The sequence below is a fragment of the Bacillus sp. AFS031507 genome, from assembly GCF_002584635.1.
Classification (GTDB): Bacteria; Bacillota; Bacilli; order Bacillales; family Cytobacillaceae; genus Neobacillus.
The window spans coordinates 173,015-403,700 of the sequence record NZ_NUOW01000001.1 but is presented as its reverse complement, the minus strand read 5'-3'; the positions used below and the strand labels follow the sequence as shown (position 1 = coordinate 403,700).

Annotated in this window: 209 protein-coding genes and 5 pseudogenes (2 of these 214 cut by a window edge); 145 read left to right on the top strand and 69 right to left on the bottom strand. The window is 39.3% G+C overall.

What is annotated here, in order from left to right:
- The 4 genes from COE25_RS01880 to COE25_RS01865 form a co-directional block, all read left to right on the top strand.
- A protein-coding gene (locus tag COE25_RS01880; RefSeq protein ID WP_098930507.1) for a DUF2306 domain-containing protein crosses the window boundary here: on the top strand, positions 1-547 show its 3' portion. Its footprint begins 89 nt before the window's first position; the window shows 547 of its 636 coding nt (coding positions 90-636); its start codon lies off the left edge, out of view; it ends in the stop codon at positions 545-547.
- Between the two features lie 193 nt (positions 548-740).
- A complete protein-coding gene (locus COE25_RS01875) occupies positions 741-962 on the top strand; it encodes a heavy-metal-associated domain-containing protein (RefSeq protein ID WP_098930505.1) in 222 nt (73 codons plus the stop codon).
- Positions 963-1,651: 689 nt separating this feature from the next.
- Positions 1,652-1,852, top strand: a complete 201-nt coding sequence (gene fbpA, locus COE25_RS01870; RefSeq protein ID WP_142292131.1) for a Fur-regulated basic protein FbpA — start codon at positions 1,652-1,654, stop codon at positions 1,850-1,852.
- A gap of 332 nt (positions 1,853-2,184) precedes the next feature.
- On the top strand, positions 2,185-2,469 hold the full coding sequence (locus COE25_RS01865) for a hypothetical protein (RefSeq protein ID WP_088085548.1): 285 nt from the start codon (positions 2,185-2,187) through the stop codon (positions 2,467-2,469).
- A 79-nt stretch (positions 2,470-2,548) separates the two neighbouring features.
- On the opposite strand, the gene COE25_RS01860 is transcribed toward COE25_RS01865, so the two are convergent.
- Positions 2,549-4,081: a multicopper oxidase family protein gene (locus COE25_RS01860; RefSeq protein ID WP_098930503.1), complete on the bottom strand. Its 1,533-nt coding sequence runs from the start codon at positions 4,079-4,081 to the stop codon at positions 2,549-2,551.
- Positions 4,082-4,299: 218 nt separating this feature from the next.
- Here COE25_RS01860 and COE25_RS01855 point away from each other — a divergent pair, with 218 nt between their 5' ends.
- Positions 4,300-4,602 (top strand): hypothetical protein, encoded by a 303-nt coding sequence (locus tag COE25_RS01855; protein WP_142354450.1) that lies wholly within the window; start codon positions 4,300-4,302, stop codon positions 4,600-4,602.
- A 205-nt stretch (positions 4,603-4,807) separates the two neighbouring features.
- Here COE25_RS01855 and COE25_RS01850 read toward each other — a convergent pair whose 3' ends face one another.
- Together COE25_RS01850 and COE25_RS01845 are read right to left on the bottom strand one after the other, a co-directional pair.
- Positions 4,808-5,719, bottom strand: coding sequence for an EamA family transporter (locus COE25_RS01850; protein ID WP_098930499.1), 912 nt, complete (start codon positions 5,717-5,719; stop codon positions 4,808-4,810).
- Positions 5,720-5,983: 264 nt separating this feature from the next.
- Positions 5,984-6,886, bottom strand: coding sequence for a DMT family transporter (locus tag COE25_RS01845; RefSeq protein ID WP_098930497.1), 903 nt, complete (start codon positions 6,884-6,886; stop codon positions 5,984-5,986).
- Positions 6,887-7,255: 369 nt separating this feature from the next.
- Here COE25_RS01845 and COE25_RS01840 point away from each other — a divergent pair, with 369 nt between their 5' ends.
- The 7 genes from COE25_RS01840 to COE25_RS01810 all read left to right on the top strand — a co-directional run bounded on the left by COE25_RS01840 (position 7,256) and on the right by COE25_RS01810 (position 15,564).
- On the top strand, positions 7,256-8,158 hold the full coding sequence (locus COE25_RS01840; protein ID WP_098930495.1) for a VanW family protein: 903 nt from the start codon (positions 7,256-7,258) through the stop codon (positions 8,156-8,158).
- A gap of 50 nt (positions 8,159-8,208) precedes the next feature.
- The gene (locus COE25_RS01835; protein WP_098930492.1) at positions 8,209-8,730 is read left to right on the top strand and encodes an MFS transporter; all 522 of its coding nucleotides are present in this window, start codon (positions 8,209-8,211) and stop codon (positions 8,728-8,730) included.
- Positions 8,731-9,131: 401 nt separating this feature from the next.
- On the top strand, positions 9,132-10,430 hold the full coding sequence (locus tag COE25_RS01830) for a hypothetical protein (RefSeq protein ID WP_088085566.1): 1,299 nt from the start codon (positions 9,132-9,134) through the stop codon (positions 10,428-10,430).
- A gap of 237 nt (positions 10,431-10,667) precedes the next feature.
- Positions 10,668-11,846 carry a M20 family metallopeptidase gene (locus COE25_RS01825; protein WP_098930490.1) on the top strand — a complete coding sequence of 393 codons (1,179 nt, stop codon included), beginning with the start codon at positions 10,668-10,670 and terminating at the stop codon, positions 11,844-11,846.
- Positions 11,847-11,864: 18 nt separating this feature from the next.
- Positions 11,865-12,062 carry a DUF3311 domain-containing protein gene (locus tag COE25_RS01820; RefSeq protein WP_088085568.1) on the top strand — a complete coding sequence of 66 codons (198 nt, stop codon included), beginning with the start codon at positions 11,865-11,867 and terminating at the stop codon, positions 12,060-12,062.
- On the top strand, positions 12,062-13,540 hold the full coding sequence (locus COE25_RS01815; RefSeq protein WP_098930488.1) for a sodium:solute symporter family protein: 1,479 nt from the start codon (positions 12,062-12,064) through the stop codon (positions 13,538-13,540). The genes COE25_RS01820 and COE25_RS01815 overlap by 1 nt, the downstream gene beginning before the upstream one ends.
- 215 nt (positions 13,541-13,755) lie before the next feature.
- The gene (locus COE25_RS01810; protein WP_218964312.1) at positions 13,756-15,564 is read left to right on the top strand and encodes a peptidoglycan-binding protein; all 1,809 of its coding nucleotides are present in this window, start codon (positions 13,756-13,758) and stop codon (positions 15,562-15,564) included.
- Between the two features lie 81 nt (positions 15,565-15,645).
- Here COE25_RS01810 and COE25_RS01805 read toward each other — a convergent pair whose 3' ends face one another.
- On the bottom strand, positions 15,646-16,032 hold the full coding sequence (locus tag COE25_RS01805; protein ID WP_098930486.1) for a MerR family transcriptional regulator: 387 nt from the start codon (positions 16,030-16,032) through the stop codon (positions 15,646-15,648).
- 139 nt (positions 16,033-16,171) lie between these two features.
- Here COE25_RS01805 and COE25_RS01800 point away from each other — a divergent pair, with 139 nt between their 5' ends.
- Positions 16,172-16,933, top strand: coding sequence for an SDR family NAD(P)-dependent oxidoreductase (locus COE25_RS01800; protein WP_098930484.1), 762 nt, complete (start codon positions 16,172-16,174; stop codon positions 16,931-16,933).
- Between the two features lie 46 nt (positions 16,934-16,979).
- Here COE25_RS01800 and COE25_RS01795 read toward each other — a convergent pair whose 3' ends face one another.
- Positions 16,980-17,483 (bottom strand): nucleoside transporter C-terminal domain-containing protein, encoded by a 504-nt coding sequence (locus COE25_RS01795; RefSeq protein WP_098930482.1) that lies wholly within the window; start codon positions 17,481-17,483, stop codon positions 16,980-16,982.
- A gap of 87 nt (positions 17,484-17,570) precedes the next feature.
- Here COE25_RS01795 and COE25_RS01785 point away from each other — a divergent pair.
- From COE25_RS01785 to COE25_RS01765, 5 genes and pseudogenes are all read left to right on the top strand, one after another.
- Positions 17,571-17,962 (top strand): annotated as a pseudogene (locus COE25_RS01785) (cytosine permease).
- 202 nt (positions 17,963-18,164) lie between these two features.
- Entirely contained in the window at positions 18,165-18,683 is a 519-nt protein-coding gene (locus tag COE25_RS01780; RefSeq protein WP_257208676.1) for a protease inhibitor I9 family protein, read from the top strand.
- A gap of 80 nt (positions 18,684-18,763) precedes the next feature.
- Positions 18,764-20,308: a spore germination protein gene (locus COE25_RS01775; RefSeq protein WP_098930476.1), complete on the top strand. Its 1,545-nt coding sequence runs from the start codon at positions 18,764-18,766 to the stop codon at positions 20,306-20,308.
- 7 nt (positions 20,309-20,315) lie between these two features.
- A complete protein-coding gene (locus tag COE25_RS01770; protein WP_098930474.1) occupies positions 20,316-21,425 on the top strand; it encodes a GerAB/ArcD/ProY family transporter in 1,110 nt (369 codons plus the stop codon).
- Positions 21,400-22,638: a Ger(x)C family spore germination protein gene (locus tag COE25_RS01765; RefSeq protein WP_098930472.1), complete on the top strand. Its 1,239-nt coding sequence runs from the start codon at positions 21,400-21,402 to the stop codon at positions 22,636-22,638. The genes COE25_RS01770 and COE25_RS01765 overlap by 26 nt, the downstream gene beginning before the upstream one ends.
- Positions 22,639-22,868: 230 nt before the next feature.
- On the opposite strand, the gene COE25_RS01760 is transcribed toward COE25_RS01765, so the two are convergent.
- The 3 genes from COE25_RS01760 to xylA all read right to left on the bottom strand — a co-directional run bounded on the left by COE25_RS01760 (position 22,869) and on the right by xylA (position 27,152).
- Positions 22,869-23,900, bottom strand: a complete 1,032-nt coding sequence (locus COE25_RS01760) for an aldose epimerase family protein (protein ID WP_098930470.1) — start codon at positions 23,898-23,900, stop codon at positions 22,869-22,871.
- A 13-nt stretch (positions 23,901-23,913) separates the two neighbouring features.
- Positions 23,914-25,416, bottom strand: coding sequence for a xylulokinase (gene xylB, locus COE25_RS01755; RefSeq protein ID WP_098930468.1), 1,503 nt, complete (start codon positions 25,414-25,416; stop codon positions 23,914-23,916).
- 404 nt (positions 25,417-25,820) lie between these two features.
- On the bottom strand, positions 25,821-27,152 hold the full coding sequence (gene xylA, locus COE25_RS01750; protein WP_098930466.1) for a xylose isomerase: 1,332 nt from the start codon (positions 27,150-27,152) through the stop codon (positions 25,821-25,823).
- Between the two features lie 250 nt (positions 27,153-27,402).
- On the opposite strand from xylA, the gene xylR reads away from it, so the two are divergent.
- From xylR to COE25_RS01715, 6 genes are all read left to right on the top strand, one after another.
- Entirely contained in the window at positions 27,403-28,560 is a 1,158-nt protein-coding gene (gene xylR, locus COE25_RS01745; protein WP_098930464.1) for a transcriptional repressor XylR, read from the top strand.
- Between the two features lie 42 nt (positions 28,561-28,602).
- On the top strand, positions 28,603-29,574 hold the full coding sequence (locus COE25_RS01740; protein WP_098930462.1) for a 2-hydroxyacid dehydrogenase: 972 nt from the start codon (positions 28,603-28,605) through the stop codon (positions 29,572-29,574).
- A 311-nt stretch (positions 29,575-29,885) separates the two neighbouring features.
- Positions 29,886-30,602 carry a CAP domain-containing protein gene (locus tag COE25_RS01735; protein ID WP_098930581.1) on the top strand — a complete coding sequence of 239 codons (717 nt, stop codon included), beginning with the start codon at positions 29,886-29,888 and terminating at the stop codon, positions 30,600-30,602.
- A 1,001-nt stretch (positions 30,603-31,603) separates the two neighbouring features.
- Entirely contained in the window at positions 31,604-32,146 is a 543-nt protein-coding gene (locus COE25_RS01725; RefSeq protein ID WP_098930458.1) for a hypothetical protein, read from the top strand.
- A complete protein-coding gene (locus COE25_RS01720) occupies positions 32,146-33,849 on the top strand; it encodes a GMC family oxidoreductase N-terminal domain-containing protein (RefSeq protein WP_098930456.1) in 1,704 nt (567 codons plus the stop codon). Before COE25_RS01725 ends, COE25_RS01720 begins: the two co-directional genes overlap by 1 nt.
- A gap of 55 nt (positions 33,850-33,904) precedes the next feature.
- Entirely contained in the window at positions 33,905-34,432 is a 528-nt protein-coding gene (locus COE25_RS01715; protein WP_098930454.1) for a DUF3231 family protein, read from the top strand.
- A gap of 103 nt (positions 34,433-34,535) precedes the next feature.
- Here COE25_RS01715 and COE25_RS01710 read toward each other — a convergent pair whose 3' ends face one another.
- Positions 34,536-35,015 (bottom strand): GyrI-like domain-containing protein, encoded by a 480-nt coding sequence (locus COE25_RS01710; protein WP_098930452.1) that lies wholly within the window; start codon positions 35,013-35,015, stop codon positions 34,536-34,538.
- A 159-nt stretch (positions 35,016-35,174) separates the two neighbouring features.
- Here COE25_RS01710 and COE25_RS01705 point away from each other — a divergent pair, with 159 nt between their 5' ends.
- The 5 genes from COE25_RS01705 (at position 35,175) to COE25_RS01690 (ending at position 37,518) form a co-directional block, all read left to right on the top strand.
- Positions 35,175-35,588 carry a hypothetical protein gene (locus tag COE25_RS01705; protein WP_088085584.1) on the top strand — a complete coding sequence of 138 codons (414 nt, stop codon included), beginning with the start codon at positions 35,175-35,177 and terminating at the stop codon, positions 35,586-35,588.
- Positions 35,589-35,684: 96 nt separating this feature from the next.
- Positions 35,685-36,155, top strand: coding sequence for a hypothetical protein (locus COE25_RS01700; protein WP_088085585.1), 471 nt, complete (start codon positions 35,685-35,687; stop codon positions 36,153-36,155).
- Positions 36,155-36,667 (top strand): hypothetical protein, encoded by a 513-nt coding sequence (locus COE25_RS01695; RefSeq protein ID WP_098930450.1) that lies wholly within the window; start codon positions 36,155-36,157, stop codon positions 36,665-36,667. Before COE25_RS01700 ends, COE25_RS01695 begins: the two co-directional genes overlap by 1 nt.
- 262 nt (positions 36,668-36,929) lie before the next feature.
- Positions 36,930-37,181, top strand: coding sequence for a hypothetical protein (locus COE25_RS30475; RefSeq protein WP_142292133.1), 252 nt, complete (start codon positions 36,930-36,932; stop codon positions 37,179-37,181).
- On the top strand, positions 37,066-37,518 hold the full coding sequence (locus tag COE25_RS01690) for a DUF2085 domain-containing protein (protein ID WP_306572491.1): 453 nt from the start codon (positions 37,066-37,068) through the stop codon (positions 37,516-37,518). Before COE25_RS30475 ends, COE25_RS01690 begins: the two co-directional genes overlap by 116 nt.
- A gap of 84 nt (positions 37,519-37,602) precedes the next feature.
- Here COE25_RS01690 and COE25_RS01685 read toward each other — a convergent pair whose 3' ends face one another.
- Positions 37,603-38,076, bottom strand: coding sequence for a divergent PAP2 family protein (locus COE25_RS01685; RefSeq protein ID WP_088085587.1), 474 nt, complete (start codon positions 38,074-38,076; stop codon positions 37,603-37,605).
- Between the two features lie 97 nt (positions 38,077-38,173).
- Positions 38,174-39,126 (bottom strand): annotated as a pseudogene (locus tag COE25_RS01680) (S66 family peptidase).
- A 208-nt stretch (positions 39,127-39,334) separates the two neighbouring features.
- Between COE25_RS01680 and COE25_RS01675 the strand changes: the two are divergent.
- Positions 39,335-40,171 (top strand): aldo/keto reductase, encoded by an 837-nt coding sequence (locus tag COE25_RS01675; protein WP_098930448.1) that lies wholly within the window; start codon positions 39,335-39,337, stop codon positions 40,169-40,171.
- 166 nt (positions 40,172-40,337) lie between these two features.
- Positions 40,338-43,529 carry a DEAD/DEAH box helicase gene (locus COE25_RS01670; RefSeq protein WP_098930446.1) on the top strand — a complete coding sequence of 1,064 codons (3,192 nt, stop codon included), beginning with the start codon at positions 40,338-40,340 and terminating at the stop codon, positions 43,527-43,529.
- A 39-nt stretch (positions 43,530-43,568) separates the two neighbouring features.
- Here COE25_RS01670 and COE25_RS01665 read toward each other — a convergent pair whose 3' ends face one another.
- Both COE25_RS01665 and COE25_RS01660 read right to left on the bottom strand, forming a co-directional pair.
- Entirely contained in the window at positions 43,569-43,850 is a 282-nt protein-coding gene (locus COE25_RS01665; protein ID WP_098930444.1) for a YggT family protein, read from the bottom strand.
- 110 nt (positions 43,851-43,960) lie between these two features.
- A complete protein-coding gene (locus COE25_RS01660) occupies positions 43,961-44,566 on the bottom strand; it encodes an HAD hydrolase-like protein (RefSeq protein ID WP_256942261.1) in 606 nt (201 codons plus the stop codon).
- A 132-nt stretch (positions 44,567-44,698) separates the two neighbouring features.
- On the opposite strand from COE25_RS01660, the gene COE25_RS01655 reads away from it, so the two are divergent.
- Both COE25_RS01655 and COE25_RS01650 read left to right on the top strand, forming a co-directional pair.
- The gene (locus tag COE25_RS01655; protein WP_088085597.1) at positions 44,699-44,887 is read left to right on the top strand and encodes a hypothetical protein; all 189 of its coding nucleotides are present in this window, start codon (positions 44,699-44,701) and stop codon (positions 44,885-44,887) included.
- Positions 44,888-45,066: 179 nt separating this feature from the next.
- Positions 45,067-45,507, top strand: a complete 441-nt coding sequence (locus COE25_RS01650; RefSeq protein WP_098930442.1) for a DUF1801 domain-containing protein — start codon at positions 45,067-45,069, stop codon at positions 45,505-45,507.
- Between the two features lie 462 nt (positions 45,508-45,969).
- On the opposite strand, the gene COE25_RS01645 is transcribed toward COE25_RS01650, so the two are convergent.
- Positions 45,970-46,779: an alpha/beta fold hydrolase gene (locus COE25_RS01645; RefSeq protein ID WP_098930440.1), complete on the bottom strand. Its 810-nt coding sequence runs from the start codon at positions 46,777-46,779 to the stop codon at positions 45,970-45,972.
- 270 nt (positions 46,780-47,049) lie between these two features.
- On the opposite strand from COE25_RS01645, the gene hemY reads away from it, so the two are divergent.
- The 8 genes from hemY (at position 47,050) to COE25_RS01605 (ending at position 55,889) form a co-directional block, all read left to right on the top strand.
- Complete coding sequence (hemY, locus tag COE25_RS01640) at positions 47,050-48,456, top strand: protoporphyrinogen oxidase (RefSeq protein ID WP_098930438.1); 1,407 nt, start codon at positions 47,050-47,052, stop codon at positions 48,454-48,456.
- A gap of 485 nt (positions 48,457-48,941) precedes the next feature.
- Entirely contained in the window at positions 48,942-50,189 is a 1,248-nt protein-coding gene (locus tag COE25_RS01635; protein WP_088085601.1) for a cation:dicarboxylate symporter family transporter, read from the top strand.
- A gap of 185 nt (positions 50,190-50,374) precedes the next feature.
- A complete protein-coding gene (locus tag COE25_RS01630; protein WP_098930436.1) occupies positions 50,375-50,878 on the top strand; it encodes a GNAT family N-acetyltransferase in 504 nt (167 codons plus the stop codon).
- 354 nt (positions 50,879-51,232) lie between these two features.
- Entirely contained in the window at positions 51,233-51,391 is a 159-nt protein-coding gene (locus COE25_RS01625) for a YezD family protein (protein ID WP_098930434.1), read from the top strand.
- A 216-nt stretch (positions 51,392-51,607) separates the two neighbouring features.
- Positions 51,608-52,678, top strand: a complete 1,071-nt coding sequence (locus COE25_RS01620; protein WP_088085604.1) for a sulfate ABC transporter substrate-binding protein — start codon at positions 51,608-51,610, stop codon at positions 52,676-52,678.
- 83 nt (positions 52,679-52,761) lie between these two features.
- Positions 52,762-53,595, top strand: coding sequence for a sulfate ABC transporter permease subunit CysT (gene cysT, locus COE25_RS01615; protein ID WP_098930432.1), 834 nt, complete (start codon positions 52,762-52,764; stop codon positions 53,593-53,595).
- Between the two features lie 334 nt (positions 53,596-53,929).
- Complete coding sequence (gene cysW / locus COE25_RS01610) at positions 53,930-54,817, top strand: sulfate ABC transporter permease subunit CysW (protein ID WP_088085606.1); 888 nt, start codon at positions 53,930-53,932, stop codon at positions 54,815-54,817.
- Position 54,818: 1 nt separating this feature from the next.
- Positions 54,819-55,889, top strand: coding sequence for a sulfate/molybdate ABC transporter ATP-binding protein (locus COE25_RS01605; protein ID WP_088085607.1), 1,071 nt, complete (start codon positions 54,819-54,821; stop codon positions 55,887-55,889).
- A gap of 70 nt (positions 55,890-55,959) precedes the next feature.
- Here COE25_RS01605 and gnd read toward each other — a convergent pair whose 3' ends face one another.
- From gnd to COE25_RS01585, 4 genes are all read right to left on the bottom strand, one after another.
- Positions 55,960-57,363: a decarboxylating NADP(+)-dependent phosphogluconate dehydrogenase gene (gnd, locus tag COE25_RS01600; RefSeq protein WP_098930430.1), complete on the bottom strand. Its 1,404-nt coding sequence runs from the start codon at positions 57,361-57,363 to the stop codon at positions 55,960-55,962.
- Positions 57,364-57,611: 248 nt separating this feature from the next.
- Positions 57,612-58,958 carry a GntP family permease gene (locus tag COE25_RS01595; RefSeq protein ID WP_088090309.1) on the bottom strand — a complete coding sequence of 449 codons (1,347 nt, stop codon included), beginning with the start codon at positions 58,956-58,958 and terminating at the stop codon, positions 57,612-57,614.
- 88 nt (positions 58,959-59,046) lie between these two features.
- Positions 59,047-60,588 (bottom strand): gluconokinase, encoded by a 1,542-nt coding sequence (gene gntK / locus COE25_RS01590; RefSeq protein WP_088085609.1) that lies wholly within the window; start codon positions 60,586-60,588, stop codon positions 59,047-59,049.
- Positions 60,588-61,313 (bottom strand): GntR family transcriptional regulator, encoded by a 726-nt coding sequence (locus tag COE25_RS01585; protein ID WP_098930428.1) that lies wholly within the window; start codon positions 61,311-61,313, stop codon positions 60,588-60,590. Before COE25_RS01585 ends, gntK begins: the two co-directional genes overlap by 1 nt.
- 253 nt (positions 61,314-61,566) lie before the next feature.
- Between COE25_RS01585 and COE25_RS01580 the strand changes: the two genes are divergently transcribed.
- Entirely contained in the window at positions 61,567-62,274 is a 708-nt protein-coding gene (locus COE25_RS01580; protein WP_098930426.1) for an MOSC domain-containing protein, read from the top strand.
- 54 nt (positions 62,275-62,328) lie between these two features.
- On the opposite strand, the gene COE25_RS01575 is transcribed toward COE25_RS01580, so the two are convergent.
- Entirely contained in the window at positions 62,329-63,183 is an 855-nt protein-coding gene (locus tag COE25_RS01575) for a hypothetical protein (RefSeq protein ID WP_098930424.1), read from the bottom strand.
- 206 nt (positions 63,184-63,389) lie between these two features.
- Entirely contained in the window at positions 63,390-63,731 is a 342-nt protein-coding gene (locus tag COE25_RS01570) for a DUF3889 domain-containing protein (RefSeq protein WP_098930422.1), read from the bottom strand.
- A gap of 181 nt (positions 63,732-63,912) precedes the next feature.
- On the opposite strand from COE25_RS01570, the pseudogene COE25_RS30470 reads away from it, so the two are divergent.
- The 4 genes and pseudogenes from COE25_RS30470 to COE25_RS01555 form a co-directional block, all read left to right on the top strand.
- Positions 63,913-64,389: pseudogene (locus COE25_RS30470) on the top strand (GNAT family N-acetyltransferase); the annotation flags it as partial.
- A 9-nt stretch (positions 64,390-64,398) separates the two neighbouring features.
- Positions 64,399-64,971: a GNAT family N-acetyltransferase gene (locus COE25_RS01565; protein ID WP_098930579.1), complete on the top strand. Its 573-nt coding sequence runs from the start codon at positions 64,399-64,401 to the stop codon at positions 64,969-64,971.
- A gap of 31 nt (positions 64,972-65,002) precedes the next feature.
- Positions 65,003-65,542, top strand: coding sequence for an HD domain-containing protein (locus COE25_RS01560; protein ID WP_098930420.1), 540 nt, complete (start codon positions 65,003-65,005; stop codon positions 65,540-65,542).
- Between the two features lie 128 nt (positions 65,543-65,670).
- Positions 65,671-67,089, top strand: a complete 1,419-nt coding sequence (locus COE25_RS01555) for a tetratricopeptide repeat protein (protein ID WP_098930418.1) — start codon at positions 65,671-65,673, stop codon at positions 67,087-67,089.
- Between the two features lie 95 nt (positions 67,090-67,184).
- Here COE25_RS01555 and COE25_RS01550 read toward each other — a convergent pair whose 3' ends face one another.
- A complete protein-coding gene (locus COE25_RS01550) occupies positions 67,185-67,412 on the bottom strand; it encodes a hypothetical protein (protein ID WP_088085616.1) in 228 nt (75 codons plus the stop codon).
- A gap of 129 nt (positions 67,413-67,541) precedes the next feature.
- Between COE25_RS01550 and COE25_RS01545 the strand changes: the two genes are divergently transcribed.
- Positions 67,542-68,024 carry a DUF2269 domain-containing protein gene (locus tag COE25_RS01545; RefSeq protein ID WP_256942262.1) on the top strand — a complete coding sequence of 161 codons (483 nt, stop codon included), beginning with the start codon at positions 67,542-67,544 and terminating at the stop codon, positions 68,022-68,024.
- Between the two features lie 75 nt (positions 68,025-68,099).
- Here the strand turns inward: COE25_RS01545 and COE25_RS01540 are convergent, their stop codons facing one another.
- Positions 68,100-69,449, bottom strand: a complete 1,350-nt coding sequence (locus COE25_RS01540; RefSeq protein ID WP_098930416.1) for an FAD-dependent oxidoreductase — start codon at positions 69,447-69,449, stop codon at positions 68,100-68,102.
- A gap of 155 nt (positions 69,450-69,604) precedes the next feature.
- Between COE25_RS01540 and COE25_RS01535 the strand changes: the two genes are divergently transcribed.
- Together COE25_RS01535 and COE25_RS01530 are read left to right on the top strand one after the other, a co-directional pair.
- A complete protein-coding gene (locus COE25_RS01535) occupies positions 69,605-70,282 on the top strand; it encodes an AlkZ-related protein (protein WP_098930393.1) in 678 nt (225 codons plus the stop codon).
- Positions 70,283-70,561: 279 nt separating this feature from the next.
- The gene (locus COE25_RS01530; protein ID WP_098930390.1) at positions 70,562-71,806 is read left to right on the top strand and encodes an MFS transporter; all 1,245 of its coding nucleotides are present in this window, start codon (positions 70,562-70,564) and stop codon (positions 71,804-71,806) included.
- Positions 71,807-71,852: 46 nt separating this feature from the next.
- Here COE25_RS01530 and COE25_RS01525 read toward each other — a convergent pair whose 3' ends face one another.
- Positions 71,853-73,367: an ATP-binding protein gene (locus COE25_RS01525; RefSeq protein WP_142354447.1), complete on the bottom strand. Its 1,515-nt coding sequence runs from the start codon at positions 73,365-73,367 to the stop codon at positions 71,853-71,855.
- A 354-nt stretch (positions 73,368-73,721) separates the two neighbouring features.
- On the opposite strand from COE25_RS01525, the pseudogene COE25_RS31330 reads away from it, so the two are divergent.
- From COE25_RS31330 to COE25_RS01500, 6 genes and pseudogenes are all read left to right on the top strand, one after another.
- Positions 73,722-74,143: pseudogene (locus COE25_RS31330) on the top strand (DUF3231 family protein); the annotation flags it as partial.
- 3 nt (positions 74,144-74,146) lie between these two features.
- Positions 74,147-74,725 carry a DUF3231 family protein gene (locus COE25_RS31320; protein WP_257208682.1) on the top strand — a complete coding sequence of 193 codons (579 nt, stop codon included), beginning with the start codon at positions 74,147-74,149 and terminating at the stop codon, positions 74,723-74,725.
- Between the two features lie 369 nt (positions 74,726-75,094).
- Positions 75,095-76,726: a M4 family metallopeptidase gene (locus tag COE25_RS01515; RefSeq protein WP_098930387.1), complete on the top strand. Its 1,632-nt coding sequence runs from the start codon at positions 75,095-75,097 to the stop codon at positions 76,724-76,726.
- 298 nt (positions 76,727-77,024) lie between these two features.
- A complete protein-coding gene (locus tag COE25_RS01510; RefSeq protein ID WP_098930385.1) occupies positions 77,025-78,026 on the top strand; it encodes a DUF3231 family protein in 1,002 nt (333 codons plus the stop codon).
- Positions 78,027-78,426: 400 nt separating this feature from the next.
- Positions 78,427-79,623 (top strand): class I SAM-dependent rRNA methyltransferase, encoded by a 1,197-nt coding sequence (locus COE25_RS01505; RefSeq protein ID WP_098930383.1) that lies wholly within the window; start codon positions 78,427-78,429, stop codon positions 79,621-79,623.
- Between the two features lie 179 nt (positions 79,624-79,802).
- Positions 79,803-80,024, top strand: a complete 222-nt coding sequence (locus COE25_RS01500) for a hypothetical protein (RefSeq protein WP_098930381.1) — start codon at positions 79,803-79,805, stop codon at positions 80,022-80,024.
- Between the two features lie 60 nt (positions 80,025-80,084).
- On the opposite strand, the gene COE25_RS01495 is transcribed toward COE25_RS01500, so the two are convergent.
- The 5 genes from COE25_RS01495 to COE25_RS01475 all read right to left on the bottom strand — a co-directional run bounded on the left by COE25_RS01495 (position 80,085) and on the right by COE25_RS01475 (position 82,769).
- Entirely contained in the window at positions 80,085-80,594 is a 510-nt protein-coding gene (locus COE25_RS01495) for a DoxX family membrane protein (protein ID WP_098930379.1), read from the bottom strand.
- Between the two features lie 234 nt (positions 80,595-80,828).
- Positions 80,829-81,338 (bottom strand): DoxX family membrane protein, encoded by a 510-nt coding sequence (locus COE25_RS01490; RefSeq protein WP_098930377.1) that lies wholly within the window; start codon positions 81,336-81,338, stop codon positions 80,829-80,831.
- 225 nt (positions 81,339-81,563) lie between these two features.
- Entirely contained in the window at positions 81,564-81,953 is a 390-nt protein-coding gene (locus COE25_RS01485) for an SRPBCC family protein (protein ID WP_098930375.1), read from the bottom strand.
- Positions 81,954-82,006: 53 nt separating this feature from the next.
- On the bottom strand, positions 82,007-82,462 hold the full coding sequence (locus COE25_RS01480; RefSeq protein ID WP_098930373.1) for an SRPBCC family protein: 456 nt from the start codon (positions 82,460-82,462) through the stop codon (positions 82,007-82,009).
- A complete protein-coding gene (locus tag COE25_RS01475; protein WP_210427106.1) occupies positions 82,446-82,769 on the bottom strand; it encodes an ArsR/SmtB family transcription factor in 324 nt (107 codons plus the stop codon). Before COE25_RS01475 ends, COE25_RS01480 begins: the two co-directional genes overlap by 17 nt.
- A gap of 190 nt (positions 82,770-82,959) precedes the next feature.
- Between COE25_RS01475 and COE25_RS01470 the strand changes: the two genes are divergently transcribed.
- The 3 genes from COE25_RS01470 to COE25_RS01460 all read left to right on the top strand — a co-directional run bounded on the left by COE25_RS01470 (position 82,960) and on the right by COE25_RS01460 (position 85,080).
- On the top strand, positions 82,960-83,667 hold the full coding sequence (locus COE25_RS01470) for an MBL fold metallo-hydrolase (RefSeq protein ID WP_098930371.1): 708 nt from the start codon (positions 82,960-82,962) through the stop codon (positions 83,665-83,667).
- A 12-nt stretch (positions 83,668-83,679) separates the two neighbouring features.
- On the top strand, positions 83,680-84,252 hold the full coding sequence (locus COE25_RS01465) for a TetR/AcrR family transcriptional regulator (protein ID WP_098930369.1): 573 nt from the start codon (positions 83,680-83,682) through the stop codon (positions 84,250-84,252).
- A gap of 222 nt (positions 84,253-84,474) precedes the next feature.
- Positions 84,475-85,080: an exonuclease domain-containing protein gene (locus COE25_RS01460; RefSeq protein WP_098930367.1), complete on the top strand. Its 606-nt coding sequence runs from the start codon at positions 84,475-84,477 to the stop codon at positions 85,078-85,080.
- Positions 85,081-85,163: 83 nt separating this feature from the next.
- On the opposite strand, the gene COE25_RS01455 is transcribed toward COE25_RS01460, so the two are convergent.
- The gene (locus COE25_RS01455; protein WP_098930365.1) at positions 85,164-85,589 is read right to left on the bottom strand and encodes a VOC family protein; all 426 of its coding nucleotides are present in this window, start codon (positions 85,587-85,589) and stop codon (positions 85,164-85,166) included.
- Positions 85,590-85,825: 236 nt separating this feature from the next.
- Positions 85,826-86,350 carry a DinB family protein gene (locus tag COE25_RS01450; protein ID WP_098930363.1) on the bottom strand — a complete coding sequence of 175 codons (525 nt, stop codon included), beginning with the start codon at positions 86,348-86,350 and terminating at the stop codon, positions 85,826-85,828.
- A 267-nt stretch (positions 86,351-86,617) separates the two neighbouring features.
- Here COE25_RS01450 and COE25_RS01445 point away from each other — a divergent pair, with 267 nt between their 5' ends.
- The 3 genes from COE25_RS01445 (at position 86,618) to COE25_RS01435 (ending at position 89,351) form a co-directional block, all read left to right on the top strand.
- On the top strand, positions 86,618-86,845 hold the full coding sequence (locus COE25_RS01445; RefSeq protein ID WP_098930361.1) for a hypothetical protein: 228 nt from the start codon (positions 86,618-86,620) through the stop codon (positions 86,843-86,845).
- Between the two features lie 694 nt (positions 86,846-87,539).
- Positions 87,540-88,940, top strand: a complete 1,401-nt coding sequence (locus COE25_RS01440) for a hypothetical protein (RefSeq protein ID WP_098930359.1) — start codon at positions 87,540-87,542, stop codon at positions 88,938-88,940.
- 21 nt (positions 88,941-88,961) lie between these two features.
- A complete protein-coding gene (locus COE25_RS01435; protein ID WP_098930357.1) occupies positions 88,962-89,351 on the top strand; it encodes a VOC family protein in 390 nt (129 codons plus the stop codon).
- A 174-nt stretch (positions 89,352-89,525) separates the two neighbouring features.
- Here the strand turns inward: COE25_RS01435 and COE25_RS01430 are convergent, their stop codons facing one another.
- Positions 89,526-89,840: a DMT family transporter gene (locus tag COE25_RS01430; protein WP_088085642.1), complete on the bottom strand. Its 315-nt coding sequence runs from the start codon at positions 89,838-89,840 to the stop codon at positions 89,526-89,528.
- A gap of 1 nt (position 89,841) precedes the next feature.
- Positions 89,842-90,189 carry a DMT family transporter gene (locus tag COE25_RS01425; RefSeq protein ID WP_088085643.1) on the bottom strand — a complete coding sequence of 116 codons (348 nt, stop codon included), beginning with the start codon at positions 90,187-90,189 and terminating at the stop codon, positions 89,842-89,844.
- 232 nt (positions 90,190-90,421) lie between these two features.
- Here COE25_RS01425 and COE25_RS01420 point away from each other — a divergent pair, with 232 nt between their 5' ends.
- Complete coding sequence (locus COE25_RS01420; RefSeq protein WP_180247395.1) at positions 90,422-90,826, top strand: globin domain-containing protein; 405 nt, start codon at positions 90,422-90,424, stop codon at positions 90,824-90,826.
- Positions 90,827-90,884: 58 nt separating this feature from the next.
- On the opposite strand, the gene COE25_RS01415 is transcribed toward COE25_RS01420, so the two are convergent.
- The 3 genes from COE25_RS01415 to COE25_RS01405 form a co-directional block, all read right to left on the bottom strand.
- Positions 90,885-92,183, bottom strand: a complete 1,299-nt coding sequence (locus COE25_RS01415; protein ID WP_088085645.1) for an ABC transporter substrate-binding protein — start codon at positions 92,181-92,183, stop codon at positions 90,885-90,887.
- Between the two features lie 89 nt (positions 92,184-92,272).
- Complete coding sequence (locus COE25_RS01410; RefSeq protein ID WP_098930353.1) at positions 92,273-93,100, bottom strand: carbohydrate ABC transporter permease; 828 nt, start codon at positions 93,098-93,100, stop codon at positions 92,273-92,275.
- Positions 93,100-94,068 (bottom strand): carbohydrate ABC transporter permease, encoded by a 969-nt coding sequence (locus COE25_RS01405; RefSeq protein ID WP_098930351.1) that lies wholly within the window; start codon positions 94,066-94,068, stop codon positions 93,100-93,102. The genes COE25_RS01410 and COE25_RS01405 overlap by 1 nt, the downstream gene beginning before the upstream one ends.
- Positions 94,069-94,279: 211 nt before the next feature.
- Here COE25_RS01405 and COE25_RS01400 point away from each other — a divergent pair, with 211 nt between their 5' ends.
- The 6 genes from COE25_RS01400 (at position 94,280) to COE25_RS01375 (ending at position 102,958) form a co-directional block, all read left to right on the top strand.
- Entirely contained in the window at positions 94,280-96,103 is a 1,824-nt protein-coding gene (locus tag COE25_RS01400; RefSeq protein WP_098930349.1) for a sensor histidine kinase, read from the top strand.
- The gene (locus COE25_RS01395; RefSeq protein WP_098930347.1) at positions 96,100-97,689 is read left to right on the top strand and encodes a response regulator transcription factor; all 1,590 of its coding nucleotides are present in this window, start codon (positions 96,100-96,102) and stop codon (positions 97,687-97,689) included. Before COE25_RS01400 ends, COE25_RS01395 begins: the two co-directional genes overlap by 4 nt.
- Positions 97,690-97,845: 156 nt before the next feature.
- Positions 97,846-99,642 (top strand): sensor histidine kinase, encoded by a 1,797-nt coding sequence (locus tag COE25_RS01390; RefSeq protein WP_098930345.1) that lies wholly within the window; start codon positions 97,846-97,848, stop codon positions 99,640-99,642.
- Positions 99,617-101,200: a response regulator transcription factor gene (locus tag COE25_RS01385; RefSeq protein WP_257208675.1), complete on the top strand. Its 1,584-nt coding sequence runs from the start codon at positions 99,617-99,619 to the stop codon at positions 101,198-101,200. Before COE25_RS01390 ends, COE25_RS01385 begins: the two co-directional genes overlap by 26 nt.
- A gap of 26 nt (positions 101,201-101,226) precedes the next feature.
- Complete coding sequence (locus COE25_RS01380) at positions 101,227-102,552, top strand: ABC transporter substrate-binding protein (RefSeq protein WP_098930340.1); 1,326 nt, start codon at positions 101,227-101,229, stop codon at positions 102,550-102,552.
- 19 nt (positions 102,553-102,571) lie between these two features.
- Positions 102,572-102,958: a glyoxalase superfamily protein gene (locus COE25_RS01375; RefSeq protein WP_098930575.1), complete on the top strand. Its 387-nt coding sequence runs from the start codon at positions 102,572-102,574 to the stop codon at positions 102,956-102,958.
- Between the two features lie 361 nt (positions 102,959-103,319).
- On the opposite strand, the gene COE25_RS01370 is transcribed toward COE25_RS01375, so the two are convergent.
- Positions 103,320-104,231, bottom strand: a complete 912-nt coding sequence (locus COE25_RS01370; protein WP_098930338.1) for a nuclease-related domain-containing protein — start codon at positions 104,229-104,231, stop codon at positions 103,320-103,322.
- Positions 104,232-104,507: 276 nt separating this feature from the next.
- Here COE25_RS01370 and COE25_RS01365 point away from each other — a divergent pair, with 276 nt between their 5' ends.
- From COE25_RS01365 to COE25_RS01250, 24 genes and pseudogenes are all read left to right on the top strand, one after another.
- Positions 104,508-105,443, top strand: a complete 936-nt coding sequence (locus COE25_RS01365) for an ABC transporter permease (protein ID WP_257208681.1) — start codon at positions 104,508-104,510, stop codon at positions 105,441-105,443.
- An 18-nt stretch (positions 105,444-105,461) separates the two neighbouring features.
- Positions 105,462-106,343 carry a carbohydrate ABC transporter permease gene (locus COE25_RS01360; protein WP_088085655.1) on the top strand — a complete coding sequence of 294 codons (882 nt, stop codon included), beginning with the start codon at positions 105,462-105,464 and terminating at the stop codon, positions 106,341-106,343.
- 61 nt (positions 106,344-106,404) lie between these two features.
- Positions 106,405-108,021 carry an ABC transporter substrate-binding protein gene (locus COE25_RS01355; protein WP_098930334.1) on the top strand — a complete coding sequence of 539 codons (1,617 nt, stop codon included), beginning with the start codon at positions 106,405-106,407 and terminating at the stop codon, positions 108,019-108,021.
- A 339-nt stretch (positions 108,022-108,360) separates the two neighbouring features.
- Positions 108,361-109,839, top strand: coding sequence for a glycoside hydrolase family 32 protein (locus COE25_RS01350; RefSeq protein WP_098930332.1), 1,479 nt, complete (start codon positions 108,361-108,363; stop codon positions 109,837-109,839).
- Positions 109,840-109,910: 71 nt separating this feature from the next.
- Positions 109,911-113,717 (top strand): GH32 C-terminal domain-containing protein, encoded by a 3,807-nt coding sequence (locus COE25_RS01345; protein ID WP_180247394.1) that lies wholly within the window; start codon positions 109,911-109,913, stop codon positions 113,715-113,717.
- 145 nt (positions 113,718-113,862) lie between these two features.
- Positions 113,863-114,849 (top strand): carbohydrate kinase family protein, encoded by a 987-nt coding sequence (locus tag COE25_RS01340; protein ID WP_098930330.1) that lies wholly within the window; start codon positions 113,863-113,865, stop codon positions 114,847-114,849.
- 53 nt (positions 114,850-114,902) lie between these two features.
- A complete protein-coding gene (locus tag COE25_RS01335; protein ID WP_098930328.1) occupies positions 114,903-116,042 on the top strand; it encodes a Gfo/Idh/MocA family protein in 1,140 nt (379 codons plus the stop codon).
- A gap of 96 nt (positions 116,043-116,138) precedes the next feature.
- A pseudogene (locus COE25_RS32060) lies at positions 116,139-118,513 on the top strand (ABC transporter ATP-binding protein/permease).
- A gap of 169 nt (positions 118,514-118,682) precedes the next feature.
- Entirely contained in the window at positions 118,683-119,495 is an 813-nt protein-coding gene (locus COE25_RS01325) for a Cof-type HAD-IIB family hydrolase (protein WP_098930325.1), read from the top strand.
- 149 nt (positions 119,496-119,644) lie between these two features.
- Complete coding sequence (locus tag COE25_RS01320; RefSeq protein WP_098930323.1) at positions 119,645-120,619, top strand: LacI family DNA-binding transcriptional regulator; 975 nt, start codon at positions 119,645-119,647, stop codon at positions 120,617-120,619.
- 159 nt (positions 120,620-120,778) lie between these two features.
- Positions 120,779-121,735: an ABC transporter permease gene (locus tag COE25_RS01315; RefSeq protein ID WP_098930321.1), complete on the top strand. Its 957-nt coding sequence runs from the start codon at positions 120,779-120,781 to the stop codon at positions 121,733-121,735.
- A gap of 17 nt (positions 121,736-121,752) precedes the next feature.
- On the top strand, positions 121,753-122,667 hold the full coding sequence (locus tag COE25_RS01310) for a carbohydrate ABC transporter permease (protein ID WP_257208674.1): 915 nt from the start codon (positions 121,753-121,755) through the stop codon (positions 122,665-122,667).
- Between the two features lie 133 nt (positions 122,668-122,800).
- Entirely contained in the window at positions 122,801-124,393 is a 1,593-nt protein-coding gene (locus tag COE25_RS01305; RefSeq protein ID WP_098930569.1) for an ABC transporter substrate-binding protein, read from the top strand.
- A 72-nt stretch (positions 124,394-124,465) separates the two neighbouring features.
- On the top strand, positions 124,466-125,437 hold the full coding sequence (locus COE25_RS01300) for a PfkB family carbohydrate kinase (protein ID WP_098930318.1): 972 nt from the start codon (positions 124,466-124,468) through the stop codon (positions 125,435-125,437).
- 105 nt (positions 125,438-125,542) lie between these two features.
- Positions 125,543-125,755: an aspartyl-phosphate phosphatase Spo0E family protein gene (locus COE25_RS01295; RefSeq protein ID WP_098930316.1), complete on the top strand. Its 213-nt coding sequence runs from the start codon at positions 125,543-125,545 to the stop codon at positions 125,753-125,755.
- A 103-nt stretch (positions 125,756-125,858) separates the two neighbouring features.
- Entirely contained in the window at positions 125,859-127,355 is a 1,497-nt protein-coding gene (locus tag COE25_RS01290) for a glycoside hydrolase family 32 protein (RefSeq protein WP_098930314.1), read from the top strand.
- A 33-nt stretch (positions 127,356-127,388) separates the two neighbouring features.
- Positions 127,389-127,997, top strand: a complete 609-nt coding sequence (locus COE25_RS01285) for a YesL family protein (protein WP_180247389.1) — start codon at positions 127,389-127,391, stop codon at positions 127,995-127,997.
- Positions 127,998-128,098: 101 nt separating this feature from the next.
- On the top strand, positions 128,099-133,465 hold the full coding sequence (locus tag COE25_RS31310) for a GH32 C-terminal domain-containing protein (protein ID WP_257208672.1): 5,367 nt from the start codon (positions 128,099-128,101) through the stop codon (positions 133,463-133,465).
- 199 nt (positions 133,466-133,664) lie between these two features.
- Complete coding sequence (locus COE25_RS01275) at positions 133,665-136,061, top strand: GH32 C-terminal domain-containing protein (RefSeq protein WP_098930310.1); 2,397 nt, start codon at positions 133,665-133,667, stop codon at positions 136,059-136,061.
- A 340-nt stretch (positions 136,062-136,401) separates the two neighbouring features.
- Positions 136,402-137,727, top strand: a complete 1,326-nt coding sequence (locus COE25_RS01270; protein ID WP_098930566.1) for a glycoside hydrolase family 68 protein — start codon at positions 136,402-136,404, stop codon at positions 137,725-137,727.
- 26 nt (positions 137,728-137,753) lie between these two features.
- Positions 137,754-139,094, top strand: a complete 1,341-nt coding sequence (locus tag COE25_RS01265; protein WP_098930308.1) for a glycoside hydrolase family 68 protein — start codon at positions 137,754-137,756, stop codon at positions 139,092-139,094.
- Positions 139,095-139,308: 214 nt separating this feature from the next.
- Positions 139,309-140,655, top strand: a complete 1,347-nt coding sequence (locus tag COE25_RS01260; protein ID WP_098930306.1) for a glycoside hydrolase family 68 protein — start codon at positions 139,309-139,311, stop codon at positions 140,653-140,655.
- Between the two features lie 128 nt (positions 140,656-140,783).
- Complete coding sequence (locus COE25_RS01255) at positions 140,784-142,184, top strand: sucrose-specific PTS transporter subunit IIBC (protein ID WP_098930304.1); 1,401 nt, start codon at positions 140,784-140,786, stop codon at positions 142,182-142,184.
- A 56-nt stretch (positions 142,185-142,240) separates the two neighbouring features.
- A complete protein-coding gene (locus tag COE25_RS01250; RefSeq protein WP_098930302.1) occupies positions 142,241-143,101 on the top strand; it encodes a PRD domain-containing protein in 861 nt (286 codons plus the stop codon).
- Between the two features lie 78 nt (positions 143,102-143,179).
- Here COE25_RS01250 and COE25_RS01245 read toward each other — a convergent pair whose 3' ends face one another.
- Positions 143,180-147,604: a pullulanase X25 domain-containing protein gene (locus COE25_RS01245; RefSeq protein ID WP_098930300.1), complete on the bottom strand. Its 4,425-nt coding sequence runs from the start codon at positions 147,602-147,604 to the stop codon at positions 143,180-143,182.
- 390 nt (positions 147,605-147,994) lie between these two features.
- Between COE25_RS01245 and COE25_RS01240 the strand changes: the two genes are divergently transcribed.
- Together COE25_RS01240 and COE25_RS01235 are read left to right on the top strand one after the other, a co-directional pair.
- On the top strand, positions 147,995-149,044 hold the full coding sequence (locus COE25_RS01240) for a LacI family DNA-binding transcriptional regulator (protein ID WP_098930298.1): 1,050 nt from the start codon (positions 147,995-147,997) through the stop codon (positions 149,042-149,044).
- Between the two features lie 242 nt (positions 149,045-149,286).
- Positions 149,287-150,372: a Gfo/Idh/MocA family protein gene (locus COE25_RS01235; protein WP_098930296.1), complete on the top strand. Its 1,086-nt coding sequence runs from the start codon at positions 149,287-149,289 to the stop codon at positions 150,370-150,372.
- A gap of 125 nt (positions 150,373-150,497) precedes the next feature.
- Here the strand turns inward: COE25_RS01235 and COE25_RS01230 are convergent, their stop codons facing one another.
- Positions 150,498-151,274, bottom strand: coding sequence for an AraC family transcriptional regulator (locus COE25_RS01230; protein ID WP_088085663.1), 777 nt, complete (start codon positions 151,272-151,274; stop codon positions 150,498-150,500).
- Between the two features lie 456 nt (positions 151,275-151,730).
- Between COE25_RS01230 and COE25_RS01225 the strand changes: the two genes are divergently transcribed.
- The 12 genes from COE25_RS01225 (at position 151,731) to COE25_RS01170 (ending at position 164,724) form a co-directional block, all read left to right on the top strand.
- Positions 151,731-152,459 (top strand): ThuA domain-containing protein, encoded by a 729-nt coding sequence (locus COE25_RS01225; RefSeq protein ID WP_098930294.1) that lies wholly within the window; start codon positions 151,731-151,733, stop codon positions 152,457-152,459.
- Positions 152,459-153,496 (top strand): Gfo/Idh/MocA family protein, encoded by a 1,038-nt coding sequence (locus tag COE25_RS01220; protein WP_098930292.1) that lies wholly within the window; start codon positions 152,459-152,461, stop codon positions 153,494-153,496. Before COE25_RS01225 ends, COE25_RS01220 begins: the two co-directional genes overlap by 1 nt.
- Before the next feature lie 116 nt (positions 153,497-153,612).
- Positions 153,613-154,581, top strand: coding sequence for a sugar phosphate isomerase/epimerase family protein (locus tag COE25_RS01215; protein WP_098930289.1), 969 nt, complete (start codon positions 153,613-153,615; stop codon positions 154,579-154,581).
- A gap of 2 nt (positions 154,582-154,583) precedes the next feature.
- Positions 154,584-155,354, top strand: coding sequence for a sugar phosphate isomerase/epimerase family protein (locus COE25_RS01210; protein ID WP_098930287.1), 771 nt, complete (start codon positions 154,584-154,586; stop codon positions 155,352-155,354).
- 42 nt (positions 155,355-155,396) lie between these two features.
- The gene (locus tag COE25_RS01205) at positions 155,397-157,067 is read left to right on the top strand and encodes a glycoside hydrolase family 13 protein (protein ID WP_098930255.1); all 1,671 of its coding nucleotides are present in this window, start codon (positions 155,397-155,399) and stop codon (positions 157,065-157,067) included.
- Positions 157,068-157,388: 321 nt separating this feature from the next.
- Positions 157,389-158,414 (top strand): LacI family DNA-binding transcriptional regulator, encoded by a 1,026-nt coding sequence (locus tag COE25_RS01200; protein ID WP_098930253.1) that lies wholly within the window; start codon positions 157,389-157,391, stop codon positions 158,412-158,414.
- A 118-nt stretch (positions 158,415-158,532) separates the two neighbouring features.
- Positions 158,533-159,756, top strand: coding sequence for an ABC transporter substrate-binding protein (locus COE25_RS01195; protein ID WP_098930250.1), 1,224 nt, complete (start codon positions 158,533-158,535; stop codon positions 159,754-159,756).
- Between the two features lie 136 nt (positions 159,757-159,892).
- Entirely contained in the window at positions 159,893-160,759 is an 867-nt protein-coding gene (locus COE25_RS01190) for a carbohydrate ABC transporter permease (protein ID WP_098930564.1), read from the top strand.
- Positions 160,759-161,580, top strand: a complete 822-nt coding sequence (locus COE25_RS01185) for a carbohydrate ABC transporter permease (RefSeq protein ID WP_180247388.1) — start codon at positions 160,759-160,761, stop codon at positions 161,578-161,580. Before COE25_RS01190 ends, COE25_RS01185 begins: the two co-directional genes overlap by 1 nt.
- A 23-nt stretch (positions 161,581-161,603) precedes the next feature.
- Positions 161,604-163,799, top strand: a complete 2,196-nt coding sequence (locus COE25_RS01180) for an alpha-galactosidase (RefSeq protein ID WP_098930248.1) — start codon at positions 161,604-161,606, stop codon at positions 163,797-163,799.
- Positions 163,800-163,953: 154 nt separating this feature from the next.
- A complete protein-coding gene (locus tag COE25_RS01175) occupies positions 163,954-164,442 on the top strand; it encodes a GH32 C-terminal domain-containing protein (protein ID WP_098930246.1) in 489 nt (162 codons plus the stop codon).
- Between the two features lie 12 nt (positions 164,443-164,454).
- Complete coding sequence (locus tag COE25_RS01170; protein WP_088085673.1) at positions 164,455-164,724, top strand: SemiSWEET transporter; 270 nt, start codon at positions 164,455-164,457, stop codon at positions 164,722-164,724.
- A 199-nt stretch (positions 164,725-164,923) separates the two neighbouring features.
- On the opposite strand, the gene COE25_RS01165 is transcribed toward COE25_RS01170, so the two are convergent.
- Entirely contained in the window at positions 164,924-165,319 is a 396-nt protein-coding gene (locus COE25_RS01165) for a YuzC family spore coat inner layer protein (RefSeq protein WP_098930243.1), read from the bottom strand.
- 161 nt (positions 165,320-165,480) lie between these two features.
- Positions 165,481-165,978: a DMT family transporter gene (locus tag COE25_RS01160; RefSeq protein WP_257208679.1), complete on the bottom strand. Its 498-nt coding sequence runs from the start codon at positions 165,976-165,978 to the stop codon at positions 165,481-165,483.
- A gap of 155 nt (positions 165,979-166,133) precedes the next feature.
- On the opposite strand from COE25_RS01160, the gene COE25_RS01155 reads away from it, so the two are divergent.
- Complete coding sequence (locus COE25_RS01155; protein WP_098930239.1) at positions 166,134-166,472, top strand: rhodanese-like domain-containing protein; 339 nt, start codon at positions 166,134-166,136, stop codon at positions 166,470-166,472.
- 13 nt (positions 166,473-166,485) lie between these two features.
- A complete protein-coding gene (locus tag COE25_RS01150) occupies positions 166,486-167,454 on the top strand; it encodes a bile acid:sodium symporter family protein (RefSeq protein ID WP_098930237.1) in 969 nt (322 codons plus the stop codon).
- Positions 167,455-167,535: 81 nt separating this feature from the next.
- On the opposite strand, the gene COE25_RS01145 is transcribed toward COE25_RS01150, so the two are convergent.
- From COE25_RS01145 to COE25_RS01135, 4 genes are all read right to left on the bottom strand, one after another.
- Positions 167,536-167,748 carry a hypothetical protein gene (locus COE25_RS01145; RefSeq protein ID WP_088085678.1) on the bottom strand — a complete coding sequence of 71 codons (213 nt, stop codon included), beginning with the start codon at positions 167,746-167,748 and terminating at the stop codon, positions 167,536-167,538.
- 119 nt (positions 167,749-167,867) lie between these two features.
- Positions 167,868-168,035: a hypothetical protein gene (locus COE25_RS30430; protein WP_179195723.1), complete on the bottom strand. Its 168-nt coding sequence runs from the start codon at positions 168,033-168,035 to the stop codon at positions 167,868-167,870.
- 67 nt (positions 168,036-168,102) lie between these two features.
- A complete protein-coding gene (ade, locus tag COE25_RS01140) occupies positions 168,103-169,839 on the bottom strand; it encodes an adenine deaminase (protein WP_098930235.1) in 1,737 nt (578 codons plus the stop codon).
- Between the two features lie 24 nt (positions 169,840-169,863).
- The gene (locus COE25_RS01135; RefSeq protein ID WP_088085680.1) at positions 169,864-170,334 is read right to left on the bottom strand and encodes a nucleoside deaminase; all 471 of its coding nucleotides are present in this window, start codon (positions 170,332-170,334) and stop codon (positions 169,864-169,866) included.
- Between the two features lie 375 nt (positions 170,335-170,709).
- On the opposite strand from COE25_RS01135, the gene COE25_RS01130 reads away from it, so the two are divergent.
- From COE25_RS01130 to COE25_RS01045, 18 genes are all read left to right on the top strand, one after another.
- Entirely contained in the window at positions 170,710-171,351 is a 642-nt protein-coding gene (locus COE25_RS01130; protein ID WP_088085681.1) for an NTP transferase domain-containing protein, read from the top strand.
- A gap of 67 nt (positions 171,352-171,418) precedes the next feature.
- A complete protein-coding gene (gene uraD, locus COE25_RS01125) occupies positions 171,419-171,934 on the top strand; it encodes a 2-oxo-4-hydroxy-4-carboxy-5-ureidoimidazoline decarboxylase (RefSeq protein ID WP_098930233.1) in 516 nt (171 codons plus the stop codon).
- A gap of 14 nt (positions 171,935-171,948) precedes the next feature.
- Positions 171,949-172,902, top strand: a complete 954-nt coding sequence (pucL, locus tag COE25_RS01120; protein WP_098930231.1) for a factor-independent urate hydroxylase — start codon at positions 171,949-171,951, stop codon at positions 172,900-172,902.
- Positions 172,899-173,258 (top strand): hydroxyisourate hydrolase, encoded by a 360-nt coding sequence (uraH, locus tag COE25_RS01115; RefSeq protein WP_088085684.1) that lies wholly within the window; start codon positions 172,899-172,901, stop codon positions 173,256-173,258. Before pucL ends, uraH begins: the two co-directional genes overlap by 4 nt.
- Positions 173,259-173,269: 11 nt before the next feature.
- A complete protein-coding gene (gene allB / locus COE25_RS01110) occupies positions 173,270-174,628 on the top strand; it encodes an allantoinase AllB (protein ID WP_098930229.1) in 1,359 nt (452 codons plus the stop codon).
- A gap of 29 nt (positions 174,629-174,657) precedes the next feature.
- Positions 174,658-175,917, top strand: coding sequence for an ArgE/DapE family deacylase (locus COE25_RS01105; RefSeq protein WP_098930227.1), 1,260 nt, complete (start codon positions 174,658-174,660; stop codon positions 175,915-175,917).
- The gene (locus tag COE25_RS01100) at positions 175,914-176,216 is read left to right on the top strand and encodes an urease subunit gamma (RefSeq protein ID WP_098930224.1); all 303 of its coding nucleotides are present in this window, start codon (positions 175,914-175,916) and stop codon (positions 176,214-176,216) included. Before COE25_RS01105 ends, COE25_RS01100 begins: the two co-directional genes overlap by 4 nt.
- Before the next feature lie 32 nt (positions 176,217-176,248).
- A complete protein-coding gene (locus COE25_RS01095; protein ID WP_088085687.1) occupies positions 176,249-176,578 on the top strand; it encodes an urease subunit beta in 330 nt (109 codons plus the stop codon).
- Entirely contained in the window at positions 176,575-178,287 is a 1,713-nt protein-coding gene (gene ureC / locus COE25_RS01090) for an urease subunit alpha (protein ID WP_098930222.1), read from the top strand. Before COE25_RS01095 ends, ureC begins: the two co-directional genes overlap by 4 nt.
- Before the next feature lie 10 nt (positions 178,288-178,297).
- Positions 178,298-178,744 (top strand): urease accessory protein UreE, encoded by a 447-nt coding sequence (gene ureE, locus COE25_RS01085; protein ID WP_088085689.1) that lies wholly within the window; start codon positions 178,298-178,300, stop codon positions 178,742-178,744.
- A 7-nt stretch (positions 178,745-178,751) separates the two neighbouring features.
- A complete protein-coding gene (locus COE25_RS01080; protein ID WP_306572486.1) occupies positions 178,752-179,423 on the top strand; it encodes an urease accessory protein UreF in 672 nt (223 codons plus the stop codon).
- Positions 179,424-179,447: 24 nt separating this feature from the next.
- Positions 179,448-180,059: an urease accessory protein UreG gene (ureG, locus tag COE25_RS01075; RefSeq protein ID WP_088085691.1), complete on the top strand. Its 612-nt coding sequence runs from the start codon at positions 179,448-179,450 to the stop codon at positions 180,057-180,059.
- Complete coding sequence (locus tag COE25_RS01070; RefSeq protein ID WP_098930218.1) at positions 180,060-180,878, top strand: urease accessory protein UreD; 819 nt, start codon at positions 180,060-180,062, stop codon at positions 180,876-180,878. It begins immediately after the preceding gene.
- A 119-nt stretch (positions 180,879-180,997) separates the two neighbouring features.
- Positions 180,998-181,453 (top strand): SRPBCC family protein, encoded by a 456-nt coding sequence (locus COE25_RS01065; RefSeq protein WP_098930216.1) that lies wholly within the window; start codon positions 180,998-181,000, stop codon positions 181,451-181,453.
- Positions 181,454-181,552: 99 nt separating this feature from the next.
- Positions 181,553-182,488 (top strand): dipeptidase, encoded by a 936-nt coding sequence (locus COE25_RS01060; RefSeq protein WP_098930213.1) that lies wholly within the window; start codon positions 181,553-181,555, stop codon positions 182,486-182,488.
- Positions 182,485-183,513, top strand: coding sequence for a DmpA family aminopeptidase (locus COE25_RS01055; protein ID WP_088085695.1), 1,029 nt, complete (start codon positions 182,485-182,487; stop codon positions 183,511-183,513). Before COE25_RS01060 ends, COE25_RS01055 begins: the two co-directional genes overlap by 4 nt.
- A 5-nt stretch (positions 183,514-183,518) precedes the next feature.
- Positions 183,519-183,749 (top strand): excisionase family DNA-binding protein, encoded by a 231-nt coding sequence (locus COE25_RS01050; RefSeq protein WP_088085696.1) that lies wholly within the window; start codon positions 183,519-183,521, stop codon positions 183,747-183,749.
- A 117-nt stretch (positions 183,750-183,866) separates the two neighbouring features.
- On the top strand, positions 183,867-184,241 hold the full coding sequence (locus tag COE25_RS01045) for a DUF488 domain-containing protein (protein WP_088085697.1): 375 nt from the start codon (positions 183,867-183,869) through the stop codon (positions 184,239-184,241).
- 268 nt (positions 184,242-184,509) lie between these two features.
- On the opposite strand, the gene COE25_RS30425 is transcribed toward COE25_RS01045, so the two are convergent.
- The 3 genes from COE25_RS30425 to trhA all read right to left on the bottom strand — a co-directional run bounded on the left by COE25_RS30425 (position 184,510) and on the right by trhA (position 186,272).
- Positions 184,510-184,659: a hypothetical protein gene (locus COE25_RS30425; protein ID WP_180247387.1), complete on the bottom strand. Its 150-nt coding sequence runs from the start codon at positions 184,657-184,659 to the stop codon at positions 184,510-184,512.
- Positions 184,660-184,674: 15 nt separating this feature from the next.
- A complete protein-coding gene (locus COE25_RS01040; protein WP_256942266.1) occupies positions 184,675-185,499 on the bottom strand; it encodes a YitT family protein in 825 nt (274 codons plus the stop codon).
- A 125-nt stretch (positions 185,500-185,624) separates the two neighbouring features.
- Positions 185,625-186,272, bottom strand: coding sequence for a PAQR family membrane homeostasis protein TrhA (gene trhA, locus COE25_RS01035; protein WP_088085698.1), 648 nt, complete (start codon positions 186,270-186,272; stop codon positions 185,625-185,627).
- Positions 186,273-186,402: 130 nt separating this feature from the next.
- On the opposite strand from trhA, the gene COE25_RS01030 reads away from it, so the two are divergent.
- Positions 186,403-186,993: a DUF1836 domain-containing protein gene (locus tag COE25_RS01030; protein ID WP_098930210.1), complete on the top strand. Its 591-nt coding sequence runs from the start codon at positions 186,403-186,405 to the stop codon at positions 186,991-186,993.
- Here the strand turns inward: COE25_RS01030 and COE25_RS01025 are convergent.
- A complete protein-coding gene (locus COE25_RS01025; RefSeq protein WP_098930207.1) occupies positions 186,984-188,552 on the bottom strand; it encodes a glycosyl hydrolase family 28-related protein in 1,569 nt (522 codons plus the stop codon). The two genes, COE25_RS01030 and COE25_RS01025, sit on opposite strands and share 10 nt — an antisense overlap.
- 235 nt (positions 188,553-188,787) lie before the next feature.
- Between COE25_RS01025 and COE25_RS01020 the strand changes: the two genes are divergently transcribed.
- The 3 genes from COE25_RS01020 (at position 188,788) to COE25_RS01010 (ending at position 190,397) form a co-directional block, all read left to right on the top strand.
- Entirely contained in the window at positions 188,788-189,327 is a 540-nt protein-coding gene (locus tag COE25_RS01020; protein ID WP_257208671.1) for a glycosyltransferase, read from the top strand.
- Positions 189,328-189,495: 168 nt separating this feature from the next.
- A complete protein-coding gene (locus tag COE25_RS01015) occupies positions 189,496-189,810 on the top strand; it encodes a DUF3892 domain-containing protein (RefSeq protein ID WP_098930203.1) in 315 nt (104 codons plus the stop codon).
- 11 nt (positions 189,811-189,821) lie between these two features.
- A complete protein-coding gene (locus COE25_RS01010; protein WP_098930197.1) occupies positions 189,822-190,397 on the top strand; it encodes a GNAT family N-acetyltransferase in 576 nt (191 codons plus the stop codon).
- Positions 190,398-190,460: 63 nt separating this feature from the next.
- Here the strand turns inward: COE25_RS01010 and leuD are convergent, their stop codons facing one another.
- From leuD to COE25_RS00930, 17 genes are all read right to left on the bottom strand, one after another.
- The gene (leuD, locus tag COE25_RS01005) at positions 190,461-191,042 is read right to left on the bottom strand and encodes a 3-isopropylmalate dehydratase small subunit (protein ID WP_088085704.1); all 582 of its coding nucleotides are present in this window, start codon (positions 191,040-191,042) and stop codon (positions 190,461-190,463) included.
- Positions 191,043-191,045: 3 nt separating this feature from the next.
- Positions 191,046-192,467, bottom strand: coding sequence for a 3-isopropylmalate dehydratase large subunit (gene leuC / locus COE25_RS01000; RefSeq protein WP_098930194.1), 1,422 nt, complete (start codon positions 192,465-192,467; stop codon positions 191,046-191,048).
- A 109-nt stretch (positions 192,468-192,576) separates the two neighbouring features.
- Complete coding sequence (gene leuB / locus COE25_RS00995) at positions 192,577-193,683, bottom strand: 3-isopropylmalate dehydrogenase (protein WP_098930192.1); 1,107 nt, start codon at positions 193,681-193,683, stop codon at positions 192,577-192,579.
- A 32-nt stretch (positions 193,684-193,715) separates the two neighbouring features.
- On the bottom strand, positions 193,716-195,260 hold the full coding sequence (locus tag COE25_RS00990) for a 2-isopropylmalate synthase (RefSeq protein WP_088085707.1): 1,545 nt from the start codon (positions 195,258-195,260) through the stop codon (positions 193,716-193,718).
- Positions 195,247-196,281 carry a ketol-acid reductoisomerase gene (gene ilvC / locus COE25_RS00985; RefSeq protein ID WP_088085708.1) on the bottom strand — a complete coding sequence of 345 codons (1,035 nt, stop codon included), beginning with the start codon at positions 196,279-196,281 and terminating at the stop codon, positions 195,247-195,249. The genes COE25_RS00990 and ilvC overlap by 14 nt, the downstream gene beginning before the upstream one ends.
- A 27-nt stretch (positions 196,282-196,308) precedes the next feature.
- Positions 196,309-196,830 carry an acetolactate synthase small subunit gene (gene ilvN / locus COE25_RS00980; RefSeq protein WP_088085709.1) on the bottom strand — a complete coding sequence of 174 codons (522 nt, stop codon included), beginning with the start codon at positions 196,828-196,830 and terminating at the stop codon, positions 196,309-196,311.
- Positions 196,827-198,554 (bottom strand): biosynthetic-type acetolactate synthase large subunit, encoded by a 1,728-nt coding sequence (ilvB, locus tag COE25_RS00975; RefSeq protein ID WP_098930190.1) that lies wholly within the window; start codon positions 198,552-198,554, stop codon positions 196,827-196,829. The genes ilvN and ilvB overlap by 4 nt, the downstream gene beginning before the upstream one ends.
- Before the next feature lie 575 nt (positions 198,555-199,129).
- Entirely contained in the window at positions 199,130-200,800 is a 1,671-nt protein-coding gene (ilvD, locus tag COE25_RS00970) for a dihydroxy-acid dehydratase (protein WP_098930188.1), read from the bottom strand.
- A 13-nt stretch (positions 200,801-200,813) separates the two neighbouring features.
- Positions 200,814-201,722 carry a branched-chain-amino-acid transaminase gene (gene ilvE / locus COE25_RS00965; RefSeq protein ID WP_088085713.1) on the bottom strand — a complete coding sequence of 303 codons (909 nt, stop codon included), beginning with the start codon at positions 201,720-201,722 and terminating at the stop codon, positions 200,814-200,816.
- A 408-nt stretch (positions 201,723-202,130) separates the two neighbouring features.
- Positions 202,131-202,862 carry an exonuclease domain-containing protein gene (locus COE25_RS00960; RefSeq protein ID WP_088085714.1) on the bottom strand — a complete coding sequence of 244 codons (732 nt, stop codon included), beginning with the start codon at positions 202,860-202,862 and terminating at the stop codon, positions 202,131-202,133.
- Position 202,863: 1 nt separating this feature from the next.
- Positions 202,864-203,820, bottom strand: coding sequence for a DUF294 nucleotidyltransferase-like domain-containing protein (locus tag COE25_RS00955; protein WP_098930186.1), 957 nt, complete (start codon positions 203,818-203,820; stop codon positions 202,864-202,866).
- Positions 203,821-203,894: 74 nt separating this feature from the next.
- Positions 203,895-205,154 carry an ammonium transporter gene (locus COE25_RS00950; RefSeq protein ID WP_088085716.1) on the bottom strand — a complete coding sequence of 420 codons (1,260 nt, stop codon included), beginning with the start codon at positions 205,152-205,154 and terminating at the stop codon, positions 203,895-203,897.
- A 214-nt stretch (positions 205,155-205,368) separates the two neighbouring features.
- Positions 205,369-205,695, bottom strand: coding sequence for a MerR family transcriptional regulator (locus COE25_RS00945; protein ID WP_098930184.1), 327 nt, complete (start codon positions 205,693-205,695; stop codon positions 205,369-205,371).
- A gap of 145 nt (positions 205,696-205,840) precedes the next feature.
- Positions 205,841-205,993, bottom strand: coding sequence for a Fur-regulated basic protein FbpA (locus COE25_RS32175; RefSeq protein WP_369446129.1), 153 nt, complete (start codon positions 205,991-205,993; stop codon positions 205,841-205,843).
- Between the two features lie 37 nt (positions 205,994-206,030).
- Complete coding sequence (locus COE25_RS30420; RefSeq protein WP_179195724.1) at positions 206,031-206,168, bottom strand: hypothetical protein; 138 nt, start codon at positions 206,166-206,168, stop codon at positions 206,031-206,033.
- Between the two features lie 185 nt (positions 206,169-206,353).
- Positions 206,354-206,737, bottom strand: coding sequence for a hypothetical protein (locus COE25_RS00935; protein ID WP_179195725.1), 384 nt, complete (start codon positions 206,735-206,737; stop codon positions 206,354-206,356).
- Between the two features lie 155 nt (positions 206,738-206,892).
- Entirely contained in the window at positions 206,893-207,885 is a 993-nt protein-coding gene (locus COE25_RS00930; protein WP_098930182.1) for an NADPH:quinone oxidoreductase family protein, read from the bottom strand.
- 299 nt (positions 207,886-208,184) lie between these two features.
- On the opposite strand from COE25_RS00930, the gene COE25_RS00925 reads away from it, so the two are divergent.
- From COE25_RS00925 to COE25_RS00915, 3 genes are all read left to right on the top strand, one after another.
- Positions 208,185-209,006 (top strand): basic amino acid ABC transporter substrate-binding protein, encoded by an 822-nt coding sequence (locus tag COE25_RS00925; protein ID WP_098930180.1) that lies wholly within the window; start codon positions 208,185-208,187, stop codon positions 209,004-209,006.
- Between the two features lie 99 nt (positions 209,007-209,105).
- Positions 209,106-209,762 carry an amino acid ABC transporter permease gene (locus COE25_RS00920; protein ID WP_088085721.1) on the top strand — a complete coding sequence of 219 codons (657 nt, stop codon included), beginning with the start codon at positions 209,106-209,108 and terminating at the stop codon, positions 209,760-209,762.
- On the top strand, positions 209,759-210,481 hold the full coding sequence (locus COE25_RS00915; protein ID WP_088085722.1) for an amino acid ABC transporter ATP-binding protein: 723 nt from the start codon (positions 209,759-209,761) through the stop codon (positions 210,479-210,481). Before COE25_RS00920 ends, COE25_RS00915 begins: the two co-directional genes overlap by 4 nt.
- 30 nt (positions 210,482-210,511) lie before the next feature.
- Here the strand turns inward: COE25_RS00915 and COE25_RS00910 are convergent, their stop codons facing one another.
- Entirely contained in the window at positions 210,512-210,778 is a 267-nt protein-coding gene (locus tag COE25_RS00910) for a zinc ribbon domain-containing protein (protein ID WP_098930177.1), read from the bottom strand.
- Between the two features lie 17 nt (positions 210,779-210,795).
- Positions 210,796-211,302, bottom strand: a complete 507-nt coding sequence (locus COE25_RS00905) for a hypothetical protein (RefSeq protein ID WP_098930174.1) — start codon at positions 211,300-211,302, stop codon at positions 210,796-210,798.
- 158 nt (positions 211,303-211,460) lie between these two features.
- Between COE25_RS00905 and COE25_RS00900 the strand changes: the two genes are divergently transcribed.
- From COE25_RS00900 to COE25_RS00890, 3 genes are all read left to right on the top strand, one after another.
- On the top strand, positions 211,461-213,140 hold the full coding sequence (locus COE25_RS00900; RefSeq protein ID WP_098930172.1) for an acyl-CoA dehydrogenase family protein: 1,680 nt from the start codon (positions 211,461-211,463) through the stop codon (positions 213,138-213,140).
- Between the two features lie 360 nt (positions 213,141-213,500).
- Complete coding sequence (locus COE25_RS00895) at positions 213,501-216,254, top strand: dynamin family protein (RefSeq protein ID WP_098930170.1); 2,754 nt, start codon at positions 213,501-213,503, stop codon at positions 216,252-216,254.
- A 316-nt stretch (positions 216,255-216,570) separates the two neighbouring features.
- Entirely contained in the window at positions 216,571-217,797 is a 1,227-nt protein-coding gene (locus COE25_RS00890) for an RtcB family protein (protein ID WP_098930168.1), read from the top strand.
- 72 nt (positions 217,798-217,869) lie between these two features.
- Here the strand turns inward: COE25_RS00890 and COE25_RS00885 are convergent, their stop codons facing one another.
- Positions 217,870-218,826, bottom strand: coding sequence for a D-2-hydroxyacid dehydrogenase (locus COE25_RS00885; RefSeq protein WP_098930166.1), 957 nt, complete (start codon positions 218,824-218,826; stop codon positions 217,870-217,872).
- A gap of 250 nt (positions 218,827-219,076) precedes the next feature.
- Here COE25_RS00885 and COE25_RS00880 point away from each other — a divergent pair, with 250 nt between their 5' ends.
- The 9 genes from COE25_RS00880 to COE25_RS00840 all read left to right on the top strand — a co-directional run bounded on the left by COE25_RS00880 (position 219,077) and on the right by COE25_RS00840 (position 230,384).
- Positions 219,077-220,288, top strand: a complete 1,212-nt coding sequence (locus COE25_RS00880) for an MFS transporter (protein WP_257208670.1) — start codon at positions 219,077-219,079, stop codon at positions 220,286-220,288.
- A gap of 223 nt (positions 220,289-220,511) precedes the next feature.
- Positions 220,512-221,279 (top strand): 3-hydroxyacyl-CoA dehydrogenase, encoded by a 768-nt coding sequence (locus COE25_RS00875; protein ID WP_098930164.1) that lies wholly within the window; start codon positions 220,512-220,514, stop codon positions 221,277-221,279.
- A 129-nt stretch (positions 221,280-221,408) separates the two neighbouring features.
- The gene (locus COE25_RS00870) at positions 221,409-223,154 is read left to right on the top strand and encodes a sigma-54-dependent Fis family transcriptional regulator (protein WP_098930156.1); all 1,746 of its coding nucleotides are present in this window, start codon (positions 221,409-221,411) and stop codon (positions 223,152-223,154) included.
- A 176-nt stretch (positions 223,155-223,330) separates the two neighbouring features.
- A complete protein-coding gene (locus COE25_RS00865) occupies positions 223,331-224,866 on the top strand; it encodes a long-chain-fatty-acid--CoA ligase (RefSeq protein WP_098930154.1) in 1,536 nt (511 codons plus the stop codon).
- A 168-nt stretch (positions 224,867-225,034) separates the two neighbouring features.
- Positions 225,035-226,180, top strand: a complete 1,146-nt coding sequence (locus COE25_RS00860; protein WP_098930152.1) for an acyl-CoA dehydrogenase family protein — start codon at positions 225,035-225,037, stop codon at positions 226,178-226,180.
- 14 nt (positions 226,181-226,194) lie between these two features.
- The gene (locus COE25_RS00855) at positions 226,195-227,352 is read left to right on the top strand and encodes a thiolase family protein (RefSeq protein WP_098930150.1); all 1,158 of its coding nucleotides are present in this window, start codon (positions 226,195-226,197) and stop codon (positions 227,350-227,352) included.
- A 17-nt stretch (positions 227,353-227,369) separates the two neighbouring features.
- On the top strand, positions 227,370-228,944 hold the full coding sequence (locus COE25_RS00850) for a fatty acid--CoA ligase (protein WP_088085734.1): 1,575 nt from the start codon (positions 227,370-227,372) through the stop codon (positions 228,942-228,944).
- Between the two features lie 15 nt (positions 228,945-228,959).
- Positions 228,960-230,054: a CaiB/BaiF CoA transferase family protein gene (locus COE25_RS00845; protein ID WP_098930148.1), complete on the top strand. Its 1,095-nt coding sequence runs from the start codon at positions 228,960-228,962 to the stop codon at positions 230,052-230,054.
- Between the two features lie 132 nt (positions 230,055-230,186).
- Positions 230,187-230,384: a DUF4083 family protein gene (locus COE25_RS00840; RefSeq protein ID WP_257208669.1), complete on the top strand. Its 198-nt coding sequence runs from the start codon at positions 230,187-230,189 to the stop codon at positions 230,382-230,384.
- An 88-nt stretch (positions 230,385-230,472) separates the two neighbouring features.
- Here COE25_RS00840 and COE25_RS00835 read toward each other — a convergent pair whose 3' ends face one another.
- On the bottom strand, positions 230,473-230,686 hold the final stretch of the coding sequence (locus COE25_RS00835) for an HAD family hydrolase (RefSeq protein WP_098930146.1). It continues 431 nt past the right edge of the window; 214 of the gene's 645 nt are visible here — the last part of the coding sequence; its start codon lies off the right edge, out of view; its stop codon occupies positions 230,473-230,475.

The following is a 230,686-nucleotide window of genomic DNA, read 5'->3' as shown; positions in this document are numbered from 1 at the left end:
CGCCAATAGCCGAATATCTATCACATCGGCTGGCATGCAATTTCCATTATTAATTGCACATATTGTAACGGCATGTTTGGCACTACTATCCGGTTTTTTCCAATTCGTAGAACATTTTCGAATCAAAACACCAAAAGTCCATCGCCTTCTTGGCAGAGTGTATGTAGGCAGTGTCTTAATAAGCGGTGGGCTTGGTCTAGTATATGTTTCGTATATTGAAAATTTTTCGAAAGCCACTTCTTTTCTTGTATTGTCACTTATCTGGCTTTTTACCTGTTGGAAAGGATATCGTACTGCAGTAAGAAAACAATTTGCAGATCATCGCAAATGGATGATTCGAAGCTTTGGTGTCACGTTAGTGGCAGTAAGCGGCCGAATAGTGGTGCCATTTTTGCTATTAACAAATTACACCTTAAATAACTTCTCCCTTCCCGGAGGAAGAGAGAAAATGATTGAAGAAGTTCTGGATGTAAATATATGGGTCGGATTGATCATCAATTTCATTGTCGTTGAGTGGTCAATCCTTCGTAAAGGCGTAGAGTTGTAAAGGTGTCAGGCACCATGTGAAAAATTCACATGGTGCCTGACACCTTTCTTTAATCACCTATCTTGAAGAGAAAAATCGAAAAAAAAATCATAAATCTCAATAAAATACACAGCAAAATCTTGTTTCTTATCAATTTTTTATGAAAGAACTTGAATTAAGATGAAGTCATACGAAATCAAGGAGGAATAAGAAAATGTCTAAAGCAGTTTTTCAATTAGTACCGTTAACTTGCCCATCATGTATTAAAAAGATAGAAACAACGCTCAACAAAACGAATGGAGTGGAATTTACTAAAGTGCTATTTAATACAAGTAAGGTAAAAGTAGAATTTGATGAGGTGCACGTGAAAGCAGATCAAATCGAAGAAACCATGAAAAAATTAGGATACCCGGTTCTATCATCAAAAGTATCTTAAAAATAGTTTACTAGCCCCTCTCCCCCAAGGATATAAAAGAGACTTATCCCTGTTTGTTAGGATCATTCCTGACTTGGGATAAGTCTTTTTTAGTTAGAAAAGAGTGTACTTGATTCCGGTCAATTACTTTTGTCCAAGTTCTCTAAAAGTTAAGGATTATAAAGGTAGCAGGGAGGGGAAATTATTTGATTTATAGCGGATTCCTTGAGATAAAAGGGATACCAAGATCGATGCGGCATTAGAGTGTAAAATTACGAGAAAAATAGACCTGAAAAAAATTGTAAATTTTCAAATTATTGATTGACAGGGTAAATCCAAGGATGTTAATATCGTATTAAGTAATCAGATGAGTATTATCGGAATTAAAAATGGTGGATCGAAATGCATTTGCACTTGTTAATAAAATAAACATAGTTAGCCAGTCAACTGGAGACACAAATTCAAGTGTCTTCTTTTTGTTTATAAAAATTCATACACTAGTCGACTATTCGGATAGAGACTTCTCGCACCCCTGAGAAGTCTCTTTTTTTATCTAAATTAAAGGAGCTGATTCTATGGAGACAATTAGTGAGTCAGATGAAAGCTGGAACTTACGAAAGTGGAAAAATCATTTGGTAAAAAAGATTTTAATTTGAATGATTGGATTGCTAAGTAAACTTTTCTCTAAAGCAAATAAAGGAGAGGATTTCATGGAAAATATACTTCGGAATGCTGTGGAACAAAGAAGGAAAACATTAATTAACATTCTGCTTACCTTTAAAATCTTTGATAGTGAGGAACAGCTTTTGAAGTTACCTTTAACCGATTTAGAAAATGAATACAAAAGATTAAAGTCGAATTGTCATCCTCATAGTGATACAGGCTCGATTCAATGGAAAAATAAAATATAAACTTAGGGCGAACAGTGACATTCACTGTTCGCCTATTTACTTACTTTTAATAAAATTTGTTGTTTGTATGTGAAACAAAGCCAGTTATTTGCTAAGCATTCCACAGCCTAGGAAATGGCTGTTTTTTTTCAATAATCTCTGCATATTTGCAGGCACCAAAGGAAACTTAAACGTATACCTTCTAAGGATACGGTTGTATCACACGCAGATACTGAATCCAAACATACGAAATGTGCTAACGATAGGTAGTAACTAGACATTGAAATGAAAGTGCGTGATTTGTTAGAATAATTTAGAACTTTATAAACCTATTTTTAAAAGGAGATACATCGATGACAAACGAAGATTATGAATTAAATTTAGTAAATAAAGCGATTGAGAATGCTCCTACTTGGTTAAATGATGACCTTGAAAGTATAGCAAAAAAGGAGAAAACCAAACTCAGAATAAGCTTTGTGATTTCTGAACTTTATTCGAGATATACATTTAGCTATCGGCATATTACCGCATCTATGAATCATAGTTCAGAATGGTCCACTACTGCCCGAGAAAGATTGAACTTCATTGATAACAATATTGACTTGATTCAGTATATGATCAAGAGAATGGAAGAATAAATAATAAGCTGGTATCCTTTATAACTAGGAAAAACCAGCTTTTTTGATATAAAATGTATTTTTGACAGAACACCGTCTATCATCGGATCACAATAAACGGTCTCATCATCTCATAATCCTCGTGCTCCAAGATATGACAGTGCCAAACATACAACCCTGTAAAAGGGCCAAACTTCATGATAATTCGAGTGACTTGGTTAGGATTAGCTTGAACGGTATCCTTCCAGCCTCGTTCTTGTGGTTCGGGAGGGATCGCCGGACCCATATAATCGATGATTTTCTCCTTTTTATACTTTTCTACATCAAAATCTCTACGGTCTAAGATTTGAAAATCAACTAAGTGTAGATGAATTGGGTGGGAATCCTTCGTTAAGCTAATAATATACCATATTTCAGTGGAGCCCAATTTTGGATTTTCAGTGATTGGGGCATCCCACTGTTTATTATCCAACAGCATCCATTCCCGACCAAACGGGTCCATATTGTCATTTAAAGTTAAGTATCGTGAATTGGAAGCTGACTGTTCATTCATTTTGGGAATATGCATCATATACGCCGGTATAACACTCGTATCGACACTGGCCAAGGGAAGAGTCACTCGAAACTGCATCACTGTGCCTGTATTATCATCTGGTGGATTTCCGGTTGGAAAAGGAGCAGGAGCATCGTTTTTCATGATAATATTTTTACCCTCAAGATTGGTAAAATCAATGATGACATCTGCTCGTTCTGCAGGTGCTAACATGATTTCTTTTACACCTATCGGGTGCTGCATAAGTCCTCCATCAGTCGCAATTTGATACATCAGCTGTCCTGAATCAAGCTTAATCCTAAAGAAACGAGAGTTGGCTGCGTTTAGCAGCCTCAATCTGTATTTACGCGGTTCCACTTTTAAATAGGGATATACTTTGCCATTCACCAAGACGGTATCCCCAAAAAATTCTGGAACGATCGATGTTTCTAATTCGGGGACGGGTTTTTCTGGCTGTTTCGGGTAATAAAGTGAACCATCTTTATGAAAAGTCTTGTCTTGTATAATAAGAGGAATATCATATTTCCCACTCGGTAAATTCAATAACCGTTCGCGTTGATCTCTAATGAGAAAAAATCCGGCCAATCCAGCATAGACATTAAGCCTCGTGATACCAAGGGCATGGTCATGATACCAGAGGGTGCATGCTTGTTCGCAATTATCATATCGATAGACTTGTTTACTAAAATAGGGACCGACCTGTTTGAATCCGTTTGTAAACCAAGCCTCCGGGTAGCCATCACTTTCCCATTCCACACAAGCACCGTGAACGTGTACCACCGTTCGTACTTCCGGTACATCCAAATGGGCCCCGTGCACCGTATGGTCAACAGGTAAGAGATGCTTATCTGGAAGATTGTTGATCCATTTGATATACGCTTTTTCTCCGCTTTCAACTTCAATCGTAGGTCCTGGATAGCTGCCTTCGTACCCCCAAACAGTTGTATCATTTAACTGGCGATGGAGTGATTGCTTAAATTCGGTCATATTCACTTCATAATAAGTATATAATTGATCTTTCCATCGAGGTTTTAAAATAGGGGGAATAGGGAGTTCATCTACAAATTTAGAGAGAATCATAGTTCCGCTCCTTTATATCCAGCTAAAAATTATTACCTTCTTTTTAAAAGGTTATAAATAGTACAAGCCTTTTATGACAAATCCAAAGGGTGGGGCTCTCGACTATAACCTTCAAAGTTGTTTTGATATATACGGTTATTTCAGCTGTTACTGTAATAACCCACGACAAGATTATCGATTATTCATTTCTAGCTCCACAAGGCAGGGAATATAGCCTTGTGGAGATTGTTAAGATTAATACAGGAGTGTACGGTAAGAGGCGTCCTTCTCTGTTTAAACACTCAAAGGGTGATTTCTTTTACATAATTGAACTAAATGACGGTACAAAGATTGATTTGACTCAAGTGGGTGGAGTAAAAAATGATGAAGATGAGCGTTTTGTCATTGAAAAACTAGATATTCAATTAGTAAACATGGGTATCCCGAAACAATCAAGTATGAAAAACTTCAAATACAGTAAGAAAGGCTTAGCTAAGGTCTATACTGATAAATTACGAAACATATTGGAAAATATGAAATAAAATAAAGGTCAAGGATTCGCTCATTGAAACACCATATTCGCCCATTAAGGTTCAAAATTCGCCCATAAAAACCCGGAATTCACCCATAAATCTCAAAAATTCGCCCATATAAAGAATAGTAGGCAATAATTATGGCGAACCGTGCTTGGCACTGTTCGCCAGTTTTATTTTGAATTCTTCGGGCGGAGAATCCCACCCGACAATTCTATGACAAAGATTCACTTTCTAAAGAGACTGATTCCACTTTAGTTGTGGGCATTTTAACATTGCCCGCAACAATTCCGCCTAAAATAAGGATAACTCCTAGCCATTGTGACAAGCTTACGTTTTCAGCTAAGACGAGCGATGACAAGATAACCGCAACCGGAAGTTCTGAGGCTGTTAATATCGTTCCAAGTCCTGGGCCGATATGCTTCATTCCAATAGAAAATAAGAGCGGTGGCAAGGCTACGCCAAATAGCCCAAGGAACAATCCATACGGTGCTACTCCCATTAAAACTGGTAAATGGAATAAATCCGTTGGCGTGAAAAATAAAAAAACAGTGATCAATCCGCCAGTGGAAAGTAGAGCACTTTTCTGCACAGGTGGTGTATCTTTTTCCACGGAGCCGCTAAGAAAGATGAGAGCAGTATACGTTAATGCGGAAAGCAGACCCCAAACTGTCCCTTGCCATGATATTTCAACGCCGCCTTCTGCAATAATACCAGCAGCTAGAATGGAGCCAATGATTAAAATACCAATCGAAACCATTTTCCCGTTGCTTGGTGTTTTCTTATAAACAATCCACTCAATAAAAGTGCCAATCCATACAAATTGAAATAAAAAGATGATCGCAAGTGAAGCATCCAGGGTTTGCAATGACTGATAATAAAATACACCTGTTAAACCAACTGGAATTCCTGATAAAAGTAATTTACCTATTTTAGGTAGAGTAAGTTTTTTCTTTTTCGAAAAAAGAGCGACCCCCCAGATTAGCAAGGTCCCAAGTAAGTATTGACTTCCTGTTACCTGTGTCACGGTGAAACCAGCCGAGTAAGCAAGCTTTACAAAGGTCGATAATACTCCGTAACAGCAGCCCCCTAAAAAAACAATTAGTGCATATTGCCAAGTTTTCATTTTTCCTACTCCTTTCATTCCATAAAAAAAGCCACACAGCTCTCATATGAAAGCTGTGTGGCGAAAATAGAGATATCTCTAGAAAAGTCCACAAACAAATGAATTTTGTTATTTAATTTGACTTTGTTACTTTAAAACAATTGAAAAAGAATGTCAATGAAATTTTTCCTCGAAATAGAGCGGTCCTTATTGAACCGCTCTATTTTGTTATTTCTTACTGAAGTGGAAATAACTCCAAAAAAACCAGATGGGATCAGACTTCCATTACGGTGTAGTTGTGGGAGTTTGCCCTTTTTTGGCAACGTTTAATTCGAGTTTTTCACTTAAGAAAGTGGAGCCCAGAACCAGGCCGCCGCCAATCATTTGAATCCATGTCATGCTCTCGCTTAAGAAAATTGAGGCAATGATCACAGCTGAAATCGGATCAATGTAGCTAAGAACAGCAATCGTTTGCCCCTTGAGTTCTTGAAGAGAAGTAAAGTATAAAAAATAAGCAAAACCCGTATGCACAATACCAAGGATCAAGATAAAAATAATCGAAGTTGAGTTTAAACGACCCAAGTCTAGATTACCCTGCCACAGTACATAGGGAAACAGAACCAGGGCGCCTGCCATTAATTGCACTAACGTGATTTCGAAACCAGATAAATTTTTGATGAATTTGTTCATTAAGACTACACTTGCATAAAATGCGGCCGCTAAAAGGCCATAGAAAATACCGAGGGTGTTGTTCTGTGAATCGCTTGTACCACCAGCTCCAGGATTAACGATTAAAAATAGACCAATCATTGCCATTACGATGCAAATAACCTTCACACTTGTTAGTTTTTCTTTCAGTAACCATGGTGCTAGGATCATCACAAATATCGGTGCAAAGTAATAGCTAATGGTGGCATTAGATATCGTCGTATACCGATAAGACTCAAATAAAAAAATCCAATTAAGGCCAATCGCAGTCCCTGATAATAGAAGAAGAAGCGCATTTTCTTTTAACACTAGATAAGATGGCTTATGTTTGACAAGAAAACTAGCAATAAGAAGGAATAGACTTCCGATGACCCCTCTCAAAAACGCTATTTCACTTGAAGACAGCTCAATCTTTTTTACAAAAATCCCGATGCTTCCAAAAATGAGCATCGTTAGGATGAGTCTCATTTTCCCTTTCATGTTGATCCCCCCTAGTTCTTTATCTAAATACCAAATGACTGATCGTTCAACTGCTGTTGCAGCAGGGGCACCTTAAAACCATACCTTACTTTGTTATAAACTTGAATAACGTAAAAATCAACCATTAAATGCCATTAATATTTTCTGTTTTATCCCAACAATGGGGTTTAGTGGTTTAAAGATGAAGGATTAAAAAAATATCTTAATCAGTGATTCAAAAGTTAAAGATAAAGAAAGGAGAAATCCAGCCTTTGTGCTGGATTTTTTTCATCCAAATATTATTCCAGAAAAGACCGTTTTAAAGTACAAGTAGAATTGTATGAAATGGATGATTTCAATTCATATTAAATGAAAGGAGGCATCCTGGAAATGAATTTTACATGGTTATTTGGGTTATTATTTTTATCTCAACAAGTGAGTATGCCAGACAGTTTATTAATCACTAACAACGGGCACCCTTTATCGGTTGTTAATTGTACTGATTTATCGATGAACTTACCTGGAGTTCCTATTATTAACACAGAAAAGTTAAAAAAATGTATGGATCAAATTGACAAACATGTTTCTAAAATGCCTAAAAATGCAATGAAAGATGAGTCCGGAAAAATTATACCCGAACATGTTGGTTATCGCTTATATCGTCAGAGGTTCACAGAAAAAGTTTATTCTTATTATTTTAACAATGGTTCATCTAAAATAGAGGTCCCCTTACTTGAAATTTATCCTAAAGTTGACAGTGAATTACTTGGAAATATCCAAAATGAAAAAATTGGAAGATATGTAACATCCTTCAATATATCTAACAAAGGACGAACCAATAATATTTATCTTGCAACCGAGGCTATTAATAATTTTGTTCTTTTCCCAGGTGAAATATTTTCCTTTAATAAAGTTGTTGGAAAAAGAACAGCAGGAAAAGGATACTTGCCTGCACCAGTGATCCTAAGAGGAGAATTAGCAAAAGATATTGGCGGTGGAATCTGTCAGGTATCATCTACCCTATTTAATGCAGTAGATAATGCCGGTTTAGAAGTTACTCAGCGTTCCTCACACAGCAGAAAGGTAACATACATTCCACCTGGGCGAGATGCCACTGTTAGTTGGAATGGACCAGATTTTGTTTTTAAAAATAAATACAATCAACCAATTCTAATACAATCAAAAACGGTAGGAAACAAGTTAACCATCGAGATATATTCTTCAGATGTCATTAACTATACTCCTAAAAAAGTGCCACACCTTCCTTATGATCAAAATCATCCACCCAAGTAAGGTTATGTGGGGCGATCTTCATATTGGAGTGACAGAAATGAGGAATTGAAATGAAGGATTTGAACGATTGGAATCCAGAGGATCCAAAATTTTGGGTGACTAAAGGGAAAAGAGTGGCCAGTCGCAATTTGTGGATTTCCATCCCCAATTTATTAATTGCCTTCTGTGTCTGGCAAATTTGGTCGATTCTATCACTAAAGTTAATTGATGTAGGATTTAATTATACGACAGACCAAGTGTTTACTCTTACTGCTATTCCAGCCTTAACAGGAGCGGTCGTTCGAATTCTTTATTCGATAGGAGTTACTTATACTGGAGGGAAGACATGGACGATCTTATCGACCCTTATTCTTCTTGTTCCAGTAATCGGTTTGGGGATTGCCTTGCAAAATCCTAATACGCCCTACATGACGATGGCAACCCTCGCTGCTCTTTGTGGTCTTGGTGGTGGGAATTTCGCATCCTCAATGGCGGCGATGGGCCATTTTTTAAGAAGGCGGGCTATATTTAAACGGAATAGTGCGATTCTTTTTGAGGGCTGTGGAAAAGATTCACTACACCCTGTATTTTGAATGGAATTAGAGAATGAAGTACATGTAAGTCTATATACAGATTTTACAAAAAAGTGAAGACTTCTCATTTTGAGAAGTCTACTTTTCGTTCAACTACTGAATGGATATACGATGTCCTCATTTGCTCCCACTTTCCCATCTAGAAACTCCCTCATCTTTTGAATCGCTATTTCAAGTGGACTTAGAGTACAGTTTCGGGACATTGAAAACATATAGACACTTGACAGTTAACCTCCATGTCCATCTATACTTAGTAAAGTAGTATAAGTCGTTTTTTGTTGATGTCAACTTGACAAGGATTTGTTAAAGGTTGGAGGAAATAATATCATGGTTTAAGGAAAACCTTCTACCATCTGCTCACGTTTACCGAGATTTTATTGATAAAGGAAGTCAAATACATAATGTATAAAATCGGATTAGTCGGTCTAAAAACTTCTCTGGAACAGATTTTAGACTCGGCAGAAGAATATAAATATGAGTTGGAATTCATCTCTCTCCCCTATGTAAAAACCGAAGAGGTAGAGAGTATTGTAAAAGAACATAACTCTCACGTTCATGCATGGCTTTTTTCTGGTCCACTTCCCTATGAAATTGCGAAAAAAACGCTGGGTACAGATAAAATTATGGTCCATGTTCCTGCGACGGAATCAGGTTTTTATAAATCTTTTTTAGAGATGATCTATGAAAAAGGAAAAATTATTGAGCAGCTAAGTATTGATACGATGTCCTTAAACAATATTAGTGAAGAGGCTTTGTCACAGTTAAATATAAAAATTCCAAAGATTTATACGAAAGTGTTTGAGTTAGATGTTGATACAAATGAATTGTTGCAGTTTCATTTAGATTTATGGAATAAGGGAAAGACAGAAGGCGCAATAACTTGTTTTCCATCCGTGTGTCATGCTTTAAGGGAAAATGGAATTCCAGCCTACCGGATGTCGATGAGTAAGATGGAAATACGACAAACGCTTCGGATTCTTTCTGAAAAAGTAAAGGCTTCCTACTTTAAAGACACACAAATCGGAGTTGAAATCATAGAAGTTGAATTTTTTAGCAGAGTGGCAGAGGAAATGAAAACTCCTTATCATTTACAGTATTTGGAGCTCAGGCTAAAAGAAATGTTGATTCAACTGGGTGAAAAAATAAATGGTTCTTTTTCAGAAAAAGGAAACGGAAGATACATGATTTTTAGTTCCCGCGGCGCCATTGAACGAGAAATTATCACGCTCGAAGATACCGTTCAAAAATTAGCTTTTGAAGCAGATACTACCGTTGCTGTTGGAATTGGCTTTGGCGAGACCGCGTATTCGGCGGAAATCAATGCTTTTCGTGCTATTCAACATTCTAAGGAGATGAAAAATCGCGAAATTGTGATTGTCCAAGATGATGGCAAGATTGTCGAATCACCAGGCACAAAAAAGGAGCTGCAATATGCCCGTCGTACCCACGATAAATTCCTTATCGAAAAGTTAAACAAAGGGAATATCAGTGTAAAAGCGTATAAGAAGATCTCAGCTCTTGTTCATAGATTGGGATGGCGCGAATTTACAACTAAGGACTTAGCGACACAGCTTGAGATGACAGAGCGCAATGTACGGCGTATTGTCACGGATATGTGCATAGTAGATTTGGCTCAATGCGTTGGCGAAGAGGCTCAAGCTACACGGGGAAGGCCAAGTAAAATTTATCGATTATTATAAGCACCCATGATTTTGGGTGCTTATTTATTTTGTCCCTTGATTTAGCATGTTAAAAGATTTAAAGGAATATTTTTCAGCTTTATTTTTAGTGTATTGTTTAATTTCTATTTAGAAATTTCTAAAAATTATTGAAATTTAAGTATAAAAACACTATACTTCATTTAAGGAATTTTTTCCTTAAATTATCCTAAAGTAGGTAATGTTTCGTAAGTAGAATAAAAAAAGGAGTTGGAATGGGTGTCTCAAACAATAATCATTCAGGATTTAATCGAGGATGTTAAAGACGAAGTGATTGGATGGCGAAGATATTTACATATGTATCCTGACCTGTCTTTTCAAGAAGAAAAAACAGCACAATTTGTCTATGAAACGCTGCAAACGTTTGGTGATTTGGAAATTTCACGTCCGACAAAAACAAGTGTTATGGCCCGTTTGATTGGTCAACAACCCGGGAAGGTTATAGCACTGCGGGCAGATATGGATGCGCTTCCAATTGAAGAGGAGAATGATTTTGACTTTGTGTCACAAAATCCAGGTGCGATGCATGCTTGCGGACATGACGGGCATACGGCGATGCTGCTTGGTGCAGCAAAGATTCTTACACAGTTAAAGGATCATATTAAAGGGGAAGTGCGCTTTTTATTTCAACATGCTGAGGAACTGCCGCCCGGTGGCGCACAAGAGATGGTGAAAGCTGGTGTGCTGGATGGAGTAGATATGATTATTGGCACCCATCTAATGTCGACTCTCCCTTTAGGGAAAATAGGTTTGAGCTACGGTCCGATGATGGCAGGAGCTGATACTTTTAACATTACCGTGGTTGGTAAGGGGGGGCACGCTTCACAGCCTGAACTAACTATTGATCCCATTGCAATTGGAACACAGGTTGTCACAAATCTCCAGCACATTGTTTCGAGGTATCGAGATGCTCAGGAAACTCTTGTAATTTCAGTGACAAAGTTCCAAGCGGGAAGTGCGATTAATGTTATTCCAAGTAGCGTAAGCATTGGAGGATCCGTTCGAAGCTTCAATCCGGAGCTGAGGGGAAAGATTCCAACTTTTATCGAACGCATAGTAAAAGGAATTACAGAAGCGCACGGAGCCACTTATGAATTCAATTATCAGTTCGGTTATGCTCCGACCATTAATGATGAAGAAATAACACGATTGATGGACGAAGCGGTTTGTGAAGTATTTGGTGAAGAAAGGCGAGAGATTATGAAGCCGATTATGGGAAGTGAAGACTTCTCTGCCTATCAAAAAGTAGTACCGGGATCTTATATTTTCATAGGAGCTCGTAATGAAGAAAGAGGGATTATGTATCCTCACCATCACCCAAAATTTGATTTTGATGAGCAGGCATTACAAGACGGTGTAAAGTTATTCGTTCATGGAACATTTAAAATAGTGAATTAGACTACGAGGGGGAAGAGTATGAAAAAGGTCTATTGGCTTGGAATTATTCCGGTTCTTGGTTTTGTAATAGGAGCGTTATTTTCAAATAGAGTGACTCCTTATGTTCTTGGAATGCCGTTTTTTCACTTTTGGGTTGTTCTCTGGTCTTTTCTTACAACGGGAATCTTGGGGATTATTTATAAACTTGATCCTGCGAATCAAAAGGAGGATTTTTAATGAATATTTCCTTGTTTTTTATCTTGTTTTTTTTCGTTGTTTCTATCGCTATTGGTTTATATTCCCAAAAAGGGAAAGAGATGAACTTAGAGCAGTGGTCCGTTGGAGGACGTGGAATGGGAACGCTATTTGTCTTTCTCTTAGCTGCAGGTGAAATGTATACTACATTTACTTTTTTAGGTGCAAGTGGCTCGGCATATAGTGATGGAGGTGCCATTTTTAGTATTGTTTCATACGGTTGTCTAGCTACTGTCATCTCTTACTGGTCATTTCCTGCTATTTGGAAATATGCAAAGGAACATAAATTAATTTCCCAATCAGATTTCTTTGTGAAAAAATATCAAAGTCCTTATCTTGGAGTACTTGTTGCTGTTGTAGGTATTGTAGCTTGTACCTGTTATTTGGTATTACAATTTAAAGGATTGGGGTATATCGTCGAGGCAACTTCCTATGGGGTCATCTCTTCCAAACTAGCAATTTGGATCGGAGCTATTGGTGTAACTGTTTTTGTTATGTTGTCAGGTATTCACGGTGCTGCTTGGACTTCTGTTTTGAAAGATATTCTTATTCTTGGGATTGTCGTATTTTTAGGTATCTATTTTCCGATTCACTTTTATGGCGGGATTCAGCCAATGTATGAGGCTATTGAACATGCAAAATCAAACTTTTCTATACTACCTAATCAAGGCATGAACACAACATGGTATATATCTACCGTAATTTTAAGTGGTATTGGATTTTATATGTGGCCGCATACGTTTCCTAATGTCTTTGCAGCCAAAAATGAGAAAGCCTTACGTAAAAATGCGATTCTTATGCCATTGTATCAATTAATTTTATTGTTTGCCTTTTTTGTCGGATTTGCAGCTATCTTACAGATTCCAGGATTAAAAGGGAGTGACAGTGACCTTATTTTGCTTCGTCTTTCAAAAGAGACATTTGATCCTTGGTTTGTCGGATTAATTGGAGGAACAGGTGTATTAGCCGCATTAGTACCAAGTGCTATGCTATTAATGGTTATATCAACTTTACTAGTTAAAAATATCTTTCAAGTATTCGTCCCTTCGACAACAGAAGGTCAGATTGCAAAATTAGTAAAATACTTAGTTCCGGTTCTTTCTCTTGTAGGACTTTATTTTACATTTAAAGGTGGAAATACACTTTTTGGAATCGCTTTAATCGCATATAACTTCATTACACAACTTGCTCCTGCATTTTTCTTTAGTTTACTGAAGAGGAATTTTGTTACAAAATATGGCGCTTTTGCCGGAATCATTTCCGGAGGATTGTTAGTTTCTACCATGTCATTAGGAAATATTACGATTGGACAGCTATTTCCTTTCATTCCTCAAGTTATTAAAGATCTGAATGTAGGAATCATTGCACTATTTGTTAATACACTAGTCGTGGTAGTTGTGAGTTTGATGACAAAAAATATCACTTTAACACAACCAAAAACCAAAGCATTGGTTGAGTAACATTGATAATGTAGTGAACCCTGTCAAGTAAACATTAATAGAGTAATATAAAGCAGTAGCCTGAGTTCGATATTCATAAGAACTCAGGTTTTTTATTTGGCAAATTCCACAATAAGTAAGTTTTATAGAATATCAAATAATATAATCTGATTCGTAAAATATAATGAATAATGAGGGCGAAAATTAAATAGAAACTAATATCTGGGAGGCTAATAATGGGAGTAGGATATTTAAAAATAGAAGCGCGTTCCGGTGGTGGCGCTTTACCAGTAAGTGGTGCAAATATTATTATTAGAGACTCCAGTGGGAAAATTCTTAACCAACTGAAATCCGATGAGAGCGGAAATACTGAAGCGGTACTATTGAACGCTCCAGATAAAGCTAGTACGTTAAGATCTAACAATCCAGATCCATATTATTCAATATATGATGTGGAGGTTAGTCACGCAAGATTTATCACCAATGTTATTCGTGGAGTGCAGGTATTTGACACTGTTACATCCACTTTACCTGTGAGTATGGCACCTGTACCGAGAACATTTGAAAAAAACAATTTGATAAGGGAAGTAAATATCCCCACACACGGACTTCTAACTCAAGTAGGTCGGAAACAACGGGGGCATAAAGTACAACCTAAAGTACTGCACGATGTAGCTATTCCGGAATACATTACGGTACATCTAGCTCACCCAGATACTTGGGCAAGAAATGTTCGAGTAAAATTTATTGATTATATCAAAAACGTAGCATCAAGCGAGATCTATCCAACTTGGCCACAGGCTTCTCTTGAAGCCAACATCTATGCTCAAATCACTTTTGCCTTAAACAGAGTGTACACAGAATGGTATAGGTCGAGAGGTTACGATTTTGATATATCAAATTCCACAAGTGTTGACCAAGCTTTTGTAGATGGTGGAGAAATATTTGAAAACATAAGTGTGATTGTTGACAAAATATTTAACCAGTACGTTCGAAGACAGGGGCATAAAGAACCGTTCTTTACCATGTTCTGCAATGGAACAACATCAACATGCCCAGGGGGACTTTCACAGTGGGGTACAGTTGACCTTGCAGAACAAGGGATGAATCCTTTTCAAATACTTGACCATTACTACCATGATGACATTGAGATAGTAGAAACGAACAATACGATTAGCGTAGTTGAGTCCTATCCAGGTGTAGCTTTAAGGGAGGGAAGTCAGAGTCCTAGTGTTGAGATCATGCAAAGGTATTTGAACAGAATACGAGTCAACTATCCACTTATTCCACAAATCGCAAATCCGAATGGAATGTTCGGAAGCGATACGACTGAAGCAGTAAAAACATTTCAAAGTATTTTTGGACTAACGCCCGATGGGGTAATCGGTAAAGAAACATGGTATAAAATATCTTATTTGTATGTAGCGGTTAAGAAACTTGGAGAACTTGAAAGTGAAGGCGAATGGATCGATATAGGCGAGGTTCCGCCAACTGTCGTTTTAATAGAAGGCTCAAAAGGTGGGCCTGTCGCTCAACTGCAATTTATTCTAAATACGATTTCATGGTTTTACCCTACTGTACCTTCTGTCATACGAGATGCAATGTTTCGAGCTACAACAAAAAAAGCAGTTATCGAGTTTCAAAAAACATTTAATTTGCCAGCTGATGGAGTTGTTGGTCGTGCCAATTGGGATATGCTTTATAAGGGTTATAAGGGGATTGAAAATAATGTGGTAATTCCTAAGCCCCTTCCCGGGACTGTTCCACCAACTGAACCACCACCTGAAACGGGTCCACCTTATCCTGGAATGCTTCTCCGTGTAGGCTCTAGGGGTGAGAGTGTTTTGTTAATGCAACAATATCTAAATGTCGTTTCAAAGGTTTATCCAGCAATTCCAAAGCTTGCAGCTGATGGTATTTTTGGTAAAAGAACCAATAGTGCTGTGATAGCCTTTCAAAAACAATTTGGTTTGTCCGCTGATGGGATTATTGGTCCAGCAACTTGGAAACGTATTGTAAAAGAGCACCATAAAATTACAACTTAATCATACCCATAGGTGCCCCTAAATAAATGGGACACCTTCTTTATTGAATATACAAAAAACTAAGATGGCACTCTTAATAAATCAATAAGGACTGTTGGTCGGGATTGCTTTGTGAGTTTTAATGTAATCTTTATAACCAATAATTTTATTTTCAAGCATCTTTTCTGTGGATAATAAGTTATTTATCTGATTTTTAATGGAACTTCTATGTTCTTCAAGTAGTTTAAGCCTTGCTTGAGTGGTAGTTTCTCCTTGTCTTACTAATTCAGTATATTCTCTTATTTGTGCAATCGGCATTTGTGTCTGCTTTAATTTCATAACAAATTTCATCCATAGTAGATCCGCCTCATCATACACTCTTTCTCCGTTCTCATTTCGATTAGGAAAAATAATCTTTTCTTTTTCATAATATCGTAACGTATGAGGAGTGATCCCCAACAACTTTGCAATCTCGCTAATTTGGTACATAAAAATCTCCTTTCATTAATTTGATGAATAAGCCTTAAGAGATAAAAAAGTGCTTGCCTTAGAGTAAACTCTAACGAATATAATGAACAAATCAAGCAAAGATTACAAATTTCTAAAAAAATTTTCAGGAGGAATTTATATGAAATATACTGTGATAACTGGTGCAAGCTCAGGTATTGGTTATGAAGCTGCATTAGCTTTTGCATCTCGGGGAAAAAACTTAATCGTTGTAGCACGTAGGAAAGATAATTTGGAAAAATTAAAGTCAGAGATCATGGATATCAATCCAAACCTAGATGTTGTTATTCGAGCAACTGATTTATCAGTCACTGAGAATGCGTATAAGCTATACGAAAGTCTTCGTGATTTCAAAATTGAAACGTGGATTAACAATGCAGGATTTGGCAACTTTGCTTCAGTTGCTGAACAAAATCTAAACAAGATTGAGGCTATGCTACACTTGAATATAGAGTCATTAACCATACTTACATCTCTTTATGTTCGTGATTATGCAAATGTCGAAGGGACTCAGCTTATTAATGTTTCATCAGGCGGCGGTTATACAATTATTGCAAATTCTATTACCTACTGTGCTACTAAATTTTACGTAAGTGCATTTACAGAAGGTCTTGCACACGAACTTAAGTTAAAAGGTGAGAAGATGCAGGTGAAAGTTTTGGCTCCTGCTGCAACTGAAACAGAGTTCGCAAAACGATCTTTTGATATAGATGAATTTCAATATGAAGGTGCTGTACCAAAGTTTCACACCTCAAAGCAAATGGCAGGATTTCTTCTTGATCTATATGATAGTAATAAAGTAGTAGGAAAAGTTGATGGAATAACCTATGAATTTGAGTTAGTAGATCCTATATTTAACTTTGCGGTAAGAACAAGTAAATAATCAAAATGTTTTCAAAAACCAAAGAGCGCCCTAGGGCGCTCCTGATCTAGACGAACAAGCCAACAATCGTTCCAGTCAAAACAGAGCCTAAAGTAGCTACTAACAATATTTTTAAACCGACTTTAGCTAACATACTTGCCTTCTCACCATTAATAGCTTGGACAGTACCAAGGATGATACTGATGGATGAGAAGTTAGCAAACGATACTAAGAAACAAGATACGATTGCTACAGTCTTTACTGACAAATGAGGGTTCATTTTTTTAAAGTCAAGCATAGCGACAAACTCATTAGCGGGTACTTTGGAACCCATTACTGATCCTGCTCTAACAATTTCATCTGTTGGAATACCCATTATGAAAGCGATCGGTGCGAGCACATACCCTAATATTTCTTGGAAGTTCATCCCGAAAATTCCATCAAAGATGTAGTTAATCATTGATAGCAACCCAATATAGGTAATCAGCATAGCTCCAACAATTAGAGCAACCTTCCCGCCATCTAAAGCCCTATTACCAATAGCTTCAAAAAGAGATTTCTCTTGTATCATTTCTTTTACATCAATTTCTTCATCCTCTTCACAGCTGGTTCTTATAAGGTGAAACGTGAATATAAGACCGTATTCAACGGAGTAGCGATGAAAGTACCTGCCAACAAATTAAGTAATTTTGAGAGTTTTATTTTATTACTTTCCTATTTTATGGTTCCATGGACTGCTATTAACTTAATTGACTATTATCTTCTGCGTCGAGGGGAATACAATTTTGGGATGTTTTTGATGTAAATGGGCAGTATGGAAAATTTAATTGGGTTGCCATTATGGCTTACCTGGTTTCGTTTATTCTTGAAATTCCATTTGTGAATACAACCATGTATGTGGGCCCTGTTTCTAAAGCGTTGGATGGGACAGATATTGCTTGGATTATGGGCTTAGTCGCTCCTTTCGTCCTTTACTATTATCCAATGAGAAAAAAAATCAAACTCTCTGTAAATCACCAGATGGATGATAGTCGGCAGAAAACTACGTAAGTTCTCAACAGTTACGTATCTATACTGATTTTCCAGGAGGCTGACCTTAGGGATTCAGTAAACATAAATATTATTAAACGACTGCTACCTGTTTCTTATTTTTTAGAGACAGGCAGTTATCTTTTTCGACCTTAAAGGTGAATACTAAAGCATATAATACTGATAAAATGTAAAAAACTTCCCTTCAGTAAAAGGAGAGGCAATGATGATGAAGAAGTGTTATAGTGGAGCCATTTTGACAGCAGGCATCATCCTTACTATTATGAGCGGATGTCAGGAAAGTAGTTTTGAGAACAATCATACTATAGATAAAGGAAAGGTAGTGGAAGAAACGATGACCCCTTCAGTTCATGTAGATCCTGCCATTGACCTCTCAAGCAAACAAACCACCTCGATTATCATCGAATTTAAAACAAAACCAGCGAAAGTAGCTGTTATTGAAGCGGAAGCAAAGGGGATTCCATTAACAATAGAGGAAGCGAAGGAGCAGGTAGAAGAAAGTCATCAAACATTTCAAAAGGAACTTCACGAGTTATTAGATAAGAACCAAGTCCCCTATACCGTAAGACACAAATATAATACTGCCTTTAACGGTGTTTCTATGGAATTACCCGCAAATGAAATTAATAGGTTGGCAGAATTCTCTTCTGTCATTTCAAAAATATCTCTAAATCGAAAAATCAAACTAGACCCTCCTATTTTACCTTCTAAACAACTGTGAAAATAAAGTAAGGTTGTTCTTATCTTTCGTACATAAAGACCCCTAGAACTGGAAAACTATATAAAAATTGGGGGTGGTTCATGTTGAAGAAAAGGATCTTAAAGCCGCTTTTTAAGAAACTCAATACAGAACCACAATTTCATGAACAGTCCAATGCACGGGATATTGAATTAAAAAAACAAGATATTAGTAGCAATTATGATCAAAATTTAGAGACATTTCAGTCCATTTTCAGTGTTCCTAAAAATACGGATATCAAAGTTCGCGAGTTTACCATCCGTGCCCTAAATTGCCGTGCCTTTATTATTTTCATAAGTACAATGGTTGACATACAAAGAATTCAGGAAGGCATTATGGAACCACTGCTTGAAAATGAGCAGACTTCAGGAAAAATTGCAGATATCGTTTCATACCCAGTCGAAAAAACAGCCACCACTATTGGGGAGATTACGGAATTTATTACGGGCGGGATGACAGCACTCTTTATTGATGGAGATATCCAATGCCATTTATTTGAAACAACCAATATTCCCGGCCGTTCCATAGAGAAGTCAGATAATGAAGTGATTGTAAAAGGGGCAAAAGAAGCTTTTAACGAAAGAGTAATTGATAATATTGCCTTACTCCGTAAAAAAATAAAAAATGAAAATCTTATCGTGGAGTCTCAGGTTATTTCAAAACGGTCAAGAAACGATGTATTTCTTGTCTATCAACAGGACCTGGCAAATGATGAACTACTTCAAACCATAAAGGATAAGTTAACTTCGCTTGATACCGATAGAATTCTTGATTTAAGTATCCTGGAGCAATATTTAGAAGAAAGACCAAGGTCCATATTCCCAACGATACTATATACAGAACGTCCTGACCGGGCAGCCTCGTTCATTGAAGAGGGGCACATTATTATACTAATGTCCAATTCGCCAAGCTGCCTGATCCTGCCGGCAACCTTTTGGGCCTTAATGCATTCACCGGAAGATCATTACTTGCGTGCACCGTATGGTAATTTCATTCGGTTTTTGCGACTACTTGCTTTTCTTGTCGCTGTTTTTGCCTCTGCTTTTTATATTGCGATTACAAACTATCATGTAGGAATGATTCCACCGGATTTATTAATGGCGTTCGCAGGATCAAGGGAACGAGTTCCTTTTCCATCCATCATTGAAATCTTTATGATGGAAATAGCTTTTGAACTTATACGGGAAGCTGGATTACGTGTGCCATCCCCTATTGGGCCAACCATTGGGATTGTAGGTGCATTAATTCTAGGTCAAGCTGCCGTTCAAGCTAATATCATTAGCCCAATTGTCATAATTGTTATTGCCTTAAGCGGTTTAAGTTCATTTATTATTAGTGACTTAAGCATGAATTTTGCCATTCGCATCACACGTCTTTTGTTTATTTTTTCGGCAGGTTTTCTGGGCGTTTATGGATTGACTGCCTTCTTTATGGTCATTCTCTTTTATTTAGTTTCATTAAAATCATTTGGCACACCTTACTTTGCTCCGATGACGCCGCATTTCTTCTCGTCAAAGGACCTTCTTGTTCGTCATCTTCCAATTAAAGAAAGGTTTCGCCCTGGTTATTTAAAACCAAAGGATATGGTTAAACAAAGAAAGGAATAAAAAATATATGAAGCAGCAGCTTGGAAAACTTGGCGTTCGTGAATATGTATCCATTGCTATTTTAATGGTGGGTGCAAAGGCAATGGAAGATACACCAACCCATCTTTATAGTAAAGTACAGAACGCATCATGGATGATTCCTATCCTATCAGCAGGGTTATTTTTTATTCCGCTCTTTTTATTACTAAAGACTTTGACGCTGTTCCAAGACAAAGATTTATTTTCCGTTATTCAAAAATTACTTGGAAAATACCTAGGTTTTATAGTGTGCCTTCTTATATTTTTGATTAGTTCCTATGCCATTTCGTTTGATACCAGGACCTATACAAATATTATACGAACGTTCTATTTTACAACCACACCTAATCTCATTATTTATGCCCTCTTAATGGTCATTTGTACATATGGTGCTAAAAAAGGGATTCAGCATATCGGCTCGGTTGCTTACCTTGTCGTTTACCTTGCCGTGGTCTCTTTGTGGTTTGCTTTAATGTTAAGTACTCAAGAAAGTACGATACGAGCTATATTTCCAATCTGGGGTCCTGGTAAATTAGAAATTTTGAAGCAAAGTTCTCAAAAGCTGACCCTTTTTGCTGACTTTTTTCTGTTTACTATGTTAATCCCGTTTCTAACATCCATTAAAGAATTTAAAAAAGGTACATGGTTTGCCTTTGTATATGTCAGTATCCAAATTAGTGTAGCGATTTTAATTTTAATATGCATGTTTGATGCATCCATGGGAGGGATAGGTTACCCATTCCATACGGCCATTCGTTTCATTTCAATTGGATCCTTTCTTCCAAATGTTGAAATCATCTTTTTCGTCACATGGTTATTGTCTGCTTTTATTCGCTTTACTGCATTTTTATATATAAATACCCTTATGTTCGGTCATCTTTTTAAAATTAAAGACTTTGAATACTTAATTCCATCACTAGCGACAATTTATTTATTGATTGGAAGCATACCTGAATCACCACTTTATGTGAGCATAGAATTTAAAGCTGTTACCTTAAATATAGCTGGTCCTACGTTTGCTGCCATTTCACTAATTTTATGGTTAGCGGCACTGTTAAAAGGAGAATTTAAACATGAAAAAAACAGGAACAGTATGTAATGTATTGATGTTTCTATTTATTGTTTGCATATTAACAGGCTGTTGGGATAAAGAAGAACTTGAAGATAAAGCCTATGTGATTGGGCTGGGAATTGATCATTCGAATCATAAAGGGAAAATAAAAGTGACGATGTTACTTGCTAATCCTGAAGTAGGGAGTATGCAAGGTGGCGGTGGTTCTATAGAAAAGCCGAGAGAAATCATCACCTTTGATGCCAATGATTTCATTGCAGCGAAAGGGACGGCCAATGCGATTATCTCACGCTCTATTAGTTATGAATTATTAAAAATCTTTATTGTTTCGGAGGAATATGCAAAAGACAAAAATTTTATGACGATTTTTTCCGCCGTCGTAAAGGACAAAGAAATTCGTATGGATAGTTATTTAGCGATATCTAAAGAAAATGCAAGCGAGTATTTTCTAAAAAATCGTCCAAAAATGGAAACAAGACCACATAAGTACTTTCAATATATGGTCAATCATGGGATTGAAAATGGTTTAATTCCAGATTCTACTCTATTCCGCTTTTATACCACATTGGAAAGAGGGACTGACCTCTTTTTGGCGATGTACACATCAGCCGAAAAGGATAAGAATCCTAAAGTTCATAGTGAAGATGAATACATGGCGGGTCAAGTGAATGCCACAGGCGAGCTTGACGATACACAATTTATTGGCTCAGCGGTTTTCAGGAATGGCGTGATGATAGGAAAACTAAACGGTCAAGAAACACGCACGGTTAATATTCTTGATGATACCACGAACATCAAAGATATATTGATCGATTTACCAGATCCTTTTTCGAATAAACAGAAACAGTTAGCGGCAAGAGTCTTAAAAACAAATAGTAATAAAGTAAAAATGAACATGAAGGGTGCTAGGCTAAAGATTGATATCACGATACCAGTAAAGATTGAAATTATGTCAAACCCATCAATGGTCAACTATGCGAAGAAAAGGAACCAACAAATAGTAAAAAGACAAATTGCTAATCATATCAAAAAAGTAAATGAAAGGTTATTTAAAAAAACCCAAACTAAATTAAAAGGTGCACCATTTCCCTTATCTATGTATGCTAGAAGGTATTTTGGGACCATTCAAGAATTTAAAAAGTTCAATTGGAGAAAGTCGTATCTGGATGCAGACATTCGTGTGCACCCCAGTATTGAAATTATTGATTATGGGAAACAAGCTAAAACACTGAAAAGGTAGGGTAAGAGGATGGGCCTTTTTATTTACGTTAGTCTATTTAGTATTACTGTATATACTTTTGGGTTTGCTGTCTCCTTATGGAAGGGAAAACAAAAGATGGGTGCAGTGGCTGTTTTTTTCCTCACCATTGGTATTATCATCCTGCCTTACTTCTCGATATTATAATATGCGAACAGTGTCAGGCACTGTTCGCATATTAATTGGCGGTTGGGGCTGGCACCGCCGTGTTCCTAATGAAAAATGTATTTTGTCATGGATGTGTAAACTTGATCTTTTTCTACTATTAAGGAAGGGAAATTATGGTCACCAGGTGGTTTCTGTGTTTCAAGACATAAGCCTAAATGCTTTTCCGTTTGTTTTCCTCTGATCGAAAAATCATTCCCTAACATATTGCCAGTATAAAAGACAACAGTGGGCTCTTCTGTCTCCATTTCTAGTTTCCAACCGCTTTCCCGATCATATAAACTGATTTGCTTATGATTCTGAGCACTAAGGAGGAAGGGATGGTCAAACCCGCCACCAACTATTTCCGTTTGCGGATGGTCAGATTCAATTCCTCGAGCTATCTTTTGACCTTCTCTAAAATCAAATACTGTCCCATCCACAGGGATAACCTTGCCAGTTGGAAGAAGAGATGCATCTAGTTCTAAGAATGCATCGCTTTTTAACTTTAACTCATGATCAAGAATAGTTCTTTTTAAATTACCGCTTAAATTAAAATAAGAATGATTAGTTAAATTGACGATTGTTTTCTTATCAGAAACAGCCTTGTAGGTAATCAGTAACTCATTAACCTCGTTGAACGTATAGATGACGGTAACATGAAGATTGCCTGGAAAGCCTTCTTCCATATCAGGGCTTGTATAGGAAAAGATGATATTCACTTCATTTTCTTTGTTCTCAACAGTAGAATCCCAAATAACGTTATGAAAACCAGTCGGTCCGCCATGAAGATTGTTTTCTCCATCATTTTTGGACAAGTTATAGCACTCTCCATCTATTTCGAAGGACGCATTTTTCATCCGGCCGGCATTCCTGCCAATCACACAACCGAAATAAGGGGAGTGATCGATATACTCTTGCAAAGTGTCAAAACCTAACACAACATTCTCTAAATTTCCTTGACTATCTGGAACATTAATTTCCGAAATAATACATCCATAGTCAATACAGGTTAATTCCATCCCATTCGCATTTGTAATGGTATAAGATTTTACCTTTCTTCCATGCAATGTACCAAAAACAGTTTCAGTTAGCTTCATTAATAATCCCTCTTTAATTCCCTTTTCGAAGATCAAATAATTGATGGTTAATCGCAACAGTATGCGGATATATATCTTTGTACACTTGATAGAATTCCTTATAGCGCTGAACGTTTTCTGGTTTTGGTTCATATACCTTATCGGCTTTAATGAAGACTTCTGCACATTCTTGAAGAGAGGAGAACCAATTCAATCCAGCTGCAGCAATCATCGCGGCCCCCATACCTGGGCCTTGTTCATTTTGTTGCTTCACGACTCTTGCGTTAAAGATATCAGCTTGTATTTGCAGCCATAATTCACTCTTCGCACCGCCGCCTATAGAAATAACGGTATCAATGGTCTTGCCATAATTGCGGAAGATTTCGACACTCTCATTAATCGAGAAAGCAATCCCTTCGATGACCGCTCGAGTAAAGTCACCTTTGTTGTGGGAGCCGTCAATTCCAGTAAATGTTCCTCTTATTTTTGCATCCGCATAGGGTGTGCGTTCACCTACTAGGAATGGAGTAAAGACAAGACCGTTTGCACCGATGGTCGAACCGGCAGCTTCATCTAATAGACTGTCAAAGGATTGATCCTTGGCAAAGGTTTCCTTAAACCAGGTTAAGCTATAGCCAGCTGCAAGCGTGACACCCATGGTATAGTAGGAATCTTTTTGTCCATGATTGAAAAGATGAACTTTACCGCCGTAATTTTTGTTTTTATCGTTCTCATATGAAAGGAACACACCGGATGTTCCGATACTGCAAAGGGCCGTTCCTTCGGATAAAATCCCTGCTCCAATCGCACCACAAGCATTGTCTGCTCCACCTGCGAACACTTTAGTCGATGAAGATAAACCAGTGAGCTCCGCAATCTCTGGCAAGATCGTTCCGACGAAGTCTTCAGTTTCCACTAATGGAGGACATATGGCAGCAGAGATTTCAAATGTGCGAAGAATATCGGCACTCCAAGATTTGTTGACAACGTCTAACATCAGCGTACCTGCAGCATCTGAGTAATCCATATGTATTTTTCCTGTTAAACGATAGCGGAGGTAATCTTTTGGAAGTAAAAATACGTTTGTTTTTTCTAGGCTTTCGGGTTCATTCTCTTTTACCCAAAGAATCTTTGGAAAGGTAAAGCCCTCTAAAGCGGGGTTTTTTGTTATTTCAAGCAGTTTACCGCCTAGCTGCTGATCAATTTTCTTGCATTGCGGGGTGGTTCGAGTGTCGTTCCATAAAATGGCGTTTCTGATTACTTGATGCTTTTCGTCCAGCAAGACTAACCCATGCATTTGTCCGGAAAAACTAAGACCCTCAATATCGTCGGGGTGAATGTTTGATTCAGTAACTAACTGCTGTAATGCTGCAATTGTTTGTTCTACCCAATCTTCGGGATTTTGTTCACTATATCCTGGCTGCTGCTGGATTAACGGATAGTCTTTTGAAACCGAATAATTGACGGTGCCTTCTTGGTCAACGAGAAGCACTTTCACAGAGCTAGTCCCTAAATCTACACCAATTACATATTTCATATGGATCTCCTCACTTTTCATAGAGTTGTATAGAACTTTTGTTATGTTATGTAACTTACTTTTCTGATTGGAAAAATCCTCTTGAGGACAAAAATGCCTGAAAATTCACCAAAAGTGTCTTTAATAGCCTCCATTGGAGACAAAAGGACCTGAAAATTCACCAAAAGTATCTCCAATAACCCTGATGATGGACAAAGCTTCATTACTTGACATCAAAGCTGTCTTCAACCACAAGTCAGATTCTAAACTAACTTTTTTCATTCGGTTATAAATAAACGCTATCCTTCATGTTTGTTTCAAAGGATAGCGTTTTAATCATTTAAGCTGTTTTCGTCCGAAGTTATTCCATTTCATCCAATGAATTGGCCTCTTCAGTTAGAAGGTCCATTAGGTAGAAAAATTGTTTAAACTTCTAATAAGTATTGGTTTAACAATGCTTTCAAGCGTTCGGTTTTCCCAGATACATTTTTAATTGTGTCATTGTTGAGTGCATAGGTCTCAAGTGTGTGGAAGTTGGCTCTTCCTTGAACAATATCAAGTCCAATTCCTTCCGTAAAGCTGCTGTAACGCTCGGCAATCACATTTTCAAAAGCGCGGTCTTCGATTAATTTATGTGCTACTTTCAAGCCTCTTGCAAAGGCATCCATTCCAGCTACATGCGCATGTACTAGATCCTCTGCTTCAAAGGAAGTTCTTCTTACCTTGGCATCAAAGTTTAAGCCGCCGCGGCCAAGACCACCGTTTTGTAGAATTTCATACATTGCCAGGGTTGTAGAATATAAATCGGTTGGGAATTCATCCGTATCCCAGCCAAGTAAAGGATTTCCTTGGTTTGCATCAACGGAACCAAGAAGGCCGCTTGTTCTTGCGACACGCAATTCATGCTCGAATGTATGTCCAGCAAGTGTAGCGTGGTTTGCTTCCAGGTTTAATTTAAAGTAATCTTCTAACCCGTATTGTCTTAAGAAGGAAATTGTAGTCGCTGCATCAGTATCATATTGGTGGGTGGTAGGCTCTTTTGGTTTTGGCTCAATTAGGAATTGACCTGTATAGCCGATTTCCTTCGCATAATCAACGGCCATATGCATAAATCTTGCTAAGTTATCCAGTTCAAGTTTTAAGTCGGTATTTAATAATGTTTCATAACCTTCACGGCCGCCCCAGAATACATAGTTTTCTGCGTCAAGCAGTTTGGCGGTTTCTAAACCTTTTTTCACTTGTGCTGCTGCATAGGCAAATACGTCAGCATTGCAAGAAGTAGCTGCACCATGGACGAAGCGAGGATTTGTAAACATATTAGCTGTGTTCCATAATAGTTTCGTGTTACTTGTTTTCATGTAATCTTTAATCATTTCGATAATGATATCTAAATTTTTATTTGTTTCTTTTAATGTTCTGCCTTCAGGCGCAACATCACGATCATGGAAAGCAAAGAATGGTACACCAAGCTTTTCAAAAAGTTCAAATGAAGCTTCTACTCTAGCTTTAGCCAAATCCATTCCAGTGAATTGGTTCCAAGGTCTTTCCATTGTAGCGGCGCCAAATGGATCGGATCCATCTGCAGTAAAGGTATGCCAGTAGGCCACTGAAAAACGTAAAATGTCTTTCATTGTTTTCCCGCTAATAACTTCCTCAGGATTGTAATATTTAAACGCTAATGGATTTTTAGAATCCTTACCTTCATAAGCCACCTTGTTTACGCTTCCAAAATAGGTATTCATATTTGTTTGAACCATGTTTTTTCCCTCCTGAAATAAATTGTTATTTAAAACTATGTAGCTCTAGTGGATGTATAGTCTTGTTAGTTTGTTGTTTGGATAAACTAACTTTAATCTGATTACATCTTATAAAATTAAAGCGCATTAATCAATAGTTTTTTTTGAATATTTTATGTATATTTCCGATAAATGTTGATTTATAATAGGATTATATAACTATAAAACAACTTGACTTAATTTACGCATTATACAAACGGGGTGCGAATTTGTGATTATTGCCGATCAAATGTTAGTGAAAAAAATGAATCAAAAGGTACTGTTAAATGAAATTGTTTCCAATTCCCCTGTTTCAAGGGCAAGGTTATCTGAAATAACCGGATTAAATAAATCCACTGTTTCTTCTCAAGTCAATACGTTAATTGAAAAGAACCTTATTTTTGAAATAGGACAAGGGCAGTCCAGCGGCGGGAGAAAGCCTGTCATGTTAGTTTTTAATAAAAATGCCGGATATTCTATCGGAATTGATATAGGTGTTGATTCTATAAATGGGATATTAACGGATTTAAAAGGAAATATTGTTCTAAATCAATATCATCATCTAGAGGAACCTTCGCTTGATAAGAACAAGGATGTTTTATTTTCGATGATTAAAGACCTTACTAATCAAATCCCAGATTCTCCTTACGGGTTAATCGGCATTGGTTTATGTGTACCAGGCCTTGTCAATACCGAGCAAAAGGTTATTTTCACTCCAAATATCGTCTGGAATTATGAACTTGACTTAAAATCGCTCATTGAACAGGAATTTCAGGTACCAGTTTTTATTGAAAATGAAGCAAATGCAGGCGCATATGGAGAAAAAGTATTTGGGGCAGCTAAAAATTATGAAAACATAATCTACGTTAGCGTGGGTACTGGAATCGGGATCGGAATTGTTATTAATAATGATTTATATCGAGGGGTTAATGGGTTTGCCGGAGAAATGGGTCATCTGACTATCGATTTTAATGGGCTCAAATGCAGTTGTGGAAACCGAGGGTGCTGGGAATTATACGCCTCTGAAAAAGCATTACTACATACTTTTCAGAATAACGATACCATCACTTCCTATCAGGAATTGATTAATCTAGCTAACCAAAATGATCCTGATATATTAATGGCATTACAAAATTTCGGTTTCTACCTTGGGATTGGATTAACAAGTATCTTAAATACATTTAATCCGCAAGCGGTCATTATCCGAAACGACATTGTTGAAGCTCTCCCTATGGTTTTGAATTCGATTCGAAATTCTATTTTATCAAGAAGTAATGACAAACTTAATAACAGTCATGAGTTATTACTGTCTTCCTTAGGGAAAAATGCTCCCGCATTAGGGACGTCCTCGATTGCTATTGAACATTTCTTAGAAAAGTTTACATCGTAAAATTGTATGGCTATTTCGCCAGGTGGAAAGGTGGAGGACGATTTGAAAAGAACAGTATATATTACAAGAAAGATCACCGATGATATGATCGATAAACTTTCAAATCATTTTCAGGTGAGAATGTGGCACGAGGAACATGTCCCTGTTCCAAGGGATGTTTTACTAAAAGAAATAGAAAATGTGGATGGGCTTATTTGTCTTCTAACAGAAAAGATAGATGAAGAGGTCCTAAGTAAAGCCAAACAGTTAAAGGTCATTAGTAACATAGCGGTAGGCTATAATAATATCGATATTGACTTTGCTGCTAAGAAGGGAATCGTCGTAACCAACACTCCTGGCGTGTTAACTGAAACGACAGCTGATTTAACCTTTGCGCTATTAATGGCGGCTGCACGTAGAGTCGTGGAGTCATCTGATTTCCTGCGCAGTGGTGAATGGGGAGCATGGTCCCTAATGCAGATGACTGGACAAGATATTTATGGTGCTACCTTAGGGATTATTGGATTAGGAAGAATTGGAGAAGCACTCGTCAAGCGGGCAAAGGGCTTTGATATGAATGTTCTCTATTATAACCGGACACGGAAGTCGGAAACAGAAGAAAAGCTGGGGATTCACTACAGGGAAATGAAGGATTTGTTGCAGCAATCTGATTTTGTCTGCCTTCTGTTACCTTATAGCGCCGAGGTACACCACCTAATTGGAAAAGAAGAATTGTCCTTAATGAAAAGAAATGCCATCTTGATCAATACGGCTAGAGGTGGTCTTGTCGATGAGGATGCTTTATTTCAATCATTGAAGAATGAGGAGATTTGGGCTGCTGGGCTGGACGTGTTCGAACAGGAGCCAGTTCCAATTGACCATCCATTATTATCCCTGCCGAATGTGGTTACACTGCCTCACATTGGAAGTGCCAGTTTGAAAACAAGAATGAGGATGGCTCATTTAGCTGCCGATAATATGGTGAGTGTATTAACTGGTAATGAAGCAATTACCCCAGTGATTAGCCATAAATAATAAATGTAAAGTACGATACTTGTCTGAAATATTTGTTAAAAAAGGTGGTTGTTTAAAGAGTTGTCAACTCTGTTTCGTCATATAATTATTGGTAATTTTTCCGATATTTAGTTAATAATGAGAAGAAAATTCAATTTTTATAATGGACTCGAGAGACTCGGAGTATCAGTAGATTAATAAATTTGAAGCTATCGAAAGAACTAATTGTATTTTATTTCTGTAAAATTCTTCCTCAAATATGACAAAAATCATATGTTACGATGAATTTGCGAAAGATCGGCAAATTGTCAAAACAGGAGGAAGAAACGATGATGAAGAAAAAAGCAATTCTAACTGTAGCAGCTGCGGCAGCGTTAATGATGTCAAATCCGGTATTAAATAAAGCCCATGCTGCCACTACTAGCCCTTCCGTGCAAGAAAAAGTATATGTATACCAAGGGACAAATATGGATGAGATTAATAGTGTAGTCGAAAAATATCTTGCTAGTTTAGGATTTACATTTTCACAAAATACCGTAAAGCAGCCTGTTCAGACTCAACCAAATTCAACCGTACCAACACAGGAGCCTGCTCAAACGGCGACACCACAGCCTGTGCAGCAACAACCGGTAACTGCGACACCACCAAGTTCAACACCAATTACAAGTTCGTTAAGTGCTTATGAGCAAAAAGTAGTTGATCTGACCAATCAAGAACGGGCAAAAAATGGTTTACCCGCACTTAAAGTGGATGTAACACTTAGCAAAATGGCCCATGAAAAATCCCGTGATATGTCTGCAAATGGCTACTTCAGCCATACAAGCCCGACATACGGTTCACCGTTTGATATGATGAAAAAATACGGCATCACCTATCGATATGCAGGTGAAAACATTGCGATGGGACAGCGAACTCCTGAAGAAGTAGTCAAGGCTTGGATGAATAGTGAAGGTCACCGTAAGAATATCCTTAGCCCGAACTACAACTATATCGGTGTTGGTTATGTATCACAAGGTAATTACTGGACACAGGAATTTATCGGTAAATAATGAAAGCTCGGGGACAATATGTCCCCGAGCTTTTTGTGTCATTCACAACTATCTGCAGCTATCATAGCAATACTCCAGATGATAAATATAAATGAAGTGGTGAGCCTTAGTAGCTGTTTTCTCTTCATTTTTAATTTTTTTAAGGATCGATACAAGGTTTAAACCAAATATAACGCACAAAACGGGCATTATAAACCAGCCTATGATCAGAAATGCAATGATGCAAGATTGTTGATTCTTAAATTCGCCCATAGAAACATTAGATTCGCCCATAAAAGCCCAAAATTCGCTCATTAAACCCCAAGATTCGCTTATAAAACTCAGAAATTCGCCCATTGACGCGAAAAGTCGTTAAATAATCAAAAATATACAAAAACGTAAGTGTAATTTTATACAAAATATCATTTTTAATGAGTTATAACAATGTTAGTTACGGAAACATGCAATAAAAAACAGTACACCTCCTTCTTAAAGAGGTGCACTCCAGTTGGATTTTCATATGTATCAAACAAGTGAGTAAAAGATTTACATATTTAAGGGAGCTACTGTTTAACTAGTGCTCTTCCTAAGTACCGGCTCCACCTACGCCAAATACCATGATAGCCACGCGTGCTATCCCCTCTAATATGAACTATAACGCTAAATTATTAATAAAATATGAACTAGATGTTAATCGTTCATTAACTTTAATAGAGGCATGAACATCAGCCCACATTTTTGCTATCTCGGTTAAGTTCTCCCCATTTTCACATTAAAGTATTGATTTGGATGGGTTGTTCATACCTATAGTTAAACTTCCTGACATAGAAGAACGAACACACTAATATTATTAGGAAGTGTAAGTCATTATTCTTCAATCTTTTAAGAGGGGGTGGAAAATAACGGAACCGAGTGAAAGTGAGCGAATCATAAATCGTTATATTAGGTCCACATTTCAGTCACTAGTTCAGTCTATCATTCCACCCCATTTTAGATATAAAGATTCATTAGGAACGTTTCAAGTGGCTGGAGCACTGGAATTACATGTGTATGAATATGTCATTTGGATATTGGAGCATTCGATTGCCCTCCCGGTAAAAGCGCAATTAAATATAGTAGATAGTAGGACCATGTCGAAAGCTACTGCTGAATTGCTGGACATGGGTGCTACTCAATTAATCCAGACGGGGCAGAAACTTTATCCCCATCATGTAAATACATTTCCTGAGGGCGGTCCCTTCTCATCGCTTTCGCCGATCGACAGGTTAAGGGCTATTACCTTAATAGAACGGCTTGAAATTAATCTTGAAAACTTGCCTATTCCCTACAAAAATAATCCGGGACTTGTTCGAATTATGATGGATGCCCTAAATGAACTCCCTATGTTTGGACATTATTCTGAATGGACAGCTTATGGAACAACACGACTATTTTCTCCTGAGTACAAAAGAGTGGAATATTTTCCACATGGATGGTTCCAGACTCTATACCCTGGTCCATCTTTTGGATATCGTGATTTTCGTGGATTCTTAGCAACCATTCAACACAAGAAGGTGAATGACTAATGGACAATCAGGACGTGATTGTAATTGGTGCAGGCGGCGGGGGAGCCGTAATAGCAAAAGAGCTCGGAGAAATGGGATTAAAGGTTTTGGTTTTAGAAGCAGGCCCCTGGTACGGGAACAAAAAGTGGCCCCATCCAAATGCACAGCCCGGAGCCGAATCCAGTTCGACACCAGCTGATTTGGATATCTTTTTATATAAACAATTGTTGAACAAGTATGAAATGAATATGAATGATTTAGTTTCAGGAAGATATCGGTGGGGCCCGGCGGATCGCAGCCGCCCCCAATGGTTTCGGAATGCTAACCAGAAGGGCATAATTTGGCAATGCTCCGGTGTTGGAGGGACCACCCAGACTTATACGGCTAATTGCCCCCGAGCATATCCAGCCGCAATAGATAATGTCTGGCCCCTATCTTATCGGGAACTTATTCCCTATTATGAAAAGGTTGAAGCGACATTACCGGTCAACTTTGCGGCTACTACGGCAAAGGAAGAATTATTTTATTATGGTGCAAAAAAGGCTGGGTGGAACTTGATTCCTACACTAGATGTGACCGTTCCAGGATATAGGCCGCAGCCTAATGCCATTTTACCTCCCAATGATAACATCACAAATCCAAACTTCTCCGTAGAGGAACTATCCTGGATGGAAGGCTGCACTCTTTCGGGACATTGTATCAACGGTTGTCCTCATGGCCCATCTGTAGATAAAATTGCAAAACGATCCACAAATGTCAGTTATGTTCCGCTTGCTTTACAGACAGGAAATGTCTGTATAAGACCAAACGCCTTTGCTATAAAAATATTAACAGAAAATAACGTTGCTAAAGGGCTTCATGCGGTTGGAGTAAAAATAAGGGACACCTGGACAGGTGAGCAGGAAGAGCTGAGGGCAGAAATCGTAGTGATGGCGTCCGGATGCATTGAAACCCCAAGACTTTGGTTAAATTCAGGACTGCCTGACAATCCATGGGTAGGAAGAGGATTGGTTAATCATTATATGGACTGGATATCCGGGATATTCGATGAAAAGGATTTGATGCCAATATTGGGAACTTCAGAAATTAATCCTTTTGTGGGAAATACATGCGGAGCAAGGATGGACTACCCCGGACTTGGGGCGGTACAGTCGGTTGGTATGAGTCCGGGATTAACTGCTTCCTTTTATGGGGTGAGTGAGTCTGGATACTCTTTCTTAAACCCGCCTAGTATGGACGATCCTTGGGATATTAAGGGGCGACTTTTCGGTAATGATTTAAAAGAAACAATGGACTCCTACCGTCGAACCTTAAATATTTTAGTAACTACTGATGATGAAGTAGATCAGCAAAACGGAATTACTCTCGACCCGGTAGTTAGTGATGAAAATGGACCTGTCCCAGTAGTAACGTATCAGCCTGCCAAACAATCCAGGAGGAAGCGAAGCGAACTGGTGAAAATAGCCGCAGATCTGTTACGAAAAGCGGGGGCAAAAAAAATTATATGGTCAAATTGGCCGGCAGGAATGATGATTCACTTGGAAAGTACGATGCGAATCGGCTTCGTCGTGGATCAACATTGCGAGTCATTACAAGTAAAACGGTTATATATCGCTGACAACAGCGTCCATTATAATAGTTTAGGCGGAGTCAATCCTACCCTTACGACACAGGCATTAGCTACCCGAACAGCAGAAAAACTATTCAATAAGTATTTTAATTAGTATGATTGGAAATCCTACCATCATACTAATCAAAGTTTGGTGGGGTCCTCAAAACATGAAATTATTTGACTTAATACAAGATGTATTTGAACCATTTATGGACGGCGAGAAAAGACCATTAAATGTCATGGAGGTTTCCAACCTATGGTTTTTTCTTTTAGGTACTGAAACGACAATGCGTAATGAAGAAATCGGTTACAATCTTGCACAAGATCCGGAATTAAAACAAATTTTAAAGGATATAAGAGAAACCGTACATATTCCAATTAGAGACGAGCTGAAAGAGTTTCTCATGAAAGAAGGGGTTCCCTTTCCTCAATCGACACCGGAAAAACCTGTGGGAGATTTTAAGAGTATACCCGAGGGTGCTAAATTAGATGATGAAGAAATGGCTAATTTAATGTCTTATAATCTTGCTATGGGGGTTAATTATGCTGCCAAAGGACTTACTGAATCTATTCGGGCAGATGTTGGGTTAATTTTTTCAAAAATTATTTTCAAGAAGACTACTGCGGGCTTAACGGTAAAACAGTATTTGGATCGGCATGAGTGGCTGCGAATTCCGCCTTTTTACAAAGCATAGGTTACTGCTTACAACAATCAGTTAGTTTTTTAGAAAGGCTTCATTTTGATCTGATGCTCTTCCTGAGTATCGGCTCCGCCTACGCCAAATACCATGATAGCCGTTATTTTAAAGGAATCCAGATTTCGGAGTAGTAATCAGGGCCCCAAGGATTACCGGCGAAATAGACTTCTAAATCAGGTGTGCCTGCATGCTTGTAATGACTTGACGGAAACCATTCAGAGTAAATTTGTTTCCATACTTTCTGGATTGCCTCGGGCATTGGGCCGTGAACTTCAAATACGCCCCACATTGAAGGTGGAATCTCGAGATTCAATAAACCTTCTGGCGTGTCACCGTTATGTTCCGTTGCAATCCAGTAATCCATTAATTGCTGCTGCGTGTCTCTTTTATCGACACATACCCCAAGCACCCCATTAATTTCCCCATTATTCAATTGGAGTAATAAATCGTTGGTTCCATCTGCATGAACATCAGCCCACATTTTGGGGATCTCAATTAAGTTTTCACCATTAACACATGATAACTCCCGCTTGATCCCGATAACTTGGAAACTGTCTCTTTCAATAATTTTGTAATTCATCTAATTCATCCTCCTTACATCTATTTGTAATTATAAGTCTTTTTAACAACCAATTTGTTACAAGCAAAAATAATTCATTTTTCTATTTCTCTATATTTTACATACTATCCTGTCAGTCGCGAAAAATAATATAAAAAATAGCAGGGAAGGTAAGAAGATATGTTTTCATTTCGAGGCGATGCGCATAAAGTTTACCTTCGGCTTAACAAAGCCATAAACAACGGTGAATCCACCAAACATATGAGGGAATACATAGAAATTGAAGAGGTTCAAAGACTGTATCAATCACTTGATAGCAGCATGTTGCAATTAATTAATTATCGAATGATCAAGGAAAAGAATGGATCTGGGATCATACCGATTTTTGTTTCTTCTGTCCCATGGCTTTTGTTTCTATTTTCCAAACCATTGATGGACTTCCTTTTCAAGGATGGAAGCATACTTTGGGCAATATTTGGGGTTGCATATTTGATGGTTTTAACTTTAAGTGTCATCCTTCATTTTCGAGAAAAGGCATGGGCTGCATTTCATATGGAAATCATTCAGGATATTTTAAAAGAAAGAAATCACTGAATTCAATAATTTATATCAAAAATGAGGCCTGTCTTTTTTTAGTATGAATATTAATAAAATAGCTAAACTAATATTAAAATCTTTGGGAGGCTATTTATGGGCTTAGTAGTTTTTTTCTTCCTGGCATGGCTGGTTGTATCCCTTTTTGCAGTTATAAAGAAGAAACTATCGTTTGCCGAGAATACATTGATTTTTTTAGTTATTTTAATTGTTAGTATTAACTTTTCTTGGATTGTCATTGAGGAACTAAAGCTAATAAAACGTACTCAAGAGAGTTTGGAATATATGGCCTATCTACTCAATCGTAGTGTAATTACACCATTTCTAATCCTTATTCAGGTAAATCTTCTTCTACGGAGTAAAACGATGATGATGAAAATAATACTAATGGTTTTTGGTGTTTTTCTATTGACGGGTGTAAGTAGTCTCTCTAACTTTTATGACATTATAGAATATAAACATTGGCATTATTGGTATGATGGAATATATTTTTTCATCCTAAATGGTATTGCGATTTTTTCTTATAAATTATTTGCGAGGGTCTCTCGGAATGTGGTGAGTTATTAATGATATTATGGGAAAATTTTGATAAAAATGAGATTTATATCTTAATTTTGCTGGTTGTTTCTTATACTGCATTTTTTCTATTTCCGAAAAGATTACCTACATCGATTACGATTTTATTTTTAGTTTGGGGATTCGCAAGCTCTACTTTGTTTGATTTCACTATCGGCGGTGGATTACTAGATTTTTATAAGGTCAATGATTCTAACGAATATGAGCTTTTTGATTTGCTCAGCTATTTTTTGTTTGCCCCATTCAGCTATTTTTTCGTCTATTTTTATGAAAGATTTAAAATCGGCAGAAAGGCATTTATCATTTATGTGTTTGGGTGGTGCATTGTCGGTTTATTAATGGAAAAAGTCTCCGGCTTTATGGGCCTAACACATTATCAGCATGGTTATAGTATGAAGTATTCATTGATTGTTTTTTTAGTGGTTCAGACAAGCACAGCCCTTTACTATGAATTAATAAAGAAAAAAGAACCATTTTTAGAAAAGTTGAAACAAGGACATTAAGCCGCAGAGAAACTTAACATCAAAAAACCGTCAGGCTCAAAACATGGCTTTGGCGGTTTTTCTCATGAGCAATGTGAGGGTAAATGGAAGAAGGAAAGAAACTCTTCAAAGGCGAAATAGAATGATAGTATTCTTTATAGTGTAAGGATCGGTCAGGTGTCAGGGAATATTTTAGAAAAAGACATTAACATAAAAATGGTAAGAAGTGAGGTCCTGTAGCATAAATGATAAAAGTTAAGTCTAAATGACAAAGGTGATGGGGATGTTTTTTCTATTTTTAACTGCGATGATTATTTGTTTTGTCGTGGGTACTACTTTATTGGTAAAAGGTACAGTAACAGTCGGGGCCATTACCATTGGTGCAGGAATAATACTGTTGCTGGTTATTTTGATTTATTATGGAAAAAAGAAACATCGAAAAAAGAAATACGATTGGACTCCAGACTGTGATTGTATTCCGGATTTTGATGGGGATTGTGGGCCAGATTGTGATTGTGGACCGGATTGTAATTAATCTAATGAGATTGCTAAATATCGTTCCATGTCATCGGATGAAGTCTCGGAGTATAACCATTAAGGGGTATACTCTTCCCTTATGTGCAAGATGTACCGGAATCTTGGCAGGCTATTTATTTTTCCCGTTTTTGTTGATAGCGGGTATACATTTGTCATTATGGCTCGGGCTCCTTTTAAATGTCCCAATGGTTATTGATGGTTGGACACAGAAAAGGAAATATCGGATGAGTAATAATATCTTGAGAGTTACCACAGGTATAATGAGTGGATTTGGGCAAAGCGTCCTGATCGTAACAGGCAGTGATTATATACTATCCATGCTTTTAGGTGGATAAAGTCGAGGGAAACTAACTACGCTTATTAAAAATCGGCTGCCATTGCGGCAGCCGATGGATAGGCTAGACCACGATCCAAAACGACTAGTTAAACGGATAAAACTGATAGGTTAGCACACCAACAATGATTCCTGTGACCAATCCAAAAAATACTTCTGCCGGTTGATGACCTAATAATTCTTTCAGCTTTTCTCTAGACTCTGTTTTCTTTAACTTCGGGTTTTTTAAGGTATCAATTAAAAGATTGAAATCAACTAACAATGTATTTAAAACCTCTGCATGATAGCCTGCATGTCTTCGAACCCCGGTAGCATCATGCATGACAATTAGTGATACGATCACAGAAATTGCAAATTCATTAGAATGAAGTCCAGAAGTTAAACCGATAGCAGTAGTTAATGAAATAATTGTAGCTGTATGAGAACTAGGCATTCCCCCAGTGCTAAACATCAAGTTCCATCTTAATTCTCCTGAAGCAAAATAGTGTATCGGAATTTTTACAAATTGGGCAATAAACATTCCTAAAAGGGCGGCTAAAATGGGGTAGGATAAAAACATATGATCCTCCTAATTTGTGTTTGTACTTATAATATGAATAAAACCCATTACTAATCAAATTTGATTTAATAAGTCCTGGTTGTTTCCGTCCAAATAATCATGAACGAAAAAATTGAAAAACCGTTCCCTTACCTTCTGAGACTTCCACCTCCGCATAAGCACCATTGATGAAGGTGATTTGTGGTGGGAGGTGCCCGCAATCAATATCATAAATAATTGGAATATCAAGCTCATCGGCAAGGTCTTGATAGACATCCTCCACAGTATAGTTTTCGACAGACCTATTCGCTTCACTCCGGCCAAACATCAGGCCTGAACAGTTTTCAATCCACCCAGCTAACCTCATTTGAACCAAGGATCTTCGCAAATCAGGGGTATTCATTTGACAATTCTCTAAATACCAAATGACGGGCTCGCCGTTGATATGTTTTTTTCTAAACTTTTCTACATCACCGAAGGGCGTCCCAATAAGATGTCTGATAATGTCTATACATCCGCCGAGTAATCGACCATGTATCCTAACTGGTCGGTTCCCGACAGTATTCCAGGCAGTATGTTCGGTTAAATGAAAAACACAGGGAGAAGGATTTGTATGCTGCCATTCCTTTTGATACTTTTCAGAGGAATGTTGAATCACAGATTCTCCTTTGTTGGTCGACAAGACCGACTGCCACATGGCTGTCGTTTCATCCATAAATTCCCCACGTAAATCTACAATATTTGTCCCGTGCGCTGTAGCAATACCTGTCTTTAAGGTAATGGCTAGTAATAATTCACTAATATCTGAGTATCCTAATATCCACTTATTTTTTATATTTTCAAAGTCAATATGTTCGAGAGTTTCTATCAATAATTCGCTCCCCACGGCGGAATAAGGATGTCAATTTCATTGTTACACATCATGGTATTAAATTCAGCCGCACGTTTTAGAGCTGGGGCAGATTTTGCCTTGTTTTGAGTCCAAGCTGTTTCCCCACAGTTTACCTTGAATCCTCGTTGTTCCATTCGGCTGCATGCAAGTTTAAGCATTTCATGTAATTGTGGCGGCACCCCTGAAGAGGGTGCGGTTACTCAGATAGTTGCTCCTTTTTTTAAATACGGATAGGTAATCATGATGATCCCTCCAAACGTTTTTACATGATTTTACCAAAATGAATGACACCCTGCTACATTTTAATAAAGAAATTCCTTAGAATGGAATTTTTTCAATAATTATGTGATTATTATAACAACGTCCAAATTAAAGGAGGAATAAATGATGCCAACAAATTTGAAAGACACGACTACATTAAGCAATGGAGTAAAGATGCCATGGGTGGGATTAGGAGTTTTTAAAGTAACCGAAGGGGAAGAGGTTATTCAGTCTGTAAAAGCTGCTATCAATAACGGATACATAAGCATTGATACAGCCGCTATTTATGGGAATGAAGAAGGTGTAGGCCAAGCCATTAAGGATTCTGGCGTTCCCCGTGAGGATTTGTTTATTACAACAAAGCTTTGGAATTCCGAACAGGGATATGAATCAACGTTAAAGGCGTTTGAAACAAGTCTTACTAAGCTTGGACTTGATTACTTAGATCTTTATTTAATTCACTGGCCAGGAAAAGATAAATATAAAGAGACATGGAAGGCGTTTGAAAAGCTTTACAAAGAGGGGCGTGTGCGTGCGATTGGCGTTAGTAACTTCCAAGTTCACCATTTAGAAGATTTAATCAGTTCTGCAGAGATTAAACCGATGGTAAATCAGGTGGAGTTCCATCCGCACTTAACCCAAAAAGAGCTTCTTGCCTTTTGTAAAAATGAAGGTATTCAACTGGAAGCATGGTCACCTTTAAAACAAGGGAAGCTTCTAAATGAACCGGTCCTTGAAGATCTTGCGCATAAATATAATAAATCTGTTGCTCAAGTGATCTTGCGCTGGGATTTACAGCATGGAGTGGTTACGATTCCAAAATCAATCAAAGAACATCGCATTATTGAAAATGCGGATATTTTTGATTTTGAATTATCCACTGAAGATATGGACAAAATTGATGGATTGAATCAAGATAGCCGTGCTGGCTCCCATCCGGATACGATGAGCGTAGGCTTTTAATATTTCAAGCGTCTGCCATTCAGAAATGAATGGCAGACGCTTTTTTTACTCCTACTATCTTATCATTCCTTCCTTTTACTATGTTGAAGTGAATTATAAAAAATAGTACGTATGCTATAATGTTCTATATCTTAATTGGGTATAAACTCAGGAAGGAGCAGGACACGTGAACATCCCATTAAATCAAAAACTCATCAAAGAAATGTGTGGCACTGTCTCCTTCAAACGAGGAGATTATTTTTATCAAACGAATAAAGTGACATTTGAACAATATCGACCTGACCGTTGTCAAGCTACGGTTACAGGTGAGGAAGACTTCCATGTGACAATCGAAGCGGGTGTCAACGATGATATTTTAACGGAATGCAGCTGCCCAAAGCTTGCCTCGTTTACAAAGGATTGTCAGCATATTGCGGCTGTTTTATTGTCCATTTACGAGCACCAGCAGAAAGGAACCATCCCGATGGTTTCCAGTTCAAATAATCAGGATCTTACTAAAGGGTTACTGACACTTTTTACGGATCAGCCTGTCCGCTCAAGTGGTCATCAACTCCATTTTGAAAAAAGAAATGTACTTGATATCGAGTTTACCTGTAAACCCATGGAGGTTGGCAAAGGAAGATACCTATTCGCTATCGAAATGACCGTCGTATCAACTGAGGTGGAAAATATCCGAATGTTTTTGGAGCGGGTAAGTACGGGAAAGACTTACTCACTTTCGAGCTCATTCAAATACGATCCAAATCTCCATTGCTTTCAAAAAGAAACCAATGCCATTCTTGAACAGCTCATCCAAGTACTACGGGATGAAAAGGTTTATGTGGATGTGGTGCCTGACACCAATCAACATCAGATGCTGTTCATTCCATCATCCTCTTGGGAACGGCTGCTTCCGTTGCTCATAAAAATTCCCTATGTGAAGGTGGAATCTGAGGGACATACCTTTCAAGGTCTGCACTTATCAGCCGAATCGCTGCCATTACAGTTTGATTTTACAAAAGCGGAAGGAAACGGTTATCAACTGAAGGTCAAAAACTTGCATCGGATGATTTTCTTAAGTGCCTATCATTCCGTTTTATACGAAGGGAAAGTAAAACAACTAGAAGATCAGGACTATAAACGTCTTTCGGATCTGAAAAAGATGTTGGATGCCTCAGGAACCAATCAAATTCCCATTCCGCAAGAGCAAATCCGCTTTTTTCTGGAAAAAGTGGCGCCAGGGTTAAAAAAATTAGGGCAGGTTACGATTGCAGAAACGATCACGAAGCAATTGATGAACACACCACTCGTGGCCAAACTCTACTTGGATCGTGTCAAAAACCGCTTGCTAGCTGGACTCGAATTTCATTACGAAAATTGGATCATTAATCCATTGGAAAGTAGAGATCTCCCATCTGGCTCTTTAGTAATCCGTGATGTAGAAAAGGAAGATGAAATCCTCCAGCTCTTTGAGGATAGCTCGTTTGCCAAGACAGATGGAGGATATTTTCTTCATAATGAAGAGCTAGAGTATGACTTTCTGACCTATGTCGTCCCAAAGCTCCAAAAGCTCGTCCGAATTTATGCAACGACGGCTGTAAGAAATCGGATTTCCAGAGGGGAATTTCGCCCGCAGGTTAGGGTAAGGATCAAAAAGGAACGAACCAATTGGCTTGAATTTAAATTTGAAATGGATGGCATTCCTGAAGGACAAATACGTGAGGTTTTGTCGGCACTAGAGGAAAAACGGAAATATTATCGTATGCCTAATGGGTCGCTGCTCTCACTTCAGACGAGAGAATTCGATGAAATCCAGCGTTTTCTTTACTCACCACTTGCCAAGAATAAGGATCTCGCCAGTGGTTTGGATTTACCAATTGAGCAGAGTCTTCAACTTCTTGATACGGTTGAGGTTAGTGATGCGTTTAAGTTAGAGGAATCCTTTCGGCAGTTCCTGGATCACCTTCACAATCCAGGCCGGTTGGAGTTCGAGGTGCCAACGAGTTTAGAGCCCATCCTTAAAGATTATCAAAAGCATGGGTTTAAATGGATGAAGACTCTGGCATACTACGGCTTCGGCGGGATACTGGCCGATGATATGGGACTTGGAAAAACGATTCAAAGCATCGCTTTTATTATGTCAGTTCAGTCCGATATCCGTAAAAATAACCAGCCAGCCCTCGTTGTTTGTCCGTCATCCTTGACGTATAACTGGCTAAGTGAAATCAGGAAATTTGCTCCCCAGGTAAAGGCTGCTGTCATTGATGGAACAAAAGCAGAGCGAACCAAGCTTCTGAAGAAAGGGAAGGATGTCGATGTAATGATCATCTCCTACCCTTTACTGCGCCGCGAGATCAGCTGGTTTGAGAAGCAATCCTTTCATACGGTGTTTTTTGATGAAGCGCAAGCCTTTAAAAATCCGTTAACGCAAACAGCCCGTGCAGCAAAGATATTACAGGCCAATCATCGCTTTGCACTTACGGGGACACCCGTAGAAAATTCATTAGAAGAGTTGTGGTCGATTTTTCACGTCGTCTTTCCTGAATTGTTCCTTGGGCTAAAGGAATATAGCAAGCTTTCTAGGAAAAACATTGCACGAAGAATCCGTCCTTTTTTACTGCGCAGGTTGAAGGAGGATGTCCTTGCCGAACTTCCTGGAAAAATGGAATTGATGGAATCTGTTGAACTGTTTCCTGAGCAAAAGAAGCTGTATGCAGCCTATTTGGCAAAACTTAGGCACGACACGTTGAAGCATTTGGACAAGGATACGATTCGAAAGAATCGAATCAAAATCCTAGCGGGTTTGACTCGTTTGCGGCAGATTTGCTGTCATCCAGGCTTGTTTGTCGATGGGTATCAAGGGAATTCAGCGAAATTCGAACAACTCTTGCAGATTGTTGACGAAACAAAGCTTTCTGGAAGAAGGGTGTTAATTTTTTCACAGTTTACGAAAATGCTTGATCTTATTGGCCGAGCGTTGACTGCGAAAGGATTGCCTTATTTTTACCTGGATGGACAGACTCCATCTGAAGAACGAGTTGAAATCTGCGATCGCTTTAATCGCGGTGAACGGGATTTGTTCCTCATTTCCTTGAAAGCAGGAGGAACAGGTCTTAATTTGATGAGTGCGGATACCGTCATTTTATATGACACGTGGTGGAATCCGGCTGTCGAGGAACAAGCAGCCGATCGTGCCCACCGGATGGGCCAGAAAAATATCGTCCAGGTCATCAAGCTGGTTGCCCGAGGGACGATCGAGGAAAAAATGAATGAATTGCAAGATAAAAAGCGACATCTCATCGAAGAAATAATCGATTCTGATGAGAAAGTCATGTCAACTCTTACTGAAGAGGATATCAGGGAGATATTGATGATATAGAAAAAAGGAGCTGCAGCGCAACTCCTTTTTTAATAGCTTTTATGCCCCGATGACATTCAATGATTGACGGAGACCTTCTAAAGCAAATTGCCTGATAAATCTAAAGGCAAATAATGCGATGATCGGTGAAAAGTCAATCGGACCAAGAGGTGGGATAAACCTTCTGAACAAACCTAAATATGGTTCGACAAGCTTGGCAATCCAGATACCAATCTTTGTTGCTTGAAACTTAGGAAACCAGGAACTGAAAATAGATATTAAAATTAACCAATAATAAATCTCAAAAGCATACTGTCCAATCAGTAAAATATTAGAGCCCAATATAGATCTTCCATTCTATAATAATTTTTTAATCGTACAAACCTTACTTATGTATACATATACGATTGAGGTCCAATAAAGTTTCAAAATATTAATAAGGAACTTCCAACCTATTTCTGTTGAAGAGGGTTAAGAACTACTGCGATAAAATCGGCATAGCTGTCGATATGAAAATCTGCTTCAATGTTCCGATTTTGAAAGGCACACGTTTTAATATTTAATTCTCGAGCGGGAATTAAATCTAAGTCACGGTCACCGACGACCAAATCAATATGGTGACTTTTTAGTACATATTCGTAGGAGGAGCTGTGAGGTTTTCTTGTAAAACCTTGTTCCTCAACAGAAACAATCTCTTTAAAGTATTTGTCTAAATGATATTTTTTAAGCAGAAAGATGGTCGATTCCTTATCGCGATGCGTAACAATAATATTGTGATCAACAGAAGATAAGGCTTCATCCAGGTGTTCAAATGGCTTACTTTCCGTTTTTGAATAATAGTTATGTAAGGTTTGATACTCAAGTCTCTGCTTTTCATCTATTCCATAATGTTTAAAGGCCGTTTTGGAATCAATTTTTAGCCACCTTAGCACCTCATCGCGATCAAGGTCTTGCTGGCTTAATTTGATGAATCCAGAGACAAGTGCTGGATAGGTATCAAAAAGAGTGCCGTCGAAATCCCATAGTATGTTAATAAATATCCCTCTTTTCAGAAACATTTTGATTTTACCTTTAAAGAGAGTACCATAAGATTAAATAAAAAAGAAACGATCAGGTCACATGGATGTCTGAAATTTGTTATACTTTTCATGGGAAATGTACATGTTAAAAGATAGAAATGGGGGATAACAATGTCGTTTGATAACTCAAAACTGGGGTTACCATACTTTAGTTTAGAAGCAGCAGCAGTGGACAAGAGTCCGAGTGAAATGGTCATCACAGACCAAACTGGAGAAAACTATTACATAGTCACAAGGGATGTATTTGAGGATGGGTTGCAGCAAAACGGTTATAAGGTTGTTGTAAACGAAGGAGAGTAGTGATACTCTCTTTTTTTCTATAATTTTTTTTAATAAATGCTTCTATTTGGGCTTTATGTTTTTTATTATTGGCGTTAAAGTAGGAAAAGCAGAAATAAAGAGTATAAATTAATACAGGTGTCTGTCATCTGTTCTTTTTACCAATAATGTAAACAAAATAAAGAATGGGAGTAGATAGAATGAGCTATCAGCAAAAAACAAAAGAAACGGATAACAGTGTGATTGAGTTTATTGAAAATGTTGAGAATCCAAAAAAACGTGAGGATGCGTACAAATTAATAGATATATTTACTGAAACAACAGGTTTTGAGGCAAAGATGTGGGGGCCGAGTATTATTGGTTTCGGTTCCTATCATTATAAATATGAATCAGGTCATGAAGGGGATGCCCCTTTAGTTGGCTTTTCACCTCGAAAAGCAAAAATTAGTTTGTATTTTGCACCGGGAGAAACAACAAAGCGTGAGGAATTGCTAAAGGACTTTGGGAAACATACAACTGGAAAAGGGTGTGTATACATCAATAAGGTCGCTGATATTGATATCGATGTATTAAAAGAGCTAATTACCCAATCGGTTCAATTTTTGCAAAAAACCTATCCGAATTCGAAAAGCAGTGAGTAAGTTTGTCTGAAAGAGCGTTCCATTGACCTAAAGGAGAAAAAAGAAGCTCGTGCGGTAAATGAAAGATCGTTTCATTGACCGAAAGGAGAAAAAAGGAGCTCATGCGGTAAATGAAAGATCGTTTCATTGACCGAAGAGAGAAAAAAAGTCCTCATACGGTAAATGAAAAAGCTACTTTTTAAAAACATTTGACGAAGGAGGGGGAATTTCACCATTCTTTTCATCTATTTAAATTCATTTTTTTTCATAAAAAAATTTTTCTTTTTGTTTTACAAGAGTTAATTAATTCTTCATTTGATTAATACAAGGTTCGGTGGACACAATGCTCCCTTAGTATTTAAAAAAATACAGAAGGCTTTCAAAAATAGTTTTAAGCAAAAGCTTCCCACAATTGGAGTGGAAAGCGCTTATTTTTTTTGGGAAGAGGAGCCTTAAAATGGAAACCTGCATGAGAATATCGCTTTACCCAATGAAATTAGCCAATTCCTGTGTAAACTTTTTCTGCTCTTCCCAGAACAAACCATGACCACTGTGTTCAAACCAAACAAGTTTAGAGTTGATAATTCCCTGATGCAAGATTGAAGCCAGCGGTGGCAAACAAATTTGATCATGTTGACCATGAAGAATCAATGTAGGCACCTGAATTCTCTTGATATCTGTAAATAAGGTTTCATCTCTTAAGGAGTTTAGTAAGCCTGCAGTGGAATGCCCTGCTGCTTCAAGTCCTAATTGAAAGAACCAGTCTGAGAAAGGTTTAGTGAGCGCCTGATGGAAGAACATGTTCGTGAAATCAGAGAGCATTTTCGGCCGATCGTTATAAATCTGCCCAAGTAGGACATTGACATCCTTCGCCTCTAATCCAAAAGGAAAGCCTGGCCGCTTTATAAAACTTGGGGCAGCCGCACCAAAAAGGGCTAATTTCGATACCCCAAAGCCCTTATGGCGTTCCATATACCTGATAACAATCGCTCCACCGACAGAATGACCTGCAAGCGTGAAACTCTGTAAACGAAGTGCTTTAACAATTTGGCGAATATCATCAGCAAGTCTATTGTACGAGTACCCTTCCCAAGGTTTATCTGACTTGCCAAATCCTCTTAGATCAATCCCAATACACCGATATCCCATCGCAGGAAGGACATTAAACTGATACTCAAATAATTTATGATTGGCTGGCCAGCCATGGACAAAGAGGATGGTTTTACTACTTTTGCGATTTATATCTTCAACATATATATTAACTTCAGGCGCCACTTTAACGTAATAACCCATTTTTTATCCCTCCTTTGAAAAAGGTATGGAAAAGTCCTTTTATCAATAAGCTATTCATGGATAGCTAGGCTAATACATTCGTGAACATTTGGGTACAAGTTGTAAATTTCTACTTTTTATTTTATTTAATAGTTTAAAATGATAAATGTAGGAGAATGGATCGCACTCTCCTTTATAAAAAAATATATATATGTGAAAATGTGAGCAAACTAACTTTCATACAACATAGAATTTTTTTCTAAAAATAATTATCTGGAGCTGGTTTTTGATATGGAGAAAAAGAAGGTCATCATAATAGGTGGAGGAATCACAGGTTTAGCAACAGCATTCTACTTGCAAAAGGAGATCAAGGAGAGAGCACTGCCGCTTGAAGTCAAGCTATATGAAGCTAGTGACCGTTTTGGCGGTGTGATTCACACGGTGAAGAGGGATGGCTTTATGATTGAAAAAGGTCCCGATTCCATTCTGGCTCGAAAAGCCAGTGCGCTTAAATTAATTAAAGAAGTCGACTTAGAAGACAAAGTGGTCGCGAATACAGCCGGGAAATCTTTTATATACGCTAGAGGAAGGATCCATTCGATGCCTGAGGGAGCATTCATGGGGATCCCAACCCAGGTTACACCATTTGCGCTTTCAGGACTCTTTTCCCCACTAGGAAAACTACGGGCAGCAGGTGATTTTATTTTACCAAAGGGATTGGAAAAGGCAGATCAATCCCTCGGTGAGTTTTTCAGAAGAAGGTTTGGGGATGAAATAGTGGATAACTTAATCGACCCTCTACTGTCAGGGATTTACGCAGGCGATATCGACCGCTTAAGCTTAATGTCATTGTTTCCGATGTTCTATCATATGGAGCAAAAACATCGAAGCCTTGTGCTTGGCTTGAAAAAGACAATGCCAGCCCCACCTAAAACAGCGAAAAAAGAACCTTCCAAAAAAGGAATGTTTATCTCCTTATCAACCGGTCTGGAATCGTTAATTGACGAAGTCGTCAAGCGGATGGATGAGGGGGCTGTTAGCAAAGGAGTCCCTGTTGAAAAAATTGTAAGAAATCAGAACCACTATTCGATTACCTTCGCCAATGGAACGGTTGAACAGGCGGACAGCGTGGTTATTGCGACAGAACATTTCCATGCACAAAAAATGCTTTCTGATTATCCGTTCATGCACACGTTTGATGATATGCCATCCTATTCTGTGGCCAACGTTGCCATGGCATTTCCAAAGTCGGCAATTAAACAGGACATCGAGGGGACGGGCTTTTTAGTGTCGAGAAACAGTGACTTTAGAATAACTGCCTGCACATGGACGCATAAAAAGTGGCCTGGTACGACACCAAAGGATATGGCCTTATTACGCTGTTATGTTGGAAAACCAAATGATCAAGCGGCAGTTGATTTATCAGATGAAGAGATTATTAATATTGCATTACGGGATTTAAATAAGACCATGAACATTACCGATAAACCATTGTTCCATATCATCACAAGATGGAAAAAGGCGATGCCGCAATACAATGTTGGTCATATTGAACGGATGAAGAGTGTGAAGGAATCACTGACTAAGGAATTACCCGGAGTATTTCTAGCTGGAGGTTCCTATGAAGGTGTTGGTATTCCAGACTGTATCGACCAGGGGGAGACGGCAGTTAAAAAGGTACTCGAGTTTTTGAGATAGTCAATAAGATGGAGTAGGGATTCGATATTCCTGCTCTATTTTTTTGACTGGAATCAATAACTTTTAATAGGGAATTTTCCAATAAAATGCCAAAAGAGAGAGGGAGCATACCTCTCTCTTTTTTATTTTTAGAATAACTTCTAATGACTTTTTGTGTAAGCTTTGTTACCAACTTTTTAACTGATTCGAATGTAAAAATGGTATATATGTCAATTTGATTGCGGGTTTTCTGAAAGTAATAACTAATCAATTAATAGGCGCGAAGCCTTGGTATCTATGGTTTTTACTATATCAATATCATAAATGAGAGTAATTCCCACTTAAATATATGTTGTTTAATAGAAGAATTATTATTAAAATAAATAAAGATAGACTGTTTAGTAGATAGAAATTATCATTTTATAAAAAAATTTGAAAGATTGTACTTCTTAGTTGATACCTCTATGTAATCAATTTTTTAATATTATAAAAAAGGGGAAATGCATATGAAGAAGATTAGTTTAGCATGGCAGATTTTCATTGGTCTGACACTTGGTATTATTGTCGGTGCGGTTTTTTACGGAAATCCACATGTGGCAAGCTACCTTCAGCCAATTGGAGATATATTTATTCGCTTAATTAAGATGATTGTTGTCCCAATTGTTATCTCCAGCCTTATTGTTGGTGTTGCTGGCGTTGGTGATATGAAGTCTTTAGGAAAACTGGGCGGGAAAACCCTGCTTTATTTTGAAATCATTACCACGATTGCGATCATTGTTGGACTTCTTGCTGCGAACGTGTTTCAGCCAGGAGATGGCGTTGATAAATCGAAACTTACTAAAACGGACATTAACAGCTATGTAAGTACAGCCGAAAAAACTGAGTCCCATTCTATGATTGACACCGTTGTAAATATTGTTCCGACGAACATCATTCAATCATTAGCTAACGGAGAAATGTTACCGATTATTTTCTTCTCTGTTATGTTTGGACTTGGAGTGGCTGCGATTGGAGAGAAAGGGATACCAATTATTAATTTCTTCCGAGGAACGGCCGATGCGATGTTCTATGTCACAAACCAAATCATGAAGCTCGCACCATTCGGTGTGTTTGCATTAATTGGTGTTACTGTTTCGAAATTTGGAATTACCTCATTAATTCCACTGGGAAAACTGGTCCTGGTTGTATACGGATCCATGTTTTTCTTCATTCTTGTCATCCTTGGATTAGTTGCAAAAATTGCAGGATTCAATATTATCCACCTCATTAAATATTTAAAAGACGAATTAATTTTAGGTTACACGACAGCAAGTTCAGAAACCGTTCTTCCAAAAATTATGGAAAAAATGGAGAAATTAGGCTGTCCTAAATCGATTACATCTTTCGTGATTCCAACAGGATATTCCTTTAATCTAGATGGCTCCACGCTTTACCAAGCGATTGCCGCACTGTTTATTGCGCAAATGTATGGAATTCATATGAGTATTGGACATCAAATTACATTAGTTCTTGTATTGATGTTAACTTCTAAAGGAATTGCCGGGGTACCAGGTGTATCGTTTGTTGTTCTTCTTGCCACTTTGGGAAGCGTAGGTATTCCTGTAGAAGGACTAGCTTTTATTGCCGGAATTGACCGGATTCTTGACATGGCACGTACTTGTGTAAACATTGTCGGAAACTCTTTGGCTGCTATTGTAATTACAAAATGGGAAGGCCATGAGCTTAAAAATTATCAAGAACGTAAGGCAGCGTAAAATAGGGAATACAGGACATCTTCTAAAATGGGAGATGTCCTTTTCATTGGGTTAATGATTCTGAATCTTAAATAAAGTCAGGTAATATTATTGACTTATAAAAGTTTTACATACTAAAATGGATAAAACCGTAAGAAATACTCAATTAATACACTGAGAAAAACTGACTAGAAGCAGGTGGTTAAATGATTATTCGTAATGCTGCAGCGGATGAATTATCATTCATTCGAGAACAAAGAGTAAACTCATATGAAGAACATGCCCAAAACATTCCTGAAGATCATTGGAAGGCTCTTAAACACGCAATCTCGTCCGATGCTGATGCGCAGGAGGATGTGGAACGAATTGTTGCTGAAATTGATGGAAAAATAGTAGGCAGTATTGCCTTGTTTCCTGCAAAAACCGATGCCTACGAAGGATTTGTAGATGAGTTGGAATATCCTGAAATACGAATGCTCGCAGTGACACCGCAAGCTCGAGGCAATGGGGTGGCAAAGGCACTGATTTCAGAATGTATTCGACGAGCGAAAGTGCAAGGCTTTCATTCAATCGGCCTGCATACCGCAGATTTTATGAAAAATGCAATGGGACTATACGGGCGCCTTGGTTTTGAAAGGTTACCGCAATTCGATTTTGAACCTGCGGATGACGGAATCATTGTGAAAGCGTATCGACTTACTTTTGAATAGTACTTTATTGTTTTCAAAAGCTGGTACTAGAAATTATTTTGTAAAACCCACTTGACAGGTAGGGAAAGTCAGAATAAAATGTAAATAATTCAAATAGATTCAGAGAACGATTAATTTAATATTAAGCTGATTGGAAAACCAAAGGCTTATACTCTTATTTAGGGGTATAAGTCTTTTTTTATTCGAAGGGGGACTAATCATGATCTATCCGATTAGTAAGTGCAGTCCACATTGTTGTCAGTCATTTTGTATTTATTCAGGTTTATGTAGATGAATAGAATCAAAGGTTCTTTTTTTAGACCATAAAACCAAGTATTCTTATGTGATATTAGGAGTTTAAGGGAGGATGACAATATGGCAATTGTGGATCAAGCAAAAGCAAACTATATTTTATCGACACTAAAGGGGATGGAGTATGGTTCTATGGTCATAACCGTTCATGACGGTACGATCACTCAAATTGATAAGACAGAGAAAACACGATTTGCACAAAATAAGAAAACATCTAAATAACAATGATGCATTGCAAAAAGTGACCACACTTATTATTGGATTTATTTTTAAAAAAAATATAGCCGATCAGTCTACTGAAGGCTACTTATTTTCTAGACCCATGCGAAAGATGATTGTTGTTCATCGGACTTATCTTAACTCCGAAAACAACCGACCTTTAAGCGATAGTCCTAAAAATAGGTAGCCTTTTTTGTTAAAAAAAAGGAGGAAATCAAAATGAAACTAGCTTACAAATTCACAACCGTACTTATTCTTATCGCACTTATTCTAGCAGGGTGCAGCAGTCAGTCTAGTAATCAAAGCACTGAGAAAAAAGATGAGGGAACCAAACAAGAGGCCGCGAAACCAAAAGAACCTGTCCAATTATTAAATGTTTCATATGACCCAACCCGAGAACTTTATGAAGAGTTTAACGGAGAATTCGCTAAGTATTGGGAAAAGGAAAAAGGTCAGAAGGTAACCATTCAACAGTCACATGGTGGCTCTGGGAAGCAAGGACGTGCTGTCATCGATGGACTTGAGGCAGATGTTGTTACGCTGGCATTGGCCTATGACATTGATGAGATTGCAAACTTAGGCGGCTTACTTTCGAAGGATTGGCAAAAGAACCTGAAGGATAACTCGACCCCGTATACGTCAACGATTGTGTTTCTAGTTAAAAAGGGCAACCCAAAAGGGATTAAGGATTGGGACGATCTAACGAAAAAGGGCACTTCCGTCATTACCCCGAATCCGAAGACTTCAGGCGGAGCCAGATGGAATTACTTAGCGGCATGGGCATACGCAAAAGATAAATTTAATGGGGATGAAACGAAAATTAAGAAGTTTATGAGCCAACTGTATAAAAATGTCGAAGTTTTAGATTCTGGTGCACGCGGAGCAACCACCACTTTCGTTGAACGAGGCATTGGTGATGTTTTAATAGCATGGGAGAATGAAGCATTCTTAACACTTAATGAATTAGGAAAAGACAAGTTTGAGATTATCGTCCCATCCATAAGTATTCTTGCCGAACCGCCAGTTGCCGTGGTCGATAAGAACGTCGAGAAAAAGGGAACTAAAGAGGTAGCTGAGGCCTATTTGAATTATTTATACAGTGATGTAGGACAGGAAATTATCGCTAAGAATTATTATCGCCCGCGTAATCAAGAGATTCTTGACAAGTATGCAGATGTCTTTCCAAAAATTAATTTAGTCACAATTGACAAAGATTTTGGTGGATGGAAAAAAGCACAAGAGACGCACTTTAATGATGGCGGGACGTTTGATCAGATTTACCAGCCATAGTAAGTAGTTCAGTTAGATGGGTGTCCTAAATCGTTACGATTTGGGATGCCCTACATGTATCTTATCCGGAAGGGGTCAACCTCATGGCACGATTAGCAAGTTTAAAAATGAAAAGAAATAGTGTACTGCCGGGATTCGGCCTTTCACTCGGATTTACGATGTTTTATATAAGCATCCTTGTCATTCTGCCATTATCCATGATATTTATTAATTCGATGACCGTCGAGTGGTCGAAAATTTGGGGGACGATTTCTGATCCGAGGGTGGTTGCCTCCTATAAACTGAGTTTTGGTGCCGCCTTTTTCGCCGCTTTTATTAATGTTATTTTTGGCGTACTAATCGCATGGGTGCTGGTACGTTATCAGTTTCTTGGTAGAAGAATCATTGATGGGCTAGTTGATTTGCCGTTTGCCTTACCAACAGCGATTGCCGGGATTGCCTTAACGACTTTGTATACGGAAAATGGCTGGGTTGGGCAGTTTTTAAGTTTTAAAGTGGCATTTACTCCGCTCGGTATTACATTAGCATTAACATTTATCGGGCTGCCCTTTGTGGTGCGCACCGTTCAGCCCGTCCTGCAAAGCTTGGAAAAAGAAATCGAAGAAGCATCAGCTAGTTTAGGTGCAAACCGTTCGCAAACATTTGTTAAAGTTATTTTTCCAGAAATCCTGCCAGCTGCTCTAACGGGGTTCGCGCTTGCCTTTGCCCGGGCGCTTGGGGAATATGGCTCGGTCGTCTTTATTGCAGGGAATATGCCGATGAAGACAGAAATTACTCCGCTGCTAATCATGACCAAGTTAGAACAATATGATTACGCCGGTGCTACGGCGATAGCAGCTGTTATGTTGATTTTTTCCTTCACGATTCTACTTATTATTAACGTATTGCAGTGGTGGACGAATAGGAAATTTATTTAGAGATTACTAGTTTTAGAGGAGGTTTTATCTGTTTCCAAAACAAACCACCTGGCTTCGCAAACAAACTTGGTATTTCCGCAAACAAACATCTGTAACAAAGCGAAATATTTGAAAAATTGGCTGTTTGCATCAGGATTGTTGTTCTTGCTAGTGTAAAATTACACCTTATCAGGTAGCTTATAAAATTTATCAGCGGAAAATGACCTTTTATCAGCGAAACTAAGTCATATATCAGCGAAAATGACCTTTTATCAGCGAAACTAAGTCATATATCAGCGAATCAAATTTTAGCAAACAAAAAAGGATCGATTTTTTGACCCAGAAGGAGGTACCCATGGCAGGAAATGTTCCAATCCAATATTCCAGTACACCGCTTCAAACTACAACCCGCAATTCAGAACCGCGACTCGTACGCTGGTTGCTAATCACACTTGCATTAGCATTTTTAGGTTTGTTTTTGGTATTACCGTTGGTTGCCATTTTTATAAAAGCCTTTGATAAGGGTATAGCCGTTTTCCTAGAGGCCGTTAGCAATCCAGATGCGTTATCTGCAATCAAGTTAACGTTGATCATTACCTTGATTACCGTGCCACTTAACGCCATCTTTGGTGTGGCAGCCGCCTGGGCCGTAACCAAGTTCAATTTTAAGGGAAAAAGTCTTTTGATTACGATTATTGATCTGCCATTTGCCATCTCACCAGTCATCGCCGGATTGGTGTTTGTTCTATTATTTAGTGCGCATGGCTTATTTGGACAATGGTTAATCGACCATAATATCAAAATTATTTTCGCAGTACCCGGAATCGCAGTGGCCACACTTTTAGTGACGCTGCCCTTTGTCGCCCGGGAACTCATTCCATTAATGCAAACGCAGGGAACGGCCGATGAGGAAGCATCCTTGACACTGGGGGCGAGCGGCTGGAAGACATTCCTTTTGGTAACTCTGCCGAATATTAAATGGGGATTATTATATGGGATTATTCTCTGTAGTGCCCGAGCAATTGGGGAGTTTGGAGCTGTTTCAGTCGTTTCAGGACATATCCGAGGAATGACAAATACGATGCCGCTCCATATTGAAATTTTATACAATGAATATCAATTTTCCGCGGCATTTGCGGTTGCTTCCTTAATGTCATTTTTCGCCATCATCACCTTGGTTGTAAAAAATGTCATTGAATGGAAAGCAAAAAAATCATTTGAACCTGGAGAAGGAGTTCACTAAGATGAGCATTCAAATTCAAAATATCTCAAAATCATTTGGAAACTTTCAAGCCCTTGATCAAATTAATCTTGATATTCAAACAGGGGAGCTCGTCGCTCTTCTTGGTCCGTCTGGTTCTGGGAAAACATCACTGCTAAGAATCATCGCAGGCTTAGAAGGTGCGAATCAGGGAGCCATTTTGTTCGGGGAAGAAGACATGACCCATATCAGTACAAAGGAACGGAAAGTAGGATTTGTCTTCCAGCATTATGCCTTGTTTCGTCATATGACTGTTTTTGAAAATGTGGCCTATGGATTAAAAGTCCGGCCAAGGAAAACGCGTCCTTCCAAAACCGAAATAAAAGAAAAGGTTATGGAATTACTAAAGCTAGTAAAATTAGAAGCCTTTGCCGAACGGTATCCTTCCCATTTGTCAGGCGGCCAGCGTCAGCGGGTTGCACTAGCCAGGGCATTAGCGGTTGAGCCTAAGGTTCTCCTGTTAGATGAACCATTTGGTGCATTAGATGCCAAGGTCCGGAAAGATCTTCGCAGATGGCTAAGAAAGCTCCATGATGATTACCAGATTACGAGCATTTTTGTGACGCACGACCAAGAGGAAGCGCTGGATGTTGCCGACCGAGTTGTCGTGATGAATGAAGGGAAGATTGAGCAAATCGGTACGCCAGAGGAAGTATATGAAAATCCAAATAGTCCTTTTGTTTATCACTTTTTAGGAAATGTTAATTTATTTAAAGGGCGCCTCCATAAAGGGAAATTACGACACGGTAATTTCGAAGTCGATGCACCCGAATTCTCCGCAACAGAGAATACCGAGGCAGTCGGTTACGTTCGACCGCATGATATAAGTATCGAAAGAGAGGCTAGCCTGGATTCAGTTACTGCAAAAATTAATTATATTCATTTAGTCGGAGCGACCGTCCAACTTGAACTGATTCGAAAAGATAATGGCGAGTACCTAGAAGTGGAATTAAGAAAAGAGCAATTTCGAAGCCTTGATCTAAAAACAGGTGAAGAAGTGTATGTAAAACCAAAACAATTAAAGGTTTTTATTCCTGCGGATTATTCCATTTAAAAAAGAAAACCAAAGGCCTATACTCATTTACGAGTATAGGCCTTTGTTCGTTCAGATCATCTAAAAAATTTTAATTCCAGTCCGTATGAAAGACTCCTTCCATATCAGTTCGCTCATACGTATGGGCACCGAAATAATCACGTTGTGCCTGTAAAAGGCTGGCATTTGAACGGCCGTTTCGGTAACTATCGAAATAAGAAAGGGAAGTACTTAAACATGGAAAGGCGATACCAGAATTTATACCCTCGCATACCATTTTCCTCAGTCCTGATTGATACTCTTTTGTTTTTTCAGCGAAAAATGGTGCGATTAATAAATTCTTCAGATTTACCTGATTCTGATAAGCTTCACTGATTACGTTTAAAAACTCGGCCCGAATAATACAGCCGCCCCGGAATATAAGTGCAATCTCTTCTAATGGTAAATTCCAGTCATATAGATCAGAAGCCATTTTATATTGTGTAAAACCTTGGGCATAGGCGCAAACTTTCCCCATATATAATGCTTGTCTAACGTACTCAATCCATAAACTCTTATCTAAAGCCTGCTGGTCCACTCCGGGTCCTGCTAATATACCTTCTGCGATGCCCCGTTCCTCTTTTAATGAAGATACATACCGGGCGAACAATGACTCGGTAATGATTGAAAGGGGGATGCCGTTATCTATCGCTTGCATGCTTGTCCATTTACCTGTTCCTTTTTGCCCTACTTTATCAAGGATGACATCAATCAATGGTAAGCCGGTTTTTTCATCTTTTTTCATTAAAATTTCCGCCGTGATTTCGATTAGGTAACTTTTCAGTTCACCCTGATTCCAAGTTCCAAAGATATCAGCAATTTCATTCACAGATAACTGTAACCTATCCCTTAAAAAGGTATAGGCTTCGGCGATCAATTGCATATCTGCATACTCAATTCCGTTATGGACCATTTTCACATAATGTCCTGCACCTTTTGGACCAATATATGTGCAACATGGAGTCCCGTCGACTTGGGCTGCTATTTTTGTAAGAATGGGAGCAACTTTTGCATAAGCTTCTTTATCTCCGCCGGGCATGATGGACGGGCCATTTAATGCGCCTACTTCACCTCCGGAAATACCAATCCCTAAATAATCGATACCTTTAATTTTCAAATCATCATATCTTTGGGCAGTATCTTCGTAATGGGAGTTGCCGCCGTCCATGATCATATCACCTTGCTCAAGAAAAGGAACTAACGAAGAAATCACAGAATCTATCGCTGCACCAGCTGTGACCATAAGAAAGATCTTTCTTGGGGTTTCTAAGGACTGAACAAAACTTTGCACGTCATAGTACGGATCGATCGATTGATTTTCAATTCTATGTAAAAGTTTATCTGTTAAATCTCTGGTGTAATTATAGACCGCTACTTTTTCCCCTTTGTTCGCCATGTTTAAGGCGATGTTGCTGCCCATTACACCTAAACCAATAACTCCAATTGTATTGTTCATTAACTTCCTTCTCCTTTTTTATAGGCTTTGTTAAACTTGGCTGTTGATTTCCACTCCAGGCGCTTCGCTCCAATCAACTTGGGCCATAAAATCAACAATGACCTTAATACAGACTTTTTATAAAAATAAAAGGCAGTAAATCCGCCGCTTTAATACTTAGTGGATTCTAAGTATAAGAGGGGGGATCCTGCCCTTTAGATAACTAAGCAGCAGCAGATGAATAAAGTTTCTGCTGCTGGTCACGATTATTAAACGAATAAACTTAGTAATAGAATAAATGCTAATCCGCATACGGAAATAATTGTCTCAAGTAGTGTCCATGTTGCGAATGTTTCTTTCATGCTTAAACCAAAATATTCTTTGAACATCCAGAAACCTGCATCATTAACGTGTGATGCAATTAAGCTGCCTGCTCCTGTTGCAAGAACAACTAGTGCAAGGTTAACGTCTGATTGACCCAACATTGGGATAACTAAACCAGCAGTAGTTAATGCGGCAACCGTTGCAGACCCTAAGGCAATCCGTAAAATGGCAGCGATAATCCATGCAAGTAAAATCGGTGATAGGGAAGTTCCTTTGAATAACTCGGCTACATAGTCACCTACACCGCCATTAATTAAAACTTGTTTGAAGGCACCGCCGCCTCCAATGATTAAGAGCATCATACCAATGTGTAAAATCGCTGTTGAACAAGAATCCATTACTTCTTTGATCGGAATTTTTCTTGCCAATCCCATGGTATAGATGGCAACTAATAAAGAGATCAACATAGCAGTAGAGGCACCGCCAATAAAACGGATAATTGCGAGTAAAGTATTATCTTCAAAGCCCATTGTTTTTTGAAGCAAAGTAATAATTGTAGCGATTGACATTAAAATAACAGGAAGCATTGCGGTAAATACGCTGATACCAAAACTAGGTGTGTCTTCAAGTTTAAATGTTTTTTGTTCGCCTAGAGAGGCAATGTTACCAGTTTTTGTGAATGAAGCAGGCACCAATTTTTTAGCAAGCTTTGTAAAAAGAGGTCCAGCGATAATGGCAGTTGGAATAGAAATAATAATTCCATAGAGTAATACCTCACCAAGATTGGCACCATATTCCCCAGCGATGACAGTTGGTCCCGGGTGTGGTGGCAAGAAGCCGTGTGTTACGGATAATGCTGTTGCCATCGGAATCCCAAGATATAAAATGGAAACTTTTAATTGTCTTGAAATGGCAAATACGATTGGAATTAATAACACGAGTCCTACTTCAAAGAATAAAGCAATACCAATGATGAATGAGGATACGACAACAGCCCACTGAATATTTTTTTCTCCAAATTTGTTGACAAGGGTCATCGCAATTCGTTGTGCGCCCCCAGAATCTGCAATTAACCTACCTAGCATCGCTCCGAGTCCGAAGATTAATGCTAAATGACCAAGTGTTCCACCTAATCCAGCTTCAATGGTTGTGACGACATCATCTAGTTTCATTCCAAGTGCTAAAGCTACACCGAACGAGACAATGATGAGTGAGACAAAAGTGTTTAATTTTAAGCCCATGATTAAAATAAGTAATGCGATAATTCCAATGGCTACAATGACCAACGGCATAATAATTCCTCCAAAAAATTCGTGATATTTTTTTAAAATAAGTGCAAGTAAGCAGCCAAGCGGCTTGTGGCAGCCGCTAAATGGAGACTTACGTTTTTCTAATAATACTTCGTTGATAGTTGGCAATTCGTGTATAGTCTTCTTCTAATACTCTCGATAAATTAATAAAGATCGGCAATAATTGTCTATACTCTCTTGCAGCCTCTTCTTTAGGTGTATGTTTATAGGTACTGCCAATCATTTCAGAAACGACTTCAAAGGATTCGATTTTCCCAGTAGCATATAGACCTAAGATACAAGCACCGAGACAAGAACTTTCGTAGCTTTCTGGAACGACTACATCCAGGTCAAAAATATCAGACATCATTTGACGCCAAACTTCTGACCTTGCGAAGCCACCAGTTGCCTGGATTCGAGTCACTGGTCCTTCCATACATTCAACTAATGCTAAAAATACGGTGTATAAATTGTAAATAACACCTTCGAGCGCAGATCGAATCATATGTTCCTTCTTATGTGCCATCGTTAAGCCGAAAAAGGATCCACGCACGTCTGGATTCCATAAGGGAGCACGTTCACCAGCAAGATATGGATGGAATAACAATCCATCGGACCCCGGTTTTACACCTTCTGCAATTTTGGTTAATACTTCATATGGATCAATTCCTAGTCTTTTCGCGGTTTCTACCTCTGAAGCTGCAAACTCATCCTTAATCCAGCGAAAGACCATCCCGCCATTGTTTACAGGTCCGCCAATGACCCAATGTTTTTCCGTTAATGCGTAGCAAAAGATTCTTCCTTTTTCATCGGTTTGCGGCTGGTCAATGATGGTACGAATTGCCCCGCTTGTCCCAATGGTTACGGCAATCTCACCTTTTCGAATCGCATTTACACCAAGATTGGAAAGCACGCCATCACTTGCACCAATTACAAAAGGAGTTAGAGGATCAATGCCCATTTGTTTTGCTAATCCTGGATTACAGTTAGTAAAAATCTCGGTGGTTGGCACGAGCTTAGATAATTGCTCACGTGATATACCAGCGATTTCTATTGCTTCCTTATCCCAATCTAATTCTTTGAGATTCATCATGCACATGGCAGATGCAAGAGAATAATCGACAACATACTGGTCAAAGAACTTTTTAAATATATATTCCTTTATTCCAATATATTTTTTTGCTTTTTCGGCTATCTCTGGGCGTTCATTCACAATCCAAGTAATTTTGCTTAATGGTGACATCGGGTGAATAGGTGTTCCTGTTCGTCTGTATACTTCATGCCCGTTTAATTCATTTTTTATTTTATGTGCCCAGGCTTCACTGCGGTTATCTGCCCAAGTAATACAAGGTGTCAGCGGTTGGTCATTTTCATCCATGGCAATGAGGCTATGCATCGCACTGCTAAATGAGATGAATGAAATCTCTTTTTGAGGATGTTGTTTCATAATCCTCGAAATGGCTTGTACCACAGCCATAAAGATCTCTTCTGGGTCTTGTTCGGCTGTCGAAATATCAGGAGTATAGAGTGGGTAACCGATATTTTCTTGTTGGATGACTTCGCCTTTTTCGCTAAATAAAACAGCTTTTGTGCTTGTTGTACCGATGTCTAACCCTAACATATAGCTTGTCATTATTCTTGCACAACTCCTTTATTAAGCATTAGTTGAGACCTCCAAAGGTCTTCTACTTTTCCTTGAACATCATCAAAGTTTTGATGCAATGATAGAATCATCAGGTCTCTATTTTTCGCATTGATCGCATCAATATAAAGTTGATGATTATCCACAATGCGTGGAAAGTCATCGTATTTTTCCTCGAAGCGGGACCTCATCGCTAAAAGGATTAAAGATTCCATTACAGGTTTTGCATTATTCCAGATCATCGTGATGTAGGAATGATTAATCGCTCGAATAATTGTTTCATGGAATAAAACATCTTGATATGAAAACTCATCGGCATCATGATATTTGATGGCAATTTTCATCATCTCAAGTATTTTACTCAGTTCCTTAACTAACTCTTTAGTGTCTAATTTTACAAGCCGTTCATATACAAATGTTTCTATCATTAATCGGACATCATAAATTTCTACTATTTCTTTAATTGTGAAACCAATTACAACGGCACCCATTCTTTCTAAACGGATCAAATTTTCTGACGAAAGAGTTTTTAATGCTTCCCGAATAGGGGAACGGCTCACTTCAAAGTCGGCAGCTAATTTATTTTCTGAAAGGGTGGTACCGCTTTCAATAAGGCCAGAAATTATTTGCATTCTAAGTTCACAGGTAACACGTTCACCAGCAGAAGCTTTTAAAAGCCATTTTGCGGGATATAAGAATTCCTTTGATTCTGTCATTGATTCACCCTCTTGTTATACGAGTATACTTGTATACAAGTATTATAGGATACATATTAAAAAATGCAAGCGCTTTTTTTAATTTAGTCATGACAACGCAGGAAGGTGTATTCATTATTCTTAGCGAATTTAATAAAAATAATCTAAAAAAGGCCCATTATATATAGGACACTTGAAGAAGAGGCAATATTACTGATGTATAAATGAATACATATGTTGAAAATATTGGCAGTTTTTTTAGGAGGAAATTAAGATGAGTATTTTTCTTAAACAAGTTTTTGTTGGTTTACCGAAAACGGTTGGAAATAAAGAGGCAAAGAATCCTATGGATCGAGAATGGACAAGCGCCATTTTTAAAGAGTCGATTGAAGGACCTGTCTGGGTCGGAAAAACGGGTTTAGCTGGTGATGGACAATGGGATTTGGAACATCATGGCGGGCCGGAAAAAGCTGTATTTGCTTATGGATTTGAAAATTACACCCATTGGCAAAAGGAACTAGGGATATCTGAGATCACATCCGGTGCAATGGGGGAGAACCTCGTCATGGAACAAATAAATGAGGAGGAGATTTCTATTGGTGATACTTTCCAGATTGGCGGGGCAGTCGTACAGGTATCGCAGCCAAGGCAGCCATGCTGGAAACCAGCCCGCCGTTTTAAAGTTAAAAACTTGGCGCTGTTATTACAAAATACGGGCAGAACCGGCTGGTACTTTCGAGTGTTAACAGAGGGTTTTGTTGAAGAGGGGCAGACGTTTACTTTGGTTGACCGACCATATCCACAATGGACCATTCAAAAGTGCAATCAAATTATCCATGCTAAGAAACAAAAAATGGAGGAAATGCGTGAACTTTCCCAATGTGAATTGCTTGCACCAGGGATGAGAACCACGCTAGAGAAACGAATAGAAATGAGGGAAACACCGGATATCAGAAATAGGGTGTTTGGACCAAATGAATAATTGCTAATTATCCTTCCTTTCAAAAAAGCTGTAATATATAATTTTACAGCTTTTTTATATGTGATCTTTAGAGAGGACCCTAGACAATCTTTTATCAACAATCCCCGTAAGCATGGTCAGCAATAAAGCTAAACCTACATAGTACGGCTGGTCCCACCATACCAAACTATGAAGGATTCCAAATTCGATCAGAACTTGGTTCACCGCATACATAAGTAATCCTGCTAAGATATATTTGCTCCACTTCATTTTCCAGTTAAGTTTACTCATTAGACAATAAAACAGACTATCACATAAATAGAAAATAGCTGCTAAAGCAATCGAATCCCGTCCAGAATCTTCAAACCACCCAGGGGTGTATATTCGATTCGAGAAAAAGATGATCGGAAGTATATGGGCACTGCAAGATATGGTGCCAATAATTAAATAAAGCATCCAATTATGCTTGAACCCTTTGGAGGGTCGTAAAATCCATTTATAATAAATCTTAGCTGTAGCAAAATAAAAAGGGAGCCCCAGTCCCGTATACGCTAACCTCCACCAATTATGAGAATAGATATGGAGCTTTAAAAATAACCATTCAATCCCGACAAATAATCCAGAAAATAAAACCATCCAAATCCAACCTAAATGAAACGTTGCTATTAAGGTGGCAACGATGGGTAAAGAAAAGGCATTTGAGACAAATGCCCCCAAATTGTTGTCATAGAAAGTATTATGCTGGATAAAATTAGGGTTGTATTTATAGCATCCTAAGAAATTAAAGATGATGGTCTCAATAATAAATCCCATACCAATCATGGTTAATAATAGGAATAGAGTTTGCGTATTTCTTTTTTTGAATAGTATAAAACAAAATAAACTAGTGCTGAAAACCAGTAAAGCATAATACCAATATGAATTATGCATATTATTCACTCCGATAATAGCTGGATTTAGATAGTTTGTTCCTAATAATGAAAATTATGCAATTCCTACCATTACGTAAAAAACCACTATGGAGAGGGTCCCCTAGCGGTTTAATGGAAGGTATCCAGGAATTTTTAGGTGGACACAAGATTTAAACAGGTGCTATTCGATAAAGAATGGGAACCTTTTAAGATCTGCAAAAAGAATTACCTTGATGTCTCCTCAAAAGTTACCTTAAGGACCTTTTCGGTCTCCTTATTAAATTCTATATTGATATAAACACCGAATTCCCTATTGTTTTCTTTTAACCAAAGCTTGAACCTTTCGGTGGAGGTTTGTGGTTCACTCGTTCTTCCAACGTGTAGATAATCAATTATTTTTGCATGCGGATACTTTTCATGTGTTTTTTGTAGGGCTAATGTACCCCACTTAGCATAGGGGGGAATCGGTTTATGTTGTGCATTTGCTGTATGAATTGAGGTCAGTGGATATACACTTTCTGAGATAAAAAGTAAGCTTATATATAAACTAATCAGGATCTTTTTCACGTAATTACCCTCTTTGTTTTTGCTTATAGCATTTCATTTCGAGCAAAAACTTATGTAGGTTTTTGTAAATCATTGTGTTTGTTAACTATCAACACAAAAAATGATGCTATTCAAACCTCAGAGGAGTTATGAATGAAGGTAAGTGAAAAAAAACAAAATGGATTAAAGAGAGGGGATTATTTTGAAAATTAAATTACTGGATGCATCTGATGCAGAGAGATATTGGAAGTTAAGACTAGAAGCACTAAAACAAAATCCTGAAGCATTTTTAACAAGTTATGAGGATGCCATAAAAAGAGAAAATCCCATTGACCAAGTTGCCCATAACTTTACCACAGAAGGAAACTTTACGTTTGGTGCATTTGATGATGAAGAACTAATCGGAGTAGTCACCTTACTTCAAGAAAGTGCCGAGAAAATACGGCATCGAGCAAATATTTTTGCGATGTATGTCACGCCCAAGAAACAAGGACTAGGCGTAGGTAAGGCATTAATGGTAGAGGCGATCAATAAAGCTAAAACGATGGAAGAGATTGAAAAAATTAATTTATCCGTGATGGCAAGCAATGAAAGGGCGAAAAATCTTTATACCCAATTAGGTTTTAAAGTGTATGGATTTGAAGAAAATGCCCTTAAAGTGAACGGAATTCATTATAATGATGAACATATGGTTCTGCATTTGAAATCAGGGAAGAGAGATTCGAGCCTTAAAGGTGAAAATATCTATATTAGACCATTTTCCACAGAAGATGCACAAGCACTCCTTACATTGCAAACTGTAAACCGTAGTTTTTTCGAACAGTTTTCGATGGAACGAAATGACGATTTTTATACGGTCGAATCTCAATTGAACCGGATAAATATATATGAAGAAGATAGTAAAAATGATCAGACCTATACGTTTGGAATTTTTAAAAATGATGGTATCTTAATTGGTACTATTAATCTATTTCAAGTACTAAGAGGCTCGCTTCAAAGTGCGTTCATCGGTTATTTTTTAGATGAAAAGCACAATGGGAAGGGCTTCACAACTGAAGCGGCTAAACTACTGGTGAAATATGCATTCAATAAATTGAAATTACACCGTATAGAAGCCGGAGTCATGCCTCATAATATTGGTTCCATTCGAGTGTTAGAAAAGTCCGGATTTCATAAAGAAGGAATCGCTTTGAAAAATGTAAGGATCAACGGAAAATGGGAAGACCATCAAGTTTTGGCGATTATTAATCCGAATGACTAATATTATTTCCGTGAAAAGGAAGGTCCCAAAAATGAATATAGTTGAAAAAGCGCTGCAGATAGCGAGTAAAAGTCATCGAAACCAATGCAGAAAGAATACCGACATCCCTTATATCACGCACCCGGTTACCGTCGGGATGATGTTAATGAAAGCAGGGTACGATGATGACATCATCGCAGCGGGAATATTGCATGATACGGTTGAAGATACAGAACTTACTTTAAAAGATATTGAGCGGGAATTTGGACCAAGAATTGCTAGGATTGTGGAAGGATGTTCTGAACCCAATAAATCCCTCCCCTGGAAGGAACGGAAGGAACATACAATTGAGTTTTTAAAGACAGCATCAGAGGAAATTCGTGTTGTTGCCTGTGCCGATAAATTACATAACATTCGCTCCATAATAAAGGATTATGAGCAGCAGGGGGATGCTGTGTGGAACATATTTAACGCCGGCAAGGAACAGCAAGCGTGGTACTACACAAATATTGTTGACAGTCTCCGTCACCAGTCATCGTTCCCATTACTAAAGGAATTAGAAGTTGAAGTAAATCTACTTTTTAAAAAATAATGTCGATAAGACTCGAATCGGAAGGAGAGGACCTTGGTAAAGGAACTCTTTTTTTCGATTATGTTATAATAAAGTTACAAAAGTAAATTACTTTAATAAGTGTATATTATGATAGGGGGCAAAGGTGAATGGATAATAAACTAATTATGCCAACTGAAATGTCGATAAAAGATAAAAAACATAATGTAAAGGGTAATATAATAAGGGCAGCTGTATTTACACGAAGCAAAGTAATCGAGGTTATGACCGCTGACCAGGAAAGATATTATCTTATTTATTATAAAAATTCCCTAATATATGGGGAGAAGCTTGATCGAATTGAAGAAGGAACATTTATAGATAAAGCATTTCATGAAGGTATTATTATTGAATCCCCGCATCCGCTCTTAAGTGCATTAATTCCCCTCGTAAACGTCACTATTCCGAATAAAAATAACCTTTTTTCTCAATTACAAATCCATTATTCACTTCAGGAAATGGTCTACATTCTGACAACACTTGACTCGTTTTTTCAAAAAGAACAGCTGATTAAGATCATCGACAAAGTATTCTACCACTTTAGAAGAAACGGAAAATTTATGAAATCCTTTCAAATCATTCAAATGTTAGCTGATTTTGCACCGACATTAAAATCTGCACAAGAACGTTTGGCCTCTCTCGAATTTAGTTCATACAACCATTTTTACCATTCCTCGAGTTTACCTGTAATCCAAATGAAGGACCCTCTATATGTTGAATTATATTGCTTCAAAAATCGAACCAATCCAGATGAACGAATATTATTAGAAGAAATAGTGAGTAAACAAGACGATTTAGTTGAGTTATTACTATGGTTAGAAAATGCAGGGAAATCCAAAGAGGCTAAATCGATTGAAAAGTATACGAGTATTGCGTTGCGCTTTGTGACGATGGAAGAATGGATGCTGATATTGGCTCAACTCAACATCAATCCGTTTCATGTACTGCCTGATTCAAAATCTATTATCAAAAAAATGCTTAAAGATGGTAATTATGAAAAAGCTGCCTTATGCATATTAGATTTTATCGATGACATGCCCGCCTCCTACGATGCTATACTCCTTTTAATATGGGAAAATTCTGACCCGAGCTTTGTCATAGAACATTTAGACGAATTTATTAAATTGTTGCAGCACCTGCCACATGCTGAAAAGACCAGGCAATTTGAACAAAAGGTGTTTCAATTTGCTGAAATCCTTCTTAAAGAGCATGATCTTAAAACTGTTCATGAAAAACTTATCCCTATTCAAAAGGTAATCCCGGATTTAGATGTGATTAGAAAAATTAGTGAAATGGTAAATTTATTAGAAGATCCCGATCGGATGATGGAATTGGGTGATTATTATGCGGAGTTTAAACAATTCGATCAAGCGATCGATTGCTTCTTCTGGGAAATGGAGCTGCAGCCGCAAAATCCTTCTCCCGTACGAAAAATCAGCAAAATGTATCAATCTAAAGGGATGGTAAAAGAGGCTTCAGCCTATCAAAAACTTTTCGCTCAATTAAAAAGTAATCAAGAAACTGGATGACCCGCCCTCATCCGCGTAACTAGTCGCATAAGCTAAGGTCATCAGAGTAGACTTCTGATGACCTTTTGTGGTTACTATACCTTTAATCATAAAAACTAAATTCTGTTTTTAACATCCTCTCTTATTCGTTCGATAATATTCTCGGATAAATTCGCAGGCAAGGATGTCCCATTCTTAAAAACCCAAGCATTTACTAGTTCAAGGTCTCCTTTTTTAAAGGTAATACTATAATCTTGATCTTCGTATGTAAAATCAGCTGTCACTTCTTCTTGGTCATAAGCTTCCTCATCAATAATCATATTAAATATTTCATATGGTTTCACGGTTATGCTCCTTTGTATCTTTATTGTATGTAAATAGGGTTAACTTTAAAAATATGTTTATTCAATGGTAGCCACAAAAACTACTATATTTCACTTTAATATATTAAATAAGAATATGATAAAATGGGGATGGGAGCGAATGGAGGTTGGCAGCAATTGATTACTTTCTATAAAATCCTTGTATGTATACATATTTTTTCAGCCATCTTGGGGATGGGTCCAGGTTTCATATTAACGACAGTGGTCAAATCTGGGAAAAACATGACCGAATTAAGACATTCATATAGGATTAGACATAAGTTACATATATTTGTAATGGTTGGCGGCACGCTTTTATTAATCACAGGGTTGAGCATGGGGTTCATCAATCCGAGCCTGTTTCGGATGGGATGGTATGTCACCAGTCTCTTTCTCTTTTTGGCTGCACTAGCAATTGGACCACTCGTTTTATCACCTAGGTCAAAACCAGTTAAAGCCCTTTTAGCATCGCACAAAGGAGAAGAAATTCCCGAAGAATATTGGAGTTTATCAAAAATTCTATTTCGATTTGAAAACCTAGAAAATGTGATCTTTCTCATCATCATCGCCCTGATGATTTTCAAGCCATTCTAAAAAGGTGTCAGGCACCACTCGTAGACAAATGTCCACGAACGGTGCCTGACACCTTTTTATTTATGTCGTTTAAGTTTACCTCTTAGCTTGGAATAGGACTGCTTTTAACGTGGAAGATGAGAATAAGCTAATCGGATGGGCTTTCAGTTGAAGTACATTGATAAGCTTTCCGTATACCTTTTGATTGCTTTCACAGGCTAAAATCACTCGTTTTACATACCACTTCAGTAATGGCAGGCCAAACGGTTTTGCACCGTCGGTATGGGTGAAGCGAAAGTCTTCAGTTAAAGCAATTAACCATGGGACATCTATGATTTTACTGAAGCTTCGATGAGTATTTTTCGAAATTTGTGAAATTTTATTTTTATTTAACGCTTTTTGAAGTTCCTTTTTCAGAGCAATCGCCTCAAGTGCAGCGATGCTCATCCCCTGACCAAAAACAGGATCAATACGGCAAAAGGCATCCCCACTAACAATTAGTCCATTTGGGAAGCGTTGTAACTTCTCATAATGAAAGCGGCGTAAGGCTGGAAACCGATAAACACTGACATCCGTCTCAGGTGTTCCATTTTTAATTGCTTCATATACATCAGGTTGTTCAAGGCTTTTGGCATAGTTTATAAATTCCTCTAACGTGCTAGGGGGTGATTCCACGCCATAGCCAAGTAATGTCACCATCCAGCGCTGATTTTCAATTGGGGAAATACTCCCTCCACGATTTTGTCTAGGCGGATTAGGGTAAACCAATAAATTACCCCAGTCTTTATTTTTGGAGGAAAGCGAGCTGTAGATGCGACTGGCATAGAAAAGGTTTACTTTTACTTCGGTTTTTTGGGGGGCATCGAAACCTAATTGTCTGAGCCAATTAGTTGAATTTGACCCAGCCCCTGTAGCATCCACAACCAAATTAGCGTTAAGTGGAACGGCTGCTTCTCCATCTTTTTGAATTTCTACTCCTATGATACTGGTAGAATCACTATTTATCAGCATCCTTTTCGCTTTGGCACCATATAAAAAGCTTATATTTGGAATCATCTCGAGCCTGCGCTGGATATGCCATTCAAGGAAGGGTCTGCTTTGCTGGATAATTGATATCCCGGCATGATATTTCACCTTCCAGCTCCCATGATGATTCCAAGCAAGCTCACTGGTGAAATCTGATTTTACTGAGCCATCTGCGATTAGTTCATCGACAATCCCTGGAAAAAGTTCAGTGAGAATCTCCTCACCACTTTTCAAAAGAGCGTGGCCGTGTGTCCCTTGTGGCACTCCGGTTCTAGTCAAATGTTTTTCGCGCTTTTGGTCCTTTTCTATAATTAACACTTCTTCAAAAAAGTCGGACAGGATGCGCGCAGCCAATAAACCAGCAATACTTCCGCCGATAACAAGTGCTCTTTTTCCTAAAAAACTATTTGTTGTTGACATTCCTAGCAAACCTCCGATAATACTATTTGCACGATATAATTAATGGTTAGTATTATATCATTTTTTTATGGCCCCTATGAGTTTAGAATGTGGAGGATTTACCTAAACTAACAGGGAAGTAAAGAGAAAATCGGATTAGAGGGAGATTGGTGTGTTTGATAGATTATAAAATTAGTACATATGAGGAAGCAGTCCAGGTCGTTAAGGAAGTTGGTTTACTTCCATTGTCGCCGCTCATTCCTCACTATCCTTCACTTGATAGGATTACATCCAAAGAACATTGGTATTCGGGTTCAGAATTTGACCCATGGTTATGGAGGGCGCAGTTCCCTGTTGATGGTGTGGCAGCCTACGGAAAGTTTGTTAAGAAGAAATCAGTTTTAATTTCCCGCGAGTTCCTTCCATTAGTAAGTGCGATATTGGGGTCACAGTATTCAGTGGCTAAACGTTACAATGACGGTCTTGTTTCTAGAGAAGCCTTAGAATTATTTACTTTGATTAGTGAGGAAGAAGGCATAGACACAAGAGTATTAAGGGCCAAAGCAGGCATGAAAGACAAAGAAAAGAAAAAGGTGTTTGATAACGCATTGTTGGAATTACAGGGGTCTATGGATATTGTTGTTTCAGGGACAAAGGAGAAAACGAATGTTTCGGGCGAGAAAAACGGCTGGAGCAGTACATCCTTCGAAACCCTTGCCTTTTGGTCAAAAAATAACCACGTGGATCAAAGAAAAATAGAAATGGACGAAGCAAAACATGAGCTGAAAAACCATTTTGAGCTGTTATGCGGTCCCGAGTCCATGAAAGCATTAGTAAAGATTTTTAAGCTTTAGGTTAATTTCATTGATTTACATTTTATGACAAACTTCGCTCTTGATTCTTAGAGTAGAATAAAGTAGTATGGAAACTACGATATTCGAAAGGGTGACCATAAAGCCAATGATTCACTAAACCTATTAAAAGAAAAAAATTCGGATCATCATACGAACATATTTCTGGATAGGGTTAGTGCGGGCTTTTATAGACAAAAGGGAGTTGAAGGTACTTGGTGTACTGTGCCCTTTTGTTGTAAAGTACCTCCTGTCCAGATAAATGGATAAGGAGGTTTTTTTATGGAAGAAGCAAAATCAAACATTACCATGGGGGACTTATTTAGAAATCGAGTGATACGTACCATCTTGCTCTCGACATTATTTTTACAAATCGGTATTTGGGTACGTAACTACTCCATATTGTTATTTGTTATTGAGCAGACAAATGAAGATCCGGTTGCGGTATCGCTTATTTCTGTTGCAGAATTCGCGCCTATTTTTCTATTTTCCTTTATTGGAGGCACCTTTGCAGACAGATGGCGTCCGAAACGGACAATGATATGGTGTGACTTCCTTAGCGCGCTGTCTATCTTTATTGTATTGTTAACACTAGTATTTGGGGGCTGGAAAGTTATTTTCTTCGCCACACTTGTATCATCGATTCTTTCACAGTTTTCACAGCCTTCTGGAATGAAACTGTTCAAGCTTCATGTACAGGAAGAACTTATTCAAATGGGTATGTCGATGTACCAAACGGTGTTTGCTTTGTTTATGATTTTAGGGCCGATTATCGGTACGTTTGTTTACCAGCATTACGGCATTAGTGCAGCGATTGCCATTATGGGGATTGCCTTTATGCTATCGGCAGCGATTCTATTTATGCTTCCACCTGACCGGGAAAGCGAAGAAAATGCTGTAAAAACCACACTTATGGAGGAAATGAAGGAAGGCTTCCGTTATGTTTGGAACAGCCGGGCACTGACTTTGCTGGGTGGCTGTTTTGCAGCAGCAGGTTTAGGTCTGGGGCTAACGCAGCCACTTTCCGTTTTCCTCATTACGGAACAACTTAGTTTACCTAAAGAGATGCTGCAATGGTTGATGGCAGCGTTTGGAGCAGGGATGATTTTAGGTGGAGGTCTCACGATGGGGTTAGCGAAAAAGACTCCTCCGCAAATCTTGCTTGCAATTGGAATGAGCGCCAGTGCTCTTGGATTTTTTGTAATGGGGCTATCAGAGCAGTTATGGCTGACATTGACTGCGCAATTTATTAGCGGCTTGTTTATGCCCTGTATTCACATTGGAATTAATACGATGATTTTGAAAAATACAGATGAAGCTTTTATTGGTCGAGTCAATGGCATTTTAAACCCAATGTTTATGGGGACTATGGTAATGACCATGAGTGCGAGCGGATGGTTGAAGAAAACAACTTCGCTTGTCGCGATGTACGAAGCGTCAGCCCTACTCTTTATAGTGGGTGTAATTATCCTCATTCCACTCTTCAAGCGTTCGGTTAGTATGTTGAAAAAGAGTGAGGAAGTATAAGTTTTAAAGCTGCTCTGTTTTTAGAGCAGCTTTTTTAGGTTTCGTACTATATTACCTCAATCACTAATGGTAGAGTAATTACTACTTGAGTTCCCTCATTTGGATTACTCATTATAGAAATTTTCCCTCCATAGGAGTCGATAATTCGTTTGCACACTGTTAAACCTAGTCCAGATCCATCTTTCTTTAATGTGAAGAATGGGTTAAATGCTTGGCTAATTTGATCTTTCTGCATCCCAACTCCATTATCAGTCACTGTAATCAAACAATTATCTAATTGTTTATCAAGCGTAATAGAAAATTTTCCTCCATAAGGCATTGCTTGTAGGGAGTTTTTTGTTAAATTAAGAATGACTTGCTTTAACTGATCCTTGACACAAGAAACAAGCAGTTCTTCTGAATGATAATCAACGGTTAATACCACATTCATATAATTGGCTTCCGAATGAATAATCGGCTCAATCTCAGCTACTATGGAATTAGCATTATAAGTTTTAAGTGTGTGGGCAGTCGGTTTTCCGAGAACAAGCAATTCACTAACAATCACATTGATTCGATCGATCTCCATTTGAATCACTTCGAAATAGGATTGAGTTTTCTTATCTTGATATTCCTCACTTAAAAGTTTTACTAACCCTTTTATTCCGGTTAATGGATTCCGTATTTCATGGGCCGTACTAGCCGCGAGTTTTCCGATTAATTCTAATTTATGAAGTTCAGTTTGTTCATTTTCTTTTTTTATCTTCCTTTTTAAAAGAAAATATTGGGCCGATAAAAATATGATATTTGAAATTGTAAGAAAGATGATTAGGTATTTTAAAAAGGGTTTCCAAAAAGCGAGGTTATTTTCAGACCTAACTAAGACTGATATTGTTAAAGGTATTTTCGCTATCTTCATACTGGATTTTATAGAACTCTCTTCAGGAACGGATCCTGCTGTTAGTAAAATATGATCAGAACCATCTGTGACGATGACCATCTCATCTTTAACATGGTTTTTAATGGCTGCTTTTATTTCGTCTATACGCAAACTGGCAACGAGAACTCCCTGTAATTGGCCATGGTTGATAATGGGAGTAGCAATGGAAATGATTTTCCTTCCTGTAACCCTGCCTATATGTACTTCTGAAAAACTTGTTTTCTCTGTTTTGATTGCTTGCTGAAAATAAGGTTGATCGCTTACATTGATATTTTTTGAATTTGTATTCGTGCTAATTAATAAGTCTCCATTTGCATTTGTCCAAAAAAAACCTGAAAGGCGAAGATCTTTACCCATTGTTTCCCGAAGTAAATTTTCCACATCATTTAGGTTATTTTTCTGATATTTAATAGAAGTAGCGAGCATTTCTAATCTGCCAACCGTTTCTCCAAGTAAATTTTCAATGTTCTGTGTGTGAAAGTCGGCATATTCTTGTGCTTTGTATTGATTTTGATCTTCCAAAAATTTAACTTGGTGCTGTGCTAAGACCGTACTGATTGCTACAGTTGGGATCAATGTGAGAAGTAGATATAATAGAAATTTATTCTTCAGGATCGATGTAAAACTTCGAATGACAACCAAGTGGAATCTACTCCTCAAAATTTGTTTATCATTATTCTACTATTTTTTTATGCGCTGAAGTATACCCTACCCATTATTTTGTGATTAAATGAGTAAATTATATTCATGTAAGTGTTGAATCGTTAATAGTTTGGATCTGTTATACTTGGCTGTTGATTTCCGCTCCAATCAACATGTGCCAAATCAACAATGAGCTTTAACCTAGCCAATAGTTTAAGAAACCGCAAATGAAGGAATAAGGGATAAAAATTCTGTTAAATCCTGTATATTTATCATAAATGTTCTCTTTATGTGGATTCTAATACCAAATGGTATGTATAATCCGAATTTATATAAAAGAACAGAGGCGATTCTATGGAAGATAAAATAAAAATGCGATTAACGGCTGCCGAAATGTCAACATTATGGAGCCAATATTTGAGTGACACACTTGCGGTTTGTGTGTCCAGTTATTTTATAGAGAAGGTGGAAGACGAGGAAGTACGTCCCATCATTGAATTTACACTGGATGTAGCTAAAGGCAACATAACGATTATGCAGGAACTGTTTAAAAAGGAGAATTTCCCTGTCCCGATTGGCTTTACGGATCAAGATGTAATCCAAAAGCCCCAAAACTATTTTCAGACACTTTTGTTTTAATGTTTTTTCGAAATATGTCTATTCTTGCAATGGCTGCAAGTAGTGCAGCATTAGGATTGGTGACACGGGCAGATATCGTTGATTTTCATAAACGTATATTAAATTGTGCGGTTAAGTTGCAGGATCTGACAAGGGATCTCATGTTGGAACAAGGTACATATATCAGACCTCCCTACATTTCAATACCTGACAAGGTTGATTTTGTGAAACGGGATCATTTTTTAGCTGGCTTTTTCGGTCATAAAAGGGCGATTACTTCAGTGGAAGTCACGCATTTGTTTTTAAATATCCAAACAAATATGATTGGAAAGGCACTAATAACAGGGTATGCACAGATTGCACAGGATCAAGAAGTGAAAGGATTTTTGGTAAGAGGAATGCAAATTGCGCAACAACATGCAGAGCTATTTAGTGAGATTTTAATAAAAGAGGATCTTCCCGCTCCTATGAATTGGGATTCAGCTGTTACCGACTCAACTGTAACTGTTTTTTCAGATAAATTAATTATGTTTAATGTTTCATCAATGATTGCAGCTGGGATTGGAAATTACGGGATGGCCATCGCTGCAAGTCCAAGAAGGGATATTGCGCTAAAGTATGCGGCGTTGCTTCCGGAAATCACTCTGTATGCGGAAGCAGGAGCGAAGATTATGATCAAGCATGGGTGGATGGAGGAACCTCCTCAAGCAGATGATCGGGAAGAAATCATTAAGGGCTAGGAGACTAAGTTTAAGTTACTATATTCAACTATTTTTTCGAAAACCGTCATTTTTTAAATGTCGGTTTTTTTCTTATTTTACTTAAACCGCATATAAAGATACAGCTTGATACTACTGAAGTTACTAAAATAAAAAATTTGAAACTTTTGGACCATCAGGATTTCACCATTTATTCCTCCAAAAAAATAATCAAATAAATTTTCCCAACGCAAAAATGAACTTAGCGTTGGGATTTTTAATAGAATAGATGATATTTTCGCTGGTGCCTGACACCATGGCCCACACTTTTTCCCAATTATCCTAAAAGATCCATCGTGTTATGATTATTTTGAAAATTCTTACAGAATGATCATTAGGAGGCGGTTGAAGATGAAAAAGAGAACTTCACTTGTACTAGCTTTGGGATTAACGATGGGGTCTGTGCTACCGATTACTGCTGCAGCAAAAACTATTCCGTACAATGTTACCGTTACGAAAGACGCGGCGCAGTTCGGTAAGGATGCAAAGGTTAACTGGAAGAAAGGACAAACTGTACCATCTTTTGTCCATGGGAAACTATCGAACAAAGTTTATAAAGACATAGATGGGATTAAGCAATTTTTAAAAGAAAATAAAGCACTTTATCAGTTAGATACAGCTAAAGATTTAACATTACTCGATGTTGAGACGGACGGGCTAGGCAGCACGCACTATAATTTTATTCAATCGATTCAGGGGATTCCGGTGGATGGGGCGAAGTTTAAGGTCCATACCGATAAAAATGGAATCGTAACGGCAGTCAATGGTGATGTGTTCCCAGAAGCATCATCTTATTTCAAAGGGGCCCTGAAAGCCCAGCTATCCAAGGACACTGCCCTTGATAAGTCTTGGAAATCTATAAAAGTAACCAAAGAGGAAACCATCACGAATGCTGAAGCAGGTCCTACTGGCAAAAAAATAGAAGATACCGTTGAAAAGGCGGAATTAGTTGTTTATAAAAATGGTAATGAATTTAATCTGGCTTACAAAACAAATCTGCAATTTATTCAGCCATATCCTGCAAACTGGGTGGTCTATGTGGATGCCGTAAATGGTAATATCTTAAATTCTTATAATGCGGTAGCTGATGGAACAGGGGTCGGTGTTCTAGGGGATACGAAAACGCTTAACACCTATTATTCGAGCGGTACTTACTATTTATATGATACTACCAAACCGATGACAGGAGTTATTGAAACATTAACGGCGGTAAATAGATCCCGGTTACCCGGCAATTATTCTGTTGACCCCGATAATAATTTTAACGCAACGTCACAACGAGCCGATGTAGATGCCCACTACTATGCGGGTGTCGTCTATGATTATTATAAAAATACGTTTAATAGAAACAGTTTTGATAATAAGGGAGCGACTCTTCGCTCAACCGTCCACTATGGCAGAAATTACAACAATGCGTTCTGGAATGGGGCGCAAATGGTGTATGGAGATGGGGATGGAACAACCTTCCGTTCATTGTCAGGTGCCCTTGATGTCGTTGCCCATGAATTAACACATGCAGTAACAGAAAGAACAGCTGGGTTAGAGTATCAGTATCAGTCAGGTGCATTAAATGAGTCCATTTCTGATACGTTCGGAGTATTCCTTGATAAAGGGGATTACTTAATGGGTGAGGATGTGTACACGCCAAATAAAGCTGGCGATGCTCTTCGCAGTCTTTCAAACCCTGGTCTTTATGGACAACCGGAGAATATGAGCGGTTACGTGAATACTACTTCGGATAATGGAGGAGTTCACACGAACAGTGGTATTCCGAACAAAGCAGCCTATTTAACGATTTCAAGTCTGGGTACAGCTGTCGCTGAAAAAATCTACTATCGAGCACTCACAGTTTATTTAGCTCCACAAAGTGATTTTAGTGATGCACGCGCGGCTCTTCTTGCAGCTGCATCTGATTTGTATGGCTCAAGCAGCACACAGTACAATGCCGTTAAATCTGCTTGGACACAAGTAGGAGTAAACTAGACCATTAACTATTTCCAATGTCAGTCGTCACATAATGTGATGGCTGACATTTTTATGGGCAAAAAAAATAGATTGGTGTCAGCACCAATCAAAATTATGGGAAGTTTTAAGAAATGAGTTCTTTGAACCATTTCCTAATTAAGTTACCTTTATATTAAATTAAACATGTGTAGAACTTAGGGGGAACTTGTGTGGAAGTTGTGAAGATGGAAATATCCAAAAGTCCCGTTTAATTGAATAGTTTTTGTTTTAAAGGAAAAAACTATGTAGAAATAAGTGGTTAAGGGGATTATTTGTTATGGGAGCATTTAAGGAAAAATTGACATCTGCTGAAATGGGAAAACTCTGGGTCACATATATGGGGAATTCCATGTCCAAACGTTATCTTATGTACTATCTTCAACATGTTGAGGATCAAGATATCAAAAAAATTGTAGAAAACGCACTGAATATATGTGAATCCATATTACAAGAAATAAAAAAGATCTTTATTGAAGAAAGCTTTCCTGTGCCAATTGGATTTACAGATGAGGACGTAAACTTAAATACCCCAAGGTTATTTTCTGATGAGTTTTATCTGCATTACTTAAAGTATGCGGGTAAAGCAGGACTAAGCATTTATTCAATTGCGGTACCAATAATGACAAGAGAAGATATTAGGGACTTCTTTATCAATACCCTTAATTCTACAGTTAAACTAATAAATGAGGTCAATAATGCTCTAATGGCTAAGGGTTATTTAATTAAGCCACCACTTATTCCTACCCCAGAAAAAGTCGATTTTATAAAAAAACAAAATTATCTAAATGGTTTTTTTGGGGATGTGAGACCGCTCCATGCTCTAGAAATTACACATCTTTACTTAAATATTGAAAATAACGTAACAAGCAAAGCTTTATTAATTGGCTTTAGCCAGGTCGCCAAGAATGAGCAAATTAAGGAATTTTTTATTAGAGGAAAAGAAATGACAAACAAACATATAGTAAATTGTTCACAACATCTAAATAAAGAAAATTTGCCTGCTCTACCTCTTTTAGATCATTTAGTAAGCACTTCTACTATTTCACCATTTTCAGATAAATTAATGTTAGCTCATAAAGTCGACATGTTTTCCATGAAAATAAGAGCTTATGGGAACGGGATGTCTCTTAACGGTAGACACGATATAGGTGGAATGTATGCACGGTTTGTAAAGGATGTCGGGCTTTATGTCGAGGATGCAGCTAATATAATGATTGACCATGGTTGGATGGAACAGCCACCAGAAGCGGCTGACCGAGATCACTTAGCTTCAAACTAGCAGTAGCTGCTAGCTTTCAGGTGAAACTGGAGAGAGTTTTAGGCAAAAAAATAGATTGGTGTCAGCACCAATCAAAATTATGGGAAGTTTTAAGAAATGAGCTCTTTGAACCATTTCCATATTAACTTGACTTAATAATAAGAGAAACATATGTAGAAATTAAGGTGAACTTGTGTGGAAGTTGTGAAGATTTAAAATGTCCCTAATTATTTAAGATGGTCTGCGCCCATCAAAGGATTAAAAGAATAATGATCGCACCTGCTACTAGATTAGTAGCGGGTTTTGTTTTAGAACAAGCAGAATTAATGTTATGATTACAATATTGCTTTCGGAGTTGATTCGTAAGTCAAGATATTGTCTAAAATATTTATATAGGATAAAAAACAGATGGGATGACACGATGAATAAAGAAGTCAGTCTTAAGGTGAAAACAAAGTTTGTAAATAAATTTAAAAGCGGCTATCCACTTATTTCTAAGGAATCCATCATAAATTTGAACGACCTCGTAGAAGAGGGGTCCATTGTTAAATTGGTCGATGAAAGAAATATATTTATTGCCAAAGGCTATTATGGTAAGCAAAATAAGGGCCTTGGCTGGGTGATGAGCAGAAAAGAAAATGACTCTTTTGATCAACGTTTTTTTGAGAAAATGCTTAAAGAAGCGATTAAGGAAAGAGAATCATTTTATCAAAGTTCAGAAACTACCGCGTTTCGAGTGTTTAATGGTGAAGGGGATGGAATCGGTGGTTTGACGATTGATTACTTTGCTGGCTATTATTTGTTAACCTGGTACAGCAAGGGTATCTATCATTTTCGAGACTATATCTTTCAAGCTTTAAAGGAACTGGTTGAATTCCAGGGGATTTATCAGAAAAAACGTTTTGATGAAAAAGGCCAATACATCGAGGAAGATGACTTTGTCGCAGGTGAAAGAGGTCAGTTCCCTCTTATTGTCAAAGAAAATGGCGTCAACTTTGCAATATATTTAAATGAAAGTGCCATGGTCGGGGTGTTTTTAGACCAACGGGATGTAAGGCGCACAATCCGAGATGTGTATGCAAACGGTAAGACAGTTTTAAATACTTTCTCTTATACTGGGGCTTTTTCCGTGTTTGCAGCTCTAGGGGGAGCAACGAAAACAACAAGTGTAGACCTGGCCAATCGGAGTAAGAGTAAAACGATTGAGCAGTTTAGTTTAAATGGTGTGGACCATGAAACACAAGCAATTATTGTTGAGGATGTATTCAAGTACTTTAAATATGCAGTCAAGAAACAGTTGAAGTTTGATATGGTCATCCTTGATCCGCCGAGCTTTGCCCGGTCAAAGAAATTTGTCTTTAGTGCGGAAAAGGACTACAAGAATCTTCTAATCGAAGCGATTGCCATAACTGCGGACAATGGAACCATTGTTGCATCCACAAACAGCAGCGCTTTTGGGATGGATAAATTCAAGAGCTTTATCGATGCTGCCTTTAAAGAATCTGGCAGCCGCTACAAACAATTGGAAGAATTTTCACTTCCCGTCGATTTCAAAACCGTCAAAGAATTTCCAGAAGGGGACTACTTGAAGGTAGTATTTATTAAAAAAATAAGATAAGAATGGTGCCTGACACCCATATGCAATGAAATGTGGGGGAGGGCCTTTTTTTATTTTCCAGGGTGTTGTAAATCCCATTTTTGCAATATAATAGAGGGAAGATGTTCACGAAATTGTCAAAAATGCTACTTTCGTAACTTACATAAATTAAAAAATAATCATTTCTGGGGGGAAACGATATGATTAGAGCGGCTATTGCTGGTGTTGTTGGTTTTGTGCTTATTTTTATCGAGTCGATGATTGTGATGAAGCTAAAAGGTCTTGAAACGATTGAATTTGGCGGGTTGGCTCCCTTCATTAATGTCTGGGCTATGAATTTCTTTTTCATGTTTGCCATCCTTACACAGGTAACCAATTGGTATATGAACAAAGAAAGTTTAAAAGAAGATAAAAGCTTTTAGGATTAAAAAAAAGCGACGCATCTGGTAGGAAAACCAAGACTGCGTCGCTTTTTGTTTGGATTAAACATTATGTTTTACAGCTTTATTCCCTTTAAATGCAGTGTTACGAATGAATGGGATAACCCAACGGTCAAGACCGATGCGGCCCGCATTATAGCCAGAGAATAGGATGATCGCTCCTAGGAAAAGATCTGTTGGAATATGTGACACAGTTCCTGCTAAGAAAAATGAAAAGTTCATTACAAGTCCAAAGAACATAGCAGCAGTTGTTAAACATCCAAGAATAAGTCCAAGTCCGATTAAGAATTCACCTAGTGGGACGATCGTGTTAAAAATATCAACGTTTGGTAACGCGAAATGCTTTAAGAAATCAACATACCAGCCATAAACCATCGCACCGTCTGGACCTTTCACTGGATTGGCGATTGCCCCTTTTAGATAGCCAGAAGCATCAAAACCGCCTGATAATTTGTGGAACCCAGCTGTTATCCAAGAATACCCCATATATAAGCGAAGAACTGTTAAAATTCCAGCGGCAACTTTGTTTTCTCTTAACCAATTTACTATCATGTGAAACACTCCTTGTTAATTTATTTTTATTTGTTTGTTTGTTTGTTTGTTTGTTCGTTAACTACAACTTTACTATACCAAACTTATTTTGAAATTAGGGCAAATTGTTCACTGTTTCACATATTTGTAAAAAAGTTATGAACAAATTTCAAACGAACAAGATCCTTCACCAGACTCTTGGAGAGTTTTGTATAAAAGGGAGCTTATCAAAGACATTCCCCTTGCTTACTTGCATTAAACGTTATGCTTTACAGTTTTACTACCTTTAAATGCAGTGTTACGAATGAATGGGATAACCCAACGGTCAAGACCGATGCGACCAGCGTTATAGCCTGAGAAAAGAATAATTGCTCCTAGGAAAAGATCTGTTGGAATATGTGACACGGTTCCTGCTAAGAAAAATGAAAAGTTCATTACAAGTCCAAAGAACATAGCAGCAGTTGTTAAACATCCAAGAATAAGTCCAAGTCCGATTAAGAATTCACCTAGTGGGACGATCGTGTTAAAAATATCAACGTTTGGTAACGCGAAATGCTTTAAGAAATCAACATACCAGCCATAAACCATCGCACCGTCTGGACCTTTCACTGGATTAGCGATTGCCCCTTTTAGATAGCCAGAAGCATCAAAACCGCCTGATAATTTGTGGAACCCAGCTGTAATCCAAGAATACCCCATATATAAGCGAAGAACTGTTAAAATTCCAGCGGCAACTTTGTTTTCTCTTAACCAATTTACTACCATGTGAAACACTCCTTGTTAATTTATTTTAGTTGTTTGTTTGTTCGTTAACTACATTTTTACTATACCAAACTTATTTTGAAATTAGGGTAAATTGTTCACTATTTCACATATTCGTAAAAAAGTTGTGAACATTTTATTGCAGGGCCATGAACTCCATTACTTCCTAATTAATAAGAAAAATGCTTGGAGATGCTCCAAGCATTTTTACGTCATTCTGCGTGTGAATTAACCTAAATATTTTTCTAAAGGGTTCCAGTAATTCGCTCCCCATCCTGCTGCAAGATGTTCTCCTTCAGCATCAGGAAAACCAATGTGGTCGAAAACCAAAAGGGTTTTTGAGTCTTGTTCTTTTAGCTCAAACTTAGCAATAGAATAAACTCCCTCTGGCCAGTTCGCTACTCGCCAAGCTTGTACAATTCGCACACCTGGAACAAGTTCAATGTTTCTTCCAAGAATCATGCCGCCAAAACACGAAAAAGTACCACCAGCTTCGGGACTGATTTCTGTAGGTGCACCTCCCGTCATTTTGCTAAATTGTTTCGAATCGGTAAGTGCTTCATATATAAGTCCAGGACTGGCATTGAAAATTACTTCTTGATGAATTATTTTAGTCATTTTTAATTCCTCCAATATATTCAGTAGAAAAGGTTATTTATTTTTTATAAAAATTAATGCATGGCCATTTCGGACCATGGATCTACACCTGGATCATTGCCTTCTGCAAAATCTTTAATGCGCGGCATGTAATGGGACCATCCTTGTTGGTGCGATGGGATTTCTTCAACTGGCAAGTCATAATGGGTTAAAACTAAATTTGTGCCATTTTCTTTCGGAGTCAGTTTGAATTCAACCTTACTTGAACCAGGTGGCACGAGCTTTGATTTTTCCCAACCCCAAGACATGACGATTTTTTCAAAAGGGACAATTTCTAGATATTCGCCCATGGCAATATCGCTGCCATTCACATCAATTCGATATTTACCACCGATTTTTGGTTCGAGCAGAATATGTCTCCCCATCCAGCGAACCATTTTGTCCGCATCAGTAAAGAACGAAAATAATGTTTCCGGGCGGGCTTCAATAAATATTTCTTTTGTGATGATTTCATTATTGGTCTGATTCATTTTTTCTCCTTTCTTCCTCTTCGGCAGCTTCTTTCAAACGAAGTAAACTATCATCCCAAAAACGGTCAATATACTGCTTTAATTCAGAAAAACCGTCCCTTCTAATACCGTAGTACCGTTTCGTTCCGTCTCTCCGAACTATAACTAGGCCGGATTGTTCGAGAACTTTGAGATGCTGAGAAACTGCTGGAGCTGAAATGTCAAAATGTGAGGCAATCGCGCTGGAGGTCATTTCTCCATCACGAACGAGATAGAGTATATCTCGACGTCTAGGTTCTGCTAATGCATGAAGGACTTTTTCAATCATATCGTTATTTTAGCGTACACTTAATTAAGTGTCAACTTAATTAAGTGCTAATCATATTAGTATCTTTTGGCAAAAAGATGAATATATGAATTCATAAGAGGATTGAAATTTTTTCCAAAAAAGGACTTGAAAAACTAATGGTATTAGTTAATATAAAACTAATGATATTAGTTAAAGGGGAAGTGTCACTATGAGGATGATCAAAAATGGGTACTTGTATCAAGTTACATTCTTGGCGAATGTTTTTCCGGTCAACTGCTATTTGGTGGAGGAAGAGGACGGGTTAACGTTAATTGATGCAGCGCTTGGCTTTTGTGCCAAAGGCATTATGAAGGCGGCTGAATCAATTGGAAAGCCGATCACCAAAATTGTGTTGACGCATGCACATGAAGACCATGTCGGGGCGTTGGATTCCATAAAAGACTTGCTGCCAGATGTACCGGTTTATATTTCGAAGCGAGACCACAGACTAATGAATGGCGATCGATCGCTTGATCCTCAGGAGGTACAAACCCCGATTAAGGGCGGTGTACCGAAAAAATTAAAAACGCGGGCCAATCTATTATTGAAGGAAGGCGACCTGATTGGTTCGTTAACAGCGATCGAAACGCCAGGACATACACCAGGTTCCATGTCATTTTTAGATTTGCGGACCAAGGCGTTGATTGCAGGTGATTCCTTTCAAACACGAGGTGGAATGGCTGTTGCAGGGGATATTAGAGCTTGGTTTCCATTCCCGGCTTTTGGTACGTGGAGTAAGGAAACCGCCTTGTCCAGTGCCCGGAAATTAGTGAGTTATCGGCCTGAATTGCTTGCAGTCGGCCACGGAGAGATCGTGATAAATCCTGTAAACTCAATGGAGCATGCAATCAAAAATCTGGAACGAAAAATAAGATAGGGAGTAATTATTATGTCACCAAGACCAAAAATCGGTCTCGAAATATCTTTTATTATCGAAGCAGCAGGAGAGATTGCCGACCAATATGGTGTGCAGGAAGTTACCTTGGCCAACTTAGCAAAGAAGCTGGGGATACGGCCTCCTTCTTTATATAATCATTTTGATGGACTCACTGGATTAAGAAAGAAATTGGCGATTTACGGAATCGATATGCTTTATGAAGTGATGGCAAATGCAGCAATTGAGGTGTCAGGCACCGAAGCCGTGCTGGCAGTTAGCCAGGCCTATGTGGATTTTTCCCGAAAGCACCCAGGGATTTATGAGGCGACCTTACTTGCCCCTGACCCGGAAGATGAGGATGTGCAGCAAGCAGGGGCGAAAATCGTTGACCTTTCTGTCCGCGTTTTGCAGGCATATCATTTAGAAGGGGAGCGTGCTTTGCATGCTGTCCGGGGTTTACGTAGCATTTTACATGGATTTTCTGCTCTAGAGCAAAAAGGCGGTTTCAAGATGTCATTGGATTTGAATGAAAGTCTTATGATTATTATTAAGGCATTTCTTGCGGGGATTGGGCTGGAGGACTAATAGATGGCGGGTCTGTAGTGTGCCCATGCTGGAGGAAAAAAGCCGAGGATAGTAACTAAGAGAGGATCACAGTGCCCGTACGAATCGAAAAATATCGGTCACGGTCACTCTCTAACGTTCCTCTCCTGTAGAATTCACATGAAGGTACATTTTGGAGATAGAGTCCTATGGCAAGCTTTGGTATAATGGGATAAAGTTTAGTATTAAGGGATGATCATTTAGATGAGGTCAGAAAAATTGGGTTTAGTATTAGATGTGGAGACAACAGGTTTAGGTCCAACTAAGGATGAAGTAATCGAGCTCGCATTAAAGTTATTTTCCTATCGAGCAGATACCGGCGAGGTTATCGATATTATCGATGAAGACTCCTTTTTGCGTGAGCCGCTTTCCCGCTCAGCAAGAAATAATTATGACACAGCCTATCGAGTTCACGGAATCCCTTACGAGTTAGTTCAAGGGAAAAGCTTTTATGATGTAAAAATAAAGACCTACTTCCATCGTGCCGATTCGGTTTTTGCCCACAATGCTTCTTTTGACCGAAGCTTTCTTTATCACATGTATCCGGAAGTCAACGACCTGAAGTGGTATTGCACAATGAGAAACATCCCTTGGAAAAATTACGGCTTTCCAAATGGGAAACTATTAACCCTATTACAAGCACATAACATCACAAGTTACCAAACACATAGAGCTCTAGATGATATTACATACCTGTTAGAGTTGCTCAAGAAAACAAGTCCGAATGGAAACCTCTATCTGCAAGAAGTTCTAGATAAGGCCCCGATGAGAAAATATCAGCCAGCCGTTTCGCGAACTAAAATGGGTTAAAAAAACTAATCAAGGAAACTAATGTGGAAAAGCCCGGTCGCAAATGGACCGGGCTTTTATGCACTCATTTCGTATGTAAATATCTATTGTCGACCCTCAGTGAAGATTTGAAAGTTCACACCGAACTTATCTGTTAAACTACCATAAGCTGGGCTGAAAAACGTTTCCTGAAGAGGCATATTCACTTGACCACCTTGCTGCAAGGCTTCGAAAAATTTATGCGCCTGGTCTGCGTCGTCCGTTGAAATACAGATAGTCACTTGATTTCCGCTTTGATGTGGTTGCCCTGGGAACGTATCAGAAAACATTACTTCCGTTTCACCCACTTTGATCGTCGCGTGACTTACACGATCCTTGGCTTCGGCAGGTATTGGAAATTCAGGGTTTTCTGGCATTTCACCGAAAGATTGAGAAAAGAGAACCTGTGCATCCAGAGCCTTTTCGTAAAATTGAATCGCTTCCTTCGCATTTCCATCCATCACTAAATAGGGAATCAAACGTAATGTCATAATAAATCTCTCCTCGGTTTAAAAGTATTTTTTTTGCTATCCTCGATAGGAAATAAGCTAGCCAATCTCCTAAGAGATGCTCACCTCATATTATTACCGATATTTTGATTATAAAACAGGGAACTAATGTTCGCAAGTGAATTTTTACCAAACACAATAAAAACCCATGAGCTAAAACTAAACTCACGGGTTTTTAATCGTGGTGCCTGACACCATTTTCACTTCGATGACATGGTTTATTTCAATAAAGAAAGGTATCTTTCACTGATGATTTTATAATGGTGGAGTGCGTGGCCAGCAATGATGTAGCCGATGGCACGGGCTGTGACTTCTGTGTTATTGGCAAAGCCAATGTTTGCCCAAGCCACTTCCGGCATGTTTTGAATTAAGGAAAGGGTAGCTTTTCTAATGGCAATAAAGTCTTCGAGAATATTTTTTATTGGTAATTTATTAATTTGCGAACCTTGGACATAATCATTCTCGTTAAAACCTGCCAAAGCAGTCTGGTCTCCCCGTCCAACACGGAGAAGCCGGTAGCTCATAATTCTTTCAGTGTCTGCCATGTGGCCAAGTACTTCTTTGATGCTCCATTTATTTTCGGCATAGCGAAAGTGGCCATCTTCTTCCGAAAGCGACTCAAAAAGCTCAATCGTTTTGACCAAATTCTCTTTCAAAAGTGTTAATAGATTACCCTCAGGAACTAGATTCACATAAGGTTTATAGTATTCTGGGTACTCACTTGCTAAAGGACGTTGCAGCATTTCATTTTCTCCCTTCTAATCTCATGACATCAGACTCTCCTCATCCTAATGGTATGAGGGACAGCAAAGATATTATTCGTTTTTTTAAAAGAAAACCCACAAGGTGGACTAGCATAGAATAATCCTATCATAATATTCATAACTACATGACCGGCATTTTTAATAAAAAGCTGAGTAAAGCACATCATTTCCTATAGTAAAAGGACCGTTTAGTGAATAAGACATATTATAAATAGATAAAAAAATTTTTTTACAGGGGGAGAAATAATGGATTTTTTCTTGGTAGGAATCGTCTATTGGCTATTGATTGGAGCATCCGTGCTACTTTTTGTTAGGGGTATTTGGAAAAAATCATGGAAAGCCTTTTTGTGGAGTGGAATTGCCCTTGCTATACCAACCATCTCGCTCTATGTTGGCGGTGCGGAGGGATGGTTTAGATTCGCTGGTCTGCTGCCTCTGCTATTGTTTGGACTTGCTTTTTATACAAAAAAATAGTCACTCATTTTAATTATCCATTTTTCAAATCAAAATCAGGTGAAAAAAATACCTTTTTTTGTATAAATAATAAATGAATTCTTCCAATTTGCGCATTCTAAAAAGAAAAGGGAATGGCATATAGATGAGAAAGAATTAAATGATTTTGTTCTTAATGATGTTATTACCTTGGCTGCAATTGGCGAAATGCCATTTATGGTGGGTCCATTTTTTGTAGATTAAGACCATACCAAATGGTTATATTATTTATGAGTAAATCAGTGATAATGTACGGGATTCAGAACTCAGTGAATAAGTGGAGGAAAAAACCTAAATCCATCCTTCAAAAATTATTTTCGTAAATAAAGTCGCCACAAGTTAGCATCTAACTTGTGGTATTTTTATTATGAATTATTAAATCCCTTTAATAATTATAAGAGTTTCTGTTATAACTCAAGGAGAAGCTTAATAAAAATCATATTTTGTGTAAAATTACACTACGATATTTGGACATTTATAATTTATTTATATGCATTCCCCATCCATGGGCGAATTTTTGAGTTCTATGAGCGAATCTTTGGTTTCAATGAGCGAATATTGGACTTCTATGGGCGTATTTAGTGTTTTTATGGGCGAATCTGTGCCTCCAATTTTCGGCCGCTCTTAATTTTAACATGATACAATTAATATATATAATCCACACGAGGTGAAAAGCATGAATCCATCTAATCCAAACAATACCTCACGATCAAGTGAAATCGATTTAAAAACTATCCTTACCAATCAAAATAAAGAAGAATTAATGAGGATTATTCTTGACCTGTCAGATGATTTCCCCGAAATTGAAAAACAGCTTCTTTTTAAATACACTCCTCATAAAGACGAAATTTCATCAGCGAAAAAGCTTATTACTGAATCTATTAATAGTGCAAAAAGGAAAGGTTTTATCGATTGGCGTCACGTGGGCCTTGCATTACAAGGTGCAGATCTGACTCTCCAAAAAGCACAAGGAAAAGTAGATAAAGGTGAATGGGAGAGTGCAATCTTACTATCACTAGTTGTATTGTCACCTGTTGTAAAAATGCTTAATTTTTCTGATGACTCAAATGGTTCAATCGGTGACGTTATGAATTGGGCGATAAGAACGATTGACGATGCAGTAATTGCCAGTCTGCCCAATTTTAATGAAATAGAGAAGAAGGGGCTTTTTGACGCGATCGTGAAAGAAGCTTTAAAAGAACATTATAATGGCTGGAGTGATTGGCGCTATGCTCTTTTAAAAATTTGTACCTATTATTCTCCTATTAAAGATTTGAGAAAAAAGTTAGAAAAACAGCTAAAATCCCTCTATGAGAAGACAGAATCATCTTGGAGTGATAGATTTGAAAAAACACAAATAAAATTGCTACAGTTCGAAATCATTGAACGATGTGATGGTGTAGATGCTGCTGAGAAATTTATATATGAGAATATCAAACATACCGAGTTTCGTGAAAAGGCAATAGCTAATGAATTAGGAAAAGACGACTATAAGAAAGTGATTCAACTTTGTTTGGATGGAGAAAAAGCAGACGCTGAATATCGAGGCCTTGTCCAAAAGTGGCGGGTATACCGATATCAAGCCAGTGAATTACTTGGAGATATAGAACAACAAAAGCAGTTAGCGAGGGAACTATTATTCAAAAATGAATTTACATATTATTTAAAACTAAAAGAATTATATGGATCAAATGAATGGGATGTTACTTTGAAAAAGCTTGTTGATGATTTTAAAAAGATGGAGTACCAGCCCTCTGTGTACCTCTCAATATTAAAAGAGGAAAATTTGTCTGATGAGCTTTTAAACTATTGTCAAAATCATATTTCATCTATAAAGGACCTTTATCCATATGTAATTAAGGAATATCTAGAAGAAGTAAACAACCTTTTTATTAAGTATATTGAATACTCGGCGGAGGAGGCTACGGATCGAAAAAAATATCGTTCGGTTTGTTCAATCATAAAAACCTACAAAAATGCTTGTGGAACGATTCATTCACATAAGCTGATCGGAGAATTAAGACAAAAGTACATGAGACGGCCTGCATTTTTAGAGGAATTAGGGAAAATCAGATAAGCCAAAAAGGAGCTAGAAGCCATGCTGTCCCATTTAGAAATCTATGTTTCCAACCTAAGCAAAACTATCGAGTTTTGGGAGTGGTTTTTAACGGAGTTAGGATACCAGCCATACCAGAAGTGGGATTCTGGTATCAGTTGGAAACATGGAGAAACTTATATCATTTTTGTTCAGGCGGAAGAACGTTTTCTAGATGTTCCTTACCATCGCTCACGAGTTGGCCTTAACCATTTAGCTTTTCATGCGGTATCAAGAGAGCAGGTTAATCAAATAACAACACAATTAAAGGAAAAAGGGATAATCATTCTTTATCAGGATAAACATCCATTTGCCGGAGGAGATTCTCATTATGCTGTTTTTTTCGAAGATCCTGATCGAATCAAAGTGGAGTTAGTAGCACCAGAAGAATAAACATGACACACAACTTTAATTGTAAAAAGAGAAATAAGAGAATTGGTCTAAAAGGGATGGTAATTATTTAATTATCCATCCCTTTTTTATTTTAATTACTCTAGAAATTAGGCTTATTCCTTAGAAAGTACCTTCCTAAGGATTTCCGCTTAGGGGTACGGATACTATTAACCTTCAAGATAATGCCTTTAAGCCGACAACGCCTATAATAATTAAAATGACGCTAATGATGCGCCCAAGGTTTTTTGATTCACCAAAAAGAAACATATTAATAAAGACAGCACCGGCCGTTCCGATTCCGACCCAAACGGCATAGGCAATGCTTAGTTGAAGAAACTGAAATGACACATATAAAAAAGCCAGTGATGCGCCGAACCCGCCAATATATAGAACACCATTTCGGAGCGTTTTTTGCTGGCTGTATAATTTGAGTCCAGCAGCACCGGCGACCTCACTTGCAGCTGCTAAAAAGACAAAAACCCAGCCCATACTAGGCAACTCCCTTTACGGCTGCTTTTTCATCTTCCTTGTCCGAGAGGTTTAATCCGATGACGCCAATGACAATGGTCAAGATAAAAAAAGCTTTCCCAGGACTAAAGCTTTCCCCAAAAAGGTATATATCCATTAACACCGTTCCAATTGTCCCTATACCGGCAAATATCGCATAAACAGTACCTGTGGGGAGAGTCTCGCATGCCATAGGTAGAATATGGTAGTCTAAAAAAATAACTCCAACGACGATCGCCCACTGCCACCACGTTTGTGCCTCATTAAATCCGTATACCCAAATTAATTCAAACAAACAGGTTAAACCAACGTAAATCCAGGCCTTATTCATTCTTTACACCTCTTGAAAGACCGCTTGTACTATAAACCAAAATGGTCCGATTAAATACTAATATGAAACCGGCATATTATATTAGGATACCACAATTTTTTAGAAAGTTGTTTTAAACACCTTTTCAACGCGTGGGAATTTATGTATTTTTATATTTATTGTGATATCAATCACAAAAATCTTTCCGCTTTAACTTTATAATAATCAAAAATAGGGAAAAAAATAAAAGTGGATGGTGACGAAATTGGAATACAAATTTAAATCAATATATGAGGAAATAGGCGGGCAGAAAACAATTGATAAACTGGTCAATACCTTTTATCCGCGAGTATATGCTGACCCAGAGTTAAGACCATTATTTGAAGGGGATATGGAAGAAATTAAGCGCAAGCAGAGGATATTTCTCCCACAGTTTTTAGGGGGTCCAGCCCTTTATAGCCAGGAATTTGGTCCGCCAGCAATGAGAGGGCGGCATCTGCCATTTGAAGTAACACCGAGAAGAGCCTCCTGCTGGCTTCGCTGTATGAAGGAAGCATTTGAAGAAATTGGACTTGATAAAGAACCAGCAGGGCAGGCCTTTTATGACCGGTTAACGCAAGTGGCTGGAATTATGGTCAATAGCCCGGACCATGAATAAGAACTAGTTAAATGATAAAAGGCTCTTCTCATATTGAGAGGAGCCTTTGACTTAAATACTATTTCTTTAGCTTAGCCCAAGTTGCATCTAGAGCTTTTTCTGTTTCTGCTTTAGATTTTTGGCCGCCAACATAGGCTTGAAGGGAAGCACCGAATTCTTGACCTGCACCATCAGGATATTTCATGAACTGCCAAGAGTAGGTTTTGCCTTCTTGAGAGTATTTCTGAAGTTCTGCACCTAGTGGTCCAATATCTTCTGCTTTTGCTTCAATTGTTTTAAAAGCAGGGATGTATTTGAATTCCTTAACTAATGCTGTTTTACCTTCTTCAGATGAAACCATCCAGTTTAAGAAATCTTTTGCCGCTTTTTTATCTGCTTCAGGAGCTTTGTTATGAACTACCCAGTTTGTTGGTACGTCAACCATTAATTTATCTGCTTGTGCTGCATCATCAGTCAGTGCCAATGGAATGAAACCAACTTCCATGCCAGGATTTAATTTATCCAGCATCGGCTGGATCCAGTTACCTTGCTGAATCATTGCTGTTTCGCCGTTGGCAAATTGTGTTACTTCTGTATTGTAGTCAGTTGTTAATGGATTTTTATTACCATATTTAATCGTTAGGTCTACAAGCTTAAAGTAGTCATTGAAGTATTTGTTGCCTTCAATTTTTGCTGTACCTTCGTTTAGACCTTTAATGAAGTTTTCGTCATCCGCTTGTTGGTAAGCGAACGGAACGTTAAGACCATGGTTTGCTAAAACCCACCATTCAGCATAGCCAACTGAGAAAGGTGTAATCCCGGCAGCTTTCAGTTTTTTCGATGCAGCTTCTAACTCTGTGAATGTTTTTGGTATTTCGGTAATACCGGCTTTTGCAAATAACTTTTTATTGTAAGCAAAACCATAGCCTTCCATATTAACAGGTTGACCATAAATTTTTCCATCGATTGTCATAGGTAGTAATGCGCTCTCATAGGCATCTTTTACCCAAGGCTGATCGGATAAATCTTCAAATTTATCTTTCCATGTTTGTGCCTCTTGATAACCGCCATTACCAAAGATATCAGGAGCTTTGTTAGAAGCAAACTTTGCTTTTAAGGCTGCAGAACCATCTGCGCCACCGCCCACTGTTTCAATATTAAAGGTAACTTCTGGATGTTCTTTTGTATATTGGTCTGTTAATGCCTTTAATTGGTCAGCGATTTCAACTTTCCCATTAAAAAGATCAACAACTACTTTCCCATCTTTGCCACCGCTGCTTTTTTTATCACTAGATGCACTGTCGCTAGAACAAGCTGTTGCTAATAGAAGTGAAGCGGATAGTACACCTGCAAGTAAAGAATATTTTTTGATCCCCATTATAATTCCCTCCTGTTAATAAAATCTATTTTTATATTAGTCTCTGCTATCTGTCAATCAGATAGCAGAGGTTGTTCCCCACGTATATTTCACTTTATTGAACCGCTGGTAATCCCTTTAATAATGTGTTTTTGCATCGAAAAGAAGAAGATTAACAACGGAATGATGCCCATAACCAATGCTGCAAGTGCTAAATCCCATTGCTTTGTATATTGTCCAAAGAAGGAGAACGTTGCTAATGGAATCGTTTTTAATTCCGGATCCTGAAGAACAAGTGATGGTAATAAGAAGTCATTCCAAATCCATAAGCTGTTTAAAATGACGATCGTAACCGTAATCGGTTTTAATAGTGGAAAAACGATTCTCCAAAATACGCCAAACCTTGAACAGCCATCGATAATTGCTGCCTCCTCAAGTTCGACCGGAATTCCTTTGATAAACCCGTGATACAAGAATATAGTCATCCCCGACCCAAAGCCTAAGTACATAATGACAAGGCCCCATACGCTGTTTAAAAGTCCAAAGGTACTGGCTGTTTTAATGAGTGGGATCATAATGGATTGAAACGGAATAATCATCGCTGCAACGAAAATCATGAAAATCACGTTACTGATCTTCTTTTTTGTTCGGACCAGCATGTACGCCGCCATCGAACAAAAGATAACCAGAACAACATTACTCGCAATTGTAACGATTAAAGAGTTTGAAAATACCTTTAGATAGTTCAGTTTTTCGAAGGCGCTCACATAGTTCTCAAACTGCAGCACGGACGGCAGGGCCGATGTGTTAGATAAAATCTCAGCAAAAGGCTTTAAGGAGTTTGCAATAACATAATAGAAAGGAACTAAAAAGGCTAGACCGAGTAGAATGGCAAGGATTTCAACAATAAATGTCTTTCCTGTGTACCTGTTTCCCATTAAGACTCAACCTCCTTTTTCTTCGAATACGTCACTTGAATGACCGAAATAGCTGCAACGACAAGGAATAAGATTAATGCCTTTGCTCCACCAATACCGTAGCGGTTATTAACAAATGCTTCTGTATAAATGTTAAGCGCTAACATTTCTGTTGACTTGAATGGACCACCATTCGTCAAGGAAAGGTTAGCATCAAAGACCTTAAAGGATGATGCCGTTGTTAAAAATAAACAAATGGTTACGGCTGGTGCCACGAGTGGCATAGTAATGTGACGTAGAATTTGCCACCTATTTGCACCGTCAATTTTCGCTGCTTCAATTAATTCTTGAGGAACGTTCTGTAATGCTGCGATATAGATAATCATAATGTAGCCTGCACCTTGCCATACACTGACAATCACAATTCCCCAGAAGGCGGTATTTTTATCGCCTAACCAAGCTAACTCAAAAAGAGGGATACCTGTAAGCGCACCGATGGAGGCAAAGCCTTTGACAAAAATAAACTGCCAGATAAATCCTAATAAAAGACCACCGATCAAGTTAGGCATGAAGAAAACTGTACGTAAAATATTTCGTGTTTTTAGCATTTGGGTGACAAGTAACGCTAATCCAAACCCAATCGCATTTGTTAAAATAATGGCAACGACTGTATATTTCGTTGTAAGTTTGAAGGAAGCTAGGAATTGCTTGTCCTCGGTGAAGATATACTTGAAATTGTCCAAGCCAACCCATTTGACTTCCCCTGTGATTCCGTTCCAGTCTGTAAAGGCATAATAAATTCCTGTAAAGAAAGGGATCAGAACAATGAGCATAAAAGCTAAAAAAACGGGTCCTACAAATAGAGCAAATAATCCTGCATCTTTCAGTTTCTTATTTTTATTTAAGGATACTGACTTCGATACTGCTACGTTTTTTGGATTTACTAATACTGAGGATTCAACTTTTTCCACCTTACTTTGACTATTCATTACCTGCACCTCCATAATTTCATTTTAGAGAATAATAAAAATTATGAAACGGCTTACATTGACCAGTAGGGTGGAATATATTGAACAGTCATTACTATTGACAAGTCAATATATGCCCTAGGAATGGATACAGATAGTTGTTACAATGGAGAAAATTCATTAATTGGAGGAAGGTTAGATCTATTTCTTTCATATAACTAACCAAGATGATATGCAGTGGGGAATTCGTAAAAAGCTTATTATATTTTTAATACTAGTAACGGTTCTGCCTTTTGGAAGTTCGATTGCGATTACTTATTACCAAACAACGAAGTCTCTTAATAATCGCTTTGTTTCAACCAATCATGACCTAATTGTCAAAGGTGAAGACGAACTAACTGTTTATTTGGAAGATGTGGCCCAGATGTCGTCCGTACTTTACCGATATACGCCCTTTATGAATGTGATGAGGGATGGGCTATCACAGAATTTAAATACTAATCAGGAAGAAGTTCGACGAGCTCTTGCTTATTTATTTAATACACGACCTGAGATTGAACAAATGCACATTTACATTGATAAAGGGAAGGATTCCTATACCAATTATCATTCTAGAATTAGCGGCAGAGCAAAGTATGAGAGTATCTTTTCGCATCCTTATTATGCACGTTTAAATCGATATAACAGCCTTTTTTCTGTTATTGAACCGCCCCATGAAATGTATAGTTATAACAATATATCGGTTATCCCAAACTCGGAAAAGAAAAATGTCCTAAGCTTTCATAACATCCTTCGTGACGTACCGTCAGACAAGCTATTAGGCTTTTTGTCTATTGATATTAATCTTTCCAAAATAGGTGCGATTGCCGGCCGCTTATATACAAAGGACATGGAAGACTTGTACATTATGGATGAAAAAGGAGTTATAATATACTCCTCCAATGAATCAATGATCGGCAAAGAAAATAAAGAAAAGTGGTTTGGGAAAGTAAAAAAGGAGTCTGCCTCCAGTAAAAGTACGGAATGGAAGGATAAACAATTCTCAGGTGTGATTGTTCACGATAAGTTCCCCGCTCCCTACAAGAATTGGTATATCGTGAAACGAATTCCTTACAATGTACTCTATCAAGGGGCTAGAGAAACGGCATTGATCAATATTTTGATCGGTATCGTGACTCTCATTTTTGTGCTAATCGCAACCATGTTTGTTTCATTTAAGATAACCGCACCGATAAAAGTATTAATTGATAACATGAAAAAAGTAGAAAAAGGTGAATTTGAGGCAGATTTTGATTCCTTAGGAAATGATGAAATTGGGATGTTGGGAAGGCATTTCAAAGTAATGATTGCGAAAATCAATGATTTAATTGAGCGAGAATATAAATTAGATATAGAAAATAAAGAATCACAGCTGCGCGTATTGCGGTCACAAATTAACCCGCATTTTTTATATAACGCCCTTCAATCGATTGGTACTTTGGCGTTAAAATCGAAAGCCGTTCCTGTCTATTCCTTACTCACCTCATTATCGAAAATCATGAGATACAGTATGAATATGAAGGAAGACATTGTCCCTTTTATTTCAGAGCTGATGCATGTTAAATCCTATTTATTGTTACAAAAACAACGCTTTGACGAGCAGTTTGAATTTGAATTAAATGTCCCAAAAGAAGTCCAAGAAATACTAATACCGAAAATGATTTTACAGCCAATTGTGGAAAATTGTTTTAAGCATGGTTTTGATCAGCAGGTAGGAAAAGCATTTATTCAAATTGAGGCGAGTGTTCAGGACGACGCGTTGGTTTGCCTTACTGTAAAAGATAATGGAATAGGCGCAAATGAAGAACAGTTGAAAAATATCAGGCAGGAATTATATCATGGTGTGTCAAAAGAAGAGAAGCATAGAGAAACGATTGGCTTAAAAAATATATATGACCGATTACAGATTTATTACGCTAATCAAGCACACATGACTATTAACAGTAATGAAGAAACTGGATTTTCTGTGACCGTTCAGTTTCCAAAGGTTATGCAAAAAGAGGTGGAGCATTCATGAAAGCATTAATCGTCGATGATGAAAAGCACGTTCGCGAAGGAATTAAGATCCTGGGTGATTGGGAACAAAACGGAATTGATGAAATTTATGAAGCCGGTAATGGAGAAGAAGCGATACATTTAATTCAAAAGTATAAGCCAGAGATTATTTTTTCAGATATGAAAATGCCAAAAATGGATGGCGTCAACCTGTTAGAATGGATTAAAGAAAATCAGCCCACCAGCAAAACTATTGTTGTGACAGGTTATGATGATTACCACTACATGCGCAAAGCCATTCATTTCGGAAGTTCAGATTATCTCTTAAAGCCGATTGATCCTGAAATCTTAAATCATACGTTGGAAACAGCTGTGGATGAATGGAAAAAAGAAGCTTTGGACAGGGAGAGAAAAGAAAGCAGCTCTCAATTAATCAATGAAATGAAGCCGGTTTATCGAGACCGCAAGCTTACCCAGCTAGTAAATGGCGATAATCTGAAGGGAGATTTGTTTAAGGATTTTGGAATTCATCCGTCTCACAATTATCAAGTAGCCCTTGTTCGGATTAATGGAAAAACAATCGAGGTATTTCAAGGAGATCGAGATTTAGCCTACTTTACGATTTTGAACGTCATTAACGAAATTATGATGGAAAATGAATGTGGAATTGGATTTCGTTACTTATCCAATAAAGGCGAAATTGTGATTATCTTTTGGAACAAATTTGAGCAATTAGGGGAACTTTTAAAACAAATCTTTAAGATGCTAAGAGGTACAATGAATATCTCTTGTCCGATTGTTTTAGGTAAACTGGTTAATGGGAGTTCCAGCTTAATTGATTCCTATCGTCATGCTAAGCAATTATTTTTTAATCGTAATATTTTGGATGATAGAGAAACTCGCGTCCATGTGATCGAGGACCTTCCAAGTCATGGATTAAGGAACCTTATGGACTACTCTGCTAGTATAGAAATGGCTGTACAAGCTGGGGAGATTGGGGCCTTTGTTGAAGTAATCAACCAAATCGAGTCTGATTTTACAGAAAACCACTTTCTATCATTAAAACAGCTATTCCATTTAGAAAATGAATATTTGGTGATCAGCAATAGATGGTTTAAGCATTATAATCTACCTGTGAAAGCAGCAGAAGACATCGAAAAACGAATTGATTTATTTTTTGATGTAAATGGTCACTTTATGCTTGGAGAATACAAAGAGAGAAAGAAACGAGAGATTGCTATCTTTTTGAAAAAAGTTAAGAAAGGAACCCTTCAAAAACATAGTAACATCATTTATGATATTGAAAAGTATTTGCAAGCGAACTTCGATCGGGATGTAAAACTGCAAGAGATCTCCGAGCATTTTTATATCAGTCGAGAATATATTTCGAGAAAATTCAAACAAGAATTTAACGTCAATATATCCGATTATATTGTGAAGTTTCGGATGAAGAAGGCAAAAACATTATTAAAAAACAGCCAGTTAAAAATTTATGAAATTGCTACTATGATCGGGTATCAAGACGACAAATATTTTCGCAAAGTATTTAAAAAGGTTGAGGGCATTACTCCGAATGAATATCGTGAAGCCTATATGAATCAGAGATGAGCAGAGCCGGAATCCGGCTTCTGCTCATTTTTATGGTATGAAATAACCCGTGGTAAGTTGATAGGGGATATGTTAAATTGAATAGATACTAATAGTCAAAACTTATTGATTGAGCCTTTGAATGTAAGGGTTTTCTTTTTTGTTTGGGGGGATACCATGTTTTTTTCCTTACGCAATCGCCTATTTATTATTTTTACTTGTTTGTTAACAATTCCATTAATCATTTTGTCGATGATAATCCCGAGCTGGTTTACATCCATTATTGAAGATCAAACCCAGGAGTTAACAATAGAAGCAATGGATCAGTACTCGCTCTATATTGACTCGATTACAACGCAGGCGGAGGATTTAGGAAAACAGGTCCTTGTCAATCAAACGACTCAGCAGTGGTTAAAGTTAGAAAAAAAGGATGCAAATATACCGAAAGAACAGAGCTTGTTACAGAAGAATCAACTGAAAATGATGCTATCATCAATGATGGTGAACAATTCAAATGGTATGTCTATCTCAGTCGTTCTGAATAATGGTGAGGGGGCATGGGGCAATAACCCCAACTTACACAACCTAGATTGGTTTAAAGACTTTACGATCAATGAACAACGATTTGTAAAATCACATATTGATCCATATATGCCAGCACAAGGAAATAGTAATAGTTATATTTTGCCCCTCGTTGATTTGAATACGGTTGTTTCATACGGATTTATAAAGGTTAATTTCCCTTCATCTTTGCTAGAAACAGCCTTACGAAAAATCACGATCGGAAAAAATGGACATGCTTATTTATTGGATCAGCAGGGAGCAAATGTATTAGAGGGGAAAATCGATACCCCAAAAAGGGTATTAAAAAATAGTTTAACTAAAATAAAGAATAATACAAAACAAAAAGGTTTATTAGAAACTGATTATCAGGGAGACAAATACTTTGTTTTTTTTCAAAAGTTAGCAGTTGGTGATTGGATTCTTGTCAGTGAAGTGACCAAGTCTGACTTATTCTCAAAAGTTAATATTCTACAGCGGAACTTACTTATTACTAGTGCAATTGTGTTTTTAATAACAATCTTTGCGTCGTTCATGCTCTCATCCAATATCGTAAGCCCTTTAGGAAAACTAGCAAAAGCGATGAAATTTATCGAGCATGGGGATTTTTTAGGTGCAAAACGCTTTATGCCAACCATTAAATCGTCTAATGATGAAGTTGGTTATGTGATTAAAGTATTCGACCATACCGTCGATCAATTGAAGAATTTAATTGAAACAGAATATGAAGCCAACATCCGTCGAAAAGATGCAGAATACAAGGCCTTATTACTACAAATCAATCCTCACTTTTTGAACAATACCCTTGAAATCATTGGGGGATTAGCTGTTCAGGGCAAGAATAAAGAGGTCATGAACGTAAGCATCTACTTAGGCCGGATGATGAGGTATTCATTGAATACACAAAATGACGTCGTGAGGTTAGGTGAAGAAATCAGCTATATTCGCAGCTACACCGACATTTTAAAGGTGAGATATGAGGACGCCCTCACGATTGATATTGTGGAGGATCCGGAGACAAGAAATCTCTCTATTATTAAATTTATCCTCCAACCGCTCGTAGAAAATGCCGTCAAATATAGTTTTATAGAAAAGACCACGGCTGAAATTTTTATTAAAACGAAAAAAGCGAATAATCAAATAAAGATAGTTTTAGAAGATAAGGGAATTGGCATGTCTGAAGAAGTGATATCAGACTTAGTGAGTGAAGAAACAAAGAATGAAACCATTAGTGTCCTAGCGAGCAAAGGAAACAGCATTGGTCTAAAGAATGTCCTTGGCCGATTAAAGCTTTACTACGGAGAGCGCTTTTCCTATCAGATTGAATCTGAAAAGAATGTAGGCACGAGGATTACATTATGTATAAATTTTGATAGAGGTGATATACATGATGAAGGTCATAATCACGGATGATGAAATCCAAATTCGTAAAGGCTTACGAATGAAAGTGAACTGGGAAGAAGAAGGTTTTGAAATTGTTGGTGAAGCTTCCAACGGAAAAGATACACTTGAATTGCTTGGTTGCATGGATATTGATTTGGTCATTACAGATATGAGGATGCCCATTATGGATGGCCTTGAATTAGCTAAACGATGTCAGCAGGAATTTCCAAGAGTAAAAGTAATCGTATTATCGGGTTATTCCGATTTTGAATTGGTACGTGGTTCCATGAAGGAAGGGGTTAGAGACTATCTGTTAAAACCGGTAGCCCCAGATGAATTAGTAGAAGCATTACGAAAAATTCGTAAAGAAATTGAGGAAGAGCGGCGAAAACAAGTTGAAACGGCTCAGATGCGTCAACTTGTTCTTACCCAGCTCCAAGAAGTGCAGGAACAATACTTGCTCTATTTAGTTAAAGAGGAATGGTTACAGCTTAATTTCGTCATCGAAAGACTGCGTCAGCTACAACTCGAGGAACTTGTAAATGAGAACGCAGACGTCCAATTTGTCAGCGTGGAAATTAGAGAGAGTTTTGGCAACCCAAATCGATTAAAGGAGCTCTGGCTTCCTTTCCAAATGTTATGCAAAGAGATCTCAAAAGAGAATAAAGGAACTTATTCGTTTTACGACCCTAGCTATGCTAATATGGTTCATTTTCTAATACGAATAGATATAAATAGTCCTTCTAGTTTGGTTGAAAGGGTACAACAGAATGTGAAAAGGTTGTTGAGTTTAGAAACGGTGATTGGAATCGGAAATGTTGTCAAGGGTCTAGCTAGCTTTAAGACAGGTTATATTTCTAGTTTGCTTGCTTGGAGTCAAAGTCAACTTGGCTCGCAATCACAGGTGATTGATGCAGCGATAACCAAAGAAGAAGAATTTGAGTTTTCACCTGATTTTGAAAGAAAGTTAACAAATGCGATTGAAAATGTTCATTTCGAGGCATTTAAGGAAAATATTCAACTATTATTACAAGGGAATGGAAACCAATCGATTTTGTCCTTTTCATTTGCTGCCAATCGAGTGTTATTTTTGTTAGGGGCGCTGGCAAAAAAATATGATATAGAAACGAAAGATATTCAAAAAATGATTTGGAATTGCCAACAAAGTATCTGGGAACTTAATTCGCAAAGTAAAGTGCTTGAAAACCTCCTTCAATTAGCCCAATTGATTATTGGAAAAGTACGTACGGCACGCTTTTCGAACGGGAAATTAATCGTGGATAGTGTTCGGCACTATTTGGACCAGCATTACGCTAGTGAAATTTCACTTACCTTATTATCGGAACTCTTTCATATCAATAGTGCTCATTTATCTGAAACCTTTAAAAATTATGTCGGGCAGAATTTTAGTGATTATCTGGTGAATTTACGAATGGACAAAGCCCGGGAGTTTTTAAGAGATAAGCAACTAAAAATCATTGATGTAGCAAACTTAGTTGGCTTTTCTAACTCTGGATATTTCAGTACTGTTTTTAAAAAACACTTTGGACAAACCCCTGTTGAATTCCGTAATGCCTTAGATGTTTAAGTTTTCAAGAAAGAAAGGGAATGTAGATGAAAAAATGGTTCACTATTTTTGCAATTATACTTTTGGGTATTTTAGTGTATGCGTTGTCCTTTTTTGATACATTCTCTGGTAGCACCCAAAAAGAGAAAGCGGAAAAATCAAAGAGTTCCGAACGAACTGAGTTGACGTTTTGGCGAAATAGTGGAAATACGGCTGAAAATAAAGCATTTGAAGAATTAGTTTCTGTTTTTGAAAAAGCAAACCCCGATATCTCGGTGAATATGAAGTCGATTCCATACAGTGACTATGAAATAAGACTGCGGACAGAACTTGCTGCAGGAAACCCTCCGGATATTTTGACGATTGACAGTCCTACTCTTGCTCTTTATGCAAATACCGGATCGTTATTATCAATTGATCCATTTATGAGAAAGGAGGGGCAGATTGATGATATTCCTGCCTCTACCTTGCGAGGATTAAGTTATAAGGGTCAAATTTACCTTGCACCGATTGTCGAGTCAAGTATTGCTTTATATTACAATAGACATATATTTAAAGATGCCGGTATCCCTTATCCATCTGAAGATCCCAAAAACCCATTAACATGGGATGAGGTATTAGAGATTGCTAAAAAAGTAAATAATCCTGCAAAAGATGTGATCGGTATTGACCCGGCACAGAGTTTTAATGATGGAGAATCTCCTGCTTATTTTAAAACACCGCTACTTTGGCAGTTTGGTGCTAATATTTTAAGCCCCGATGGAACTACGGCAAGTGGATATTTAGATTCAAAAGAAGCGTTAGATGCCCTTCAATTTTTTCAAGATTTATATCATAAAAATGCTGTTGCGGCATTTGAATTACCCCCAGCTGCGTTTGAGTCAGGCAAACTTGCGATGACTGTGCTTGGTTCATGGACACTTGCAGATTTGGAAAAAAATCACCCTGAATTCAAGCTGGGAGAAGATTTTGGAGTAACGCCACTGCCAAAGGATAAGTATCAGTTTGTTCCAAATGGAGGATGGGCGCTCGGAATCACCTCTAAATCAAAACATCCACAGGAAGCTTGGAAGTTTATTAAATATGTGACAAGTTATGAAGGAATGAAAAAGTATGTAACCATAACAGGTGATGTTCCTGCAAGATACTCTGTAGCAAAAGATTTTCCAGAGCTGAACGAATATCCTAAGAACATTTTCTTACAGCAAACGCAAAAATATTCAAGGAACCGCCCGGTTACTCCTGCGTATCCGGTTGTTAGTGATGCAATAAGGAAATTATTTGAGGATGTTGGAATCGGCGGGAAGGATGTTAAAACTTCGGCGAAGGAAGCTGTAGAAAAAATCAATGCAGGGCTTAAAGAAATTCAATAAATTGGGGGCAGGGATTTACATGAATAAACCTGAAATAACCATGAAAAGTCTCACACCAATCCTTCGTATATTTGATGAATCTAAAGCCAAAGAGTTTTACTTGAGTTTTCTGGGATTTGTGCTGGTTTGGGAGCATCGATTTGGGGAAAATATGCCGTTGTATATGCAAATATCCTATCAAAATTGTATCATTCATCTTTCTGAGCATCATGGTGATTGCTGTCCAGGTGCAGCGGTGAGGATTGAAGTGGGGAACATCAAGTCATTTCATTCACAGCTTCTTTCAAAGGATTATAAGTACACCCGTCCTGGCATCGAAGAAACTCCATGGAAAACCGTAGAACTATGCATTCATGACCCGTTTGGCAATAGAATAATATTTTTTGAGAGCACCTCTTCTAGTTAAGGAACTAGGAGAGTTTTTTTGCATGAAATCTCCCTTGTGCTCCATGGGCTGTTTATTATGAGGGTTCCGAAGGACAAAACTTTCCTCCAGTGGTCTTGAAATCTGTCTATTATAAGGTAATGAAAGACAAAACCTCGCCAGTGGCCCGGAGATTTGTCTATCATAGAGGTAATGAAAGACAAAACCTTGCCAGTGGCCCGGAGATTTGTCTATCATAAAGGTAATGAAAGACAAAACCTTGCCAGTGGCCCGGAAATTTGTCTATCATACTGGAAATGAAGGACAAAACCTCCACATGAAAAGTTACATCTGTCTTTCATAGGGCTGTGAAGGACAAAGCCCAGCATCAAAAGCAGAATTATTATTCATTATCATAAAAAGTCCATTGACGAACACCAACTTTATTAAAGTTTCTTGCTAAAATTCTGCTCAATGTTTTTTTAGACACAGCACCCCTACACCATTCATAAACAACATTTGTAGTAATTTTCAAAGTCGGAAAGAGAAGTTTTAATTCCTCTACATTCCGCATTACAGCAGGTTCAACAAATTCTTCGAACCCACAATCACCACACGCTATTTTCTTTCCTTGGATAAACATCGAAAACGAACTGCATACTTTACAAGTTAACCCTTTTTTCAACTGACTATACTTAAAAGTTGGTACCTGGGAATATTGCGATTTCGTCTGATGCAACGAAACTAGTTTTTCAGCAATCTTTTTATGCTGGGTTGTTAGTTTTGACGGTTGCGCATTTAAATTTTCCATAAGTGCGTCTAGCTGCGTTGGATAAATTATGGGTTCGTTTACGGGGGCTTGATATAAAGTAAACCGGGGGTTTATAAAAACAACATATCCCTCAATTGGTAAATTATATCCGTGTTTTTGGAGTAATTGGCGAAGCAAAGATTTGCTACGTCTCAACTGATCCAGTGGATTCTTAATTTCCTTTTCAGCCAGCGTTTCGAACCGGCCGTTTCGAAAACAGTAATCGCCTTCATAATTTTTTACTTCAAAAAAGCTAATTTTCTTTTGAAAAATGATAGTGGTATCAAGTCGGAAGGTTGTGTTGTTAACGTTTAACAGCAAATCATTTAAAATATAACACTCACTCTGAACCTTTTCTGTTAATAAATCAAACTGAACTTCACCCTCAAAGCCTTTTTCTTGGTACAAATAGTACTTTTTCTCGTCAACGGTTTGATCCATTCTCTTGTTTAAAATCCTTAGAATAATTAATTTACCTGGGACAGTTCGTGCTTTAAAAGGCATCTCCCACTTCCTCTCTTAATTTTTTAAAACTCCATGCTAATCATATAAAAAAAAACAATCGAAATGCGTGAATACTTTGTTAATTTTCCTAAAAGTAAATGGAACCGTTTTCAACTGCCGAAAATTTTAAACGTCCATTTCCGAAGATATTAAACTCTCTCCTTTTCCAAATTTGCTAAAGTTAAAACCAGATAAAGCAATATAAACAATGCTATTTGATAGGAGGTTAAGAGCTTGCAAGAGTTAGTAAATGTTCAAAAAGAACCAGTTGTACAGATCCAAGCGGAAAAGAAAGCAGCTTCGAAACTGACAGGTAAATTGGAATATATCAAGAAAAACTATCATCTTTATTTGCTTATCGCTCCAGCTGTTATTCTAACAATCATTTTTAAATATATTCCGATGTATGGAGCCATTATTGCCTTTAAAGATTTTAGTACGATCAAAGGGATTTTAGGAAGTGATTGGGTCGGATTTGATAATTTCACCAAATTCTTATCTTCACCTAACTTTACTGACATTTTTATGAATACGCTTAAACTCAGTTTTTTTGGCTTAATCGTTGGGTTCCCTGTCCCTATCATCCTTTCATTGATGCTTAATCAACTACGAAGGGCGGCCATTAAAAAAAATATTCAACTCGTGCTCTATGCACCAAATTTTATTTCTGTGGTTGTAATTGTTGGTATGGTGTTTATTTTCTTATCACCAACAGGCCCTATCAATCACCTGGTTAGCTTCATAACTGGAAAGCCGCTTATGTTCATGTCAAATCCAGATTATTTCCGATCAATCTATATTATCTCTGGTATTTGGCAGGCGGCAGGCTGGTCATCGATTATCTACGTGGCGGCTTTATCGAATGTTGACCCTGAATTACACAATGCAGCAACGATTGATGGAGCAAATATTCTTCAAAGAATGATTCACATCGATTTACCGACATTGAAACCATTAATGGCAGTAACATTTATTCTGGCTGCTGGAGGGATTATGTCGATTGGATTTGAAAAAGCATATTTAATGCAAACCGCAATGAATTTGCCTTCTTCCGAAATTCTGCCAACTTATGTGTATAAAGTAGGTTTGCAGTCCGGCGACTATGCTTATTCAACAGCTGTTGGCCTGTTTAATTCAGTCATTAACGTAATCTTGTTAATCGTAGTTAATAAAATCGTTAAGAAGTTAAACGAAGGTGAAGGTTTATATTAACGAGAAAGGAGTCTTGATATGAATATAAAGCACACCCGCATAGACCGAATCATATTAGGCTTTAATAATATCTTTCTATGCTTAGCCGTATTAATCGTGTTAGTTCCCTTGGTATATGTCGTTCTTGCGTCATTCATGGATCCAACGGTGTTATTAAATAAAGGGATTTCGTTCAATTTTTCAGATTGGAGTTTTAAAGGATATCAGTTGATTTTATCCAATGATGCGATGGTCCATGGCTTTATCAATTCTATTCTTTATTCAGTAGGATTTGCCGTTATAACCGTTGTGGTTTGTATTTTTGCTGCCTATCCATTATCGGTAAACGGCTTTGTCGGGAAAAATTTCTTCATGACACTGTTTATCATAACCATCTTCTTTGGAGGTGGACTTATCCCAACCTACCTGGTTGTAAAAGACCTCGGAATGTTAAACACCCCTTGGGCGATTTTAATACCAGGAGCCGTGAATGTATGGAATATTATCCTAGCAAGGACTTATTTTAAAAGTATTCCTTATGAATTACATGAAGCAGCAAAGGTGGATGGAGCATCCGATCTACTAATCTTCTTTAAAATCGTTATGCCACTTTCCAAACCTATCATTTTCGTCCTAGCAATGTATGCATTTGTTGGTCAATGGAACTCTTATTTTGATGCGATGATTTATCTCGAGGATCCGAAATTGCACCCATTACAATTAGTTTTGAGGTCAATATTGATTCAAAATCAAACTGGACCAGGAATGATTAGTGATCAGCAGGCTATGGCTGAACTTAAAAAGCTTTCAGAAATGATCAAATACTCATCGATTGTTATTTCTAGTCTGCCGCTTATTATCATGTATCCATTCTTCCAAAAGTACTTTGAAAAAGGTGTCATGGTGGGTTCATTGAAATAATGAGCCAATTTTATAGATTTTATTGTAAATGCTTACACACAATATTTAGGAGGGTAATGATATGAAAAATGTAAAAAAAGTTATGGCTGCATCACTTGCTACGATATTACTAGTTTCAGGCTGTAGTAACAGTAGCAAAAGTGAAACAGCATCATCAAAAGAGTATAAAATAAAGGATGTTTCCTTTCCTTTAAAAGAAAAAGTGACATTGAATTTTATGACCCAAAGCTCCCCATTAGCGCCTGCTGATCCTAATAAAAAATTAATTTATAAGCGTTTGGAAGATCAAACGGGTGTTCATATTAAGTGGAAAAACTATACCTCTGATGCTTTTATTGAAAAAAGAAATCTGGCAATGGCAAGCGGTGATCTGCCAGATGCCATCCTCGATGCAGGTTTTAATGACCATGATCTATTAAAACTTGCAAAAGATGGTGCGATTGTTCCTGTGGAAGATTTAATAGAGAAGTACATGCCTAACCTACAAAAGGTTTTGGAAGCAGCACCTGAATATAAAGCAATGATGACTGCTCCTGATGGACATATTTACTCTTTCCCATGGATTGAGGAGTTAGGTTCTGGAAAAGAAAGTATTCACTCGGTTGATGATTTCCCATGGATCAATGTGGAATGGTTAAATAAATTAGGGTTAAAAATGCCGACAAACACAGAAGAATTAAAGCAAGTATTGATTGCCTTTAAAACAAAAGATCCCAATGGCAACGGAAAAGCGGATGAAATCCCAATGTCGTTTATTGGTAAGCAAGCAGGCGGGGAAGACTTAGCATTCTTATTTGGATCGTTTGGCCTTGGTGAAAACTGGGATCATACGGTTGTAAGCAATGATGGAAAAGTTACGTTTACAGCATCAGATAAAGGATATAAAGAAGGTATTAAATTTCTCAATGAGTTATATAAAGAAGGCCTAATCGATGTTGAAGCGTTTGAACAAGATTGGAACACGTATTTAGCAAAAGGCAAAGATAATCGCTATGGTTTATATTTCACTTGGGATAAAGCCAATATTACTGGAATGAATGACAAATATGACCTAATGAAGCCGCTTGCTGGTCCAGATGGCCAAGTGAATGTAGCCAGAACCAATGGTATGGGCTTTGATAGAGGAAGAATGGTTATTACTAGTGCGGATAAGAACATTGAACTGACTGCAAAATGGATTGATCAATTATATGAACCAAAACAATCTGTTCAAGATAACTGGGGTACGTATGGTGATAAAACTCAACAAAATATCTTTGAATTAGATGAAGCAGCAGGAATGCTAAAACATTTACCTTTATCAGGTACAGCACCAGTGGAATTAAGACAAAAAACAAATATCGGCGGACCATTAGCGATTTTAGATGAGTATTATGGAAAAGTTACCACAAAACCAGATGATGCTGCATGGAGATTAGGATTAATGAAGGATGTTATGACTCCTCATATGACTGCAGAAAATATTTATCCAAGAGTATTCTTCTCATTAGAAGATAGCGATAAACTTACAACAATTGAAACGGATATGTTTGCTTTCGTTATGAGAAAACGGGCCGAATGGATTCAAAATGGAAAAGTGGAGAAAGAGTGGGATGGATATATAAAGGAATTAGATCGCTTAGGATTACAAGAGTGGTTAAAGATTAAACAAGCAGGATACGACAGGAACACAAAATAAACGATTTTAAGTAATAAGGCTGAGGTTGTACTGTGCAAGCATACGTACAGCCTTGTTCCAATTTAGGATGATAGAAATTCATAAAAAATGGCGATGAAGGACAAATCTGATTGAAAGCCAGTAAGATCTGTCCATCATAAGGTGGCTGAAGGACAAATCTAATAGAAAGCCAGTGAGATTTGTCCATCATAAGGTCGATGAAAGACAAATCCAACGGAAAGCTAGTGAGATCTGCCCATCATAAGGTGGATGAAAGACAAATCTAACAGAAAACCAGTGAGATCTGTCCATCATAATCGAAATAAAAGATATTAAGAGAAAACAAAGGAGTGACACATAATGACACAACGATATAAAGAAAAGCATCGTCAGCAGTTTCATTATTCACCTGAAGAAAAATGGATGAACGACCCCAACGGAATGGTTTTTTTAAATAATGAGTATCACCTTTTTTATCAATACCATCCATTTGGTACCACATGGGGACCAATGCACTGGGGACATGCGGTTAGTAAAGATCTAATTCACTGGGAACAGCTGCCGATCGCGCTATATCCAGATGAGCATGGTGCAATTTTCTCTGGAAGTGCAGTAGTGGATTGGAATAACACATCAGGATTTTTCCAGAATGGACCTGGGTTGGTAGCCATTTATACGAGTGCGGATAACTATCCAGATTCCGAGCGGCCGCGTCAGCGTCAAAGTCTTGCTTATAGTACCGACAATGGAAGAACATGGACCAAATACGAAGGAAATCCCGTACTTTCTGATGTAAACATTACCGATTATCGTGATCCAAAGGTTTTTTGGCATGAAGAAACGAATAAATGGGTAATGGTGTTAGCGACTGGACAATCCATCACCATTTACACCTCTCCAAACCTAAAAGATTGGGAGTTTGAAAGTGAATTTGGAAATAATGCTGGGTCACATGACGGCGTTTGGGAATGCCCTGACCTGTTTCAATTGCCAGTAGATGGTGATGAAAACATCCCAAAATGGGTCCTGTTTGTCAGTATTGGTGATAACCATGATTTCAAAGAAGGTTCAAGAACACAATATTTTATTGGTGAATTTGACGGAACAACCTTTGTAAATGAAAATACTGATGAAACAATTCTTTGGATGGATCATGGCAGGGATAATTATGCAGGCGTAAGTTGGTCTGATATCCCAGCTGAAGATGGAAGAAGAATTTATATTGGCTGGATGAGTAATTGGCGTTATGCAAATCAAGTACCAACTGAAGATTGGCGGAGTGCGATGACCTTGCCAAGAGAATTATCGTTAACTTCTAGTGAGGATGGAGTTCGATTGGTCCAGAAAGTAGTACCAGAAATTAATTCGATTCGAAAAGGTTCACAAGGTTATCAAAATCTAACGATTGAATCAAACCAACCCACATCTTTTAACATGTTCAGTCCATTAATGGAAGTGAATATGGAGTTTGAAAAACAAACTTCTAATTCCTTTGGTATCGTTTTACAAAGTTCTGAAGATGAAAAGACAGTGATTCGTTATGATGTGGAAAAGGAACTAATATCAGTTGACAGAACTAATGCTGGAGATAATAGTTTTTCAGAATCTTTCCCAGCGGTACAAAATGCTTCGCTGAAGACGAAAAATGACAGAATCAAACTTCAAATCTTTATTGATGCTTCTTCCATAGAAGTATTTGCAAATGATGGAAAGGTAGCTTTTACTAGCTTAATCTTTCCAAACCAACCATATGAGAAAATTGTTTTATTTTCAAACGAAGGAAATATCCGAGTGTCTTCATTAAAACTAACAGAACTTGATTCCATTTGGGGGAAGTAACTTTATTTTTAGGCAAAGCTCTAATCGAATTAATTGGGTTAGAGCCTTGTTTTTGGAAGAGAGGGCAAAGGATGAAACCAAATTTGATAAAATGGACTTCTGTATTTTTGTCCATCCTACTTATCGCTGCCTCCATGGGCACGATTCTTGTTGATCCTACAACAGGCTGGGCAACAGAATCGAATGAAACGGGAAGTAAAGAAACACGGGAGGGTGCGACAATTATTGAAAGTGTATCCAAAGCAATTACTAATCTGACAGACTGGCAAATTAAAGGGAAAGGCACGTTAGAAGACACAGAACAGGGACTTTTGCTTACTTCAGAACCTAAAGAGAATGTAATGGCTATATCAAGTGTTAATTCTGAAGATTTTATTTATGAATCGGATGTAAAAATAATAGACATGAATGCGGACGCCACCCTAGTATTCCGTTCTAATGAAGATGGCTGGGACTCGTACATGCTGCAAATCGTTCCAAATGCGGGAATCATTCGTCTTCGTGATGCTCGTGACGAGAAGAAATTAAAAGAGGAATTCCAAGTTAACCTGCAAGAGGGAGGAATCTATCATCTGAAGGTGAAGGTAGTTGGAGATCATATCAAAGTTTATTGGGGGAATCAGTATGCTCCTATTATTGATGTCCATAATGCTACATATTATAAGGGTTTTCTTGGCCTTAATGTATGGGATGGAGCAGCGTTGTTTCAAAATGTAAAAGTTAGCGAACCTTCTGCAAATCTAGGCCCTTCCCTATACAAGGAAGGAAGCTGGGAACCAGCAATCAAAGGTCTGAAGGGAATTGCTGTTGATGGTGTGAAAGCCAAGCAAATCTACAATAAGAGTGCAAGCGACTTTGTGCTTGAAGGAAATATTTCTTTTGATCAAGATCCATCGGAAGCAGCACTTTCATTTCGTACCAATGAACAAGGAACAACTGGTTACCAGGCCGTGCTTATGAAAGAAGGAAGTACTGTCAAAGCACATTTGGAGAAGGCGGACGGTACTGTGCTCAAAACATCTGACCGCACCTATTTAACCGAAAAAGGTGCCAAACACCATCTTGAAATTATAACAAACGGCAATCAAATCGAACTTTATGTTGATGGATATTCTGAGGCAGCTGTAAAAGTGGCGGATATGAGTTACAGTACTGGATTTGCCGGATTTTCTGTAACATCAGGTTCTGCTTATTTCCAGGATATTTATCTTGTTCCAACATCCAGCTATTACAAAGAAAAATATCGACCAGATTATCATTATACTCCAGCTCGAGGCTCTGTAAGTGATCCGAATGGGCTCGTCTACTTTGAAGGCGAGTATCATTTATTTCACCAAAATGGGGGGACTTGGGCTCATGCAGTAAGTAAGGATATGGTGAATTGGAACCGTCTCCCTATTGCTTTGCCATGGAATGATTACGGGCATGTTTGGTCTGGTTCAGCTGTAGCAGATCTAAAAAATGCTTCCGGTTTATTCACCAATTCTGGTGGTAAAGGGCTTATTGCCTACTACACTTCCTTTAATCCGGATGGAACAAATGGTAATCAGCGGATTGGACTTGCCTACAGTACTGATCAGGGACGTACTTGGGAATATTCAACGGAGCACCCAATTGTCATTGAGAATCCGGGCAAGAATGGAGAAGATCCAGGCGGCTGGGACTTCCGTGATCCTAAAGTTGTCCGAGATGAGGCAAACAATCGATGGGTCATGGTTGTATCTGGAGGAGATCACATTCGCTTCTTTACTTCTACTAACCTAATTGATTGGAAGCTTACTGATAATTTTGGTTATGGAAATTATGTTCGTGGCGGTGTATGGGAATGCCCCGATCTCTTCGAACTTCAGGTAGACGGTACGGAAGAGAAAAAATGGGTTTTGATGATTAGTACAGGTGCAAATCCAAAGACGCAGGGATCCGATGCGGAGTATTTTGTAGGGTTTTTGACAGCTGATGGTAAATTCGTCAATGACAATACAGCAGGTAAAGTACTGAAAACGGATTACGGGAAGGAGTTCTACGCATCTATGTCCTTCGCCAATATGCCGGATAACCGCCGTGTGATAATGGCATGGATGTCCAACTGGGATTATCCATTCGCTTTTCCAACTATGGGCTGGAAGGGAGAACTGACTATTCCGAGAGAATTAAGATTGGTGAAAACAGATGAAGGGATAAGACTTGCACAAGCTTCTATTAAGGAACTACAGTCGATTCGCAGTACCATTTTCCAGACACAGAACAAGGTAGTCAACTCGACTAATGCTTCCAACTTGTTGAAGGGAATCTCTTCAGGAGCATTTGAAATAGAAGCGGAGATTGAAATTCCTTCTACCAGCAATTTAACCGAATTTGGTTTTCATGTTCGTGAAGGGGCTGACCAAAAAACAGTCGTGGGCTACAAAAAAGCAGATAATCAAATATTTGTAGATCGTGCTGAGTCAGGAGAGAAGGATTTCTCCAGCCTTTTTTCCACTTTACATGAAGCTTCTTTAAAACCGGATAATAAACGTATCAAAATGAATATATTTGTAGACGATTCGTCCATTGAAGTATTTGCTAATGATGGGAAAGTTGTTTTTTCTGATGTTATTTTCCCGGATCCTTCAAGTCGCAGTATGAACTTCTACACCAAGGGGGGAGATGTAAATGTTGTATCATTAAAGGTACATTCGCTAGCAAATACTTGGAATCAAAATGCGGATGAGGATACAAGAATTGTAATGGATACAAATCAAAGAGAGATGAATATTGGCGATGCTCTAACGTTGTTTGCTTCCGCGGAGAACCGAAAGGGAAAGGGAACTCAGCCAATTAAATGGACATCTAGTGATTCGAATGTAGTGAGGGTTGACTCCTTCACTAACTCCAATGCAGTACTTAAAGCAGGAAGCAAAGGAGAAGCAATTATTACAGCTTCTGCAGCAAATGGAAAGGCTTCAGCAAGTGTAGTTGTTAGAGTGTATGATGGTGAAATCTATACTAATCTCACTGGATGGAAAGCAGATCTTTCTGCCTCCAAATGGACCATCACAGAAAATGGAATCCGTGGTACGTATACAAGTGATGCAAACTATATGGCCAAGGAAACGGCAGGAGACTTTACTTATGAAGCAGATATGATACTGGGACAATCGGGAGGAGCAGGTTCCATTCTGTTCCGGGCAAGTGAAGACGGTAGAAGCGGCTATTACTTCAATCTTGATCCGACCATGAAGGCTTTTCGCCTTTTTTACAAGATTGACGGTCTCTTCGTGGACCGTATGGTCATTGCGAAAGTGCCTGCCTTTATTCAACCAGGAAAGACATATAAGGTGAAAATCGAAGCAAAGGGTCCTCACATTCAGATTTATGTGGATGGTCAAAAAATCATGGATTTACAGGATGGAACCTTTGCTGAAGGCCATTTTGGTTTAAATGTCTTTGGAGGTCAAGCTTACTATCAGAATGTCAATGTCAGCAATATGTCAGAATCAAACTTAACCGTAACAAGCTTTACGAATATGGCAACAGGCAAAGCGATTTATACTGCTAATTCTCAAAACGGTGAGCCTGTGACCGTAGCTGATGCAGACAACGCTATAAACTGGACTTTGATTCCGACAGGTGATGATTATGGTTCTTATTCCATACGTACAGAGGCCGGCAAAACTATAGATCTGGATACAGGGCAAAATAAAATTCAGCTGTACAACTATCTTGGCTATAATAATCAGCGCTGGATAATTACCAAAAATGATAATGGAACTGTAAGAATCACTTCTGTTCATAATGGCAAGGCACTCGAAATATCGGGAGAGGGAATTTTGACACTTAATGATTTGAATCTGAATCTAGAGCGTCAGCAGTGGACACTTTCGTCTGATATAAAATAAAGAAGTAAAAAAAACGCAAATTATCGTTAACTTCCAGTGATAAGTAATTTTATTTTTTGACAGAGCTCTAATCAAAGGTTAGAGCTTTGCTTTTGCAGGAATATGATTTTTAAACGAAACAATATGAAAAGGACGGTTTAACGAAATGAATAAGAAATCATCAGTCATTTGTATTGGAGAATTATTAATCGATTTTTTCTGTACAGATGTGGACATGGACTTAGTCCAAGGTCAAAATTTTGAAAAACAGGCAGGGGGAGCGCCTGCTAATGTTTGTGCTGCGATTGTGAAATTAGGGGGCAGTGCTCTATTCAGTGGAAAAGTTGGAAATGATCCGTTTGGTCATTTTTTAAAAAATATATTAGAGGAAGTGAATGTCGATACCTCTATGCTTGTACTAGATAATGAGCATCCTACAACTCTAGCTTTTGTTTCATTGAAAGCAAATGGAGAAAGAGACTTCGTATTTAATCGCGGGGCAGATGCTTTTTTAACTGAAGACGAGCTTGATAAAGAAAAAATAATAGAATCGAGTATTCTACACTTTGGTTCAGCGACCGCTTTATTAAATGATCCCTTTCAATCGACTTATTTACATGTCATGCAGGAAGCAAAGGACGAAGGTAAATTTATCTCATTTGACCCTAACTATCGAATTGACCTTTGGAAAGGGAGAAGAGACCAATTTGTAGAGTTAGCGCAAAAGGGAATCGCTATCGCTGATTTTGTAAAAGTAAGCGATGAGGAATTAAAAATTATCTCTGGCATGAACGATTTAAGTGATGGAATCGAAGTTCTACATCAACTGGGAGCATTAGTCGTTGCTGTTACTTTAGGAAAAGAAGGAACGATGATTTCTAATGGGCAAAATATGGAGATGGTTCCAAGTATAAATGTAGATTCTATAGATTCTACCGGTGCGGGTGATGCATTCGTAGGCGCAACACTTCACCAGTTGGCTAGAGAAACAGAACCAAAGAGAGTTTTAAAAGACTTCGAACAACTGAAACAAATCATTTTCTTTAGTAATAAAGTGGGAGCAATGGTTTGTAGGAAAGTAGGCGCCATTTCTGCCATACCGACCCATGAGGAAGTAATCGGTTTTAAGGATAAGTTGATAAATAGTTATTAAATTCGTCGATGTCTATTAAAAATTTATAAATCATTAAAAGGGGAGTGAATTCTATGAAACTAGGTTTTATCGGGTGTGGTGTTATTGCCATTGCACATGTTGAAGGCCTAGAAGAGTTAAAGAGAAAAGGGCTAGAAACATTTGAATTGACAGCGGTTTGTGATATCGAACAGGAAAGAGCAGAAAATTTTGCTTCAGAGGTGGAAAAACGATTAGGTAAACGTCCTGCAGTATTTACTGATTATCGTTTGTTGTTAGAGAATGGACAATTAGATGCAGTATCTGTCTTAATTAATCATGATTTGCATCATACAGTAGCGGAAGATTGCTTTGCAGCTGGGGTTCATGTGCAAATGCAAAAGCCGCTTTCGATTTCTCCTTCCTTTGGCCGAAAAATGATCGCTGATGCTAAGAAGTATAATCGAGTATTAACGCTATCTGAACCAAGTGTACTAGGGGCAGAAAATGTTGCGATCGCGAAGGCAGTAAAAGAAGGTCTGATCGGTCGTGTATCTTTCATTATCGATTATGCAACTGTTACATTGCATCGCGGATTTTTCGCCGGTACACCTTGGCGGCATATGAAAGGTCAAGCTGGAGCGGGCTGGATCAATGATCATGGTGTTCATAGAACTCACTCTTTTACTGAAATCAATGGTTCGATTGATGAGGTTTTTGCCTATACGGAAATTTTTGAAAAAGAATTAAGTAATGGGAATGTGACCATCAAACCTACCGGAGAAGATACGGCCGTTACGGTCTTCAAGTTTACAAATGGCGGACTCGGGCATTGGATGTGTGCAACATCGGCACATGGTGAAGGGACCGGTGGTGTGTGGATTTATGGAAGTGAAGGATGTCTTCGCCCTGGGCAGCATGTCACTCTTCAAGATGGGCAAAAAATTCTGATGCCGGAACTGATTGAACGTTTTGCCCCGAATATTGTTAAAAATCCATTTGCTCATTCCTATGTGGAATTATGGGAAGCAATTGCTGAAAGGAAGACACCTATTTCGAGAGCTGAGAGAGGCCTGGAAGCATTAGGAGTTGTATTTGCTGCACTTGAATCTGCTGCAATCGGCCAGCCGGTTAAAGTTCAAGACATACTTAATGGAAAAAAACATGCTTATGAAGATACTGTTCTGGAAGAGATGAAATCAATCTTAACACCGGAACTTAAAGGATTGAGATAAAAGAAATAGGTTAGCAAATTAGGTACAGCCCTTTCTTAATTAAAGGAGGGCTTTTCACTTTAGTTTTTATGAACTATAGGAAGGAGAAGTAAATACATGCATAGTATACCTTGGGTATGGGGGTATATGCGGAATTACCGAGTTAGATTATTCTTTGGTCTTTCTCTCGTTCTAGTTGTTTCGTTACTAAATATGTTTAATCCCTATATTGCAGGGAAAATCATCGATAAGGTCATTTATGGGCATCAAAATGATTTATTATGGCCCTTTTTGGAAGTCATGATTGGAGTGACTCTGGTCAAAACCGTCATTCGTTATAATTATCAACTACTTTTCGAGAGAATTTCTCAAAATATTATTTTTACAGTAAGAGAACAGTTATATGATCGGCTTCACCAATTGGATTTTAGTTTTTATGATCGAACCAAAACAGGAGAAGTCATGGCCCGGATGACCGGGGATCTGGAAGGGGTCAGGCATTTTACCGCGTGGGCTATTTATATCTTTTTGAAAATATCACCATTTTGCTGTTTGCCATTGGGTTTATGTTCTATATTCATCCTCCTTTAGCTTTGGCCATGCTTGCCGTAACACCGATTATTGGTTTCCTTGCATTTGGTTTAACGTCTACTGTTAAGCCCACTTTTTCTGCGATTCGGGAACAGTTTGCCGGGCTTAATTCAGTGGTGTAGGAAAATATCAGCGGCAATCGCGTGGTTAAAGCCTTTGCGAAGGAAGACTATGAAATCGAAAAATTTTCTGTAGAAAATGCTGCTTTCAAAGAAAAGAATCTTCACTCGGCAAGAGTATGGGAAAAGTACTTGCCCGTACTGGACTCTCTTGCAGGGGTATTAACGGTGGTTATGATCGTAGTTGGCGGGATTATGGTAATCAATGATTCTATTTCTCTTGGAGAATTAGTCATGGGCGCTAAATAATCCGATGCGTATGGCCGGCTGGCTGATCAATGATGTACAGAGGTTTATTGCTTCTGCTGAAAAAGTGGAAGAATTGTTAAAAACAGAACCTAAAATAACCAATCCTGACAATAGGATGAACGTAAAAAATTTCAATGGGGGTGTGGATTTCCATCATGTCTCCTTTCGTTATGGTGACGAGCCGGTGTTGAAAGACATTACCTTTAAAGTTATGCCGGGCCAAACGGTTGGCATTATCGGGCCGACTGGTGCCGGAAAATCAACATTAGTGAATCTTCTGAGCAGATTCTATGGGTACGGACAGTGGAGAAGTAAGCGTGGACGGAATCAATGTGAAGGAATGGGATATCCACAAATTACGGGAAAGCATGGCCATGGTGATGCAGGATATTTTCCTTTTTTCAGATACGATTGAAGGAAATATCGCTTATGGAAATCCTGAAGCGTCGATAGGATCCGTTCAAACGGCTGCGAAAATGGCAGAGGCACACAACTTTATTATTGAGCTGCCTGATAGGACGATACGATCATTGGTGAACGAGGGGTAGGGCTTTCCGGGGGGCAAAGGCAGCGGATTGCTTTGGCACGGGCGATTCTGAAAGATCCGTCGATTATCATCCTTGATGATACATCCTCAAGTGTCGATATGGAAACCGAACTTCGTATTCAAAAAACGTTGAAGTCTATCCATCAGGATAAAACCTGTTTCATTATTGCCCATCGGATTACATCTGTTAAAGAGGCGGATTTGATTCTTGTTATGGATAATGGAAGGATTATTGAAAGAGGGAAGCATGAAGAACTGCTTAAGAAAAAGGGCTACTACGCGAAAGAAGAGAAAACCCTCAACAATATTAATTTCAAGGTAAATCCAGGTGAAAGGATCGCTCTTGTCGGTGCAACAGGATCAGGGAAAACCACGATCGTAAGCTTGATTAGTCGTTTTTATGATATTAATAGTGGGAAAATTGAAATTGACGGGATTGATATTAAGACGGTAACGTTCCCATCGCTTAGGAAGCAAATGGGAATCATGCTCCAAGATCCGTTTGTTTTTTCGGGAACGATTATGGATAATATCCGCTATGGCCGGCTGGATGCGACAGATGAAGAAGTGTTAGAGCCTGCAAAATCGGTGCAGGCTTATCAGTTTATCAGCTGTTTGAAGGATGGATATCAAACCGAAGTAAATGAGAGAGGCACAAGTCTTTCTACTGGACAGAGGCAGCTGAACTCTTTGCCAGGGCACTATTGGCCGATACGAAAATATTAATCCTCGATGAAGCGACTTCATCGATCGATTCGGAAACGGAGCTGACCTTGCAAAAAGGACTGGAGGCGTTACTGAAAGGCAGAACATCCTTTATTATCGCCCACCGGCTTTCGACGATTCAAAACGCAACCCGTATTCTTTTCATTGAAAAAGGTAGAATCATAGAGGAGGGATCCCATGACGAATTAATTAGGAGTAAGGAGTATTACTGGAAGCTATACCATTCACAGCGCGGTAATGAGATTTGTGTCAGTTCATAAAGGTAAAAGGACAAAATTAGTTAACTTAAAGAAGAAAACCAATTTTTATTGACAATATATTCATGATCCTCAAATCGACGATATAATTGATATATTAGCTTACTAAAAATTTAGACACTTGTTATAAATTCCGACTAAAAACATTTTATTAAGGACTAGGGGGATTCATATGGGTAATTTCAAAATGGTATGTTTGGATATTGATGGGACATTACTGAATTCCAGGCATGAGATTACGGAAAAAACGAAACAAGTAATCCAGAAAGTTGCTAATGAAAAACAAATTCCAGTCATCTTAGTTTCTGCAAGAATGCCAAAAGGTATGTTGTTCTTACAGAAAGAGCTAAATATTGTTCAGCCGATTATTTGTTACAGCGGTGCTCATATTTGGAATCATGGTGATCTGCAATTGAACATTACGATACCAGTTTCAGATGTAAAGAAGGTGTATACTATTGTCAAAAACTTAGGCATCCATATCAGTTTATACAAGGATGATGAATGGTATATAGAAAAAATGGATGAATGGGCAAAACAAGAGAGTGAAATAACAAGTATTACTCCTGCTATTTCCGATTTTAGTAACCTATTTACTATTTGGGAGCAAGAAAGTACTGGACCTAATAAAATTTTATGTATGGCTGAATCCCCAGATATCCAACAATTGGATACAACAATGAAAGAATATCTTTCTAATCATTTAAATATTTATCCTTCAAAACCTACCTACTTAGAAATAATGCCCAAACATACAACCAAAACTTCTGCAATTGAATTTTTGTGCGAAGAGTTTGATATCCTAAAAAACGAGATAATCGCAATAGGCGACAACTATAACGATATGAATATGATCGAATTTGCGGGACTTGGAATTGCCATGGGAAATGCACCGGAACAAGTGAAACAAATTGCTAATGATATCACACTTTCCAATGATGAGGACGGTGTAGCAGTGGCATTAAAAAAATACATTCTATCTTGAAAAAGAAATCAGAAAAATTAATTTTTTTTAAAAAAACGTTGAAACGTTTCCAAAATGGTGATATCATAGGTTCATGGAAACGTTGAAACGTTTCCAAAGTAGAGATATCATAAGCTTATGATATCACTTTAATATTGGAGGTAGTTGTAGTGCCAAGTTTAAAAGATGTTGCAGACCTAGCAGGTGTTGGAGTTGGCACTGTTTCACGAGTCATTAACAATCATCCGAATGTAAGGAACGAAACACGGGAGAAAGTGAATGCTGCGATCACACAATTAAATTACATACCTAATGAAGTGGCAAGAAACTTTAAAATGCAAAAATCAACAATGGTTGCGTTATTGCTCCCTAGTATTTGGCATCCGTTTTTCTCGGAGCTAGCCTATTATATCGAAGATGAGCTTGATCGGGAAGGTTTTAAATTGATGCTCTGCAATAGTGGAGGAAGACCTGACAAAGAGCTTTATTATTTGGATATGCTCAATCAGAATAAAGTAGCAGGGATTATTGGAATTACTTATAATGACATAGAGGATAGCGTGAACACCGATATTCCGATTATCAGCATTGACCGTCATTTTGGGAAAAAAATCACATGTGTAACTTCAGATAACTATACTGGCGGCCGCATTGCCTTAAAAGAACTTGTAAAGGCAGGAGCAAAAAAAGCGGCGTATCTGGGAATCACTAGTTCTGCTTACAGTGAGGTCGAACTTCGGAAAAAAGGATTTATCGATGAAGCAAATGCTCAAGGGATTGAATATATCATTTATGAGGAGAATGATGCTGTTTATAATGATGATGAATATTTCGGAAATTTCTTTAAAATAAAAGAACATCTTAATGTTTCTGGCATATTTGCTAATACTGATCTACTAGCCGCCAAATATATTGATAAAGCTAAACAATATGGAATACGAACTCCCGAGGATGTAAAAGTAATTGGTTATGATGGAATTCAAGATAATAAGCTGTTTCACCCGATTCTATCAACGATTCGACAGCCGGTCGAAGATATGGCCAGAATGTCTGTGAAACTTCTCTTAAGAAAGGTTGAAGGAGGGAGGCTAGAACAAGAGATTTATCGAATCCCGGTCATGTACAGAGAAGGTGAAACGACCTAACAGTTCAAATTTTTTAAGCTCTTCGTTGGAAACGTTTCAATTGAAACAGATAAATTTTTTTAGCTTTAATTGGAAACGTTTCAATTGAAATGCAAGCAAGAGATTTATCAAATCTTAATTATAAATTAACTAAAAGTTACATGAAAGTGAGGTAAGGGTATGGAAGTGGCAAGGAAGACAAATCATGTGATCGATTTACCTATCCAAAGGAAAAAAGAAATAAAGTTAAGAAAAATCTTGAGTAATTATCAGCTCTATTTATTTCTTTTACCCGCTTTAGTTTATTTTATTGTTTTCCATTATGTCCCGATGTATGGAATATTAATTGCTTTTAAAGATTTTGTGGCAACAAAAGGGATTTTGGGAAGTCCGTGGGTCGGATTTAAACACTTTGAGCGATTTTTTGAATCCTATCAATTTTGGAGCCTGATTAAAAATACTCTTGGTCTTAGCGTTATACAACTAATCGTTGGTTTTCCGCTTCCAATTTTTCTAGCTCTCATGATGAACCAAATTAGAAGTGATAAGTACAAACGTTTTGTTCAAACAGTTGTTTATGCGCCGCATTTTATATCAGTAGTTGTTTTAGCAGGTATGATTTATGTCTTCTTTTCAAACAATGGGCTTATTAATAACTTAATCCTGATTTTTGGCGGCGATCCGATTTCGTTTATGGCAAAACCTGATTGGTTTAAACCATTATATATTGCCTCAGGCGTTTGGCAAGAAACCGGATGGGCTGCGATTATATATCTAGCAGCGCTTGCAGGAGTCAGCCCTGAACTGCATGAGGCTGCGGTAATGGATGGAGCAAATAAGTGGCAGCGGATTTTTCATGTGGATATTCCGGCGATTATGCCAACGGCTGTTATTCTATTAATTCTAAACGTTGGTAACATTATGAATATTGGTTTTGAAAAGGCTTACCTGTTACAAACACCAATGAACCAGCCGGCAGCAGAGATTATCCCAACCTATGTTTATAAGATGGGGTTACAGCAGGCGCAATATAGTTTTGCTGCCGCAGTAGGATTGTTTAATTCAGTGATTAACTTAGTTTTATTAGTCTTAGTAAATAAGTTTGCGAAAAAATTATCCGGAACAGGATTATGGTAACAGGAGGTGCAGCATAAATGAGTATATTAGCTTTAAAGAATAAGAGAATGACAAGAAAATCGAAGGAAGATAAGGTCTTTGATATTATTAACTTTTTTCTGGTCGCGATCATCTTACTATTGGTAGTCTATCCATTGTACTTTATTGTAATTGCCTCTATCAGTGACCCAAACATGATTTACGAAGGAAAGGTATGGCTATTGCCGAAAGAGCTGACCCTTGAAGGGTATCAGCGAATCTTTGGAGACAGCAAGATTTGGCTGGGCTATAAGAACTCCATCATGTATACGGTGGTTGGTACGATTGTAAACGTTTCTTTTACCTTAATGGCTGCCTATGCATTATCAAGAAAAGATTTATATGGAAGAAATGTGATTATGTTTTTATTCCTCATGACGATGTTTTTCTCAGGCGGACTCATTCCTACATACCTGGTTGTTAAGAATCTGGGTTTGCTAAATACAATGTGGGCGTTGATCCTGCCGAAAGCTGTAGCTGTCTGGAACGTGATAGTAGCTAAAACGTTTTTTGAGTCTTCTATTCCTGGTGAGTTATTAGAAGCAGCCAAAATAGATGGATGTTCCGATGCGAAATTTTTCTGGAAGATTGTTCTGCCGTTATCAAAACCGATTGTCGCTGTCATGGTGTTATTCTATGCCGTTGGACACTGGAATTCCTATTTTGATGCTTTAATCTATTTAAATAATGAAAATTTATATCCGTTGCAATTAATTTTACGAAACATTTTAATTCAAAATCAGGCATCCACAATGATGATCAGTGATTTGGACTCCTTGGCCGCAAAACAAAGAGTGTCTGAGCTAATTAAATACGGTGTGATTATTGTCGCTTCCATCCCGCTTTTAATCGTCTATCCATTTGTTCAAAAATACTTTGTCAAGGGTGTTATGATCGGTGGAATTAAAGGTTAATCGAAATGATTTGCAATAAGGGGTGGTGGTCGACGTCATTTATAGTTTACCATCCATTTAATCGATCTAATAGGGGGAAAAACAAATGTTGAAATCAATCAAGAAAAATGTTCAGAAAAACAAGAAAAAGAGCATGGCACTTGTCTTGGTTTTAGGATTAAGTGCTTCATTCGTATTAACTGGCTGTTCAAACAGTGATTCTGCCAGTTCCGAGAAAAAAGCAGATGCTGCCTTTCATAAAACAGGTTTACCGATTGTCGACAAACAGGTTACATTAAACATTGTTTCACCAAAAGCAGCTCTTGCACCTGACTATTCGAAAATGGTCATTTTTGACCGACTTCAAAAAGCAACGAACGTTCAAATTAAATGGAATAATATCCCTGGAGATGGATATCAAGAAAAGAAAAATTTAATGCTGGCAAGCGGTGACCTGCCAGATGCGTTCTATTCGTCAGGCTTTTCTGATCATGATCTCGCCCAATATGGTCAGAACGGCACAATTATCCCATTAGAGGATTTAATCGATAAATATGCACCAAATTTAAAGAAACTATTTGAAGAGAGACCAGAGTTGAAAAAGGTTGTAACCGCACCAGATGGGCATATTTATTCCCTTCCGCGTGCTGAGGAAATGGATCTAATCGGTATGCCAAATATTATGTTCATCAACAAAGCATGGTTAGATAAGCTTGGCCTAAAAATGCCGACAACATTAGAGGAATACCATGATGTGTTAAAAGCATTTAAAGAAAAGGATCCGAACGGAAACGGTAAGAAAGATGAAATTGGGTTGACTTTCTGGTATAACGGCTGGTGCGGTAATGAAGGAGATTTAATTGGTTTATTCGGAGTGCCGGATGCTCCATTTGAAGCTGACCACCGTATTGTAAGAGATGGAAAAGTCCTTTATGCAGCGGTTCAGCCAGAGTTTAAAGAAGCAATTAATTATTATAACAGCTGGGTAAAAGAAGGTTTAATTGACCCTGAGGTCGTAACCCAAAAGACGGAGCAGCTGTTTGCCAAAGGGAAAACGCAGAATCCAACACTTGGCTCTTTCATTTGGTGGGAAAATACGGAAGTAGTTGGACCAGATCGAGTGAAAGATTACGTGGTATTACCTCCATTAAAAGGGAAAGATGGCAAAGTTGTGATTGGGCGTTCAAACTATTCTGAGTATGGAAGAGATGCCTTTGTGATTACCTCAGCAAACAAGAATCCTGAGATTACGATGCGCTGGGTTGACCAATTATATGAGCCAAAAATGTCAGCACAAATTAACTGGGGCCCAATTGGTGAAATTTACGAGGAAGATGCGAATGGCATGTTAGTGAATAAAGAGCTTCCAGCAGGCGTAGCAATGGGTGAATTACGTCAAAAGGTTGCTCCGGGCGGTCCGTTTGTAGTCTTAAAGGAGCACTTTGGCAAAGTGGTAGACATGGAGCCAAGAGCGAAAGAAAGATTACAAATTCTTGACCAGTATTATAAACCGCATATGGTACAAGAAAACTATCCAGCGATCTTCTTTAGCCCTGAAGAGCTTGAAGTGATTAATACGATTGAGCCGGAAATTAAAGCCTTTGTGAAGCAAAAAGAAGCGCAATGGTTGGTCGAGGGCGGAATTGAAAAAGAATGGGATGCGTATGTGAAGCAATTAAATGATATGGGTCTTGATAAATTAATGAAAGTTTACCAAAAAGGATTAGACCGCTATAACAAACAATAATCCCAATATAAAGCCAGATATCCTTTCTCGTCTGGCTTTTCTTTTCAAAAAATAAGAAATAGGATGATGTACATGTTTGATGTCACGGCTTTAGGAGAAGTTTTAATTGATTTCACACCCTCCGGTCATTCGGAAAAGGGCCATGTATTATTTGAAACAAACCCTGGCGGGGCACCGGCCAATGTCCTAGTGGCACTCTCCAGATTAAATAAGAAAACGGCGTTTATTGGAAAAGTGGGGCACGATCAATTTGGTCATATTCTCAAGGGTGTCTTAGAAGACCAAAAGATTGATACAAGCAATCTTTTATTCTCGGAAACAGTCAATACAACACTAGCTTTTGTTCATTTAGATGAAACAGGGGATCGTTCCTTTAGTTTTTATCGAAATCCAGGAGCAGATATCATGCTGGAGAAAAATGAAATTGATGAAGATACTATCAAACAGTCCCGTATCTTTCATTTCGGTTCTTTATCGTTAACAAATGAACCAGTAGCCACTGCCACTTTTACCGCATTGGAATATGCAAAAAAGCATAATGTAACGATTTCCTATGATCCGAATTTGCGAACTCCTTTGTGGAGGTCACTTGATGAAGCAAAGCGGCAGATTTTAAAGGGATTTGAATATGCTGACATCGTTAAAATTTCAGAGGAGGAACTGGAATTTTTAACCGGCTATCGTGAGGTCATAAAGGGCACGGAAGTTTTACAGGAACAATTTGGTACAGCTGTAATATTTGTCACGTTAGGGCCAGAAGGCTGTTTTTACCGAAGCATACAAGGATATGCCAGTAAAAAAGGGTATCAAGTAAACGTTGTCGATACAACGGGAGCGGGAGATGCCTTTGTTGGCGGTGTATTATATCAAATTCTTGAAAGGAAAAAACCGTTAGCTCATTTAACTGCATCAGAATTTGAAGAAATGGTCACTTTTGCTAATGCAGTTGGTGCCCTAACGACAGAAGGGAAAGGTGGAATTCCCAGTATTCCAACCATCGACCAGGTTGAAAGGTTTTTAAAAAAAAGCTTTGTTAAAGGCTAGTGTTGATTTTGGGTGGAGGGTAAAAGTCTGTGCCGGTTTTATATAGATAGATTAGTTTTTATATATTAACAATATTCGATAAACTGTGGAAAGGAAATAAAATCAATGGTTTTGGGGACTGTATCAGCTTTACAGGAGACTATAGATGAATTTCGCCAGAGTATGTACGAATTAGCAAAGAAGAAGGGCATTTCTGATCCACGTGTAATAAAAATTAGTCAGCAATTAGATGGAAAAATCATCATGTTGCAAAAAATCATATACCATTCTCAATCTTTATCAACAGCAAAGACTCTTTATTATGATGAACAAGATTGAGCCTGTAAATATTACTCATAGTAAATAGTTTAACTGAAATAATCAACAGCAAACCTTAACAAAGCCTAAAAAAAGAGTTCCTGAGAAAGGAAGAGTGTAAGAAATGAATAATAACGTCCTGGAAAAAAAACAGTATTATACAGAAAAATACCGTCCGCAGTATCACTTCTCACCGGAGCGCCAATGGATGAATGACCCGAATGGGATGGTGTATTATAACGGAGAATATCATTTATTCTATCAATATCATCCCAATGGAACGACATGGGGTCCGATGCATTGGGGGCATGCGGTAAGTAAAGATCTTGTTCACTGGGAACACCTCCCAATTGGTTTGGCTCCCGATGAGCATGGAACGATTTTTTCGGGTAGTGCAGTCGTGGATTGGAACGACACAAGCGGTTTCTTTGAAGGGAAATCAGGGTTAGTGGCAATTTTCACCCATGCGGATACATACCCTGATTCTAATCGTCCACGACAAAGGCAGAGTCTTGCCTATAGCAAAGACAATGGGCGTACATGGATAAAATATAAGGGGAACCCTGTTCTGCAAGAAGAAAGTATAACAGATTTTCGTGATCCAAAAGTGTTCTGGCACCGTGAAACAAATCAATGGATCATGGTATTAGCCGCAGGTCAAACCGTTAGAATATACACTTCGAAAAATTTACTAGCATGGGAGTTTACGAGTGAATTTGGAGAAGGACATGGCTCACATCAGGGTGTCTGGGAGTGTCCCGACCTTTTTGAATTACCTGTTGATGGGGATTCCAATCAGAAAAAATGGGTGCTATTTGTCAGCATTGGCAATGATCCAAAATATGAAGAAGGATCCAGAACCCAATATTTTATTGGCGATTTTGATGGTAAAACATTTTTCAACCATTACGAACCAAAAAAGACCCTTTGGATTGATCATGGACGCGATAATTATGCGGGCGTTAGCTGGTCCGATGTTCCAGATGAAGACGGAAGAAGGATTTATATTGGCTGGATGAGTAACTGGCAATATGCAAATGTTACTCCTACAATAGAATGGCGAAGTGCGATGACGATTCCTAGAGTTCTTGAGCTTAAGAAAACCGAAGATGGGATTCGACTTGTACAAAACCCGGTTCATGAGTTACAAGATATTCGTGATGGAAAAATATTAATTCAAAACGAAGTGGTTGTACCCGGTAAAAATCTTTTAGAAAATGTGAATAGTAACACATTCGAAATCATTGCCGAGTTTGAAATTGGAACCGCAGCAGAATTTGGGTTCAAGGTTTGCAAGGGAGCCAATGAAGAAACAATTATTGGATTTGACGTAGAAAACCAAACATTATTTGTAGATCGAACAAATACGGGAGAGGCTGCTTTCCATGAGGCCTTCGCAGGAAAACATGAGTGCTATTTACTACCAGAAAATAATAAAATCACCTTACATGTTTTTGTTGATCAGTCGTCTGTAGAGTTATTTGGAAATGATGGAAAGTCAGTCATAACGGACTTGATCTTCCCAAATCAAGAAAATAAGCAATTGGAGCTCTATGTAAAAAATGGAAAAGTTAAGTTACACTCGTTAGAGCTTTATTCGTTAAAATCTACTTGGCGATAATGTAGTGAAAAGGTAATAGGGGGAATGAAATTAATGAATGGTTTAAACAACAGATTATTTAATACCTTTAATACAGTTGTAGATTTATTTCTTTTAAATTTACTATGGGTCATTACTTCGCTCCCCTTAATAACCTTTTTTCCTGCAACAGCAGCCATGTTTGGAGTTATCCGTAAACGAATATTACAAAAAGAAACAGAGGGTATATGGAAGGGCTTTTTTAAAATATTTAAGGAGAATTTTAAACAAAGCTTTATCCTATCAATATTTTGGGGTATACTTGCCCTCTTTTTATTCTTTGATTATCGGCTCATTCATCCAGGAGTCTCTGTTGTCCAACTTATATTTTATATCATCTTAATCATTGGCATTTTGTTGTTTAGTGCGATCTCCATTTATCTTTTTCCAATTATGGTCCATTTTGAACTAAGCTGGAATAACGTTATTCGAAATGCCTTTTTCTTTTCCCTTATGAATCCAGTCTTAACAATTCTTTTATTAATTATTGTTGGGGCGGGGACTTCTCTGTTCTATTTCTATCCCGTTACGATTTTCATCATCGGCAGTTTCTCAGCCTATGCGGTATATTACTTATGTCAAATATGGTTTAATCAGCTGCTAATTATGAAAGGAACGAATTGAGGCGTTGAGTCTATCATCATTCTAGCCTCAAATCTTTTAAGTTTATTTGTAAGCGCACTCACTGAGGAAAGCGGCAATTAAATGTTGGAGGGGGAACAGGGTTGAAGCAAAAGATAAAAAATCAAGGAATATCGATTATGATCATTTTTTCATTAATGATTTCGCTGTTTATGCCCGCTGTTTCTAGTAAAGCGGAAACTAGTGTATCATCCAGTTCGTCTGTTGATGGCGAAAATGAACCATATCGGTCCAAATTTCATTTTTCTCCGGAAAAAAACTGGATGAATGATCCCAACGGCATGGTGTATTACGATGGGGAGTATCATCTGTTTTATCAGCATAATCCTACTGAATCAAAGTGGGGACCGATGTATTGGGGACATGCGGTAAGTAAAGACTTGGTCAATTGGGAATACCTGCCGATCGGTCTTTATCCAGATGAAAAAGGTTTTATCTGGTCAGGGAGTGCAGTTGTGGATTGGAACAATACGACTGGATTCGGAAAAGACTCTAAACCGCCGATGGTTGCTGTATTTACTCAGGAAAAAGGTGGTCATCAGGTTCAAAGTTTAGCTTACAGCAACGATAAGGGCCGTACTTGGACGAAGTATGATGGCAATCCGATTATCCCTATGCCAGAGGGGATTGATGTTTTCCGGGACCCAAAGGTATTTTGGCATGATGAAACAAAAAAGTGGATTATGGTCATTTCAGCTGGTGATCGTGTTTATTTTTATAACTCACCGGATCTGAAAAGTTGGACGAAAGTAAGTGAATTTGGCAACAATGACGGCTCCCATACGGGAACATGGGAATGCCCGGATTTATTTGCCCTTCCGGTTGATGGAGATCCAACTAAGAAGAAGTGGGTATTAGCTGTCAGTATCAGTGAAGGGGCCCCTGCCGGCGGTTCGGGGATGCAGTATTTTATTGGTGATTTTGATGGGAAAACCTTCACCAATGCCAATGATCCGAGTAAAGTCCTATGGGCCGATTATGGGGCTGATTTTTATGCAGCTGTTTCATGGAGTGATGTCCCTGATGGACGCCGTTTATGGCTCGGGTGGATGAATAATTGGAAATATGGGCAGGACATTCCAACATCCTCATTCAGAGGAACGATGTCGACCCCGCGTGAACTTGCCTTATCAACGGTTGAAGGTGAAGGGATTCGTCTTAAACAAAAACCTGCAGCTGAGTTAGAAAGCCTTAGGGGTAATCCACAAGATATCGAAAATAAAGTGATAACTCCGGGAGAAAATCTGCTTTCGAAGTTAACAGGAGATGCCTTTGAGATTACGGCTGAATTTGAATTGAATTCGGCAAAGGCAACTGAGTTTGGTTTGAAAGTTCGAAAAGGGGAAAGCGGGGAGACGAAGATTGGTTATGATATTGGCAGTAAAAAAATATTTGTTGACCGCTCCAATGCTGGTGAATCAGGTTTCAACGGTCAATTTGCCGCAATACATGAAGCACCGTTATCAGCCATTAATCAAACCGTTAAAATCCATCTAATAGTTGACCGGGCATCTGTTGAAGTATTTGGCAATGATGGTCAGGCAGTAATAACAGATCAAATCTTCCCTGATCCTAAAAATCAATCTCTTGAACTTTACACAACCGGCGGGGAAGTACAACTTAAATCATTAATGGTATATGATTTGAACCAAGCTTCTTTTGTTTCAAACATAGACAAAATCGCCGTTGATGGAGGCAGTCTGCGAAATGAGATTGAAAATCCAGATTTTGAGACTGGCAATCTATCAGGATGGACAGAAGCAGGATCCGCATTTGATCATCCAGTATCCAATGTTACAAGCTTCTGGGGTGGTCCTTTTCAGCAACAAGGAACCTACCATGTTTGGGGATTTGCCGGGGCAGCCAATGATGCAAATGCTGATTTTCGCACGGGTGTAATGAAATCTACTGTATTCAAACTTGGCGGGAATGGAATGATTGATTTCCTTGTTGGTGGGGGTCAGGATATAAATAAGCTATATGTTGCCTTAGTTCGGGCTTCAGATGGAAAAGAGCTTTTTAAAGCAACTGGATCCAATACAGAAGCCTATCGAAGAGTCAGTTGGGATGCATCGGAATATATCGGAGAAGCATTGTATATGAAAGTTGTTGACTATCATTCTGGCGGATTTGGGCACATCAATGTCGATGATTTTCATGTTTTTAATAATGACCCGGTAATGACCGACGATATTCAAAATCCGGATTTTGAGACAGGTGATTTAACAGGATGGACAATCGTTGAAGGTGATGCCTTCAGTAATCGGGATGTTACAGACGATAAAGATTGGGGTTGGGGTGGTCCGTTTAATCACCATAACGATTACCATCTATGGGGAGCTAAAGATGGCGGAGACGGACAAACGGGAATTTTAAAATCAGCAAACTTTACCCTGGCAGGTAATGGAGAAATTAATTTCCTTATCGGCGGCGGTAATGACATAGACAAATTATATGTGGCCTTGGTCAGGGCCTCAGATGATAAAGAATTAATCAAAGCAACTAATACCAATTGGAAAGAAAGCGAAGCTTATACTCGGGTAAAGTGGGATGCAGCCAATTACTTGGGGGAAAAAGTCTACATCAAAGTGGTGGACCATGCGACAGGTGGATGGGGCCATATTAACGTAGATGACTTTCATGTAAAAAATACCGGCATCATAGCAAACTGGCCATTGGATGAAGGCAGTGGAACCAAAACAAAAGACTTTGTCAGAGGAAAGGCAGACCCTATTTCCTATGTGTTTACGAAAGCTTTATACAAGCCATCGACCGATCCTTTATGGAGGGATGGGATTCGTAACAAAGCTTTACTGTTCGATGGATATTCTACATGGATTACTAGGCCATCTGATCAGGTTATTAAGTCAGCCGATGCTCTCACCATAGAAGCATGGGTTGCTCCAAGATCTTACGAATGGGGCGATCTCGGCCAATTGTCAGCCATCGTCAATCAACACAATAAAGCTGCAAGCGAAGGCTATATCCTTGGAATGGGCCGGCACGGCAAATGGTCGTTTCAGGCAAGTATCAACGGGGAATGGAAGGAAGTTTGGGCCGCCGAAAACAAACCTCTTGAAAAAAATAAATGGTCGTACATTGTTGCCACATTCGATAAGGCCGAGCAAAAAATGAAGCTTTATTTAAATGGTGAATTGGTTGGGGAGACGGCCACACCAAAAGGGACCATCACACCATCATCAAATGACTTATTAATTGGAAAACATAATAGCGCTGCTCTGATTAACGGGGCTTTCACTGCCAATATGTTTAATGGAATGATGGACGAATTAAAAATGCATAACCTTTCGCTATCAGGGGAAAAAATTAAAGAAAATTATGATTCGTATTTAAGTAGTTTTGAGAATCATAAACTTCCAATACCTGATTTGGCACCAGATCGGAGCAGATATGATGGAGACCGGTACCGGCCGCAATATCATTTTATTGCACCGGAGCATTGGATGAACGAGCCTCATGCTCCGTTCTACTATAATGGGAAATATCACCTATTCTATCAAAATAATCCTCAAGGTCCATATTGGCATCACATTCATTGGGGACATTCTGTAAGTGAGGATATGGTTCATTGGAAGGATGAACCGATAGCTCTTGCACCTGATGGGAACTCCGTTGCGCCTGATGGTGTTTGGTCAGGCGGATCAACTGTTGATGGTAATGGTAATCCGGTGTTATTTTTTACAGCCGGGGATGATAAAAAGGTTCCAAATCAAATGACGGGTCTTGCAACGAGTAAGGATCCCGGGGACCCGGATTTGAAAGAATGGTCCATGTACGAGAAACCAGTTACGGTTCAAGCGCCAAACCTGCCGGCAAAAGAAGGGGAGGTATGGTACGGGCAATTCCGTGATCCGTATGTTTGGAAAGATGGAGATACATGGTACCAGCTTGTTGGTTCTGGTATTAAAGGAGCGGGGGGAACTGCACTTCTTTATACCTCTAAGAACCTGAAAGATTGGGAATACAAAAAGCCGCTGATTGTTGGCAATTATAAGCAAAACCCGAAAACAGGCCAAGTTTGGGAGTTGCCAGTATTCCTGCCATTAGGAAAAGATGCAAAAGGTATTGAAAAATATGTCTTCTTTTTCAACCCTTGGTTTGATGGGTACAGTCCGCACAATGTGAAATATGTATGGTATTGGATCGGAACATGGGATAAAGAAAAACTAGAGTTTGTTCCTGACCATACGGACCCAAAACAATTTGATTACGGGGAACACTTTACAGGACCAAGCGGGATGGTTGATGGAAAAGGACGTTCCATTCTCTTTAGTATTGCACAGGACAGAAGGACGGAGCAGCAGCATTATGATGCCGGCTGGGCTCATAATGCAGGGCTGCCGCTAGAGCTTTCCTTAAACTCAGAAGGCGGGTTGGGAATTAAACCCATTACTGAATTAAGTTCTTTAAGGAAAAAGGAACTTGTTTCAATCAAGAATGAAAATACAGATAAAGCCAATGAATTATTAACAAATGTTAAAGGTGATCTGTTGGAAATTCAACTTGAAATTAATCCAGCCTCTGCAAAACAAGTAGGTCTAAAAGCTAGAAAGTCAGCAAATGGCGAGGAAGAAACATTACTATTCTTTGATGTTGAAAAACAATCACTAAACATTGATCGAAACAAATCCAGTCTCGATCCGGATATCCAAAAAGGGATACAGGGCGGAGAACTTAAGATTGGTAAAGAGAATCTCAAGCTTCATATTTATCTGGACCGGTCCATGATAGAAGCCTATGCGAATGGCAAAAAAAGTATCACATCACGTGTATATCCAACCCTTTCCGATGCACTGGGCCTTGAGTTATGGAGTAATGGCGGAAATGCGAAAGTGGTGTCGATGAAGGTATGGGAAATGGGTTCCGCATACGGGGAAACGGTTCCTGCCTATTGGCCTGAATCAAATGGCGGCGGAGATCCAATTCCAGAAAGTACAGAATTGCCAAATCATGATTTCCAATCAGGTGATTTAACAGGATGGACTGTTGTAGAAGGGAAAGCTTTTAGTAATGAACACGTATCCAAGGCAAACGATTGGGGATGGGGCGGACCGTTTAACCAAGCCTCAGACCGAATCGACCCGGAACGATACCATCTATGGGGGTTTAATGGCGAAAAAGGAGGAGATTCATTGACAGGAGTCTTAAAGTCTGAGAACTTTGTGTTGGGCGGAAACGGAAAAATCGATTTCTTAATTGGCGGCGGAGCTAATATCGATAGACTTTATCTAGCACTGGTACGAGCTTCAGACGGCAAAGAGTTAATGAAGGAAACGGGTGGTAACTGGGAAGCCTATCGAAGAGTTAACTGGGATGCTTCGGATTATATAGGAGAAGAGTTATACATCAAAGTTGTAGACTATGAAACTGGCGGCTGGGGACATATTAATATTGATGATGTAAATGTACCTGTGGCCATAAAAAGGTAAAATCTTACCTTGATAGATAGAATCAAATAACCTAGAATAATCATGTGAAATTCAATATTGCAGGATTGCGACTGGTTAGCAGGCAAGACCTAAAATGAGTTAAGGACAGAATGTACCTTTGTGTATATGTCCTTACCCATTTTAGGTCTTTTTTTGTTATTAAGGTTGAATACACTGCACTAGATAAGGAGTTTTTAAGATGAAAAAGAAGAGGATTATATGGATACGGCTGCTTGTTTTAGCAGTATGCTTCCTGTCGATTACAGGAGTTTTAATCAAAAAACAGGTGAACACCAGATTAGAAACAACCAATATCAATCAAAAGAAGGATCAACCTTTAGACCTGGTGCTTAGTAATCGTGCTCTCCATCAGTGGGGATTTGATGAAGGGGATGGTAACGTCACTCGTGATCATGCTCAATCTGTGTCGTCTGTTATTCATTATGCATTAACATCAGATCCGGAATGGAAAACCGGCATTAGTGGTATAGCATTATTATTTGATGGATATTCCAATTGGCTGGAAATTCCTTCAGAAAAGGTTCATAACCCAGCTGGGTCTATTTCCATTGAAGCATGGGTTGCCCCGAGAGCCTATGAATGGGGCGACAATGGACAGCCCTCCGTGATTATCAATCAACAGGATAAAGGAAATAAACAGGGATTTATGCTCGGAATGGGACGGCATGGATATATCACGTTTCAGCTTGCCATAAACGGGGAATGGCAGGAAATTTGGTCGCCAGAAGGGAAAATTTTGCCGAAAGATCAATGGTCTCATGTTGTTGCACAATTTGATAAAGAAACAACTAAAGTCTCACTTTATTTAAACGGTGTACTCATTCAAGAACAAGCAGTGCCTCCGAATAGTGAGTTTACACCAGCAGCTCATACGCCGTTACTTGTTGGAAAACATAATCAGGCAGTCGCTGTGTCTGAGGTTTTCCAAGTTAATATGTTTAATGGATTAATGGACAATGTTTCCTTATACAACAAAGCATTTAGTAATGAATCAATTAAACGACACTATGAAGAAGCCATTAAAGGCTGGAACAATAAACTGCCGATACCGGATACTTCATTTGATCGAACGGTTTATAAAGGAGACCGCTATCGTCCTAATTATCATTTTACTGCTCCACAGCATTGGATGAATGAACCACATGCACCGATTTATTATAACGGAAAATACCATTTATTTTATCAGTTTAATCCAGCTGGTCCTTTTTGGCATCAGATTCATTGGGGACATGCTACAAGTAAAGACATGATTCATTGGGAAGATAGTCCCGTTGCTTTAAGTCCAACAGAGGGAACTGCAGCAAGAGACGGTGTATGGTCCGGCAGTGCCACATATGATAAGAATGGAGTACCAGTATTATTTTACACAGCAGGACACGATGAAATGAAGCCGAATCAAATGACTGGTATGGCACGGCCAGAAGAGGCAAATGATGTAACCTTAAAACATTGGACCATGAATTCTAACCCTGTAACAGTACAAGAGGAAAATATGGAAACACCAAAAGGAAAGGTATTGTTTGGACAATTTCGTGATCCCTACGTATGGAAAGATGGAGACAAATGGTATCAGCTTGTTGGGTCAGGAGTGGAAAAAGCTGGTGGAACAGCTTTACTCTATAGTTCCAAAGATCTAGAAAACTGGAAGTATGAAAAACCACTTATGATTGGTGATAAAGTGAAATATCCTCGTACAGGAGATGTATGGGAACTCCCATTTTTAGTACCGATTAATAACAAGGAGACTGGTGAACAAAAATATGTATTCATGATTAGTCCTTATTTTATGTCCCCTAGCCCAGATGCTGCCCGCTTTACCTTTTATTGGATTGGGACCTGGGACCCAGAACGGTTGGAGTTTCTCCCTGATCACGAGGATCCTAAAATGTTTGATTATGGTGAACATTTTACAGGAGCACAAGGTTTTACAGATGAAAAAGGACGTACCATCGTAACTAGTATTTTACAAGACAGGCGTTCGGAAAAGGAAAAATATCAATCAGGATGGGCACATGGGACTGGGCTGCCGCTCGAAATCTATTTAAATGATAAGCAAACTCTTGGAATTCGTCCGATTGAAGAGGTGCAGTCACTTCGAAGAGAAGAACTGGCATCCGCCCAAAATGTTACAATGGATGAAGCAAATAAACAGCTTCGAAAAATCAAAAGCGATCAATTCGAAATCGAGTTGGAATTCGATGTTTCCAATACGAAAGCAGCCGGTTTAAAAATATTAAAAGACCCAAATGAACAGGAAGAAACCAGTATTTTTTATGATAATGAAAGGAAAACCATTCATATTGACCGCCAGCGTTCAAGTAAAAATCCTGAAATTGAAAAGGGAATTCAAGGTGGTGCGCTAAACCTTGAAGACGATATCTTAAGGGTACGCCTATTTGTTGATAAATCGATTGTTGAAGCATACGTCAATAATGAAATAAGTATTTCGTCCCGTGTATTTCCAATAATGGATCAATCGAAAGGACTCGAAGTATTTGGAGTGGATGGAGAACCATTTATACGTTTGATGAGGGTATGGAGTATGGCTACAGCCATTGAAGGAGAGAAAGATTAGCCTTACGGGTTTAACTCTATCTAATGAGTTTTGTATTGGTTATATGAAAATATAACTAGTAAATCCTAATGAAATTAAGAGTATATTATCCTATTGTAGGAAAATGTCGAACAGAATATAATGTTCCCTGTAAACAAAATTATGCGGGATTGTGACTGGTAAAGCAGGCAAGACCTAAAGTGTATGAAGGGCGAAGTGTACCTTTTTGGTAGACGTACCCTTGTACATTTTAGGTCTTTTTTTGTTCTCTGAGAAAGGATTTTAACTAGTTTGAATAGACGAAAAATTCTTAACGGACACAATGTTCCCGCGAAAAATGGAGGATTTAGGGGAAATGGAAATGAAAACTCGTAACAAATCGAAATTGAAAAAGCTGGTTTTGACAGCCGTTGTTGCTGTCAATTGCCTGTCCGTAACACAAGCATTTGCAGCGGAAATCAGTTCAGATTACACATCTATCTGGTCACGTCAGCAAGCAGAAAAAGTAACGCCTACTGACAAAACAACAGCACCGAAAATTGATCTTGATTTTGATCTTGTAGCACCTGATCAATGGGTATGGGATACATGGCCATTACAAAATAGAGATGGTTCAATGGCGATTGTCAATGGCTATCGAGTGGCTTTTGCATTGGTAGCACCGCGTTCTTTAGGATGGGGTGAGCGCCATACAGAAGCAAGAATTGGAATGTTCTACTCCAAGAACGGCAAAGATTGGACGTACGCAGGAATCCCTTATGACTATAATAAAGCCTTGGGGCATATGCAATGGGCCGGAACAGCAATGCTTGATGACAATGGAAAAGTTCATTTATTCTATACGGCAACCGGTGAAAAAACAAATTGGGATAACAATGGATGGGATAAAAGAGCCGTACAGCGGATTGCGAAGACAACCTTTGATATTCATACGGATAAAAACGGGGTTCATCTGACCAATGAAGGGAAACATCAAGTCATTCTTGAAGCAGATGGAAAATATTACGAGACACTTGCACAAGCGAATAGTCCGATCATTACGGCATTCCGTGATCCATTCTTCTTCCAGGATCCGAATACAGGCAAAGAGTATATTATCTTCGAAGGACAAGCTGGAAGCGATAGAGACTTTATCAAACCGGAAAATATCGGGGATGAAGAATACCGCAAAACTCATCCCGTTCCTGCAGGAGCCGAATTGTATAACGGTAATATCGGGATCGCAGAAGTACTTGACAAAGACGTAACCAAATTAAAGCTTCTCCCGCCATTGCTTGAGTCGGTTGGAACCAATCACCAGATGGAACGTCCGCACATGGTCGTAAACGGAGATGATTATTATCTATTTACCATCAGCCATACCTTTACGTATGCTCCTGGCCTGACTGGTCCTGATGGTGTCTATGGATTTGTTGGTAAAGGACTGTTCGGCAGCCATAAACCAATGAATGAAAGTGGTCTTGTGATTGCGAATCCAAAGGAAAGCCCTTATCAAGCCTATTCTTGGATGGTTCTTCCAGACCAGCAGGTAATCAGCTTTATTAACGAGCCGAAAGATGAGAACGGTAATGTGAAATTTGGCGGTACATTCGCCCCAACTCTAAAAGTGAAGCTGAATGGCGAAACATCTGAAGTTGTAAAAGAAGGTAAAGCGGGCGAAATTAAACCATTTGGGGCAAATCGCTAATGATAACTCGAAAAGGAGAAAGAAGGATGACCGTTATGAATAAGAAAGCAGTTTCTGCCATCGTCTTGGCGGCGAGTGTTATAGCCTCAACTTTTTCCGGGGTTTCTGTAAAAGCAGAAGACGTAGGGCAAACGACAAATTGGACACGGGAACAGGTCTCAAAAATTGAACTTAATCAAGATAATACCCTGCCTTATACGGATATAAGCAAGCTTAAGAAATTATCACCAGATTATCATATTTGGGACACGTGGCCCCTGTTGGATCGCGATGGAAATATCGCTTCAGTAAAAGGCTGGAAAGTGATGTTTGCCCTGTCCGCTCCAAATAATGTGCTTCCTGGAAAAGTACATGACATTGCAACAATCCGCTATTTTTACTCGAAAAATGGTAAGGATTGGACTCTCGGCGGGACACTTTTCCCAGAAGGAGCTTCATTAGGTTCTCGCGAATGGGCTGGATCTGCCATGGTCGATAATGGGAAAATTCATGCCTTCTATACGGCAACTGGCCATAGAGGGGAAGAGCGATTGACATTTGAGCAGCGCATTGCTGAGGCATCCGGTGATATTATTGCTGATAGCAATGGAGTTCATTTTGAAAATTGGGGCAAACACAAGATCATTTTAGAGCCGGACGGTAAATATTATCAGACGAAGGAACAAGCTCAGCAAGGCGAAGGCGGCGGCTACGCTTTCCGTGATCCGATGTGGTTTAAGGACTCAAAAACCGATAAGGAATATATTTTATTTGAAGGAAATTCAGGCGGTACTGTAGGGGAGCGCACATTTAAACAAGAATATGCCGGAAGTTCCGAGTATACAAGCAATAACCCGGTACCTGCGGGAGCTGTTCATGCCAATGCGAACATTGGTATCGCAGAGGTAGTGGATGGTGATCCTTCTAAACTTAAAATGCTGCCTCCTCTTTTGGAAGCAAATTATGTCAACGAAGAATTGGAACGCCCGCATATTGTAGTAAAAGATAAAAAATATTATCTCTTTACTGACAGCCATATCAATAAATATGCTGAGGGGCTGCAAGGACCTGAAGGGATGTATGGATTTGTTTCTGATACCTTGATTGGTGGTTATCAGCCGCTGAATAAGAGTGGTTTGGTTTTAGCCAATCCTCAAGGAAACCCATACCAAGCGTATTCATGGCTTGTCCTTCCTAATTTGAATGTCGTCGGGTTTGCTCATTTTGGCGATTTAGGCAACATGTCAATTGGTGATGTTGGAAACCAATCACCAGAATTCCAATTTAGCCATTTTGGAGGCACATTGGCGCCAACGATACAGCTATCAATCAAAGGCGACACAACAAAAATAGCAAAAGAGTTAAGCCCTGGCTGGATTAAACAATAAGGAAATGATTTGACCGGTTCCCGCGCTCCAATCGCTCACTAAGAGACCGTATAAGCGCTTGTGGAACCGGTTCCTTCGATGTGAATTGGTCACTAAGGGTCCATAGAGCCCATGGTACCGGTTCCTGAGCTCTAATCGGCGCTTGAAATTTATGGTTAATCAACAAAGTTTTTAACAAAGCAAAAGTAAGAAGGCATTTGGGGGAACACTTTTCATGAAATGGAACAAAGTTAAAAAAAGCAAATCTATCATAATAGCTATTATCGGACTTTTTATTATCTTCATACCCATTGTTGGTCCAATCGTTTCTGCCCAAGAAAATGCAGATACATTCAACTGGACCAGAGAAAATGTTAGCACTCTAACAATCAATGAGCAAAATACAGCTCCGACATTTAATAAAGATGAGCTCGTTAAACTTTCATCAGACTATTATATTTGGGATGCATGGCCATTGCAGGATTTGAACGGTCATCCAGCTGTAGTAAATGGTTTTAAAATTATTTTCGCCCTATCGATACCGAAGGATGTCCTTCCTGGAAAACGCCATGATCTAGCTCAAATTCAATATTTCTATTCAAAAGACGGAAAGAGCTGGGTGTCGGGTGGTCCCGTTTTTAAAGATGGAGATGCATTGGGATCCAGACAGTGGGCTGGCTCATCCATCATTAATCGAGATGGGAGATTACAAATTTTTTACACAGCAACAGGGCAAAAAAATGAAGCTCAACTAAGCTATGATCAGCGGCTGGCAACTGCAACGGCAGATATTCGTACAACAAACACCGGTCTGACATTTAAGAATTGGTCCAAACATGAAATAATTGTTGAGGCAGATGGTAAATACTATCAAACAAAGGAACAAACAGGGAATGAAGAATCTTCTTATGCGTTCCGTGATCCGTATTTTTTTCAGGATCCAAAGACTGGGGAAGAATATCTTTTATTTGAAGCGAACTCCGCAGGAAAGCTTGAAGATCGTCCATTAAAACCTGAATATATTGGTTCCGAAGAGTTTCGTGTAAACCATGTAAACCCTGAGGGTTCCAAAGCTTTTAATGGCAGCATTGGAATTGCCAAAGCAACCAATAAGGATTTATCTAAATTTGAATTACTGCCGCCCTTATTAGAAGCAAATTATGTCAATGACGAACTTGAGCGGCCGAGTGTAATCGTAAAAGGAAACAGCTACTATCTTTTTACGAAAACACACAGGGAGAAATTTGCACCCGGTCTTGACGCACCGGAAGGATTATATGGATTTACTTCAGACTCTCTCTTTGGAGGCTATCATCCGTTAAATAATAGTGGACTAGTTATTGCAAATCCAACCGATAATCCGTATCAGGCATATTCCTGGATGGTTATGCCGAATGGCACTGTCACGAGTTTTGTGAATTATGTTAATGTGGACAGTAAAGATATGTATGAAGTTGGCGAGCAATCACCGGAGTATCAAATGGAGCATTTCGGCGGAATGCTGGCACCGTCCTTAAAACTATCGATCACACGGGATGAAACAAAGATTGTTCATGAAAAGAAGCAAGGGGTTTTTAAATAAGACACAGTTGTGGCGTTCAGTTTTCTACTGAACGCCACTGTGCATTCTTAAAACATTTTGTCATTATTTACCTAAAAACAATATACAACATGATGTGATACAGACAACTCATAAATTTAAGGTGGAAGATGAACATTCAAGACGAACGGAAAGAAGCTAAAGATATTGCGCAAGAATTATTACCGTTATTAGGCGGTAAAGAAAATATTATGAATATGACCCATTGTACGACTCGATTGCGTTTTGAGCTTCAAGATGAGAGCAAGGTTAATAAAGCTGGAATAGATGAAATGGATGGTGTACATGGGACCTTTTCCCGAATGGGACTTTTCCAAATTATTTTAGGCCCCGGAATTGTAAATAAGGTATACAGGGCAATTCTTGAAACAAAGCCAACTCCTGTTTCTGGCATCTCTCCTGCAGAACCGCCAAAGGTGAGAATGAATCCTATTATTCGATTTGCCAGGACCTTGTCCAATATTTTTGTTCCGATTATTCCAGCTATTGTTGCAAGTGGTTTACTAATGGGACTTATAGGTATGATCAAGGTGTTTCAGTGGGCACCGCCTGAAAGCTCAATAATGAAAATGCTGGATATCTTTTCAAGTGCCGCTTTTATTATTTTGCCAATATTGATTGGTTTTAGTGCAGCAAAGGAATTTGGAGGAAATCCAACCCTGGGTGCAGTGATAGGTGGAATTTTAACTCACCCTTCGCTATTAAATCCTGCCAAGCTTGGATATAAAGTGCCGGAATATATGGAGGTTCTAGGGGTTGATATTCCTTTAATAGGGTATCAGGGAACCGTAATACCGATATTAATTTCTGTCTTTTTTATGAGTAAGCTCGAATTGCGCTTGAGAAAAATTGTACCAAGTGCATTAGATCTATTTTTCATCCCATTTTTAGTCATCATATGTATTGGTTCTATCTCACTTTTAGTAATAGGCCCGATCTCATTATTCATCGGTGACATGATGACAAATACGTTTCAGCTTATCTATCAATCTGGAGGTGTAATAGCCGGATTTTTATTTGGCGGCTTATATTCTCTCATTGTGGTAACGGGGCTGCATCATACTTTACATGCAGTTGAAATGGAATTGCTTGCAAATCCAAAGATAGGCGTTAACTTTTTATTGCCAATTTGGTCTATGGCCAATATGGCTCAAGGAGGAGCGGGGTTAGCCGTATTTTTTAAAACCAAGAATGAGAGACTGAAAAAAATTGCCATCCCTTCAGCTTTTTCAGCATTTTTAGGTATTATTGAACCAGTTATTTTTGGGATTAATATAAAACTTTTCAAACCATTTATAGGCGCAGCAATAGGAGGTGCTTTTGGAGGAGCGTATGTGGTTCTTACTCATGTAGTAGCAAATTCCTATGGCTTAACAGGTATTCCAATGATTGCTATTGTAGCTCCATTAGGGATTTCAAATTTACTGCATTACCTTATTGGTTTTGGTATCTCTGTAATCACAGCATTCATAGCTACTTTGATTCTTTGGGTGAAGGAAGAAGCCGAATAAAGTAGTTAAGATTAAAATCACAGTTAATGCAAGAGCTAAAGAGGAAGGTGAAAGAGATGAGAATTAACAAAATCTTAAATAATAGTGCGGTTGTAGTGAAAGACATAGACGGAGAAAAGATCGTGATGGGAGAAGGAATAGGATTCCAGAAAAGAAAGAATGATCTGGTGAATCAAGCTAAAATTGATAAAGTTTTTGTCATAAAGGATTCAAATGAGCATAAAAAATTCGAAGAAATATTACAATTATTACCGGAAGAGCATATGAAAATCGCAGAAGAGATCATCACTTATGCAGAAAAGGAATTGGGTGTCATGATAAACGAGCATATCCATGTCGCTTTTTGTGATCACTTATCATTTGCAATTGAACGATTAACAAATGGCATTTCCATTAAAAATGCGCTACTTGATCAAATTAAAATTCTTTATGTAAAGGAGTTTCAAATAGGACTTTGGGCAAAGGCGTTAATCAAAGAAAACTTAGGAGTAGAAATTCCTGAAGACGAAGTAGGTAATATTGCAATGCATATCCATACAGCTAGGATGAATGCAGGAGATATGCAGGAAACGATTGATATCACTACGACTATTCAAGAAATTACAAGAATAATTGAAAGTTGTTTAAATATCAATATTGTGGAAGATACGATGTCCTATGAACGTTTAATTACCCATTTAAGATTTTCGCTCAAAAGTCTATTATCAGATGGGACGAACCATGACTATGATGAAAAAATGGCTTCGATGATCAAGGAAAATTTTAAAGAAGCATTTGCCTGCGCACAAGAGGTTGGCCAATTTTTGGAAGGGAAATACCGGATAAAATATCCTGATGCAGAGTTATTGTATATTTCCATGCATATTCAAAGATTCTATAATCGAGCTTTATGCGGAAACAACAGATGTGAAAGCTGATGTCAATACCAAGTCGCTTTTCTTAACTTTCGGCAAAAAAGGTCTGCCATGATTCCGGCAGACCTTTTCGATGACCACTTACTTGGTCTCGCTTATCGTTTTTGTTAGGACATCGATGACATAGTTCTTTGTATTCTTGCTAATAGAACCGCCGTCCTCTTTAAAGATGGTGGACTTTGTGGAGTCAGTTGGTTCGATATGAACAGGTACTTGTGTCTGTCCTGCTTGAAGGGTAAAGGATTGAGTGAAATTCATATCATTTCCGACTGTCACTTTTTCCCCATTGATAGTGAGGTCAGCTCCCTTAATTGCATTCCCCTTTATAGTCATAGTTGATCCATTGATATCGATTTGGCTGATTGCCAGCGGCATATCAATCCAGCGCAGAATGGTATCCTGTACAACCATTTTGTTGTTCCCTTGGTTGGTGACCACAATTTTCATATCGGTTCCTGCGGCACCATAGCCGTAGTTACTGATATCGTCATCCGAATGATCGGATGGCGTATGATCTGCTAACCCTTCATGATCCCAAGTAGTGTCCCTCGTATATTTATACGTAAGCTCAGTTCCTTCTTCAAGCTCCACTGTGTATTCCCAATCAGGTGTCACAGCGCCATTACGGCCCATAGTCCAGGCACTAGTATTCCAACCGTTCAAGCTGCCTGGTATATTGACCTGCGCTGCTAAAGGTGTATAATCCGGCGCATGAACCTTAAACGTTACTTGTACCATAACAATTTCAGGGGTTACACTTACCTTGTTGGATTCCACATAGTTTCCAGCCTGGTCATAGACACGTACTTGATATTGGTAGGCAGTTCCATTTGCCACCTGATAATCACGGAAGGCGGCGGAGCTGCCGTCCAATGTTGAAAGAATTTGCCCGTCACGGTAAATGACCGTTTTAAATGGCTGATCCGGCTGCGTGAGTTTCCAGTTCAAGTTGACCTGACCGGATTCCTTGATCGGAGTGTCCAAAGTAACATCATTAGCAGGCGGGGTAGTATCAGATGTGCTGTGTGAAAAGGTTACTTCACCAGTAATTGAGTAAACCCATGTATTTCCTAAATCCGGCGTAAAGGCCATTCGGTATTCATATGTTCCCACCTCATACGCTGTAAAGCTTCCCTGAAACTCATTTGCCTGGTCTCCCTGAGCCTGGCCATTATACTGGGCTTGGTAAGATGTCCAAGTGGTTTGGCCATTCATTCTTACTTGAAGCTCGGCCGTAATTCCTTCTGCTGCACCAGTTTCAGTTGCACCTGCCAGGTAAAAAGCGGCTTTAACATTGGAGGCCTGCGCCAGATTCAATTCCCCGTTTTCTAAAGTAGTCAGTTCCTTAATACTAGCCTTTGCAGCATCGTAATGAGGCACAAGGCCGGATAAGGCAGCTGGTACAGATTCATTCCCACTTTCATTCACGGCCGTCACAGTAAAATAGTAGGTACGACCATTATTTAAATCGGAAATGTTCACAGATGTACCTGTTGTTTCCTTCACTTTTGTCCATAATCCACCTGAAACAGTAGATTGATAGACATTGTATTTTGTACCTGTTCCTGTCCAGCTTAAAGTAACCTCCTTAGAACCAGCTGTGCCGGTAATTTCTTTAACAGGCTGCGGTTGTTTAACTTCATTAACTGTTATTAACATTCTTCCGGATTCTGCAGGAACTGTTAATGACAGCTTGCCATCTTTCGTTGTAGTCACATATTTAGGATCCAATTGATCCATAAAACGAAGACCATTCGCGAGCAGCTTTTTTGTATCGATATCAACTGTTTGTGTGGTTTTCCCTCTGTTGATAATGACAAGGCCGGATTTTGATTCTTTTGTCCGGACATAGGCTAACACATCACCCTTTGCGTATATGTGGTGCAGATCGCCATGAGCGAATAGGTTAGCATTTTCCTTGCGAATTTGACCAATCTTTTGATAGTGTGCAATGAGTTCTTTGTTTTCGTTCCCCCACGGATATGTGCGTCGGTCATCAGGGTCTTTGGATCCTGTTTGACCCGCTTCATCTCCGTAATAAATGGTTGGTGCTCCAGGGTAACCCATTTGCAGGATAGAAGCCAGCTTCAATCGCTTCACACCTTCATCGTATTTGTAGTTCGGATCTTGCTCCGCTCTGAAATACGTATCCGTTCCATTGCCTAACAGGAAGATTGCCCGAGCTGTATCATGGGATCCCATCAGGTTCATGAGGGCATAAAAAGCTTCCTTTGGATAGTCCTCCTGTATAGCGAGAAGGGTGTTTTGTGCATTAGCGGCATTACCGTTCTTTAAGTAATCCAAAATGGCTCCGCGGAAACGATAGTTCATGACTGAGTCATATTGATCCCCTAAGAAGTACTTGGATGCATCATCCCAAATTTCACCTAGAATAAGTGGCTCTTCTTCTTTTTGAAGTGTTTTTCCGGCTCCTATCATAGTCTTGGACTTCATTTGCTTGCGGAATTCCTGCCAGAAGGAACTGTCCACTTCATTAGCTACATCCAGGCGCCAGCCAGATGAACCTCGATTAATCCAAGTTTTTCCTACTGAGTCCTTGTCATAAAAAATATAATTTGCCAATGCTGTGTTGTTAAGTTCACTTGGATGGTCAACCTTTGTGCCGTTAACGGATTCGAATACAGGAAGACTGTCGTATCCCCACCAGCCTTCATACTTATAATGCTCACCCGTCGAAACACTGTTGACTTTTTCATTTGGAACTTTAACATTTTCAATATGGAACCAGTTTTCAAAGCCGTATGGGCTAAAGGTTTGTCCTTCAGCCAGGAGTTGCTGTTTGGCCTTATCCTTAGCAGCAGTTTCAGACAATTTTTCGTTATTCATTAAATCGTAAATACGAGACCAGTATTCATAGGCACCCACTGTTTTATATTTGTGGTAGCGGTCAAAATAGATGGAATCATCAGCCACATGATTAAATACCCCGTCCAAAATCAGGTGCATGTTCCGTTTAGACAATTCCTTGGCGAAATCCTCGAATTCTTTTTCCGAGCTAAACATCGGATCCACCTGTTTATAGTCTGTTGCATCATATTTATGGTTGGACGGTGCAAGTGCAATTGGGTTTAAATATAGGGTATTGACGCCAAGTGATTGAAGGTAATCAAGCTTCGCCTTAATACCAGCAATGTCGCCGCCAAAGAAGTCGTTTGTAAATTCTCCGTCCCCTGTGTAGGAGCCAGTGCCTTGTTCATATGGATTATCCGGCAAGGATGACCAGGAGTCGGGATGTTCTATTGGCTGGCTGCCTCGGGCTCCAATCTGATCCTTTACATGGTCATTTGCTTTGTTGCCGTTATAAAAACGGTCCGGATATATTTGATAAACAACAGCTTCCTTCATCCAATCCGGTGTTTGATAGCCCGGGTCGAAAACGGTCAATTGGAAGAGTCCTGCATTTTTATCCTCCGCTTTACCGGTATGCCCTTCCTGTGTGTCTTCTCCGTATTCCACTGTTGTATCCTGATCCCCGGCAATGAATTTATAGCCGTGAACTCCTTTGTCAGACGGTGTAAAGGTGGCTTCCCAGAACTCAATGGCACCTTTGTCTTTTGTGTCTGACCAGCCTGTATTCTTCATTGAAAGAACCTTTGTTGTGCCTGTACTATAGTTTTTCACATACAGGCTGGCTCTGGTCAGGTCACCCTTTTTAGCCGATACTCGGAAGGTGACAGGTTTCCCTGCTGGAACTGCCCCAAACGGCGTCCGGTATACTTGGTCCCATGAATCATGATAAAGAGCATTCTTATCTATCATGCCATCAGATCCAATAGGTTTATAATCTGAATAAACTTCTTTTGTTTGGTTGTTATAGAAAAATGTGATTGTCGTATCAGAGAGTACATTCAGCTTCTCATTTGAACCAGGATAGGATTCCGTCCAGTCCTTGCCCAATACAATCTTGTATTCGTAGCTGCCTCTAGGTACCTTTGCAGTAAAGGAATAGACGTTATCAAAATGGGTGTCCTCCATTAATGCTGTTGAGTCTGCCGGACTCCATGCAGTCCCTGCGTGAATGACAGGTTGAATGGTTCCTACTAAGCGGGGCTTTTTGTCCTCATTTAAAAGTGTGTAATGGGTACTATCAGCAATGGCATGGGTATTGTCATTGTAGTAGAAGGTGACTTCTTTTTGTTCGGTCAGAGTTAGTTTAATGTTGTTTCCACCAGGCGCGCCGCCGTCTCCGTAATTTTCGGACCAGCCTCCTCCAATGGCGATTTTGTATTCATATGTCCCTGACGGCAGTGTGCCAGTAAGGCTATACAAACCATTTCCTTGGTAATCCATTTGCGTTTTAACAGAAGATGGATCCCAATCTCCTGAATTTCCTAAAACTGCCTGCAGACTTCCAACAAGTACAACCTGCTTTGGTGTTGTTTCTGCCGCTTTGGCTGTTTGACTTGTCACAAGTCCAGAAAATAACTGAAGAATTAGTCCAACTATGGTAACAAGCGACAGCAGTGTTCTCTGATTTCTCTTCATGAAAAATCTCCTTTCCCTAACTCTATTAATCTAGGAAAGCGTTTGCATGTAGTTGCACAAAAAAGCCGTATGTAAGATACTAAGAGGACTGTATTAGTGTGCAAACGTTTGCGCGATCACTTCCAAAATTTATTATATCTTTTTCTCAGCACAATTCAATAGAAAACGAGAAAAAAATCTAAATTTTCTGATACATCATTACCAAAATCGGGAAGTCATTATTTTTTAGCTGTATAACTGGTTGTAAACACTTTATAATAAAGGGTGGATTGTGCAACCGATTTCGTAAATGTAAGTGCTGTAAAATCGATGGAATATACAAAAATGACCGTTTCTATTATATTAAAATTAGTAGTAGAATCAATTAACTTCGAATGAGAGGGTGAAGAAATGGCTGTTACCATTAAGGATGTGGCAAAGCTTGCAGATGTCGCCCCATCCACTGTTTCAAGAGTCATTGCCAATAATTCACGAATAAGTGAAGCGACGAAACGAAAAGTTAAAAAGGCAATGGAGCAGCTAGGGTATCATCCTAACCAAAATGCCAGAAGTCTTGCCAGTCAATCAACCCAAACAATAGGGCTTGTCATGCCGAGTTCTGGAGATGTCGTTTTTCAGAATCCGTTTTTCCCTTCTATTTTACAGGGAATAAGTGAGGGGGCCCGTGAAAAAAAATATGCTTTGCAAATGACAACAGGGAAATTAGAAAAGGAAACACTTGAAGCAGTTATTAATATGGTACAAGGGAAAAGAGTAGATGGCATGATTCTTCTTAACTCCAAGGTGGAGGATAAAGTCATTTCGTACTTAAGAGGAAGGGATTTTCCTTTTGTTGTTATTGGAAAACCTTCTAAAGATGCAGAAGAAATCACACATGTTGATAATGATAATGTTCGTGCCATGAGAGAAGCTACTGAATACTTAATAGACCATGGCCATCGGAAAATTGCTTTTATTGGAGGGAACCCAGAACTAATGGTTACGGTTGACCGTTTGAATGGGTATAGGCAGGCTTTAAAAAAGGCAAACATTCCTATAAAAAATGAATATATCCTTCATGAGGAATTCCTAAGGGAAGGCGGTCAAGAGGCGGTGAGTGAGTTAATGGCACTTGAGCAACGCCCAACTTCACTCGTAGTAGTTGATGACTTAATGGCACTAGGTGTACTTAGTACATTAGATGAGCTGGGAATCAGGGTTCCGGAAGAAATCTCAGTGGTTAGTTTTAATAACGTCCTCTTAGCAGAAATGTCCAAACCACCCTTAACTTCAGTGGATATTCATATTTTTGAGCTTGGATATCAAGCATCGAGGAGTTTGATTCAACTAATCGAAGATCGGACAGAACCAACCAAGCGGATTATCATTCCTCATCAATTGGTTGAACGTCAATCATGCAGTCACCAAATTCCTATAAGCGATTCGAAGCATTCGATGTGATTTGCACCGAGTGCTTTTTTTATTCTTGCGAAAAATGGGCGAAAGGTCATATAACATGTTAATTGAACTTTGAAGGAAGAATGAAAAATAGCAAAATAATAGATATTTCAATTATATTATCTATGTTTATTTGCATATCCAAGATATAAGATGTAATCAAATAAGTAATGTTTTGAACAAGCAGGAGTGAGAATTAAAGAAAACCTATAGAGAAAATGATGGCAAAAAAAGGAGATATAAAAATGACGAATAGAAACTATCATTTAGTTATAGTTGGTTACGGTGGTATGGGAAGCTATCATGGAAAGCTGCTCAAAGAAAACCAAAACATAAATGTAATTGGAACCTATGATATTCTGGAGGAAAGAAGAGCCGCTTCCTTGGCTGATGGATACAAGGTATATGAAAGTTTAACTGCTGTTTTAACCGACGATTCTGTTGATTTTGTTCTTATCGCCACTCCTAACGATGTGCATAAAGAAATCGCAGTCGCAGCCTTAAACGCCAAAAAGCATGTAATTTGTGAAAAGCCGGTCACTATATACAGTGAAGAGTTAATCGAAATTATGCAGGCTGCAAAAATGAATGACAGAGCGTTTATTGTGCACCAAAACCGCAGATGGGATGAAGACTTTCTAACGATAAAAAAAGTATACGATGAACTGATTATCGGAGATGTCTTTCATATTGAATCACGGGTACAAGGAGCAAACGGGATTCCGGGAGACTGGCGCCATCAGAAGGCTTATGGCGGGGGGATGCTGCTGGACTGGGGTGTCCATTTACTAGATCAACTGCTATTTATGATCGACAGTAAGATTACGAGTGTCTATGCCAATTTAAGTTATATTTTAGGGAACGAAGTAGACGATGGTTTTCAAGTGTTTATCACGTTTGAAAACGGCATCACCTCTTTAGTGGAAGTGGGAACAACAAACTTCATTCAACTGCCGCGGTGGTACGCAAAAGGAACAACAGGAACGGCAGTCATCCATGATTGGGATATTAACGGTAAAATTGTGACGCAAAATCGGGGAGTGGAGGTAGAAGCCCCGAAACCGATTAAAGCCGGGCAAGGGTTGACGAAAACGATGGCACCTCCGTCTGAAAAAGCTGTCAGTACATCGGATTTACCGAAAGTAGATAAGTCGATGGAAAGCTTTTATGACAATGTGATTTCTGTAGTTGAAGGAAAAGCAGAACCAATCATCAAAAATGAGGAAGTTTTGCGTGTTTTACAATTGATGGAAACGATTTTTAAATCAGCAGAGACAAACGAAGTCATCAAAGACTTTGATAGGGTAATGGACGGGAAAATCCTATTTTAGATATATAAAATAGGATTGTATCAAATAATAGAAAAGCTAGAAATACTGATGTGAAGTGGGAAACTCAGTGATTTCTAGCTTTTCTAATTTTATTAAAACATTACATGTATAGGAAAACATTTAATCTAGTATTCTATCCGCCTGTACGCACCAGGAGCAACGCCGTATTTCTTTTTAAATACCTTATGAAAGTAAGGATAGGTTCCGAAGCCGCAGTCTTCAGCAATCTGTTCAAGTGTCAGTGTAGTGTATTTCATCCGCTCAATGGCCGAGGATAAGCGGATTGCCTGCGCGTATTCCATCATCGTTTTCCCAACGCTGCTTTTGAATAGATGAACGGACCTTGAGACGCTGAGCCCAGCATGCTTCGCCACATCCTCCACTTTAAAGGCGATCGTGGCATGCTCCTCAATGTAACGCATCATCCGTGTCACCGTATACGGGTGACTGAAGGATCGGCCGGTTTCGCTGATAGCCCGTTCCAGAGATAAACAGAGCGCTCGCAGCAAATAGCCGGAGAGCTCTTCGTTTTGGCTGGATGATGGACGGCGTTTTTCAATCATGATCTGGCGCCATAAGGTCAACAACTTTTCATCCAATTCGATTCGGGAAACATCCGGCTTTTCAGAACGGCTCCACCATTCGTCCATCCACGCGCCTTCACAAACTAAGTGATAATCCCCGCTGTTTTGCCCCTCTTTGACAAGCAGTTCATAGTGATCCCCAGGTTTAATGAGCAGTAGGTCTCCTTGCGCGAGTTCCATTTTTCTCCCCTTCACGACTACTTCGCAGAGACCTTCTGTTTGCAGTCTGAAAAGATACGAAGGGTATCCGGATTTATGTTGAGAATGATATCCATTTGTGTGAAAGGAATAGCCGCAAAAAAATATGTTCGTCGTCATAAGCTCCCTCTATTCTAACAAAATAGAAAAATAGCAAAATAGTAGATGTTTTAATTATATCATCTATGTTTATTTGTAGATATACAATATAAGATGTAATCAAATAAGTAATGTTCCAAGAAAGTGGGGGATGCAAGTTTTAAGTACGACAATTTGCCGACGATTGAAACTAAGTTGGCCTGATGTTGTTGCAAAGGCTGATATAAAGATATATAAGCGAGATAGTTGTTAATATTTGTGATAGAGTTTGAGCTCTTTTGGAATCTATCACAAACCAATTATAAATGGACTATTTAATTATTCTGGGTTTTTCTCACCTAAATTGTTTTTAATTTAACGTCAAAGAATTATTAGGTTCAATATTTTCCACCCTATCTGTCAATGTAAGCCGTTTCATAAATTCTATTAATCTCTAAAATTAACTGTAAAGTATTCAACTATAAGGAGTTGTTCATCATGTTGAAAGTAACGGTATGGAATGAAAATCGTCATGAACAAAAAAATCCGGTCGTTAGAGATATCTATCCAACTGGGATCCATGGCACGATCGCCCAATTCCTTCAGGCAGAAGGAATCACAGCAGGAACAGCTACTCTTGATGAGCCGGAACATGGCTTAACCGATGAGGTGCTAGCTGCTACTGATGTATTAGTTTGGTGGGGACATCTAGCACATGGAGATGTGAAAGATGAAGTCGTTCAAAAAGTTCAACAGCGTGTACTAGATGGTATGGGGCTGATTGTTCTCCACTCCGGCCACTTTTCAAAAATCTTTAAAACATTAATGGGCACCAGTTGTGATTTAAAATGGCGGGAAGCAGATGAAAAAGAACGACTTTGGGTTGTGAGTCCAAGCCATCCGATAACAGAAGGAATCTCTGAATATATTGAATTAGAAAAAGAAGAAATGTATGGGGAACATTTTGATATTCCTCAGCCGGATGAACTTATTTTTACGAGCTGGTTTGAAGGCGGCGAAGTATTCCGCAGTGGCTGTACGTATAAACGTGGAAATGGGAAAGTATTTTATTTCAGACCGGGCCACGAAACCTATCCAACCTACCATAGCGAACAAATTCAACGTGTAATTATCAATGCGGTAAAATGGGCGGCACCTGTCAAAAGGGAACGTCCCATTTATGGAAATGCGAAACCACTAGAACAAATCAAAGGGGGACAAAAATAATGAAAAAGTTAAAAGTTGGAGTAATCGGATGTGGCAGTATTGCCCAGCATCGTCATTTACCTGAATATAAAGCGAACCAAAATGTAGAGCTAGTGGCTGTTTGTGATATCAATGAAAGCCGGGTTAAGGAAATAGCAGAGAAATATGATGTCACTGCTTACACAAACTATGAAGAGTTATTAAGCAGCGGAACGGTTGATGCAGTCAGCGTTTGTACACCAAACTATCTTCATGCCCCAATTTCGATTGCTGCCTTAAATGCCGGCCTTCATGTTCTTTGTGAAAAACCAATGGCAACTTCTAAACAGGAAGCCGAAGCAATGATTGCCGCGGCCAAAGAAAGTGGCAAGAAGTTAATGATTGCTCATAATCAGCGTTTTGTCCCTTCTCATCAAAGAGCACGTCAGCTGATTGCAAGCGGGGAAATCGGCAAAATTTATAGTTTCCGCACAGCATTCGGGCATGGCGGTCCCGAGGGATGGAGTGTAGATGGGAAAGAAAGCTGGTTTTTTGAAAAAGAAAAAGCCTTCGTTGGTGCAATGGGCGATTTAGGTGTCCATAAGACTGATTTACTGAGATATGTACTAGGTGAAGAAATTACCGAAGTTGGTTCTTTCGTTGAAACAAGTGCCAAAGAATTTGCTGATGTCGATGACAATGCTGTTTGTGTATTAAAAACAGAAAGCGGGATTATCGGAACACTTGCGGCAAGTTGGGCTTATGTCAGTAAGGAAGATAATTCAACGATTATTTATGGTGAAAAAGCCATTCTACGGTTAGAGGATGATCCAACTAATTCACTTGTCGTTCAATATGCCAACGGTGAAGTCGTAAATTATCAGCTTGGAAAAATTCAGTCGAATGATTCGGGCGGCCAACGTACTACACATGTAATCAACCATTTTGTAGATGCTGTTATTCATAATCAAGAGACACCTGTTCCTGGTGAGGAAGGAAAAAAATCTCTAGAGGTGATTTTAGCAGCCCTTCAATCAAGTGAAACAAAACAAATTGTTAAAGTGAGCGAGCTATCCTAATTTTGCGTTAGATATAAAGGGTGGTGGACCATACTGGGCCTCCATCTCTCTATTGATGTCTACAACCTATCAAGAATCAATTGTATTAAGAGCAGTTATAGAGAGGGGAATTCATTATGAGACTTGGAGTTTTTACCGTATTATTTGCTGAAAAATCATTCGAGGAAATGCTTGATACAGTTAAAGAAGCCGGACTACATGCAGTTGAAATCGGAACGGGATGCTATCCTGGAAACAACCACTGTGATTTAGATGGGTTATTGGAAAGTGAAGAGGCTAGACGTGAGTATATCCAAAAGGTAGAGGAACGCGGACTGGTAATCAGTGCATTCAGCTGTCATGGAAACCCGATTTCTCCTGAAAAAGAATTTGCTCAAAACTCGCATGAAACACTCTTAAAAACGATTAAACTTGCTTCGCTTCTCGAAGTGCCGGTTGTTAACTGTTTTTCAGGAACAGCAGGAGATCATGAAGGGGCGAAATATCCAAATTGGCCTGTAACACCTTGGCCTAATGAATATGGCGACGTGTTAAAGTGGCAATGGGAAGAAAAACTGATTCCTTATTGGAAGGAAGTTGGCCAATTTGCTAAAGAGCACAACGTGAAAATAGGACTTGAACTACACGGAGGTTTTTTAGTCCACACACCATATACACTTTTGAAGCTGCGTGAGGAAACCTGTGATGCCATTGGCGCTAACTTAGACCCAAGTCACCTATGGTGGCAGGGAATTGATCCCGTTGCAGCGATTAAAATTTTAGCAAAAGAAAATGCGATTCATCATTTTCATGCAAAAGACACATACATTGATCAGGAAAACGTGAATATGTATGGATTAACGGATATGCAGCCCTATGGAGAAGTGAAAACGAGGGCTTGGTCCTTCCGTTCGGTTGGCTGTGGACATAGCCTTAAAGAATGGTCCGACATGATGAGTGCACTAAGAACCTATGGCTATGATTATGTGGTCAGCATTGAACATGAAGACCCAATTATGTCTATTAACGAAGGGTTCAATCGGGCAGTAACCAATTTAAAATCGATCCTAATTGAGGAACCAGTCTCGCAAATGTGGTGGGTGTAATGATGAAGAACATACCAGTTGCCGTCCAAATGTATACCTTACGGGAAGAAAGTGAAAAAGATTTTGCGGGTACATTGAAAAGAGTAGCAGAAATCGGTTTTGATGGAGTGGAATTCGCTGGTTATGGTGGATTAACAGCGAAAGAAGTTAAAACGTTATTAGATGGGCTTGGCCTTCGCACTGCAGCAAGCCACGTCCCGCTTGAACAATTGGAAACCAATTTGTCTCAAGTGATTGAGGATATGAAAATATTAGGAAGTAAGTATATTGTCTGCCCTTACTTGATGCCAGATCGTCGAAGCGAACAGGATTATCAAGCGCTTATTTCTTTATTAAATCATGCGGGTGAAATATGCCGAAAAGAAGGTATTACCCTTTGTTATCACAATCATGATTTTGAACTAGAGCGCTTGTCGGATGGAAGAATGGCATTAGAAGCCATTTTTGATGATACAAGCATCGACCAGGTAAAAGCTGAACTTGATATCTATTGGTTGACTAAAGCCGGTGAAAAACCTGTTGAATGGATCAATCGTTATAAAAATAGAACACCGCTCATTCATTTAAAAGACATGACCACGGATGAAGAACAATTTTTTGCAGAACTTGGAACAGGTGGCGTTGATCTTGAAGCAGTACTTACTACCGGAGAAGAAGCCGGTGTAGAGTGGTGGGTGGTCGAACAGGATATGAGCCGCCGTACGCCGTTTGAAAGTATTGAAATCAGCATCAATTACTTGAAATCGAAGCTGCCCCATCTTGTGAACAAATAACTGAAATGTGGTATAGAAAGTTGATCGAACTGAGGTGCACAAGTGAACAAAAAGTGGTGGAAAGAAAGTGTCGCCTATCAAGTCTATCCTCGAAGTTTCATGGACAGTAATGGGGACGGGATTGGTGATTTAAAAGGTGTAACAGCCAAATTAGATTACCTAAAAGAGCTAGGAATTGATGTAATTTGGCTGTCGCCGATGTATAAATCACCGAATGACGACAATGGTTATGATATTTCAGATTACCAGGATATTATGGATGAATTCGGAACGATGGCAGACTTTGATGAGTTGCTTGACGGAGTTCATCAGCGTGGAATGAAAATAATCCTGGATTTAGTCATCAATCATACGAGCGATGAACACCCTTGGTTTATTGAGTCACGCTCCTCTAAGGACAATCCGAAGCGTGACTGGTACATTTGGAGAGATGGCCAAGATGCAAAAGCGCCGAACAATTGGGAGTCGATTTTCAGTGGGCCAGCTTGGAGATATGATAAAGAAACAGAACAGTATTTCATGCACATCTTCTCTGCACGTCAGCCTGATTTGAATTGGGAAAACCCTGAGGTAAGGGATGCATTATACGATATGGTCAACTGGTGGCTTGAAAAAGGAATCGACGGTTTCCGAGTAGATGCAATCTCTCATATAAAAAAAGAACCAGGATTCCCTGATATGCCTAACCCAGATCTTTTAGATTTCGTCCCTTGCTTTCCTAAAATGATGAATGTCGATGGAATTGATGAGTTTCTCACAGAATTCACTCAAAAAACCATTAAAAACTATGACATCATGACCGTTGGGGAAGCAAATGGCGTCGGGCTTAATGAAGCTGATCAATGGGTGGGAGAAGAAAACGGCTATTTCAATATGATTTTCCAATTCGAATTTTTAGACTTATGGGATAAGGATGCAGAGGGATCCATTGACGTTCGTAAATTAAAAAAGGTTTTAACCAAATGGCAGACAGGTTTGGAAGGCAGAGGATGGAATGCCTTATTTATCGAAAACCATGACCAGCCACGACGGGTTTCTAGCTGGGGAAACGATAGGGAGTATTGGAAAGAAAGCGCCAAGATGCTAGGAGCGCTATATTTCCTAATGAAAGGGACTCCATTTATTTACCAGGGTCAGGAAATTGGGATGACGAACGTCCAATTCCCGTCTATTCATGATTACAACGATGTTGGCATGATTAACTATTATCATGTTGAAACCGCCAAAGGCCGTTCCCATGAAGAAATTATGAAAGTTATTTGGGAAAAGGGCCGGGATAATGCTCGGACGCCGATGCAATGGGACTCATCTAACATGGGAGGATTCACTACTGGCGATCAAACATGGCTGGGTGTAAATCCAAATTTTACGGAGATTAATGTAGAGTCACAATTAAACGATCCTGACTCGATTTTATCATTTTATAAAAAATTGATTCGCTTAAGAAAAGAGAATCCCGTGTTTGTTTATGGTACTTACAACTTAATAGCTGCGAATCATCCGAAACTGTTTGTGTATATTCGCAGCTTAGGTAAGCAAAAGGTACTTGTTATTAATAACTTTAGTGAAAAAACAACCAGGTTTCGTGTCCCAGGTAGTTTATCTTATTCCACTTCTGACCTTATCCTTAACAATTATGAAGTTGTGGGTAAGAAATTACCGAAAAATTTCACATTAAAACCTTATGAAACAAGGGTATATATACTGAAGTAAAACTTGGGGGCATTTGCCCCTTTTCTCATTTTTGAGAGACCTATAAATATTGGGATTAATGAATGATGAATAAATAATTAAACAAAGAACAAGTTAATATTATGTATTTTTTAAAGGTAAAATGAACTAGTCATTTTACCTTTTTTCTATTTTAGTAAACATAAGGTTATTATTTAGTTACGTTAACTAAAGAAAAATTGATTATTTTTAGAAAAAATTGATTTTTTTTAAATATAAATTGATTGAAAGCGTATAACATGGTATATTATTAATATAAATTTAGTTAACTTAACTAAACAAAATAAAGTTGTAGGTGAGTATATGGCAACGATTAGAGATATTGCGGAGCATGCCAGTGTTTCAACGGCAACCGTATCTAGAATACTAAACAATGACCCTACTCTTTCTGTATCCGAGGATACGAGGAAAAGGGTTATCGAAATCGTCAATGAGCTAAATTATAAACCATTAAGAAAAAAAAGTGGAAAAGCGGATAAACCAATAGAAACATTTAATATTGGCCTGATCATGTTGAACGATGAAACTATTGATCCGTATTTTCAGTCGATACGGCTGGGAGTGGAAAACACCTGTAATCAATATTCCTTTAATATCGCCTCGACATTTATGGTTGGTAAAAGCAACATAACAGCAGAGAGCTTAAGTGGTTTGGATGGTCTTATTGTTATGGGGGACGTTGATATTAAAGATTTAAAAGAAATTTACTATGAAAATAATAATATTGTTGCAGTAGACTATCTTCCGCAAGATTTGAATGTGGATATTGTAATTTCAGATTTTGAAGGCGCTACCCATCAAGTTTTGGAACATTTAATTGGTCTTGGTCATACTGATATTGCCTATTTAGGCGGAAGAGGAATGGTCTATGGTGTGAATAGTAATATAACGCTTGAAAAAGAGGATACAAGGAAAAGTTCATTTGAAAAAATTATGAAAGAGAAAGGGCTCTATAACCCAGCTAAAGTATTTGAAGCTGATTGGGGCCCATCCAGTGGATACTCATTAACGAAACAATTAGTAGAAAGTGGGCAGATGCCAAGTGCAATTGTTGTTGGAAGTGATCCAATGGCATTGGGTGTACTTCGTGCCCTGCATGAAGAAGGGGTCAAGGTTCCCGAAGAAGTTTCGGTTTTTAGCTTTGATGATATCGAAGCTGCCGCCTATATGAATCCGCGTCTTTCTACTGTGAAAGTACATGGCGATGAAATGGGGAAAACCGCTGTGAAGCTTCTATATGATCGTTTAAAGGGGAGAACCCTACCACTGAAGGTTACTCTACCAACAGAATTAGTTTTACGTGATAGTGTCAGCGGAAAAAAACAATAAAACGGGTTCAAGGAGGGAGATGGGAGTGATTATCAGCAAATTCTGTAATCGCTGCCAATCCTTTCATTAAATAAAGTTTTCATAAAATGAAAATCTATCAAAATATGGGGGATTCTCGATGAAAAAATCAATCTCGTTAGTTGCAACTGGTATGATCGCGCTTTCTGTTCTTGCAGGGTGTGGCAGTAAGGAAGCTTCAGGTGGTTCAAATGGAAAGGTGAAAATTGAATTTTTAGAGTACAAATCTGAAGCAAAAGGTACATTTAGTGAATTAGCCAAAAAATTTGAAAAAGAAAACCCCAATATTGATATTGTTGTTACTAATCCACCGGATGCTGTAACCGTATTAAAAACACGGGTAGCCAAACGTGATCTTCCTGATGTTATTGGGATGGGCGGGGATGTATCCTATGCAGAGATTTCAAAGGCAGGAGCTTTTAAAGATGTTTCAAAAGACAGCACATTAAATGACATTCAGCCAGCGTATATTGACATGTTAAAGGATATTTCAAAACAGGACAAAGTATATGGAATTCCCTATGCAGCAAATGCCAATGCAGTAATATATAACAAAACTATTTTCAAAGAATTAGGCATTGAAGTACCAACAACATGGGAAGAATTTATCGCGGCAGCGGAAAAAGTTAAAGCTGCAGGGAAAATTCCATTTTACTTTACCTTTAAAGATGCTTGGACAGCCTTACCTGCTTACAATGTTCTCGCAGCAAACACACAGGGAGATGACTTCTTTAAAAAGTTAGATAAGGGAGATACGAAATTTGCAGAAGGGCACAAGGAAGCAGCTGAAAAGCTATTAACCCTGCTCGAATATGGCCATAAAGATCAGAATGGTAAAGCGTATAACGATGGAAACGTAGCCTTTGCAAAGGGTGAGTCTGCTATGTATCTTCAAGGTATTTGGGCGATTCCAGAAATTAAAAAAGCAAATCCAAACATTGAGGTGGGCGTATTCCCTTACCCAATTGGAGACTCAAAAGTTGTATCAGGTGTAGATTTATTACTTGCTCAATCTGCGACGACTGAGCATCCGAAAGAAGCTAAAAAGTTTATTGAATTTCTTTTGAGTGATGAAAATATGAAAGAATATCTTACACAGCAAAACGCCTTTTCAGCTAAAACAGGTATCGTACAGGAAGCACCTGAGTTAGAAGGATTAAAAGCAAGCTTTGAAAAAGGTGCTGTTGTTGACTTCCCTGACCACTATGTACCAACTGCTGTAGCCCTTGAAAAACAATTGCAAGTACTAACACAGAAAAAAGATGTTAATCAATACTTGAAAACTCTAGATACTGAATGGGAAAAGGTAGCTAACCGTAAATAATAATTCAATCATGGAGAAATGGGGGGAATCCTAATTTCTCCATCTTTATAAAGGAGTGAAAGAAGTGAGTAAGGAAGATTTGGCGTTAAAAAATGGGAGTATTCCTTCTGCTAGGATAAAAGAAAAGAAGAAAACTATGAAACTCAAAAACGTACCGTTTTATTTAATGACAGTGCCTGCACTTCTCCTTTTCGCTATTTTTCATACATTTCCAGCTATTCAAGGCATTTATTATTCATTTACAAACTGGGACGGCTTAAGTTTCACTTACGACTTTGTAGGATTCAAAAATTATTTTAATTTATTTAAGGACTTTAACATATTAAATTCTTATTTATTTACCTTTAAGTTTGCTATTATTTCAACGATACTCGTTAACGTTTTGAGTCTAATGATAGCCATGGGACTAAATGCAAAAATTAAAGGAAAGAATTTTTTTCGCGCTGCATACTTTTTACCAAATGTCCTTGGCGTGTTAATTGTTGGTTTTATCTTCAATTTTATATTTTCTAATGTAATCCCACAAATAGGCGATAAACTGGATCTTGGATTTTTATCGACTAATATTCTAGGGAGTGAAAACACTGCATGGATAGGAATCGTCATTGTAGCTGTATGGCAAGCATGTGCCTTCAATGTCATTCTCTATTTATCAGGTTTGCAGACAGTTCCAACAGAACTATACGAAGCATCAAGTCTCGATGGAGCTAATAAATGGCAGGAATTTTGGAAGATAACATTTCCAATGATTGCTCCTTTCTTCACAATCAATATGGTGCTTTCTATGAAAAGCTTCTTAATGGTTTTTGATCAGGTAGTTGCCTTAACAGGTGGCGGACCAGGCCGTGCCACGGAGTCCATTTCACTTCTCATTTATAAAGGTGGCTTCCAAGGCGGAGAATTTGCTTACCAATCAGCCAACTCCGTTATCTATTTTATTGTAATTGTTATCGTCTCTGTATTTCAAATCAAGGTTCTCCAAAGAAGGGAGATGGATATGTAATGTTGAAACAAAAGACGAATTGGCCAGTTACGATTCTAATTGCATTAGGATCATTATTTATACTTTTCCCATTATATATTGCAGTTTCAATTGCGTTAAAAACACCTGATGAGCTCGCGCAATCTGTACTTTCTCTTCCTTTAGGTTTTCATTTCGATAACTTTAAAAAGGCGATTGAATCTACTAACTTTTTTGCAGCATTAAAAAATAGTGCATTTATTACAGTAATTACAGTTGTTTTTACGATTTTAACAAACTCATTGGTTGCTTATGCCATCGCCAGAAATTTGCATCACAAATTTTTCAAAGGTCTATATTACTATTTTGTCAGTGCCCTGTTTATCCCATTTCCGATTATTATGCTACCACTGGTAAAACAGACAGCCGCTTTTGGTATGGATAACCAAGGTGGACTGATCTTTTTATACATTGTTTATGGAGCTGCATTAAATATCTTTATTTACACAGGATACATTCGTTCGATTCCAAAGGAACTGGAGGAAGCGGCCATCGTAGACGGCTGCAGTACTTGGGGAGTGTTTTGGAAAGTGATTTTCCCCTTGTTAACCCCGATTAATGCAACTGTTGGAATTCTAACATGCTTATGGGCTTGGAACGACTTTATGCTGCCATTGATCATCTTAAATGATCCAGCAGATGCGACTCTTCCTTTGGTTCAATATATTTTCCAGTCTGAGTTTGGTACGGACTTTAATTTAGCATTTGCATCATACCTATTAGCTTTATCACCAATGGTCATAGTCTACATCTTAGCACAGAAATGGATTATCGGCGGTGTGGTAAAGGGAGCTATTAAATAGCATTTAAGGAGTTGAAGTTTTTCGTGGGAATCCAATTTGATTCAAAAAATAAAACGTTTCATTTACAGGCCAAGGATACAAGTTATGTCATGGAAATTCTCCATGAAGGATATTTGGTGCACCTTTATTGGGGCCGAAAAATCAACACCTATCGTCATTCTAATTTTCTGCAGTTTTTAGATCGCGGTTTCTCAGGAAACCCTTATCAGCATAAAGATGACAGGACTTTCTCCTTGGATACACTTCCGCAAGAGTATCCACAGTATGGGAATACAGATTTTAGGAAGCCTGCTTATCAAATCCAGCTCGAAAACGGTTCAACCATTACTGACCTAAGATACCAAACCCATTCGATTTTTAAGGGGAAAGCTCCTTTGGAGGGGCTGCCTGCAACGTATACAGAGTGTGACAACGAGGCGGAAACGCTTGAAATTACAATGGAAGATTCTTTAATCGGCCTGAAAGTGATCCTAAGTTATACCGTTTTCGAGCAGTTTAATGTCATTACACGTTCCGTACGATTTATAAATGAGGGGAGTCAGTCACTAAAGTTGGTAAGTGCGCACAGTCTCTGTGTTGATTTCAGGGATGCAGATTTTGAGTTTTTACATCTTCATGGTGCCCATGTAAAGGAACGACATATTGAACGATTGCCGCTCCGTCATGGAATCCAGTCAGTTGAAAGCACAAGAGGTGCCAGCAGTCATCAGCATAATCCTTTTATTGCATTGTTAAGGAAAGGCACAACAGAAGATTCAGGAGAAGTATATGCCTTTAACTTTGTATACAGTGGTAATTTCCTAGCGCAGGCGGAAGTGGACCAATTTAGGAACACGAGAGTCACTATGGGGATCAATCCCTTTGATTTTAACTGGACGCTTGAACCTAATGAAGCCTTCCAAACACCAGAAGTTGTTATGGTATATTCATCAGAAGGTGTAGGCAGTATGTCAAGGACGTTTCATGAGTTGTATCGTATGCGCTTAGTGAGAGGCAATTACCGGGATAGAGAACGCCCAATTTTAGTGAACAACTGGGAAGCAACTTATTTTGATTTTAATGCGGACAAGATTTTGGATATTGCAGAAACAGGACGTGAGTTAGGAATCGAATTGTTTGTCTTAGATGATGGGTGGTTTGGTAAGAGAAATGATGATAGATCTTCATTGGGAGATTGGTTCGTTGATCGCCAGAAACTTCCCAAAGGTTTGAATCATCTCGCTCTTCGTGTCAAGGAGTTGGGACTGGATTTTGGACTATGGTTTGAACCGGAAATGGTTTCTGTTGACAGTGATCTATACCGTGAACATCCAGATTGGTGCCTACATGTTCCAGGGCGCAATCGTTCGGAGAGTCGTAATCAATTAATACTCGATTTCTCAAGGGAGGATGTCTGCTATGAAATTACAAAGAGAGTTTGTAATATTTTAGCAAGTGTCCCAATCTCATATGTGAAATGGGATATGAACCGCCATATGACCGAAATCGGTTCGGCTGCTCTTCCTCCTGAAAGACAAAGAGAGACAGCGCACCGTTATATGCTTGGATTATATAAGGTGATGGAATCTATCACATCTTCCTTCCCGCATGTTCTATTTGAAAGCTGCTCGGGCGGAGGAGGAAGATTTGATCCGGGAATGCTCTATTACATGCCGCAGACATGGACAAGTGACAATACGGATGCTGTCTCACGGTTAAAAATTCAATATGGCACAAGTCTTGTTTACCCGATTGTTACCATGGGTTCACACGTATCTGCTGTTCCGAATCATCAGGTTCATCGAAGTCCGTCTATACAGATGCGTGGCGATGTAGCGATGTCTGGGAATTTAGGCTATGAACTTGATTTATCGAATCTATCAGAGGATGAAAAAGAAATTGTCAAAGAGCAAGTTTCTCACTATAAGGAAATTCGTCAATTAATCCAGTTTGGTGATTTTTATCGATTGCAAAGTCCATTTGAAGGAAATGAGACATCTTGGCTTTTCACTACTAAGGACAAGACAGAAGCAATCGTCTATTATTTCCGGGTTTTGGCAGAACCAGCTGCACCAACTGCAGTGTTAAGGCTAAAGGGAATTGATCATTCAAAACAATATCGAGTTAACGGTACTGATCAAGTATTTGGCGGGGATGAACTCTCTTATGTTGGACTCGCTATTCCGGTGGAAATAAAGGGAGACTTTCAAAGTTTTGTTTGGCATTTGAAAGAACTATAGTTTTTGATAGTTAAAGTCCATAAATAGTTATAAGGGAACGATGAAAACCAATGTGTTAAATGGCTTCATCGTTTTTCTTTTTTGTAGATAAAAAAGTGAGGGATTTTCATGGAACAGAATCATCAACAACGTTTGTCAACATGGCAACTTATCTATGGTCCCTGTTGAAGAGTTGCAGAAGTTACGGAATGAATACATTTTTGTACCGGAAACGAACATTTCAGAAAAAATAACTTTGCAACATATCCAGGGGGAATGTCTGGAAATTATTGCAGAGTTTTCTTTAAACGAACGTTCTGCTGAAAAGTTTGGCATCCACGTTCGCTGTTCATTGGATGGGCAAGAAAAAACTTCTGTAATTTATGATGTCAAAGATGGTAAAATTTATGTGGACCGAAATTACTCGGGCAAAGGAGAAGGTGGAATTAGAACAAGTGTGGTGCATGGAAATCATGATTCTATTAAACTCCACCTATTTATTGACAGGTCATCGTTAGAGTTGTTTGTCAATGATGGAGAAACAGTAATGACAACACGTATATATCCTGACCCGTTAAGTACTTCTGTAGAATTATTTAGTGAGGGTGGAGTAGCCAATTTAATAAAATTAGATTCATGGACTTTAAACGATATATGGAGATAAGGAGACAAAAGAATGCAGGAGCTCGTTCCACTTTTTGGCTATGTTGCAGCTATTTTAACCACCCTTTCATTCCTGCCACAGGCAATTAAAACCATCAAAGAGAAAAATACAGAAGGAATATCATTAGTCATGTACAGCTTGTTCACTAGCGGAGTTTTAATGTGGCTGTTGTATGGACTATTTGTAAACGATATTCCAATAATTGTTGCAAACGCTGTAACGTTAATTTTAGCTGTAACAATATTAACTTTAAAAATTAAATATAGTGCAAATGCTAAATAATACGAAAAAGACGATTCGGTGCCGAAGCGTCTTTATTCATGTTTGTTACTCTAGATATAAATCTATGTAATCGTTTTCAATATGAAGCTGGTTTAGCTAGAAATGAAAAGAGTAGTGGTATCCCCATTTGTTTGGGATACCACTTTTTTTGGGGAGATTAGTTTTTTCCAGGTGGAATGTATAGGTCTCTTTCCAACCATTAAATTCCCCATTTCATGAACACCTTTAAAGTGCAGCAGCTGGCAGGATTATTTTGGTTTGGTTGTGTGGTGAGTTCGAAGATGACGCCACTTGGCGTAAATGTAGTTATCACAGGGACTTTTAATCCGACGGTACCGATTAAATGATCAACATCCGCTTTTTTTCCTTGCTGGGCAGCACTCATCATTTTTCGAGCGAAACCTAAATCCCCTAAGCGATCTAGCAAAATACTTCCTTGAGCCATTAATAGTCGAAATGACTTGACTGAGTTTTCAAATATTTTTACATCTACTGGTGGATAACTCCTTGGAATTGGTGGGAATTGATACCCCATTTGAGGTGGGTAAACGGGCAATGGAGGATAGATTTGATATTGATATGGGTAATAATACATTATTACTCTCCTTCCATAGTTAAAACACAAGCCAGAATAGGATATGATATTTTCACGGTTTTTGTTACCTAGAAATGAAAACGCGTTTGGATTAGAAATCCATGCGCTTTTCGGTAATAATGGATATAAAAACAAAAAATGTGACCCAGATTTGAGTCACATTAATTGAAGTCTTTTGTCTTATTTAAAAAAATTAATTTCTTTTTAAGTTTTGATTGATAAAGGAATTCCTCTAGAGTACCTGAGCCAAATAAAACACCAAAGAGTATGAAGATAAAACCAAAGATTTGTGATGAAGTAATTTGTTCGTCGAGAAAAATAACGGCACCGATTAGCGAGAAGAAGGGATTTAGGTTGATGAAAATGGCTGATTCTGCTACGCCAACTTTACCTAGTGCAGAGTTATAAATCATACGTCCAAGTGCCGTAGCGATAACTGCTGAGGCAAGGAAAATCATCCAAACTTCAAAAGTCCCGTGAACAAGTCCTTTTAATCCGTTAGGTTCTTTAAATAGACTAATGATAAATAAAATGACGGAACCGATGACTAGCATATAGCCAGTCATCAAGTGTGGGTCCAGCGTCTTGGAAACTTTTTTTATTATTATAAAACTGAATGCTTGCGTGAAAATTGCGAGGAAAACATAAAAATCCCCTATGGAGACGCCACTTACCCCGCCACTTCCTAAAACAATTATTATACAACTTCATTGATCTTTTGACATGTATATTTTTCGGTTTTCGAAGGATTTTTTGGGAACATGGATTAAAATGAAAAGAAAGTGTGGTATTCTTTGTAATGGGGGTGCATTCAATGACAACTAATAAAATAACGCCAAAAGAGCTCCATGAAAGGCTTCAAGGTGAAGAAAAATTAGTTCTTCTTGATGTTCGGGATAAAGAAAAATACAATCAATTTCATATAGAAGAAAGTTGTAACGTACCGAAATCAGTAATTTTTGGCCTTAAAGAGTCTGGTGAAATCACACTGCAGTCCTTACCCAAGGGCCAAGAAATGATCGTGACTTGCACTACGGGGAATTCGGCAACGAAATGTGCACAGATTCTGGACGCTCATAATTATCAAGTGACGGTTTTAGAGGGAGGAAATACTGCTTGGAAGGCATATATAAGTTCGCTACGAGACGAATAGGGAGACACTCTACATGCTGCAAAAGATAAATAAACAACTAGAAAGAATCATGCCATTAATTACCCCGGTTGGTGTATTGACTGGAGTATTGTTCAGTGTCCATCTAAAGGATTATTCATATTTAATTCCTTGGATTTTTGCTTTTATGACCTTCGCTGGGAGTTTAAGTTCCAATTTCCATTCATTAAAAGAGGTGATCGTTCATCCGTTTCCAATTTTTATTGCAATGGCAATCCTTCATGTCCTCATGCCAATTTGGGCCTGGGGCGTAGGTCATGTCGCCTTTTCTGGTGATGTTTACACGATTACCGGACTTGTTTTAGGAATGGTCATTCCAACAGGAGTGACAAGCTTCATGTGGGTGGCCATTTACAAAGGAAACATTCCATTGGTCTTGTCGATCATTTTAATTGATACCTTGCTTTCACCAATCATTGTTCCATATTCTCTATCATTATTTATAGGTGAAAAAATTGAAATGGACTTTATCAGTATAATGAAGGGTCTATTGGGAATGGTGGTCATTCCTTCCTTGATTGGGATGTACTTAAACCAAGTTACAAAGGGGAAAATTAAAGACCAATTAGGGACACGTCTTGCTCCTTTTTCGAAAATTAGCCTTGGATTTGTAGTCATGCTTAATGGTGCAGTGGTCGCGCCCTATTTAAGAAATCCTAATTTTAAACTTGTAAGTATTACCTTAACGGTCTTCTTGATTGCGCTGACTGGTTACTTGTTTTCATTTTTAATTGGTCGATTTTTTAATGGTGGACGAGACAACGTCATTTCGCTGACATTCACTGGCGGGATGAGAAATATCAGTGCTGGGGCAGTTATAGCTATTACTTACTTCCCAGCTGCAGTTGCGGTACCAGTAGTGGTTGGGATGTTATTTCAGCAAATACTCGCCTCGTTAAATGGACATTTTCTTAATCGTTACTATAATAAAAATGTGGAAAAGCAAGAATCGATTGCAATGTAAAAGGATGTTTAAAAAAAGAAATCCCCTCGGAATTATTTGCGAGGGGATGTTTTTATGAGGGAATTCCCTCAAAAGAGCCGATTACTTTGTTGCATACTTGATTATTCCAGATAAATAAACGGAGCAGTCTCGTTGCACAACTTCTCTCATTTTTATTTTTCCATCTTGTACTAATTCTCTAACCAATCCTTCAATAAGTTTTTCATCTTCTTTTACAGTCTTTGGAATCTCAATTGAAAATAAATTACTCCGACTGGCATAGTGTAGATTTTTTAATAATTCAGCTTTATTCATTGGACAACCCCTTTACCTTAACTTCGACATGAAGTGGACGTTCTCCTTTGAATTAAAACAATTATCTCTATTTACAAGGATTTCAGCAGTAAAAAGCTTCTTTTTCAATGGTATGGAAATTATTCTTTCGTTAGTTCTTCTTCAAAGAAAAAGGTATTTGGATGTTCATTGACAATGTAAGAGTACCTTTTCATGTTTTTTACATATTGAGATTTATTGATTGTTACTGATTCACCCGAAGAACGAATATTTACTTCATCACCCTCATTAAATATACTTTTCTTCATTTTCCCATCCTTTCAAACCAGGGTGTTTTCTTCTATCCAGCACCTTTGCTAGATATTTTATTATTTCCTAAGCGTCGAGATCTATATGCTCAAACTTACTAATCTGGAACAAACCCTTATCAGTTAGCTTTATTTCCGGTATGACAGGAAGTGATAAAAACGAAATCGTTAAAAATGGGTTGAAGTGGTCGTGTGCACCTAGTTTTTTGAGGGCAAGATTTATCTCATTTAAACTTGAATAAACCTCTTGATACGGGCGATCTGACATCAACCCTGCGATGGAAAGTCGCAATGAGGCAATCACTTCGCCTTGATTGACAACAACGAGACCCCCTTGGATATCTTTGATCGCTTTGGAAGCAACTACCATATCCAAATCGGTTGTTCCGGCAATAATAAGATTATGGGAATCGTGAGCAATGGTGGTAGCAATCGCACCGGATTTTAAACCTAAACCTTTGACAATCCCTAATCCAATTTGATTTTTCATATGATGGCGCTCAATCACGGCCAGCTTTAATTGGTCTTTTATGATAGAGGGTTGAAATATCCCTGAATCATTAGCATTAACTTTTTCAATAATATGACGCGTTACAAGACTATTGGGGATAATTTCAATTATATTTGCTTTGTTTGTTTTTAATGGAATTTGAAAATGATTTTCTGTTAATTCATGGAAACGAACAGAATTTTTTAACCGGTCTGTTTCAACCAAGGAATGGTCCTGTGATTCAATAATAAGCCGTCCATTCTCGACAGCGGCAATCCCATCTTTATAAACGGTTGTAATAGTAATGTTCTCAAGGTCATCAAACAGGAAGAAATCCGCTTTGTATCCAGGTGCAATCGCACCCTTAGCCTCCAGCCCAAAGCATTCTGCTGCATTAATGGTTGCCATTTGAATCGCTGTTATGGAAGATATACCTGAGGCGATAGCCAGCCTTACGTTGTGATCGATGCTGCCATCATGGATGAGGTCGTCTAAATGCTTATCATCCGTTACAAATAAACATCTTCTTGCATTTCGCTCATTGACGATGGGAATCAATTGTTGTAAGTCTTTTGCCACCGTACCTTCGCGAATCATTAGGTACATTCCTCTTCTGAGACGTTCCTTTGCTTCTTCAGCTGTTGTACTTTCATGATCTGTTCGAATACCTGCTGCCAGATACACATTCAAATCATTGGCCGATAACCCCGCCGCATGGCCGTCAATTTTTTTGTCAGATTGTTTTGCTATTAATATTTTTTCAAGCATGTCGTCCTCAGCCTTATAAACTGCTGGGAAATTCATGACTTCAGCTAAACCTAAGACTCGTGGCTGCTGATAAAAGGGTTTTAGATCTTTTGCATTAAGAGTAGCGCCGGAATTTTCAAATTCGGTCGCAGGAACACATGAGGGAAGCATAAAGAAAAAGTCAAACGGTAGATCTTCAGAGGAATCAAGCATGTATTGTATCCCCTCAGTGCCTAATACGTTGGCAATTTCATGTGGGTCTGCAATGATGGTAGTTACCCCGTGCGGAAGAAGAACCTTTGCAAATTCATTTGGAGTGACCATCGAGGACTCAATATGAACATGACCATCGATAAAAGCAGGGGATATATAACGGCCATTTGCATCGATCACCCTATTCCCCTCATAATCACCTATACCGGCAAAGTATCCATCAACAATCGCAAGGTCTCCTTCGATAATTTCTCCATTAAAGACATCGATAATTTTCCCATTTTTAATGACCGTATCCGCTGGCTCTCTTTTAGATGCTACAGAGATTCTTCTCTTTAACTGATTTGCCTCCATAGGACAACATCCTTTTCTGTCATATTAATACTCTACTTTATCTTGTGAATTCTCCCATGTTCTAAACGGAATATCTCCATCTGGGGGAAAAATCTTTTTCATCGGTATTTTTCGATATTCGATGGGGAGGGAGAGTTGATCATAAATAAATTGATCATCAAACCCTATTTTCGCTGCATCTTGTTTGGTGCAAGCATAATAAACAGCCTTGGGGCGCGCCCAATAAATGGCGCCGATGCACATCGGACAAGGTTCACAGCTGGTATAGATTTCACAATCGTTCAGCTGGAAGTCGTTTAAATTCCGGCAGGCATCTCGAATGGCTTGCACCTCGGCATGTGCAGTGGGATCGTTTGTCCCGGTTACTTCATTTCGGCCGATTCCAATGACCTTTCCGTCCTTGACGACGACCGCTCCAAATGGTCCCCCTTGCTTCGTCAAAACATTATTTAGCGCTAGTTCAATTGCCTTTTCCATAAAGTGAGAATCTGTCATACAACCTCTCCATTCCAGTTAATTAATTTAAAATACATTATTCTACATGATGCTTACAATTGCTCAATTGTTGTAGGTATATCTAACATATTTTTTTATAAAATAGCTCTGGTTACTTGCCTGTTGATTTCCGCTCCAATCAACAATTTTTCCATGTTAGATTATATGACATTAGTGTAGATACTATTTCCCCTTTTGGATATTATGGTGAAAAAAGATGACATATGCTTTGTTGGTAATGTTCGTCTATCTACTGAAAATCTACCCATCATCAGAAAATTGAAAAAGAACATGGGTGTATTTTGGGAGGTCTATCAATATATATAGTGTTAGATAGCAAGGAAAGAATGGGGGGCATGATGGTGGTTTTTCTTGATGGATAACGACGGAGTCATCGCAGTCTATCTTGCGGCGGGTAAGAGCCGCCGGATGGGAGTTAACAAGCTTGAACTCCCTTGGGGGCAGAAAACAGTTGGTAATTCAGCCTTAGAAAAGGCAGTGAATTCCAAACTGGACTTTACGTTTGTTGTGACAAGGGAAGAGGATACGCTCAAATGGATTGACGGCACCCTTTTCGGGAGTCCCCTCAGAGAACGCTGGAAAGCTTTGAGATACCGTGATGCGGATAAAGGGCAGGCACATTCCTTGCAATGTGGATTGCTTGCAGCCATGGAAATGGAACCGAAAGGAATCATGATTCTTCTTGCTGATCAACCGCTCTTACCAGTAGAAATCATCAATGATTTGGTTAAACGATACCTGAAGGAATATCAGGAAAATAAAAATGTTCCGTTTATAGCAGCTAGTTTTCAGGGGATTCCGAGGCCGCCCATTATTTTTTCGCCAAAGGTGGTTCCTGATTTACTGAAACTTGAGGGGGATGAAGGGGCACGACAGCTTTTTAAAAAGGAAAAATTAACTGGCATACTAGTTAATTATGAGAACGGTTGGGACTTTTTTGACGTCGATACCAAAGAAGAATATGACCGGCTGAAAGGGTGGAGGCACGAGTGGTGAGGAGAGGCATGTTGTCTGTTTCTCCTGAAATCCTGCTGAAATCAGTTAGTTTGGGAGAGATGAAACCATGGATGTAAAGGAAAATAATCAAGGCTCCATAGAGGAAATAAATCAAATGAACAAAGAGGAATTTGTGAGTACAGTAGGCTGGGTGTTTGAGCACTCCCCGTGGGTGGCTGAGAAGGCATGGGAGAGTATACCCTTTAAATCTCGTGAGGAACTCTTACAAATAATGGTGACAGTTGTAAAAAATGCAGAGGCAGGATTTCAATTGGCCCTGCTCCGTGCCCATCCGGATCTTGGTACTAGATTAAAAATATCAGAGGTTTCTCAAAAGGAGCAAGCGGGAGTAGGTCTTGATCGGCTCTCGAAGAATGAACATAGTGAGTTTGTTTCCCTCAATCAGAGGTATGTCGAGCAATTTGATTTTCCTTTTATTATGGCAGTGAAGGGCCAAAGCAAGGAAACAATTCTTGCAGCGATGAAAGAACGTGTGGGCAATCCCTATGAGAAAGAATTCCCGACAGCCTTGGATGAGGTCTATAAAATTGCAGGGTTCCGCTTAAATGATGTTATTCAATAAAGGGGGATGATGATATGCAAAGAACGATGCGCTATGGTAAAGCAGATGTTTGGGTTTATCGCACCTACGCAGCCCCATTAACAGGAGTCCGTACCATTCCTGAATCAGCCTTTACGGGCCGCAGCAATATTCTGTTTGGAATGAATGTTAAGGTGGCAGTAGAAGGAGAAGCCTTCTTATCGTCGTTTAAAGATGGGGATAATACATTAGTTGTGGCAACGGATTCGATGAAAAATTTCATTCTAAAACATGCTGGCGATTATGAAGGTTCAACACAAGAAGGATTCCTAGAATTTGTCGCCCGCCGTTTCCTTGAAACGTATCCTCATATGAGTGCTGTCGATATCTCTAGCGAACAAATCCCATTTGACGAGCTCCCAGTACCAACGAAAGATAGTTTTGAACCGAGTCCATTCGTATTCCGCTATTCATTAAATGAACAATCGTTGGCTCAAGTTGAAGTGAAACGCTCTGGAGAAAAGATCATCACAGCCGATCATCTCAGCAGTTTGAAGGGACTAAAGCTTTTAAAGGTACGTGGCAGCTCCTTTTATGGATTTGTGAAGGATGAATATACGACACTGCCAGAGTCTTATGACCGGCCGCTATTTATCTTTTTGAATATTGGGTGGCGCTATAACGATTTCGATGCTGCAAAGGGCAGTACGACAGATGGGTATGTCGCAGCAGAGCAAGTTAGAGATATTGCCTATACGGTTTTTCATGAAGAGAAATCTCCCTCCATTCAAAATCTTATCTACCGCATTGGTCTTCGTATATTAGAGCGTTTTCCACAGTTAGTGGAGGTTCGCTTTGAATCCAATAACCGGACCTGGGAAACCGTTTTAGACGAAATTCCTGCCTCACAAGAAGGGAAAGTTTTTACCGAACCGCGTCCTCCGTATGGGTTTCAATGTTTTTCCATAACACGTGAAGATTTAGAAAATCCAGGGGAATCACCGAAATGACTGGAAAGGTAACCACACATGTCCTTGATTTAAGTTTGGGAAAACCGGCAAGTGGAGTGGTAGTGGAATTATGGCAGGTAGGTCCAGACAACACATACGAATTTATTCAATTCAGCCAAACCAATGAAGATGGCCGAGTAAATCAACCTCTCCTCGAAGGGGACAGTATGAAAAAGGGAATCTATGAAATTCGTTTTCATGTTGGAAATTATTTTCGGAATCGCGGCCCTTTACTCGGAGATCCTTCGTTCCTAGATTGTGTTCCCGTTCGCTTTGGCATTTCTGAACCCACCTCCCACTATCATGTCCCATTGTTGATTTCACCTGGTGGGTATAGTACCTATCGGGGGAGTTGAGGAGGGTAAAGATGAAAGAACTATGGGTGAAGAATGGGCTCGTTTTTACCGCGGACGGTTTTCGAGAGGTAGACATTCGAGTCCTTGATGAACGGATTGACTCCCTTGTAAAAAGTGAAGGAGAACCATTGAAAGAGGAAACGGATACGATTATTGATGCAAGCGGCTGTCTAGTTGTTCCTGGCTTTATTGATGCCCATGTCCATTTCAATGATCCAGGAAGAACGGATTGGGAAGGAATCGAGACAGGAAGCCGAGCTGCAGCTATCGGCGGAACCACTACCATTTTTGATATGCCGCTGAATTGTGCACCTTCTGTTACTACTGTTAAGAATTTACTTGATAAAAAAGAGTATTTAACCTCTATGTCTCATGTCGATTATGCTCTCTGGGGTGGAATGACAGATACGAACCTCGCTAACCGGCGAGAACTCACTCAGATGAGTAAGGGGATTATTGCCTGGAAAGCATTTATGAGTGAGAGTGGGATTGAGGATTTCCGCTTTGTCCCACCTGATGGATTGAAACAAGCCATGCAGGCTGCAAAGGAGCATAAGAAGATTCTCGGTCTCCATGCGGAATGGGAAGAGGAGATTAATAAATTTACAGCTTTCTATAAACATAGGGATGGGATGAATGAACGAAAGGCCTTTCTCGCGAGCAGGCCCGTATCAGCAGAAGAGAAAGCAGTTAGTTATGCCTTAGAGCTTGCTGCCAAATACGGAACAGCCCTTCATCTTGTTCATATTAGTTCGGCGAAGGTAATCGGAATTATCGATCAAGCCAAAAAAAGCGGAGTAAACGTTACAGTTGAAACCTGCCCGCATTATTTACTTTTTGATGAAGAGGATTTTATTAAAAGTGGTGCCATCCTCAAATGTGCGCCGCCGCTAAGATCGCGCGAAGAGGTAGAGGGGCTATGGGACTGCATTCAGAGAGGCTGGATTGACACGATTGGATCTGATCATTCCCCGTGTCTTTATTCGATGAAAGCAACGGATTCCATCTGGGATGCATGGGGAGGGATTCAAGGGGTTCAATTTACCTGGCTGGCCTTGCTTGATGAGGCCCTTAAACGGAGAATTAACCTTAAACAAATTTTACCATTAGGGACGGCGAATGTGGCTGAACGGTTTGGAATAGCAGACCGAAAAGGGCGAATTCTTCCCGGCTTAGATGCTGACCTTGTTTTGATACGTTTAGATGAAACAACGATTGCTGATAAACAATCATTGGCTTTTCGAAATGCCTATTCACCTTATGAAAATAGAGAGTTTTTACTTAAGGTGAAGAAAACGATTTTAAGAGGAAAGGTCATTTATGATGAACAATCCGGGGTGATCCAGGAGAAATTTGGTGTTTGCCTGTAAGTGGACACGCAACCAAAAGGAGGAGCTTTATGAATCAGGATAAGAAAAGTTTGGTCCAGTGGATTGAGGAGCACCAAGCAGAAATGATTGATTTCTTAAAAAAAATAGTGCAAGTTCCTTCAGATAACCCTGCTGGTGATTGTTACCCTATTGCTGCCTTCTTACACCACGAGCTTCAAGAACTTGGCTTTGTGGATATAGCTCTATTAGAGGTAGATGAAGAGGAAGTCAAAGCCGCTGGAATGATTAGTTTGGCCAATGTCCTTAGCAGCACCGAGTTTGGGAACGGGGCAGGAACAAATATTGTCTTAAATGCACATGGTGATGTGGTGCCCCCTGGGTTAGGCTGGAGTGTTGATCCATACGGAGGGGAGATCATTAATGGAAAGATGTATGGACGGGGCGTGGCAGTTTCAAAATCCGATATTGCTGCCTATTCATACGCCGTTTTAGCCTTAAAAAAAGTCAAAATCAGTCACCCTCTGCAAGGGAAAGTCGACCTTGCTTTTACTTTTGATGAAGAAACAGGCGGAGAATTAGGACCCAAAAGGCTGCTAGATCAAGGGAATATCAGTCCTGACCAGGCGATTGCAGCTGGCTTTACCTATTCGGCAGTTAATGCCCATAACGGCTGTTTACATTTTGAAGTGAAAACAACAGGGAAGTCTGCCCATGCCGCCCTCCCACATACAGGAATTGATGCACTTGAGGCGACGACAAAGATTTTAAATGGTTTATACGAATATCGGCAAACTCTCGCGGCCAATAAATCTTCTGTGCCTGGGATTGACCACCCAACCTTGGTAGTCGGTCTCATTTCTGGAGGAATTAACACAAATGTTGTACCTGACGAATGTACAATAAGGGTTGACCGAAGATTGATTCCAGGTGAAGACGGGGTTCAAGCGGAAGTGGAATTTAGAAAAGTTGTGGAAGAAGCGGTTAAGACGACCCAAGGAATAAAACTAGAAATTCGAAAAATACTTCATGCAGAAAGCTTCGGGCCTGTTCCGGAAGATTCACCACTGATTTCAGCATTATCCGCGAACTGGCAGTCCATTATGAAAGGGAAAGGTGATTTAGCGATAAACGGAGTACCGATCTATGCAGATGCCCGTCATTTTTATGAAAAAGGCATCCCAACGATCATGTTTGGTGTTGGGCCCAAATTGCTGGAAGAGGCTAATGGGCACCGGGCTGATGAAAATATCCGTGTAGATGATCTGGTGGATGCCACCAAGATTATTGCCTGTACACTTTATGATTTACTAGGGGGAGGTAAGGGATGAAATTAACCCAGCGGGAGCAGGAAAAATTAATGATTGTCATCGCAGCAGACTTGGCAAGGCGCAGAAAGGACCGGGGACTAAAATTAAATTATCCCGAAGCGATTGCCCTCATCACCTACGAAATTATGGAGGGGGCAAGAGATGGGAAATCGGTGGCTGAATTAATGAGTGAGGGAACAAAGATATTATCAAGCGAAGATGTGATGGAAGGGATACCGGAAATGATTCGCGATATCCAAGTAGAGGCAACATTTCCAGATGGAACCAAGCTTGTTACCGTACATGAGCCAATTCGCTAGATTGATATTTTTATAGATAAGGGGGTGCGATGTTGATACCAGGAGAATATCGATTAAGACAAGAGCCGATTATCTGCAACCAGGGTAGGAAGGCTTCTAAAGTTATGGTGCTCAATCAAGGCGACCGGCCAATTCAAATCGGGTCCCATTTTCATTTTTACGAAGTAAATGGCGCTTTAAGATTTGAACGAGACCAAGCATTTGGCAGGCACCTAAATATCCCTGCTGGTACCGCTGTTCGGTTTGAACCAGGAGATGCGAAAGAAGTAGAACTCGTTCCCTTCGCCGGTCAGCGAGAAGTCTATGGGTTAAATAATAAAACCGATGGCCCATTGGACCAAGGAGAGGGGAACCCGTTATGAGCTTTCGAATGTCGAGAAAGCAATATGCAGACATGTTTGGTCCTACAACAGGCGATGCCATCCGGCTAGCGGACACCGATTTATTTATCGAAATAGAAAAGGATTTTACCGTTTATGGAGATGAGGTCAAATTTGGCGGCGGAAAAGTTATCCGTGATGGGATGGGACAGCATCCGCTTGCTACACGAGTAGATGGGGCACTTGATGCTGTCATAACCAATGCGATTATTCTAGATTATAGCGGGATTTATAAGGCGGACATTGGAATTCGTGATGGCCGAATCGCTGGGATTGGAAAAAGTGGAAATCCTCTTTTAATGGAAGGGGTAGACATGATCATTGGGGCTTCAACGGAAGTCATTGCTGGAGAAGGCATGATTGTAACGGCTGGCGGCATTGATGCCCATATCCATTTTATAAGCCCGCAGCAAATCGAAACCGCCCTTTCATCTGGGATTACAACGATGATTGGCGGCGGCACTGGTCCGGCAACCGGAACAAATGCAACCACTTGTTCACCGGGTGAATGGAATATTCACCGAATGTTAGAGGCTGCCGAAGAATTCCCAATGAATCTTGGATTCTTAGGAAAGGGGAATTCGTCCGCTGAAGAACCGTTAATTGAACAAATCAATGCCGGCGTGATTGGACTTAAACTGCATGAAGACTGGGGGACGACCGCCTCAGCCATTGACCATTGCCTCAGGGTTGCGGACAAGTATGATGTCCAAGTAGCCATTCACACCGATACATTAAATGAAGGCGGTTTTGTAGAAGATACTTTGGCAGCCATTAATGGCCGAGTTATCCATACCTATCATACAGAAGGAGCCGGCGGCGGTCATGCTCCCGATATTATTAAGGTCGCAAGCTTTCCGTATATCCTGCCGTCATCCACCAATCCAACACGGCCTTATACAAAAAATACCTTAGATGAACACTTAGATATGCTAATGGTTTGTCATCACTTAGACCCGGACGTACCTGAGGACATTGCCTTTGCTGATTCACGCATCAGAAAAGAAACGATTGCAGCGGAAGATATTCTCCACGACATGGGCGTATTCAGCATGATAAGTTCAGATTCACAAGCGATGGGAAGAGTCGGCGAAGTGATTACTCGAACCTGGCAAACCGCTGATAAGATGCGAAAGCAACGAGGCAAGTTGCCTGAAGACACAGGAGTAGGAGATAACTCTCGTGTAAAGCGATACATTGCCAAATATACGATTAATCCGGCAATTACGCACGGTATTGCTGAGGAGGTTGGTTCGGTGGAAGTGGGGAAATTGGCGGATCTCGTCATTTGGGAACCTGCATTCTTTGGCGTTAAACCAGAGATCGTCATTAAAGGTGGAATGATTGCCCACAGTTTAATGGGAGATCCGAATGCCTCCATACCTACTCCGCAGCCAGTTCTGTACCGTCCAATGTTTGCTTCCTTCGGAAAAGCCAAGTACAGCACCTCAATTACTTTCATGTCAAAAGCAGCCATTGAACTTGGTGTACCTGAAAAGCTTGGACTAAAAAAACAAATCAAACCAGTAAAGGGAATTCGCCAGCTATCAAAAACAGATATGATGCTCAATGCGGAGATGCCAACAATTGAAGTGGACCCACAAACCTATGAAGTCATTGTGGATGGTGAACTTGTGACCTGTGATCCAGCAGAAGTATTACCGATGGCACAGCGTTATTTCTTATTTTAGGAGGAAAATCATGATCATTGAACAAATCGTAGGAAATGTAGATGAAATCACAGCCTCTGGCCGCCACATTGAAAGAGTATATATATCAAGCGATGACTTAGTGAAGCGAATTCAACGGGTGACAACGGACCACGGTAAAGAGATTGGCATCCGGCTGAAGGAACCAAAAGACCTGATTGATGGCGATGTATTATTCATGGATGACCGAAATATGATCGTTGTCACTGTCACGAATGACGACTTGCTGGTAATTCATCCGACAAGCTTTAAGCAAATGGGGGAAATTGCGCATCAGTTGGGTAACCGCCACTTGCCTGCACAATTTGAAGGCAAGGTGATGCTCGTCCAATATGATTACCTTGTGGAAGAACTGCTGAAACAATTAGAGATTCCATACGCAAGGGAAGATAGAAAAGTGAAAAAGGCATTCCGGCATATCGGTCACTCCCATGGATAATCAACTCTTGTCCTTATTGCAAATAGGGGATTCCAATTTTCCGTCGGGAGCTTTTTCTCATTCATTTGGATTGGAAACCTACATCCAGGAAGAAATCGTCGATAGTAAGGAAACCTTTTTTGAATGGATTCGAATTTACTTGGAAAAACAAATCGCCTATACGGACGGACTTGCCTGCAGATTGACCTTTGACGCCTTACAAAAAAATGATAGGCCAGAGCTATGGGTGCTCGATCAAAAATTGTTTGTCCAGAATATCCCTAAAGAAGCACGAGAGGCAAACCGAAGGATTGGAGAAAGATTGATTCGAATGGGAATTGATTTATATTCGATACCATTATTAGAAGAATACCTAAAAAAGATACGTGCCAAGGAGGCGTATGGTCATCCTGGAATTGCTTTTTCGATTATCTGCCAGTACTTAGGAATCGAGAAAAGACAAGGAATACTGACTTTCCTATATTCAAGTATGGTGACCCTTATTCAGAATGGTGTAAGAGGGATACCACTTGGGCAAACAGCCGGTCAACGTATTCTTTTAGAATTACACCCCTATTTACAAAAGACTACAGAGATAATTGAAGAAATGGATGCAGATGACTTTGGAGCTGTGGCCCCTGGAATTGAAATTTCACAAATGCGTCACGAGAGATTACATACCCGTTTGTTTATGTCCTAAAAAATGATGAAAGAAGGGGTAACGATGGAACCGATACGTATAGGAGTTGGCGGACCAGTTGGAGCAGGGAAGACGTTGCTTGTGGAGCGATTAACGAGATACCTCAAAGATGAATATAACATGGCGGTCGTAACCAATGACATTTACACCAAGGAAGATGCACAATTTTTAATAAAAAATAGTGTACTTTCAGAGGATCGAATTATTGGTGTGGAAACAGGAGGATGCCCGCATACGGCGATCCGGGAAGACGCATCCATGAATTTTGCTGCAATTGATGAGCTAAAGGAGAAACATCCGAATCTATCACTTATTTTTGTCGAGAGCGGCGGCGATAACCTAGCTGCCACCTTTAGTCCCGAACTCGTAGACTTTTCTATTTATATTATTGATGTAGCCCAAGGTGAAAAAATTCCGCGTAAAGGCGGCCAAGGGATGATTAAATCTGATCTGTTTATTATCAACAAAATTGATTTAGCTCCATATGTAGGAGCAAGCTTAGAAGTCATGGAGGCAGATACAAAGCTGGCAAGAGGCAAGAAGCCATATATCTTTACAAACTTAAAAGAGGATGTTGGTGTGAACGAGGTTATTGAGTGGCTCAAGTTAAATGCGCTATTGGAAGGATTAGGGTAGGTGGAACAGCGGACCGGATATTTGCGGCTAACAGGTGCAAGAAAAGATAAGAAAACGATTTTAAAAGAATCCTACTCAGAGGGTGCATTAAAAATTACTAGACCTGTTTACCTAACAGGAGACGGCGAAGCCTATATTTATGTGATGAATCCGGGTGGGGGATACATTGATGGTGATTCCTACCAAACGGTCATCCTTTTGGAAGAGGATGCTGAGGTGGTTGTTACCACCCAATCTTCTACTAAAATATATAAAACACGAACCTCTCCGGCTTTTCAGGAAATGGACATTCATTTGAAAAGCGGAAGTGTTTTAGAATATCTGCCAGATCCAGTCATTGCTTACCAGCATGCTTGTTTCAAGCAGTGTACGGTCATTCGAATGGAACAAAACTCTTCCCTTATATGCACAGATATTTTTACTCCAGGCTGGGCTCCTGATGGGACACTTTTTAAATATGACTTACTCCAAGCAAAAATGGAAATTTATATGGAAGACAAACTTATTTTATTTGATCATGTAAAACTTCAACCTGACAATGATCTTAAAGGGATTGGCATGATGGAAGGATTTTCTCATTTTGGGACGATGATTGTTATTGATTATCGTATCAATCCTGCTTTAGTAGAAGAGTTGCAAGAAATTCTCGATACTTTCCTTGATGTTAGAATTGGTATTTCGATACTGGCCGTATCAGGGTTCGCGCTAAGGGCATTGGCGAATACCACACAGAATATAGAAAAAGTCTTACATGTCTGCCATGAAATCATTAGGATCAAAGTATTGGAAAAAGAACCTGTTTTTCTAAGAAAATATTAATCGGCTGGTGTATCAACCATCGCCGATTTTTTCTTGTCTTTACTGGAATTATTGTAGTTAGGATTTTCAGTGAAGTATAATGAGAATATCTATAATGCCTATATTTGAGGAGGAATGAAATGAGTAAGCTTTTTGTTGACCAAACGATTGAAATCAATGCTCCAGCGTCAAAGGTATGGGATGTTCTTACGGTCAGTGAGTATAATAACCGTTGGGCGACGGAATTTTCAAGCGGCGGACCACAGTTTCATCTCGATTCCACTTGGGAGCTCGGAAGTCCTGTCCTATGGAAAGGGGAGGATGGGACCGTCATTGTTGAAGGAAATGTAACGGCTCTCGAGAAGAATAAACTCCTTCGGTTTACTGTATTTGATGTTCGGAGTGAGGAAAAGGCACTTGTCACGGAAGAAGACGGGATCACCTTCCATTTGTCTGAGGACAATAGAAAGACTACTCTACATATTTTACAAGGGGATTTTTCTGTGATGCCGGAAGGGAAAAAATTCCGCGATTTAAGTGCAGAAATTTGGGACAAGGTGCTCCCAAGTATAAAAATGATGGCGGAATCAAACTAATTAATTTATAATAAATCATTAAATTTGTGTTGGGCTGGGTTTGTATCAACCTAGCCCATTTTGTTGTGTTAAAATTTTTATAAAAAGGAGATTTGCTAAATGAATATCATTGACTTACATTGTGATGCCCTAATGAAACTCCAAGAAGCGCATGGTACGTTACGATTTGCTGATGCGCCGGAGTTACAAACCAATAAAACACGATTACAGCAAGGCCAAATCAAAGTCCAATGCTTTGCCATATTTATTGAACCCGAAATAAAGGGGGACCAGAAATTTCAGGTTGTCCTTGAACAAATCGATTATTTTTACAAGGAAGTGCTTGGAAAAAATCCAGACATGGTCCATATCAAAGAATGGTCGGATTTTGATCGCTTAAAGATCGGTCAGATTGGCGCAATGTTAACACTTGAAGGCGTGGATCCAATTGGGAACGATTTATCGAGGCTCCATATTCTCTATCAACTAGGTGTCCGTTCCGTTGGTTTGACATGGAACCAAGCCAATCTTGCCGCTGATGGCGCTGGTGAACCGCGAGGCGCGGGGCTGACGCTGTTCGGAAAAGAAATTGTCGAGTTTAATAACGAGCATCAAATCCTGACCGATGTTTCTCACCTAAGCGACAAGGGGATTTGGGAAGTCATTGAATTAGCCAAGTATCCGATTGCGAGCCACTCGAATGCTCGAGCACTTTGCAACCATTTACGTAATTTAACAGATGAGCAGGCGCAGGCGATGTTTGCTAAAGGCGGGTTGATTCATGTTGTTTACCATCCACCTTTTGTAAAAGAATTTGGCGAAGTGACGATTCCAGACCTTGTTAAACATATCGATCACTTTTGCTCATTGGATGGGGTAAAACAAATTGGATTCGGCTCGGATTTTGATGGGATTTCAACATTTATTACTAATTTGGAAGACGCCTCTAAGAGCCAAAATCTTATTAATGAACTATTAAAATATTATAGTGAAGAAGTGGTCCGCGGATTTGCCTATCAAAACTTTCTTGACCATCGGCCAGGATTTAGACGATGAAAGTTAGAGAAAAAGGGATCATCGTTGGCAAGCTGCCAACTGGCAAGAAAAACTGTATAACGGATGTTGCAGATGTGATGGTGGGACATGTAACACTTGACTACCCTCTTAATGAGTCTGGGGAAGAGTATGCCTGTACAGGTGTAACGGCGATACTGCCACATAAGGGCAATTTGTTTAAAGAAAAAGTAACCGCAGCGAGTTATGTCATTAATGGCTTTGGAAAAACCACTGGTCTTGTTCAGTTAAATGAGCTTGGAGTTATTGAATCGCCCATCATGCTAACGAATACATTCGCGGTACCAGCTGTCACACAAGGAGTGCTGGAATACATGTTAGAGGAGAATCAAGAAATTGGTGACACGACAGGAACTGTTAACGTAGTAGTGGGGGAATGCAATGATAGCTACTTAAATTCTATTCGTTTATTTCCTGTTAAACCTGAGCATGCAGTTGAGGCAATCAAGAATGCATCGGATTGCCGGGCGGTTGAAGGGGCAGTCGGGGCAGGCAAGGGAATGATTTGTTTCGGTTATAAAGGGGGAATTGGTTCCTCTTCACGTATGGTTGAGGACTACACAGTTGGATGCCTTGTCCTCTGCAATTTTGGTAAAAAGGAAGAACTGCAGAGATATCGCTATTCAGAGAGCGAAGGTTTATCTGAAACTTCGGATGGCTCGATTATCATTGTCTTAGCAATCGATGCCCCGTTAAGTGATCGGCAATTGCAGCGCTTGGCGAAACGCTGCGGCATTGGTCTCGGTCGAACCGGCAGTCATTTTAGTCATGGCAGTGGGGATATAGTCATCGCTTTTTCCACGGCACATAAAATTCCTCATTACTCAGATGAGAAGATTGAAACCCGCAGCCAGCTCCGTGAGGATCATCCGATGATGAATCAACTTTTTACAGCGACGGCTGAAGCAACAGAGGAAGCGATACTCAATTCATTGTCACAGGCGGGAAATACAATGGGAAAAGCTGGCCGGGTTGTCCGACAAATCAATTTATTAAAAGAGGAGTAATCATATTGTACATTACTATAAAAGAGACAGCAGAATATTTATCGGTTCCTGAGGCAACTGTCAAAAGCCTCATCCAACAAAAGAAAATCCGCGCCCTATTTGACGGGGAAGAGTACCTAATCTACAAAGAACAATTCAGCACCCACCTAAAACAAATGGAAAAATACAAACAACTAATCGAAGAAATCCTGAACGAACCCATTCCAGAAAGTATCGACGTAAAAGACGAAGATTAACTGGGTCGCATTTGATACCATTTCAATGTTGGTGCCTGACACCATTCGTGGACAAATCTATGGGTTTGTTCATACGGGGTGGACACAAAAACTAATATAAGAATGAGGTGAATTATTATGTCTAATCTTTTTATGAAAAGGATCTATGAGCCCTATGAGGAAATGGATGGCTGTAGAATTTTAATTGACCGTTTATGGCCGAGGGGAATTTCGAAGGATGCGGCGAAGCTTTCGTTTTGGTTTAAAGATCTAGCTCCAAGCAGTGAGCTGCGGAAGTGGTTTTGTCATAAGCCTGAGCTGTTTGAGGAATTTAGTAGAAGATACCTTGATGAGCTTCGCACGGACGAACAAAAGCGGGAATATATCCGGCAAATCATTGAAATGGAAGCTGAGGGTCCAGTAACACTCCTCTATGGAGCAAAGGAAAAGGTCCATAATCACGCCTTGGTATTGATGGAGGAACTTGGTAGATTAATTGGAATGGAACGATGAAGTAGGAGGAATTTCAAGCGTATGATGCCCGTGAAGGATGAAGAATCGGTCCAATGGTAACCATAGGTCGCGTATGATGCCCATGAAGGGTGGAAAATCGGTCCAATGGTAACCATAGGTCGCGTATGATGACCGAGAAGGATGCAAAATAGGTCCAACGGTAATCATCGGTCGCGTATGATGCCCGAGAAGGATGGAAAATCGGTCCAATGGTAACCATAGGTCGCGTATGATGCCCATGAAGGGTGGAAAATCGGTCCAACGGTAATCATACGACTCGTATGATGCCCGTGAAGGATGAAGAATCGGTCCAATGGTAACCATAGGTCGCGTATGATGCCCGTGAAGGATGAAAAATCAGTCCAGCGGTAACTAGTAATACGACTAATCCCTTCAACCGAAAAATCTTAATCTCCATGAGCATCGGCCCTCTTTAATCTCGTCGGAATCGCCCCATTACCTCCATCGTTTGCATGATGTTCACAAAGGCCTTTTGATCTACCGTTCTAATCGTGTGTTTTGTTTCATTTAATTCGTATTTGGTAATCACAGTGGTTAACACCTTTTTGGGCTTATGGGTGAATGCCCCTTCTGCATCCGTAACCGTGACCCCTCGTGCATGCAAATGAATGAGGGCATCCGTAAGCTCTTCATACTTATCCGTCACAATCGTTAGGGTTAATTTATTCTGATTAGTGTATACCATATCAACGGCACGACCAGACACATAAATGGCGATAATCGTATAAAGTGTGATGCCCCATCCAAAAATCAGCCCGGAAATCCCCACCACTAAAAAATTCATACAAATATTTAAAAAGCCAACCTGTAAGTTCCTTTTTTTCGCAAGAGTGAGACTAACAATATCCGTTCCTCCAGTCGAGCCTCCAATCCGAATGATTATTCCTACCGCAATTCCATAAAGGGCCCCTCCAATGATGGAAGAAAGAAGAATATCATTGCTAATTGGATGAATTGGAATAAATTTCATACTGAATGATAAAACAATAACGGAATAACCAGTGAGCAAAATGAATTTTTTTCCTAAATATTTTAATCCTACTAAAAATAGGGGAATATTGATCAGCAAAATAATCCAGCCAGTATTGATATGTAAAAAATGGTGAATAAAAAAGGCGATGCCTGTTACACCACCGGAAGTTAGTTTATGTGGAATAAGAAACGTATTAAAGGCAAATCCAAATAACATCGAACAAAGCCCAATCACAATCAGTTGAGAAATCAATCGAAACAACATGAACACCTCTATCTTTTTGTGGTGCTTTATTAATAGTCCTCCTATTATTTTGTGCTATTTTTAAAAAGTTTATTTCAAAAAACAAAAAACGCCATCAAAAGAAGGCGTTTCAAATGCACCAAAAATTAAATGACATATAGGAACACGGTTAAAAAATGCGCCAGACTTCCTAGCAAAATGAAAATATGGAAAATCTCATGGAAGCCCATGTATTTTGACTGCAAGAACTTAGGTTTGGCACCGTAGATCACCCCGCCAATCGTATAAAAAATTCCCCCGAGGATGAGCAAAAATAAACCAATCGGGTTTAAGCTTCCAGTTAGCGGTGAGAATACAAACACAATCATCCAACCCATCGCTAGATACAAGGAGGTAGAAATCCAGCGAGGGCAATTAAACCAGACCATTTTAAAAACAACCCCGCTAATTGCAATTCCTGCAATAATTGAAAATAGAATCGCTCCTATTTTTCCGTTCAAACTGATAAAGCAAAAAGGAGTATACGTACCTGCGATTAATATGAAGATCATTGAATGATCCAGCCGTCGTAAAAAGGCAATGACTTTATCGCGAGCAATTACCATATGATAGGTGGCCGATGCCGAGTAAAGCAGAATCATACTAACGCCGAAAATAATGACAGCAGTAATTGCAGACGGTGAACTTGTCGTCGCAGCCGCTTTGATAACCATCGCAAGGAGCCCGACGAAGGCTAAAACTGCTCCAGCTAAATGGGTTAGTCCGTTGATAGGTTCGCGAATGTAATTATTCATTTAATATGCCTCCCAGCACAGCATGTAGTTTTAATAACTACTTATTATAATAACGATATATCAACATCTAGTCAATGCATATATCTTTAGGTATAATAAAAAAATAAAGACCATGATCGGAGATAGATGAATGGAAAATATCAATCAAATTATTGAGCAACTCGGCTTAGAAGCCAGCTTAGCTTTAGATGAGATACCACAGATCGATTTATATATGGACCAGGTGATTCAATTATTTGAAAATAAATTCACGGATACCAAACGGAATGATGACGACAAAGTCCTCACCAAAACCATGATCAATAACTATGCAAAAGGAAAGCTCATTTTTCCAATCCATAATAAAAAATATTCAAAAGAACACCTGATCCTCATGAGCTTAATTTACCAGCTAAAAGGGGCCTTATCCATTAATGATATTAAAGTTACCCTTCAAGGAATCAATCAAAAAATTATCAAAGAGGAGATGGAGTTAGATTCTTTTTATACGAGTTATCTGAATTTAACACGCCAAAATGTTGAGGATTTCAAAGTAGACATTGAGGAAAGAGTAAAGGATGTTAGAGAAGAAATCACCGAGGATGAAAAAGGAAACTCGCCGTATCTTGAGCAGGTATTAATGATTTCTTCTCTCGTTCATATGAGTAATTTATATCGGAAAGTGGCCGAAAAACTAGTCGATGACATAACAGTAGAAAAAGAAGAAAAGCGTCACAAATAATTGTCGACGCTTTCTGCATTTTCAATGGTAATATCTTTGACCCCTAATCCGACTTCGATCGCTTTTGGTGCGGAATTTTGACTCATCACATCATCAATTTGAATAGAATCCGCTCGATTTTCGCCACCGAATACTTTAATATCGCTCCCCGCTTTTTTAAAATCTTTAACAGATATATGTTTTAATATCACATTTCTTGCCCGATACTGAACGGCAATTACCGGGTGGCCTTTGTAGTCATAAACGGGGTCACCAACCAAAGTAAAATGGTTAATGATTACATTTTTATAAGCTGAGACAACCATTCCGCGCGGCGTTGAGTCTTTATATAACTCAGTAAAAATCGGCGCAATGGATACAAGATTGGTAGCACTAATATTGTAGGCAGTTTGAGATTCAGTCTCCGTGCTTTTGTGATGTCCAATATGCCGGAAATTAAACGAGCGGTTATCGTGGACCGAAATATGTCCGATAATTTTTACGTTTGAAGCGGCTGAAGAATTTTCGTGCGCTTTTATTTCCACCCCGCCAAAGCATCGGGCAGAAGAATTATTTACAAGCAACACATTCCTCGAACCATCATCGACCTCAATCCCGTTAGAGTTAGAAAAGCCTTTCTTGTGGGCACGACCGCTTGGGTCACACAGATGGCAGCGGGAGATGAAGACATAATCACTGTGATGGGTGGTGATACCATCATCACCGAAGCCATAGCCATTCAAGTTATCGAGCCAGACATACTTGCTGCCACCACGGGCGCGAAAGCCGTCACCCGCATAATTGTACAGAGTTGATGAAACATCAAAGCAATGCAGTCCTGGATTAATCCCTTCAACATCCCTTATCCAGCCATAAGTAACATTTGCATACGTTAAGCAACTTGAGTGATTGCCCCAAGTACTTGTTTTCGTCACGTTGCCAAGCCTTTCGACATTCCAGTCCAAACTTAGGGAGCCGACGTAAAGATGATGATTCCCTTTCCAGTGATTCTTGTTAGTAATGAGCCGAGTACCTTTATCGGCAACATCATGAAGTTTAATCGTCGTCACACCTTTTCCTGCACCAACAAACATGGTCCAAGAGGGCAGTTGGATTCCCTTTGTTATAAATACCCCAGCTGGTACAATCACTTTCACTTTGCCGTTGCCAATCGCTTTTTTAAATGCAAGGGTGTTATCCGTCTTCCCATCGCCAATTGCTCCAAAATCTTCAACATGGACCTCTTTCACCATATTCTGATGTAAATTCAAGTATTCTTCATCCAACATACCTTTCCAATCCGGAAACACATTTCCTTCAGGATCTACCTTAACCTTTACTTGATCATCAGAAGTGGCGGTCGTAGATAAAAGGCGAAACAAAGCTGCTGTCATTTTTTGAGGAAGTGATCCGGTTAAATGTCGAATTTCCTTCTGACGAGGAGAGGCTTCATTCCCTCGTGTTCGATTGAAAAGCTGCTCGGTTTCTTGAATGGCCTTTTTTAGGTCCAATTGGTTTGTAAATTGGGCTAGAATTGCAGCATTCTTTCTTGGATCATGGTTTTTCTCTAAATAAAGCAATCGTTTCTCACTCCAAAGGACATTCTAATTAAAATTATTATGTCATTATTCGGCGATAAATAAAATTTTCATTTTTAGGGAAAAATCTTTTTGAATTAACATTACTAGAAGGAGATTATCATTTGAAAAAATTAACTAAAAATTTACCGTATTGCTATTGTCTATCGCCTTAATTCTACCTGCCATTAGCGTGAAGGCAGCCCCGCCCCCACCACCAGTTAGCCAGAAGCAGACCATGAGCGAGTCTGCTCACCAACTAAAGTTTAACTTCAGAAGACTTTGGATCGAGCATGCTATTTGGACGAGCCGTTATATTGTTAGCGCAGAAGCAAACCTTAAAGACCAACAAATGGTTTTGGCTAGACTTTTGAAAAACCAAGATGAAATCGGAAATGCAATCAAACCTTTTTACGGTGAAGCAGCAGGCACCAAGCTTGCCCAATTGTTACGAGAACACATTCTGCTTGCCGGAAAGGTCCTCGAAGCTGCCAAAACCAAAAACCAAGCTGATTTGAAAAAATATAATACTGCATGGTACAAAAATGCGGATGATATTGCAGCATTCCTCAGCAGTGCAAATCCAAATTGGAATAACACTGCATTGAAGCAGTTGTTACATGCGCACTTAAGGATGGTTACAAATATTGTACTTGCAAGACTTAAAAAGGATTGGAACGGAGACATTCGTGCGTTTGATGAAGGGGAAATCCACCTAATAAAAATTGCTGACGTCTTATCGGATGGAATCATCAAACAGTTCCCTCAGAAGTTTTAACAAAAGGAGAGCTTAGCTTGTGGGCAGAATTTGACCTGTCTACAAGCTTTTTTTCGCTCGTAGTCATTTATCTCATGTTTTTAATTATGAAAAACCTAAATGAGGTGTCTGGCGGGGGATAATTAAAAAAAAAAGAAAAATACTAACAAATGTTCGGAGGTGTAATCAATGGAACAGAAAGATTTTGAACAAATTTATGAAGAATACAAGCAGGAGAGTCAGCAGCAAGCCCAAATTGAAGCAGGTGATAGTAATCCAGATGGCAAAGAAGAGTTCGTTTCCGTCAGGAAGAACGATGATGGAGATATTATCGCTTTTAAAACAAGCGCTGGACGCGAGTTGGATTATATCACGGCTTTGAATGAGGCGAAAGCTGGCAAGATCGCTCATGTGGATGTCTTTCACAAATATGGTCGTGACATCATCCGCAGTGAGCCAGACGGAATTAAAGAAAATAATCTGGATCAATTACCTGGTTTTTAAGGAGTGTGTCCATGCATTGGTATGAAAAGTTGAATCAGTATTTTCCTGTTGAAGAAATGAAATCAAGAGCACATATGGAAACCTTACTGAAAGAGCGATCAAACATCTATCATAAGGATGAGGGACCGAATCATGTTTTAATGTATGCAGAACTAGATAAGTTTGTATTTATTGATTATTTATTTGTTTCAAAAAATGCCCGTGGTGAGGGACTAGGTCATAAACTATTGGAAAAGTTAAAACAAAAAGGGAAGCCGATCATCCTTGAAGTGGAACCAGTCAATTATGAGGATAGCGATACTGAAAAACGTCTCCATTTTTATAAACGAGAAAAATTCGATCACGCCGTGTCCATTGGATATGAGAGGAAATCATTGGCGACTAATGAGGTAAATAGGATGGAAATTCTCTATTGGGCACCAAATAATGAATCTGAAGAAATGATTTTTGAAGCAATTAAACAAACATATGATACAATTCACACCTATAAAGATCACCACTTTTATGGTAAATCCTACGAGCCGGTGGATGAGGCTTTAACCTTTAACGAAGAATCTGAGAATAAAAATATATTAAACGAGTTGTAACACCCATGCTTTCTCTATATAAATAATAAAAAAATGAGCCTGGGTATCCAAGCTCATTTTTTATTATTTACTTAGTTCGTATTGTGAAATTTTATCCTCATATGTCAAGGTAACACCAATTTCATCCCAGCCATTCAGCAGCATTACTTTAGGATACGGGGCAATTTCGAATGTAACCTTAAAGCCTTCGTTATCATAAACCACTTGATTCTCAAGGTCTACGGTTAATTGGTATTCCACGGATTCAGCTTTTTTAATAATGTACTGAACTTGTTCGTCACTAACCTGGATAGGGAGAATCCCATTTTTTACACAATTGTTTTTAAAAATATCTGCATAACTTGGGGCAATGACAATTTTAAAGCCAAAATCTTGAACAGCCCATGGAGCGTGCTCACGTGAGGAGCCGCAGCCAAAGTTTTCACCGGCAACCAAAATTGATGCACCATTATATTTTGGATCATTCAAAGAAAAATCAGGTCGAAGATTTCCATTGTCATCAAAACGCCAATGATAAAACAGGAATTGTCCAAAGCCGCTGCGTTCAATCCGCTTTAAAAACTGCTTAGGGATAATTTGGTCAGTATCAACGTTTGACCGGTTTAATGGATAAACAAGGCCTTGATGTATTTTTAGCGGTTCCATATATTATCTAACCTCCTGTGCTGCAGAGAATTGTCGGACATCAACGAAGTGTCCTGCAACAGCGGCAGCGGCTGCCATTTCAGGACTGACAAGGTGGGTTCTGGCCCCGTTACCTTGACGCCCTTCAAAATTTCGGTTAGAAGTAGAGGCGCAGCGTTCCCCAGGTGGAACAATATCATCATTCATCGCCAAGCACATACTGCAGCCTGCTTCGCGCCATTCAAAGCCTGCATCTGTAAAGACTTTATCAAGTCCTTCTTTTTCTGCCGCAAGCTTAACACTAAATGAACCTGGAACGACGATGGCGGTAACAGATGGGCTGACCTTTAAGCCCCGTATAACCTCAGCTGCACTTCGTAAGTCGCTTATGCGCGAATTAGTGCAAGAACCGATGAAAACATGGTCAATTTTTACACTTGAAATAGGCTGACCTGCTTCAAGGCCCATGTATTCAAGCGCACGGTTAATCTCGTCCTTTTCGCTTATCTTCTCAGTTTCATCAGGGTTTGGCACATTGGCAGTAATTGGAATACACATTCCCGGATTTGTTCCCCACGTTACCTGTGGTTCAACTTCGGCTGCTTCAATTTCAACAACCCGATCATAAGCAGCACCTTCATCCGTAGCAAGAGCCTTCCATTGTGCAACTGCTTCTTCAAACGCTTCCCCTTTAGGGACATGCCGTCTTCCTCTTAAGTATTCAAAAGTGGTTTCATCCGGAGTAATAAGCCCGGCTCTAGCACCCGCTTCAATGGACATATTACAAACGGTCATTCGCTCTTCCATGGAGAGAGAGCGGATAGCTTCCCCTGTGTATTCCATCACATAACCCGTTCCAAATTGGACACCGAATTTACCGATGATGGCAAGAATTAAGTCTTTAGCAGTTACGCCAGTACCTAGCTTACCGTTCACTTTGACATTTAACGTTTTAGGCGGTGCTTGCCAAAGTGTTTGTGTTGCAAGAACATGCTCGACCTCACTTGTACCAATTCCAAAAGCAAGTGCACCAAATGCACCATGTGTAGAGGTATGACTATCACCGCAAACAATTGTTTTACCAGGCTGTGTAAGACCAAGTTCAGGTCCAATTACATGGACAATCCCATTATCCGGATGATGAATATCAGCGAGAGTAATCCCGAACTCCTGGCAATTCTCTTGCAGTGTATCGATTTGTTTTTTTGAAATAGGGTCATTGATTACAAGACGTTGGCGAGTTGGAACATTATGATCCATCGTTGCGAAAGTAAGGTCCGGTCGTCGCACCTTGCGCCCGTTCATTCGCAAGCCCTCAAATGCCTGAGGAGAGGTTACTTCGTGAACAAGGTGTAAATCAATATATAATAAATCCGGCTTTCCTTCTTCTTGATGTACAACATGCTTTTCCCAAATTTTTTGGATTATATTTTTTGGTGTTTGCATAGCGTCCTTCCTCACATTAATGAATTTTATTGTGTGACTAACTAACAAATATTTTGGATAAATTTAGGGGTAAATCGCAACAAAGACGATTTACCCACCCAATCAATCATTAAAAATAACAGCTGGCGATACATTTCGAAGCGTTTTGCGATTTAATATAATCTGCAATAAGCTTTGTCATTTCCGCTGTCCCAACAAGGCGTCCATTTGCAACTTGAAGATCACCAGTGTGGAAGCCAGCATCTAAGACCGATTGGACAGCATCTTCAATCACTTTTGCTTCGTCATTCAATTGGAATGAATAGCGAAGCATCAGTGCTGCAGACAAAATCATTGCGACTGGATTGGCAATACCCTTACCAGCGATGTCTGGGGCAGAGCCATGAACAGGCTCATATAGACCAACCCCATTTTCATTTAAACTAGCAGAAGGAAGCATACCAAGTGATCCTGTGATAACAGAGGCTTCATCGCTTAAAATGTCCCCAAATAGATTCTCCGTTACAATTACGTCGAACTGAGTTGGGTTAGTGATTAATTTCATAGCAGCAGCATCTACTAAAACATGTTCAACGGCTACATCTGGATACTGAGCTTTTTTCTCTTCGACAATTTCACGCCATAGCTTACTAGATTCAAGTACATTTGCTTTATCAACCGAAGTAAGATGACCGCTGCGCTGCTGAGCTGCTTGAAAGCCCTTATCGACAATTCTTTCAATCTCTTGACGAGAATAAACAAGCGTGTCTACAACGGAGTTTCCGTTGTCGCGGCGTTCACTTGGTGTTCCGAAATAAAGGCCGCCAGTTAATTCACGAACGATAAGGAGGTCGCTCCCAGAGACTACTTCTTCCTTTAAGGGTGATGCATGAAGAAGGTTTTTAAATCCTTTGATCGGCCTTAAATTCGCATATAAATCAAGTGCCTTTCGGATTCCAAGCAAGCCTCGTTCAGGACGTAAATGGGAGGGATTGGTATCCCATTTTGGCCCCCCAACAGCACCCAGCAAGACCGCATCTGCCTGTTTACAAGCATTAACGGTTGTTTCAGGAAGCGGTGTGCCGTAAAGGTCAATGGCTGCTCCTCCGATTTCATGGCTTTCAAAGCTAAAAGTATGATTGTATTCTTCAGCAATTGCATTTAACACGTCTTTTGCAGAGTTAATAACTTCCTTACCAATGCCATCACCGGGAAGTAAGACAATTCGTTTTTTCATTAGAAGCAACCTCCTCATTTTTTGTTTGTTTTTTATAGATTAGCGGTTTCTTTAACTGCGCTATTTTGGTTGAAAAATACACGATTAACTGCGTTTAAGAATGATTTTGCTGAAGCTTCCAGTACATCCTGTGCTGAACCGCGCCCGGTTACAGGTGATCCGTTCACCGACATTTTGACATGAACCTCAGCAAGTGCATCCCGTCCTTGACCGATCGAGCTTAATCTAAAGTCAGTAAGATGGATTTCTTCTTTAATCAATGCTTCTAAGGTATTCATTAAAGCTTCGACACTGCCTGAGCCTGTGCGCGCCGTTTCCACGCGAATACCTTCGGGAGTGGTTAGAGCCACAGTTGCGGTTGGCAAGTTTGCTGAACCGTAATGGACTTGGAAGGCAACCAGTTCATATTTTTTAATATCAACAGCTGTTGTTTGGATATCGGTTAAAATTGCAAATAAATCTTCGTCTGTTACTTCTTTCTTACGATCGGTTAATAGTTTAAAAGCAGTAAACGCTTCGACTAATTTTTCGTCCGAGAGTTCAAAGCCCATTTGCTCAATTTTATCTTTGAATGCATGGCGGCCGGAATGTTTGCCAAGAACTAAATCATTAGATTTAACCCCTACTAATTCAGGTGTAATAATCTCATAGGTTAGCGTATTTTTTAAGACGCCATCCTGGTGGATTCCTGATTCATGTGCGAAGGCATTTTTTCCAACAACTGCTTTATTCGGAGGAACAATCATCCCTGTAAAGCGACTGACAAGGTCACTCGTCCGTTTTATTTCTTTTAACACGAGATTCGTAGTATAAGGATACTTATCTTTACGAATATTTAATGCAACTCCAATTTCCTCAAGAGCTGCATTACCTGCACGTTCTCCAATTCCATTAATCGTACCCTCGACTTGTGTAACCCCGTTTTCGATGGCAGCTAGGGAATTGGCAACGGCCATCCCTAAGTCATCATGACAATGGCAAGATAATGCTGCTTTATGAATATTTGGAACGTTGTCGCGGATGTAGCGGAACATGCGTCCATATTCTTCAGGTGTGGTATACCCGACTGTATCCGGAAGGTTGATGACTGTTGCACCAGCATCGATAACCTTTGTAATTATTTGAACAAGAAAATCAAGGTCAGATCGAGATGCATCTTCAGCGGACCACTCAATATGAGGAAAGTTCCTTTTCGCATATGAAACCATGTCTACCGCTATTTGGGTGACTTCCTCTGGTGTTTTCATTAGTTTATATTGCATATGGATAGGGGAGGTGGCAAGGAAAACATGCAACCTTGGTTCTGCAGCATCTTTTAACGCATCCCACGCAATGTCAATGTCCGATTTCGTCGCTCTTGCTAGGCCTGTGACCGATACATTTTTAATATTCCGGGCGATTGCTCTTACTGCTTCAAAATCGCCTTGGGAGGAAGCCGGGAAGCCGGCCTCCATAATGTCAACACCAAACCGTTCAAGTTGTCTTGCGATTTCCAATTTTTCAAGCTGGTTTAAATTTACACCAGGGGACTGTTCGCCATCGCGTAATGTCGTATCGAAGATGTTAACGTGAACCATTTACCACCACTTCCTTCTTTGCATTTACTGGTTTGTTTTTAATAAACGGCATTAATGCACGAAGTTCACGGCCAACTTGTTCAATTTGATGATTGTTTTCAGCGCGATTAATTGCGTTGAATTGTGGACGGTTTGCTTGGTTTTCAAGGATCCAGCCCTTTGCAAACACTCCAGTTTGGATATCTGTTAATACGTCTTTCATCCGTGCTTTGGTATCCGCATTTACGACACGTGGTCCAGAAACGAAATCTCCCCATTGTGCAGTATCGGAGATTGAATAACGCATATTTTCAAAGCCACCTTCATATAAAAGGTCAACGATTAATTTTAATTCATGTAAACACTCAAAGTAGGCAACTTCAGGCTGATAACCAGCTTCAACAAGAGTTTCAAATCCAGCTTTGATAAGGGCAGTAGTTCCGCCGCAAAGAACAGCTTGTTCTCCGAAAAGATCTGTTTCTGTTTCTTCTTGGAATGTAGTTTCTAAAACACCTGCACGGGCTGAGCCAATACCTTTTGCATAGGCAAGGGCAAGGTCACGTGCTTGACCAGTGTAGTCTTGATAAACTGCGTAAAGTGCTGGTACACCAGCGCCTTCAGTGTAAGTACGGCGTACTAAATGACCAGGGCCTTTTGGTGCTACTAAAAATACGTCTACATCTGCAGGAGGAACGATTTGGCTAAAGTGAACATTGAAACCATGGGCAAAAACAAGGGCTTTACCTGCTTCAAGGTGTGGTTCGATGCTTTCTTTGTAAACCTTTGGCTGCATTTCATCAGGAAGAAGAACCATAATTACGTCAGCTGCTGCAGCTGCCTCTGCAACTGACGTAACTTCAACGCCATCTTCAACTGCTTTATCCCATGATTTTCCACCTCTTAATCCAACTACCACATCAAAACCGCTCTCTTTTAAATTAAGTGCATGTGCATGACCTTGTGAACCATATCCAATTACTGCGATTTTCTTTCCTTGTAAAACCTCTTCTTGAATATCTCCGTTATATAGTACTTTTGCCATGATCTATCATCCTTTCAAGGTAAATTATTATTTTAGTAGGGTGTGGTGAGTTAGTTCGTTTACTTGCGGTTGATGCCCGCGTAAAAGGGCGGTCAACCCTGTTCTGGCAATCTCTTTAATTCCATAAGGGCGAAGCAATTCTAGTAATGCATCGATTTTTTCAGGTTTGCCGGTGATTTGAATGGCTAAGCTATCCTTACTTACGTCAATAACAATCGCACGAAACGGATCAATAATTCCGTTAATCTCACTGCGGAGCTGGCTGCTGCTGGCTACTTTAATCAAGGCCAATTCGCGGACAACGACTGCTTTATCAGTAATATCAGAAACTTTTAAAACATCAATCTGTTTATTGAGTTGCTTTGTCACTTGTTCGAGACGCTGTTCATCTTCAATCTCGACAACCAGGGTCATTCTTGAAATACCTTCCGTTTCTGTTGGACCAACGGAAATACTTTCAATATTGAATTGCCGTCTTTGCAAAAGTCCAGTAACGCGGTTGAGTACACCGGCTCGATCCTGAACGGTTGCGGTAATGATTCGTTTCATGGTTTCACCCCAATCATTTCATGGATTCCTTTGCCAGGGGCAATCATTGGGAATACTTTCTCTTGTTGAAGTACACGGCAATCAACTAATACCGGACCATTATGAGCAAATACTTCCGGTAAAACAGTGATCAGTTCTTCTTGATTATCAACCCGATAACCCTTAATCGAATAGCTGTCTGCAAGTTTGACAAAATCAGGCTGTGTATGAAGGATCGATTCTGAAATACGGTTTCCGTGTAATAATTCCTGCCATTGGCGAACCATTCCAAGTGCGCCGTTGTTGACAATAATGATTTTTACAGGAAGGTTTCTTTCATAAATAATCGATAATTCCTGAAGTGTCATTTGAAAACCGCCATCTCCAACAATTGCAACAACGGTACTATCCGGTGCGGCAATTTGTGCGCCAATCGCAGCAGGGAAGCCAAAGCCCATTGTCCCAAGTCCGCCAGAGGTAATCCAGCGGTGCGGCTCTTTAAAGGTGTAATACTGTGCTGCCCACATTTGGTGCTGCCCTACATCGGTTGCGACGATGGCGTCACCGTTCGTTACTTTATGGACTGCTTCAATGACCCATTGCGGACACATTCCGTTTGGATCATGCTTATACCAAAGCGGATATTCCTGCTTGTTTTGGCTCAGTTTTTCCAGCCATGCAGCAGAATTTGGTGATTCAATCGCTTGATCAAGCAGTTCAGTAAGTGCCTCTTTCGTATCAGAAACGATTGGGAGATTTGTTGGAACATTTTTACCAATTTCGGCTGGATCGATGTCAATATGGGCAACCTTCGCAAAAGGTGCGAAGTGTTTAAGATTACCTGTTAGTCTGTCATCGAAGCGGGCTCCAAAATTGATAAGCAGATCACATTCGTAAATGGCCGTGTTAGCTGCATATGTTCCGTGCATTCCACCCATTCCTAACGAGAGGGGATGATCTGCCGGAAAAGTACCAAGTCCAAGTAAAGTTGTGACCACCGGGATCTGGTGTTTTTCCGCCAAAGCCGTTAGTTCAGCAGATGCTTTCCCATGGAGAACACCCGCGCCTGAAAGAATTACAGGCTTGATAGCCTTTGAAATCGAATCGGCAAGCTTTTTAATTTGTAATGGATTTGGCTTTGTTGTTGGCTGGTATCCAGGTAAATTAATGCTCGCTTCTTCAGGTTCATTCGTTAATACTCCGGCGGAAATATCTTTAGGGACGTCGACTAAGACTGGCCCAGGCCGTCCGGTAGAAGCAATATGAAAAGCTTCCTTGACGATGCGTGGTAAGTCCTCGATCGATTGAACCTGAAAGTTATGTTTGGTAATTGGTGTTGTAATCGCCATAACATCAGCCTCTTGGAAGGCGTCAGTTCCAATGACACTTCGTGCAACCTGACCTGTGAATATAACAAGCGGCAGGGAATCCATCATCGCATCAGTTATTCCTGTCACAAGGTTGGTCGCCCCAGGTCCTGATGTGGCAAGAACGACTCCAGGTTTCCCTGTAACTCGGGCATACCCTTCAGCTGCATGGATCATTCCTTGTTCATGTCGGAAGAGAATATGCTTGATTGTACCCTGGGCGCGGTAAATGGCATCATAGATTGGAAGGACGGCACCCCCGGGATATCCAAACAGCGTTTCCACACCTTCTTTTTTCAGTAAGTCGATGAGAAGGTCTGCACCGGTTCTCGGCTCTGTTGTAGTTTGGACCTCAAGCTTTTTTGCTTCTACTTTCACGTCATAATCCCTCCTTAAGGGTAAAAATTAAATGTAGATGTCGGAAAATAGTGATTTGTTTTTTTTGTATTATAATATAGAAATTTGTAAATAAACAGATAATTTTGTTGGTAAAACGTCGGAATCTGACAATAAATCTTTATGCATAGTTAAAAAGGCCCATTCTCCACGAATTAACTGCAAAAACGAAAACATAAGCAGAATAATCGGGGAGAAAAGGCCTTTCATTTTCTCGGTACCACCCGGTTTTACAGTATCCTTACGAATACTGCCTTATGAAGCGATCCACTAAAACATAGAACGCTTCTTTTTGTAACAGGTGCTCAAAAGTATATGCACCCGATTGAGCCTACTAAAGTCAGGACCGTTCAGCTCAACACTCAGGGATGATGTCGGAATAAGTTGTATTACTGGGCTTCCAGCAACCCCAGCTCTCTGAAAATACTAAATCTTATTCCTTTATTCCCGTCATCGATTTATTCGCTATTTTTTTGTCAAAAGATCTTCATTTAACGCTTTTAGTACCTTAACTTCCTTAGGAAGGGGAGGGGTACTACGAATTCCCATTGGTATTTCTAAAATTTCATAATCCCGCCAGTATTGGCAGATGTAACGAGTTTTGCATATTTTGCAAGGTAACCTGTTTTGATTTTTGGCTCTGGTTTTACCCATGCCTTACGTCTTTCTTCTAACACTTCATCATCTACAAGAAGTTCAATCGAGCGTGCTTCAAGATCGATTAAGATTTTGTCTCCATTTTCAACAAGGGCGATTGGTCCGCCTTCGGCTGCTTCAGGAGAGATATGACCGATGGAGATACCACGGCTGGCTCCTGAGAAGCGTCCATCTGTAATTAGGGCAACTTCTTTGCCTAATCCACGACCCATAATTGCGGAAGTAGGAGCAAGCATCTCAGGCATTCCTGGACCGCCTTTTGGACCTTCATAGCGGATAACGACTACGTGTCCGGCTTGAACTGTCCCATTATTAATATTTTCTTGTGCATCATCCTGAGATTCAAAAACGATTGCTTCACCCAAGAAGGTTTTTATCGATGGATCAACTGCACCCACCTTGATTACACCACCATCTGGAGCAATGTTTCCATATAGGATGGATAGTCCACCAACAGGGCTATATGGATTGTCTTTTGTCCGGATGACGGTTTCATTCGTGATTGTTGCTTCCTTCACATTTTCAGAAAGTGTTTTTCCGGTAATGGTTAAACAGTTATCATGCAAGGCGCCTTCCAATTTATAAAGTTCATTAATAATGGCACTAACACCGCCTGCATGATGAATGTCTTCCATTGAATAATCGGATGCTGGCATAATTTTAGCTAGATAAGGAACTCTCTCAGCAATTTTGTTTATCTCACGTAAATCGTATTCAATCCCGGCTTCATGGGCAATGGCTAATGTATGAAGCACTGTATTGGTTGAACCACCCATGGCCATATCTAGGGCAAAGGCATTATCGATTGCCTCTCTAGTAATAATGTCACGTGGTTTAATATCTTTTTTTACTAATTCGATTAGATGCCTTGCTGCTTGACGAATTAATTCATGCCTCTCATCTGACGTTGCAACAATTGTTCCGTTGCCAGGAACCGTCATTCCTAATACTTCCATTAGACAGTTCATTGAGTTGGCTGTAAACATCCCTGAACATGACCCGCAAGTAGGGCAGGCATTGTTTTCGATGTCAAGCAGTTCCTTTTGGCTGATTGTACCGTTATGGTAAGCCCCAACACCTTCAAATACAGAAGTAAGGGAAAGGTTCTTTCCAGTTGAAGGCGAAACACCTGCTTCCATCGGTCCACCTGATACAAATACAGAAGGGACGTTTGTTCTCGCTGCTGCCATTAACATTCCAGGTGTAATCTTGTCACAGTTTGGAATGTAAAAAACACCATCGAACCAATGAGCATTAATTACTGTTTCGGCACTATCAGCGATAAGTTCACGACTTGGAAGGGAATATCGCATTCCAATATGTCCCATCGCAATGCCATCATCCACACCAATCGTATTGAATTCGAATGGAATACCGCCAGCCTCACGGATGGCTTCTTTTACAATCTCACCGAAATGATTAAGGTGTTTGTGTCCTGGGATAATTTCAATAAACGAGTTACAGACGCCGATAAACGGCTTTTCGAGATCACTCGTTTTAACCCCTGTTGCATATAAAAGGCTCCGGTGGGGTGCCCGATCAATTCCCTTTTTAATCATATCGCTACGCATATTAATTTAGCTCCTAACTGACGATTGCATGGTTTGAACCTGTTGGGTAACAAGCCACTCCGTCTGTTGTTACAATTTTCCTGAATTCTTCTAAAAGAACTTTAGTAACTTCACCAGGTGTTCCATCACTAATTTTACGGCCATCCACATCAATAACTGCAATTACTTCTACAGCTGTGCCGGTTAAGAACACCTCATCAGCCACATAGACATCATGTCTAGTAAATGGTGATTCACGGACTTCAAAGCCCTTGGCTCTTGCAATATCTAGGATAGCGTTACGGGTAATTCCTTCTAATGCCCCTAAATAAACAGGCGGGGTATAGATGGCACCATTTTTTACAATAAAGATATTGTCAGCTGAGCCTTCAGTAACATAACCCTGATCATTAAGCATTAATGCTTCCTCAACGCCAGCTTGATTAGCCTCTAATTTTACTAGAATATTATTTAAATAGTTAAGTGATTTAATCTGTGGGCTTAGGACATCTGGGCGATTCCTTCGACTCGCAACAGATGCAATTTTAATTCCACGTTCGTAATACTCTTTAGGATACATGCTAAGTTCTTCAGCAATAATAATGACGCTTGGCTTCGAGCAGGAAGAAGGGTCTAGGCCGAGATTCCCTTTTCCACGGGAAACAACGACACGAATATAGGCGCTTTCTAGCTGATTTTTTCTAATTGTCTCGACGATTAATTGAGTCATTTCCTCCTGTGTGTATGGAATATTCAGCATAATGGATTGTGCTGATTCATACAGTCTTTTCAGGTGAGCATCGAGTCTAAAGACGTTTCCGCTATAAACGCGTATGCCTTCAAACACACCATCACCATATAAAAAACCATGATCGAAAACTGAAACTACAGCATCTTCTTTCTTGACGAACTCGCCGCCAAGGAAAATCCATTGACTCCCCAACCTAACCACTCCTCTTTTGTGATAGAACGCTTTAAATGACTAAACAAATTTTTAAAAAGAATTGCCATACCCATCTCCAAATGGTGAGGAGCTATGACAGTTATTGAATAGATGATTATTTTCGATAATCATACAACCAATCGAAAACATGGTCAATATAAAAATCTGACAATTCAAATAAATCAAAAAAGTTGATAGCGTTTACATTATTGTTGTGATAAGGAAAACAGCGAAAAAAATTTTTTTGAAATTTTTTTATTTTTAGGTTATTTTGTCCTCGAAATGGATTGAAACGAGGGAATATTCAGAGGTAAGTAAGAGGGTGGTGTTGCAAAGTGGATTATATTTCAAACTTGAAATTTTTAATTCTAGACAAAAAAACACTAGTTTAAAATAGTGTTCATATGCTCAAAGCTTTGCAAGATGTTCATATACTTCTCGTAAATTACTATATCCGTTTTTTTGAGCTATTTTTAAATAGCTGGACCAAATTTGCGCTGTCATGATTGCATCGCCAAGTGCATGGTGGCGATCTTTTATAACAATCCCACATTTATGGCAGACTTCTTCTAGTGGTAATGATTTCATAGATGAATCTGATAGTCGAATTAAGAAGGAGGTATCGATGATTCGATGTTCAAATCGAGTCTTTAACAGATCCCATGTCATTTTTTGCATAAAGGACTTTTCATGTTTAGAGTGATGTGCGACAAGGATATGACTTTGTGTATACTTGAAAAATTGAACTAAGACATCCCTGGCATCTGGTGCATCCCGCAATTGATCTTCATGAATATTTGTTAAAGTAGAAATTTCTGAGGTAAGAGGAAGGTCTGATTTAACAAGGGAATAAAAAGTATGATTATCCTCGATATGCGGACCGATCATTTTTACAGCTCCAATCGATAGGACACGATCTCCCTTTTCTGGATAAAACCCAGTGGTTTCCAAATCAAAGACAACGACTTCTAATTCGTTAAGCGGGGTATCTAAGTTGTTTTTTACTTTCATTTCTTTCTGGAGCTGCCGGATGAACGAGAGCTGTTGAGGATTACTTTGTCCCTGAATCCCAGCATAAATATTAGAACTAAGCTTGCCGGATATTAGCCTAAAGTATTGTGCTAAATCATTCATTCTCATGTTACCCCTCCTTTTCTATTAATTTTCTTACTGTTTGATGAAGAGTTACCCCATTTTTAATGATGTCTTTCATTTCATTCTTTTGCTCTTTTGTTAGGTTGTCGACTGGTAAATAGTGACCAGAATCATAGTCTGTGTGACTGGCAAAAAGAAGACGATAGTTTAACAGTTTTAAAAACATATTTGTATATAAATCCTTGTCATGTATCTGAAGTTTGTCTAGCCTTAATAGGGTAGAGGTCTCTTGTAGATTTTCTTTAACTGCCAATAGACGAGCTGCATTCACATATGGAAAGAGGGCAGTCTCCTTTATATTTAGAGATCCAGTATGTACCCCATGGGTCTCCACTAAAAGCTGACCTAATACGCCAATGCCCTTTTTGAAATGTAGAGTATTGTTTGACATTCTTGACAGAAGTTGTTCCGTTTGAACTGTTTGATAAACAAAGGTTTTTAGTTGTTCCAAGAGTTGATGCTTTCCATAAAAAGAACGTCCATCAATAAAAATGAGTAGATACCGTAACGATTCCCAAGATGCCTCTAGGGCCCAGTTCTTTATTTGTTTCTCCCATTCGGAATGGGACTTACACCAAAACGGATTGCCTGACATGACACCGCCATCGCAATAAGGATAGCCTGCTTGATAAAGACCTTTTGAAATTTCCTTTCCTAATGACAAAAAATAAGCTTTTGCTTCTGTAGTTGGATCGAGATAAACAATTCCATGGTCCTGGTCACTCCATACAGATTGTTCAAAACGTCCGGCACTCCCCATCACAAAGAAAGAAAAGGTAGACGGCGGCGGACCATATCGAGCTAGAACTTCTTTCAGTGATATCTCCAATACTTGTTTAATCATGTTGTCATGAAGTTCGTTTAATTTAAAGTGATCATGTACAACGGGCTTCATGTGAAATCTTCTATATTCTGCAATGGCTGAGTAGGTATTATCATTCATGTTTATCACCTCCACTTAAAAAATCTAGAAAGTGTGCAAGCCCTAAATAGGAGTTGCACACTTCATTATTACAATTAAAAAGCCTTTGTTTGTTCCGCTTTAAGCAATTCGGGATATCCATAGCTACCGTGCTCGCTCATATCTAAGCCCATAATCTCTTCTTCTTCTGTGACACGCAAGCCATTCATTGCTTTTTTAATAATGGCGAGCAAGATAAAGGATGCGACCAAGGCGAAGGCACCAGAGGCGATAACGCCTAATGCTTGAACCCCGAGCTGATGGAAGCCGCCGCCATAAAATAATCCAGGTTTTCCGACAGTGGCTAATTCTTTTGTGGCAAAGAAACCAGTCGATAACGTTCCCCAGACACCAGCAGTACCATGTACAGATAGTGCTGCGATTGGATCATCAATTCCTTTTTTCTCAAAGAAGCGAATACTATAAAATACAAGAATACCAGAGATAAAACCAATCAGGACAGCGGCCCAAGTATCAACAAATGCACAAGAAGCAGTAATCGCTACGAGGCCTGCTAATGCACCATTTAACATCATTGGAACATCGGCCTTACCCAATACGATCCAGGAGATAATCATTGCGGCAACAGTACCAGCAGCAGCACCAAGGTTTGTATTTAATGCGACGAAGCCAAAGAAACCTTTGTCCACGGATAATGTACTGCCCGCGTTAAATCCGAACCATCCAACCCATAAGAGTAAAACACTTAGTGCTGTAAATACTTGGTTATGACCAGCTAGATTATTGGCGGAACCATCTTTATTAAATTTTCCGATACGTGGTTTTAATAGAATCGTAGCCGCCAATGCCGCCATAGCACCAGTTAAGTGAACAACGGTTGAACCAGCGAAATCTTGTTGACCAATCTCTGCTAACCAGCCGCCGCCCCAAATCCAGTGAGCAATTGGAGGATAAACAATAACAGAAAATAATACCGCGAATACGAGATAGACGCCTAATTTTGCTCGTTCAGCAAACCCGCCAAATGCAATCGTTAAGGAAATACCTGCAAAAGCTAATTGGAACAAAAAGAAAACAGAACCAGAAAGTGATAAACTATCGATATCATAGCCTGAGTATAAGAAGTCAGAAAAGCCTATAAGTGCATTTCCTTTTCCGAAAATTAATCCAAATCCAACTGCCCAAAATACAATCGAGCTAATACTAAATGTGAGAATGGTTTTACCAGCAATATGTCCTGCATTTTTCATTCGGGTGGAACCTGTTTCTAACAGGATGAACCCGCCGATCATTAAAATGACAAGTATCGCTCCTAGCATTACCCAAAGACTGTTCATTAAGAATAAAGTATCCATTTTTTCTCCCCCTTTTAAATGATGTTAATTTTCTTAACATTCGGTATGTTAGTATTCTTACATGATTCCGAATTAGTTTCTATAAATTTGGAAGATAATCTAACATGGTTTTTAATAAAGGGGCATAACTCCCGGTTGTTGGCAGAACGGAGAGAGAAAAGTGCGATAAAAAATCCCATTCTCTATAGAAGGAATGGGATTGAAGGTTAGCTCTTTACTTTTTCCTTATACCAAATTGGGCGTTTAATTGCCCTTGAATCATCTTTCTGCGTACATCTTCTTGGTTGTGTTTCTTTTGTTCACGAAGCATTTCTTTCCTAATATCATGTGTTTGAATTCCATCTTCAATTTTATTGGCAATATCCATCAATAGTTCAACATCTGAAAATGAAAATTTGCGGCTTCCACCAGCAGACCTTTCAGGAAAAATAAGCTTTCGTTCTTCATAATACCGTATTTGTCGTTCAGAGAGACCGGTGAGGTCCCGAACAATCCCGATTGTAATCACTTTTTTATCTTTATATGATATGTCTTTTCCCATTTTTGCGTCTCACCACACCCTATTGTTTGCATAATTAATCAATTTGTTAATTTAATATTATAATATGTTAGATTTTCTTACATTGGACTGGGTATTCAAACCATTTTACTTGTTTTTCAGAAGAAATTTCTATGGAGTGCATTCGTCATGATTTTGTTGGGGGAAATATTTTTTTGTATAGGCTTTCCAGTTCATTGAAGGTAAGAGAGTAAAGCTCGTGGTCAGAAGAATTAGACATGCCTGAGTCTAACAACTTCTTAATATAAAACTGCCTAAGGCGTTCGAGTCCTTTACGCAAATGAGTGGCCAACTTTCATCACCCCTTCAAACTGAATTTAATAATTTTGTAGTCTTCTTAAAAGCTCATTTGCTTGAGATCCCATTGCTTTCATAAGTTCTTCATATAACTCATCTCTTAACTTATCTAATTGAAGGATTCTTTCAGCTAGCTTAATATCATTTCTTCGATACATTTGAAATCCTCCTTTCTTTCCTTGTTTATAATGAAAAGTTAACTGAATTTTCACTCCTTGTCAGTGGTTTTGTTAGATAAGCTGACAGGAATTTTAAATCTCCATCCAAGATTGGGTAAAAGAATCTGACTATGTATGCTTGGGGAATAAAAAGAACCGGGCATGCCCGGTCCTTAAAGTTTCTCTTAGTATTCTCCATCAAATGGTGTGAATGGGAAATTAAATCTTCTTTCAACTGCACGGAGGCGTTGATTCACGCGTTGGAGTCTTCGGTCGATTTGGGCTACTTGACGTTGTAGTTGATTGATCTCCCTTTCTTGACGTTCATTCGCTCTCTCCAGTTGATTCAGTCTGCGCTCAACCTGCTGTGGCTGCCTTGCTGGGTCATATTGTTCAGGTTGAAGATAGGGATTAAATGGTTCTTCCTGAACATAGGGATTCATTTGCTCTTGTATATCATAGGAAATAAATTGTTCTGGTTGACCATAGTAATTCACTTGTTCTGGTTGTACATAGGCATTATAATCAACCGGCATTTGTGGCATTTGATAATAACCATACGGATTCATTGGGCATCTCTCCTTATGTGGTAAATACCCTATAGATTATGTGGGTGTATGGGAGCTGTAACGGCTAATGCCCATAGACATTCTCTGACTTCGTGGATATTTCAACCTATGAAACTAAAAATGAGATGACCAAAGTCATCTCAGGGGAAAAGAATTTACAGCTTTACAATTGTTCTTCCGCGTGCCTCACCTTTGAGGATCGAGGATAAATCATTGGGTAATTCTTCGAGTGATACTTCTTTATTCATCACATTTAATAAATTATCTGGTTTAAAGTCAGTAGCCATTCGCTTCCACAAGGCGATTCTGGTTTCCATTGGACAATAAACTGAATCAATTCCAAGCAAATTGACTCCTCTTAGTATGAAAGGGAATACCGTAGCAGGTACATCGCCGCCGCCAGTAAGACCGCTGACTGCTACAGAACCGTTGTAAGTAATTTTACTAAGGATAGAGGCAAGCGTTTTGCCGCCGACAGGATCCACAGCGGCCGCCCAAAGTTGTTTATCTAACGCTCTGATTTTTTCGCCTGTTACGTCCTCTCGCGAAAGAATCTCACTCGCTCCAATTTCAATGAGGAAGTCATGTTCTGATTGTTTACCTGTACTGGCAACGACATGATAGCCTCGTTTAGCAAGAATGGCTACAGCGATACTGCCAACCCCGCCTGTAGCACCTGTAACTAGGACACTTCCCTTTTCAGGTGTTAAGCCGTTTTCCTCTAAGCGTTGGATAGATAATGCGGCCGTGAACCCCGCCGTGCCATATACCATTGCTTCTTTTAAGGACAAGCCTTCGGGCAATGGTACAACCCATTCGGCAGGAATCTGAGCATATTCACCATAGCCGCCATAATGAGCGACTCCAATCTCATAACTAGTAGCAATCACTTCATCGCCTGCTTTAAAGCGTGAATCATTAGAACTGACCACCACACCGGCTAAGTCGATTCCTGGAATAAAAGGGTAGGATCTTACAATTTTCCCATCAGGGGTACTTGCCAATCCATCCTTGTAGTTCACACTTGAATAGCTGACCTTGATTAGGACGTCACCTGCTTGAAGGTCTTGAATGGTTACTTTTTTTACGTTTACAGTAAAGTCATTTTCCGTCTTGTCGATAACTAATGCCTTAAATGGTTCGTTCATTTTTTAACCCCCTATGCATCTCAATTAGTTAAATATAAATAAACATTCCCAACTAATCAATGACAGGAAGGTGACAGGTAATATCATAAGTAAAAACAGAATGTTAAAGAGTAGTGCAGAGAAAAGTTATAAGTCATTATTCTACGATGCTAAACACTTCAGGTTATTACAGTATTAATATAGTAAAATATTTAAAATATTGAATATAAAGTCAAAACAAGTTATAATCATGTATATTCAAAATATTATCAATTCTCGCAATAATTACTTTTATAAAAAAACATTGGAGGTCTGAACAAATGAAGAAATTTAAACTATTTTCAACTGTATTAATGGTAGCACTACTCTTAGTTCTTTCAGCTTGTGGAACGAGTAAGAGTACAAGCACAACAACTGGGGGAGACGGGGAAAAGAAGACATTGCGTGTGGTAACAGATGCCGCCTATGCACCTTTTGAATACCAGGATAAAGGGGAAGTCGTCGGTTTTGATATCGATTTTATCAATGCAGTAGCAAAAGAAGCTGGTTATAAAATTAAGGTGGAGCATGTTGGCTGGGATCCGATTTTCGTTGAATTAGATAAGAAAATCGCTGACATTGGACTTTCTGCCATCACCATCAACGATGAAAGAAAACAAACCTATGATTTTTCAGTACCTTACTTTTTATCAACCAATAAAATCTTAGTTCCAAAAGATAGTGATATTAAGAGTGCAGCAGATTTAAAGAATAATAAAACGGTAGCTGTTCAAAATGCAACAACTGGACAAGAAGCAGTTGAAGGTCTTTTAGGCAAAAATAGCGATAAAATCAAAAAGTTTGAAAATAATAACCTAGCAATCTTAGAACTAAAAAGCGGCGGAGCAGATGCTGTAGTTGCTGATAACACAGTTATCGAGCAATATGCAAAAAACAACCCGAAAGATAATTTTGTTGTCATTGAAGATTCAGCTGCTTTTGCTAAGGAATTTTACGGACTAATGTTTCCAAAGGGAAGCAAGATTAAAGCAGACTTTGATAAAGCTGTAAAAGCGGTTATTGATAACGGAACGTATGCAGATGTATACAAGAAGTGGTTTAAAGTAGAACCGGATACCCAGATCTTAAAGGATCAGCAGTAATATTGCTTATTAAATTGCGTAACTCTTAACTTAGCAGTTACGCAATTTTTGTTGTTAGATTCGATAATTAGCTTGTTGTTTAATAGGGGGATTTAAAGTATGGATTTTCGTTGGGATATTTTAGTTGAATATGCTCCTTTTTTTCTTAAAGGGACATTACTAACCATTGGACTTTCAATCGCAAGTATTTTGATTGGTACCATTCTTGGCTTATTCATCGGATTAGGGAAAATAATGAAAAATAAGCTCCTCGCCTGGCCTTTTACCATTTACATTACCTTTTTTCGAGGTACACCATTACTCGTTCAAATATTATTAATCCATTTTGCCGTCGTACCTCTTTTTCTTGGGAAAACAAGTCCTATTTTAGCTGCAATTCTTACTCTATCATTAAACGCTGCGGCATATATCGCTGAAATCTTCCGCGCGGGTATTCAATCAATTGATCGGGGGCAGATGGAGGCAGCTCGTTCACTAGGGATGAATCATGTACAGGCTATGCGGGAAATCATCCTTCCGCAAGCCTTTAAACGAATGATTCCACCGCTTGGAAATGAATTTATCGTCTTAATAAAAGAGTCATCGCTTGCGGCTTTAATTGCAGCCCCTGAGCTTATGTATTGGGGACGAGCCATGCAAGGACAATATTTCCGAGTCTGGGAACCGTATCTTGCGGCCGCAGTTATTTATCTTGTGTTAACACTTTCCTTAAGCTTTCTGTTAAATCTTCTTGAAAGGAGGTTGGCAACCGAATGATTCAGGTGAAGAATTTAAAAAAATCCTTTGGCAAAAACGAAGTCCTCAAGGACATCAATGTTACAGTCAAGAATCAAGAAGTAGTCGTTGTAATTGGACCTTCGGGTTCCGGAAAATCAACATTTCTTCGCTGCATAAATATGCTAGAAACGATTACCGGTGGTCATGTCTTAATTGAAGGAATCGATTTGACGGACAAAAAAACAGATATCAATAAAGTACGTACAGAAGTGGGAATGGTTTTTCAGCAATTCAATCTTTTTCCGCATAAAAAAGTGATTGAAAATATAATGCTTGCACCAATGAAAGTAAGAAATATTCCAAAGGAAAAAGCGAGAGCTAAGGGTTTGGAACTTTTACGGAAAGTTGGATTAGAGGATAAGGCAGATGCCTATCCCGATTCTTTATCAGGCGGGCAAAAGCAGCGGGTTGCGATTGCAAGGGCGCTAGCAATGGAGCCGAAAATCATGCTTTTTGATGAACCAACGTCTGCACTCGACCCTGAAATGGTTGGCGAGGTACTTGAGGTTATGAAGGAGCTAGCTAAAGAAGGAATGACGATGGTGGTTGTGACACATGAAATGGGCTTTGCTAAAGAAGTGGGCGATCGGGTTATATTTATGGATGGCGGATTGATTGTCGAAGAAAATGTTCCGAACGAATTATTTGATCATCCGAAGGAAGAACGGACAAAGGCGTTTTTAAGTAAGGTTTTATAACTAAAAGGGAGGCTCAAAGCCTCCTTTTTGTTATTTCCTCGAATGCCATCTTTCCAGCTTCGGAATGTTTCTTGTAAACATCCTCGCAATAAACTTCGGCATCCCGAATTCAACTATCTTTTCTTTTACTCTTTCTTTCATTTCGTCAACTGTAATATGAGGTAAAGTGAATTCTCCGTTCATATAGCAGTGGCTGCAGTACTTGGTGCTTTTCGATCCATCCTTTTCTGTCCCGCCCCCAAGCTCATCTTTTGCTAACGGCATTCCACAGCTTTGACAGCTTTTATAGGTGGTCATTTCTATCACTCCATTCTTTATTGAAAATCAAAAACATCAACAATCCGGTCTGCTTTTAGCCGGTTTTGACACAGTTTAAATAATTGTCCCAAAAATACTTCAACCTCAAGTAATGTAGAAGGCAGTTTGATTTGAACGGTTGTTGAACCAAACATTTGTTTAAAATAGGCTTTTCTTTGGTCATTTTTTCCATCCCGTTTAAATGGTTTGTATCCCCAAACAATATGAGGGACCCCATCAAATTCTTGGATTTGTCGTATCTCTGCGCAAGTTGTGGACCGATCATGTGCATAAATGACTAAATAATAGTTGTCATTACGATGCCAATCAATGAATAAAAAGTAATAGCCCGTATCGCTATCTGGCCTGGTTACTTCATATGCTGCTAACGTTGGTTTCCCATTTGTCCATTGATGAAATTTTTGGAGGCTGCCACCCGTAATTTCAAGTTTTTTAATCTCATAGATCGATGAATTAGAGGATTCGATACAGTTAGCTAAAAATATGGCTTGTTCCTTTTCCAACTTAGATTTCCCCTTTATGTATTTGAACCAATTATACTTTGAAAGTGGATGAAAAAGAAAGAATGTCCAAATTTAACTTAAACTTATTTTTAACTGAATTAGAAAGTGATATACTTTATTTATTGATTATTCTGAAAAATAAACCAGGAGGTTATTTAATGAATTTTTACAAAGAAGATTTTCAGTTTCAATCCTTGCTTAAAGAGTTACTCGATCAACCCTTTTTTGAATATGCAGACAAGGAGTTAACTGTCTTTGGTGAGAAATGTGCAACTGCTGTCGATGATCGGGCAAGGTTTACGGACCGGGAAGGACAGCCGCGCTTAAACAAATATGATGCCTATGGTGAAGATATTTCTGAAGTATGGGTGAACGAAGGCTACAGAAGAACCGTTGAAGAAACTTACAATACCGGAATAGTTGGTTATGTTCATAAAGAAATTCCAGCGCTCGGGGAAAAAGGAAATTACATTTATTCTTATGCACAAGGGTATTTGCTCTCACAAACAGAGCCTGGATTTTACTGTCCAGTCACATTGTCGATGGCTACAGCTTATTTACTAAACCAATATGCTTCTAAAGATATTAAGGAGCGATTTTTGCCGCATGTCCTCTCAACAGGTGAAGTTACACATTATGAGGGTGCGACATTTTTAACAGAGCGTCAAGGAGGCTCCGATGTCGGTGCGAATGAGACGAAGGCTGTTGAAGAAGGGGATCATTTCAAACTCTATGGAGAAAAGTACTTTGCCTCCAATGCCGGTATGTGCGGGGTCGCTATGGTTTTAGCGCGGAAAGAAGGTGCACCATCAGGAACGAAGGGACTGACTCTATTTGCAGTGCCATGGCGAAACCAGGACGGAACACTTAATGGTATTCGTATTCGCCGTTTAAAAGATAAACTCGGTGTCAGGGCAGTCCCTTCTGCTGAGGTGGAATTTGATGGCGCAGATGCATTTGTTGTGGGCGATCCAGCGAAAGGTTTTTACTATATGATGGAAGCTCTAAATCTATCAAGAGTCTGCAATGCTGTTGCCTCATTAGGAATTATGAGAAGATCCTATTATGAAGCAAAGGAATATGCTTTAAAAAGGGATGCGTTCGGAAGTAAGCTCGCAAACTATCCCATGGTCAAGGACACGCTGACACGGCTTGCGGTTAAGCTCGAAATTGAAACCCGCACCGTTTTTACTTATATTCCTTTATTTGAGCGGGTCATGAATAATCAAGCAAGTCAAAAAGAGGCCATTCTCAATCGTCTCTACATCGCCCTCTTGAAAAAAGAAACGGCAGAACAAGCGATTCATTATGCACATGAAGCGATAGAAATGCACGGTGGAAATGGTTATATCGAAGACTTCGTCACCCCTAGACTGTTACGGGATGCCCAGGTACTGACTGTTTGGGAAGGAACGGCCAATATTCTCGGATTAGAGGTTCTGCGTTTAATCGAGAAGTATAAGGCAGAAGAGCTGTTTTTAGAAGAGATGAGTCAACTATTACGGGGAGTTGCCCATTTGCCATCCGAATGGACTTATTTGGTTGAAAATAAATTAATTCAATTGCAGAACCTATCGAAATCATTACGTACGGCATCTGCAGACCATAAAACCTTTCACTCGAAAAAGGCTGCTGAACTTATGGTAAAAATTTTTGAGAGTATTGTCGCGCTTGAACAGGCAGCAAGCGGTGACCGCCGTGCCATCATGGTAATGGAGGTGTTTTTAGAGGAAACATGGAAGTCTTCTTACTTGTTCAATGAAGAAATGAGGACAGTCGAATACTTTTCGGAAATTGTTTTGAATTCGAAGAGTGAAAAACCTTTATCAGTCAGATAAGTGAACTCTATGAAGCTTGCCATTTCATGGTGGGCTTATTTTTATAGTTTGATTTGATCAATATATATCCATTAATATCCAGAAAATGTCGTGAGTTTCGTAAAACATGTAATAAGAGTCTGAAAATATGTAGTAAGTTTCGTAAAATATGTAATAAGTTCTGTAAAATATGTAGTAAGTGTCATTAATTATGTTTCTTTGTCTCCAAAATGAAATACAAATGACATCCTTTTAAAAAATTGCTCTGGTAGAATCGTATAATTAGGACTTATAATCAGAAAATCCGTCGAATAGTATATAGAATAATTAGGCCTCTTTTCCATATGAATGACAGAGAGTGGTGTAATTGGAGGGAAAGATATGACATTAGAGACGCAATTAAAACAGAAAACGTATTATGAAATGTTCATTAATGAACATGAAAATATTCATCCGATCCAGATGCTTGGTGAACTGTTTCAGGAGGAAGCGCTAAAGGACCTGCCTGATTTATCATCTATTCGCTTCGCACAGGGGGAAGTGTACTTCCATCATAAAGATTATGAGGCTGCCATTTTTAAATGGGAGAATATAATCAATGAACTTGAACCCTGGGCAAAGAAAAATACTGCGGATGCATATTATGAGTTAGGTTTATTATCGACTGCTGAAGACCTTTATTGTGCAATTCAAACCAATAATCTCACCCTAAATACGGAAGTGGCCTTACAGTTATTTTCGTTGTATATAGAGCGAGGAAAGCTCGACTTGGCCTTGTCGGTGATTAAAAAAACAATTGCTGCAAACCCGGATTATCCAAACGTAACGGAAATCGCCCGTTCTTTTTTTGAAGAGCAGCAGGATTGGAATCATGCGATTGAATTAGCAGTAAACGAGGCAAAACGGACGGAATCATTAGACTGGTACGATATGATCATTACCTATGTGGAAAATGGTGTGGCTAGAAGTCATGCGCCGAGTTATTTTTCACAAGCTTTACTTGAAGTGTTTAGCCTGAATAAACAAAAATTCGAGAAGCTTATTTCCGCCCTTTGGAACAGCTATAAGAATGTGGAATCGTATTTTACTTGGATCAGAGAAATGAACCATTTGTTATTAAACCTTGATATCAGTCGGGATAGTAACTTATCTGTACTTTCAAGCCTCCATAAGGAAGCATTTTTCAACTTAATTGATGGAAGGTATTTCATTAAAAGTCTGCAGGATTTTATTCCAGACTTCCTGACAAATTGGTTACGACTTGCCGATCGTAAAGATACCGTGCTTGCAGCAGCTGCCGTACTCTCATGGAATGAGCTTTTTCCAGCAAGCATAAGTATGTCTATCGTTAGTGAGGCTGAAAAACTGATTAGCATTACGGAAACTGATATGGACGAATTAGAGGAGTGCCTGACACTATTTGATGCTATTACGAATTGGGCACAATCAAATGAGATGGGCGAGAATAATCGAGTAAAATGGATTGTCGAGCAATTAGTCGATTTTGACACACAGCATCTTCTAATTACCGGGTTGAGCGGAAGTGGTAAATCAACCTTTGTTAATTTGGTTCTAGGAGAAGATTTACAGGACAGCCCAACCTCTTCGGTGGTCATGTTTAAGGATTCCAAGGAAGAAGAAATCATAGAAATTACTGATCGAGAGATGACTCGTTTATCTGGTTTTTCTGATTTTCAAGAACGAATGGACCGACGCCGTAATGCGTTAGAATCTATGATTGAATTTAGGCGTCCGAACGCCTTTTTACATGAAAATAAGGTCGCTTTAATTGATACCCCTGGCCTAAAAGGAAACTATAATGATTCCTATGAAGTATTGAAGAATCTGCAATTGGCAGATACCGTCCTCTTTGTGCTCGATGCAAATGCACCGTTTACGGATAAAGAAAGATCAGTGCTTGCAAAGATTCAAGAGTTAGCTCCTGATATTCCAGTTCATTTTCTATTGAGTAAGACCGATACGCTTGTAAATGAGCAGGAAGCGATAAGAGTTTTCGATGAAACTAGGGCGAGGATTCAATCCTATTTACCGGATGCTTTCGTGTTTGCTTTTTCATCGCAATATGAAAGCAGTCAGCAGCTTAAGGACTTAAAAGAGTTTATCCAATCCATTAAAAACATGAGAAACATTGAAGATAAGCGGTTGGCAAAGCTGTTGTTCTATATTCGGACCACGATTGCCAGCCTTATGCAAAAACGGATCGATGTTGAAAATCAATTAGTAGAATCCGTACGTTGGAATGAAGAAATGCTGCAGAAGTTAACGGGGGCCGTAAATCAACTGAAGGATACGGAGACTCAAAAAACAAAAGCAGTGGTGCAGTCCTACCGTGCCATCAAAGATTCTATTGAAAAGGATATATCAGAGTCTGTTCCAAAGATGCTTCAAGAGTGTTCCTCTTTCATTAAAGAAGACAGTAATTTTAGCAAGATTCACTTAGAACTTAATGATGAGATGAACAAGAGACTGGAAGTGTACCTAGATCAGACGGTCATGCCAAAATATTACCGCTTGCTCCAGGAATGGATCGAGGGAAGCAAAGAGGAGTTCGTGCAAGGTCAGGAGTTCTTGAATGAAATAGGTGAAGGCTTTAATCACATGTATGGGGAAGAACGCCTCAGCCTTGATTGCGATTTTAAAGTGCTCGATGATTGGCACCGTGATACTGATCGGATGACAAGTCGCTTTCAGCTGGAAACTGTCAATATTCTGCTGCGCAGAACCCCGTCTCAATTTTTATTAAAAAGCGCTGGTAAGCTGTTTGGTGCCATGACACAAAATAAAGCACTGCTTTTTAACAAATACAAATCATTTGTAGAAAATGAGGAGTATATCGAAGCGATTTCTGCCGTCAAGCAACAGTTTTTTCAGCAATTTGAGCTGTTTGAAAAATCACTGGAGCGAGATGTTACCCTATTTTTCAAGAGTCCATTGAATCTGTTAAATCGTTCAGTGGAGGAAGCAAGATTAGGAATTCAGTCAAACCAAGAAATGCTTACGAATATGAATACCAATCCAGAAATGTTCCGCGATCCGTTAACATTGTTTGAAGTTAGATTGCGTCAGTTTGAGTGGATGACGGTGGCAGGAAAAGGTATGCAAACCGTCTATTAATATTTGAAAAAGGAAGGTGTCCGAGGCATCTTCCTTTTTTATTGGATAGGAAATATAAAATAATTTATTGTGGATAACTTGAAATAGTTCTCTGAATCCAGCTCCAGCGCCCAGCTGCTAGTGGCCTTCGCTCTCCGCCCTACGATAAGTCAACATCGAATCGCTAACGCTCTCCGTGTTTNNTTTATCTCAGTTGGAGCGCTCCAGTCCATACGCAGATAAACGGGCGCTTGCGCCTTTTGTTCTGAATTTGCGTTGCCCAAATGTCAAAAAAATGGTAGCCTATGGGTAATCTGTTTTGAAGGAGGGAAAACGAGTGATTAAAGTAACGGGTGCACAAACAGAGGCTTGTGTTTTTTCGAACTATCCTCAGGAAACAGCCCTAGAGCAAATCCAAGAGCTATGCAATCAAGCTTTTTTAAAGGATACAAAGATTAGTATTATGCCAGACTATCACGCCGGTAAAGGTTGTGTGATTGGAACAACCATTCAGCTAAAGGATAAGGTCGTCCCCAATCTAGTGGGTGTAGATGTCGGCTGCGGCGTGTTAACCGTCAAACTTCAGGATCAAAAAATTGATTTTAATAAACTTGATCAAGTGATCCGTACGTATGTCCCGAGTGGGCAGGAGCTTCATACAGAGGAGACAGTCGGGTTTATTACTACGAGTTTTCCCACCAGTCAAGAATTTAAAGCAGAACACATATTGAGTGAAAATAGAAGCCTTTATAGCTTAGGTACATTAGGTGGAGGGAACCATTTTATTGAGGTCTCTGTGGATACCGATGGCTATCACTATTTAACCATACACACTGGCAGCCGCTATGTTGGGGCGAAGATTGCCACCTACTATCAAAAGGTAGCAATCTCAAATCTTCGTCAGCAGGATTTAACTGATATCATTGACCAATTAAAGGCAGAAGGACGTCAAAAAGAAATCGAAGCAATGATTAAAAGCTATAAAGAAAAGAATCCCGTTATTCCGAATGATTTAGCGTATTTGGAAGGCGAGGATTTTCATAACTATATGCATGATATGAAGTTGGCTCAAGCATTTGCAAAAGCTAACCGCGAAGAAATTGCAAGAGCGATCACGGAAAATATAGGACTAGAGGAGCAGGACCGCTTCGATACGGTACACAATTATATCGACACGGAGAACCTGATTTTACGAAAAGGGGCCGTGTCCGCGCAAAAAGGCGAACGTCTTATTATTCCGATTAATATGAGAGACGGGTCGATTCTAGCAGTCGGTAAAGGGAACGATGAATGGAATTATTCTGCTCCGCATGGTGCGGGTCGCGTATTGAGCCGGACGAAAGCAATGAAAACTCTCAATATGGACGATTTTCATAAAACAATGGAGGGCGTGTGGACGACGTCTGTTTCGGAAGAAACCTTAGATGAAGCGCCAATGGCCTATAAGTCAATGAATGAAATTTTAGAAAAGGTAGAAGAAACTGTTGAGATTGCAGGTTTCATTAAACCGGTTTATAACTTTAAAGCCAGTGAAAAGTTCACGCCTGGAAGATTTAAAAAATGATAGATTTGAGAGAGAGAGACTGTAATAATAGTCTCTCTATTTTCTTTTTTCAATAATTTCTGTACTCCTGTATTAATATCCTTTTGAAAAATTAACAAGATTAATCGATGGGATATTACTAGAAAGATATTCTTTTAAGTTAGGGATCAATATGTTTTCAATGACCCGCTGATTATAGTGATCGGTTGACCCAGATGTGTGTGGGGTGACGATTACATTTTCCATCTCCCATAACGGACTTTCCGGACTCAACGGTTCTGTTTCAAACACATCGAGTCCTGCTCCCGCGATTGTTCCTTCCTTTAATGCCTGGATAAGGTCAGCTTCCACGACAATCTCCCCTCGGCCGATATTCATAAAGAATGCGGATGTCTTCATTTGCTTAAATTGTTCTGCGCCAAACATTTGATTCGTATCCTTGGTGAGCGGTAATGTAACCACAACATAATCACATTTTGGGAGCAGCTGATCTAATTGGTCTGGAGTATACATTTCATCCACATAGTCCTCTGGCTTTCCAGAGTGCCTGACACCAAGGACGTGCATGCCAAATGCTTTAGCGATTTTCGCTGTTTCTTTCCCAATGGTACCGACGCCGATAATGCCAATGGTTTTTTCATGTATTTCTAGTCCCATATGGGCATGATGCCAAGTTTTCTTCTGTTGGTTTTTAACATAGGTATGGATTTTCCGTGTTAAGCCAAGCATTAATGCAAAAATTGTCTCAGAAATTGGATAGGCATGGACGCCATTAGCACTAGTCAAGTAAATGTTTCTAGAATTCATCTCTTCAAGCGGCAGGTAATCAACACCGGCACTCCATGATTGGAGCCACTTCAACTTGGAATGTGGAGCGAGGCAGTATTCTTCTATCCCATTATGCCAGCCAGCGATGATTTCAGCGTCCTTTAGATGCTCTTGCCAAATATTTTTATCCTTGCCTACAATCAATTCCCAATCAGGAATCATCGCATTGATTTGTGTTATGTAATCTTGATCAATATTACGGGTGATAACCATTTTTTTCATAAGTGGGGATTCCTCCAATTTAACAATGTTTACTATATTTAATGATAACGGAAATCAAAAAAATTGATAAGGTTTTTGTTTACTAGTCGGACACTAATCCGAAGAAACCAGCAAATTTTATAAAACTATCTGGTATCAAAATATTCTTTTTCCATCTTCTGTGCTATTATTTAGAAATACGAAGTAAATATAAGTAAGCGGATCTTCAGTGTGAAGATTCTTTTTTATTGGAGTGAAGGGAGCGGATTGTTTGAAAGAGCGTTTGTGGACGAAGTCGTTTATTATGCTCATGGTGGGAAATCTGTTTGTGTTTATGTCATTTCAAATGCTTATTCCCACACTACCGCCATATATAAAATCCATTGGGGCTTCGGGGCTGGAGATTGGCCTAGTGACGGCATTGTTTTCGATTGGCGCTGTCATTAGCCGGCCGTTTATCGGCTTTATGCTTGAGTATAGGCCTAGAAAGGCACTAGTTTTAATAGGAGCAATTATGCTTTTACTGGTCACGATTCTTTATCCAGTTTCACAGGTTGTGGTGATTTTTCTATTATTCCGTTTTGTCCATGGTCTTGCCTGGGGCTGGTCAACAACTGTAAATGGCACAGCGGCGGTTGATGTGATTCCAAATTCACGGCTCGGTGAAGGGATGGGCTATTTCGGACTTTCGATGACAATTGCATACATTATTGCCCCTAGTGTAGGAATATTTGTTTACAATATTACTTCTTTCACGAATCTAATTTATTTTTCAGCGATATTAGGGGTTATCTCGATCATTTTACTTACTGCTGTAAAGTATCAAACTCCTAAAGCAGTGATAAATACTAGAAAAGAAGAATTGAAATTTTCCTATCTAGGTTCACTGGTTGAAAATTCAAGTTGGTTTCCAGCATTTATCACGATTATCATCAATTTAGGTTACGGATCGGTGGTCACATTTATTGTCATTTTTGGTGAAGATCGTGGCATTGAGCAGATCTTTTTATTTTATATTTTTAATGCGGTGATGGCCACATTGGGCAGACCATTTGCAGGGAGATGGTTTGATGAAAAGGGCCCAATAGGACTTGTATTGTTCTGTACATTCGCTACATTTGTTGGCATATGGGTACTCTCTTTTGCACATTCCAGCTTATTTATTGCCATTTCAGGTGCATTATTCGGTATCGGATTCGGTTGCTTGATACCAACGCTGCAATCTTGGGCCTTACTCATGACACCTGCACATCGACGAGGTGTGGCCAACGGGATGATCTTTTCGTCGATTGATTTGGGGATTGGGCTAAGCGGTCTTATTTTTGGGTTGCTCGCCCAGTTTGTTGGGACGGCATCCATCTTTCGAATCGCTAGTCTTTTTCTCATAGCAGCTATTGTTTTAGTTGTAATAATGGAAAGAAGAAGACGAGCGTCATTACAAGAAGACGTGGTAGCAAAGGAAAAGGTCAGGACATCATATTAAATGAGGTCCTGACCTTTTTATGTCTTAATCCAGCCTGGGAGCCATTTCATCTACAACTTTATAAAACTGTTCAGTAATTGATCACTTTTCGGGCATAGATGTCCATACCTAAAACACATTCATTAAAGGTCAACAGTAAATGACCATCATTCTAGAGTTTTTCTCTTTGGCATAATACTTGCAAAAAGAGAATCATAGGAAATCCTAATAGGAGGTATAAACAATGCAAATTCAAACTTGTCGTGCGATTGTTACCGGCGGTGCCTCAGGGCTTGGAGAGGCAACCATCCGTACCATTGTTCAAAACGGAGGAAAAGCGGTTATTTTTGACCAATCGGAAGAAAATGGTTTACGTCTCCAAAACGAACTTGGTGAAGCCGTTTTATTTTTAAAAGCAGATGTCACTATAGATGAAGACATTCAGGAAGCAGTTAGTAAAGCTGCTGCGTTTATGGGTGGAGTGAATAGTGTAGTGAACTGTGCAGGGATTGGGATTGCAGAGAAAGTGCTCGGCAGGAATGTCGTGCATAATTTTTCACTTTTTTCAAAAGTCATTCAGGTGAATTTAATCGGTACTTTCAATGTAATTCGGATTGCTGCTGAGAAGATGACTAGTAATAAAGTGAATGAACAGGGTGAAAGAGGTGTGATTATTAATACTGCTTCTGTTGCGGCCTATGATGGACAAATTGGCCAGGCTGCCTATAGTGCCTCAAAAGGTGGAATTGTCGGAATGACCCTGCCGATTGCAAGAGAGCTTGCTCGCTACGGAATTCGTGTGATGACCATTGCTCCTGGACTTTTCCATACACCGATGTTTGATACCCTTCCACAAGAGGCGAAAGATTCGCTAGGAAATATGGTCCCGTTCCCTTCAAGGCTGGGATTCCCAAGTGAATACGCACAACTCGTTCAAAGTATCATCGAAAATCCAATGTTAAATGGTGAAACAATTAGGCTTGATGGAGCAATAAGAATGCAGCCGAAATAAAGGTGAAGTTGGGGAAGGCACAAGCCTTCTCTTTTTGTTTGTATGGAATGATCAGAAGTATTGTAAAAATATTCAAAAATATCCCTCTTTTTTGTTACAATAAAGATATGAATAAAAGGGGGTAACGAAATGCTCCAAATTAAAGAGCTTATTACGCCAGTCAATTGTATAGTTACCGAAAATACGACACTAGTTGAAGCCATCGATCTGATGAACAAAAAGAAGTGGAACCTGCTTCCTGTATCGGATATTGGTAGAAAACTAGTTGGCGTTTTTACCCGAAGCAGTTTGTTTCAAATGGTTTTGGATGAGAACCCCCTAACCACTCCTATCAAAAAATACATAAAAGCTCAGGTTGAAACACTGCCCATTAACACCCCATATGAAAAAATTGAATTGATTGTCAAAAACAGTCAGGTTGGCACCGGTGTGGTCATTGATGACCAGGAACATGTCGTTGGAATCCTTACGAAAACGGATATGGTCATGTCACTGCTGCAAACCTCACAAGAGTTAAAAACAGTAAAAACCTTAAAAAGGACATTAGAAACAGCTTTAGACCATGCCTATGACGGGATTGTCATGACGGATGAAAAGAAAAACATCCAGATGGTCAGTCCTCCTCTACTCGAATTATTTAATCTTCAACTGGAAGCAGTTCTATACCATCCCGTTGCGAAAGTATTACCGGAACTACAATTAGACAATGTTTATCAATCAGAAACGGCTGAGGTTAGCGAATTTCTAGAAATCAATGGTATTAAATATATCGTCCACCGAATTCCTATTCAAGAGAATGGAAGAATCATTGGAGCCATTGGCAAGGTCGTGTTCAGACAATTAAATGAGGTCAGCGAGTTATTCAAAAAGTTACAAAAAGCGGAAAATAAAGCGAGTTTTTATCATCAGCAATTTCAGAAGTCAGAGTCAGCCAGGTTTACCTGGGATCACCTATTAACAGTTGATCCATATATGGATAAGTTGAAAAAAAGTGCGGCCAAAGCAGCAAAAGGAAGGTCAACTATTCTTATCCGTGGTGAAAGTGGTACGGGTAAAGAATTGTTTGCTCAAGCTATTCATAATAGCAGTGCAAGAAATACAGGGAAGTTTATTGTGGTGAATTGTGCAGCGATACCAGAGGATTTGCTAGAATCAGAGTTTTTTGGCTATGACGAAGGGGCCTTTACGGGGGCCAGGCAAAAAGGCAAACTTGGAAAGTTTGATTTAGCTAATGGCGGAACGCTCTTCCTTGATGAGGTAGGGGACATGTCACTCTCATTGCAAGCCAAGCTGCTGCGCGTGCTTCAGGAAAGAGAGTTCTACCGGGTTGGCGGTACGGTAAGAATACAGGTTGATGTCAGAATCATTGCTGCCACCAATCGAAATCTTGAAGAAATGGTCCAAGAGGGTCTTTTTAGAGAGGATTTATATTATCGTCTCAATGTTATTTCATTAAATGTCCCGCCACTCCGCAATCGACTTTATGATACAAATCATTTGATTGGGCGGTTCATGATTGAATTGAATCAAATTTTAGGCACTAGCATTACTGGTATCGAAGATAGGGCAAGAGGAGCGATGTTAGATTACGCCTGGCCTGGAAATGTCCGTGAACTGCGAAATGTCATGGAACGGGCCATGACATTTGCGGAAAATGGGAAAATTAGATTGGAGGATCTTCCCGATTATTTAGTGAAGCAGGTTTCCGTTGTAGAGCCTTCTTTAAATGTATCACTTGTCGAAAACGCAGAACTCGAAGCGATTAAAAAGGCATTAGTTCAAGTGCAAGGGAATAAAGTAAAAGCGGCTAGATTACTAGGAATCAGCCGATCCGGTTTATATGAAAAAATCAAAAAATACAAACTGCCGACCTAGGGAGAAGAGTGTCCAAAAAATGGACACCTTTTTGTGTTTTGTGTTTGCTTGAAAAACATATCGTCATTTAAGGCTGCTGCTTTTCGGGCTGATAGCCTATATATTGTTTTTTTTTGAATACTGGCACAAAAATTGCATGAATATTGAGGGAAGTCTTTTTGAAGGAGGATCCTTATATGAATATCGGAAGCCTTTTAGCGCAAAATTCCCGCAAGTTTCCCGAATTATTAGCCATCGAATGTGAAGGCAGGAGCTATACGTATCGCCAATTTAATGAAGAAGTAAATAGGCTTGCAAACGGCTTATTGGTCCAGGGGGTAAATAAGGGTGACAAGCTGGCATTGATGATGAAGAATTCCGATCACTTTGTCTTTACGTTTTTTGCCGCTGCCAAAATTGGGGCGGTTGCCGTACCTGTTAACTTTCGTCTAACTGCATCAGAGGTTCACTACATTTTAGACCAGTCCGATACGTCTTTAGTTGTGTGTGACAAGGAGTTTGAACAAATAATCGCAACGGCCAAACAAGGCACGGAAACTCGGTTGGTCATTACCGTTGGTGACCCAGAAACAACTGGATACCATTCGTATGAAAGGATTTTATCCAATAATCTAAATGAGCCGGATGTTGAGGTTTCCGAGCAGGATGATTTAGAAATTCTCTACACATCGGGTACAACCGGCCGACCGAAGGGAGCTCTGTTTGATCATAGTCAAATTTTTAAAGTAGGGATTGCTGTTGTTATTAATATGGGGATTAGACAGCATGAACGAATTCTTCACCTCGCACCACTGTTCCACTCAGCCCAATTAAACTTATTCCTTATTTCTGGGGTGGCACTTGGTGCTACTCATATTATTCATCGTGACTTTCATCCAGTTAAAACACTCCTAGCGATTCAAGAACATAAAATTACCCATCTTTTTGCGGTTCCAGCTATGTATAACTTTCTACTCCAAGTTCCCAATGCAGCAGATTATGATTTATCTTCTATTAAAAGAGTCGGATACGGGGTAGCCCCAATGGCACCGGAACATGTCAAAAAAACCATTCAACTCTTTAAAACTGATCAGGTTTACAATCTTTGCGGTCTGACTGAAGCAGGGCCTGGAGGAATTCTCCTCGATCCAGAAGGACATAAACATCACCTTGGCAAGGGGGGAAAACCTATTTTCTTGACGGAAACAAGGGTTGTCAATGAAGAAGGTAATGATGTATTACCTGGAGTGACCGGTGAATTTATTGTTCGCAGTGACATGGTGATGAAGGAATATTATAAAAAGCCGGAAGAAACGAAGAGCACCTTGAAAAATGGCTGGCTCTATACCGGAGACTTAGCGACGATTGATGAAGAAGGTTATACCACGTTAGTTGATCGTAAAAAAGACATGATTATATCAGGCGGAGAAAATGTTTACTCCGTTGAGGTTGAAGGTATTCTTTTTGAACATCCGGACGTCCTCGATGTGGCTATTATTGGTTTGCCCGATGAGGTTTGGGGAGAGGCAGTCTGTGCGATTATTGTGCCAAAGGAAGGTGCAGTGATAGATGAGATGGAATTGAAGAACTTCTGTCGTCAAAAACTAGCAGGCTATAAAGTTCCAAGGCGAATTTTTATAGAAGAGCAGCTGCCGAGGAACGCTTCTGGGAAAGTATTGAAGTACCAGCTTCGTCAGAAAATGAGAGAGGTGAGAAGCGGTAAATTGGACTAAGAAAATCAAAATTGGTAATCGATTTCCAGTAAATGTCGTAAAAATCGTGAAATAGGTAGTAAGTGCCCAATAATATGTAGTGAGTATCCGAAAATATGTAGTAAGGAGAAGAATTAAAAAAAAAACCCAAATAGAAAGCGCTTCCACTTGAAAGTGAGGTAATTTAACATGAAACATCCATATTTAAATGAGGATCATGAAATTTTTCGCAAGTCATTGAGAAAGTTTTTGGACAAAGAAGCATATCCCTTTTATGAGCAGTGGGAGGAGGACCGGATGATTCCGCGTTCCTTCTGGAAAAAGATGGGGGAGCAGGGGTTTCTTTGCCCTGATATAGATGAAAAATATGGCGGCAGTGAGGTCGATTGGGGATTCGCGGTTGTCATAAATGAAGAGTTGGAACGAGTGGGCTCAGGCTTAATTGGGATTGGCCTCCACAATGACATTGTCGTCCCTTACATCACTGCTTATGGGACAGAAGAGCAAAAGCAGCGCTGGCTTCCGAAATGTGTTACCGGTGAAATTATTACAGGGATTGCCATGACAGAACCGGGTACAGGATCTGACCTGGCAAACATCAAAACAACGGCAAAATTGGATGGAGACCACTATATTGTTAATGGACAAAAGACATTCATTACCAATGGGATTCAATCCGACCTCATCGTTGTTGCTGTTAAAACGGACCTAAATGCGGTACCAAAGCATAAAGGTGTTAGCCTCCTCGTCATCGAGAGAGATGCCCCTGGTTTTTCACGTGGAAGAAAGTTAAACAAAGTCGGGCTCCATTGCCAGGATACAGCGGAATTAATCTTTGAAGATTGCCGTGTACCGAAAGAAAACCTGCTGGGGGAGGAAGGTAATGGTTTCCTTTATTTGATGGAAAAACTCCAACAAGAACGGCTTCTTGTCGCAATTGGGGCGCAAACTGCCTCGGAAGTCATGCTCAAAATGACGATTGACTATGTAAAAAGCAGAGAAGCGTTCGGAAAACCAGTCAGCCAGTTTCAAAACACCCAGTTTAAAATTGTGGAAATGGCAACCGATATTGAAATGGGCAGAGCTTTTTTGGATCAGTTAATTGCCGAGCATATTGAAGGGAAAAACGTAGTCACGAAGGTATCAATGGCGAAATTTAAGCTAACCGATATCGCCAAGAAGATTGCCGGAGAGTGTATGCAGCTCCATGGCGGCTATGGATATATGGAAGAATACGAGATTGCGAGACGATTCCGTGATATTCCTGTTTCCAGCATTTACGCTGGGACCAACGAAATTATGAAAACGATTATTGCAAAAAATCTAGGATTATAGAGAGGAAGATGACTATGTGTGAAGTAGTAATTGTTGAAGGAGTACGTACACCAGTAGGAAGAAGAAATGGCGTGTTAAAAGATATCCGTCCGGATGACTTATCAGCCCTAACATTAAAGGAACTAGTCAATCGAGCAGGGATCGATCCAGCGCTTGTGGAGGACGTTATTTGGGGTTGTGTTACCCAAACGGGTGAGCAAGCAGGTGATATAGCAAGAGTTGCTGCGTTAATTGCCGGCTTCCCAATCGAAGTCCCGGGGACAACAATTGACCGCCAATGCGGCTCAAGTCAACAAGCTGTGCATTTCGCTGCTCAAGCGATCCTTGCCGGTGATATGGACATTGTGATCGCCGGCGGTGTTGAAAGCATGTCCCGTGTTCCCATGGGCTCCAATTACAAAGGGGCTGAGGAACCTTTTAGTCCAAATTTAAGGTCAAAGTACGAAATGATTCATCAAGGATTGTCGGCCGAGCGGATTGCGGAAAACTATGGCTTTACCCGTGAAGTGCTGGATCAATTTTCACTTGAAAGTCATCAAAAAGCACTCAAGGCACAGGAGGAAGGTTATTTTTCAAGAGAAATTTACCCAATCGAGGTAAAGCTTCCTGACGGTACAACAACTGTCATCAAGGATGATTCTGGTCCGAGAAAAGGAACATCTATAGAAGCATTGGCAGGTCTCCGCACTTCCTTTAAAGAAGATGGAGTGATTCATGCCGGAAACTCCAGCCAAATAAGCGACGGGGCAGCTGCTTTATTACTAATGTCGCGCGAAAAAGCAGAAGAACTTGGTCTAAAACCGCGCTTCCGTGTTCACACACGCGTGGTGGTTGGTTCGGATCCAACTTTGATGCTGACAGGACCAATTCCGGCTACAGAAAAGGCACTAGAAAAGTCTGGCTTATCCATCGATGATATTGATGTGTTTGAAGTCAATGAAGCCTTTGCCTCTGTTCCGCTGGCTTGGCTGAAGGAGACGGGAGCAGACCCAGCGAAACTAAACCCAAATGGCGGAGCGATTGCCCTTGGTCATCCGCTTGGCGGCAGCGGGGCGCGTTTAATGGTGACAATGATGCACGAACTTGAGCGGACAGGCGGGCGCTACGGATTGCAAACCATGTGCGAAGGCCACGGAATGGCAAATGCGACGATTATTGAGCGTTTAAACTAAGAGTTGGAGGCGATTCAATGAGCACGACAATCGGGAAAATCTTTGACTTAACGGTGAAAAAGTATCCGAACAAACAAGCGATTTACGATGTCAGAAAAAATGTCCGGTATACTTATAAGGAATGGAGCGAACAAGTGAACCGGCTCGCCAATGCCCTCTTAAAAGAAGGCGTTCAAAAAGGCGATCGTGTTTCCACCTTCATGTTTAATACCGAAGAATTAGGGACAGCTTTTTTCGCCTGTGCGAAAATCGGTGCGATTTTCAATCCGATTAATTTTCGCTTGATGCAAGAAGAAGTTGCCTATATTCTTTCTGATGCCACCCCAAAGGTTGTTCTTTTTGAAAAAGCATTGGAACCTGCTATATCAGCGATCGCCAATCGCTTCGACAAGGCCTCCTTCTGGTTTATTGATGACGGAGCCCCCTCGTATGCTGTTAGTTATCAGGAAAAACTGGCCGCTTCATCAACCGAGGGCGTTCAGGCGGACGTAAAGGAAACCGATCTATATGCGTTTATCTATACCAGCGGGACAACGGGAAGACCGAAAGGAGTTATGCACACCCACCGCAATATGGTAGACCAAAGTGTATTCTGCATTGCTTCATGCAAACTAAGAGCGGAAGATGTTGGTCTCGTAACAGCACCAATGTTTCATTGCGCCGAACTCCATTGTGCGTTCCTGCCAAGGATTCATGCAGGAGCAAGTAATGTCATTTTGCATCAATTCAATCCAAAGGCGATCCTCCCATTGATCGAAAAAGAAAAAATCACGAAATTCTTTGCTGCGCCAACCATGTGGAACATGCTCCTACAAGAGGACCTAAGCAAATATGATCTATCCAGTCTGAAGCTTGGTTTATATGGTGCGGCGCCAATGGCCCCATCACTCGTTCATGCACTCCATGACAGCCTAGGAATCTCATTAATTCAAGCCTATGGAATGACTGAAATGGGACCAGCCATTACTTTTCTATCAGAAACGGACCAACTGAGGAAAGCGGGTTCGGCAGGGCAAGCAGCCTTGAGTCATGATATTAGGGTTGTTCGCACTAGAGAAGACGGCCCCTCAGATCCAGATGATGTGGTACCAGTCGGTGAAACCGGAGAGATAATTGTTCAAGGACCATGTATGATGGCCGGCTATTTCAACCGAGCAGAAGCGACAGAAAAAGCATTGTATAAAGGTTGGTACCATTCCGGAGACATTGGTTACCTCGATAATGAGGGGTACCTTTATGTCAATGACCGTGTCGATGACATGATTATCAGTGGCGGCGAAAATATCTATCCAAGGGAAGTCGAAGACCTCTTACATGCCCACCCAGGTGTCCTTGACGTGGCAGTAGTTGGCCAGCCAAATGACCGGTGGGGTGAGACTGTAACTGCCTTCGTGGTAAAAAAGGATCCGAAAGTAACTGACGAAGAACTGGATATACACTGCAAAAACAGCAATCAGCTTGCCAATTACAAACGCCCGAGAAAATATATTTTCTGTGAAGCGCTGCCTCGAAATGCCAGTGGGAAAATCATGAAATTTGTCTTGAGAAAACAACTTGGGGAGTTATTTACCCCAGGTACTACAAATTCATAAAAGAGGGTCCCTACTATGTTAAAAGGTATAAAAGTCATTGATTTCACGAACTATTTGCCAGGTCCTTTCGCAACCCTACGATTGGCCGAATTGGGTGCGGAGATTATTAAGGTGGAGCCTCCTGAAGGAGATCCTGCCAGGCATACGGGGATTTCAAAGCAGGGAAACGGGCTTGTTTTTTTAGCTAACAACCGTCAGAAAAAAAGCATCACTCTTAACTTGAAGGAGCAAGAAGGAATTGACACTGCCCGGAAATTAATTGCAAACGCGGATGTGGTTCTCGAAAGTTTTAGACCAGGTGTCATGGAGAAGCTCGGGTTAGGATATGAGGCGGTTCAACAGGTAAAACCTGATATCGTCTACTGCTCTATATCAGGATATGGACAAAAGGGGTCGCTATGTAAACTGGGTAACCATGACCTCAATTATATGGCTTTAAGTGGGGTTTTAGCCCAATTCAAGGATAAGGCCGGCAAACCTGTCCATCCGTCGATTACGCTTGCCGATTATATAGGCGGTTTTGCTGCTAATGAACGGATATTGGCCGGACTCGTTTCGAGAGCCTTAACGGGAAAAGGGAGCTATCATTCTATTTCGATTACTGACCAACTGGTGTCATTATTGGGGAACCATGTCATGGTTGAGAAAGAAACCGGGGCGGGAACTGGCATTAATGTTCTTAATGGAAGCATTGTTTCATACGCCTTATATGAAACGATGGATGGACGTTACATGAGCATTGGCGCTCTCGAACCAAAGTTTTGGGATAATTTTTGCAGGGCTCATGGTCGTGAAGAATGGATTCAGTCGCACTTTTCCCAATCGGTGGAGTCCAATCCAATTTTTCAAGAAATCTCAGCACTTTTTAAGAGCAAAACCTTCTTTGAGTGGATTGAATTCGCCCAAAAGGTAGACTGCTGTATGGCTCCTGTCCTTGAGATAGGGGAATTAAACGAGAACCCTTACTTTCAAGAGAAGGAGCTCATCTTTGCCTCTTCTTGGGGAGACTATCAAGTTAAAATGCATAGTGACTTTGAGCAGGAATCCATTGTCCCTCCACCTCAAAAAAACGAGCATAAAGACGAGATATTGAATAATATTTTGATATAAAAGGAGAATCTAGACTGCCCGAGGATCAATTGGCAGTCTATTCTTTGTATAGATTGTAATTGCACCATACAATATGAAAACATTAATGTATAATAATGGTATAATTACATATTTAAGGGGAGGTTTTGGGTGATGGGCAGAACTGATATTTTTGGTCTCGTTGCCATGATTCCAATTTTATTGTATTTAGTCATTCTTGTGTTTAGTATATATTTCATAGTAAGAACAATAAGGTTCATGAATGAAAAAACCAAATTAGACCAACAAAGAAATGAGAAGTTGGATGAACTGATTCAAACGATTAAAGTAAATAATAGGACAGAAGAGTAAATGAAATCATTTGAAAAAACTGCACCCCTTATTGTTAGATTAGTGTCCAACAATTCGGGTGCAGCTCAAAGACCTAAGCGTTTTCTTGTTAAATGATTTGTTTTAAGCTAAAGTCAACAAAGGACTCTGAACGAATGGTTTTTTCGTGAAAGGTTAAAAATGATGTAACCGGATTTGGGATCACGATACATCTCATCCCTGCTTCAATTGCTGCTAAGGCTCCATTAAGTGAATCTTCAATTGCTAGTGCCTCTTGCGGCTCTACCTGCAACTCCTCTAAGGCCTTTAGATAAAGGGCAGGA

Bases quoted from the DNA above. Each gene is read 5' to 3' on its own strand.
- COE25_RS30425 (WP_180247387.1), bottom strand. From the start codon at position 184,659: ATGGAGATTAAGATTTTTCGGTTGAAGGGATTAGTCGTATTACTAGTT.
- COE25_RS01310 (WP_257208674.1), top strand. From the start codon at position 121,753: ATGAGTATATTAGCTTTAAAGAATAAGAGAATGACAAGAAAATCGAAG.
- COE25_RS00900 (WP_098930172.1), top strand. From the start codon at position 211,461: ATGAATTTTTACAAAGAAGATTTTCAGTTTCAATCCTTGCTTAAAGAG.
- COE25_RS01845 (WP_098930497.1), bottom strand. From the start codon at position 6,886: ATGAAAGGGAAAATGAGACTCATCCTAACGATGCTCATTTTTGGAAGC.
- COE25_RS01335 (WP_098930328.1), top strand. From the start codon at position 114,903: ATGAAACTAGGTTTTATCGGGTGTGGTGTTATTGCCATTGCACATGTT.
- COE25_RS01510 (WP_098930385.1), top strand. From the start codon at position 77,025: ATGGGAGCATTTAAGGAAAAATTGACATCTGCTGAAATGGGAAAACTC.
- COE25_RS01685 (WP_088085587.1), bottom strand. From the start codon at position 38,076: ATGTTTTTATCCTACCCCATTTTAGCCGCCCTTTTAGGAATGTTTATT.
- COE25_RS01350 (WP_098930332.1), top strand. From the start codon at position 108,361: ATGACACAACGATATAAAGAAAAGCATCGTCAGCAGTTTCATTATTCA.
- COE25_RS01620 (WP_088085604.1), top strand. From the start codon at position 51,608: ATGAAACTAGCTTACAAATTCACAACCGTACTTATTCTTATCGCACTT.
- COE25_RS01170 (WP_088085673.1), top strand. From the start codon at position 164,455: ATGCAGGAGCTCGTTCCACTTTTTGGCTATGTTGCAGCTATTTTAACC.
- COE25_RS00935 (WP_179195725.1), bottom strand. From the start codon at position 206,737: ATGAATCCGTATGGTTATTATCAAATGCCACAAATGCCGGTTGATTAT.
- COE25_RS01300 (WP_098930318.1), top strand. From the start codon at position 124,466: ATGTTTGATGTCACGGCTTTAGGAGAAGTTTTAATTGATTTCACACCC.
- COE25_RS01795 (WP_098930482.1), bottom strand. From the start codon at position 17,483: ATGATACAAGAGAAATCTCTTTTTGAAGCTATTGGTAATAGGGCTTTA.
- COE25_RS01475 (WP_210427106.1), bottom strand. From the start codon at position 82,769: ATGATTGAAAAAGTCCTTCATGCATTAGCAGAACCTAGACGTCGAGAT.
- allB (WP_098930229.1), top strand. From the start codon at position 173,270: ATGAAAGAACTATGGGTGAAGAATGGGCTCGTTTTTACCGCGGACGGT.
- COE25_RS01015 (WP_098930203.1), top strand. From the start codon at position 189,496: ATGGAACAGAAAGATTTTGAACAAATTTATGAAGAATACAAGCAGGAG.
- COE25_RS01430 (WP_088085642.1), bottom strand. From the start codon at position 89,840: ATGGGCTGGGTTTTTGTCTTTTTAGCAGCTGCAAGTGAGGTCGCCGGT.
- COE25_RS01690 (WP_306572491.1), top strand. From the start codon at position 37,066: ATGGAAAAAAGAAACATCGAAAAAAGAAATACGATTGGACTCCAGACT.
- COE25_RS01290 (WP_098930314.1), top strand. From the start codon at position 125,859: ATGAATAATAACGTCCTGGAAAAAAAACAGTATTATACAGAAAAATAC.
- COE25_RS00955 (WP_098930186.1), bottom strand. From the start codon at position 203,820: ATGAATGATAATACCTACTCAGCCATTGCAGAATATAGAAGATTTCAC.
- COE25_RS01295 (WP_098930316.1), top strand. From the start codon at position 125,543: ATGGTTTTGGGGACTGTATCAGCTTTACAGGAGACTATAGATGAATTT.
- COE25_RS01800 (WP_098930484.1), top strand. From the start codon at position 16,172: ATGAAATATACTGTGATAACTGGTGCAAGCTCAGGTATTGGTTATGAA.
- COE25_RS01605 (WP_088085607.1), top strand. From the start codon at position 54,819: ATGAGCATTCAAATTCAAAATATCTCAAAATCATTTGGAAACTTTCAA.
- xylA (WP_098930466.1), bottom strand. From the start codon at position 27,152: ATGGTTCAAACAAATATGAATACCTATTTTGGAAGCGTAAACAAGGTG.
- COE25_RS01805 (WP_098930486.1), bottom strand. From the start codon at position 16,032: ATGTACCAAATTAGCGAGATTGCAAAGTTGTTGGGGATCACTCCTCAT.
- COE25_RS01450 (WP_098930363.1), bottom strand. From the start codon at position 86,350: ATGCTGCAACGTCCTTTAGCAAGTGAGTACCCAGAATACTATAAACCT.
- gnd (WP_098930430.1), bottom strand. From the start codon at position 57,363: ATGAACAATACAATTGGAGTTATTGGTTTAGGTGTAATGGGCAGCAAC.
- COE25_RS01200 (WP_098930253.1), top strand. From the start codon at position 157,389: ATGGCAACGATTAGAGATATTGCGGAGCATGCCAGTGTTTCAACGGCA.
- leuC (WP_098930194.1), bottom strand. From the start codon at position 192,467: ATGCAAACACCAAAAAATATAATCCAAAAAATTTGGGAAAAGCATGTT.
- COE25_RS01675 (WP_098930448.1), top strand. From the start codon at position 39,335: ATGCCAACAAATTTGAAAGACACGACTACATTAAGCAATGGAGTAAAG.
- COE25_RS01860 (WP_098930503.1), bottom strand. From the start codon at position 4,081: ATGATTCTCTCTAAATTTGTAGATGAACTCCCTATTCCCCCTATTTTA.
- COE25_RS01030 (WP_098930210.1), top strand. From the start codon at position 186,403: ATGGAAAATATCAATCAAATTATTGAGCAACTCGGCTTAGAAGCCAGC.
- COE25_RS01820 (WP_088085568.1), top strand. From the start codon at position 11,865: ATGAAAAAGGTCTATTGGCTTGGAATTATTCCGGTTCTTGGTTTTGTA.
- COE25_RS00915 (WP_088085722.1), top strand. From the start codon at position 209,759: ATGATTCAGGTGAAGAATTTAAAAAAATCCTTTGGCAAAAACGAAGTC.
- COE25_RS01565 (WP_098930579.1), top strand. From the start codon at position 64,399: ATGGTTCTGCATTTGAAATCAGGGAAGAGAGATTCGAGCCTTAAAGGT.
- COE25_RS01540 (WP_098930416.1), bottom strand. From the start codon at position 69,449: ATGTCAACAACAAATAGTTTTTTAGGAAAAAGAGCACTTGTTATCGGC.
- COE25_RS01105 (WP_098930227.1), top strand. From the start codon at position 174,658: ATGAATCAGGATAAGAAAAGTTTGGTCCAGTGGATTGAGGAGCACCAA.
- COE25_RS01405 (WP_098930351.1), bottom strand. From the start codon at position 94,068: ATGAATAGTCAAAGTAAGGTGGAAAAAGTTGAATCCTCAGTATTAGTA.
- COE25_RS01345 (WP_180247394.1), top strand. From the start codon at position 109,911: ATGAAACCAAATTTGATAAAATGGACTTCTGTATTTTTGTCCATCCTA.
- COE25_RS00855 (WP_098930150.1), top strand. From the start codon at position 226,195: ATGTGTGAAGTAGTAATTGTTGAAGGAGTACGTACACCAGTAGGAAGA.
- ureC (WP_098930222.1), top strand. From the start codon at position 176,575: ATGAGCTTTCGAATGTCGAGAAAGCAATATGCAGACATGTTTGGTCCT.
- COE25_RS01470 (WP_098930371.1), top strand. From the start codon at position 82,960: ATGAGGATGATCAAAAATGGGTACTTGTATCAAGTTACATTCTTGGCG.
- COE25_RS01370 (WP_098930338.1), bottom strand. From the start codon at position 104,231: ATGCCTTTTAAAGCACGAACTGTCCCAGGTAAATTAATTATTCTAAGG.
- cysW (WP_088085606.1), top strand. From the start codon at position 53,930: ATGGCAGGAAATGTTCCAATCCAATATTCCAGTACACCGCTTCAAACT.
- COE25_RS01415 (WP_088085645.1), bottom strand. From the start codon at position 92,183: ATGGGGATCAAAAAATATTCTTTACTTGCAGGTGTACTATCCGCTTCA.
- COE25_RS01135 (WP_088085680.1), bottom strand. From the start codon at position 170,334: ATGACAGATTCTCACTTTATGGAAAAGGCAATTGAACTAGCGCTAAAT.
- COE25_RS01495 (WP_098930379.1), bottom strand. From the start codon at position 80,594: ATGATAGTAAATTGGTTAAGAGAAAACAAAGTTGCCGCTGGAATTTTA.
- COE25_RS01220 (WP_098930292.1), top strand. From the start codon at position 152,459: ATGAAAAAGTTAAAAGTTGGAGTAATCGGATGTGGCAGTATTGCCCAG.
- cysT (WP_098930432.1), top strand. From the start codon at position 52,762: ATGGCACGATTAGCAAGTTTAAAAATGAAAAGAAATAGTGTACTGCCG.
- COE25_RS00920 (WP_088085721.1), top strand. From the start codon at position 209,106: ATGGATTTTCGTTGGGATATTTTAGTTGAATATGCTCCTTTTTTTCTT.
- COE25_RS01235 (WP_098930296.1), top strand. From the start codon at position 149,287: ATGACGAATAGAAACTATCATTTAGTTATAGTTGGTTACGGTGGTATG.
- COE25_RS01395 (WP_098930347.1), top strand. From the start codon at position 96,100: ATGAAAGCATTAATCGTCGATGATGAAAAGCACGTTCGCGAAGGAATT.
- COE25_RS01355 (WP_098930334.1), top strand. From the start codon at position 106,405: ATGAAAAATGTAAAAAAAGTTATGGCTGCATCACTTGCTACGATATTA.
- COE25_RS01240 (WP_098930298.1), top strand. From the start codon at position 147,995: ATGGCTGTTACCATTAAGGATGTGGCAAAGCTTGCAGATGTCGCCCCA.
- COE25_RS01260 (WP_098930306.1), top strand. From the start codon at position 139,309: ATGAAATGGAACAAAGTTAAAAAAAGCAAATCTATCATAATAGCTATT.
- COE25_RS01165 (WP_098930243.1), bottom strand. From the start codon at position 165,319: ATGTATTATTACCCATATCAATATCAAATCTATCCTCCATTGCCCGTT.
- uraH (WP_088085684.1), top strand. From the start codon at position 172,899: ATGACTGGAAAGGTAACCACACATGTCCTTGATTTAAGTTTGGGAAAA.
- COE25_RS01375 (WP_098930575.1), top strand. From the start codon at position 102,572: ATGAATAAACCTGAAATAACCATGAAAAGTCTCACACCAATCCTTCGT.
- COE25_RS01185 (WP_180247388.1), top strand. From the start codon at position 160,759: ATGTTGAAACAAAAGACGAATTGGCCAGTTACGATTCTAATTGCATTA.
- COE25_RS01765 (WP_098930472.1), top strand. From the start codon at position 21,400: ATGAAAAAAACAGGAACAGTATGTAATGTATTGATGTTTCTATTTATT.
- COE25_RS01715 (WP_098930454.1), top strand. From the start codon at position 33,905: ATGAAATTATTTGACTTAATACAAGATGTATTTGAACCATTTATGGAC.
- COE25_RS01735 (WP_098930581.1), top strand. From the start codon at position 29,886: ATGAAGAAAAAAGCAATTCTAACTGTAGCAGCTGCGGCAGCGTTAATG.
- COE25_RS01585 (WP_098930428.1), bottom strand. From the start codon at position 61,313: ATGACAGAATCAAAGGAATTCTTATATCCCGCAAAATGGCTTTTAAAA.
- COE25_RS01560 (WP_098930420.1), top strand. From the start codon at position 65,003: ATGAATATAGTTGAAAAAGCGCTGCAGATAGCGAGTAAAAGTCATCGA.
- COE25_RS01465 (WP_098930369.1), top strand. From the start codon at position 83,680: ATGTCACCAAGACCAAAAATCGGTCTCGAAATATCTTTTATTATCGAA.
- pucL (WP_098930231.1), top strand. From the start codon at position 171,949: ATGCAAAGAACGATGCGCTATGGTAAAGCAGATGTTTGGGTTTATCGC.
- COE25_RS01720 (WP_098930456.1), top strand. From the start codon at position 32,146: ATGGACAATCAGGACGTGATTGTAATTGGTGCAGGCGGCGGGGGAGCC.
- COE25_RS01055 (WP_088085695.1), top strand. From the start codon at position 182,485: ATGAAAGTTAGAGAAAAAGGGATCATCGTTGGCAAGCTGCCAACTGGC.
- COE25_RS00875 (WP_098930164.1), top strand. From the start codon at position 220,512: ATGCAAATTCAAACTTGTCGTGCGATTGTTACCGGCGGTGCCTCAGGG.
- COE25_RS30420 (WP_179195724.1), bottom strand. From the start codon at position 206,168: ATGTATCGAAGAAATGATATTAAGCTAGCTGAAAGAATCCTTCAATTA.
- gntK (WP_088085609.1), bottom strand. From the start codon at position 60,588: ATGACAAGCTATATGTTAGGGTTAGACATCGGTACAACAAGCACAAAA.
- ilvD (WP_098930188.1), bottom strand. From the start codon at position 200,800: ATGCGTAGCGATATGATTAAAAAGGGAATTGATCGGGCACCCCACCGG.
- COE25_RS01760 (WP_098930470.1), bottom strand. From the start codon at position 23,900: ATGAAGCTAACTGAAACTGTTTTTGGTACATTGCATGGAAGAAAGGTA.
- COE25_RS01875 (WP_098930505.1), top strand. From the start codon at position 741: ATGTCTAAAGCAGTTTTTCAATTAGTACCGTTAACTTGCCCATCATGT.
- COE25_RS01500 (WP_098930381.1), top strand. From the start codon at position 79,803: ATGATTAGAGCGGCTATTGCTGGTGTTGTTGGTTTTGTGCTTATTTTT.
- COE25_RS01580 (WP_098930426.1), top strand. From the start codon at position 61,567: ATGAGTATTTTTCTTAAACAAGTTTTTGTTGGTTTACCGAAAACGGTT.
- COE25_RS01210 (WP_098930287.1), top strand. From the start codon at position 154,584: ATGAAGAACATACCAGTTGCCGTCCAAATGTATACCTTACGGGAAGAA.
- COE25_RS01705 (WP_088085584.1), top strand. From the start codon at position 35,175: ATGTTTTCATTTCGAGGCGATGCGCATAAAGTTTACCTTCGGCTTAAC.
- COE25_RS00895 (WP_098930170.1), top strand. From the start codon at position 213,501: ATGACATTAGAGACGCAATTAAAACAGAAAACGTATTATGAAATGTTC.
- COE25_RS01020 (WP_257208671.1), top strand. From the start codon at position 188,788: ATGAGCGAGTCTGCTCACCAACTAAAGTTTAACTTCAGAAGACTTTGG.
- COE25_RS01385 (WP_257208675.1), top strand. From the start codon at position 99,617: ATGATGAAGGTCATAATCACGGATGATGAAATCCAAATTCGTAAAGGC.
- COE25_RS01190 (WP_098930564.1), top strand. From the start codon at position 159,893: ATGAAACTCAAAAACGTACCGTTTTATTTAATGACAGTGCCTGCACTT.
- COE25_RS01655 (WP_088085597.1), top strand. From the start codon at position 44,699: ATGTCGTTTGATAACTCAAAACTGGGGTTACCATACTTTAGTTTAGAA.
- ilvN (WP_088085709.1), bottom strand. From the start codon at position 196,830: ATGAAACGAATCATTACCGCAACCGTTCAGGATCGAGCCGGTGTACTC.
- COE25_RS01420 (WP_180247395.1), top strand. From the start codon at position 90,422: ATGGTGACGAAATTGGAATACAAATTTAAATCAATATATGAGGAAATA.
- COE25_RS01410 (WP_098930353.1), bottom strand. From the start codon at position 93,100: ATGGGAAACAGGTACACAGGAAAGACATTTATTGTTGAAATCCTTGCC.
- COE25_RS01340 (WP_098930330.1), top strand. From the start codon at position 113,863: ATGAATAAGAAATCATCAGTCATTTGTATTGGAGAATTATTAATCGAT.
- COE25_RS01445 (WP_098930361.1), top strand. From the start codon at position 86,618: ATGGATTTTTTCTTGGTAGGAATCGTCTATTGGCTATTGATTGGAGCA.
- COE25_RS01230 (WP_088085663.1), bottom strand. From the start codon at position 151,274: ATGACGACGAACATATTTTTTTGCGGCTATTCCTTTCACACAAATGGA.
- COE25_RS00960 (WP_088085714.1), bottom strand. From the start codon at position 202,862: ATGAGAATGAATGATTTAGCACAATACTTTAGGCTAATATCCGGCAAG.
- COE25_RS00945 (WP_098930184.1), bottom strand. From the start codon at position 205,695: ATGGGAAAAGACATATCATATAAAGATAAAAAAGTGATTACAATCGGG.
- COE25_RS30475 (WP_142292133.1), top strand. From the start codon at position 36,930: ATGTTTTTTCTATTTTTAACTGCGATGATTATTTGTTTTGTCGTGGGT.
- COE25_RS01480 (WP_098930373.1), bottom strand. From the start codon at position 82,462: ATGAATCAGACCAATAATGAAATCATCACAAAAGAAATATTTATTGAA.
- COE25_RS00910 (WP_098930177.1), bottom strand. From the start codon at position 210,778: ATGACCACCTATAAAAGCTGTCAAAGCTGTGGAATGCCGTTAGCAAAA.
- COE25_RS01515 (WP_098930387.1), top strand. From the start codon at position 75,095: ATGAAAAAGAGAACTTCACTTGTACTAGCTTTGGGATTAACGATGGGG.
- COE25_RS01635 (WP_088085601.1), top strand. From the start codon at position 48,942: ATGAAGAAGATTAGTTTAGCATGGCAGATTTTCATTGGTCTGACACTT.
- COE25_RS00845 (WP_098930148.1), top strand. From the start codon at position 228,960: ATGTTAAAAGGTATAAAAGTCATTGATTTCACGAACTATTTGCCAGGT.
- COE25_RS30430 (WP_179195723.1), bottom strand. From the start codon at position 168,035: ATGAAGAAAAGTATATTTAATGAGGGTGATGAAGTAAATATTCGTTCT.
- COE25_RS01225 (WP_098930294.1), top strand. From the start codon at position 151,731: ATGTTGAAAGTAACGGTATGGAATGAAAATCGTCATGAACAAAAAAAT.
- COE25_RS00840 (WP_257208669.1), top strand. From the start codon at position 230,187: ATGGGCAGAACTGATATTTTTGGTCTCGTTGCCATGATTCCAATTTTA.
- COE25_RS01710 (WP_098930452.1), bottom strand. From the start codon at position 35,015: ATGAATTACAAAATTATTGAAAGAGACAGTTTCCAAGTTATCGGGATC.
- COE25_RS01440 (WP_098930359.1), top strand. From the start codon at position 87,540: ATGAATCCATCTAATCCAAACAATACCTCACGATCAAGTGAAATCGAT.
- COE25_RS00930 (WP_098930182.1), bottom strand. From the start codon at position 207,885: ATGAACGAACCATTTAAGGCATTAGTTATCGACAAGACGGAAAATGAC.
- fbpA (WP_142292131.1), top strand. From the start codon at position 1,652: ATGGAAAATATACTTCGGAATGCTGTGGAACAAAGAAGGAAAACATTA.
- COE25_RS01595 (WP_088090309.1), bottom strand. From the start codon at position 58,958: ATGCCGTTGGTCATTGTAGCCATTGGAATTATCGCATTACTTATTTTA.
- COE25_RS00885 (WP_098930166.1), bottom strand. From the start codon at position 218,826: ATGAAAAAAATGGTTATCACCCGTAATATTGATCAAGATTACATAACA.
- COE25_RS01835 (WP_098930492.1), top strand. From the start codon at position 8,209: ATGAAGGATTTGAACGATTGGAATCCAGAGGATCCAAAATTTTGGGTG.
- COE25_RS01215 (WP_098930289.1), top strand. From the start codon at position 153,613: ATGAGACTTGGAGTTTTTACCGTATTATTTGCTGAAAAATCATTCGAG.
- COE25_RS00860 (WP_098930152.1), top strand. From the start codon at position 225,035: ATGAAACATCCATATTTAAATGAGGATCATGAAATTTTTCGCAAGTCA.
- COE25_RS01695 (WP_098930450.1), top strand. From the start codon at position 36,155: ATGATATTATGGGAAAATTTTGATAAAAATGAGATTTATATCTTAATT.
- COE25_RS01625 (WP_098930434.1), top strand. From the start codon at position 51,233: ATGGCAATTGTGGATCAAGCAAAAGCAAACTATATTTTATCGACACTA.
- COE25_RS00990 (WP_088085707.1), bottom strand. From the start codon at position 195,260: ATGGTTCACGTTAACATCTTCGATACGACATTACGCGATGGCGAACAG.
- COE25_RS01325 (WP_098930325.1), top strand. From the start codon at position 118,683: ATGGGTAATTTCAAAATGGTATGTTTGGATATTGATGGGACATTACTG.
- COE25_RS01545 (WP_256942262.1), top strand. From the start codon at position 67,542: ATGGGAGCGAATGGAGGTTGGCAGCAATTGATTACTTTCTATAAAATC.
- COE25_RS01275 (WP_098930310.1), top strand. From the start codon at position 133,665: ATGAAAAAGAAGAGGATTATATGGATACGGCTGCTTGTTTTAGCAGTA.
- COE25_RS01130 (WP_088085681.1), top strand. From the start codon at position 170,710: ATGGATAACGACGGAGTCATCGCAGTCTATCTTGCGGCGGGTAAGAGC.
- COE25_RS01455 (WP_098930365.1), bottom strand. From the start codon at position 85,589: ATGACATTACGTTTGATTCCCTATTTAGTGATGGATGGAAATGCGAAG.
- COE25_RS01460 (WP_098930367.1), top strand. From the start codon at position 84,475: ATGAGGTCAGAAAAATTGGGTTTAGTATTAGATGTGGAGACAACAGGT.
- COE25_RS01630 (WP_098930436.1), top strand. From the start codon at position 50,375: ATGATTATTCGTAATGCTGCAGCGGATGAATTATCATTCATTCGAGAA.
- ilvC (WP_088085708.1), bottom strand. From the start codon at position 196,281: ATGGCAAAAGTACTATATAACGGAGATATTCAAGAAGAGGTTTTACAA.
- COE25_RS01505 (WP_098930383.1), top strand. From the start codon at position 78,427: ATGAATAAAGAAGTCAGTCTTAAGGTGAAAACAAAGTTTGTAAATAAA.
- COE25_RS01780 (WP_257208676.1), top strand. From the start codon at position 18,165: ATGATGATGAAGAAGTGTTATAGTGGAGCCATTTTGACAGCAGGCATC.
- COE25_RS31320 (WP_257208682.1), top strand. From the start codon at position 74,147: ATGTTGGAACAAGGTACATATATCAGACCTCCCTACATTTCAATACCT.
- COE25_RS01390 (WP_098930345.1), top strand. From the start codon at position 97,846: ATGTTTTTTTCCTTACGCAATCGCCTATTTATTATTTTTACTTGTTTG.
- COE25_RS00870 (WP_098930156.1), top strand. From the start codon at position 221,409: ATGCTCCAAATTAAAGAGCTTATTACGCCAGTCAATTGTATAGTTACC.
- COE25_RS01775 (WP_098930476.1), top strand. From the start codon at position 18,764: ATGTTGAAGAAAAGGATCTTAAAGCCGCTTTTTAAGAAACTCAATACA.
- COE25_RS01435 (WP_098930357.1), top strand. From the start codon at position 88,962: ATGCTGTCCCATTTAGAAATCTATGTTTCCAACCTAAGCAAAACTATC.
- COE25_RS01360 (WP_088085655.1), top strand. From the start codon at position 105,462: ATGAATATAAAGCACACCCGCATAGACCGAATCATATTAGGCTTTAAT.
- COE25_RS01250 (WP_098930302.1), top strand. From the start codon at position 142,241: ATGAGAATTAACAAAATCTTAAATAATAGTGCGGTTGTAGTGAAAGAC.
- COE25_RS01265 (WP_098930308.1), top strand. From the start codon at position 137,754: ATGACCGTTATGAATAAGAAAGCAGTTTCTGCCATCGTCTTGGCGGCG.
- COE25_RS00850 (WP_088085734.1), top strand. From the start codon at position 227,370: ATGAGCACGACAATCGGGAAAATCTTTGACTTAACGGTGAAAAAGTAT.
- ureE (WP_088085689.1), top strand. From the start codon at position 178,298: ATGATCATTGAACAAATCGTAGGAAATGTAGATGAAATCACAGCCTCT.
- COE25_RS01380 (WP_098930340.1), top strand. From the start codon at position 101,227: ATGAAAAAATGGTTCACTATTTTTGCAATTATACTTTTGGGTATTTTA.
- COE25_RS01490 (WP_098930377.1), bottom strand. From the start codon at position 81,338: ATGGTAGTAAATTGGTTAAGAGAAAACAAAGTTGCCGCTGGAATTTTA.
- COE25_RS00925 (WP_098930180.1), top strand. From the start codon at position 208,185: ATGAAGAAATTTAAACTATTTTCAACTGTATTAATGGTAGCACTACTC.
- COE25_RS01660 (WP_256942261.1), bottom strand. From the start codon at position 44,566: ATGTTTCTGAAAAGAGGGATATTTATTAACATACTATGGGATTTCGAC.
- COE25_RS01315 (WP_098930321.1), top strand. From the start codon at position 120,779: ATGGAAGTGGCAAGGAAGACAAATCATGTGATCGATTTACCTATCCAA.
- COE25_RS01530 (WP_098930390.1), top strand. From the start codon at position 70,562: ATGGAAGAAGCAAAATCAAACATTACCATGGGGGACTTATTTAGAAAT.
- COE25_RS01700 (WP_088085585.1), top strand. From the start codon at position 35,685: ATGGGCTTAGTAGTTTTTTTCTTCCTGGCATGGCTGGTTGTATCCCTT.
- trhA (WP_088085698.1), bottom strand. From the start codon at position 186,272: ATGAATAATTACATTCGCGAACCTATCAACGGACTAACCCATTTAGCT.
- COE25_RS01850 (WP_098930499.1), bottom strand. From the start codon at position 5,719: ATGAAAACTTGGCAATATGCACTAATTGTTTTTTTAGGGGGCTGCTGT.
- COE25_RS01285 (WP_180247389.1), top strand. From the start codon at position 127,389: ATGAATGGTTTAAACAACAGATTATTTAATACCTTTAATACAGTTGTA.
- ade (WP_098930235.1), bottom strand. From the start codon at position 169,839: ATGGAGGCAAATCAGTTAAAGAGAAGAATCTCTGTAGCATCTAAAAGA.
- COE25_RS01830 (WP_088085566.1), top strand. From the start codon at position 9,132: ATGTATAAAATCGGATTAGTCGGTCTAAAAACTTCTCTGGAACAGATT.
- COE25_RS01555 (WP_098930418.1), top strand. From the start codon at position 65,671: ATGGATAATAAACTAATTATGCCAACTGAAATGTCGATAAAAGATAAA.
- leuD (WP_088085704.1), bottom strand. From the start codon at position 191,042: ATGGAACCGCTAAAAATACATCAAGGCCTTGTTTATCCATTAAACCGG.
- COE25_RS01270 (WP_098930566.1), top strand. From the start codon at position 136,402: ATGAAAACTCGTAACAAATCGAAATTGAAAAAGCTGGTTTTGACAGCC.
- COE25_RS01485 (WP_098930375.1), bottom strand. From the start codon at position 81,953: ATGACTAAAATAATTCATCAAGAAGTAATTTTCAATGCCAGTCCTGGA.
- leuB (WP_098930192.1), bottom strand. From the start codon at position 193,683: ATGAAAAAACGAATTGTCTTACTTCCCGGTGATGGCATTGGTAAGGAA.
- uraD (WP_098930233.1), top strand. From the start codon at position 171,419: ATGGATGTAAAGGAAAATAATCAAGGCTCCATAGAGGAAATAAATCAA.
- COE25_RS01770 (WP_098930474.1), top strand. From the start codon at position 20,316: ATGAAGCAGCAGCTTGGAAAACTTGGCGTTCGTGAATATGTATCCATT.
- COE25_RS01100 (WP_098930224.1), top strand. From the start codon at position 175,914: ATGAAATTAACCCAGCGGGAGCAGGAAAAATTAATGATTGTCATCGCA.
- COE25_RS01245 (WP_098930300.1), bottom strand. From the start codon at position 147,604: ATGAAGAGAAATCAGAGAACACTGCTGTCGCTTGTTACCATAGTTGGA.
- COE25_RS01425 (WP_088085643.1), bottom strand. From the start codon at position 90,189: ATGAATAAGGCCTGGATTTACGTTGGTTTAACCTGTTTGTTTGAATTA.
- COE25_RS01065 (WP_098930216.1), top strand. From the start codon at position 180,998: ATGAGTAAGCTTTTTGTTGACCAAACGATTGAAATCAATGCTCCAGCG.
- COE25_RS01255 (WP_098930304.1), top strand. From the start codon at position 140,784: ATGAACATTCAAGACGAACGGAAAGAAGCTAAAGATATTGCGCAAGAA.
- hemY (WP_098930438.1), top strand. From the start codon at position 47,050: ATGGAGAAAAAGAAGGTCATCATAATAGGTGGAGGAATCACAGGTTTA.
- COE25_RS01305 (WP_098930569.1), top strand. From the start codon at position 122,801: ATGGCACTTGTCTTGGTTTTAGGATTAAGTGCTTCATTCGTATTAACT.
- ureG (WP_088085691.1), top strand. From the start codon at position 179,448: ATGGAACCGATACGTATAGGAGTTGGCGGACCAGTTGGAGCAGGGAAG.
- COE25_RS00950 (WP_088085716.1), bottom strand. From the start codon at position 205,154: ATGGATACTTTATTCTTAATGAACAGTCTTTGGGTAATGCTAGGAGCG.
- COE25_RS01175 (WP_098930246.1), top strand. From the start codon at position 163,954: ATGGTCCCTGTTGAAGAGTTGCAGAAGTTACGGAATGAATACATTTTT.
- COE25_RS01145 (WP_088085678.1), bottom strand. From the start codon at position 167,748: ATGAATAAAGCTGAATTATTAAAAAATCTACACTATGCCAGTCGGAGT.
- COE25_RS01195 (WP_098930250.1), top strand. From the start codon at position 158,533: ATGAAAAAATCAATCTCGTTAGTTGCAACTGGTATGATCGCGCTTTCT.
- COE25_RS01645 (WP_098930440.1), bottom strand. From the start codon at position 46,779: ATGGGTTATTACGTTAAAGTGGCGCCTGAAGTTAATATATATGTTGAA.
- COE25_RS01810 (WP_218964312.1), top strand. From the start codon at position 13,756: ATGGGAGTAGGATATTTAAAAATAGAAGCGCGTTCCGGTGGTGGCGCT.
- COE25_RS01400 (WP_098930349.1), top strand. From the start codon at position 94,280: ATGCAGTGGGGAATTCGTAAAAAGCTTATTATATTTTTAATACTAGTA.
- COE25_RS01010 (WP_098930197.1), top strand. From the start codon at position 189,822: ATGCATTGGTATGAAAAGTTGAATCAGTATTTTCCTGTTGAAGAAATG.
- COE25_RS01865 (WP_088085548.1), top strand. From the start codon at position 2,185: ATGACAAACGAAGATTATGAATTAAATTTAGTAAATAAAGCGATTGAG.
- COE25_RS01040 (WP_256942266.1), bottom strand. From the start codon at position 185,499: ATGTTGTTTCGATTGATTTCTCAACTGATTGTGATTGGGCTTTGTTCG.
- COE25_RS00865 (WP_098930154.1), top strand. From the start codon at position 223,331: ATGAATATCGGAAGCCTTTTAGCGCAAAATTCCCGCAAGTTTCCCGAA.
- COE25_RS01575 (WP_098930424.1), bottom strand. From the start codon at position 63,183: ATGCATAATTCATATTGGTATTATGCTTTACTGGTTTTCAGCACTAGT.
- xylB (WP_098930468.1), bottom strand. From the start codon at position 25,416: ATGAAATATGTAATTGGTGTAGATTTAGGGACTAGCTCTGTGAAAGTG.
- COE25_RS01060 (WP_098930213.1), top strand. From the start codon at position 181,553: ATGAATATCATTGACTTACATTGTGATGCCCTAATGAAACTCCAAGAA.
- COE25_RS01650 (WP_098930442.1), top strand. From the start codon at position 45,067: ATGAGCTATCAGCAAAAAACAAAAGAAACGGATAACAGTGTGATTGAG.
- COE25_RS01150 (WP_098930237.1), top strand. From the start codon at position 166,486: ATGCTGCAAAAGATAAATAAACAACTAGAAAGAATCATGCCATTAATT.
- COE25_RS01840 (WP_098930495.1), top strand. From the start codon at position 7,256: ATGAATTTTACATGGTTATTTGGGTTATTATTTTTATCTCAACAAGTG.
- COE25_RS01045 (WP_088085697.1), top strand. From the start codon at position 183,867: ATGTCTAATCTTTTTATGAAAAGGATCTATGAGCCCTATGAGGAAATG.
- COE25_RS01155 (WP_098930239.1), top strand. From the start codon at position 166,134: ATGACAACTAATAAAATAACGCCAAAAGAGCTCCATGAAAGGCTTCAA.
- COE25_RS01815 (WP_098930488.1), top strand. From the start codon at position 12,062: ATGAATATTTCCTTGTTTTTTATCTTGTTTTTTTTCGTTGTTTCTATC.